This window comes from Nonomuraea sp. NPDC052265 (assembly GCF_044547985.1).
GTDB lineage: Bacteria > Actinomycetota > Actinomycetes > Streptosporangiales > Streptosporangiaceae > Nonomuraea.
The window spans coordinates 673602-900029 of record NZ_JBIUBJ010000002.1 but is presented as its reverse complement, the minus strand read 5'-3'; the positions used below and the strand labels follow the sequence as shown (position 1 = coordinate 900029).

At 72.3% G+C, this 226428-nt stretch carries 203 protein-coding genes, 5 tRNA genes and 3 pseudogenes (2 of these 211 running past the window's edge); 114 read left to right on the top strand and 97 right to left on the bottom strand.

What is annotated here, in order from left to right; translation table 11 throughout:
• Positions 1-79: pseudogene (locus tag ACIHAD_RS09365) on the bottom strand (Tn3 family transposase) (its annotated part extends 137 nt beyond the left edge of the window); the annotation flags it as partial.
• Positions 80-479: 400 nt separating this feature from the next.
• On the opposite strand from ACIHAD_RS09365, the gene ACIHAD_RS09360 reads away from it, so the two are divergent.
• Together ACIHAD_RS09360 and ACIHAD_RS09355 are read left to right on the top strand one after the other, a co-directional pair.
• Positions 480-740, top strand: coding sequence for a hypothetical protein (locus ACIHAD_RS09360; protein ID WP_397353844.1), 261 nt, complete (start codon positions 480-482; stop codon positions 738-740).
• 507 nt (positions 741-1247) lie between these two features.
• A complete protein-coding gene (locus ACIHAD_RS09355) occupies positions 1248-2993 on the top strand; it encodes a hypothetical protein (protein ID WP_397353843.1) in 1746 nt (581 codons plus the stop codon).
• Positions 2994-3074: 81 nt separating this feature from the next.
• Here the strand turns inward: ACIHAD_RS09355 and ACIHAD_RS09350 are convergent, their stop codons facing one another.
• From ACIHAD_RS09350 to ACIHAD_RS09335, 4 genes and pseudogenes are all read right to left on the bottom strand, one after another.
• Positions 3075-3392, bottom strand: a complete 318-nt coding sequence (locus tag ACIHAD_RS09350; RefSeq protein WP_397353842.1) for a hypothetical protein — start codon at positions 3390-3392, stop codon at positions 3075-3077.
• 303 nt (positions 3393-3695) lie between these two features.
• Positions 3696-3869: an SDR family oxidoreductase gene (locus ACIHAD_RS09345; RefSeq protein ID WP_397353884.1), complete on the bottom strand. Its 174-nt coding sequence runs from the start codon at positions 3867-3869 to the stop codon at positions 3696-3698.
• A 91-nt stretch (positions 3870-3960) separates the two neighbouring features.
• Positions 3961-4023: pseudogene (locus ACIHAD_RS09340) on the bottom strand (hypothetical protein); the annotation flags it as partial.
• Between the two features lie 36 nt (positions 4024-4059).
• Positions 4060-4650, bottom strand: coding sequence for a hypothetical protein (locus tag ACIHAD_RS09335; protein WP_397353841.1), 591 nt, complete (start codon positions 4648-4650; stop codon positions 4060-4062).
• 184 nt (positions 4651-4834) lie between these two features.
• On the opposite strand from ACIHAD_RS09335, the gene ACIHAD_RS09330 reads away from it, so the two are divergent.
• Positions 4835-5014 (top strand): hypothetical protein, encoded by a 180-nt coding sequence (locus ACIHAD_RS09330; RefSeq protein ID WP_397353840.1) that lies wholly within the window; start codon positions 4835-4837, stop codon positions 5012-5014.
• A gap of 46 nt (positions 5015-5060) precedes the next feature.
• On the opposite strand, the gene ACIHAD_RS09325 is transcribed toward ACIHAD_RS09330, so the two are convergent.
• Complete coding sequence (locus ACIHAD_RS09325) at positions 5061-5222, bottom strand: hypothetical protein (RefSeq protein ID WP_397353839.1); 162 nt, start codon at positions 5220-5222, stop codon at positions 5061-5063.
• Positions 5223-5827: 605 nt separating this feature from the next.
• Complete coding sequence (locus ACIHAD_RS09320; RefSeq protein ID WP_397353838.1) at positions 5828-6283, bottom strand: hypothetical protein; 456 nt, start codon at positions 6281-6283, stop codon at positions 5828-5830.
• A 344-nt stretch (positions 6284-6627) separates the two neighbouring features.
• Here ACIHAD_RS09320 and ACIHAD_RS09315 point away from each other — a divergent pair, with 344 nt between their 5' ends.
• From ACIHAD_RS09315 to ACIHAD_RS09300, 4 genes are all read left to right on the top strand, one after another.
• The gene (locus ACIHAD_RS09315) at positions 6628-7161 is read left to right on the top strand and encodes a hypothetical protein (protein ID WP_397353837.1); all 534 of its coding nucleotides are present in this window, start codon (positions 6628-6630) and stop codon (positions 7159-7161) included.
• A gap of 20 nt (positions 7162-7181) precedes the next feature.
• Positions 7182-8201 carry a hypothetical protein gene (locus ACIHAD_RS09310; RefSeq protein WP_397353836.1) on the top strand — a complete coding sequence of 340 codons (1020 nt, stop codon included), beginning with the start codon at positions 7182-7184 and terminating at the stop codon, positions 8199-8201.
• 23 nt (positions 8202-8224) lie between these two features.
• Positions 8225-9556 carry a Dyp-type peroxidase gene (locus ACIHAD_RS09305; protein ID WP_397353835.1) on the top strand — a complete coding sequence of 444 codons (1332 nt, stop codon included), beginning with the start codon at positions 8225-8227 and terminating at the stop codon, positions 9554-9556.
• Positions 9557-9654: 98 nt separating this feature from the next.
• Complete coding sequence (locus ACIHAD_RS09300) at positions 9655-10524, top strand: bile acid:sodium symporter family protein (protein WP_397353834.1); 870 nt, start codon at positions 9655-9657, stop codon at positions 10522-10524.
• A 1153-nt stretch (positions 10525-11677) separates the two neighbouring features.
• On the opposite strand, the gene ACIHAD_RS09295 is transcribed toward ACIHAD_RS09300, so the two are convergent.
• On the bottom strand, positions 11678-12154 hold the full coding sequence (locus ACIHAD_RS09295) for a TipAS antibiotic-recognition domain-containing protein (RefSeq protein ID WP_397353833.1): 477 nt from the start codon (positions 12152-12154) through the stop codon (positions 11678-11680).
• A gap of 204 nt (positions 12155-12358) precedes the next feature.
• Entirely contained in the window at positions 12359-13132 is a 774-nt protein-coding gene (locus tag ACIHAD_RS09290) for a hypothetical protein (protein WP_397353832.1), read from the bottom strand.
• Between ACIHAD_RS09290 and ACIHAD_RS09285 the strand changes: the two genes are divergently transcribed.
• A complete protein-coding gene (locus tag ACIHAD_RS09285) occupies positions 13115-13594 on the top strand; it encodes a hypothetical protein (RefSeq protein ID WP_397353831.1) in 480 nt (159 codons plus the stop codon). The two genes, ACIHAD_RS09290 and ACIHAD_RS09285, sit on opposite strands and share 18 nt — an antisense overlap.
• Here ACIHAD_RS09285 and ACIHAD_RS09280 read toward each other — a convergent pair.
• Together ACIHAD_RS09280 and ACIHAD_RS09275 are read right to left on the bottom strand one after the other, a co-directional pair.
• Positions 13582-14046, bottom strand: coding sequence for a hypothetical protein (locus ACIHAD_RS09280; protein WP_397353830.1), 465 nt, complete (start codon positions 14044-14046; stop codon positions 13582-13584). The genes ACIHAD_RS09285 and ACIHAD_RS09280 overlap by 13 nt on opposite strands.
• Positions 14047-14142: 96 nt before the next feature.
• Positions 14143-14289 (bottom strand): hypothetical protein, encoded by a 147-nt coding sequence (locus tag ACIHAD_RS09275; protein ID WP_397353829.1) that lies wholly within the window; start codon positions 14287-14289, stop codon positions 14143-14145.
• 110 nt (positions 14290-14399) lie between these two features.
• Here ACIHAD_RS09275 and ACIHAD_RS09270 point away from each other — a divergent pair, with 110 nt between their 5' ends.
• Positions 14400-15128: a site-specific integrase gene (locus ACIHAD_RS09270; protein WP_397353828.1), complete on the top strand. Its 729-nt coding sequence runs from the start codon at positions 14400-14402 to the stop codon at positions 15126-15128.
• Positions 15129-15804: 676 nt separating this feature from the next.
• On the opposite strand, the gene ACIHAD_RS09265 is transcribed toward ACIHAD_RS09270, so the two are convergent.
• Entirely contained in the window at positions 15805-16347 is a 543-nt protein-coding gene (locus ACIHAD_RS09265; protein ID WP_346150023.1) for a dihydrofolate reductase family protein, read from the bottom strand.
• 139 nt (positions 16348-16486) lie between these two features.
• On the opposite strand from ACIHAD_RS09265, the gene ACIHAD_RS09260 reads away from it, so the two are divergent.
• The 4 genes from ACIHAD_RS09260 to ACIHAD_RS09245 all read left to right on the top strand — a co-directional run bounded on the left by ACIHAD_RS09260 (position 16487) and on the right by ACIHAD_RS09245 (position 20034).
• A complete protein-coding gene (locus ACIHAD_RS09260) occupies positions 16487-17077 on the top strand; it encodes a TetR/AcrR family transcriptional regulator (RefSeq protein ID WP_397353827.1) in 591 nt (196 codons plus the stop codon).
• A 436-nt stretch (positions 17078-17513) separates the two neighbouring features.
• A complete protein-coding gene (locus ACIHAD_RS09255) occupies positions 17514-18107 on the top strand; it encodes a hypothetical protein (RefSeq protein WP_397353826.1) in 594 nt (197 codons plus the stop codon).
• A gap of 119 nt (positions 18108-18226) precedes the next feature.
• A complete protein-coding gene (locus ACIHAD_RS09250) occupies positions 18227-18811 on the top strand; it encodes a recombinase family protein (protein WP_397353825.1) in 585 nt (194 codons plus the stop codon).
• Positions 18812-19092: 281 nt separating this feature from the next.
• The gene (locus ACIHAD_RS09245) at positions 19093-20034 is read left to right on the top strand and encodes a tyrosine-type recombinase/integrase (protein WP_397353824.1); all 942 of its coding nucleotides are present in this window, start codon (positions 19093-19095) and stop codon (positions 20032-20034) included.
• Positions 20035-20088: 54 nt separating this feature from the next.
• Here the strand turns inward: ACIHAD_RS09245 and ACIHAD_RS09240 are convergent, their stop codons facing one another.
• Both ACIHAD_RS09240 and ACIHAD_RS09235 read right to left on the bottom strand, forming a co-directional pair.
• Positions 20089-22398 (bottom strand): FtsX-like permease family protein, encoded by a 2310-nt coding sequence (locus ACIHAD_RS09240; protein ID WP_397353823.1) that lies wholly within the window; start codon positions 22396-22398, stop codon positions 20089-20091.
• On the bottom strand, positions 22395-23102 hold the full coding sequence (locus tag ACIHAD_RS09235; RefSeq protein WP_397353822.1) for an ABC transporter ATP-binding protein: 708 nt from the start codon (positions 23100-23102) through the stop codon (positions 22395-22397). Before ACIHAD_RS09235 ends, ACIHAD_RS09240 begins: the two co-directional genes overlap by 4 nt.
• Before the next feature lie 113 nt (positions 23103-23215).
• Between ACIHAD_RS09235 and ACIHAD_RS09230 the strand changes: the two genes are divergently transcribed.
• A complete protein-coding gene (locus ACIHAD_RS09230; protein ID WP_397353821.1) occupies positions 23216-23899 on the top strand; it encodes a response regulator transcription factor in 684 nt (227 codons plus the stop codon).
• Positions 23896-25263, top strand: coding sequence for an ATP-binding protein (locus tag ACIHAD_RS09225; protein ID WP_397353820.1), 1368 nt, complete (start codon positions 23896-23898; stop codon positions 25261-25263). Before ACIHAD_RS09230 ends, ACIHAD_RS09225 begins: the two co-directional genes overlap by 4 nt.
• Before the next feature lie 276 nt (positions 25264-25539).
• Here ACIHAD_RS09225 and ACIHAD_RS09220 read toward each other — a convergent pair whose 3' ends face one another.
• Positions 25540-26121, bottom strand: coding sequence for a hypothetical protein (locus tag ACIHAD_RS09220; protein WP_397353819.1), 582 nt, complete (start codon positions 26119-26121; stop codon positions 25540-25542).
• A 220-nt stretch (positions 26122-26341) separates the two neighbouring features.
• Positions 26342-27640: an MFS transporter gene (locus ACIHAD_RS09215; RefSeq protein ID WP_397353818.1), complete on the bottom strand. Its 1299-nt coding sequence runs from the start codon at positions 27638-27640 to the stop codon at positions 26342-26344.
• Positions 27641-27835: 195 nt separating this feature from the next.
• Here ACIHAD_RS09215 and ACIHAD_RS09210 point away from each other — a divergent pair, with 195 nt between their 5' ends.
• From ACIHAD_RS09210 to ACIHAD_RS09195, 4 genes are all read left to right on the top strand, one after another.
• A complete protein-coding gene (locus ACIHAD_RS09210; RefSeq protein WP_397353817.1) occupies positions 27836-28603 on the top strand; it encodes a sirohydrochlorin chelatase in 768 nt (255 codons plus the stop codon).
• Positions 28604-28644: 41 nt separating this feature from the next.
• A complete protein-coding gene (locus tag ACIHAD_RS09205; protein ID WP_397353816.1) occupies positions 28645-29193 on the top strand; it encodes a GNAT family N-acetyltransferase in 549 nt (182 codons plus the stop codon).
• A gap of 72 nt (positions 29194-29265) precedes the next feature.
• The gene (locus ACIHAD_RS09200) at positions 29266-29739 is read left to right on the top strand and encodes a hypothetical protein (protein WP_397353815.1); all 474 of its coding nucleotides are present in this window, start codon (positions 29266-29268) and stop codon (positions 29737-29739) included.
• Positions 29740-29769: 30 nt separating this feature from the next.
• Positions 29770-30174: a nitroreductase family deazaflavin-dependent oxidoreductase gene (locus tag ACIHAD_RS09195; RefSeq protein WP_397353814.1), complete on the top strand. Its 405-nt coding sequence runs from the start codon at positions 29770-29772 to the stop codon at positions 30172-30174.
• A 3-nt stretch (positions 30175-30177) separates the two neighbouring features.
• Here ACIHAD_RS09195 and ACIHAD_RS09190 read toward each other — a convergent pair whose 3' ends face one another.
• Positions 30178-30780, bottom strand: a complete 603-nt coding sequence (locus ACIHAD_RS09190; RefSeq protein WP_397353813.1) for a hypothetical protein — start codon at positions 30778-30780, stop codon at positions 30178-30180.
• 186 nt (positions 30781-30966) lie between these two features.
• On the opposite strand from ACIHAD_RS09190, the gene ACIHAD_RS09185 reads away from it, so the two are divergent.
• Both ACIHAD_RS09185 and ACIHAD_RS09180 read left to right on the top strand, forming a co-directional pair.
• Positions 30967-31335: a PH domain-containing protein gene (locus ACIHAD_RS09185; protein WP_397353812.1), complete on the top strand. Its 369-nt coding sequence runs from the start codon at positions 30967-30969 to the stop codon at positions 31333-31335.
• Positions 31336-31401: 66 nt separating this feature from the next.
• A complete protein-coding gene (locus tag ACIHAD_RS09180; RefSeq protein WP_397353811.1) occupies positions 31402-32553 on the top strand; it encodes a hypothetical protein in 1152 nt (383 codons plus the stop codon).
• Between the two features lie 35 nt (positions 32554-32588).
• Here ACIHAD_RS09180 and glgA read toward each other — a convergent pair whose 3' ends face one another.
• Complete coding sequence (gene glgA, locus ACIHAD_RS09175) at positions 32589-33764, bottom strand: glycogen synthase (RefSeq protein ID WP_397353810.1); 1176 nt, start codon at positions 33762-33764, stop codon at positions 32589-32591.
• Positions 33765-34000: 236 nt separating this feature from the next.
• Between glgA and glgC the strand changes: the two genes are divergently transcribed.
• Entirely contained in the window at positions 34001-35236 is a 1236-nt protein-coding gene (gene glgC, locus ACIHAD_RS09170) for a glucose-1-phosphate adenylyltransferase (RefSeq protein WP_352329862.1), read from the top strand.
• Positions 35237-35495: 259 nt separating this feature from the next.
• Here the strand turns inward: glgC and ACIHAD_RS09165 are convergent, their stop codons facing one another.
• Entirely contained in the window at positions 35496-35798 is a 303-nt protein-coding gene (locus tag ACIHAD_RS09165; RefSeq protein WP_397353809.1) for a hypothetical protein, read from the bottom strand.
• A 241-nt stretch (positions 35799-36039) separates the two neighbouring features.
• On the opposite strand from ACIHAD_RS09165, the gene ACIHAD_RS09160 reads away from it, so the two are divergent.
• Positions 36040-37374, top strand: a complete 1335-nt coding sequence (locus ACIHAD_RS09160; protein ID WP_397353808.1) for an amidase — start codon at positions 36040-36042, stop codon at positions 37372-37374.
• Between the two features lie 124 nt (positions 37375-37498).
• Here ACIHAD_RS09160 and ACIHAD_RS09155 read toward each other — a convergent pair.
• The 6 genes from ACIHAD_RS09155 to ACIHAD_RS09130 form a co-directional block, all read right to left on the bottom strand.
• Positions 37499-37574 (bottom strand) — tRNA-Pro (locus ACIHAD_RS09155).
• 220 nt (positions 37575-37794) lie between these two features.
• Positions 37795-38883 (bottom strand): mechanosensitive ion channel family protein, encoded by a 1089-nt coding sequence (locus ACIHAD_RS09150; RefSeq protein WP_397353807.1) that lies wholly within the window; start codon positions 38881-38883, stop codon positions 37795-37797.
• 115 nt (positions 38884-38998) lie between these two features.
• A complete protein-coding gene (locus ACIHAD_RS09145; protein ID WP_397353806.1) occupies positions 38999-39946 on the bottom strand; it encodes a tripartite tricarboxylate transporter substrate-binding protein in 948 nt (315 codons plus the stop codon).
• A gap of 109 nt (positions 39947-40055) precedes the next feature.
• On the bottom strand, positions 40056-40829 hold the full coding sequence (locus tag ACIHAD_RS09140) for an SAM-dependent methyltransferase (RefSeq protein WP_397353805.1): 774 nt from the start codon (positions 40827-40829) through the stop codon (positions 40056-40058).
• Between the two features lie 60 nt (positions 40830-40889).
• Positions 40890-42710, bottom strand: a complete 1821-nt coding sequence (gene glmS, locus ACIHAD_RS09135) for a glutamine--fructose-6-phosphate transaminase (isomerizing) (protein ID WP_397353804.1) — start codon at positions 42708-42710, stop codon at positions 40890-40892.
• A gap of 11 nt (positions 42711-42721) precedes the next feature.
• Complete coding sequence (locus ACIHAD_RS09130) at positions 42722-43009, bottom strand: hypothetical protein (RefSeq protein WP_397353803.1); 288 nt, start codon at positions 43007-43009, stop codon at positions 42722-42724.
• Between the two features lie 221 nt (positions 43010-43230).
• Between ACIHAD_RS09130 and ACIHAD_RS09125 the strand changes: the two genes are divergently transcribed.
• The 9 genes from ACIHAD_RS09125 (at position 43231) to ACIHAD_RS09085 (ending at position 51061) form a co-directional block, all read left to right on the top strand.
• On the top strand, positions 43231-45288 hold the full coding sequence (locus ACIHAD_RS09125) for an N-acetylmuramoyl-L-alanine amidase (protein WP_397353802.1): 2058 nt from the start codon (positions 43231-43233) through the stop codon (positions 45286-45288).
• Between the two features lie 90 nt (positions 45289-45378).
• A tRNA-Gly gene (locus tag ACIHAD_RS09120) sits at positions 45379-45450 on the top strand.
• A gap of 15 nt (positions 45451-45465) precedes the next feature.
• A tRNA-Cys gene (locus tag ACIHAD_RS09115) sits at positions 45466-45536 on the top strand.
• Positions 45537-45584: 48 nt separating this feature from the next.
• Positions 45585-45656, top strand: a tRNA-Gly gene (locus ACIHAD_RS09110).
• A gap of 19 nt (positions 45657-45675) precedes the next feature.
• Positions 45676-45747: transfer RNA gene (locus ACIHAD_RS09105), tRNA-Val, on the top strand.
• Positions 45748-45949: 202 nt separating this feature from the next.
• On the top strand, positions 45950-46147 hold the full coding sequence (locus ACIHAD_RS09100; protein WP_397353801.1) for a hypothetical protein: 198 nt from the start codon (positions 45950-45952) through the stop codon (positions 46145-46147).
• Between the two features lie 188 nt (positions 46148-46335).
• Complete coding sequence (locus tag ACIHAD_RS09095; RefSeq protein ID WP_397353800.1) at positions 46336-47580, top strand: serine hydrolase domain-containing protein; 1245 nt, start codon at positions 46336-46338, stop codon at positions 47578-47580.
• Between the two features lie 284 nt (positions 47581-47864).
• The gene (locus ACIHAD_RS09090; protein WP_397353799.1) at positions 47865-49079 is read left to right on the top strand and encodes a glycosyltransferase; all 1215 of its coding nucleotides are present in this window, start codon (positions 47865-47867) and stop codon (positions 49077-49079) included.
• A 158-nt stretch (positions 49080-49237) separates the two neighbouring features.
• Positions 49238-51061, top strand: a complete 1824-nt coding sequence (locus tag ACIHAD_RS09085) for an ArnT family glycosyltransferase (protein WP_397353798.1) — start codon at positions 49238-49240, stop codon at positions 51059-51061.
• Positions 51062-51381: 320 nt separating this feature from the next.
• Here ACIHAD_RS09085 and ACIHAD_RS09080 read toward each other — a convergent pair whose 3' ends face one another.
• Positions 51382-54249 carry an ATP-binding protein gene (locus ACIHAD_RS09080; protein ID WP_397353797.1) on the bottom strand — a complete coding sequence of 956 codons (2868 nt, stop codon included), beginning with the start codon at positions 54247-54249 and terminating at the stop codon, positions 51382-51384.
• A gap of 285 nt (positions 54250-54534) precedes the next feature.
• Between ACIHAD_RS09080 and ACIHAD_RS09075 the strand changes: the two genes are divergently transcribed.
• The 6 genes from ACIHAD_RS09075 (at position 54535) to ACIHAD_RS09050 (ending at position 64926) form a co-directional block, all read left to right on the top strand.
• Positions 54535-56817: a TOMM precursor leader peptide-binding protein gene (locus ACIHAD_RS09075; RefSeq protein WP_397353796.1), complete on the top strand. Its 2283-nt coding sequence runs from the start codon at positions 54535-54537 to the stop codon at positions 56815-56817.
• Positions 56818-56856: 39 nt separating this feature from the next.
• The gene (locus ACIHAD_RS09070; RefSeq protein WP_397353795.1) at positions 56857-58245 is read left to right on the top strand and encodes a SagB family peptide dehydrogenase; all 1389 of its coding nucleotides are present in this window, start codon (positions 56857-56859) and stop codon (positions 58243-58245) included.
• A gap of 54 nt (positions 58246-58299) precedes the next feature.
• The gene (locus ACIHAD_RS09065) at positions 58300-59112 is read left to right on the top strand and encodes an HlyD family efflux transporter periplasmic adaptor subunit (protein WP_397353794.1); all 813 of its coding nucleotides are present in this window, start codon (positions 58300-58302) and stop codon (positions 59110-59112) included.
• Between the two features lie 42 nt (positions 59113-59154).
• Positions 59155-61476, top strand: a complete 2322-nt coding sequence (locus ACIHAD_RS09060) for an NHLP family bacteriocin export ABC transporter peptidase/permease/ATPase subunit (RefSeq protein ID WP_397353793.1) — start codon at positions 59155-59157, stop codon at positions 61474-61476.
• A 4-nt stretch (positions 61477-61480) separates the two neighbouring features.
• Positions 61481-64408, top strand: coding sequence for an NHLP bacteriocin export ABC transporter permease/ATPase subunit (locus tag ACIHAD_RS09055; RefSeq protein WP_397353792.1), 2928 nt, complete (start codon positions 61481-61483; stop codon positions 64406-64408).
• A 173-nt stretch (positions 64409-64581) separates the two neighbouring features.
• Positions 64582-64926 (top strand): YciI family protein, encoded by a 345-nt coding sequence (locus ACIHAD_RS09050; protein ID WP_397353791.1) that lies wholly within the window; start codon positions 64582-64584, stop codon positions 64924-64926.
• Between the two features lie 24 nt (positions 64927-64950).
• Here the strand turns inward: ACIHAD_RS09050 and ACIHAD_RS09045 are convergent, their stop codons facing one another.
• The 3 genes from ACIHAD_RS09045 to ACIHAD_RS09035 are packed head-to-tail and all read right to left on the bottom strand — an operon-like array spanning position 64951 to position 67237.
• Positions 64951-65136, bottom strand: coding sequence for a hypothetical protein (locus ACIHAD_RS09045; protein WP_189646391.1), 186 nt, complete (start codon positions 65134-65136; stop codon positions 64951-64953).
• Positions 65133-65984, bottom strand: coding sequence for a class I SAM-dependent methyltransferase (locus ACIHAD_RS09040; RefSeq protein ID WP_397353790.1), 852 nt, complete (start codon positions 65982-65984; stop codon positions 65133-65135). Before ACIHAD_RS09040 ends, ACIHAD_RS09045 begins: the two co-directional genes overlap by 4 nt.
• Positions 65981-67237 carry a cytochrome P450 gene (locus tag ACIHAD_RS09035; RefSeq protein WP_397353789.1) on the bottom strand — a complete coding sequence of 419 codons (1257 nt, stop codon included), beginning with the start codon at positions 67235-67237 and terminating at the stop codon, positions 65981-65983. The genes ACIHAD_RS09040 and ACIHAD_RS09035 overlap by 4 nt, the downstream gene beginning before the upstream one ends.
• A 305-nt stretch (positions 67238-67542) precedes the next feature.
• Between ACIHAD_RS09035 and ACIHAD_RS09030 the strand changes: the two genes are divergently transcribed.
• The 3 genes from ACIHAD_RS09030 to ACIHAD_RS09020 are packed head-to-tail and all read left to right on the top strand — an operon-like array spanning position 67543 to position 69765.
• Positions 67543-67914 carry a hypothetical protein gene (locus tag ACIHAD_RS09030; protein WP_352356831.1) on the top strand — a complete coding sequence of 124 codons (372 nt, stop codon included), beginning with the start codon at positions 67543-67545 and terminating at the stop codon, positions 67912-67914.
• Between the two features lie 40 nt (positions 67915-67954).
• Positions 67955-68911, top strand: a complete 957-nt coding sequence (locus tag ACIHAD_RS09025; protein ID WP_397353788.1) for an ABC transporter ATP-binding protein — start codon at positions 67955-67957, stop codon at positions 68909-68911.
• Positions 68908-69765, top strand: coding sequence for an ABC transporter permease (locus ACIHAD_RS09020; protein WP_397353787.1), 858 nt, complete (start codon positions 68908-68910; stop codon positions 69763-69765). The genes ACIHAD_RS09025 and ACIHAD_RS09020 overlap by 4 nt, the downstream gene beginning before the upstream one ends.
• 12 nt (positions 69766-69777) lie before the next feature.
• On the opposite strand, the gene ACIHAD_RS09015 is transcribed toward ACIHAD_RS09020, so the two are convergent.
• Positions 69778-70968 carry a cytochrome P450 gene (locus ACIHAD_RS09015; protein WP_397353786.1) on the bottom strand — a complete coding sequence of 397 codons (1191 nt, stop codon included), beginning with the start codon at positions 70966-70968 and terminating at the stop codon, positions 69778-69780.
• 51 nt (positions 70969-71019) lie between these two features.
• Between ACIHAD_RS09015 and ACIHAD_RS09010 the strand changes: the two genes are divergently transcribed.
• The 4 genes from ACIHAD_RS09010 to ACIHAD_RS08995 are packed head-to-tail and all read left to right on the top strand — an operon-like array spanning position 71020 to position 74618.
• Complete coding sequence (locus tag ACIHAD_RS09010) at positions 71020-72267, top strand: flavin monoamine oxidase family protein (protein WP_397353785.1); 1248 nt, start codon at positions 71020-71022, stop codon at positions 72265-72267.
• Positions 72264-73187 (top strand): Rieske 2Fe-2S domain-containing protein, encoded by a 924-nt coding sequence (locus ACIHAD_RS09005; protein WP_397353784.1) that lies wholly within the window; start codon positions 72264-72266, stop codon positions 73185-73187. Before ACIHAD_RS09010 ends, ACIHAD_RS09005 begins: the two co-directional genes overlap by 4 nt.
• Positions 73184-74005: an alpha/beta fold hydrolase gene (locus tag ACIHAD_RS09000; RefSeq protein ID WP_397353783.1), complete on the top strand. Its 822-nt coding sequence runs from the start codon at positions 73184-73186 to the stop codon at positions 74003-74005. The genes ACIHAD_RS09005 and ACIHAD_RS09000 overlap by 4 nt, the downstream gene beginning before the upstream one ends.
• Positions 73983-74618 carry a VOC family protein gene (locus tag ACIHAD_RS08995; RefSeq protein ID WP_397353782.1) on the top strand — a complete coding sequence of 212 codons (636 nt, stop codon included), beginning with the start codon at positions 73983-73985 and terminating at the stop codon, positions 74616-74618. The genes ACIHAD_RS09000 and ACIHAD_RS08995 overlap by 23 nt, the downstream gene beginning before the upstream one ends.
• On the opposite strand, the gene ACIHAD_RS08990 is transcribed toward ACIHAD_RS08995, so the two are convergent.
• Positions 74601-74762: a hypothetical protein gene (locus tag ACIHAD_RS08990; RefSeq protein ID WP_352329725.1), complete on the bottom strand. Its 162-nt coding sequence runs from the start codon at positions 74760-74762 to the stop codon at positions 74601-74603. The genes ACIHAD_RS08995 and ACIHAD_RS08990 overlap by 18 nt on opposite strands.
• Positions 74763-74926: 164 nt before the next feature.
• Here ACIHAD_RS08990 and ACIHAD_RS08985 point away from each other — a divergent pair, with 164 nt between their 5' ends.
• The 3 genes from ACIHAD_RS08985 (at position 74927) to ACIHAD_RS08975 (ending at position 77810) form a co-directional block, all read left to right on the top strand.
• Complete coding sequence (locus ACIHAD_RS08985) at positions 74927-76300, top strand: NAD(P)/FAD-dependent oxidoreductase (RefSeq protein ID WP_397353781.1); 1374 nt, start codon at positions 74927-74929, stop codon at positions 76298-76300.
• Complete coding sequence (locus tag ACIHAD_RS08980; protein ID WP_397353780.1) at positions 76300-76866, top strand: hypothetical protein; 567 nt, start codon at positions 76300-76302, stop codon at positions 76864-76866. The genes ACIHAD_RS08985 and ACIHAD_RS08980 overlap by 1 nt, the downstream gene beginning before the upstream one ends.
• A gap of 122 nt (positions 76867-76988) precedes the next feature.
• A complete protein-coding gene (locus ACIHAD_RS08975) occupies positions 76989-77810 on the top strand; it encodes a hypothetical protein (RefSeq protein WP_397353883.1) in 822 nt (273 codons plus the stop codon).
• Positions 77811-77966: 156 nt separating this feature from the next.
• Here ACIHAD_RS08975 and ACIHAD_RS08970 read toward each other — a convergent pair whose 3' ends face one another.
• Positions 77967-78272 carry a DUF6401 family natural product biosynthesis protein gene (locus tag ACIHAD_RS08970; RefSeq protein ID WP_397353779.1) on the bottom strand — a complete coding sequence of 102 codons (306 nt, stop codon included), beginning with the start codon at positions 78270-78272 and terminating at the stop codon, positions 77967-77969.
• Positions 78273-78349: 77 nt separating this feature from the next.
• Complete coding sequence (gene pobA, locus ACIHAD_RS08965) at positions 78350-79510, bottom strand: 4-hydroxybenzoate 3-monooxygenase (protein ID WP_397353778.1); 1161 nt, start codon at positions 79508-79510, stop codon at positions 78350-78352.
• Positions 79511-79589: 79 nt separating this feature from the next.
• On the opposite strand from pobA, the gene ACIHAD_RS08960 reads away from it, so the two are divergent.
• Entirely contained in the window at positions 79590-80342 is a 753-nt protein-coding gene (locus tag ACIHAD_RS08960) for an IclR family transcriptional regulator (RefSeq protein WP_397353777.1), read from the top strand.
• Between the two features lie 98 nt (positions 80343-80440).
• Here the strand turns inward: ACIHAD_RS08960 and ACIHAD_RS08955 are convergent, their stop codons facing one another.
• Positions 80441-82207 (bottom strand): thiamine pyrophosphate-dependent enzyme, encoded by a 1767-nt coding sequence (locus tag ACIHAD_RS08955; protein WP_397353776.1) that lies wholly within the window; start codon positions 82205-82207, stop codon positions 80441-80443.
• 87 nt (positions 82208-82294) lie between these two features.
• Between ACIHAD_RS08955 and ACIHAD_RS08950 the strand changes: the two genes are divergently transcribed.
• The 3 genes from ACIHAD_RS08950 to ACIHAD_RS08940 all read left to right on the top strand — a co-directional run bounded on the left by ACIHAD_RS08950 (position 82295) and on the right by ACIHAD_RS08940 (position 85341).
• Entirely contained in the window at positions 82295-83182 is an 888-nt protein-coding gene (locus tag ACIHAD_RS08950; protein ID WP_397353775.1) for an SDR family oxidoreductase, read from the top strand.
• A 102-nt stretch (positions 83183-83284) separates the two neighbouring features.
• The gene (locus ACIHAD_RS08945) at positions 83285-83926 is read left to right on the top strand and encodes a helix-turn-helix domain-containing protein (protein ID WP_397353774.1); all 642 of its coding nucleotides are present in this window, start codon (positions 83285-83287) and stop codon (positions 83924-83926) included.
• Positions 83923-85341: an NAD(P)/FAD-dependent oxidoreductase gene (locus tag ACIHAD_RS08940; RefSeq protein ID WP_397353773.1), complete on the top strand. Its 1419-nt coding sequence runs from the start codon at positions 83923-83925 to the stop codon at positions 85339-85341. The genes ACIHAD_RS08945 and ACIHAD_RS08940 overlap by 4 nt, the downstream gene beginning before the upstream one ends.
• An 85-nt stretch (positions 85342-85426) precedes the next feature.
• On the opposite strand, the gene ligD is transcribed toward ACIHAD_RS08940, so the two are convergent.
• Entirely contained in the window at positions 85427-86623 is a 1197-nt protein-coding gene (gene ligD, locus ACIHAD_RS08935; RefSeq protein ID WP_397353772.1) for a non-homologous end-joining DNA ligase, read from the bottom strand.
• Between the two features lie 213 nt (positions 86624-86836).
• Here ligD and ACIHAD_RS08930 point away from each other — a divergent pair, with 213 nt between their 5' ends.
• Positions 86837-88117: an FAD-binding oxidoreductase gene (locus ACIHAD_RS08930; protein ID WP_397353771.1), complete on the top strand. Its 1281-nt coding sequence runs from the start codon at positions 86837-86839 to the stop codon at positions 88115-88117.
• Positions 88118-88153: 36 nt separating this feature from the next.
• On the opposite strand, the gene ACIHAD_RS08925 is transcribed toward ACIHAD_RS08930, so the two are convergent.
• Complete coding sequence (locus ACIHAD_RS08925) at positions 88154-88897, bottom strand: crotonase/enoyl-CoA hydratase family protein (protein WP_397353770.1); 744 nt, start codon at positions 88895-88897, stop codon at positions 88154-88156.
• A 35-nt stretch (positions 88898-88932) separates the two neighbouring features.
• Positions 88933-90585, bottom strand: coding sequence for an acyl-CoA dehydrogenase family protein (locus tag ACIHAD_RS08920; protein ID WP_397353769.1), 1653 nt, complete (start codon positions 90583-90585; stop codon positions 88933-88935).
• Between the two features lie 31 nt (positions 90586-90616).
• On the opposite strand from ACIHAD_RS08920, the gene ACIHAD_RS08915 reads away from it, so the two are divergent.
• Positions 90617-91336, top strand: a complete 720-nt coding sequence (locus ACIHAD_RS08915; RefSeq protein WP_397353768.1) for a PaaX family transcriptional regulator C-terminal domain-containing protein — start codon at positions 90617-90619, stop codon at positions 91334-91336.
• Positions 91337-91373: 37 nt separating this feature from the next.
• Here the strand turns inward: ACIHAD_RS08915 and ACIHAD_RS08910 are convergent, their stop codons facing one another.
• From ACIHAD_RS08910 to ACIHAD_RS08900, 3 genes are all read right to left on the bottom strand, one after another.
• Positions 91374-92402, bottom strand: coding sequence for a hypothetical protein (locus tag ACIHAD_RS08910; protein ID WP_397353767.1), 1029 nt, complete (start codon positions 92400-92402; stop codon positions 91374-91376).
• Between the two features lie 64 nt (positions 92403-92466).
• Positions 92467-93864, bottom strand: coding sequence for a glutamate--cysteine ligase (locus ACIHAD_RS08905; RefSeq protein WP_397353766.1), 1398 nt, complete (start codon positions 93862-93864; stop codon positions 92467-92469).
• Positions 93865-93899: 35 nt separating this feature from the next.
• Positions 93900-94604: an SDR family oxidoreductase gene (locus ACIHAD_RS08900; protein ID WP_397353765.1), complete on the bottom strand. Its 705-nt coding sequence runs from the start codon at positions 94602-94604 to the stop codon at positions 93900-93902.
• A gap of 113 nt (positions 94605-94717) precedes the next feature.
• On the opposite strand from ACIHAD_RS08900, the gene ACIHAD_RS08895 reads away from it, so the two are divergent.
• Both ACIHAD_RS08895 and ACIHAD_RS08890 read left to right on the top strand, forming a co-directional pair.
• Positions 94718-95548: a helix-turn-helix transcriptional regulator gene (locus ACIHAD_RS08895; RefSeq protein WP_397353764.1), complete on the top strand. Its 831-nt coding sequence runs from the start codon at positions 94718-94720 to the stop codon at positions 95546-95548.
• A gap of 1 nt (position 95549) precedes the next feature.
• Complete coding sequence (locus ACIHAD_RS08890; protein ID WP_397353763.1) at positions 95550-96587, top strand: zinc-dependent alcohol dehydrogenase family protein; 1038 nt, start codon at positions 95550-95552, stop codon at positions 96585-96587.
• A 9-nt stretch (positions 96588-96596) separates the two neighbouring features.
• Here the strand turns inward: ACIHAD_RS08890 and ACIHAD_RS08885 are convergent, their stop codons facing one another.
• Entirely contained in the window at positions 96597-97073 is a 477-nt protein-coding gene (locus ACIHAD_RS08885; RefSeq protein ID WP_397353762.1) for a carboxymuconolactone decarboxylase family protein, read from the bottom strand.
• 154 nt (positions 97074-97227) lie between these two features.
• Here ACIHAD_RS08885 and ACIHAD_RS08880 point away from each other — a divergent pair, with 154 nt between their 5' ends.
• Positions 97228-97836, top strand: a complete 609-nt coding sequence (locus tag ACIHAD_RS08880) for a response regulator (RefSeq protein WP_397353761.1) — start codon at positions 97228-97230, stop codon at positions 97834-97836.
• 29 nt (positions 97837-97865) lie between these two features.
• On the opposite strand, the gene ACIHAD_RS08875 is transcribed toward ACIHAD_RS08880, so the two are convergent.
• The 6 genes from ACIHAD_RS08875 to ACIHAD_RS08850 all read right to left on the bottom strand — a co-directional run bounded on the left by ACIHAD_RS08875 (position 97866) and on the right by ACIHAD_RS08850 (position 107219).
• Positions 97866-99845 (bottom strand): prolyl oligopeptidase family protein, encoded by a 1980-nt coding sequence (locus ACIHAD_RS08875; RefSeq protein WP_397353760.1) that lies wholly within the window; start codon positions 99843-99845, stop codon positions 97866-97868.
• On the bottom strand, positions 99842-101584 hold the full coding sequence (locus ACIHAD_RS08870; protein ID WP_397353759.1) for an ATP-binding cassette domain-containing protein: 1743 nt from the start codon (positions 101582-101584) through the stop codon (positions 99842-99844). Before ACIHAD_RS08870 ends, ACIHAD_RS08875 begins: the two co-directional genes overlap by 4 nt.
• Positions 101581-103245, bottom strand: a complete 1665-nt coding sequence (locus tag ACIHAD_RS08865; protein ID WP_397353758.1) for an ABC transporter ATP-binding protein — start codon at positions 103243-103245, stop codon at positions 101581-101583. Before ACIHAD_RS08865 ends, ACIHAD_RS08870 begins: the two co-directional genes overlap by 4 nt.
• Before the next feature lie 70 nt (positions 103246-103315).
• The gene (locus ACIHAD_RS08860) at positions 103316-103447 is read right to left on the bottom strand and encodes a SapB/AmfS family lanthipeptide (RefSeq protein ID WP_397353757.1); all 132 of its coding nucleotides are present in this window, start codon (positions 103445-103447) and stop codon (positions 103316-103318) included.
• Between the two features lie 3 nt (positions 103448-103450).
• A complete protein-coding gene (gene lanKC / locus ACIHAD_RS08855) occupies positions 103451-106006 on the bottom strand; it encodes a class III lanthionine synthetase LanKC (protein ID WP_397353756.1) in 2556 nt (851 codons plus the stop codon).
• Between the two features lie 127 nt (positions 106007-106133).
• Positions 106134-107219, bottom strand: a complete 1086-nt coding sequence (locus tag ACIHAD_RS08850) for a sensor histidine kinase (protein ID WP_397353755.1) — start codon at positions 107217-107219, stop codon at positions 106134-106136.
• A gap of 229 nt (positions 107220-107448) precedes the next feature.
• Here ACIHAD_RS08850 and ACIHAD_RS08845 point away from each other — a divergent pair, with 229 nt between their 5' ends.
• The 4 genes from ACIHAD_RS08845 to ACIHAD_RS08830 all read left to right on the top strand — a co-directional run bounded on the left by ACIHAD_RS08845 (position 107449) and on the right by ACIHAD_RS08830 (position 113365).
• Positions 107449-108420 carry an aldo/keto reductase gene (locus tag ACIHAD_RS08845; protein WP_397353754.1) on the top strand — a complete coding sequence of 324 codons (972 nt, stop codon included), beginning with the start codon at positions 107449-107451 and terminating at the stop codon, positions 108418-108420.
• A 38-nt stretch (positions 108421-108458) separates the two neighbouring features.
• On the top strand, positions 108459-110138 hold the full coding sequence (gene polX / locus ACIHAD_RS08840; protein WP_397353753.1) for a DNA polymerase/3'-5' exonuclease PolX: 1680 nt from the start codon (positions 108459-108461) through the stop codon (positions 110136-110138).
• A 529-nt stretch (positions 110139-110667) separates the two neighbouring features.
• Positions 110668-111741 carry a sulfite oxidase gene (locus ACIHAD_RS08835; protein ID WP_397353752.1) on the top strand — a complete coding sequence of 358 codons (1074 nt, stop codon included), beginning with the start codon at positions 110668-110670 and terminating at the stop codon, positions 111739-111741.
• 142 nt (positions 111742-111883) lie between these two features.
• On the top strand, positions 111884-113365 hold the full coding sequence (locus tag ACIHAD_RS08830) for a wax ester/triacylglycerol synthase family O-acyltransferase (protein WP_397353751.1): 1482 nt from the start codon (positions 111884-111886) through the stop codon (positions 113363-113365).
• Here the strand turns inward: ACIHAD_RS08830 and ACIHAD_RS08825 are convergent.
• Positions 113303-113848, bottom strand: coding sequence for a TetR/AcrR family transcriptional regulator (locus tag ACIHAD_RS08825; protein ID WP_397353749.1), 546 nt, complete (start codon positions 113846-113848; stop codon positions 113303-113305). The two genes, ACIHAD_RS08830 and ACIHAD_RS08825, sit on opposite strands and share 63 nt — an antisense overlap.
• A gap of 122 nt (positions 113849-113970) precedes the next feature.
• Here ACIHAD_RS08825 and ACIHAD_RS08820 point away from each other — a divergent pair, with 122 nt between their 5' ends.
• From ACIHAD_RS08820 to ACIHAD_RS08810, 3 genes are all read left to right on the top strand, one after another.
• On the top strand, positions 113971-114543 hold the full coding sequence (locus ACIHAD_RS08820) for a TetR/AcrR family transcriptional regulator (RefSeq protein WP_397353748.1): 573 nt from the start codon (positions 113971-113973) through the stop codon (positions 114541-114543).
• The gene (locus ACIHAD_RS08815; RefSeq protein WP_397353747.1) at positions 114543-116048 is read left to right on the top strand and encodes an MFS transporter; all 1506 of its coding nucleotides are present in this window, start codon (positions 114543-114545) and stop codon (positions 116046-116048) included. Before ACIHAD_RS08820 ends, ACIHAD_RS08815 begins: the two co-directional genes overlap by 1 nt.
• A 78-nt stretch (positions 116049-116126) precedes the next feature.
• The gene (locus ACIHAD_RS08810) at positions 116127-117056 is read left to right on the top strand and encodes an aldo/keto reductase (protein ID WP_397353746.1); all 930 of its coding nucleotides are present in this window, start codon (positions 116127-116129) and stop codon (positions 117054-117056) included.
• A gap of 40 nt (positions 117057-117096) precedes the next feature.
• Here the strand turns inward: ACIHAD_RS08810 and ACIHAD_RS08805 are convergent, their stop codons facing one another.
• The gene (locus ACIHAD_RS08805; protein ID WP_397353745.1) at positions 117097-118119 is read right to left on the bottom strand and encodes a polyprenyl synthetase family protein; all 1023 of its coding nucleotides are present in this window, start codon (positions 118117-118119) and stop codon (positions 117097-117099) included.
• Between the two features lie 131 nt (positions 118120-118250).
• On the opposite strand from ACIHAD_RS08805, the gene ACIHAD_RS08800 reads away from it, so the two are divergent.
• The 8 genes from ACIHAD_RS08800 (at position 118251) to ACIHAD_RS08765 (ending at position 126466) form a co-directional block, all read left to right on the top strand.
• The gene (locus tag ACIHAD_RS08800) at positions 118251-119576 is read left to right on the top strand and encodes a cytochrome P450 (RefSeq protein ID WP_397353744.1); all 1326 of its coding nucleotides are present in this window, start codon (positions 118251-118253) and stop codon (positions 119574-119576) included.
• Entirely contained in the window at positions 119573-120400 is an 828-nt protein-coding gene (locus ACIHAD_RS08795; protein WP_397353743.1) for a hypothetical protein, read from the top strand. Before ACIHAD_RS08800 ends, ACIHAD_RS08795 begins: the two co-directional genes overlap by 4 nt.
• Positions 120397-121908 carry a prenyltransferase/squalene oxidase repeat-containing protein gene (locus tag ACIHAD_RS08790; protein ID WP_397353742.1) on the top strand — a complete coding sequence of 504 codons (1512 nt, stop codon included), beginning with the start codon at positions 120397-120399 and terminating at the stop codon, positions 121906-121908. Before ACIHAD_RS08795 ends, ACIHAD_RS08790 begins: the two co-directional genes overlap by 4 nt.
• A gap of 139 nt (positions 121909-122047) precedes the next feature.
• Positions 122048-124393 (top strand): nitrate- and nitrite sensing domain-containing protein, encoded by a 2346-nt coding sequence (locus ACIHAD_RS08785; protein WP_397353741.1) that lies wholly within the window; start codon positions 122048-122050, stop codon positions 124391-124393.
• 34 nt (positions 124394-124427) lie between these two features.
• Positions 124428-124850, top strand: a complete 423-nt coding sequence (locus ACIHAD_RS08780; protein ID WP_397353740.1) for a roadblock/LC7 domain-containing protein — start codon at positions 124428-124430, stop codon at positions 124848-124850.
• A complete protein-coding gene (locus ACIHAD_RS08775; protein ID WP_397353739.1) occupies positions 124847-125224 on the top strand; it encodes a DUF742 domain-containing protein in 378 nt (125 codons plus the stop codon). Before ACIHAD_RS08780 ends, ACIHAD_RS08775 begins: the two co-directional genes overlap by 4 nt.
• Positions 125205-125792 (top strand): ATP/GTP-binding protein, encoded by a 588-nt coding sequence (locus tag ACIHAD_RS08770; protein WP_357996784.1) that lies wholly within the window; start codon positions 125205-125207, stop codon positions 125790-125792. Before ACIHAD_RS08775 ends, ACIHAD_RS08770 begins: the two co-directional genes overlap by 20 nt.
• A 74-nt stretch (positions 125793-125866) precedes the next feature.
• Positions 125867-126466, top strand: a complete 600-nt coding sequence (locus ACIHAD_RS08765; RefSeq protein WP_397353738.1) for a hypothetical protein — start codon at positions 125867-125869, stop codon at positions 126464-126466.
• Between the two features lie 8 nt (positions 126467-126474).
• Here ACIHAD_RS08765 and ACIHAD_RS08760 read toward each other — a convergent pair whose 3' ends face one another.
• The 4 genes from ACIHAD_RS08760 to ACIHAD_RS08745 all read right to left on the bottom strand — a co-directional run bounded on the left by ACIHAD_RS08760 (position 126475) and on the right by ACIHAD_RS08745 (position 130264).
• Positions 126475-126612: a hypothetical protein gene (locus ACIHAD_RS08760; protein WP_397353737.1), complete on the bottom strand. Its 138-nt coding sequence runs from the start codon at positions 126610-126612 to the stop codon at positions 126475-126477.
• Between the two features lie 341 nt (positions 126613-126953).
• A complete protein-coding gene (locus ACIHAD_RS08755) occupies positions 126954-128573 on the bottom strand; it encodes a cation acetate symporter (RefSeq protein ID WP_397353882.1) in 1620 nt (539 codons plus the stop codon).
• Between the two features lie 17 nt (positions 128574-128590).
• Positions 128591-128920: a DUF485 domain-containing protein gene (locus tag ACIHAD_RS08750; protein WP_397353736.1), complete on the bottom strand. Its 330-nt coding sequence runs from the start codon at positions 128918-128920 to the stop codon at positions 128591-128593.
• A 165-nt stretch (positions 128921-129085) separates the two neighbouring features.
• Positions 129086-130264 (bottom strand): trans-sulfuration enzyme family protein, encoded by a 1179-nt coding sequence (locus tag ACIHAD_RS08745; protein WP_397353735.1) that lies wholly within the window; start codon positions 130262-130264, stop codon positions 129086-129088.
• A 10-nt stretch (positions 130265-130274) separates the two neighbouring features.
• Between ACIHAD_RS08745 and ACIHAD_RS08740 the strand changes: the two genes are divergently transcribed.
• Both ACIHAD_RS08740 and ACIHAD_RS08735 read left to right on the top strand, forming a co-directional pair.
• On the top strand, positions 130275-131267 hold the full coding sequence (locus ACIHAD_RS08740; RefSeq protein ID WP_397353734.1) for a LacI family DNA-binding transcriptional regulator: 993 nt from the start codon (positions 130275-130277) through the stop codon (positions 131265-131267).
• A 73-nt stretch (positions 131268-131340) separates the two neighbouring features.
• Entirely contained in the window at positions 131341-132765 is a 1425-nt protein-coding gene (locus ACIHAD_RS08735; protein ID WP_397353733.1) for a hypothetical protein, read from the top strand.
• Positions 132766-132896: 131 nt separating this feature from the next.
• On the opposite strand, the gene ACIHAD_RS08730 is transcribed toward ACIHAD_RS08735, so the two are convergent.
• The 6 genes from ACIHAD_RS08730 to ACIHAD_RS08705 all read right to left on the bottom strand — a co-directional run bounded on the left by ACIHAD_RS08730 (position 132897) and on the right by ACIHAD_RS08705 (position 138061).
• The gene (locus tag ACIHAD_RS08730) at positions 132897-134357 is read right to left on the bottom strand and encodes a cation acetate symporter (RefSeq protein ID WP_397353881.1); all 1461 of its coding nucleotides are present in this window, start codon (positions 134355-134357) and stop codon (positions 132897-132899) included.
• A 46-nt stretch (positions 134358-134403) separates the two neighbouring features.
• Positions 134404-134853 (bottom strand): hypothetical protein, encoded by a 450-nt coding sequence (locus tag ACIHAD_RS08725; protein WP_397353732.1) that lies wholly within the window; start codon positions 134851-134853, stop codon positions 134404-134406.
• Complete coding sequence (locus ACIHAD_RS08720; RefSeq protein ID WP_397353731.1) at positions 134850-135599, bottom strand: LytR/AlgR family response regulator transcription factor; 750 nt, start codon at positions 135597-135599, stop codon at positions 134850-134852. Before ACIHAD_RS08720 ends, ACIHAD_RS08725 begins: the two co-directional genes overlap by 4 nt.
• Before the next feature lie 113 nt (positions 135600-135712).
• Positions 135713-136891 carry a sensor histidine kinase gene (locus tag ACIHAD_RS08715; protein ID WP_397353730.1) on the bottom strand — a complete coding sequence of 393 codons (1179 nt, stop codon included), beginning with the start codon at positions 136889-136891 and terminating at the stop codon, positions 135713-135715.
• 52 nt (positions 136892-136943) lie between these two features.
• Positions 136944-137357 carry an HIT family protein gene (locus ACIHAD_RS08710; RefSeq protein WP_397353729.1) on the bottom strand — a complete coding sequence of 138 codons (414 nt, stop codon included), beginning with the start codon at positions 137355-137357 and terminating at the stop codon, positions 136944-136946.
• Positions 137354-138061, bottom strand: coding sequence for a DUF1838 family protein (locus tag ACIHAD_RS08705; protein WP_397353728.1), 708 nt, complete (start codon positions 138059-138061; stop codon positions 137354-137356). The genes ACIHAD_RS08710 and ACIHAD_RS08705 overlap by 4 nt, the downstream gene beginning before the upstream one ends.
• A 52-nt stretch (positions 138062-138113) precedes the next feature.
• Between ACIHAD_RS08705 and ACIHAD_RS08700 the strand changes: the two genes are divergently transcribed.
• Positions 138114-139670: an MFS transporter gene (locus tag ACIHAD_RS08700; RefSeq protein WP_397353727.1), complete on the top strand. Its 1557-nt coding sequence runs from the start codon at positions 138114-138116 to the stop codon at positions 139668-139670.
• 5 nt (positions 139671-139675) lie between these two features.
• The gene (locus ACIHAD_RS08695; protein WP_397353726.1) at positions 139676-140260 is read left to right on the top strand and encodes a TetR/AcrR family transcriptional regulator; all 585 of its coding nucleotides are present in this window, start codon (positions 139676-139678) and stop codon (positions 140258-140260) included.
• Here ACIHAD_RS08695 and ACIHAD_RS08690 read toward each other — a convergent pair.
• Genes ACIHAD_RS08690 through ACIHAD_RS08675 form a run of 4 tightly spaced genes read right to left on the bottom strand, consistent with a single transcriptional unit; the run spans position 140247 to position 142640 of the window.
• Positions 140247-140696 (bottom strand): protease inhibitor I42 family protein, encoded by a 450-nt coding sequence (locus ACIHAD_RS08690; RefSeq protein ID WP_397353725.1) that lies wholly within the window; start codon positions 140694-140696, stop codon positions 140247-140249. The two genes, ACIHAD_RS08695 and ACIHAD_RS08690, sit on opposite strands and share 14 nt — an antisense overlap.
• Complete coding sequence (locus tag ACIHAD_RS08685; RefSeq protein WP_397353723.1) at positions 140693-141631, bottom strand: YihY/virulence factor BrkB family protein; 939 nt, start codon at positions 141629-141631, stop codon at positions 140693-140695. The genes ACIHAD_RS08690 and ACIHAD_RS08685 overlap by 4 nt, the downstream gene beginning before the upstream one ends.
• Before the next feature lie 2 nt (positions 141632-141633).
• Entirely contained in the window at positions 141634-142263 is a 630-nt protein-coding gene (locus tag ACIHAD_RS08680) for a DUF3618 domain-containing protein (RefSeq protein ID WP_397353722.1), read from the bottom strand.
• The gene (locus ACIHAD_RS08675) at positions 142260-142640 is read right to left on the bottom strand and encodes a phage holin family protein (protein ID WP_397353721.1); all 381 of its coding nucleotides are present in this window, start codon (positions 142638-142640) and stop codon (positions 142260-142262) included. The genes ACIHAD_RS08680 and ACIHAD_RS08675 overlap by 4 nt, the downstream gene beginning before the upstream one ends.
• A gap of 296 nt (positions 142641-142936) precedes the next feature.
• Between ACIHAD_RS08675 and ACIHAD_RS08670 the strand changes: the two genes are divergently transcribed.
• Both ACIHAD_RS08670 and ACIHAD_RS08665 read left to right on the top strand, forming a co-directional pair.
• On the top strand, positions 142937-145837 hold the full coding sequence (locus ACIHAD_RS08670; protein WP_397353720.1) for a DEAD/DEAH box helicase: 2901 nt from the start codon (positions 142937-142939) through the stop codon (positions 145835-145837).
• A gap of 2 nt (positions 145838-145839) precedes the next feature.
• Positions 145840-146613, top strand: coding sequence for an SWIM zinc finger family protein (locus tag ACIHAD_RS08665; RefSeq protein WP_397353719.1), 774 nt, complete (start codon positions 145840-145842; stop codon positions 146611-146613).
• Position 146614: 1 nt separating this feature from the next.
• On the opposite strand, the gene ACIHAD_RS08660 is transcribed toward ACIHAD_RS08665, so the two are convergent.
• The 3 genes from ACIHAD_RS08660 to ctaD form a co-directional block, all read right to left on the bottom strand.
• Positions 146615-147553, bottom strand: a complete 939-nt coding sequence (locus ACIHAD_RS08660; protein WP_358285242.1) for a diacylglycerol kinase family protein — start codon at positions 147551-147553, stop codon at positions 146615-146617.
• Between the two features lie 80 nt (positions 147554-147633).
• Positions 147634-150384, bottom strand: a complete 2751-nt coding sequence (locus ACIHAD_RS08655; RefSeq protein WP_397353718.1) for an immune inhibitor A domain-containing protein — start codon at positions 150382-150384, stop codon at positions 147634-147636.
• Between the two features lie 213 nt (positions 150385-150597).
• The gene (ctaD, locus tag ACIHAD_RS08650; protein ID WP_397353717.1) at positions 150598-152292 is read right to left on the bottom strand and encodes a cytochrome c oxidase subunit I; all 1695 of its coding nucleotides are present in this window, start codon (positions 152290-152292) and stop codon (positions 150598-150600) included.
• Positions 152293-152475: 183 nt separating this feature from the next.
• Here ctaD and ACIHAD_RS08645 point away from each other — a divergent pair, with 183 nt between their 5' ends.
• A complete protein-coding gene (locus tag ACIHAD_RS08645) occupies positions 152476-153681 on the top strand; it encodes an aminotransferase class I/II-fold pyridoxal phosphate-dependent enzyme (RefSeq protein ID WP_397353716.1) in 1206 nt (401 codons plus the stop codon).
• Here ACIHAD_RS08645 and ACIHAD_RS08640 read toward each other — a convergent pair.
• On the bottom strand, positions 153678-154085 hold the full coding sequence (locus ACIHAD_RS08640; protein ID WP_397353715.1) for a hypothetical protein: 408 nt from the start codon (positions 154083-154085) through the stop codon (positions 153678-153680). The two genes, ACIHAD_RS08645 and ACIHAD_RS08640, sit on opposite strands and share 4 nt — an antisense overlap.
• Positions 154086-154302: 217 nt before the next feature.
• On the opposite strand from ACIHAD_RS08640, the gene ACIHAD_RS08635 reads away from it, so the two are divergent.
• The 7 genes from ACIHAD_RS08635 to ACIHAD_RS08605 all read left to right on the top strand — a co-directional run bounded on the left by ACIHAD_RS08635 (position 154303) and on the right by ACIHAD_RS08605 (position 164609).
• Positions 154303-155664, top strand: a complete 1362-nt coding sequence (locus ACIHAD_RS08635) for an FAD-binding oxidoreductase (protein ID WP_397353714.1) — start codon at positions 154303-154305, stop codon at positions 155662-155664.
• Between the two features lie 162 nt (positions 155665-155826).
• Positions 155827-157980, top strand: a complete 2154-nt coding sequence (locus ACIHAD_RS08630; protein ID WP_397353713.1) for a serine/threonine protein kinase — start codon at positions 155827-155829, stop codon at positions 157978-157980.
• Positions 157981-158040: 60 nt separating this feature from the next.
• Positions 158041-158670: a TetR/AcrR family transcriptional regulator gene (locus ACIHAD_RS08625; RefSeq protein WP_397353712.1), complete on the top strand. Its 630-nt coding sequence runs from the start codon at positions 158041-158043 to the stop codon at positions 158668-158670.
• Positions 158671-158723: 53 nt separating this feature from the next.
• Positions 158724-160256 carry an acyl-CoA carboxylase subunit beta gene (locus ACIHAD_RS08620; RefSeq protein ID WP_397353880.1) on the top strand — a complete coding sequence of 511 codons (1533 nt, stop codon included), beginning with the start codon at positions 158724-158726 and terminating at the stop codon, positions 160254-160256.
• Positions 160253-162139, top strand: coding sequence for a biotin carboxylase N-terminal domain-containing protein (locus ACIHAD_RS08615; protein ID WP_397353711.1), 1887 nt, complete (start codon positions 160253-160255; stop codon positions 162137-162139). The genes ACIHAD_RS08620 and ACIHAD_RS08615 overlap by 4 nt, the downstream gene beginning before the upstream one ends.
• Entirely contained in the window at positions 162136-162897 is a 762-nt protein-coding gene (locus tag ACIHAD_RS08610; RefSeq protein WP_397353710.1) for an enoyl-CoA hydratase-related protein, read from the top strand. Before ACIHAD_RS08615 ends, ACIHAD_RS08610 begins: the two co-directional genes overlap by 4 nt.
• Complete coding sequence (locus ACIHAD_RS08605) at positions 162897-164609, top strand: acyclic terpene utilization AtuA family protein (protein WP_397353709.1); 1713 nt, start codon at positions 162897-162899, stop codon at positions 164607-164609. The genes ACIHAD_RS08610 and ACIHAD_RS08605 overlap by 1 nt, the downstream gene beginning before the upstream one ends.
• Here ACIHAD_RS08605 and ACIHAD_RS08600 read toward each other — a convergent pair.
• Positions 164535-165452 (bottom strand): ROK family protein, encoded by a 918-nt coding sequence (locus tag ACIHAD_RS08600; RefSeq protein ID WP_397353708.1) that lies wholly within the window; start codon positions 165450-165452, stop codon positions 164535-164537. The two genes, ACIHAD_RS08605 and ACIHAD_RS08600, sit on opposite strands and share 75 nt — an antisense overlap.
• 49 nt (positions 165453-165501) lie before the next feature.
• Between ACIHAD_RS08600 and ACIHAD_RS08595 the strand changes: the two genes are divergently transcribed.
• From ACIHAD_RS08595 to ACIHAD_RS08575, 5 genes are all read left to right on the top strand, one after another.
• Positions 165502-165654 carry a hypothetical protein gene (locus ACIHAD_RS08595; protein WP_397353707.1) on the top strand — a complete coding sequence of 51 codons (153 nt, stop codon included), beginning with the start codon at positions 165502-165504 and terminating at the stop codon, positions 165652-165654.
• Between the two features lie 63 nt (positions 165655-165717).
• The gene (locus tag ACIHAD_RS08590; RefSeq protein ID WP_397353706.1) at positions 165718-166731 is read left to right on the top strand and encodes a phosphotransferase family protein; all 1014 of its coding nucleotides are present in this window, start codon (positions 165718-165720) and stop codon (positions 166729-166731) included.
• An 86-nt stretch (positions 166732-166817) separates the two neighbouring features.
• A complete protein-coding gene (locus tag ACIHAD_RS08585) occupies positions 166818-167078 on the top strand; it encodes a hypothetical protein (RefSeq protein ID WP_352357014.1) in 261 nt (86 codons plus the stop codon).
• 59 nt (positions 167079-167137) lie between these two features.
• A complete protein-coding gene (locus ACIHAD_RS08580) occupies positions 167138-167989 on the top strand; it encodes a helix-turn-helix domain-containing protein (protein ID WP_397353705.1) in 852 nt (283 codons plus the stop codon).
• A 69-nt stretch (positions 167990-168058) separates the two neighbouring features.
• The gene (locus ACIHAD_RS08575) at positions 168059-168325 is read left to right on the top strand and encodes a hypothetical protein (RefSeq protein ID WP_397353704.1); all 267 of its coding nucleotides are present in this window, start codon (positions 168059-168061) and stop codon (positions 168323-168325) included.
• Position 168326: 1 nt separating this feature from the next.
• Here the strand turns inward: ACIHAD_RS08575 and ACIHAD_RS08570 are convergent, their stop codons facing one another.
• The 6 genes and pseudogenes from ACIHAD_RS08570 to ACIHAD_RS08545 all read right to left on the bottom strand — a co-directional run bounded on the left by ACIHAD_RS08570 (position 168327) and on the right by ACIHAD_RS08545 (position 173388).
• Positions 168327-168944: a TetR/AcrR family transcriptional regulator gene (locus tag ACIHAD_RS08570; RefSeq protein ID WP_397353703.1), complete on the bottom strand. Its 618-nt coding sequence runs from the start codon at positions 168942-168944 to the stop codon at positions 168327-168329.
• A gap of 57 nt (positions 168945-169001) precedes the next feature.
• Positions 169002-169655 carry a hypothetical protein gene (locus ACIHAD_RS08565; protein WP_397353888.1) on the bottom strand — a complete coding sequence of 218 codons (654 nt, stop codon included), beginning with the start codon at positions 169653-169655 and terminating at the stop codon, positions 169002-169004.
• 46 nt (positions 169656-169701) lie between these two features.
• A pseudogene (locus ACIHAD_RS08560) lies at positions 169702-170022 on the bottom strand (glycosyltransferase); the annotation flags it as partial.
• A gap of 24 nt (positions 170023-170046) precedes the next feature.
• Positions 170047-171426: a sensor histidine kinase gene (locus ACIHAD_RS08555; protein WP_397353702.1), complete on the bottom strand. Its 1380-nt coding sequence runs from the start codon at positions 171424-171426 to the stop codon at positions 170047-170049.
• On the bottom strand, positions 171423-172121 hold the full coding sequence (locus ACIHAD_RS08550; RefSeq protein WP_397353701.1) for a response regulator transcription factor: 699 nt from the start codon (positions 172119-172121) through the stop codon (positions 171423-171425). Before ACIHAD_RS08550 ends, ACIHAD_RS08555 begins: the two co-directional genes overlap by 4 nt.
• A 64-nt stretch (positions 172122-172185) precedes the next feature.
• Entirely contained in the window at positions 172186-173388 is a 1203-nt protein-coding gene (locus ACIHAD_RS08545) for a cytochrome P450 (RefSeq protein WP_397353700.1), read from the bottom strand.
• 86 nt (positions 173389-173474) lie between these two features.
• On the opposite strand from ACIHAD_RS08545, the gene ACIHAD_RS08540 reads away from it, so the two are divergent.
• Positions 173475-174029 (top strand): TetR/AcrR family transcriptional regulator, encoded by a 555-nt coding sequence (locus ACIHAD_RS08540; RefSeq protein WP_397353699.1) that lies wholly within the window; start codon positions 173475-173477, stop codon positions 174027-174029.
• A 42-nt stretch (positions 174030-174071) separates the two neighbouring features.
• On the opposite strand, the gene ACIHAD_RS08535 is transcribed toward ACIHAD_RS08540, so the two are convergent.
• From ACIHAD_RS08535 to ACIHAD_RS08525, 3 genes are all read right to left on the bottom strand, one after another.
• Positions 174072-175577 carry a phytoene desaturase family protein gene (locus tag ACIHAD_RS08535; RefSeq protein WP_397353698.1) on the bottom strand — a complete coding sequence of 502 codons (1506 nt, stop codon included), beginning with the start codon at positions 175575-175577 and terminating at the stop codon, positions 174072-174074.
• 83 nt (positions 175578-175660) lie between these two features.
• On the bottom strand, positions 175661-175963 hold the full coding sequence (locus ACIHAD_RS08530) for a hypothetical protein (RefSeq protein WP_397353697.1): 303 nt from the start codon (positions 175961-175963) through the stop codon (positions 175661-175663).
• Between the two features lie 113 nt (positions 175964-176076).
• Positions 176077-176967, bottom strand: a complete 891-nt coding sequence (locus ACIHAD_RS08525) for a LysR substrate-binding domain-containing protein (RefSeq protein ID WP_397353696.1) — start codon at positions 176965-176967, stop codon at positions 176077-176079.
• Between the two features lie 70 nt (positions 176968-177037).
• Here ACIHAD_RS08525 and ACIHAD_RS08520 point away from each other — a divergent pair, with 70 nt between their 5' ends.
• The 4 genes from ACIHAD_RS08520 (at position 177038) to ACIHAD_RS08505 (ending at position 182382) form a co-directional block, all read left to right on the top strand.
• Entirely contained in the window at positions 177038-178147 is a 1110-nt protein-coding gene (locus ACIHAD_RS08520; RefSeq protein WP_397353695.1) for a YeiH family protein, read from the top strand.
• Between the two features lie 119 nt (positions 178148-178266).
• Entirely contained in the window at positions 178267-179193 is a 927-nt protein-coding gene (locus tag ACIHAD_RS08515) for a pseudouridine-5'-phosphate glycosidase (RefSeq protein ID WP_397353694.1), read from the top strand.
• Complete coding sequence (locus ACIHAD_RS08510; RefSeq protein WP_397353693.1) at positions 179190-180119, top strand: carbohydrate kinase family protein; 930 nt, start codon at positions 179190-179192, stop codon at positions 180117-180119. Before ACIHAD_RS08515 ends, ACIHAD_RS08510 begins: the two co-directional genes overlap by 4 nt.
• A gap of 82 nt (positions 180120-180201) precedes the next feature.
• Positions 180202-182382, top strand: a complete 2181-nt coding sequence (locus ACIHAD_RS08505) for a hypothetical protein (protein WP_397353692.1) — start codon at positions 180202-180204, stop codon at positions 182380-182382.
• An 18-nt stretch (positions 182383-182400) separates the two neighbouring features.
• On the opposite strand, the gene ACIHAD_RS08500 is transcribed toward ACIHAD_RS08505, so the two are convergent.
• From ACIHAD_RS08500 to ACIHAD_RS08475, 6 genes are all read right to left on the bottom strand, one after another.
• Complete coding sequence (locus ACIHAD_RS08500) at positions 182401-185313, bottom strand: AAA family ATPase (protein WP_397353691.1); 2913 nt, start codon at positions 185311-185313, stop codon at positions 182401-182403.
• A 78-nt stretch (positions 185314-185391) separates the two neighbouring features.
• Entirely contained in the window at positions 185392-185826 is a 435-nt protein-coding gene (locus ACIHAD_RS08495) for a GNAT family N-acetyltransferase (protein WP_397353690.1), read from the bottom strand.
• Between the two features lie 55 nt (positions 185827-185881).
• Positions 185882-187018, bottom strand: coding sequence for an acyl-CoA dehydrogenase family protein (locus tag ACIHAD_RS08490; protein ID WP_352357043.1), 1137 nt, complete (start codon positions 187016-187018; stop codon positions 185882-185884).
• A gap of 2 nt (positions 187019-187020) precedes the next feature.
• Entirely contained in the window at positions 187021-187926 is a 906-nt protein-coding gene (locus ACIHAD_RS08485; RefSeq protein ID WP_397353689.1) for a hydroxymethylglutaryl-CoA lyase, read from the bottom strand.
• The gene (locus ACIHAD_RS08480) at positions 187926-189875 is read right to left on the bottom strand and encodes an acetyl/propionyl/methylcrotonyl-CoA carboxylase subunit alpha (protein ID WP_397353688.1); all 1950 of its coding nucleotides are present in this window, start codon (positions 189873-189875) and stop codon (positions 187926-187928) included. The genes ACIHAD_RS08485 and ACIHAD_RS08480 overlap by 1 nt, the downstream gene beginning before the upstream one ends.
• A 2-nt stretch (positions 189876-189877) precedes the next feature.
• A complete protein-coding gene (locus ACIHAD_RS08475; RefSeq protein ID WP_397353687.1) occupies positions 189878-191446 on the bottom strand; it encodes a carboxyl transferase domain-containing protein in 1569 nt (522 codons plus the stop codon).
• A gap of 109 nt (positions 191447-191555) precedes the next feature.
• On the opposite strand from ACIHAD_RS08475, the gene ACIHAD_RS08470 reads away from it, so the two are divergent.
• Both ACIHAD_RS08470 and ACIHAD_RS08465 read left to right on the top strand, forming a co-directional pair.
• Positions 191556-192107, top strand: a complete 552-nt coding sequence (locus tag ACIHAD_RS08470) for a TetR/AcrR family transcriptional regulator (protein ID WP_397353685.1) — start codon at positions 191556-191558, stop codon at positions 192105-192107.
• Between the two features lie 231 nt (positions 192108-192338).
• Positions 192339-194474 carry a thiamine pyrophosphate-dependent enzyme gene (locus ACIHAD_RS08465; protein WP_397353684.1) on the top strand — a complete coding sequence of 712 codons (2136 nt, stop codon included), beginning with the start codon at positions 192339-192341 and terminating at the stop codon, positions 194472-194474.
• Here ACIHAD_RS08465 and ACIHAD_RS08460 read toward each other — a convergent pair.
• Complete coding sequence (locus tag ACIHAD_RS08460; RefSeq protein WP_397353683.1) at positions 194463-196076, bottom strand: protein kinase; 1614 nt, start codon at positions 196074-196076, stop codon at positions 194463-194465. The two genes, ACIHAD_RS08465 and ACIHAD_RS08460, sit on opposite strands and share 12 nt — an antisense overlap.
• Before the next feature lie 46 nt (positions 196077-196122).
• Complete coding sequence (locus tag ACIHAD_RS08455) at positions 196123-196827, bottom strand: M50 family metallopeptidase (protein ID WP_397353682.1); 705 nt, start codon at positions 196825-196827, stop codon at positions 196123-196125.
• A 34-nt stretch (positions 196828-196861) separates the two neighbouring features.
• On the opposite strand from ACIHAD_RS08455, the gene ACIHAD_RS08450 reads away from it, so the two are divergent.
• Genes ACIHAD_RS08450 through ACIHAD_RS08430 form a run of 5 tightly spaced genes read left to right on the top strand, consistent with a single transcriptional unit; the run spans position 196862 to position 200701 of the window.
• Positions 196862-197749, top strand: a complete 888-nt coding sequence (locus ACIHAD_RS08450) for an amidohydrolase family protein (RefSeq protein WP_397353681.1) — start codon at positions 196862-196864, stop codon at positions 197747-197749.
• A 19-nt stretch (positions 197750-197768) separates the two neighbouring features.
• On the top strand, positions 197769-198242 hold the full coding sequence (locus ACIHAD_RS08445; protein ID WP_397353680.1) for a nuclear transport factor 2 family protein: 474 nt from the start codon (positions 197769-197771) through the stop codon (positions 198240-198242).
• A gap of 30 nt (positions 198243-198272) precedes the next feature.
• Complete coding sequence (corA, locus tag ACIHAD_RS08440; protein ID WP_397353679.1) at positions 198273-199391, top strand: magnesium/cobalt transporter CorA; 1119 nt, start codon at positions 198273-198275, stop codon at positions 199389-199391.
• A gap of 39 nt (positions 199392-199430) precedes the next feature.
• Positions 199431-199685, top strand: coding sequence for a hypothetical protein (locus ACIHAD_RS08435; protein WP_397353678.1), 255 nt, complete (start codon positions 199431-199433; stop codon positions 199683-199685).
• Positions 199682-200701, top strand: coding sequence for a family 20 glycosylhydrolase (locus ACIHAD_RS08430; protein WP_397353677.1), 1020 nt, complete (start codon positions 199682-199684; stop codon positions 200699-200701). Before ACIHAD_RS08435 ends, ACIHAD_RS08430 begins: the two co-directional genes overlap by 4 nt.
• On the opposite strand, the gene ACIHAD_RS08425 is transcribed toward ACIHAD_RS08430, so the two are convergent.
• Positions 200698-201060 (bottom strand): ATP-binding cassette domain-containing protein, encoded by a 363-nt coding sequence (locus tag ACIHAD_RS08425; protein WP_397353879.1) that lies wholly within the window; start codon positions 201058-201060, stop codon positions 200698-200700. The two genes, ACIHAD_RS08430 and ACIHAD_RS08425, sit on opposite strands and share 4 nt — an antisense overlap.
• 40 nt (positions 201061-201100) lie before the next feature.
• Entirely contained in the window at positions 201101-201970 is an 870-nt protein-coding gene (locus ACIHAD_RS08420; RefSeq protein ID WP_397353676.1) for an ABC transporter substrate-binding protein, read from the bottom strand.
• 180 nt (positions 201971-202150) lie between these two features.
• On the opposite strand from ACIHAD_RS08420, the gene ACIHAD_RS08415 reads away from it, so the two are divergent.
• The 3 genes from ACIHAD_RS08415 to ACIHAD_RS08405 all read left to right on the top strand — a co-directional run bounded on the left by ACIHAD_RS08415 (position 202151) and on the right by ACIHAD_RS08405 (position 204576).
• A complete protein-coding gene (locus ACIHAD_RS08415) occupies positions 202151-202768 on the top strand; it encodes a TetR/AcrR family transcriptional regulator (RefSeq protein WP_397353675.1) in 618 nt (205 codons plus the stop codon).
• An 11-nt stretch (positions 202769-202779) separates the two neighbouring features.
• Complete coding sequence (locus tag ACIHAD_RS08410; RefSeq protein WP_397353674.1) at positions 202780-203730, top strand: glycoside hydrolase family 3 N-terminal domain-containing protein; 951 nt, start codon at positions 202780-202782, stop codon at positions 203728-203730.
• A gap of 276 nt (positions 203731-204006) precedes the next feature.
• Complete coding sequence (locus ACIHAD_RS08405) at positions 204007-204576, top strand: fibronectin type III-like domain-contianing protein (protein WP_397353673.1); 570 nt, start codon at positions 204007-204009, stop codon at positions 204574-204576.
• A gap of 420 nt (positions 204577-204996) precedes the next feature.
• Here the strand turns inward: ACIHAD_RS08405 and ACIHAD_RS08400 are convergent, their stop codons facing one another.
• Positions 204997-206070 carry a family 1 glycosylhydrolase gene (locus ACIHAD_RS08400; RefSeq protein WP_397353672.1) on the bottom strand — a complete coding sequence of 358 codons (1074 nt, stop codon included), beginning with the start codon at positions 206068-206070 and terminating at the stop codon, positions 204997-204999.
• A gap of 997 nt (positions 206071-207067) precedes the next feature.
• On the opposite strand from ACIHAD_RS08400, the gene ACIHAD_RS08395 reads away from it, so the two are divergent.
• The 3 genes from ACIHAD_RS08395 to ACIHAD_RS08385 all read left to right on the top strand — a co-directional run bounded on the left by ACIHAD_RS08395 (position 207068) and on the right by ACIHAD_RS08385 (position 209906).
• The gene (locus ACIHAD_RS08395; protein WP_397353671.1) at positions 207068-207307 is read left to right on the top strand and encodes a hypothetical protein; all 240 of its coding nucleotides are present in this window, start codon (positions 207068-207070) and stop codon (positions 207305-207307) included.
• A 29-nt stretch (positions 207308-207336) separates the two neighbouring features.
• The gene (locus tag ACIHAD_RS08390; RefSeq protein WP_397353670.1) at positions 207337-209370 is read left to right on the top strand and encodes a hypothetical protein; all 2034 of its coding nucleotides are present in this window, start codon (positions 207337-207339) and stop codon (positions 209368-209370) included.
• 74 nt (positions 209371-209444) lie between these two features.
• Entirely contained in the window at positions 209445-209906 is a 462-nt protein-coding gene (locus ACIHAD_RS08385) for a hypothetical protein (protein WP_397353669.1), read from the top strand.
• Between the two features lie 118 nt (positions 209907-210024).
• Here the strand turns inward: ACIHAD_RS08385 and ACIHAD_RS08380 are convergent, their stop codons facing one another.
• On the bottom strand, positions 210025-210681 hold the full coding sequence (locus ACIHAD_RS08380; protein ID WP_397353668.1) for an IclR family transcriptional regulator C-terminal domain-containing protein: 657 nt from the start codon (positions 210679-210681) through the stop codon (positions 210025-210027).
• A 108-nt stretch (positions 210682-210789) separates the two neighbouring features.
• On the opposite strand from ACIHAD_RS08380, the gene ACIHAD_RS08375 reads away from it, so the two are divergent.
• The 3 genes from ACIHAD_RS08375 (at position 210790) to ACIHAD_RS08365 (ending at position 213556) form a co-directional block, all read left to right on the top strand.
• Entirely contained in the window at positions 210790-211623 is an 834-nt protein-coding gene (locus tag ACIHAD_RS08375; protein WP_397353667.1) for a cupin domain-containing protein, read from the top strand.
• A 258-nt stretch (positions 211624-211881) separates the two neighbouring features.
• Positions 211882-212703, top strand: a complete 822-nt coding sequence (locus tag ACIHAD_RS08370; RefSeq protein ID WP_397353666.1) for a fumarylacetoacetate hydrolase family protein — start codon at positions 211882-211884, stop codon at positions 212701-212703.
• Positions 212696-213556 carry a maleylpyruvate isomerase N-terminal domain-containing protein gene (locus tag ACIHAD_RS08365; RefSeq protein WP_397353665.1) on the top strand — a complete coding sequence of 287 codons (861 nt, stop codon included), beginning with the start codon at positions 212696-212698 and terminating at the stop codon, positions 213554-213556. The genes ACIHAD_RS08370 and ACIHAD_RS08365 overlap by 8 nt, the downstream gene beginning before the upstream one ends.
• 252 nt (positions 213557-213808) lie before the next feature.
• Here ACIHAD_RS08365 and ACIHAD_RS08360 read toward each other — a convergent pair whose 3' ends face one another.
• From ACIHAD_RS08360 to ACIHAD_RS08325, 8 genes are all read right to left on the bottom strand, one after another.
• Positions 213809-215308 (bottom strand): heparinase II/III family protein, encoded by a 1500-nt coding sequence (locus ACIHAD_RS08360; RefSeq protein WP_397353664.1) that lies wholly within the window; start codon positions 215306-215308, stop codon positions 213809-213811.
• 68 nt (positions 215309-215376) lie between these two features.
• The gene (locus ACIHAD_RS08355; protein ID WP_397353663.1) at positions 215377-216294 is read right to left on the bottom strand and encodes a hypothetical protein; all 918 of its coding nucleotides are present in this window, start codon (positions 216292-216294) and stop codon (positions 215377-215379) included.
• Positions 216287-216874: an RNA polymerase sigma factor gene (locus ACIHAD_RS08350; RefSeq protein WP_397353662.1), complete on the bottom strand. Its 588-nt coding sequence runs from the start codon at positions 216872-216874 to the stop codon at positions 216287-216289. Before ACIHAD_RS08350 ends, ACIHAD_RS08355 begins: the two co-directional genes overlap by 8 nt.
• An 89-nt stretch (positions 216875-216963) precedes the next feature.
• Positions 216964-217914, bottom strand: a complete 951-nt coding sequence (locus ACIHAD_RS08345) for a winged helix DNA-binding domain-containing protein (protein ID WP_397353661.1) — start codon at positions 217912-217914, stop codon at positions 216964-216966.
• An 8-nt stretch (positions 217915-217922) separates the two neighbouring features.
• On the bottom strand, positions 217923-219950 hold the full coding sequence (locus tag ACIHAD_RS08340) for a DUF3488 and transglutaminase-like domain-containing protein (protein WP_397353660.1): 2028 nt from the start codon (positions 219948-219950) through the stop codon (positions 217923-217925).
• A gap of 65 nt (positions 219951-220015) precedes the next feature.
• Positions 220016-221110, bottom strand: a complete 1095-nt coding sequence (locus ACIHAD_RS08335; protein ID WP_397353659.1) for a DUF58 domain-containing protein — start codon at positions 221108-221110, stop codon at positions 220016-220018.
• Positions 221111-222139: an AAA family ATPase gene (locus ACIHAD_RS08330; RefSeq protein WP_397353658.1), complete on the bottom strand. Its 1029-nt coding sequence runs from the start codon at positions 222137-222139 to the stop codon at positions 221111-221113.
• Positions 222140-222153: 14 nt separating this feature from the next.
• A complete protein-coding gene (locus ACIHAD_RS08325) occupies positions 222154-224223 on the bottom strand; it encodes a fibronectin type III domain-containing protein (protein WP_397353657.1) in 2070 nt (689 codons plus the stop codon).
• A 212-nt stretch (positions 224224-224435) separates the two neighbouring features.
• Here ACIHAD_RS08325 and ACIHAD_RS08320 point away from each other — a divergent pair, with 212 nt between their 5' ends.
• Together ACIHAD_RS08320 and ACIHAD_RS08315 are read left to right on the top strand one after the other, a co-directional pair.
• Positions 224436-225635 carry a hypothetical protein gene (locus ACIHAD_RS08320; protein ID WP_397353656.1) on the top strand — a complete coding sequence of 400 codons (1200 nt, stop codon included), beginning with the start codon at positions 224436-224438 and terminating at the stop codon, positions 225633-225635.
• A protein-coding gene (locus ACIHAD_RS08315) for a hypothetical protein (RefSeq protein ID WP_397353655.1) crosses the window boundary here: on the top strand, positions 225632-226428 show its 5' portion. 562 nt of this gene lie beyond the right edge of the window; the window shows 797 of its 1359 coding nt (coding positions 1-797); its start codon is at positions 225632-225634; its stop codon lies off the right edge, out of view. Before ACIHAD_RS08320 ends, ACIHAD_RS08315 begins: the two co-directional genes overlap by 4 nt.

Genomic DNA, 226428 nt, shown 5'->3' with positions numbered 1-226428 from the left:
GAACGGCCCGCAGGAGCTGGGTATTAATGAACACCAATGAGGACTGCAGCAGGTGCAAGGTGAGCATGGACACCCCCTGGCACCCCGGCTCCCCACCCGGCGATGCGCAGTCGGTCAGGACCAGCTGCTCGTACGGCTGCGCGGCGTAGGCGGGGTTGCGCCGTATCCACCCCAGGCGGGCGGCGGCGTCGCTCCCGTCGAGCGAGTCGTAGGTGAACCCGTGGAGCCGAAAGCAAACCTTGATCGGCCGTGCCGCCGAAGGTTGAGTGATCATGCCCAGCCGCACACCCTGAGACCTGGGCTGACACCGATCAAGGTTCGATGGCACATGCTCAACCTTCCGTGACGGAGGACGGTGGCGATCAAGGCGGCGATCACCTTAGCATCGAACATATGAGCGAAGCGTACTGCCGGAAGATCATCAGCGAGAGCCGTCTCGCGGGCGCCGCCCTCGTCGCCGCCGGCGAGGTTTCCCGTCGATGCTGTGCTCCTACCGGCAGTACGCCAACGCCGTCAACGACATCGCCGCACTCGCCGAGCAGGCCGAAGGCGAGCGCCGGCAGCAGCTCACCGAGGAGCTGCTCGCCCTATGGTACGTCCTGACCGAGGCTCTGCTCAACCGCTACGAAGCCGCCATGAGCGAGCACGCCGGACGTCTCGGCAGCCCCGCCCAGGTTGAGGCACGCCTCTACCCGCCACTGCCCGGCGACGACGCGGACGAGGACGCTCGCCGCGCGTAGGAGCGCAGCACCCCTGGCCAGGCCGACCGATGGCGACGACTGGGATTTGCCGGTCTGACGCAGGATCGTGGCCACGCCTTCTGGCAGATCATCCGCCTCGTGTGGCTGCTCGCCCACGCCCGCGGCGAGATCGAGACCTTCCTGACGCGGCTCGAGGAGCTGGTGCCCGAGCTGACCGACCGGCCGTACGAGCCGGTGCCGTAACGTGCGTCGGCCACGATCTTGGAAGGAGACGGCGGGTGACGCGGTGGCGGTCAGGAGCGCGGTCGCGAGGAGGAGGCTGCCGGCGATGGGGCGGGGTCTCATGGGGAGATCCCTCCTTTGACTGCTTTGTGTAGTTGATCATCACCCTTAGTTGTGAGTGGACACACCTGCAGGCATTTGCCGGTACTCCCACGAGATATGGGCGGCGGCCTGTCGCAGGAGGGTGGGCGGCCAGTCGGCGGAGAAGTGGGCTCGTTCCTCAGCAGGAGGCAGGCCACCTGAGGGTTGCTCATAGTTGACGGCATGACGCGCAGATCCTTACGGCGGCCCCTCCCCCGCGCCCTCACCGCGGGAGCCCTCGCCATCGCCCTGGTCGCGAGCTCCGGCTTCACGCCCGCGAGCGCCGCCCCAATCACCGACATCCCGCTGCTCGACGACTACGACGCCGAATCGCTGGCGAACCTCCCCACCGTCGGCGGTCTGAGGTACCTGGCTCAGCGGTACGCGCCGACCGACACCTGCCCGCCGGTCGCCACCGGGCCGGGCGGGCCACTGTTCTGGGGGGACGACAAGCCCGTCCAGTTCCGCCAGGGCGTCCCCCGGCCGGGGCAGAGGGTCGTGAAGATCGTCATCATGGGCGATTCGTACATGTCAGGTGAGGGGGCGGGAGACTACTTCAATAAACGCGGCTTCCTTCCCGAACCCCGCATCCCGGGAGGGCTGGGAGGGGAGACCTACCCGGCGGCAGGGCACACCGAGGACGACTACACCGAGGACTTCCGTCACCGTTCAGCGAACGCGGCGGTTCTGCAGGCCATCGACCTGCTGCGCCGGGCCAACCCGGAGGTCTTCTTCGACGTGCGTTTCAACGCCTCCTCCGGCGCCGCCAGCGAGCACTTCTTCGTGAGCCAGAACGATCACGCCCGCGTCAATCCGCCCCAGAACCAGGGAGTGGACGAGGCCACCGACCTGGTGATCTCCGGCTTCGGCGGCAACGACGTCGACTTCGGCCCCATGCTGAAAGCCGTACTCGACGACCCCGTCGACATCAGCAACATCGAGGCGCGTATCCGGCCACTGCTCGACACCACCCGCACCTCGCAGCAGGAATGGGACAACTCCCAGCCGCCCCGCCCCCCGTTCGTCCGCCCGCTGACACAGCCCGCCACCCTGTCGGCCAGGCTGGTGCAACTGGTACGCGCGATGCACGCCGCCTCCAACGGCAAGACCAGGGTGATGATGGTCAACTACCCGCAACCCGTCAAGGTCGGCCTGCACCCTGGCGGCCTCATGGGCTGGCTGACGAACATGTGGCCCTATGCCTGGACCAGCGCCGCGAAACTGGCTCCTCAGCTGACCGCCTCCGTCAAGAAGGCGCAGCAGGTCCTGGCCGACCACGGGATCGCCACCGACATGCTGGACCTCGAGAACGCCTTCGCCGGCCACGAACTGGGGACCAAGACCCCCTACATCCGCAACGTCAACTGGAGAGTGGCCGCGGCTGGGGACGACTTCAACCAGAAGCAGCAGACGGGACATCCCAACCAGGAGGGGCAGAAGGCACTGGCGGGCCACTACGCCCTGATGATCGCGGGTGAGCTGGGGTTGCGGCTCAAGGCGTCCGACGGGGCGCCTCCACCGGCCAGGGCGGCGCAGCCGTGCGACGCCGATCCCAGCGACCGTCACTACCTGCCCGCCAAGGCCACCCAGAGCGGCGGGTCGACCGGCGGCACCGGCGGCGGCGGCGGAGGCGGCGGCGGCGGCACCCCCAACGTGGGCCCGCGCTCGACCATGATCTACGTCAACATCGACCCGCCGCCCTTCCATCCCGCGCCACAGCCCAGCGCACAGCCCACCTCGGGCACGGGGACGCCGGACCAGACGCCGCGGTGGACCATCTATCCGGTCGACACCGTCCAGCCGACCAACCCGCCCATCTCCTTCGACCTGACCCAGCCGCTCCCCTACCTGTGGCCCGTGGGCGGCGGATCGAGCCCATACCGCGACGTCTTCGAGGTGAAGATCAACGCCGCCCAGCTCCTGCGGTGACGATCGCCACCGACCGGATCCGCGCCCGCTGAAGCCGGTCCTGAGAGCTCGCTGGGCTCGGCCGCGCCGGCCCGCGGGGGCTCAGGAGCTCCCGGGCGCGGGCCGCCACACGAGGGCGCGCCGCGAGCCGTCGGGAGCCTCGGCCCACCCGGTGATCTCGCCCTGCGCGTTGACGGCATTGGCCATCGTGGCGGTGCCGGTCGCCGGGTCGGGCAGCAGGGCCGGCGCCACGTCGGGGGCGGCCCAGACCGCCGCGTGGGCGACGGTGCCGGCCCCCGTGCAGGTGTGTGTGCCGACAATCACGTCGTTGTTGACCGCCTTGGGCGCAGCCAGGCCGCTGGCGCCGGGCAGGCGCCGCATGCCCTCCTCGGCACTCCAGATGTAGCCGCCCGCGGGCACGATGGTTATCTTGGGTTCGCAGCCCTTCCCGCAGCTCAACGCGATGTGATCTTGTCAGGCACGTAAGGCAAGTAGGCCGCTTGACGCCTTGGGGATCAGGGCGGGGCCCACCACCGGCGGATGGGCGCCGTGCTTGATTCCCGGCCCGGACCGTGAGAGCAAGGCCAGGCTCACGCCCTGCCAGCGCGCCAAGGTGTGGGCGACGTCGCGTGCGGTCTGCTGGGAGGGGATCCGTCAGCAGCGGCCGATCTGTGGGGCTGACCGGCGCCGAGCGGCTGGAGAGGCTGTGCCGGGCTGGGTGGGCTAGGTGAGGTTCAGGCCGCCGTCGATGGCCAGCACCTGGCCGGTCAGCCAGGTCGTGGCGGGGTCGGCCAGGCGCAGGATCCAGGTGGCGACCTCTTCGGGTTCGCCGCGGCGGCCGAGCGGGATGCGGGCGGCCTCCTCGCGCTTGATCTGCTGGACGACGGTCTCGGGCAGGCCGGCGGCGGTCTGAGCCTGGCTCTCGGTGGGGCCCGGGGGCCAGGGCCTTGGCGCGGATGCCGTCGCCGGCCAGTTCCAGCGCCCAGCTGCGGGTGAGTTGTTCGAGGACGGCCTTGGATGCGGCGTGGTGGGCGGCGCCGGGCAGCGGCAAGAACCCGCCCCGGCCTGTGGCAGCGCTGCGAGGGCGTCATGGTTTCAAGGGCGGGATCGTCTCGATGATCTCTTCGACGGCTTTGGCGCGCAACTGCGAGCCGGATAGGCCAGGATGTCTCCGGCCTACAGAGTCCTCCCACACCTTGGCCAGCCCCGAGCGGACCTCCAGCCAGACCAGGGCCATCCCGACCATCTTGGGCCGGAAGTCGTCGGGCTCGATCCCCGCAGGGTTCACCATCAGGACGGCCTTGTCGAACGCATATATCGCCTCTTTGGGCTTCATCTCCATGGCGCGGATCACCGCCAAGTGCAGCAGCGCCCGCCAGTGCCTGTAGATGCAGGCCTGTTCGATCTCCATGACCGCGAGGCTCTCCGAACCAGGAGTGGCAAGGCGCCTCTCAGCCTCCTGGTAGTGCTTCTCCCCGTGGGCGGCGTTGGTGAGGCAGACCTCCAGGAGGCGGCGTGCCACCTGGACCCGCACTTCCCACCGCCGTCGCTTCACGGCCGGGTCGACTTCATTATCGGCTGGCTTGGCTTCGGAGTCACCGGACACCAGCATGACAAGCAGCAGCACACCCCCCAGGAGCGCCAACACACCAAGCGCCTCGTTCAAATCCTCGCCCACCTCATTCACAGTAGAGGCAGGTCCATTCCGTGTGAACCTGATCTCGTAGAGGCAAGCAGGCACTCTCGACGCTCCATGCGCGCAGGCGCCTCGAGGAACCCATGGGCTCGTCCGCCCCACTCGGGTCATTCCGATAGCGCACTGTTCCTTCAGTCCGGAGGGCCGACTCAGCACGCGAAACTGGGTGGACGAGGCCAAGATCGAGGCGTTCCTGGCCGCCGGGCACACCCGCCGTCACGTGCTGGACATCGTTCTGGGGGTCGGCGTGAAGTCGCTGTCGAACTACATCAACCACATCGCCTGCACGCCGCTGGACCCGGCCTGGGCCGACCAGGCGTGGGCCCGGGAGCAGGCGGCGGTGTGATCCGCGCCGGGTCCGCGCTCCGCCGCGGCGCGGTTCGTCCAGGACGTCACCCGTGCAGGAGGGGTCGCACCTCCGCCAGGAGGTCCATCTGCCGCCGCCAGTCGCCGCCCGAGATCCCGACGACCGCGTGGCTCGCCCCGGCCTCGCGGTAGTCGTTCAGCCGTCCGGCGGCCTCCTCGGGGTGGCCGGTGAGGGGGATCGGCAGCACGTCCTCAAGCGGACGGCCGTAACTGGCGCTGATCCCGGACGCCACCTGAGCCCGGGACGGGACGTCGGGCCCGGCTCCCAGCGCGGCGGCGCAACCGATGGCGACGACCGGAACGGGACGGCCTGCCTGCCTGCCCGGCCAGCTCGGCCAGCCGTGCCCGTCCCTCGGCGACCTCCAGCGGGGAGATCAGCGAGGGGAACCAGCCGCGCCGCCCGCCGGATCGCCGCCTCCGACGCGTTGCCGACCCACACGGGCCGCATGGCCGCGGCCGGGGACAGCGTGACCGACAGCTGCCCCGGCTCGTCCGGCAGCCGGGTCTCCTTCCCGGCCAGCAGTTCGGAGAGCAGTTCCGGCGCGGGGTCCGTACGGCGTCCGCGCCGCCCGTACGCCACCCCGGCGGCGGCCCACTGCCCTGGCCCGCCGCCCGAGCCGACGCCCAGGACGCGTAGTCAAGTGATCGGTGAACCGGGACGGCAGCCAGGTCTGCCGTGTTCTCTGCCCTGCACGTCAGCACAGGGCAGAGAAGGGGGTACGGTGCAGCCCGACCAGCTCGACCTGTTCGCTGCTGCCTGACCGGCTCCAGATCGTCAGCCCGATGAGGCCGTCTATCCACCCAGGAGCAGGGTCACAACGACACCAGCGATGAAGAAGAACGCCCCGCTGACGATGTTCAGCCACATGCCCTGCTTGAAGGATTTCCGGCCGCTTTCCTCCAGCCGTGCCGCGAGCCGCGCATCGAGCATCTTCTCGACCGCTGCCTGAGCTTCCTTGTGAATCGAGGCGATGCTTTCGGCGTGTTTGGCCTCAGCTTGCAGCTCACGGACTGTTGCGGTGCGTGCTTCCATCTCCGCTGACAGTTCAGCAAGCAACGTCGTTGACCGCTTAAGAAGATCAGCTAATTCATCGGCCCGTTCCTCGACGGTGGAAGTACTCGGTGCGGGGGCCTCCTCCACGGTGCTAGGCCGTCTGAGCTTGCTCTGCACCTTTTCTAAGGCGCCTGACCCGAGCCCACTCAGCACGGCGCCAACGACAGTCGAGATGAGAATTGGGTCCACGTCCACGCGGGCAGATTAAGAGCGGGGACTCCACGTAGACGCCGCAACGAGCACGCGGTGATCGGATCGATACATGCAGCCACGTTCCGGTGCACTACGAGCCGATCCCTCAGCGAACTGAGACGCTAACCACTCCCCCCATGTTCCCTGCCCTGCACACCAGCACGGGGCATGCAGGGGGCACGGTGGCCAACAAGCGGACGTGGACTGCGCCAGCCCCCACGATGACCCCTGGAAGACGAACCAGCGCGCGGTGCCCTTGCCCGTCCGTCGGCATGGCGGTGTGGGATGATGCACAGGTCAGGTCGCTTGGGCCTGCTCCCCCCTGAATGGGTGAATGAGGAGCAGGTATGGACATTACGCCGCAAGCGGTCGTCATCCCCAAGGAGACCGACCAGCTCGAGCAGGGGAAGTACGGTCCCGTCTTCCCGCGGACCCCGGCGTGTTACGGGTTCACCATCATCGCCGACGTCAAACCCGGCCGGGCCGACGCCATCCGCGAGTACGGCAACACGCTGGCCACGGCACTGCAAGGCGATCCGAATCTCCTCGCGCCGCTGAAGCTGCACTACCTGCGCTGGGTGTTGTTCGACGACGACACCCGCTTCATGTACCAGGGGATCTTCGACACCGACTTCGACAAGTACACCGAGGACGCCGTCGCGCTGTTCACCAAGGCGGGAGTGAGTACGGCGTTCGAGAACCTCGAAGGCTTCCCCGAGGACTGGAGAACCAATCCCGAGGCGTTCGTCAGGTTCGTCCGCGAGCATCACTGCCCCAGCTTCATCGAGTACGGCGAGTACCCGTACGTCACCGCGGATGAGATCAAGAAAGCTCTGCGGATCAAGAACGCCCTGTCGCAGATGCTCGACCAGCTGCAGTGACGACACCACACGGAGACGAGATGAGCGAGCTGAAGACCGCGCGCACCTACAACCAGAACCACGTGCCGCGCCCGTACACGCCTGGCCGGCGGCGGGTGAGCATCTACGTCGCCTGGAGTTTTCCGGCCGAGGCCGGCAGGGACCTGACCGTACTGGACAACCGGTTCTCCACGATGACCGAGGTGCGCCGCGTGCAGTGGCCGGCTTATGAGGACCCGCAATGGTCTGATCCGATGCGGTTCCAGCAGGGCATCGCGGGCGGGCTGGAGCTGTTCTTCTGGGGCTGGCTGCCCTTCCAGGAGGTCGTCCAGGAGGTCACCGGGCACACCGTGCCCGTCTACCAGCGCGTCGACCAGGCCGGGTTCCACACCCCCTTGGACGAACGGGTGCTGGCCGACACCGACGTCCTGTTCGTGTGGGGACTGGACCACATGATCACCGGGCAGGACGCCACCCCTCGCGAGATCGAGGCGCTGCGCGACTTCCTGACCCGCGAGGGAACCTGCCTGGCCCTGGGACCGCACCACGACGTCGGCGCGTCGGACGACCTGGCGCTGCGCGACGTGGAGTACCACCACCACGGCGACGCCCTGGTGCCGCGCCAGCAACGCTTCGGCAGGTACACCCGATCCCTGATCGCAGGACTCGGGATCCCCGTGGAGAACCGCTACGGCCTGCGCCCCGCGGTGACGCGGGAGGGCGTGAGCGCACCCCTGTCCATCGCCAAGGACCTGGACACCAGGGGATGGCTGGACGGCGTGAGTCACCTCAACTTCCACATGCACCTGCCCCACTACGCCGTGACCAGCGACGAGGCCGGCGTCATCCAGGTGCTGGGCCGGCAGCCGATCGACCTGACCCGGCCGCCGCACCCGTTCACCGAGGCCGGCAACACCGAGTTCAACACGTTCCTGTGGATGCCCCCGGCCGGTGACCGGGCCGGTGACGTGATCTTCGCCGACAGCACCATCTTCAGCTCCCTGTTCGGCGTCGACGAGAGCGTGCGCGCCTTCTGGAACAACATCGTCTCAGCGCCATGACGCAGCAAGAAAGCAGAATCCCGGTGAGCCAGCCCAGCCACGTCACGCTCGACCTCGACGACATCCAGCGCGGGGTCCTCAGCCCGCGGCCGACCCCGTACGCGGCGACCTACATCCTGTTCCGCATCGACGACCGCGGCCAGGGGCGGGAGCTGATGCGCCGCGCCGCCGCGGTGGTCACCTCGGCCGCCGACACGACCAGCCCACTGGGCCAGACCTGGGTGAGCCTCGCACTCACGCACGCCGGCCTGCGGGCGCTGGGCGTGCCGCAGGAGTCACTGGAGACCTTCGCGTGGGAATTCCGCCAGGGCATGGCGGCGCGCGCCACGGCGCTGGGCGACGTCGGCGACAGCGCACCCTCCCACTGGGAGCCGCCGCTGGGCACGTCCGCCGTGCACGTGGTGCTGGTGGCGGTGGCGCCCGACAGCGCCCACATGGAGGCGGCCATCGATCGTGCCCGCCCCGCCTACGACGACCTTTCCGGCGTGACGGCGATCTGGCGGCAGGACTGCCACGCGCTGCCTACCGAGACCGAACACTTCGGCTACCGCGATGGCATCAGCCAGCCGGCCATCGAAGGCAGTGGCATCCCCGGGTCCAACACGCTGGAGGAGCCGCTCAAGGCCGGTGAATTCGTGCTCGGCTATCCCGACGAGCTCGGCGGCGTACAGCGAATTCAACCCGAGGTCCTGGGACGCAACGGTAGCTACGCGGCCTTTCGTAAACTTCACCAGCGCGTCGGCGCCTTCCGCCGCTACCTGAGGGACAACGCCACCGGCCCCGAGGACGAGGAGCTGCTGGCCGCCAAGATCATGGGACGCTGGCGCAGCGGCGCCCCCTTGGCCCTCAGCCCCTCCCGCGACGAGCCCGGCCTGGACGCCGACCCGTACCGCAACAGTTTCCTCTACCAGCGAGACGACCCGGCGGGATTCATCACTCCCGGCGGCAGCCACATCCGCCGCGGCAACCCCCGGGACGCGGCGGTGGCGGGCGTACCGAGACTGCACCGGATGATCAGGCGCGGCACCGTCTACGGGCCGCCGCTGCCTGATGGCGCCCTGGAGGACGACGGAGCCGACCGCGGCCTGATGTTCGCCTTCATCGGCGCGCACCTGGGACGGCAGTTCGAGTTCGTCCAGTCCGAATGGATGAACGACGGCGTCTTCTTCGGCGCGGGCGATGCGGTGGATCCCATCGTCGGATCCGGTGAGGGGGCCGGTGAGTACACCATTCCTCGGCGGCCGGTACGGCGACGCCTGCTCGGGCTGCCGCGCTTCGCCGTCACGCGCGGCGGCGAGTACTGCTTCCTGCCATCGCTGAGCGCCCTGCGCTGGCTCAGCGACCTCACAGACTGACGCGCGGACTGACGCACGGACGATGCGCTGGCCGATGCGCGGACTGATGCACCGTGCCCGCCATCGTCAGACACGACCGCCGCCGGGAAGGAAGGACCATGGACGCACTGCACGTGCTGTTCAACGCGGTCACCGTGATCTTCATCGCGGTCACCATGTTCGCCGCCGGCCTGGCGACCACCCTGCCGACGCTGCGTGCCGTCCTCACCGACCCGCCACTGCTCCTGCTGGCGCTGGCGGCCAATCTGGTGATCGTCCCGCTGCTCGGCTGGGGCCTTGCCGTCCTGTTCGCCTTGCCGGTCGCGGGGCTGATCGCTCTGGTCATGGTCGCCTCCTCGCCCGGCGGGCCGTTCGGGGTGAAGGTGACCATGGCGCAGAAAGGCGACATGGTTGCGGGCGCGGCGATGCAGGTGCTGCTGGCCGCCGTGGCCAGCCTCACCTTCGGGCCGACGGTCAGCGCCGTCCTCACCGCGGCCGGCGTCGGCGAGGGGGTCTCCCTTGACGTCGCCGCGCTGGTGCGGACCGTGGCCATCCTGCAACTCGCGCCGTTCGCCGTCGGGCTGGTGATACGCCACTACGCACCCTCCGCGGCACTGTCATGGCATCCGGCCGCCGGTGTGACATCGAACGTGACGTTCATCGTCGTGCTGGCGGGCATGCTCCTGGGCAGCTGGCGCGAGATCGTCGCCCTGCTGGGCTCGCGTACCCTGCTTGCCGGACTCGTGCTGGCCATCGCCACCTTCGCCGCCGGCACTGTGCTGGCCACCGGGCCACCCACACGTCGTACCACCATGGGCGGCATCGCGGCGGTTCGCAACGTCAGTCCCCCGCTGGCCGCCATCGGGATCGCCTTCGGCAACGACCAAGCCGTCCTGGGGGCGCTCGCCGCGGTGCTGATCAGCGGCCTGGTGACAGCTCTGCCGGTCGCCGCGCTGCTCGGCCGCGACCGGGACGACACCACCGGCTGAAGTCCTCGATGAGGCCCCCGCCGCAGGGCCCGCTCCCGGTCAGGTCCATTGTCCGGAACTTGACGCGGCCCACCGGCCGGTCAGCACGCCGGGGCTGTCGTCCCTGGCGCATCGCGGGCGGCCGATCGGGCCGCTCGTCAAGCCCAATCGCTTTTCGTCCGGAGCGCCTCAGCGGTTGCATGCACACCGGCCAGAGCCGATGCCGCGGCCCTTGGCGGCCGTCCGGATGAGCGCCTGCTCGACAACGACGGTCTCGATGGCGGAGCGCGAGGGCGAGCCTGCGGTCCCAGGCCCGGGTGAGGGGTGTCCGGCGCACCTCAACACGTTGCTTGCACGCCGACCAGCCGACCAGCCGGCTGCCTGCTCGGCACACCCGCATCCAGCACCACAGGACTCGCGGGACGACTTCCCTGCTCACCAACTGCCTCCTGGGTCGGCCCCGGCGACCACTACGGCACACTGCCCACGAACGGCGCGCCGATCAGGCCCGGAACTCCTATAGCTCCGGCGAGCCGCCGCTCAGTTGATCAGTGGGTACGCCGACGGGGCGCCAGCACCTCGGTGACCTTGGCGATGGCTTCGGCGCCGGGTTGGCGTCCTTCTCGCAACCGAAGCTGTCCCCAGCCCCAAAGTGGATCGATCGGCGCAGGTCACGGGGTCGGTGCCGAGCGTCGTGGAGACCAGGTTTCGGCACCAGGTGGCGGTGCTGAGCATGCTGCCGAATTGGTGCGGGAATCAAGGCCGATGCGTTGACCTGCGGCTATGCCGTTCCAAGGACCGGACAGAACCGCCGTTCTGTCCGGTCAGCGCTACCTGACGGCTGGGGACAGCTTCGGGAGAAGGGCGCCGTGACGAACGGCTGTGACCATGTGATGTATGGGGCCTCGCCCCGGCACTGCGGTCGCCGGCCTCAGCCGCCGGTCAGGCGGCGAGGCCGATTCCGATCACCACCGCCCAACGCCGCTTCATCCAGACGGGAGGCCCGGTGAGTGACGATCTTCCTCATTCGCGGTCGGATTTGTGGAACCCGGGAACCCGGCGCGGGCGGCCTTCGGTAGGCCGTCCGGAGCGTTCATCTAGGGGTGCCGGTAGTACGGGGGAAATTTCCGACGGAGATGCCTGACCTGCGAACCAAGTCGGCACGGCAGACCAGTCACCCGGCTGTGGTCGGAGCCTCGGCGGCGCGCGCGGCGTTGGCTTTGATCGCCTCCTGCAGCCACTCCGCCGCGCCCGGCCGGGTGTTCGCCTCGATGCCCGCCCGGTAACGCGGGTCCTCCACGTACAGGTAGCTCTTTTGAACGTGGAACTCGTGCGTCATGTCGTAGAACCAGCGGGCGATGTGCTGCAGCTGCGCCTCGGCCACGTCCATCGCCGCCTCGCTCGACGGGTCGACGCCGGCGTCCATCAGCTCACGGATCCGCGCCTCGATCGCCGCGTTGTCGCGGTTGATCTGCTCCCACTGCTTCTTGCCGTAGGCCGCGACGCGCTTCGCGGACTGCGCGTACGCAGTGCTGTCCCCCCACCGTTGCTCCACCTCGTCGAGGTACTCGCCTTCATGGTCGGCCCACTCGCCCCAGACCTCGCGTTTCTCCTCGTCGCTGAGCGGGGACCGGATCTTCTTGTCACTCATGGCCGAGACCGTACGGCCTGACGTTACGTGAGGGTCGAGCCGTTTTCGGCGGTGGGACCGCGATGGGCCGAATCCTGCGATTTCGCTGCCGGATGACTGGTCTGCCATGCCGACCCCCAGCACCAGGACCAGGGTGTTTTGCCTGATCGCATGGTCTATGGTGCAGGCCCGGATTTGTCAGCCTCGGATGTGAGGCGCCTTGAGTCAGGTTCCGGCCGCGGGGTCCCATGGCGGTTCAGTGCTCCTAGTGTGAAGCGCAAAGCCGCCCCCGTTCGCGGGCCGGAACCCCAGTCCCTGGAGTTCGGGATCGTCGACCGCGGTGACCACGCGTAGGGCGCCGGCCTCGGCTACCTCGCAGACCACGAGACGCACCAGGGCATCACGCACCCCTGATGGGACGCCGGGCTGGATGTGCACCAGGTCGAGACGGGCGATGGTGCGTCGCTTGTCCTCCCAGGACGCGGCGGCCTGACCGACAAAAGGTTCCCCGCGGGCGTTGTCGACGTAGGCCTGAAGCCAGCAGGCAAGCCTGGCCTCGGCGATCAGTTGCTTGGGAATGGTGACATCCATCCCGGCCCGAGCCAGCCAGGCGCCGGCCTCGGACAGAGGCGGAGAAACCGATGCCGGCAGCGATCCGAGAATGGAATGAACCCTCTCGAGGTCATCCGGCGAGGCCGAGAGCTCAAGGGCGTTGAGGTAAACCCGACTGATGAAGAACCCGGCGGGCCAGACGTCTGTGTCATCGTGAACGTCCAACAAGACATACCCGTCTCGAATCGTCCGGCCGCTTCGACGGACCAGCCCGGTATCGAGTTCCAGCCTAAGGCGGAAGGCGAAGTCTACGGCCCATCCATCCGGCGAGGTCACCGGCAGACCGGTGTACGAACCGCCGGTCCACGGACTCGCTGCCCCTCTCGGGAACTCGACCTTGATGGCGTAAGTGTTCGGATCTCGACGCCAATGGAAGATCACCAGCATGCCGTCGGACTCTGCCCTGACATCGACGCCGCCAGCCGGCACGAGTCCTATGACCCTTCTGAGATCCGCCGAGTCCTGACCAGCGACGGCCTCTTCATCACCCAGCAGGTGGGCGGCCAGAACCTCGACGAGGTCAACCAAGCCCTGGGCACACCTCCGCTCTCCCCCCGTGACTGGGATCTCGCGCGCGCCAGCGCCGCGCTGGCCGAGGCCGGACTAATCGTGACGTGGAGCCAGGAGGCGCAGGTGCGGACAACGTTCCACGACGTGGGCGCGCTCGTGCTGTTCTTGCGGATTGTCTCGTGGCAGGTGCCGGACTTCGACGTGGACCGCTATGCCCGCCGCCTGCGTGTTCTCCACGAGCAGATGGAGCGTGGCGGCGTGCTGACTGCTCACGCCCACCGCTTCATCCTCTTGGCCGCGCCCAACGATCGGATGGCTCGCCATAGTCAGGCGCGGTAGCGGCGAGCGGCGGTGTCAGGGCTGACATCCAAAACTGCGGCGATCTCGTCCCAGATGGCCCCAGCCGCTCGGTCGGCGGTGACGGCCGCGGCCAGGACGGCGCGGGCCTGGGCGAGCAGGGGCAGCGCGGCGGCGGTGTAGCCGGCGATGGACCCCAGTTTCCAGCCGGTCTGCTGGGTGGGCGGAGCGAGGTCTTCCGCGTGCAGATCCAGGGCCAGTTTCCCGGCTGCCTGACCGAGGTGTTCGGCCTGGTCACGGAGATGGCGGCGCTGCTTGCGGGTGTCGTCCTGGCGTTGGTGGCGCTGGGTGAGGGGACGCCAACGTCTGGCGCGTGTGCGGCCGAAGGCCCATCGGCAGGTGTCGGAGCAGTACTTGCGGGACCGGCCGCCGCGGTCGATAGGCGGAGGTAATGGCGCTTCGCAGTTCAGGCATTGCTCGGTTTGAGATCCCATAAGAGGCAACTCACCAAGGGTTTCGTGGCCGTATGGCTGCGGATCGGCCTGTCTCGTTTGATGGGTTTCGAGACACGGTAACCCGCAGCAGCGCGGTCACGAAACCTTTGTCCAGGATGACCTGGCGCGGGCGCTGCGGGTGAGACGGCGCGTCATCTGGGTGATCGCCGACCAGGTGATCATCATTTCGCTGTTCTGGGGCTGCCGCTCGTGATCACGGATGTTGCGGCGGGCGCGCAGCACCCACGACAGACTGCGTTCCGCCTCGGTCGCCGACGACGAGGTCGGCGAGGCCCTGGAGGCGTTGTGGGGGCACCGCAGCGGTCAACAGCTGGAACGCCCGCCGCGCGTCGGTGCTGTCTTGGCTGGGCTGGTGCCGCGAGCGCGGCCACGAGGCGCCGGTGATCCCGGCCTGGACCAAGCGGCTGACGGTGCCGGATTCCGATACCCCGGTCCGCTCGCGGGCCGCCATCGACCGGTTGATCGCCCGCCGGGAGGTGCATCTTCGGGAGAAGACGCTGTATCGGATGCTGTATGAGAGCGCCGGCCGGTCGGAAGAGATCTTGGGCGTGAACATCGAGGATCTGGACTTCGCGGGGCGCCGATGTCAGGTCAAGGCCAAGGGCGCACGGACCAAGGCCCGCCGTCGCGGCCAGGTGCGTGAGGACTTCGTGCTGGAGACCCTGTATTGGGATGCCGGCACCGCCCGGCAGCTGCCTCGTCTGCTGAAGGGCCGCACGCGCGGCCCGGTGTTCCTCACCCACCGCCGCCCCGGGCCCGGGAAGGTGGTCAACTCGCGGGACGTGTGCCCTGACACCGGGCTGGCCCGGCTGTCGTATGGGCAGGCCCGTGCCCTGCTGGATGAGCACACCGCCGTCGGCGGTCCGGGCACGGGCTGGGACCTGCACGAGTTCCGCCACTCGGCCCTGCCCCATCTCGGGCAGGCCGGAGCGAGCCTGCTGATGCTGATGGCCAAGTCCCGGCACAAGAAGCCGGAAAACCTGCGCCGCTACTTCAAGCCCTCCCCGGAATCGATCGCCGAGCTCACCAGCTTGCTCGCGCCCGGCGCCAGCAGGCGCTGAACCAGGAGGCAGCATCAGCTCGGGTCAGCGGTCGTGATCGGCGTTCCTCCACCACGCCAGGGTGCCCATCACGCCGGCCGCGCCGGTGGTCAGGACGAGCAGGATGCCGAGGGGGCCCGGAGGGGCGTGGCCGGGACCGGCGATGCCCGCGTACAGGCCGGGGACCGAGTCTTCTTCGCCACCCGGGAGGGCAGAGTGCGCGCCCGGATGGAGAGAGCGACCTGCTGGCCAATGAGGCTGCTCCCTGGGCACACCCGTCACGGACATCATGCCCCGACGCCACTTCGCAGCCTGTCGGGCCAGCAGGTCGGACACTTGAGCGTCGACCCCGTGACGGGGTTCGTCACCGGCTTCAACATGACCGTTGCCAGCAAACACAGCCACATGCAGACGGCGACGATCGAGCACGCCCGAAGCTGGGATCCCAACCTGTTCATCTGGATGGGCTGGGACGAACACGTTGACGGCTTGCCAACGTCGAAGTGGGGTACTGGCCGACGGTTGGGGATGCCGGGTGGGCGTCCAGTGCCGGGCCTGGAGGGTTTGGGTGCACCGGCTGTCTGGGCAAGCGCGGGACGCGGGTTCCGGAACCCGCTTAGGGTCGGGGCGGGCGGGGCTCGGACAAGTGACGAGGGCTCGTGGCGGACCCGATAGCTCGGAGGACCTGCAACTCTGACTAACGGAGGACTCGGTAGCGAAGATGAGCCTCACTCGCGAAGGCTGATGTATCGAGGCGCTCAAGCTCGATGTGCCGCCCAAGGCCTGCGAACAGCGAGATGCCGTCGCCGAGCAGCACCGGCGCAACGTCCAGGTGGAGCTCGTCGACGAGACCGAGCCGCAGGCACTGTCGTGAGATGGTTCCTCCGAGCAGGCTGACCCAGCCGTCCCCGGCCGCTTGCGTGGCCAGCCTGACGGCCTCGTTGATGTCGTCGACGACGAAGTTGTACGTGGTGCCGTCGCGCTCGATCGGCTCATGGGCGCTGTGGGTCATCAGGTAGACCGGGACCTTCAGCATGCCGCCATACGGGATCTCGCCGTCCTCGATGGTCTGGGTCTTGTTCGCGCCGCCGACCACCGCGCCGATCCGGCTCATCACTGTCTCGACGACGGCGTCATCCTCGGGAGCGGAGGGTCGGCCGAACATCCAGTCGACCCCGCCGTCCTCCTTTGCCATGAACCCGTCAAGAGTGATGGTCGCGTGGACGATCACGGTAGCCATAAGCCGCTCCTATCTCCGAGAGGTGAGTCGATCGACTCGCCTCTATTAACCTAATCGTGTTCGTGATGGTGAGTCAAGGAACTCACCTCGATGAGATACTGAACGGATGACACGTGGACGCTCCTCGTACCACCGTGCGGTGGCCGCGACCAATCGCGAGGCGATCCTCGCCGCCGCCGCGCAGCTCTTCCTGGAGTTCGGGTACGACCGCACGCCACTGGCACGTGTCGCCGAGCGCGCAGGGGTGTCCAAGGCGACGCTCTTCAAGCAGTTCCCGACCAAGGCCGAGCTCTTCGAGGCAACGGTGCTCGCGGCAGGCGGATCGTCGGCTCCGGAACCGGTCGAGATCCCGACCGGCGACCTCTACGCGGGCTTGGTGGTGCTAGGTCGCGCGTATTCGGAACTGTTGACTCGTCCTCACATGGTCGCCCTGATGCGAACCGTGATCGCCGAATCGCACCACTTCCCCGAACTGCGCGAGCGGACCTTCGACTTCGGCACGCTGCCTGTGCTGCAGGCGCTGGGGCGCTATCTGCGGGAGGCACACTCCGCAGGAAGCGCCGACATCGATGATCCGGATCTGGCATCCGCACAGTTCCTCGGCATGATCGCATCCGCGATCTTCTGGCCGCGCCTCACGCACGGTACGTGGTCGATCACCAAGGAAGAGCAGTCGCGAGCGGTCGACGAAGCAGCCCGGACGATCGCCGCGCGCTTCGCAACTCCCTGACGTGATTTCCTGCGCATCGCCGGGGACGAGGTCGTCCGCCTGGCCCTCGTCTCAGGACGGAACATCCGCCGCGGTCCCGGCTATTCGGTCCGCATGGTGGCCCCGCTTGCACTTCACCGCGCCATGCTGGAGCAAAGTGCTGCCGCCGCCGACAGCGCCGGCCCGGCTGAGCGCAAGGCGCACCGGGTGTACGCCGCTCGCGTCGCAGCCGCCGAGGCCACCCGGCCGCATAGGCCGTGACCTGCGAAAACCCTTCGGCGAGACATATCCGAACGGAAAGTCACGGCAAGCCGCTCAACTCCGCGCTGCCAACGGGAATTTTCGTTCGGATGCTCGTCATGCCCCTAGACCACGCCAGGGTCGTTGTCGCCAGTGGGCCCCGGCCGCGCCGAGGCTCTACGAGGCGGATCTCCCCCTGGTCTGGGATAACAGTCGGATGCCTCAGTCATCGATCTCGCTGCCGGCCAGGTGGCCGCTCGCACCGTCCAGTGCCGCCGACTGGCTGCGGGAACTCGCCGGAGACGGGCTCACCGGCTTCATGTGGAAACGGTTGCGCTGGGCCGACCTCGCGCAACGCAGCGGCGACCCGGTAGTCCCCGACGGCCTCCTGCCCTGCTACCGCTGCTTCCCCTCCGTCCCTATCAACGGCAGCTGGCCCATCACGATCGCTCCGCCGACCGAGGGCAGCATGGACCGCGATACCTGGAACCGCCTGATCGGACTGCTTCGCGCCTATAGCCCTGCGGGCGCGGGCACCCGCTCCCTGGCCTACTACAGCCCGCTAATGCTCGGGGCCACCGATTTCGACAACCTCCAGGTGCGTGCGGGTCGCCTCGGCGATGCCGAGATCTTGTACGACAACCCCGAGGTCGACTTCAGCCCATCCAACTTCTGGGCCGAGGACCGCTCGTGGGTCATCTGCACCGACTACGACCTGTGGGCCACCAAGGTGGCCGGGCCCGCCTCGCTTATCGACGCACTGCTGAAAGACTCCGAGATCGAGGCGGTACGGCTGCCCTGGGCACCTTGACCGGGGGGCCGTTAAGAATCGCCGCACCAGGGTGAGGTAACCGAAAGGTTCGAGGCGGTGGTAGAGGTGTTCCGTATAGCTGTTCCGGTGAAGGGGGCCTAACCGGAACACTGGAGACCGTGAACGCCCCCCGCGTCGGATACACCCGCTGTTCCACCGACGAACAAGACGTGATCGTCCAGACCGGGCAGCTGCTCGCGCTCGGCGTGGCCGAAGACCGAATCTACGTCGATCGCGGCTTCTCCGGCACCACCCGCCGCAACCGCGCCGGCCTCGACCAGGCCCTCGCCGCCGTCTGGGACGGATCGGTGTTCACCGTCACCAAGTTCGACCGGTTCGCCCGCAACATGGCCGAGGCCAACGACATCCTTACGGGCCTGTCCGGCCGCGGCGTCTTGTTCGGGCTGGGCGGCTCGGTCTACGACTGGAACGACCCGTTCGGCCGGCTGTTCCTGCAGACCCTGGCCATGGTCGCCGAGTTCGAAGCGAACATCGGGCACCAGCGCACCCGCGAGGGCATGGCCCTGGCCAAGAAGAACGGCAAGCTCAAGGGCAAGCAGCCCAAACTGCCCGAGCCCGCACGCCGCTCCATCCGGCGCCGCTACGCCGAGGGCGAGGTGTCCCTGGCCGACCTGGCCACCGAGTACAGCGTCGGACGCTCCACCATCCACCGCATCATCCATGGCCAGGAAAGCCCCAGGTAGAACGCGGAATCAACTTCTACTTTGCGGCTCGCCGTAGCTATAGGAGTTCCAGGCCGATCAGGTGGAATCCGCAGAAGGGCGGAACCGAATCCCCGACTCAGGGCGGGCAACGACAAGATCGTGGTCCGGCGTCCCGTCAATGCATGTACGTGATAATGGCCTATTACCACGTACATGAGCGATCATGGCGGCGCGGCGACCAGGAGAACCCTTCGCCGGGGCGCTGCGCGACTCCGGCACGTTATCCAGTACATCGCGGCGAACGTCGCACGGCGGCCGACATGAGCGCCGGGCCGAAAGTCTCCGCCCTGCGCGGCTGGCACGTCACCCTCGCCGCAGCCGCCGACGCCTTCCTGACCACCCCGCGCACGGCCAACCCCAACACCCACCGCGCCTACGCCTCGGCCGTCGACCGCGTCACTGCGCTGCTCGGCCGCGATCGGCCGCTCGCCGAGATCGCCGACGCCGAGATCGGCGGCGCGCTCGCCGAGCTGTGGGGAGCGAGCGCGCCGGCGACCTGGAACCGCAACCGCGCCGCCATCGCCTCCTGGCTGGCCTGGTGCCAGGCCAAGAAGCACTGGGCCGCGCCATCGGTCCCGGCCGACGCCGAACGCCGCAGGGAAAGCGCCGACGAGACCCGTGCCGTGGCCAAGACCACGATCCATCGACTGCTGTCGCGCCGCGACATCCCGCTACGTGAGCGGGCGCTGTGGCGGATGCTCTACGAGACCGCAGCCCGGGCTGCCGAGATCCTGGCGCTGAACGTCGAGGACCTCGACCTGGAGCACCGGCGCGCCCCCGTCCGGTCCAAGGGCGGCGCCGTCGAGTGGGTGTACTGGGACAGCGGCACCGCCCACCTGCTGCCCCGGCTACTCCGGCTCCCGGACGGCAGCACGCGCACGCACGGCCCGCTGTTCCTGTCCGAACGCCGCCCCGTCCCCGCCCGCCGCCCGGCCGCCGCCGACATCTGCCCGCACACCGGCCGCGCCCGCCTCGGCTACGACCGCGCCCGCGTCCTGCTGGAAAAGTACGCCGGGCTCGACCTGCACCAGCTGCGCCACAGCGCCGCCACCCACCTCGGCGAGGCCGAGGTCCCGCTGCAGCTCATCATGGGCAAGACCCGGCACAAGAACCCCCGCACCGCGATGCGCTACGTCAAACCCGGCGCCGAAGCCATCGCCAAGGTCACCGAGGTGCTGGCGCCCCGTCGCCGTACCCACTGATCAACTGAGTGGCGGCTCGCCGGAGCTATAGGAGTTCCGGGCCGTGACGGGTGTCTACTCGCTGTGCAGAACCTTGGCGATCGTCAGGCGTGCCGCCGACCTGGCTGGGAGCAGCGCGCCGAGGACGGCGATCGTGACGCCCGCCGACGCCAGCAGGACCAGTTGCGGCACGTGCCAGACGGCCTTCATGGAGTCGGGGAAGACGACTGAGCCCACGTTGTCCACGACGATGCGGTGCCCGGCCATCCCGAGCGGGATGCCCAGCAGCCCGGAGGCCGCGCCCAGCAACGCCATGGAGGTCGTCGTCATCGCCGTGACCTGCCACGGCGTCATGCCGATCGATTTGAGCATGCCCAGGTCGCGGCGTCGTTCCCTGGTGTTCAGCAGGACGGTGTTGAAGACGCCCAGTGCCGCCACAAGCGTGAGCAGTACGGTGAACACCGAGGAGAAGCCGACCACGGTGGCGGTGTCGATGGACTCGCCCTTGTCCGCGTCGATCTCCGCGCGCAGGCCGGGGTCGGCGGCCTTGACCGCCTGGGCGTAGGCCTTGGCGTCGGTGCCGGGCTTGAGCCGGACCTGATAGAGGTCGGCCTGGAGCCGCGGGGCGAGCGTGTGCAGTGTCTCCCATGAGGACCAGATGAAGCGGGGGCCGCCCTCCATGGCCTCGCCGACGATGCTCGCCCGCGTCTGTTCGCCTTTCAGCACCAGCGTTATCTGGTCGCCCACTTTGAGCCCGCGCTGGGACAGGAAGGCCGGCGGGACGACGACTTCGCCCGGCCCTTCCAGCCAGCGCCCGCTGACGATCTTGGAGGCCAGGCCCGGCGTGTCCCCCCGCAGGAATTGGACGTCGAGCGGCTGCCGTTGTCCGGCGAGGTCCACGCCCACGAAGACGCCGGCGGTGACCGTGAGGGTGCCGGGAAGGGAGCGCAGCATCGCCTCGGACTGTGGATCGCTCAGCTTGCGCGCGGCACCCATCCCCGGCCTGTTGGCGCGCACGAAGAACTCGGTGATCTTCCCGCCGCTGCTGGCCTTGTTGAAGGCGAGGATCGTGCTGGTCAAGCCGGTGGAGAGGGTCACCGTGGTCACCCCGAGCACGATGGCGGCCATAGTCATGGCCGAGCGTCCTGGGCGGGCGAACGGCTGGGCCAGGCCGAGGCTGACCGAGCGGGGCAGCCGGGTCCCGCCGAGCAGGCGCTGCATCCGCAGGCCGCGCCTGGCGCGTGGCGCGCCACCCGTGCTGATCGCCAGCGCGGCGGGCAGCCGGTGCGCCCGAAGGGCGGGGAACAGCGCGGCGACCACGGCGAGGGCGGGCATGCCGAGGAGGCAGACGACCGGCACCCAGGCACCGACGGCGATAGCGGCGGTGCCGGTCTCGACCCCCTCGAAGGCACTCTCCAGCACCGGGGCGGTGAGCAGGCCTCCGAGCGCGGTGCCCAAAACACTGCCGGTCACGGCGGGCAGGCAGACCATGACCAGGTAGACCGCGACCACCTGGTTGGGCGTGAAGCCCAGGGCTTTGAGCACGCCGATGTGCCGGAAGCCCGAGATGACCGCGCCGCTGATCACGTTGCCGACGATCAGAACGGAGACGACCAGCCCGAGGACGCCGAAGAGCGACATGAAGGGCAGGTAGTCGTCGCTCGGCCCGGAGAAGGCCGCCTTGATGGACAGATAGGAACGGGAGGCGTCCAGCGATCCCTGAGGCAGCTTCGCGGTGACGCCGGCCAGGCTCGCACGCACCTGCTCCTGTGTCGCGGCGGAGGTGAATCGGTAAAGCATCTGGGCGGTCGGCGGCTTGAACGTGGTCAGCTGCTCGGGCACGACCCAGGCCCCCGCGGACTGGCTCATGCTGGTGGCGAAGCCGACGACGGTGAGCGCCACGCCCCCGGGGAGTTCGAGCTTCGAGCCCAGGGCTCCGGGCTTGGGCGGGACGTCGAAACGCTGGTTGATCGCGACCTCGCCGGGAGCGGCCGGCCAGCGCCCGTGCACGATCTGGACGCGGTCCACCACGCCCCCGGGGTCGGCCCTGCCCACCACCGTGAGCGGGCCCGCCGGGACGGCTCGCGCGCCCTTGGGAACCGCGAGCACCATCTGGTCGAACGGACCCGCCGCGGCCTCGACGCCCGGCAAGCGCGTAGTCTCCTCCACCTGCGCGCGAGAGACCTTCGAGGTGTCAAAGGAGGCGACCACGTGGGCGCCGTTCTGCTCGTCGAATGCCTTGTCGAAGGGAGAGGAGGCGGCGTCGAGCAGCCCCAGCGCGAGCATGGCCGTGGTGGCCGAGCAGAGCACGACCAGCCCGATCACCGCCGTCTGGAGCCTGCGCCGCCATGCCGCCGCGCGGGCGGCTCGCCACACCGCGCTCACGAGGCCGGCTCGAGCATGCTCTCGCACAGCACCTGGCCGTCGGCCAACTCGATCAGGCGGGTGGCACAGCGGGAGGCCAGGCGCGGGTCGTGGGTGACGATCAGCAGGGTGTGGCCGAGCCTGTTGAGGTCGTTCAGCAGGTTCATCACCTGTTCGCCCGAGCGGCTGTCCAAGGCGCCGGTCGGTTCGTCGGCCAGCAGCAGGGCCGGGCGGTTCATCAGGGCTCTGGCCACGGCGACGCGCTGCCGCTCCCCACCGCTCAGCGTCGCCGGATAGTTGTCCGCGCGGTGGGCCACGCCGAGCTTCTCGAGGAGCTCGTGCGCGTGCTTGCGCGCTTGTCGGGCGGAGGTTCCGGACAGTTGCGCGGCCAGGGCGATGTTGTCCAGGGCGGGCAGGTCGTCGATGAGGTTGAAGAACTGGAAGATCATGCCGATGTGCCTGCGCCGGAACAGGGCCAGCCTGGTCTCGTTCATGGTGCCCAGGTCCTCACCCTGGACCACGATGCTCCCCGAGGTCGGGCGGTCCAGGCCGGCGACCATGTTGAGCAGGGTCGACTTGCCGCAGCCCGAGGGTCCCATCACCGCGACCGATTCCCCGGGGCGGATCTGGAGTGACACGCCGTTCAGCGCCGCGGCATCGCCGTACTTCTTGAGCAGGCCGTCGACCCGCACGACGGGCTCTTGAGCGATGGTGTCTGCATTCATGGCTCGCCAGCGTGGCCCGCCGAGGCGAGAGCCCAGCGTGAGCCGGGAAAGAGGACGGTAAGAAAGATCGCCCCCCACCGCGACGAAAGCGGCGAAGTTGGCACAATTCGCAGGTGACGTACACCGTGCTGCTCGCTGAGGACGACGGGCCCATCCGGAAGTCTCTAGGACGTGCCCTCCATCTGGAGGGGTACCGGGTGATCGCTGTGCCTGACGGAGTGCAGGCATTGGCCGCCGCGCACCGAGAGCGCCCCGACGTTCTGGTGCTGGATGTGATGATGCCCAGCGTCGATGGACTGGGCGTGTGCCAGGTGCTGCGCGCCGAGGGCGACCGTACGCCGATTCTGATGCTCACCGCCCGGGTCGAGACCTCCGACCGGGTCGCCGGCCTGGACGCCGGGGCCGACGACTACATGGCCAAGCCGTTCGACATCGAGGAGCTGTTCGCCCGCCTGCGCGCGCTGCTGCGCCGCGCAGGCGCCGGAGAGGAAAACAACAGCGTGCTCCAGATCGCCGATCTGCGCCTGGATCCCGACGCCAGGCGCGCCTGGCGCGGCGCGCGGGAACTGGCCCTGTCGCGCACCGAGTTCGACCTGCTGGAACTGCTGGCCCGCAACGAGGGCATCGTGCTCGAACACTCCACCATCTACGAACGCATCTGGGGTTACGATTTCGGTCCAGGGTCGAAGAACCTCACCGTCTACATCGGCTACCTGCGCCGCAAGCTCGATCCGCCCGGACATCCGCCGCTGATCCACACCGTGCGCGGGATCGGCTACACGCTGAGGCAGCCATGACCCGGCGCAGCCTGCGCACCACCGTGGCCCTCGCCTTCGCCTGCCTGGTCGCCCTGGCCACAGCGGTGGTCGGCGGGCTCAGCTACGAGACCGCCGCCGGCATGGTGCGCGCCGATGAGGAATCCGTCTTCGCCGGGGTCGTCAACGACCTGCAGGTCCAGGTACGGCAAGGCCGGTTCACGGCCGAGGACTTCACCACTGACAACCCACGCCAAAACGTCCTGCCCAAGCTGTTGCGCGCCACGCGGATCTCCATCCAGGTCCTCGGACCCCAAGGAAACCCGGTCGGCAGCGAACGCCCCGTTCCGCTCCCCTTCGACCGAGCCGACCGCGTCCTCGCCCCCGAACAGCGCGCCGGAGCGGGCAACCAGCGCGAGGTCGCCCTCGGCGGATCCCGCTATCGCACCGCCACGGTGGCGCTCGGCGACGGTCGCGGCGCGATCCGCATCGCCCAGCGACTCAGCGACACACAAACCCTGCTGTCGCAGCTCCAGCAGTACATCATGTTGCTGGCCGGAGCCGTCATCGTCATCGCGGGAGCCGCGGGATGGTGGCTGGCACGCCGGATAACCCGCCGCCTGACGCGGCTGGCCGCCATGACCGAGGAGGTCGCCTCCACCGGCAAACTGGACCTGGTCGTGCCCGTCACCGGAGACGATGAGATCGGCCGACTCGGGCATTCCTTCCACGACATGCTCGGCCGGCTCGCCCGCGCCAAACAGGACCAGCAGCGCCTCGTCCAAGACGCCGGGCACGAGCTGCGCACCCCGCTGACCAGCCTGCGCACCAACGTCTCGACCCTGCAGCGCTTCGGCGAACTCCCGCCCGAAACCCAAGCCGACCTTCTCAACGACCTGAACCAGGAAGCGCGCGAGCTGACCCACCTGGTCAACGAACTGGTGCAGCTGGCGGCCCACGAACGCGACGATGAGGAGCCGGTCGACCTCCAGCTCGCCGAGCTCGCCGAGCACGTCGCCGCCACCGCTCGCCGACGCACCCAGCGGGACATCCTGGTGCACGCCATCCCAGTCGTCGTCACCGCACGCCGCGCCGCACTGCAGCGCGCCATCTCCAACCTCCTGGACAACGCCGCGAAATTCGACCCTGACGGCACCCACCCCATCGAACTGATCGCGGACGGCAGCAGAATCGAAGTCCGCGACCGCGGGCCCGGCATCGACGAGGACGACCTGGAGCGCGTCTTCGACCGCTTCTACCGCGCCGTGGCCACCCGCGCACTCCCCGGATCCGGCCTGGGCCTTGCCATCGTCAAAGACGTCGCACTCCGCCACGGCGGCACCCCCTTCGCCGCCAACCGGCCCAACGGCGGAGCCATCGTCGGTTTCACCCTTGGCAAACGATGACAGATCCGGGCAAGGCGGCTATGACACCAGGAGACCAGATGCGGCACCGCTGCACGCTAGGTGTTGCCGCCTCTGGGGCTCCAGGTGACGACGCCCGCGTGATCCCGACACCCATACCGGGTCGTACGCTGACCAGATCACCGCGGCCACCCAGGGGCTGGAGGGCGCTGTCGAGGTGCTGGAGGAACTGGCCGCCAAGGCCAAGGCCTACGAGGCGTCCACAGCCCGGGGCCGGTAGGCCGTCCACGATAAAGAAACCACCGACCCGCGCCCCGACTACGCCCTGTCCAGGGTCTTCTTTGGCTGGCGGGGCACGGCCACCACGAACGCGTCGCCGGGATGGCTGTCGAGCAGGTCGTAGTCCAGGGGCGGGGCGGGGATGGCGTCGAGGCCCGCGTGGCGTGCGGCGGCGTACCAGCCATGGCGCAGGCCGTACATGGCCCAGCGGGCGGCAGGGGTCATGTCGTAGCTGGTGGCCCAGGCGGCCAGTTGCCCGAAGCCGGTCAGGTATCGAGACAGGAACGGCAGGTCGTGAGCGGGGTCGATCGTGACGACGGTGGCGCCGAACAGGTGCTTGGAGACGATCGTGGCCACCGTGCGCGGGTCGACGGCGCTGGCGACGCCGCCGAGCTGGTGGTCGATGGCGACGGCGTCCTCGGCGTACTGGGGGCGGTCGAAGTACTTGGTGCGCTGCAGCTCGGCGGGGTCGGCGTCAGGCAGGCGTGTGGGGCGGATCCACCAGGTGTGGGTGGTCTCGCGGCCGGTGTCGGCGCGCTCGATGAGGGCCCGCTGGACGAGCTCGTGGCGGCGGTGGTCGTTGCCTGTGCGCGTGGTCGCGAGGAACACGATGCGGCTCAAGGGTGCTCCACCAGTCTCAGGTGGCGTCGCCGGGCGGTGATGCGCCGGCTGACGTCCAGCTTCCAGGTAGGGGGATGGCGGGTGCCGTTCGCCGCCGGCGAGAGCGGCACCGCCAGGAGGCCGCCCGGCCAGGTGGGCCCCTTCGCCTGAGGCGGAGGGGAAGGCGGGAAGGCCGCGAAGACGTGGGCGGCGGCTGCCACCGCCGCCCACGCGGGCCGGTTCAGACGGCGGTCTCGGTCTCGGTCATCCGCCGGCGCCTGCGCCAGTCGCCCTTGAACGCCGCCATCGAGGCCAGGAACACGACCTGCCCGGCCAGCGCCACGGCGAGCCAGGTGCCCCAGCCGCCCGCGGCCACCACCATGGGCGAGACGACCAGCAGCACCACGATCATGACGCGGACGACCATGCCCCAGATGCCCAGCGCCGAGCCTTGCAGGCGCGACTCGACGTCCTCGGCGTTCTCGGAGAAGTTGGCCATCCACGGGACGTACGCGATGCCCATGAACAGGAACAGCAGCGCGTAGACGGCGGTGACGTGCCCCGGGGAGACGCCGGGGCCGACCAAGCTGATGAAGTAGGCCAGGGTGAGGACGGTCAGCGCGGTGCCCGCGGCCGTGAACGGCTTGCGCAGCCGCAGCCGGTCGGAGACCCGTCCGACGACCACCACGGCCACCGCGTTGAGCACGATGCCGAGCGCCACGACCCGGTTGGCCCCCGCGGGCTCCAGGCCGAACGCCTCCACCAGGATGGTCTGCCCGAAGATCGCGAACGTCCAGTAGAGCACCTGCCAGCCGGTGTTGCCCAGGACGTGGGCCCACAGGTGGGGATGCCTGAACAGCTCGCGCACCCGTCCGGCGTCGACCTTCTCCTCGGCGGCGACGGCCTCCTCGGCGTCCAGCACCTGGGCCCGCAGCGCCGCCGACGGCTCGGCGATCTTCCAGACGATGACCACGCACATGGCCAGCGAGACGACGCCCATGATGATCGCCTGCGACTGCCAGGCGTTGTCGAACAGCGGCAGCGTGAACCCGGCGATGAACGAGGCCAGGAAGGACGCCCCGACCGGCCCCCACGTCCAGAACGCGAAGGCCTGGGCGCGGCCGAGACGCGGCGAGAAGTCGCGGACGAGGGAGGCGGTGATGGTGATCCCCGCGCCCTCGATGAACAGCATCAGGCAGCGCACCCAGAACAGCCCCGCCACGGTGTCCACGGTGGCGAGCAGGAAGTTGCAGGCCGCCGTGACGGTGAGGGTGGGCACCAGGAGCGTGACCCGTCCCCACCGGTCGGACAGGATGCCGCCGACGCCGGCCGACAGGCCGCCGATCAGGACCGATCCCGCGGCGAGCAGTCCGTAGACCGTGAGCGACATGCCCAGGTCCTTCATCAGCAGCGGCAGGATCGTGGCGAGCGTGGTCTCGAAGTTGGCCACCAGGCTCGCCAGCACGGCTATCGCCAGCAGGAAGATCCGCCGGCGACCGACCGGGTACACGCTCAGCTCGCGGACATAGAACGGCTTCATTCCCATCCTCCGGGGACGGTGTGTGACGGTCGCTCTAGAACGCGTTTCTAGTGGCCTCAGGGTTTCCCTTTTCAAGGGTGTCCGTCAACGGCGGCGGCGGTCACGATGTGATCTCGATCACAGCCCTCCCGTTGTGACGGAATCGCTCCCGATTCGCAGAACAACCTCCCGCGAATAGGCATAAACTGCGCGCCTGTGAGCCTGCCTGTACGTGAACGTTCCCCCCGGCCCGGCGGCGGCCGGCACCGCCGCCCCGTGCCCACGTCCCTGCCGCCGGACGCGCCCATGCTCGTGCTGGCCACCCCCGGCGGCACCGGCGGCGTGGCCGAAGAGATCGCGGCCGTGGTACGGCTCGACAACCCGCAGATCGAGGTGCGGCTGACCGCCGTCGCCGACCTGGCAGACTCGCTGCCCCCGGGCCGCGACGCCGTCGTGGTGCCCCTGCTCACCTGGGACGACCCGGTCGTCATGGCCGAGATCGGCAAGGCCATCGCGGCCGGCGGCTCCGGCGCGGTCGCCACCGAGGCGCTCGGCCCCCACCCGCTGCTCGCCGAGGCCCTGCACATCAGGCTGGCCGAGCGCGGCCTGGCCAGGGCCGACCGCGTCCGCCTGCTCAACGTCTCCAGCCCCGTCGACGCCGTCATCCTCGGCACGGTGGGCGGCGAGCGCGCGGTGCACGCCGTCCAGGCCACGGCCGTGCTGCTGGCCTCCAGGCTCACGCTGCCGGTCGTCGCCGCCTCGCTGGACAGCGCGCCCGGCGTGGACGTCGCCGCCCAGCGCCTGCGCGCCGCCGGGGCCGAACGGCTGGCCATCGCGCCCTGCATGATCGGTCACGAGGCCCCCGTGGAGATCGTGGAGCGCGCCGCCACCGCCGTCGAAGCCGGTCACGCCGAGCCGCTCGGCGCGCACAGCGCCGTCGCCGAACTTGTCGCGCGGGCTTACGGCAGTCAGCTCGCGACTTGACACCCTTGTAAAGATCACTACAGTCGCGTTACCTTCTGCGCATGCGGCGCGTGATGGTCATCGGCGAGCGAATCGCACTTCGCGACCTCACCGACGCCGACGCCGTCCCGTTGCACTCCGTGTACGGCGATCCGGCGGCCACGCAGCACATGCCGTTCGCGCCGCGCAGCGTGCAGGAGGTCGCCGCCCTGGTCGGCCAGGCCGTCGAGGCGGCCGCCGCCGAGCCGCGCCGCCTCTACGTGCTGGCCGTCGTCGACGCCGACCGGCGGCACGTGATCGGCGTGGCCCGCCTGAAGATCGACCCCGACCTGCCCCACAGCGCCGAGATCGGCTTCGGCCTCCATCCCGACCAGTGGGGCCGCGGCATCGGCACCGACCTCGTGCGGCTGTTGTTGTCGTTCGGCTTCAAGCAGCTCGGGCTGCACCGCGTCTGGGGCGCCAGGTCTCCGGCCAACCTGCCCGCCCAGCTCGCCATGCTGACGGCCGGCATGGTCGAGGAGGGACGGATCCGGCACCACGTGCACACCCCGCACGGCTGGCGCGACTCCATCGTGCACGCGGCGCTCCAGGACGAGTGGACCGAGCGTTAGCCGGCGAGTGGCGAAGAGCGGAATTGTCGGTGGCACGTCCTACGATGAGCCTCCTCACGGAGGGATAGCCGCATGCCTGACTCGCTGATCGTGCCCCTGTTCGTCACCACCGACCTCCCGCCGCACGCGGACCTGGCCGAGTTCGGTGAGCTGCTGGCCCGCACGGCGCGGGTGCTCGGCCCCGACGGCTACGAGGCGTCCCTGTCCGGCAAGGTGTTCTGGCTCGACCGGCCCGTCCTGCCGGGGCAACGGCCCGCCGCCGACGACGAGCTGCGCTTCGCCGGGCTGCTCGGCCACCTCGCCACCACCGTGCCCACCACCGTGCCCACCACCGTGCCCACCTCAGGGTCCGGCCGCGGCGTCCGCGAGGTCGTGCGCGACGTGCGGCGGGCGATCGGCGCGGCGGTGACCGAGCGCTACGGCGACGTGGGCGCGGCGCCCGCCGTGTTCGCCATCCGCGACCGCGACGTGCGCGAGCGCACCCCCGACTCGGCCCTCGACGTCGCCACCCCGCGGGCCGCCGAGCTGGTCGGCGCCGCCCGGTGAGGACACCCCGGCGCGGGGTAGTCCAGAGGCATGCTCTATGGCAAGGAACACGTGCAGCGCTATCAGGCCACCGACGGCGCGGAGGGGCACGACTGGAACAACACCACCGTCCTCCTCCTGACCACCAAGGGCCGTAACTCCGGCAAGTCGTACACCACGCCGCTGATCTACCAGCGGTTCGGTGACGACTTCCTCGTCGTCGCCTCCAAGGGCGGCGACCCCGACGATCCCCAGTGGTACAAGAACCTGCTGGCCCATCCCGACGTCGAGGTGCAGGTCAAGGGCGACCGGTTCAAGGCCCGCGCCCGCACCGCCTCGGAGGAGGAGAAGCCCGAGATGTGGCGGACGATGACCCGCACCTGGCCCCAGTACGACGAATACCAGGAGAAGACCGGCCGCCGGATCCCGGTGGTCGTGCTCCAGCGCGCCACGTAGGCGTCAGGCGCTCACCAGGGCCTCGTCGGCCTCGGGCAGCCAGGAGTCCGGCGGGCGGCGCAGCCAGTGGCGGGCCCGTCCCAGCTCGGCCACCGCGGCCAGGAGTGCGGCGAGGCCCGGGTGACGCAGCGCCTTCGGATGCACCAGGTTCTCCAGGCCGAGCGGCACGGGCTCGACCAGCGGCCTGGTCACCGCGCCCGGTATCCCGCCGATCTGCACGCCGGCCAGCACGGGCTCGCGGTGCCGCCGCAGGTAGTGCCCCATCTCCGCGGCCCCGACGGGCGCGGCGCGCGGCCGGGCCAGCCGCAGCCCGAACGCCCCGGCCAGCCGCTCCCCCAGGTCGCTCCACTCCCGCGTGCCGGCGTTCCCTGCCATGACGTCCAGCGGGAAGCCGGCCAGCAGGCCGAGCGGCACCGCGTCCGGCTCGGCCAGCGGATGGTCCTCCGGCACGAGCACGGCCAGGCGGTTCAGGCGCATTGGGACCTGCGACAGCCGGGCGCGCACGTCGGCGGGCAGCCCGGCGAAACGCCCGAACGACACGTCGAGCCGCCCGTCCAGCATCGCCGCCGCGCCCGCGGCGAGCCCGCCGTGGAAGCGGGCCAGCATCTCGACTCCGGGAGCCAGCTCCCTGGCTCTGACCGACGCCGCCTCCTCCGGCCCAGGTCCGCGCCCTGTTCGGCCTGCCACGGCCGCCGGGCGCGTGCCGGTGCCTGCTCGACCTCCCGCACGACCCGTCCGCCCATCCCGGAGCCGTCGTGGAACGCGGGCGGCCGTCCCGTTCGTTGACCGGGCATGGCTGACATCCCCTACGACCGTAAAGAGCAGCTGAAGCAGATCGAGAGCGGCCTCCTCCCCGGCGAGCAGATCATCGCCGTCTACGACGCGATCGGCGCGGGCACCGGGTTCCTGGGGCTCACGGACCGGCGGGTGATCGTGCAGGACAAGTCGTTCGTGGGCAAGCGCGTCGCGATCACCAGCATCCCGTACGCCAAGATCTCGGCGGTGAGCGTCGTGAGCAACAAGTCCCTGGCCGGCGGGTTCTTCTCCTCGGGCGCCATCGCCATCCACGTCGGCACGCACACCTACGAGGTGGACTTCCGGGGCGACAACAAGGCCCACCACGTGCACAACGTCATCCTCCACTACATTTCGCAGACCTGATCGGCGTCACGCGCGGTCTCCTGGGCAGGGTGAGCGTATTCTGCCGGTGATCGCGAAGGGGGCGAGGTGGGGCGTTCCGTACGTGCCCGCGCGGCCGGCCTCGGCCTGCTGATGGCGCTCTCTGCCTGCGCCGGGCCTTCCGGGCGGGGCGCCCCGGCCGCTCCGGCGGCCAGCCCCAAGGTCCCGGCCCGCTGCTCCGGGCCCGGCGGCGACGACCTGCGCGCCGAGCCCGTACGGTCGCCGTGGCGGGCGGTCCCGGCCGGCGAGGGGCACGGCACGCTCGACCGGCTCGCGGTCTCCGCCGACGGGGCGGTGTGGGCGGTGCGTTCCGTCCAGCGCGAGACGGCCGCCGGGATGGAGACGACCTCCGGCGGGCTGAGCAGGTGGGACGGCGCCCGCTGGCGGACGTACGCGCTGCCGTCCGGGATGACGGTCGCCGCGCTCGGCGCGCTCTCGGACGAGCGGGCGTGGGCCTTCGGGACCGGCGACGACGAGCGTCCCGGCCTGGTCGCCGGCGTCGCGGACGGCGCCGTGAGCGCCCCCACGGCGCCCGAGGAGGCCGCCTCCGCCATCGGCCTGCACGGCACCGCCGCGAGCGGCCCGTGGGCCGTGTCCGGGCGCGACGCGCTGCGCTGGGACGGCTCGGCCTGGCGCGCGTACCGGCTGCCCGCTCCGGCGCGGGCACTCGGCGGCGAGGGCGCGGACGTGTGGGCGGTGGGCGAGACCGCGCGCGAGCCCGCCGCCCGCTGGAACGGCACCGCGTGGCAGGCGGTGCCCCTCCCCGAGCCGGCCGCGCCCCGCGGCGCGGCCTCCGCCCGGACGGGGCTCGGCGATGTGGCGGTGCTCGGGCCGGGCGACGTGTGGGTGGTCGGCGGGTTGTCCTGGTTCCCGCCCGACGAGTACGACGAGCAGGGCGAACCCCTGGAACGCCGGCGCCCGCTGGCGCTGCACTGGGACGGCTCGGCCTGGCGGTGCCGGTGGGGCCCGGAGGGCGCGGCCTTCACCGAGGCCGAACCCGACGGCCGGGCGGGCCTGTGGGTGCTCGACTCGACCCGCTCCCGCCTGCACCACTACGCGGCCGGCCGCTGGACGACGACGAGCGTCCCCGGCACGGTCACCGCCCTGGCCCGCCGCCCCGGCACGACCGAGGTGTACGCGGCGGGCTGGACCGGCCCCGAGGGCGCCCTGACCAGGCCCGCCCTCTGGCTCACCCGCTGACCGGGCGATCGCCCTGGGGTCTACGGCCCATGCGCTCAGGGACGCCGCAGCGAGGCGTAGAGGTCGAGGGTGCGCCGGGCGATGCGCTCCCAGGAGAAGTGCTCGACGGCCCTGGCCCGGCCCGCGCGGCCCATCTCGGCCGCCCGCGCCGGGTCGGCCAGCAGCTCGTTGACCCGCTTCGCCAGGTCGGCGGCGAACGCCTCGGGGTCGTGCGGGGTGCCGTCGGGGCCCTGGTCGATCGGCACCAGCAGGCCCGTCTCGCCGTCGGCGACGACCTCGGGGATGCCGCCGGTCGCCGTGGCCACCACCGGCGTCTCGCAGGCCATCGCCTCCAGGTTGACGATGCCCATCGGCTCGTAGACCGAGGGGCAGACGAAGACCGAGGCGTGCGTGAGGAGCTGGATGACCTCGGGCTTGGGCAGCATCTCCGAGATCCACAGCACGCCGTGGCGGTCGAGGCCGCGTACCAGCCCGGTCACCTCGGCGGCGATCTCCGGCGTGTCCGGCGCCCCCGCGCACAGGACGAGCTGGGCCGCCGGGTCGAAGGAGCGGGCGGCGTGCAGGAGGTGCACCAGGCCCTTCTGGCGGGTGATGCGGCCGACGAAGATCACGTAGGGCCGGTCGGGGTCGACGCCGTGCTTCTTCAGCACGTCGAGGCCGGGGTCGGGGGCGTACTCGGCGGTGTCGATGCCGTTGTGGATGACGGTGACCCTGCCGGGCGGGATCTCGGGGTAGGCGGCCAGCACGTCGCGCCGCATGCCTTCGGAGACCGCGATCACGGCGTCGGCCGCGGCCAGGGCGGTGCGCTCGGCCCAGGACGAGACCGTGTAGCCGCCGCCGAGCTGCTCGGCCTTCCACGGGCGCAGCGGCTCCAGGCTGTGGGTGGTGACGACGTGCGGCACGCCGTGGAGCAGCTTGGCGACATGCCCGGCGAAGTTGGCGTACCAGGTATGGGAGTGGACGACGTCGGCCCCCTCGCAGGCGGCGGCCATCTCCAGGTCGACGCCGAGCACCTGGAGGGCGGCGTTGGCCCGCTCCAGGCCGCCGGGCACCCGGTAGGCCGACACGCCGTGCTCCTCGCGATCGGCCCCGAAGCAGCGCACCCGGACGTCGGCCAGCTCGCGCAGCTCCCTGGCCAGGTACTCCATGTGCACCCCGGCGCCGCCGTAGACGTCCGGCGGGTACTCCCTGCTGAGCAGATCAACACGCATGCCCACGACCTTACGACGAGCCGGGCCCGGCGCCCCCCACCGAGCGGCGAGTTTCGCGGTGACCATCAACTCCGGCACCGCACTTGTGAACCGGCGCAAGGCATAGGGAACACATCGATACAGCCCAATGTCGGTAAGTCCGGCCCATGCTCTAGGCGGATATGTCCGGACACGGGAGCACAGCACAGTGCGCGGTTTCGTCGATAGATCTGCCATTTACGGGTAGCGTCCTGGACATGAGGTCCCGGAGGGTGCTTGCGGTTGTGCTGGCAGGTGGAGAGGGCAAGAGGCTCATGCCGCTCACGGCGGATCGGGCCAAACCGGCGGTGCCGTTCGGGGGGATGTATCGGCTGATCGACTTCGTGCTGTCGAACCTCGCGAACGGCGGCTTCCTGAAGATCGTGGTGTTGACCCAGTACAAGAACCACAGCCTCGACAGGCACGTCTCCCGTACCTGGCGGCTGTCGGCGATGCTGGGCAACTACGTGACCCCCGTGCCCGCCCAGCAGCGGCTCGGGCCGCGCTGGTTCTCCGGTTCTGCGGACGCGCTGTTCCAGAACCTGAACCTGATCTACGACGAGATGCCGGAGCACGTGATCGTGTTCGGCGCCGACCACATCTACCGCATGGATCCGCGGCAGATGGTCGAGCAGCACGAGGACTCGGGCGCGGACGTGACGGTGGCGGCGATCCGCCAGCCGCTGTCGCTGGCCGACCAGTTCGGCGTGATCGAGACCGATCCCGAGGGCCGCCGCATCGTGGCCTTCAGGGAGAAGCCGAAGGACGCCGTGGGCCTGGCCGACTCCCCCGACGAGGTCTACGCCTCGATGGGCAACTACGTCTTCAAGACCCAGGCCATGATCGACGCGCTGCGCGAGGACGCGCTCGACCCGACCAGCAAGCACGACCTGGGCGGCAACATCATCCCGATGCTGGTCAAGTCCGGCGGCGCGGACGTCTACGACTTCAAGAACAACATCGTGCCCGGCTCCAGCGAGCGCGACCGCGGCTACTGGCGCGACGTGGGGACCCTCGACGCCTACTACGAGGCCCACATGGACCTCATCTCGGCCCACCCCATCTTCAACCTGTACAACGACAAGTGGCCGATCTTCACCGGGCACGACCCGCTGCCCCCGGCCAAGTTCGTGCACAACGACGGCGACCGGGTGGGCCGGGCGATCGACTCGCTGGTCTCCCCCGGCGTGATCGTCTCCGGCGGCATGGCGATGCGCTCGATCCTGTCGCCGAAGGTCGTGCTCCACTCGCACTCGCTGGTGGAGGACTCCGTGCTGATGGAGAACGTCAAGGTCGGCCGGGGCGCGATCGTGCGCAAGGCGATCATCGACAAGAACGTGGTGATCCCCGACGGCGCGCGCATCGGCTTCGACCTCGACTACGACCGCACCCGCTTCGCGCTGACCCGCGGCGGGGTCGTGGTCATCGGCAAGAACGAGATCGTCGACCGGTAGGGCCGGGCGTCCGGTCCACGCGCGTGCCCGCGCTCAGGGCCGGCCGGTCGGGGGACGTCGCGGGGCGGCGAGCGGGCGCGACCGCCCTCGTCCTCGTGGAAACGTGCCGCCGCGGCGGCACGCACGTCACGGGCCCGCCGGTCCTGCTCGTCGGCGCGCCGACGCCGGTGGGAGGTGCGGCCGGCCGGCCGTCAGCGGAACCCGGCAACGCGTGATCCCGGGCCACGCACCGCGCGGCCCGGGCTCAGATGGTGCGACGTCAGATGCCGGCGCCCACGCCGCCGTACGCCCACCCGCCGGGCCAGTAGCCGCGGCCCGGCCAGGAGCCCCAGTTGTAGCCGTCGTGGGGACGCCCGTAGTAGTCCCTGCGGTGCTCACAGGCGTCGGCGTCACGGTGTCCGGCGGACACACCCCACGGCGTGATGCGGAGCGCGGTCGAGTCGTCGGAGGTGCTCAGGTCACACTTCTCCGAGTGGTCGTGGACGTTGGCGTTGGCCGCCCCCGCCATACCGAACAGCGCGGCGACGGCGAAGCCGCCCGCCACGATGAGCTTGGCTTTCATGAATCCCCCTGGATCACGAAGTGACATCGCTGCTCACTGTACGTAATCGTCTTCGTACCGCCGTGTAACGCCACGCCAGGAAACGACTCGGCGCTTTCCGGTGCAGGCCGCCGATGTCCGGCCTTCTCCTGGCACTCCGGAAGCGCGCCCCGGCATGCCGACGGGGGCCGGGACGCGCGTTCGACTAGTCTGCTCCGGACGCCCGTCCGCTCCCGGCGGGGCCCCGTTCGGAGAGGACCTCATGCCGCCCACACCGCCCGGCCCCTTCACCGGCCGCTCCGTCACCGACCTGGCCCGGGACCTGCGCGCGGGCCGGACCACCGCCGCCGAGCTGGCCCGGCTGGCGCTCGACGCGGTCGCCGCGCTGGATCCCGCGCTCGGCGCCTTCGTCACCGTGGACCCGGAGGGCGCGCTGGCCGCCGCCCGGCGGGCGGACCAGGAGCTGACCGCGGGCGCCGACCGCGGCCCGCTGCACGGCGTGCCGGTCGGTGTGAAGGACCTCATCGACGTCGCCGGCCTGCCCTGCACGATGGGGTCGCGGCACTTCGCCGGCCACGTCGCCGAATCCGACGCCGCCTGCGTGACGCTGCTGCGCGAGGCGGGAGCGGTGATCGTCGGCAAGACCACGACCCACGAGTTCGCGTACGGACCCACCGGCGACCGCTCGGCCAACGGCCCCTCGCGCAACCCGCGCGACCCCGGGCGCATGTCGGGCGGGTCGAGCGGCGGCAGCGCGGCGGCCGTGGCGGCGGGCATGGTGCCGCTCGCGCTCGGCACCGACACCGGCGGGTCGGTCCGCATCCCGGCCGCTCTGTGCGGGATCGCCGGGTTCAAGCCCGCCTACGACGCGATCCCCACCGGCGGGGTGTTCCCCCTGTCCCGGACCTTCGACCACGTGGGCGTGCTGGCCGCCGAGCCGCTGGACTGCCTGGTCGCCTACCGGCGGCTGGCGGCCGGCGGGCCGCCGGCCGCCCCGGGCGGCGCGGGTGAGGCTGTGCGGGTGGGGTGGGTCGATCCCGCCGTCCTGACGCCCTGCGATCCGCGCGTGACGCAGGTCGCGCGGGCGGCCGCCGGGGCCGGGGCGGACGAGGTCCGGCTGCCCATGGAGCTGGCCGAGGAACTGCGCGAGACGTACGCGACGATCCAGGGCGCGGAGCCCGTCGCCGTGCACGCCGACCGGATGGCCCGGGCGCCCGAGCTGTTCGAGCCCGAGGTGCTCGACCGGCTGCGCGCGGCCATGGACCTGCCCGCCTGGGCGTACGTCAAGGCCCTGGACGAGCGGCCCGCGCTGGCCGCCGCGGCGCTGGCGTTGTTCGACGGCCACGACGTGCTGGCGCTGCCGACCGTGCCGCTCGTCGCGCCGCCGCTGTACCTGCGCCAGACCGAGCTGGACGGCCGGGCCGTCGCCGTCCGGGCCGCGCTGCTGGCCCTGACCAGCCCGTGGAACGTGCTCGGCCTGCCCGCGCTGACCGTGCCCGCGGGCTCGGTGGACGGATTGCCGGTCGGGTTGCAGCTCGTCTGCCGTCCCGGCCGGGAGGAACTGCTGTTCCGGGTGGCCGGCTCGCTGGGCGGGTGAGAAGGTGGGCCCCGGGTCGGCCCGGCGTAGGCCGCGCCCGGGGCGGGGGCCCGTGTCCGGCCGGGGGGCGCCATTCCCGTCGGCCAGGCCGAAGCCCACGGCCCTTTTCTTTCAGGGCCGTACGTCCGAGTGGCAGGATTCGAACCTGCGGTGCTCCTGCTCCCAAGGCAGGCGGGCTGACCAAACTGCCCCACACTCGGTCACGAAATCAAAGAAGCCGCCCCGGCCGAGGCCCGGGACGGCTTTCCTGGTGGATTCTCCGCGGAATCACCGGGAAAGCCTTCGCCGCAGCTCAGGCCGGTAGGCCGACGGCCTGGAGGGTCGAGGTCCGCACATGGCCGCCGCCTTTCTCGTCGTTCCGGAAATGTCGTTCCCGGTGTGCTCCACGGTAGACCGGCGTCCGCCGGAAATGCCACGTATTTATCGCCGGTCCCGGTCGTGGTCGTTGGTCCAGGCCACGCCGGCGCGCGTTTCGGGCGCCTCGACGCGGAATCGGGGAAGGGCGTCCGGGTAGTTGTCCCGGACGAAATTGACGAGGAATTCGCGGACGTCGCACTTGAGGTCCCAGGAGGAGGGCGAGTCGGCGGCGCTCATCAGGGCGCGCAGCTCGACCAGGCCGTTGGGCAGCACGTCGGTGACCTGGAGCGTCCAGTCCTTCTGGTCCCACAGCGGGTTGCCCTGGAGGAACTCGTACAGGGCGTCGCGCAGTTTGGGCACCGGCACCGCCCAGTCCACCCGCAGGAACACCACGGCGAGCACCCGGCTGCCGTGCCTGGTCCAGTTCTCGAACGGGTTCTGGGTGAAGTAGGAGACGGGCAGCACCAGCCGCCGCTCGTCCCACAGGCGCAGCACCACGTACGTGAGCGTGAGCTCCTCGATCCTGCCCCACTCCTTCTCCACCACGACCACGTCGTCCAGCCGCAGCGCGTCGCTGAAGGCGAGTTGCAGCCCGGCCAGCATGTTGCCGATGGTCGGCTGGGCCGCGATGCCGACGACGGCGCCCGCGATGCCGGCCGAGGCCAGCAGTCCCGCGCCGAGCGCCCGCACCTGCGGGAAGGAGAACAGCATGGCGCCGAGCGCGATCACGATGATGGCCGCGGCGGCGATGCGGCGCACCAGCCCGATCTGCGTCCTGATCCGCCGCGCCCGGCGGTTGCGCTCGCCCTCGACCAGCACCAGCCGGTCGAGCACGACGTCCGTCAGCGCGTACGTCGCCTGGATGATCAGCCAGGTGACCGTGCCGATGGTGAGCAGGCCGATGCCCCGGTCGACCGACTGGGCCAGGCCGCGCTCGTCGGGGGTGTTGCCGAAGATGCCGGGGGCGAAGACCAGGTTGCAGGCCACCGTGGCGGCCACGCAGAACGCCGGCCACGTGCAGTGTTCGACCAGGTGCCGGGCCAGGGCCCATTTTCGTCCGACCCTGATCAGCACCCGGCGGACCACCTCCACCAGGAGCACCGCTCCGACCACCGAGATGAGGAGGACCGGCCAGGCTTCCGGCGACTGCACGTTTCGCGCCCCCTATGTTCAAGAACGTCGCTTCAAGGTCACATTGCCCTCAACCGCCACTTCATACGCGCGGACACGCCCGGGGGCCGTCTCAGCGGCCGTCTCAGTGACCGTCTCAGTGACCGTTCCCGCAGCTTCCCCAGCAGGTCGTGGCCCTGGTGCTCGCCAGCAGCCCGAGGTCGCGCAGGACGGCCTGGGTGCGCTCGACCTCGGAGGTGAGCCAGAGCCGGAAGTCGTCCCCGCTGAGCGGGATCGAGGTCCACCCCGCCTTGCGGCACGCCCGCCGCCACGAGGGCGAGGAGGTCACCTCGTCGCACATCCGGACGGCCGACTCCCGGCTGTTCTCGGGCATGTCGTCGGGGCCGACGGCCGCGGCCCAGTCCGCGAAGTCCACCCGTACGCCCGACTCCAGCAGGGTCGGCACGTCGAGCCCCGGCACCCGCCGGGCGCACGAGACGGCCAGCGCCCTGACCCCGCCGGCGTCGATGGCCGCGCGCCAGTCGCCGAGCAGGCCCGCCGCGGCCGCCGCCTTGCCGCCGAGCAGGGCGGAGACGGCCTCGCGGCTGCCGGGGTAGCCGGTGTAGTCGATCTGCCTGGTGTCGGCCCCGAGCCCCTTGGCGATCAGGCCGAACAGCAGGTGGTCGGGCTCGCCCTGCGGCCCGCCGGCCAGCATCGTCCCGCTCGGATCGGTGCGCAGGTGGACGCCGAAGTCGTCGAAGTCCTTGAAGCGGGAGTTGACGGGTACGACGACGACCTCGACGTCGCCGGTCAGCCTGGACAGCGGGGTCGAGGTGTCGAGCAGCGTCTGCCCGTTGTTCAGCTCGGAGGCCGCCAGCGCCGGCAGGCCGGTCACGGTGATCCGCGTGCCGGTGGACGACGTGCCGACGCCGGAGGCGCGGGCGGCGGCGGCGAACGCCTCCCCGACCCGGGCCCAGCGGCGGCCCCCGGCCACGATCGAGAACCGGCCGGCCGCGTCGGCGGGGCCGCCGGTGTGTTCCGTCCCGCACCCGGCCGCGCACGCCGCCGCGCCCAGCGTCCATGCCAAGAATCGCCGACGGCGCATCCGCCCTCCCCCGACCTTCGCGAGTACCGCCATTACCTCAAGTTATTGACAGTTCACTCGCTGTTACACATCGGGATACGGTTAACCGAAATTTCGGCGTATACCGGGGTCAGTCCGGCTTCGTGGCCACCCCGGCCATCAGGGACGAGGGCAGCGACCAGTCGCCCACCAGCTTGGGCCGGTCCGGCCGCCAGTCCACGGCCTGCACCAGGCCGGGCGGGTCGAGCGCGAAGCCGCCGAAGAAGGCGCGGATCTCGGCGGGGCTGCGGTCGCCCCCGCCCGAGCTCGACGAGCCGCGATAGACGCCCCGCGCGCCCTCCTCGTCGGACAGGCGTCCCATCGAGGTGGCGTGGGAGATCACGAGACGGCTGCCGGGCGCGACCGCCTCGCGCAACGCCGCCACCGCGCCCTGCGGATCGGCCGCGTCGGGCAGGAAGTGCAGGATCGACACCAGCACGATCGCGACCGGCCGCGACAGGTCCAGGAACCGGCCCGCGCGGGCCAGCACCTCCTCGTGGTCGAGCAGGTCGGCTTCGAGGAAGGCGGCCCTGCCCGCCCCTGCGAGCAGTGCCCTGGCGTGCGCGGCGACGACCGGGTCGTGGTCGACGTAGACGACCCTGGCCTCCGGCGCGACCTCGTGCACGCTGCCCTGCGTCGGCAGCCCGCTGCCCAGGTCGATGAACTGGGTCACCCCGGCGGCGCCGACGTAGCGCACGGCACGCTGCAGGAAGGCCCGGTTCGCCCGGGCCAGCGGGACCGCCTCCGGGACCAGCTCGGCGAGCTGCTCGATGGCCAGGCGGTCGACCGCGAAGTTGTCCTTCCCGCCGAGCATGTAGTCGTACATGCGTGCGAGGTTGGGCGTGTGGGGGTCGAACTGCCGCACAGTATGAATTTATGTGGTGCGCAGCCGGATAACACTACCCTGCGAGGATTGTGGCTGAATTTATTCCACAGTCACGCTCTTGGCGAGATTGCGAGGCTTGTCCACGTCCCTGTCGAGGGCGACCGCCGCGTGGTAGGCCAGCAGCTGGAGCGGGATCGTCAGCAGCATCGGGTCGAGCTCGATCTCGTTCTTCGGGATCACGATCACGTCGTCGGCGAGCTTGGCGGCGGGCTCGCGGTGGCCGACCATGAGCACCTGGCCGCCGCGGGCGCGGATCTCGCCGAGCGTGGTGAGGTTCTTGTCGAGCAGCTCGTCGTCGGGGACGACCGCGACCGTCGGCATGTCGGGGCCGATCAGCGCGAGCGGGCCGTGCTTGAGCTCGCTGGCCGGGTACGCCTCGGCGTGCACGTACGAGATCTCCTTGAGCTTCTGCGCGCCCTCGCGGGCCACCGGGTAGCCCCGGACCCGGCCGACGAACATCATGCTCGGGTGCTTGGCGTACTTCCGCGCCAGCTCGGCGATCTTGTCGCCCTGGGCGAGGATCTCCTCGATCTGGCCGGGCAGCCGGCGCAGGCCCTCGACGATGCGCCGCCCGTCGGCGGGCGACAGGTCGCGCACCCGGCCCAGGTGCAGCGCGAGCAGCGCGAAGGCGACCGACGTCGAGGTGAACGCCTTGGTCGAGGCGACCGACACCTCGGGCCCGGCGTGCAGGTAGATGCCGCCGTCGACCTCGCGGGCGATGGCGCTGCCCACCGCGTTGACGATGCCGATCACCCGGCCGCCCTTGCGCTTGAGCTCCTGGACGGCGGCGAGGGTGTCGTAGGTCTCCCCCGACTGGCTGATCGCGACGTAGAGGGTGTCGGGGTCCACGACGGGGTTGCGGTAGCGGAACTCGCTGGCCGGCTCGGCGTCGGCGGGGATGCGCGCCAGCTCCTCGATGAGCTGTGCGCCGATCTGCCCGGAGTAGTACGCCGACCCGCAGCCGATGATCTTCACCCGGCGGAACGAGCGCGTCTCGCGGGCGTCCATGTTCAGGCCGCCGAGGTGGGCCACGTGGAAGCGCTCGTCGAGGCGGCCGCTCATCGTGCGGGTGATCGTCTCGGGCTGCTCGGAGATCTCCTTGAGCAGGTAGTGCTCGTAGCCGCCGGTGTCGTAGTGGCCGGCGTCCCAGTCGACGGTCAGCGGCTCCTTGGCGGTCTCGCGGGCGTCGCTGGCGAAGGTGTGGAAGCCGTCGGCCTTGAGCACGGCCAGCTCGCCGTCCTCCAGGTGCACGACCTGGCGGGTGTAGCGGACCAGGGCGGCGACGTCGGAGGCGGCGAACATCTCCTTCTCGCCGATGCCGATCACGATCGGGCTGCCGTTGCGCGCCACGACCACCTCGCCCGGCCGCTCGGCGTCGATCACCGCGATGCCGTACGTGCCGACGATGCTCTTGAGCGTCTTCCTGACCGCCTCCTCCAGGGAGTCGTTCTCGTCGGCGGCGCGGGCGATCAGGTGGGCCAGGACCTCGGTGTCGGTCTCGGACAGGAACTCGACGCCGTCGGCCATCAGCTTGGCGCGCAGCTCGCCGGCGTTCTCGATGATGCCGTTGTGCACGACCGCGATGCGCTGGTCGGACGACAGGTGGGGGTGGGCGTTCTCGTCGCTGGGCACGCCGTGGGTGGCCCAGCGGGTGTGGCCGATGCCGTGGTTGCCCTTGAACCGCACCGGCACGACCTTGGCCAGGTCGGCGACCCGGCCCTTGACCTTGCGTACCTTGAGCCCCTTGTTCGAGACCACGACCCCGGCGGAGTCGTAGCCCCGGTACTCAAGCCGCTGCAGTCCTTCCAGCAGGATGGGCGCCGCGTCCTTGGGGCCGACGTAGGCCACGATTCCGCACATCGAGGTCTCCTCTATCCGTAAACGATCCTGCGGAGCTGCCGCAGCGACAGCTCTGGTGCCGCTACCCGGCGTGCGGGTAACTCGGCGGCGATCCGGGGGAAGATCTCGTCGTTGGTCAGGCCGCCGGCCTTGAGCTCGCCGTGCCGTCGCCGTACGAACTCCTCGACCGGCTCGGAGAAGTACGACAGAACGTCGGCGACCACGCGGGCCGCCTCTCCTGGGTCGAGCGCGCTCGTCCTGGTGAGGTGGGCGATGAGGTCTTCATAGGGATGCCGCGCCGTGGACACAGACGAGGACATTACGCACCTGGAGCGAGACACGCCAACATCCTGCCCGGAATCGGGCAGGATTTAACTCCAAGGCGCTTCCCCTTCTCCCCATCACTCCGACGACGGGCCGGTAGGTGGATGCGCGACGGATCCCGCCGGTCTCATCGGTATCATCCGACCCGTCTGACACATCCCTTTCTGGGAATGGTTACGCTCAGTGATCGAGCAGTGCCGTTCCGTGGGGAGATGTCATGCAGCTCCGGCTTGCCGCCGTCCTGGCCGTCAGCGTGTTCGCCGTCGTCGGCGGTCCGGCCGTCCCCGCCGTCCCCGCCGTCCCCGCCGTCACGGGCCTTCGGGAGCAGGGGCGGCAGGCGGACTTCGCGGCCGCCGCCGCGGAGTTCGGGGTGCCGGTGAGCGTGCTGCTCGGGGTGTCGTACCTGGAGTCCAGGTGGGACGCCAACGGCGGCCGTCCCAGCACGGCCGGGGGCTACGGCCCGATGCACCTCGTGGACGCCGTACCGGCCGGGCAGATGGCCGCGGACGCCGAGGGGTTCGCGCCGGGCGACGCCAGGGGCGACGACACCCGCCCGCTGCCCCGCTCGGCGATGCGGTCGGCGGCCCGGCTGATGGGCGCCTCCCGCACCGCGGCGGTCCCGGACGCGACCCTCGCCCTGGCCGGCCGCCTGGCCGGGATCGGTCCGCGCGCGCTGCGCGCGGACCCGCGCGCCAACATCAGGGGCGGGGCCGCCCTGCTCGCCTCCTACCAGCGGCGCCCCGGCCCCGACCCGGCCGACTGGTACGAGGCGATCGCGCGTTACTCGGGCACCCGCGACCCGCTCGCCGCGCGGTCGTTCGCCGACGAGGTGTTCGCGGTGATGGGCGAGGGCGTCGCGCGGCGCACCGACGACGGCTTCGACGTGCGACTGGACGCCGTGCCCGGTCTGCGCCCGCCCACGACGCCGCCCAAGAGCGCGGCCCGCGACGACTACGACGAGGACGACGACGACCCGTTCTTCTTCTCCGACATGGAGCCGGAGGGCGACGACGACTCCGAGGCCGCCGACGAGTCCGACTGGGACGTGCCCGCGCCGGAGGAGATGCCGCTGACCGCCGCCGGCACGTCCGTGGAGTGCCCGAGCAGCCTCGGGTGCGAGTGGATGCCGGCGGCGTACAAGAGGTACGGCAAGAGGAAGGACCACGACTACGGCAACCACGACCGGGTCGAGGGCCGCCGCCGGGTCGACTACATCGTCATCCACGACACCGAGGGCACCTACCAGGGCATCCCGTCGATGATCCGCAACCCGAAGTACGTGAGCTGGCACTACACGATCCGCTCCCGCGACGGACATGTCGCTCAGCACGTGCCGACGAAGGACATCGCCTGGCACGCCGGCAACTGGGACGTCAACGCCCGCTCGATCGGCATCGAGCACGAGGGCTACCTGGCCAGGGGCACCTGGTACACCGAGGCGATGTACCGGTCGTCGGCCAGGCTGGTGCGCTACCTCGCCGGCCGCTACGGCATCCCGCTCGACCGCGCCCACATCCTCGGCCACGACAACGTACCGGGCGCCACGGCGGACGCGGTCGCCGGCATGCACGAGGACCCCGGGCCCTATTGGGACTGGGCGCACTACTTCGAGCTGATGAACCACCCGATCAAGGGCGACGGGACGGGCTCGTCAGTGATCATCCGTCCCTCCTACGACGACAACCGCCCGTACTTCACCGGCTGCGCCAGCACCAAGCCCGGCCGGCGCTGCCCGGAGCACGGGGCGGCCAGCGTGTGGCTGCGCACCGCGCCGAGCCCGACCGCCCCGCTGGTCACCGACCTCGGCAAGCACCCCGGGCCCAGGCCGAGCACGTACAGCGTGTACGACCACAGCGCCCGCGCCTCGACCGGGCAGCGCTTCGCGGTGGCCGGGCGGCAGGGGGACTGGACGGCGATCTGGTACCTGGGGCAGCGGGCCTGGTTCTACAACCCGGCGTCGGCCCCCACGGCGGTGCCGGCGAAGGGCCCGCTGGTCACGCCGCTGGCCGCGGGCACCAAGGTGTACGGGCGCGCCTACCCGGAGCGGTCGGCGTACCAGGGGGCGGGGGCGCAGCCGTTGACGCCGCTGCGGTACCGGATCGGGCCGGGGCAGTCGTACTCGCTGGGCGGCACGGTCACCGGCTCCTTCTACTCGGCGAGCGCCTTCAACCCGGCCCGGCACGTACGCGTCACGGGGTCCGTCCGGTACCACCAGATCCAGCTCGGGCATCGTGTCATGTTCGTCCAGGCCAAGGATGTGCGCGTCATCCGGTGAATTTCGCCCCACAGGGCTCGGGCTGCGCACGGGCACTCCGCGAAGACGATATGGTTTTCCCGAGGCCCCGCGAGTTCGCGGGGGATTCACGCGGAAGTGGCTCAGTGGTAGAGCATCACCTTGCCAAGGTGAGGGTCGCGGGTTCGAATCCCGTCTTCCGCTCGGAGTCAAACTCCTGGTGGAGTGGCCGAGAGGCGAGGCAGCGGCCTGCAAAGCCGTCTACACGGGTTCAAATCCCGTCTCCACCTCGGTGGTACAACGGACTCTCCGGGGTCCGGTAAAGTTAAGTGCGCCACGCGGAAGTGGCTCAGTGGTAGAGCATCACCTTGCCAAGGTGAGGGTCGCGGGTTCGAATCCCGTCTTCCGCTCTGAGTGACAACTCAACAAGGACGATTAGCTCAGCGGGAGAGCGCTTCCCTGACACGGAAGAGGTCACTGGTTCAATCCCAGTATCGTCCACCCCTGCTCTTCGGAAGTCAGACCGGGTTTCGGTCCGGTCCGGACACCAGTCAAGCCCCAGCGATCGGCACATGCCGGACGACTGGGGCTTCTTCGTTTCGGGGGCCGGGCCCCGCCTCCCCTGGCAAAGTCCCCCCGTGTCTCCGGCGCGGCCGGCGGTCAGGACGAAGGACAGCGGACGGCACCGGCCATCAGCCGCCAGATGCACCTCGCTGGTCAACCCGCCCCGCGAGCGGCCCGGCTCACCGCCCAATACCGTCCCGACGGGATGATGGTGGGCGCGGGCGGTGGTGGAGGCGACGCTGACCAGGTCGAGTTCGGCCTGTCCCCGGGCTGCGGCGTCGGCGTTCATCGCCTGCACCAGCTGCTCGAACACGCCGTTCAGTGCCCGGGAGCGTGACCGGCCCTCGCCGGTTCCTTGATGCCGGGGAATCGGTGTATCGCGGGCGTATCGAAAAGCGCATACGCCACCGCAACAGTCCTCCGTCTTCAGTTGAGGCACCGGCCACATGGTGGGTGATCGGTTGCCGACGGCGGTCGCCGTCAGACCTGCAACGGTCGGTTCGTCGTCAGGAAAGGACCGTGATCATGAACTCGGATTCTGTAGGTGGCATCGGCCGGCGGCGGCTGCTCGGGTGGAGCGGGTTGGCGGCTGCCGGCGTGGTGGCGGCCGGTGCGCCGCTGGTGGGCGGACGGCCGGGCCGGCGACAGCGCCGTCCGGCCGCGACCGGCCCCGGCATCCCGCCGGACACCCGTCCCGGCGGAGCCTACGACCGGTACGTGGCGAAGCTGGCCGCGGAGGGCGGGTTCTCCGGCGTGGTGCTGTTGTCGCACCGGGGCCGGACGGTGCTGTCCCGCAGCTACGGCATGGCGGACAAGGAGAAGGGGATCCGCAATCACGAAGGCACCGCGTTCAGCCTCAGTTCGGCGGGCAAGCCGTTCGGCGCGGTGGCCATCTTGCAGCTGGTGCAGCAGGGCAAGGTGAAGCTGTCGGACACGGTGGGCACCCACCTCAAGGGCTATGCCAGGGACATCGCCGAACGGGTGACCATCCACCACCTGCTCTCCGGCACCTCCGGGCTGAACACCCCGGAGGAGGACCCGCGGCGCATCTTCCGGAGCCGGGAGGAGGTGCACGAGTTCTACGAGCGGTGGGCCCGGAAGGCGAGACTGGTGGCCGCCCCCGGCACTCCCACCGACCACGCCGGTGCCGAGGTCGTCATCCCGGCGCTGATCGTGGAGGCGGTGACCGGCAGGACGTACTGGGACTACGTCGAGGAGAACATCTTCAAGCGCTGCGGCATGACCGGCTCGGCGTTCTGCACGAGGCCGCAGTGGCTCACCGATGCGCATATCGCGCACCCTTACATGAGGTTGGCTGACCGGAGCGTGGTGGACGCCGTCCGCAACCTGGACAAGAGCAGCTCGAACCAGTCCACGCCGGGCAAGAACCCGGGCCGCAGCTTCATCGATGCCCCAGGGGACGGTGGCTTCGCCACCGCACCGGACCTGGTCCGGTTCGCGCACGCCCTGAGCGAAGGCACGGTGCTGGAACGGCCCTACGCCGAGGTGCTCACCGCGGCCAAGTCCCCCCACGGACCGCAGTCGTTCGGGGCTTACCAGATGCCGGTCCGCATCGTCAGCGGTCAGTGGGTGCACGGGCGCGCCGGCGCCAACCCTGGTGTCGGCGCCAGCTGGAACATCTACCCGTACACCGGCTGGGTCGGTGTCATCCTCAGCAACACCGACGGCGGGACGCTACAGGAGCTGACCGGGCGGGAGGTACAGGCTGTCACCGGAGGCACGCCTGGCGGCGGCGGCGGGGGTGGCTGAGGTGGTCCGGCGGTCGACACGAAGAGAACGGATCTCCTGACGTTTCCCGTGGCCACCGCAGCCTGATGTCAGCCGGTCATGGTCCTTCGCGCGACTCTCACCAGCGCGGACGAGATCGACCGCAACCGCAGGGTCACTCGAGACGCTGAGAAAACACGGCGTTGCATGGCTTGCCTGCCCTGAGTCTGCGTGCATCCCGGCTTGGCGCAGCGGACGTCGCCGCCAGGTCATCGGCTCCGCGGCCACACCTTTGAGAGGCCCTTCAAGCGAGCGAGGAGTTGGTCATGGATCGCATGGTGGAGATCGCCATTCCGGTCTACAACGAGCAGCATGTGCTGGCGTGCAGCGTGCGCAGACTGCACACCTATCTGGAAGAGACGTTCCCCTACCGGTTTCGGATCACGATCGCCGACAACGCCAGCGTCGACGGAACGTGGCAGGTTGCGCGGGAGTTGGAGACCGAACTGCAAGGGGTCCGGGCAGTACGGCTGGAGCAGAAGGGCCGGGGACGGGCGCTGCGGCATGTGTGGAGCCACAGCGACGCCGACGTGGTCGCCTACATGGACGTGGATCTGTCCACCGACCTGGACGCGTTCTTTCCGCTGGTGGCGCCGCTGCTCTCCGGGCACAGCGATCTGGCCATCGGGACTCGGCTGACTCGCGGGTCGGCGGTGGTGCGCGGCCCGAAACGTGAGCTGATCTCCCGGGGTTACAACGTGTTGTTGCGCACGACGCTGGCGGCCCGCTTCACCGACGCCCAGTGTGGTTTCAAGGCCGCGCGGACCGTGATCGCGAGGGCGTTGCTGCCGTCGGTGCAGGACGACAAGTGGTTCTTCGACACCGAGTTGTTGCTGCTGGCCGAGTGCAACGGGCTGCGCATCCACGAGGTGCCGGTGGACTGGGTCGACGACCCCGACAGCCGCGTGGACGTGCTGCGAACCGCGCTCGATGATGTGAAGGGCATGGCCCGGGTGGCGCGGCGCATGCTGACGGGCGCGTTCGACGCCCCGGTGGAGAGCCGGCCGCGGCCGCGGCTGCCGGTGGGGATGGCCCGGCAACTGCCCACTTTCGCGATCATCGGGGTGTTCAGCACGATCGCTCAGCTGATGCTGTTCGTGCTGCTGCGCATGGTGATGGGGCCGCTGTGGGCGAACGCGGTCTCGCTGTTGATCACCACTGTCGGCAACACCGCCGCCAACCGCCGTTTCACCTTCGGGGTGACGGGCCGGGAACGGGCGTTCAGGCAGCAGTTGGAGGGCGGTCTGGCGTTCCTGCTCGGACTGGTACTGAGCACCGGCTGCTTGGCCCTGCTCCACGCACTGGCGCCCGAGGCGCCACGGGCCGTCGAGATCGCCGCGTTGGTGACCGCCAACGGGGTCGCGACGCTGGTGCGGTTCCTTCTGATGCGCACCTGGATCTTCCATCCACGGCGCCTGGGGCACCGGTCGGCCCCGGCCGATCCGACCACCGGCACGGCCCGGAAGGACGAGGTCGCATGACCATCCGCGTACGTCGTTCACAGACGCCCTCCGATCCGCCGGGCCTGTCTGACAGGCCCGGAGGGAGTCGCCGCTCGGATGCCGGATCGGGGTGGCTGCGCCGACTGGCCTGGGGCGGGCCTGAAGATCCGCGCTGGTCGCGTCCCGCGCTCTGGGGCGTGCTGTTGGCGGCTTTCGTGCTGTACGCGTGGAACCTGTGGTCGGCCGGCTACGCCAACTCCTACTACTCGGCGGCGGTCAAGAGCGGCACCGAGAGCTGGAAGGCGTTCTTCTTCGGGGCCCTGGACTCCGAGTCGTTCATCACCGTGGACAAGCCTCCGATGGCGCTGTGGGCGATGGGGCTGCTCGCCCGCGTCCTGGGGTTCGGGACGTGGAGCCTGATGTTGCCGCAGGTGCTGGCCGGGGTGGCCGCCGTCGCGGTGCTCCACGCCACGGTACGGCGCGCGGCCGGGTTTCCGGCGGCGCTGATCGCTGCCGGGGTGCTGGCGCTGACCCCGATCACGGTGGCCATCAACCGCGACAACAATCCTGACACGCTGCTGGTGCTGTGGCTGGTGCTGGCTGCGTGGTCGTGTCAGCGCGCGATCGAGTCGGGACGCCTGCGCTGGCTGCTGGCCTCGGCCGCGTTCGTGGGGTGCGGGTTCGACACCAAGATGCTGCAGGCGTTCGTGGTCGTCCCGGCGCTGGCGCTGGCCTACCTGATGGCGGCCAGGCCGGGCGCGCTGCGCAGGGTGTGGCATCTGCTGGCGGCGGGTGCGGCGCTGGTGGTGTCGAGCTTCTGGTGGATGGTGGTGGTCGACCTGACCCCATCCGGGAGTCGCCCGTTCATCGGAGGCAGCACCGACGGCACCGTGCGTGACCTCGTCATCGGCTTCAACGGCCTGGGCCGGATCTTCGGCCTGGAGACCCACGGCGGCGGCCGTGGCGGCGGGGGTTTCGGTGGCGCCGCGGGCGTGGGACGGATGTTCAACGACGTGGTCGGCGGTCAGATCTCCTGGCTGCTGCCGTTCGCGGTGCTCGCGCTGATTGCGGGGCCGGTGCTGCTGTGGAAGCGGTCGCGTACCGACCTGGCACGGGCTGGGCTGGTGCTGTGGGGCGGCTGGCTGGCGATGTACTCCGTGGCGTTCAGCTTCGCCAAGGGCGTGTTCCACCCGTACTACACCACATCGCTGGCCCCCGCGATCGCCGTACTGGTCGGCATGGGCGGGGTGCAGTTGTACGGCGCTTACCAGGGGTCGGTCCGGTGGTCGTGGGTGCTGCCCGTGGGCGTCGCCGTCACAGGTGCGTGGTCGTTCGCGCTGCTGAACCGGACGCCCGACTGGAATCCATGGCTGCGCTGGGTGATCGTGGCGGCGACCGTGCTGGCGGTACTCGCGCTGGTGGCCGCGCGGCTGCCGTGGGCGCCAGGCCATGGCATCGTCGTCGCGTCGATGACGTTCACGCTGGTCGCAGCCCTGGCAGGTCCGGGGGCGTACGCGGCGGCGACCGCGTTCGGCGGCGGCAACACCAGCGGCAACGCGCTGGCGGGGCCGTACCCGGCGCAGGCCCAGAACGGTCCGGCGCAGAACGGTCAGGCGCCGCCGCAGGGGCGGGGCGGCATGCTTGTGGTCGGCGGACCGGCCGGTGAGTTGAGCGACGACATGGTCGACTACCTGCTCAAAAACCGGGGCGGTGCGCGCTGGCTGGTCGCCGTGGTCAGTGCCCAGCAGGCGTCGTCGATCATCCTGTCGACCGGCGAGCCGGTGATCGCGATGGGCGGCTTCACCGGGCAGGACCCGGCGATGACGGTGGCCAGGCTGCAGGAGTACGTCCGCAGGGGCGAGCTGCGCCACATCGTGATCAACGGGTCGGGTGAGAGCGGCCCGATGAGCGGCGACCCCGCCATCGCCCAATGGGTGCGGAAGAACGGTACGAGGGTTCCCGCGAGCACGTACGGCGGCACGTCCGGCAAGGGCGGCGGTGAACTGTACCGGCTCCGGTGACACCTGGCGATCACGGTTCGGATCTTCGCCGGTGCATCCTGCTTGCGACCCGGGTCGGCAAGGGTCCTGCCGAGATGTTGGAGCGGGAAGCACACCATCTCGGGTGCTTCCTTCCTTGCAAGGGTGAGCATCGCGCGGCACAGGGATTCCGCGGCTGCCGCGCCACCTGAGCACCGGAAGGCGTCGGCCAGATTGACCGACGCGGCGATCCGCCTGCCGCTCGTGTCCGCCAGGTCGAGCACAGCCGGACATCAGGCGCGTCATGGACTGGGCCGGCGCGGCGGCAGAGATCTGCCTCCATACGCTGCACGCCCCCGCCGTTACAGGTATTCGTGGGGGCCGGTCGATACCGGCTCGCTGGAGGGTGTGTCGGGGCGGTCGTCGTCGGACAGGCCGGTGAGGATGACGGCGAGTTCGGCGCGGGTGTGGATGCCGAGCTTGCGGTAGATGCGGGCCAGATGGGTGTCCACGGTGCGCTTGCTGATGGACAGCGTCGTGGCCACCTCCAGGTTGCTCATCCCGCGCAGCACCAGGTCGGTGACCCGGCGTTCGCCGACGGTCAGCACGTGGTCGTCCTGGCCGGGGGTGAGCGTGGCGGCGCGCGCCGGGGCGGTGGCGGCGCGGTGCTTGTCGGCCAGGGCGGCCAGGCGGGCCGCGCCGCAGTCGGCGGCCAGCCGCAGCGCCAGGGCCAGCGTCTCGTGGGCCTTGCCGTCGTCGCCCGCCTGGCGCTGGGCGATGCCCAGGCGCAGCAGGGCCCTGGCGTGTTCGAGCCGGGCGCCCCGGTTGCCCAGCAGGGCGACGGCCTCGTGCAGCATGTCGAGCCGGACCCGGCCCTCGTGGGCGACGCTGCCCGCGCTGAGAGCGCGGGCGACGACGGTGGGAGCTCCCCAGGCGCGGGCCAGCTCCAGTTCCCGTTCGGCCACCATGCGGGCCGCCGAGCGCTCCCCCGACAGGACGTAGGCCAGGATCGAGTTCGTCCCCCAGGGCACGCAGGCCGGGTTCGTGATGCCGGCGGCGGTCAGGCGGCGGCCGCACTCCAGCAGGGTGAGCAGGCCGTCGCGCGGGCGGCCCTGGGCGAGCCGGAGACGTCCCAGCGCGTCGAGGGCCTGCCCGGAGATCATCGGGTGCCAGTCGCCGTACGGGGCCACGGACTTCAGCGCCGACTCCGCGGCCTCCAGGTCGCCGTACTCCACCAGCACCCGGGCGGCGCAGGCGGCGGCGGCCACGTGGAAGCCCTCGGCCTGGCACTCGCGCGAGCTGGCGACGGCGGCCTCGGCGTCGGCCAGCCCGGCCTCCAGGCTGCCGAGCTGGTAGCGCACCTCGGCCCTGGTCAGCAGCGCCAGCGCCAGGCCGGTGCCGGAGCCGGCGTCCTGGGTCTCGCTGACCAGCCGTTCGGCCCAGTAGGAGGCCTCGTCGAGGCGGTCGCCCCACACCAGCGGCAGCACGGCGGCCACCGGCACCGGGCCCTGGCCGTCGAGGCAGCGGCGGGTCTGGGCGAGCATGCGCGGCAGGCTGCGTCCCCGCGCGCCGGTGGCCAGGGCGAGCACGCTGACGAACTCCCTGGCCGCCGGGCTGACCAGCGTGCCGAGGGAGCGTCCCAGCCGGCGCAGGCCGAGCCGTCCGGCCGAACGGCCCCACAGCAGCGCCTGGGCGGCGAACACCAGCAGCAGGTCCGCGCCGCCGGACTGCGGGGCGGCAGCGGCGGCCTCGGCCGCGCCGGCGAAGACCTCGGCGGCCTCGGCGGAGTTCGCGGTGACCAGGATGTCGGCGAACGGCGCCAGCGACATCAGGGCGTGCGGGGCCATCCTGACCCGGCCGTAGACGGTGCGCAGGTGACGCAGGCAGGCGGGCAGGTCGCGGTGCTTCTCCACGGCGCCGAGCTCGGCGGTGACCTCCAGCACGGTGGCCGGGTCGTCGGTCTCGGCCAGCGCGCGGTGCAGGTAGCCGGTCGCGTCCGCCCACGAGTGCTTGGCGGCGGCCTCGCCCGCGGCCTCGCGCAGCACGGTGACCGTGAGCGGGTCGCCGGTCGGGCCGGCCGACATCAGGTGGCGGGCCGAGCGTCTCAGCGGCGCGCCGAGCCGGTACAGCAGCGACGCGGTACGGCGGTGCAGCCGGTCGCGCTCGCCCGGGTCCATCCCGGCCAGCACGGCCTGCTGGACGCGCGGGTGGGCGAAGCGGTCGGGCGGCGTGCCGGTGACCAGCCCGGCGCGGCGCAGCGTCTCCCCCGCCGCCCTGGCGGTGTCCTGGCCGTGCCCGGCGATCATGGAGGCGACCTCCATGCCGTCCTCGGGCGCGACGATGGCCAGGCTGCGCAGCAGGTCGACGCCCGCGGCGTCCACGCCGGACCCGCTGCCGGACAGCCAGCCGAGGGCGGTCTCGGTCAGCGCCAGCGCGCCGATCTCCAGCACCCGGGGCAGCTCGGCGGTCACCGGGCGCACGCCGGACCTGGCCAGCCGCCCGGCCAGCTCCCGCAGCAGCAGCGGGTTGCCCTGGGTGAGCCGGTGGCAGGCGGCGGCGACCTCCTCGCCGATCTCCTCCTCGACGCCGAGCACGGACTCCATGAGCCGTCCCGCGCACTCGGCGCACAGGGGCGCGGGACGCAGCAGCCGCGTGTACGGCAGCGCGGCCAGGTCCCTGGCCAGGTCGTCGGGGCCGCCGGTGTCGGCTGCGGTGTCGGCGGTGGTGAGGATCATCGCGATGGGCAGGCCGTCGAGCCGCCGGGCGATGTAGGAGCACCACTGGGAGGACTGCGGGTCGGTGTGGTGCACGTCGTCGACGGCGATGATCAGCGGCCGGTCGCCGGTGAAGGAGCGGGTGGCCCGGTAGAGGCCGTGCAGCAGGTCGGGGGTGACGGGATGGCCTCGGTCGAGCCCGCCGCGCAGGTCGGGACCGACGACGGCGCTCCCGCCGGGGGGCGGCGCGCGGCCGGCGGTCATGAGCGGTTCGAAGAGCTGGCGGACCACGCCGAACGGGTGGTCGCGCTCGGTGGGGTGGCCCCGCGCCATGAGCAGCAGCGCCCCCGCCTCGCCCCTGGCCGCCAGGGCGGCGTTGAGCAAGGTGGTCTTGCCCATGCCCCGAGACCCCTGGATCAGGAGGACGGAGGGGCCGCCGGAACGGACCCTCGACAGTGCCTCCCGCATCGCTGCGGTCTCGACGTCACGGTGTAGCAGCGGCTGTCCCGAAGACATCGCCACTCCCCACAGTTCGGCCCCCCTGAAACTGTCCACCAGGATCATGCCGCCTGGGGCGGGCGGGCTGTCAATACCTGGGCACCCAAATCCGACTAATCCGGACTATTGGCGCCTGGTTCAACAGCAAGCCCACACCGGGCCGCATGCGCATTCCCGACGGACCAATACGTATTTTCGCCCTCCGTACCGCTGAAATGCGTACGCCGGAATTACGTCTTTACAGCGGATCACGCCCGGTGCGACTCTGCGATCAACCAATATGGACCCGATACGGGGAGGGTCATGGACCGCCCACGTCTCAAGGCGCACTTCACTCCGCAGGTGATCGACGGGTCGAAGGTGTTTCTCCTGGCCGAGGGTCAGCATTACCTCGTCCAGTCGGCGGGGGCCGGGAAACTCCTTCCCTACCTGGACGGACGGCGTACCGTAGCCGAGATCGCGAGCGCGCTGAGCGACGAAGTGCCGCTCCCGCAGACGCTCATCGCCATTCGTAAATTCGCCGCATTCGGCCATCTAGCCAATGGCCGCCCCGATTGGCCGGACAGCACGCTGGCATTCTGGGACGCGCAGGGAATCGACCCGGTGCACGCGCACGACGCGCTCTCCCGCGCCGAATTCACCGTCGTGGCCTGCGAGGGGGCCGACGCCGCGCCGGTGGTCCCGGTCCTGCGCGAGCACGGGTTGCGTATACGTACGAGGAGCGCGGCGGAGGAGGCCGCCGGGCCCGAGGGGACGATGGCGGTCGTGGTGGCCGGCGACTACCTCGATCCGGCGCTCGGCCGGCTCAACGCCGCCTATCTGGCCGCCGGGCACCCGTGGGCGCTGGTGAAACCGGCCGGGATCACGCTCTGGGTCGGCCCGGTGCTCCAGCCCGGACGCACCGGGTGCTGGGCCTGCCTGGCGCAGCGGCTGACTGGGAACCGGCAGGTCGAGCGGTACCTGGCGGGCAAGCGCGGCGGCGGCGTGCCGTACCACCCGGCGCGGGAGTCGGCGCCCGCCGGTCCGGCCGTGGCGGGCGGGCTGCTGGCCGTGGAGCTGGCGCGGATCGCCGCGGGGGCGGACTCCTCGCGGCTGGAGGGCCGGATGACCACCGTCGACCTGCGCACGCTCGGCGTCATGGAGCACACCCTGGTCCGGCTGCCGCAGTGCCCGGCCTGCGGCGACCCGACGCTGATCAGCGAGCGCAGCCCCAAGGTCGCGCTGTCGGCGCGCAGCGCCCGGCACGTCACCGACGGCGGTTACCGCATCGAGCCGCCCGCGCGTACGTACGCCCGGCTGGAGAAGCACATCAGCCCGCTGATCGGGGCGGTCACCCGGCTGCACACCTTCGCCGACCAGGACAACGGCGTCACCTACAGCTTCACCGCCGGCCACAACTTCGCCATGATCGGCGACAACATGGACCTGCTGCGGCGCAACCTGCGCGGGCAGAGCGGCGGCAAGGGCCGTACCGAGGTGCAGGCCAGGGTGAGCGCGCTGTGCGAGGCCATCGAACGCTACTCGGGCGTGTGGCGCGGCGAGGAGCCGGTCACCGAGGCCGCCTACGCCGACCTCGACCCGGCGGTGGCCGTCCATCCGGAGTCGCTGCTGCACTTCTCCGAGGCCCAGTACGCCGGGCGCGAGGAGTGGAACAAGGACCCGGCGCACCGGCTGCACCTGGTGCCCGAGCGGTTCCGTACGGACCTGCCGATCGACTGGTCGCCCGCCTGGTCGCTGACCGAGGAGCGGGAGCGGCTGGTGCCCTCCGGCTACGCCTGGTACGGCCACCCCGACCTGGAACGCCACTTCTACTGCGTGGGCGACTCCAACGGCAACGCCTCGGGCAACTCGATCGAGGAGGCCGTCCTCCAGGGCTTCTGCGAGCTGGTCGAACGGGACGCGGTGGCCCTGTGGTGGTACAACCGGGCCCGGCGGCCGGCCTTCGACCTGGACTCGCTGCGCGACCCGTACGTCGACACCGTGCGCGAGTTCTACCGCGGCATGGACCGCGACCTGTGGCTGCTCGACATCACGACCGACCTCGGCATCCCGGCGTTCGTGGGGGTCTCGCACCGCCTGGGGCACCCGGTGGAGGACGTCATCGTCGGGTTCGGCGCGCACCTCGACCCGCGGATCGCCGCCATCAGGACGCTGACCGAGGTCAACCAGTTCCTGCCCTCGGTGGAGCGGCGCGACGAGCGGGGCGAGACGCTCTACCTGGACGACGACGTCGCCACGCTGGCCTGGTGGAAGGAGACCAGGCTGGCCGAGCAGCAGTGGCTGGTGCCCGACCCCGCCGCGCGTCCCCGCACCCTGGCCGACTACGCCCGCTCGGACGGCGGCGACCTGGCCGGTGACGTGCAGACGTGCGTGGCCAGGGCCGCCGCGGCCGGGGTCGAGGTCATCGCGCTCGACCAGAGCCGCCCCGACCTGGAACTCAGCGTGGTCAGGGTGATCGCGCCCGGCATGCGGCACTTCTGGCGGCGGCTCGGCCCGGGCCGGCTGTACGACGTGCCGGTCTCGCTCGGCTGGGTCCCCGAGCCCGTGGCCGAGGACGACCTCAACCCGACCAGCGTCTTCTTCTGACCGGTTCGCGGGCCCCTGGGTGACGGAGAGGAGCGGGCCATGGACGAGACCAAGCTGCGGCTGCGGCGGGACGCGGAGCTGACCGAGGCGGACGGCGAGGTGCGGATCTCCGCGCCGGCCGGCTCGCTCGGCCTGCGCGGGCTCGACGCCGGGATCGCGGCAGCCCTGCGGGTCCTGGCCGGCGGCGACGCGGGCGAGACCGCCCTGGCGGCGACCGTGGGCGAGGCCGGGCTGCTGCGCTGGAACCTGCTGGTACGCCGCCTGGCCAGGGCGGGCCTGCTGGAGTACGCCGCGGCCGGGGCCCGGCTGCGCCCGGTCGGCGCCGGCGGCGTGGAGCCCGCACCCACGCCGCCGGCGGACACGCCGATCAGGCTGTCGCGCTTCGCCGTCGTGACCGCCGGGGACGGCGTGCTGACCGTGCGCTCCCCGCGCAGCCCGGCGGTGGTGGAGCTGTCGCCCGCCGCCTGCGGGCTGCTGGGCGCGCTGGCGTCCTGGACCACCCCGGCGGAACTGGCGGCCGACGGCCGGGCCCGAGCTCCGGCCCAGGACCAGAGCCAGGGGCAGGGGCAGGGCTGGGGGCAGGCGCTGCGGTTCCTCGCGGCGGCGGGCGTGCTCGCCACCGGCCCCGAGGACGACGACCTGGCGAAGGCCCAGTGGCATCCGCGCGACCTGTGGCTGCACGCCCACAGCCGCGGCCCCCGCTACACCGGCCGCTACGGCGGCACGTACGCCTTCACCTCCCGCTTCGACCCGGTGCCCGCCGATCCCCCGCCGTTCACCGGCGAGCGGATCGAACTGCCCCGCCCGGACCTGGAGCTGCTGGCCAAGACCGACCCCAGCCTGACCGACACGCTGGAACGCCGCCGCTCCCTGCGCGAGCACGACCAGGACGCGCCCCTCACGCTGGCCCAGCTCGGCGAGCTGCTCTACCGGTCGATGCGGCGGCGGGCCGTGTTCACCTCGCCCGACGGGCAGGAGCTGGCCGACCGGCCCTACCCCTCCGGCGGCTCGGTCCACGAGCTGGAGGTCTATCCCCTGATCGTGTCCTGCCAGGGCGCCGAGCCGGGACTGTGGCACTACGACACCGCCGGCCACGCCCTGGAGCTGGTCTCGCCGCCCACGCCCGCCGTGCGGGCGCTGGCCGAGCGGGCGAAGTCGGCGGCCCAGCTCACCGGCGACCCGCAGGTGGTGCTGACGGTCACCGCCCGCTTCGGCCGGGTGATGTGGAAGTACGAGACGATCGGCTATTCGCTGGTCCTCAAGCACGTGGGCGTGTTGTACCAGACGCTCTACCTGGCCGGTACGGCCATGGACCTGGCCGTGTGCGCGCTGGGCGGCGGGGACGCCGCCGACTTCGCGCGCGCCAGCGGCCTCGACTACCTGACCGAGGGCAGCGTCGGCGAGCTGATCGTCGGCAGCCGGCGGTGATGGGCACATGACGGCACGACGGCGGCCTGACGGCCGCTTCCAGGGGACGGCGCGATGAAGTTCCGGTTCAAGGCGTTGCAGCGCATGCGGGAGCCCGACGAGCTCGACTCGCCGACGCTGCTGGCCTCGCCGCGCGGGTGGATCGCCACGTTCGTGGTGCTGATCATCGTGGTGGCCGCAGGGGTGTGGTTCTTCGCCGGGAGGCTGCCGGTCACGGTGCCCGCCGTGGGGCTGCTCACCCATCCGGGCGGCACGGCGCGGCTGCAGAGCCCGTACGGCGGGACGGTGCGCTCGATGCTCGTCCAGCCGGCCGAGGCGGTGCGGGAGGGCCAGGCGGTGGCGGTCATCGCCGCCGACGGCGGGTCGGACCAGGTGGTGCGCAGCCCGTTCACCGGGCGGGTGGTCGCCGGCTCCGCCGTGCCCGGCCACGTGGTCAGGGAGGGCGAGGAGCTGCTGCTCATCGAGCGTACGGACGCGCCGGGCGACCGGCTGGTGGCGATGTTGTTCGTGCCGGTCGACCGGGCAATGGGCGTGGTGCCGGGCAAGCCGGTCGATCTGTCGGTCTCCTCGGCGCCGCCCGGCGCGTACGGGCTGCTGCGCGGCCGGGTCGAGTCGGTCAGCGACTATCCCGTGATGACCGAGCAGGCCGCCGACCTGGTGGGCGGCGAGGACCCGGCGCGCGGCTACCTGCGGAACACGCCGTCCAGGCTGGTGATCGTGGACCTGGTGCGCGATCCGGCCACGCCGTCCGGCTACGCCTGGTCGACCAGGAAGGGGCCGCCGGTGGGCCTGCAGTCGCAGGTCTCCGTCAGCGGCGCGATCGGGCTGGGCAGCCAGACGCTGTTCGACCTGCTGCTCGGGCGCTGAGGTGAGCCGCGTGACCGCCCCCGCTCCCTGGCCGAAGGAGGGATGCGTGACCACGACCAGCGCCTCCGGGAGGGACGTGTGACCACCACCGGCGTCCCCGAGCAGGGGCATGTGGACCAGGCCCCCGGGCGGGCCGCCGCGCCCGTCCCACCGGCGGCCCCCGTACGGCGGCGGCGGTGGAGATGGCGGCGGCGCACGCCGACGGTGATCCAGATGGAGGCCGTGGAGTGCGGGGCCGCCTCGCTGGCGATGATCCTCGGCTACCACGGCAAGTTCGTGCCGCTGGAGGAGCTCCGCTCGGCCTGCGGCGTCTCCCGCGACGGCGCCAAGGCCTCCAGCGTGGTGGCCGCCGCCCGCCGCTACGGGTTGATCGCCAGGGGCTTCCAGATGGAGGCCGACGACCTGCGCTCGCTGACCGAGCCGGCCATCGTGTTCTGGGCGTTCCAGCACTTCATGGTCCTGGAGGGGGTGCGCAGCCGGTTCGGCAGGAAGGCCGTCGCGGTCAACGACCCGGCGGGCGGCCCCCGGATGATCGACTGGGACGACTTCGACTCCGGCTTCACCGGCGTGGTGCTGACGTTCGAGCCGGGCCCGGACTTCCGGCCCGGCGGCCGGCCCACCCGGGTCGGGCAGGCCCTGCTGGCGCGGCGCATGCCGTCGGGCCGGGCGCTCCCCCTGGTGCTGCTGGCCAGCCTGCTGCTGGTGGTGCCGGGCATCATCGGGCCCGCGTTCAGCCGGGTGTTCATCGACCGGATCCTGACCGGGCGCGACCCCGGCTACCTGGTGCCGCTGCTGTTCGCGATGGGGGTCACCGCGGTCGTGGTGTTCGTGCTGACCTCGGTGCAGCGGCACTACCTGCTGCGGCTGGAGATCCGGCTCGGCCTGGTCAGTTCGGCCCGGTTCTTCCGCCATCTGCTGCGGCTGCCGGTGGAGTTCTTCCTCCAGCGCCGTCCGGCCGAGGTGGCCAAGCGGGTCCAGGCCAACGACGGCGTGGCCGAGATCCTGTCCCGCGACCTGGCCGTCACGCTGGTCAACCTCGTCCTGGTGCTGTTCTACGCGGCCGTGCTCATCCGCTACGACCTGCTGCTCGGGCTCGTCGGGGTGTCGATGGCGCTGCTGAACATCGCGGTGCTGCGCCAGGTGTCGCGGGCGCGTACGGACGCGGTGGCGGCGTTGCGGGCCGACCTGGGCAACCTGACCTCCACCACGTTCAACACGCTGCAGCTCGTGGAGACGGTCAAGGCGACGGGGGCCGAGCCGACGGCGTTCCAGCGCTGGGCCGGGTTCCTGGCCAAGGCGGTCACCGCCAAGCAGCGGCTGGGCGTGGCCACGGCCACGCTGACCGTCGTGCCGCCGCTGCTGGCCGGGGTCAACAGCGGGCTGATCCTGCTGATCGGCGGGCTGCGGGTGGTGGACGGGGTGATCAGCGTCGGCATGCTGGTGGCCTTCCAGACGCTGCTGAACGCGCTGTCCAGGCCGGTCACCCAGCTCACCAACCTGGGCGGCCAGTTGCAGGACATCTCGGCCGACATCTGCCGCCTGTACGACGTCGAGAAGTACCCGATGGCCCGGACGTTCGAGCGGCCCGCGCAGGCCGAGGAGCAGGCCGGCCCGAGCGGGCGCCTGGACGGGCGGCTGGAGTTCGCCGACGTGACCTTCGGCTACAACGCGCTCGCCGCCCCCGTCATCAGGAACCTGTCGTTCACCGTGGTGCCGGGCCGCCGGGTGGCGATCGTCGGCAACTCCGGCAGCGGCAAGTCGACCGCGGGCAAGCTGGCCGCCGGCCTGTACGTGCCGACCTCCGGCCAGGTGCTGCTGGACGACCGCCCCCGCGACGACCTGCCGCGGGCCGTCGTGGCCGCCTCGGTCGCGTACGTGGACCAGGACATCACCCTGTTCGAGGGCACCGTGCGCGACAACCTGACGTTGTGGAGCGACGACGTGCCCGACGAGGTGGCGGTCTCGGCGCTGCGGGACGCGGCGCTGTTCGACCTGATCGCGGCCCGGCCCGGCGGCCTCAACAGCCGGGTGCTGGAGGGCGGCAGGAACCTCAGCGGCGGCCAGCGGCAGCGCCTGGAGCTGGCGCGGGCCCTGTCGATCCAGCCCACGCTGCTGATCCTGGACGAGGCGACCAGCGCCCTGGACCCGGAGACGGAACGGACCATCGCCGACAACCTGCGCAGGCGCGGCTGCGGCTGTCTGATCATCGCGCACCGGCTGTCCACGGTGCGCGACGCGGACGAGATCATCGTGCTCGACCGCGGCGAGGTGGTCGAGCGCGGCAGGCACGCCGAGCTGCTGGCGCTCGACGGTCACTACGCCGAGCTGCTCAGAAGCTCACGCAAGAACGGCGACGGAGGATGACGCAGTGCTGAAAGTGGCCGGTTTCTCCCCGTTCTTCACCGACGCCGCCACGCCGGTGGACTACTCGGCGGAGAACCTGTTCGTGCTGTCGGGCGTGCGCGAGGTGCTGCTGGTGGAGGAGGGCGCGGTCGACCTGTTCGCGGTGCGCCTGGACGGCGGCCGTCCGGTCGGCCGGTGGCACTACCTGTGCCGGGTCCGGCAGGGCACGCTGCTGCCGGGCTCGCCCAAGGGGCCCAGGCACGGCATCGTGGGCCGTCCGGTGCTCGGCACGCGGGTCTCGCGCGTCCCCCTGGCCCGGCTGGGCGAGCTGTCGGGCACCACCCGGTCGGCCACGATGTCCACCGCCGAGTACGGGTTGGCCGTCCGGCAGTTCGTCCGCGGGCTGGAGGGCGGGATGATCGCGCTGGCCACCGCCCTGCGCGACGCGCTGCCGCCGCGCGAGTTCGTGCCGCTGCTGCCCGACGCGGTGACCGAGCTGCCGGCCGGCCGCGCCGCCCGGTCGGTGGACGGCGTGCGGTGGATGACCGTCGAGCAGGGCGCGGTCGAGATGCCCGACGGCGTGGCCGGCGTGCTGACCGCGGGCGCCGAGCTGGCCGTGACCGAGCGGGACTGGCTGGTCGCCGACGCGCCCGCCCGGCTGCGCGCCCGTTCGACCTGGCAGTTGCTGGCCGACGAGACGATCTGGGCCCGCTGGGTCGAGCACGCCATCCGCTTCCTGTACACGGTGGACCGCCGGGTCGAGCGGCGGCGGGCGCTGGAGCTGGAGGCGCTGCGGCGGCGCAAGGAGCGCGAGGCCGGCACGACGCGCGCGGCCCGCCGCGGCTTCGACACGCTGGTCCGCGACACCGAGGCCAAGGTGCGCCTGGCCGACGTCACCGCCGACCCGCCGGCGCTGGCCGCGGCCAGGCTCGTGGCCTCGCACGGCGGGTTCACCGTGACCGCGCCGCCGCCGGGCCAGGCCCGGGGGTCCGACCCGCTGCAGGCCGTCGCGCTGGCCTCCGGGGTGCGCACCCGGTCGGTCCGGCTGGACGACGGCTGGTGGAAACGCGACATCGGGCCCATGGTGGGCTACCGGGCCGACGACGGGACGCCGGTGGCCCTGCTGCCGATCGGCTCGCGATACGTGGTCGCCCAGCCGGGCCACAGCCGGGTCACGCCGGTCACCAAGGCGGTGGCCGCCACGCTGACCGGCAAGGCCGAGGTGCTGTACCAGCCGCTGCCGCGCGAGGTTCGGACCGTGGCCGGGCTGCTGCGCTTCGGCCTGGCCCGCAACGGCCGCGACTTCTGGGTGCTGGCCTCCCTGGGCACGCTGGTGGCGGTCATCGGCCTGCTGGTGCCCGCGATGACCGGGCTGGTGCTGGGGACGTTCGTGCAGCGGGCCGAACGCGACCTCATCGTGCAGGGCGCGGCGCTGGTGATCGGCGGCGCGCTGGTGGCGGGGGCGCTGTCGATCGTGCAGAACGTCGCGGCCCTGCGCATCGAGGGCCGATCGTCGGCCCGGGTGCAGGCGGGCGCGTGGACGCGGCTGCTGTCGCTGCCCGTCACCTTCTTCGGCCGCTACTCCACCGGCGAGCTGGGCACGACCGTGCTGGGCGTGAGCGCGGCGCAGGAGACGTTGTCGGGCGTCATGACCACCGCGACGCTCGGGCTGTTCGGCGGGCTGGCCAACCTGGCGCTGGTGTACGTCTACGACGTCGGCCTGGCGCTGCTGGCGACGCTGCTGGTGCTGGCCGGCGTGCTGGTGTGCGCGGTCGCCGGCTTCTTCGAGGTACGCCTGCAACGCCGCCTGTACGAGCAGGAGCAGCGGCTGTCGTCACGGGTGTTCCAGCTCCTGTCGGCGGTGCCCAAGCTGCGCGTGGCGGCCGCGGAGGACCAGGCGTTCGGCGTGTGGACGCGCGACTTCATGGCGACCAGGACCACCTCGGCCGCCGCCCGGCGGCTGCAGAACGTGGTCACCACCTTCAACGCCGGGTTCCCGCTGGTCTGCTCGGTCGTGATCTTCGCCGTGGCGGCCGGGCCGCTGCGCGGGCAGCTCCCGATCAGCGCGTTCCTGGCCTTCTTCGCCGCGTTCAACCTGCTCATCGCCTCGGTGCTGCAGTTCACCGGCGCGGCCATCACCGCCATGGGCGTCGTGCCGATGCTGGAGAAGCTGGCCCCGGTGCTGGAGGCCGAGCCGGAGGACCACGCGGGCAAGGCCGACCCCGGCGACCTGTCGGGCCGCGTCAGCCTGTCGCGGGTCTCCTTCCGCTACGGCGAGGACGGCCCCGCGGTGCTCACCGACATCGACCTGTCGATCGAGCCCGGCGAGTTCGTCGCGATCGTGGGCCCGACCGGCAGCGGGAAGTCCACGATCCTGCGCCTGCTGCTCGGCTTCGAGCAGCCCGACGTCGGCTCGGTCCTGTACGACGGCCAGGACCTGGGCGAGCTGGACCTCGGCGCGGTGCGCCGGCAGTGCGGCGTGGTGCTGCAGAACGGCGCCCTGCTGGCCGGCGACATCCGGCAGAACATCGTCGGCAGCACGAACCACACCATCGACGACGCCTGGGAGGCGGCGGCGATGGCCGGCATCGCCGACGACATCACGGCCATGCCGATGGGCATGCACACCGTGCTGTCGGAGGGCACGAACACGCTCTCCGGCGGCCAGCGGCAGCGCATCATGATCGCCAGGGCGCTGGTCTCGCGGCCCCGCATCGTCTTCTTCGACGAGGCGACCAGCGCCCTGGACAACCCCGCCCAGAACGTCATCGCCGAGAGCACCCGCCGGCTCAACGCCACCCGCGTGGTCATCGCCCACCGGCTGTCCACCGTCCGGGACGCCGACAAGATCCTGGTGCTCGACGGCGGCCGCATCGTCCAGCAGGGGACCTACGACGAGCTGCTCACCGAGGAGCAGGGGCTGTTCGCGCGGCTGGCGCGGCGGCAGATGTGAGCGCACGGGAGGAGGCGGCGCCGGAGTGGGCCGGGCGCCTGCCGGCCGGGCCGGGCGACCGGGCCGGGCTACGGCGCCGCGACCGTGGAAGGATGTCACGATAGTGCCAACCGGGGCTCTGCCCGCGCCCCACCACGCCTTTGGGGCAGAACCCACAGGGAGGTAGACGACTCATGGACTTCGTGCTGCTGATCCACGGCGACGAGATGCTCTGGGACGCCTTCAGCGAGAGCGAGCGGGAGCGGATGGCCGAGGCCCACCGCCAGTTCGGCCGGGCGATGGCGATGGCGGGGGTCAAGGTCAAGTACGGCGCGGGGCTGACCAGGTCCGGGGAGGGCAAGCTGGTCAGGCCCGACGGTCCCGCCGTGGCCGGGCCGTACGCGGTCGGGCGGGAGCAGATCGGCGGCATCTGGGTCATCGAGGTCCAGTCGGCCGAGGAGGCCGAGTCGTGGGCGCGCAAGATGCCCTACGCGCCCGGTGACATCGTCGAGGTGCGCCCCTGCGACCCGGCCTCCTGAAGGGCCGGGCCCCCGGGTAGGCCCTCAGTAGCGGGCTCTGCGGCTGAGCAGGACGCCCACGGCCAGGAACAGCAGGCCGGCGGCGCCGTACACGATGGCCAGCGAGGTCGCGGGCGGCTTCTCGCTGGCGTTCACGACGGCCAGCCCGAGGCCGACGATCGCGCTGATGTAGCTGAAGATCGCGATGAAGATCTTCCAGAACGGACTCATGACGTGCTTCCTTCCGATGAGTGCTGAGCCGGTCCGTACGGTGCGGTCCCGGCGACGACGAAGCCGAGCAGCATGACCCAGGCGTCCGGGTCGGCCAGGAAGCGCCGCCAGCGGTCGGCGGCCAGGGCGAGCCCCGCCATGGGCAGCGCGCCCGAGGCGACCAGCGGCGCCAGGCGTTCGGGCCCCAGGTGCGGGGCGAAGGCCGCGGTGGGGTGGGTGTCGTTGGTGGTGGCGAACGGGCGCAGCACCACGTCGGCGAACCCGCCGCCGCGCAGCAGCCGGGTGAGCTTCCTGCCGATCTGCCGGTCCCCTCCGGCGCCGCGCTGGGCCTGGGCCATCGTGGCGTGCACGGAGGCCAGCTCGGGGTACATCGGGTCGGCCAGTCCCCACAACATGCTGTCCACCTCGACGACCACGATCCGGCCGCCGGGACGCAGCACGCGCAGCGCCTCGGCCAGCATCGGCGCCGGATCGCCCACGTGCTGCAGTACGTACCGCAGCAGTACGCCGCCCACGCTGCCGGTACGCAACGGCAGCCGGGCGCCGTCGGCGGTGACCAGCGGGGCGCCGCAGCCGCCCGCGTTGCGCAGCAGGGAGGCGTCCACGTCCAGCGCGATGACGGGCAGCCCCGGCTCGGCGGCGCGCAGCCTGCGGGTGACCGCTCCCGAGCCGGCGCCCAGCTCCAGCAGCGGGCCCTCGCGGGTCAGCCCGAGGTCGCGCATGATGCGCAGCTCCTCCTCGAAGGAGAGCGCCGCCTGGGCCTCCAGCCGGGCCAGCTCGCCGGCGACGCCGCCCCACGTGGTGGTGGCGGCGTCGTAGGAGCCGGTGGCGGCCGGCGCCGCGCTCACCGGGGCCTCGGGGTCATCATCAGGCCGTGCCGGGGCCGCAGCGTGACCAGCGCCTCGGGCTCGACCGGGAATCCCTCCACCAGCTGCATGCGCAGCCCGCGAAGGATCACCGCGAGCACGAGCGTGGCCTCCGCCAGGGCGAAGTGCCGTCCGACGCAGATGCGCGGGCCGCCGCCGAAGGGCAGGTACTGGTGGCTGAGCAGCCGGGCGGCCCGGTCGGGGTCGAACCTCTCCGGCCGGTACGCATCCGGCTGCTCCCAGTACCTCGGATCCCGGTGCAGCACCCACGGGCTGACGCACACCAGCGACCCGGCCGGTACGTCGTAGCCGTCCAGCACGTCGTCGGCCGTACCGCGGCGCGAGATCAGCCAGACCGGCGGGTAGAGCCGCATGGCCTCCTGGACGGCCTGCCGGCAGCGGCGCAGCCTGGGCAGGTCGGCGGCGGTGGGCGACCGGCCGGCCAGCACCTCGTCGATCTCGGCGTGCACGGCCTGGGCCGCCTCCGGGTGCCGGTCGAGCAGGTAGAGCGTCCAGGTCAGCGACTTGGCGGTGGTCTCGTGCCCGGCCATGACGATGGTCAGCACCTGGTCGCGCAGGTCGGCGTCGGACATCGCGTGCCCCTCGGCCAGCATCGCGCCGAGCAGGTCGTCGCCCGCGCCGCCGGCCCGGCGGGCGGCGATGATGAGCCTGGTGACCCGGTCGAGGAAGGCCCGCGCCCGCAGGAAGCCGGCGTGCCGCGCGGCCGTGTCGGCCGGGTCGGGGTCGTCGCTGGGTACGTAGTGGCCGATGAAGCGGTTGACCGCGTCCACGGCGCGGCCGAAGCCCTCGCCCGCGACGCCGATGTCGGTGCCCAGCATGGCCTTGACGATCACGCTGAGGGTGAGCGAGGTCAGGTCGTGGTCGACGCGTACGGGCCGGCCGCCGTCCCAGTGCGTCACCAGGTGCTCGGCGGCCTCCACGATGACCCGGTCGAACCGGCCCACCTCGGCGGGCCTGAACGCGGGCGCGCACATCTTGCGCTGGGCGGCCCACTCGGCGCCGTCGCTGGTCAGCAGGCCGTTGCCGAGCAGGGGGCGGAGCATGTCGTCGTCCGGCGTGCGCTCCTTGGTGTAGGCGGCGCCGTTCTCCTTCAGCACGTGCCTGGCCAGGTCGGGGCGGTTGAGCATGTAGACCGGCTCGCCGTCCGCGTCGTGGCGGGTGACGTCGCCGAGGGCCGCCATGGCGGTGACGAACTCCAGCGGCGCGTCGCGCATGGCCCTCAGGCTCTGGGTTCCGGCCGGTCCCGGCGGCACCCGGGGGGATACGTACGTCCCGGACATGGGTTCTCCCGATGGCTTACGCAAACGAATATTCCGATACGCATTTCCGGCCATCGAATACGTATATCGCTTCGTATTGTTCCGGTCGGCGTATTTGCAGAGTACCTTTTAAGCAGAGGGCTCTCAATACTTAATCCAGAGCCCCGGAAATTAAGTCTAGGCACTCCGAATTCGGCTGTGTAAGACTCCGTTCCGAGACGGCGCACCGCGCCGAAGGGGAAAAGCTCCAGGAGGACGCAATGGCCCTGAACCCCAGAGAGCGGACCGAATTCGTCAACGCCTACACGCGAGTCCTGATCACCGCGTGGTCGAGCGAGGAATTCTCGGCGAAGCTCGACAGCAACCCGCGCGAGGCGCTGGCCGAGGCCGGCCTCGAGGTTCCCGCCGGTGCTCAGATCACGCTCGTGCGCAACGTGCCCGACGGCCACCACGACACGAACCTCGACGTGCAGGTCTCGCTGTGGGAGCGCGGTCTGGAGACGGGGACGTTCGAGTTCCACATCCCCGAGACGCCGCAGATCGACATGGCCGAGCTGAGCGAGGGCGACCTCGACTCGATCGCGGCCGGCGACGTCAACTGCTGCTGCTGCCCCTGCTGCTGCTGCACCTGACGCCGGGAGCCACGCACGCCAAGAGGAGGTAGAGGAGATCATGTCCGACGACCAGGCGAACCCCATCCACGTACGGGGGCTGCGCAAGCAGTACGGTCCCAGTCTCATCCTGCAGGGTGTGGACCTGGATGTTCGTCCCGGAGAGGTGTTCGCCTTACTCGGCCCCAACGGCGCGGGCAAGACGACCACGGTCGAGATCCTCGAAGGCGTGCGCAGGCGTTCGGGCGGCGACGTGCGTGTCCTCGGCCGCGACCCGGCCGAGGACGCCCCGCAGTGGCGGGCGCGGCTCGGCATCGTGCCGCAGACGACGGGCGCCTACGCGGACCTGACCGTCCGCGAGGTCGTCGAGCACTTCGCCGCCTTCTACCCCGCGCCGCTGCCCGCGGCGCAGGTCATCGACATGGTGGGCCTCGGCGCGAAGGAGCGCAAGCAGGCCCAGACGCTCTCGGGCGGCCAGATGCGCCGCCTGGACGTGGCCGTCGGCGTCGTCGGCGACCCCGACCTGATCTTCCTGGACGAGCCGACCACCGGGCTGGACCCGGAGGCCCGGATGGAGGCGTGGGACCTGGTCCGCTTCTTCGCCGACCAGGGCAGGACGACCGTGCTGACCACCCACTACCTCGACGAGGTGGAGGCGCTGGCGCAGCGCGCGGCCGTGATCGTGGCCGGGCGCATCGTCGAGACCGGGCCGGTGAGCGAGCTGGGCGGCCGGCGCGACACGCCCGCCGCGGTGAGCTTCACCCTCACCCCCGAGCTGAGCGCGGCCGAGCTGCCGGACCTGCCTCCGGGCACCGCGCTCGACCCGTCCTGCGCGCCCGGCGTGCCCGGCGGCACGCTCACGCTGCTCACCCACACGCCCACGCGGGCCCTGGCCGCGCTGCTGCCCTGGGCCGCGCGCGCGGGCGCCGACGAGCTGCCCGACCTGCGCGTCCACCGGCCGACGCTGGAGGACGTCTACCTCAAGCTGATCCGCGAGAACCAGGGGGCCCAGTCATGACCAGCTCGAACGCGATCGTGGCCGAGCAGGGCCGTCCCGTGCGCGCCGCGGGCGGCGGGTCGGGGCTCTGGCGGGCGTCGGCGGCCCGTTCGTCGGTGGAGCTGAAGTCGTTCTTCCGCAACCGCCAGTCGCTGTTCTTCACGCTGCTGCTGCCGATCGTGCTGCTGCTGGTGCTCGGCTCGATCTTCTCCGGCACGGTCCCCGGCACGCACACCGACTTCAAGCAGATGTTCGTGGCCGGGATCATCGCCTGCGGCATCATGAGCGTCAGCTTCAACGGCCTGGCGATCAACATCGCGATCGAGCGGGACAACGGCATGATCCGCCGCCTGGCCTCCTCGCCGATGCCGAAGACGGCGTACTTCGTCGGCAAGATCGTCCGGGTGGTGGTGACCGGGCTGCTGGAGGCGGCGATCCTGCTGGGCGTCGGCGTCGCGCTGTTCCGCCTGCCGATGCCGCCGGACGCCGGCCACTGGCTCACCTTCGCCTGGGTGCTGCTGCTCGGGGCGACGTCCTGCTCGCTGCTGGCGGTGGCCTTCAGCGCGATCATCCCGAACGCCCGCTCGGCCGCGGCGATCGTCACGCTGCCGTTCCTGGTGCTGCAGTTCATCTCCGGGGTGTTCTTCCCCTACAGCGAGCTGCCGGCCTGGATGCAGAGCCTGGCGGCGTTCTTCCCGCTGAAGTGGATGACGCAGGGCCTGCGCTCGGTGTTCCTGCCGGCCGACTTCGCGGTGGTGGAGCCCGCCGGCACCTGGGAGCTGGGCAGGACCGCCGCGGTGCTGGGCGCCTGGTGCGTGGCGGCGCTGATACTGAGCCTGCTGACCTTCCGCTGGCGCGGCGCCAACGTCCGCTAGCCGGGGAGGGGCTCAGATGGCGAGGGTGAAGCCGGTCAGCCTCCTGGGCACCAGGCCCGGGGCCCACGCGGGCGGCTTCCCCGTGCGGCGCAGCCCGGGATACCGGTCCAGCAGCCCGCTCAGCAGCAGCCCGCCGGCCTGCCTGACCAGCGGCGCGCCCAGGCAGACATGGGTGCCCGCGCCGAAGGCCAGATGGGGGTTGGGCGAACGGGTGACCAGCAGCTCGTCGGGCCGGTCGAACACGGCCGGATCGCGGTTGGCCGCCCCGACCAGGGCCAGCACCCTCGCCCCCGCCGGGATCACGCCGCCGTCCAGCGGGACCGCCTCGGTGGTCACCCTGGCGGTGAACGGGATCGGCGACTCCAGCCGCAGCAGCTCGTCGACGGCCGACTCGGCCACCTCCCGGCCGCCGTTCCTGATCAGGCCGGCGGCCTCCTCGCGCGGCAGCAGCCAGTGGAGGGCGTTGCCCACCATCTCGGCCAGCGGCTTCCATCCGCCGACGACCGTGAGCGCGGCGATGCCGAGCATCTCGGCCCTGCTCAGCCGGTCGTCGGCGGCCAGCCGACCGAAGGGCGAGCCGCCCGGCCCGCTCGCGGCGGCCTCGGCGGCGGCCTCGGCGCGCTCGCCGAGGAAGCGGGTGAGCTCGCCCATCGCGGCCCGCCCGGCCGCGGCGGCCTGGGGCCCGGCCAGCGGGTCGAGGTTGACCGACACGCGGGCGGCCAGCTCGGCGAAGGCCGGCACGTCGGCGGCCGGCAGCCCGAACAGCCTGGCCAGCACGCCGGTGGCCAGCGGCTCGCCGAGGTCGGCGGTCGCCTCGATCTCGTCGCGGCCGGCTAGCCCGTCGAGCACCGCGCCGATCCCGGCCTCGATGTCGCCCGCGACGCCGCGGATGGCGGCCGGGCCCATCAGCAGGGCGCCGGGCGAGCGCAGGCGCTGGTGCTCGGGGGGATCGGTGGTCAGCATCGACGGCGGCAGCTCGTCGTCCCTGACCCGCTCCCGCTGCCCGAGCGCGGCCGAGAAGCGCGGGTCGCGCAGCGCGAGCGCGCAGTCGGCGTGCGAGGTCAGCAGCCACATGCGCGAGGTGACGTCGAAGTGCACGGGGTCGTGCTCGCGCAGCCAGCGGTACGCCGGATACGGGTCGAGCCGCCCGCGAGGAGAGAACGGGTGCGCTAAGTGGCCGGGCAGCGTGCGGGGTGCCGTCATCGCGTCTCCTCATGATCAGGCCGAGGACAAACTACTACAGAGGATGTGCCGGTGGCAGAGCTTGACGTCGTCGTGATCGGCGCCGGGGTGAGCGGGCTGGCGGCGGCCGCGCGCCTGTCCGGCGCGGGGCTGGCGGTCGCGGTGCTGGAGGCCAGGGAGCGGGTGGGCGGCCGGATCCGCACCCACCGGCCGTCCCTGCTGGAGCTGGGCGCGCAGGTGATCCACGGCGACCGCAACCCGATCGCGGCGCTGCCCGGCCTGGAGGTGCCGGCGCCGGTGCCGCGGCGCGCGGCACAGGTGCTGCTGCCCGGCGGGCCGCGCCCGCTGACCGCGCTGCGGCCCACGCCGCCGCTGCTGGAGGACCGGCTGACGTCGGGCGCGGCCCGGGAGCCGCTGCGCCGCCTGGCGGGGGCGAGCCCGTGGGACGTGCCGGTCGCGGCGTGGCTCAAGGAGGAGACCGCGGACTGCCCCGAGGCCCTGGAGCCGGCCGCGGAATGGTTCAGGCAGAACTGGGCGGCCGAGCCCGAGTCGCTGAGCGCGCCCGCGCTGGCCGCGCTGCGGCGCGCCGACCCGGCGGGACGGGGCGAGTTCGCGCTGCCCGGCGGCTTCGACCGGCTGCCCGCGCGGCTGGCCGAGGGGCTGCGGGTGCGGCTCGGCGACGCGGTCGTCCGGCTGGCCTGGACGCGGGGCCGCGTGCGGGTGCTGACCGCCGCCGGGCACGTGGAGAGCGCCGCCGCCGCCGTGGTCACCGTGCCGCCGCCGGTGGTCGCCGAGGGGCGGCTCGTGATCGACGACCTGCCCGTGCGCAAGCAGGCGGCGGCGTACGAGCTGCGGCCCGGCGACGCCTGGTGCGGGCTGCTCGCCTATCCCGCGCCGGCCCCCGAGTCCGTCGTGGTCTTCGACGCCGGGGGCCGTCTGGGGTTCGTCAGCACGACGGCCGGGCGGCCCGAGGTGCTGGTGATGGCCAAGGCCCGCGCCGCCGCGGCGGCCAGGAGCGCCTGGGCCGAGCCGGGTGGCCTGGCCGCGCTGCTGGCCGGGGCCCTGCCGTGGACGCGGGGGCTGAGCCCGGCGCGGGTGGTGGTCTCCGACTGGGGCGCCGACCCGTGGGCGGGCGGGGCGTACACCTACCCGGGCGTCGGGACGCTGTGGGCGTCCCCGGCCTGGGCCGAGCCGCTGGGCGGGACGGTCTTCTTCGCCGGGGAGGCCACCGTCGGCCTGTCCGGCCCGCCCATGGCGCACATGGCGATGGCCAGCGGGGAGCGCGCGGCCACAGAGGTGATTGGGGCGCTGGAGAGATGACGGCTGGCAACGGGGAGCTCCACGGCGGGTGGTTCCTGCTCGCCCTCGACGACGAGATCGGCCCGGGGATCACGCCGCTGCTGCTGGGCGGTACGCGCCTGATGGCCGTACGCGACGGCGAGCGGATCCGGGTGTTCGAGGCCACCTGCCCTCACCGGGGCGCCCACCTGGCCTACGGCGGCAAGCTGGACGGCGACTGCGTGATCTGCCCCTTCCACGGCAAGCGGATCTCGCTGGGCGGGTCCGGCCGCCGCTGGGCGGTGGGCGAGTTGCGGACGTTGCGCGCCGGGGCGGCGCTGTTCGCCCGGCTGTCCGGCGACCCCGGCGACGACCGGGGCTTCGAGCAGGCGATCAAGCAGGCGGCCGAGGACCTGGTGATCGTGGCGGCGGTGAACCAGCCGGTGACGGTCCCGGCCGAGTACGTCGTCGAGAACGCCTTCGACGCCCAGCACTTCAGCACCGTCCACCTGGTGCCGTCGGTGCGCGGCATGCGGGTCAGGATGGGCGAGCACGACGAGCTGGTGATCGAGGGCGAGTTCCGTACCAAGGCGCCGCCGTGGGAGAAGGAGCGGCGGCTCGACTTCGCCTCCCGATTCGTGGCCCGCGCCTACAGCCCGCACCTCGTGGTGACCGAGCTGGGCACGCGGGAGGCGCCGTACACGATCGTCACCGGCGCGGTGCCGGACGGGACGGGCTGCGTCGGACGGGTGGCCATCGGCGTGCGGCCGGACCGGACGGACTCGCTGCCCGCGCTCGTGCACGGCGCCCGCTACGCCTTCGACCAGGACCGCGTGGTCTGGGACCACCTGGACACGCACGCCCCGCAGCGGCTGGACGCCGGCGACACCCCGGTCATCGCCTTCCGCCGCTTCTGTCAGGGTTTCGCCGCCGTCCCCTCCTCCACCGGAGCGTCCTCATGAGCCTGTACGTGCGCTCGACCGGCGAGGGCCGGGCCGTGTTGTGGATCCACGGTTACACGATGGACGCCTCGGTGTGGCAGCCGCTGTGGGACCTGCTGCCCGGCTGGCGGCACGTCGGCGTGGACCTGCCGGGCCACGGGCGTTCCGGGCCGTTGCGGCCGGGCACGTCGCTGCCCGCGCTGGCCGCCGAGCTGGCCGGGCTGGCCAGGGCCGAGTCGGCCGCGCTGGTGGTGGCCGAGTCGATCGGCTCGATGATCGCCCTGCAACTGGCCATCGACCATCCCACCGACGTGCGCGGGCTGATCGTCGGCTCCCCGACCATCGCGGGCGCGCCGGCCGAGCCGGGCACCGCCGAGCGCTACCGGGCGCTGGCCGGGCTGGCCAGGATGGGCGCGCAGGGCGAGCAGCTCGCCGACCTGTGGATGTCCTCGCCACCGGACATCTTCCGCGGCACCGAGGACCATCCCGAGTTGCGCGCCAGGCTGCGCGCGATCGTGGCCGGGCATTCGTGGCGGGAGCTGCGCGACGGCGCGATGCACGGGCTGAGCAGGCACGTCCACACGGTCGACGACCTGCGCGGCATCCGGGCGCGCACGCTGGTCGTCGTCGGCGACCGGGACATGCCGACGTTCCGGGCCGGCGCCGCGCTGCTGGGCGGGTCGGTCCCCCTGTGCCGGACGGTCACCGTCCCCGGCGCGGGGCACCTGTGCCTGATCGAGCGGCCCCGGGTCGTGGCGCCGCTCATCGAGGCCCATCTGCGCCTGTCGGCCCTGGAAGCGGACGAGGAGGCCGGGCGTGCCGATTCACGAGCACTATGAGCCGGGCGAGCCGTGCTGGGTGGACTACGGGGCGCTCGACCCGGCCGGCGCGCGGGCCTTCTACGGGGAGTTGTTCGGCTGGACCTTCCGCGAGGAGGGCGGCTACTCCTTCGTCGAGCTGGACGGCCAGGTCGTGGCCGGCTTCGGCCGGGTGCCGCCGGGCCTGCCCGCCTCCTGGAACACCTACCTGGCGGCCCCGGACGTGGACACGGTGGCCGTACGGGTGAAGGAGCTGGGCGGGGGCGTCGTCTTCGGCCCGATGGCGGCCGGCGAGGACGGGCGCGTGCTGTTCGCGACCGACCCGGCGGGCGCGGCGGTCGGCTTCTGGGAGGGACACCGGCCATCCGGGATCGTGCTGGCCGGCGAGCCGGGGACGTGGTGCGGGCACGAGCTGTGGTCGGCCGGCACCGCGTTCTACCGGGACCTGCTCGGCGCCGCGCCCGCGGCCCGCGAGGGGACGGGGGCGCGCCCGCAGTGGATGACGTTCTTCGCGACCGCGGACCGCGCCGCGACGGCCGCGACGGCGGCCCGGCTGGGCGCCACGACCGCCCCCGGGCCTCCCCGGGCGACGATCGTGCGCGACCCGTGGGGCGCCCTATTCGCGCTGACGTGACCGGCCGGACAGGACGAAGAACAGGGCCACGAGGACGGCGCCGGCGATGACGACCACCGAGCCGACCGTCTTGCCGATCAGGAAGGCCACGACCACCGCGGCGGCGTAGACCAGGGGAACGACCAGCCGGAGGTTCAATCCCATGCGCGCTCCTTGAAGAAAGACCGAACGGAACTCAGACGCATCATCGACCAGGCCGGGCCGGCGGTCCAGAATAACGCCGGAATATACGTATCGGCCTACGTATTGGGCCCCGCGAAACGGGTCCGCGACTGCGTAATACGTAACGATTATCGGAAGGGCTCGCGATGACCAAGGTATTAGTGATCGGCGGCGGCCCGGCGGGATCGATCGCCGCGACGCTGCTGGCCCGCAACGGAATGGACGTCAGGTTGCTCGAACGCGAACGTTTCCCGCGTTACCACATCGGCGAATCCGTGTCGCCGTCCTGCCGGACGATCATCGACTACGCCGGGGCGCACGACAAGGTCGAGGAACGCGGCTACCCCGTCAAGGAGGGCCTGCTGCTGCGCTGGGGCGCCGAGCGCGACTGGACGGTGAACTGGGCGGCCACGTTCGGCCCCGACGTGCGCTCCTGGCAGGTGGACCGGGACGACTTCGACCAGGTGCTGCTGGACCACGCGGCCTCCCAGGGCGTCGAGGTGATCCAGCAGGCCAGGGTCAGGCGCGTGCTGTTCGAGGACGGCCGCGCGTGCGCCGCCGAGTGGGACCGCGGCCTGGAGCGCTTCGATCACGTGGTCGACGCCTCCGGACGCGCCGGGGTACTGTCGGCCCAGCACTTCCGTGACCGGCAACCGCACGACGTCTTCAGGAACGTCGCGATCTGGGGCTACTACCAGGGCGGCGAGCTCCTTCCGGACACTCCGGGCGGCGGCATCAACGTCATCTCCTCGCCGGAAGGGTGGTACTGGGTGATCCCGTTGCGCGGCGAGGTGTTCAGCGTCGGCTTCGTCACCCACCAGACGCGCTTCCTGGAGCGGCGTCCCCACCACGGGTCGCCGGAGGAGATGTTCCACGCGGTGGTGGCCGAGTCGCCGACCGTCGCGGGGCTGGTCGGCCGGTTCACCGGCCCGGTGCGGATCGAGCAGGACTTCTCGTACGTGGCCGGCTCCTTCTGCGGCCCCGGCTACCACATCGCCGGGGACGCCGCCTGCTTCCTCGACCCGCTGCTGTCGACCGGCGTGCACCTGGCCATGTACAGCGCCCTGCTGGCCGCGGCCTCGATCACCGCCACCGAACGCGGCGAGGTGAGCGAGCAGGAGGCCCAGGGCTTCTACGAGTCCCTCTACCGCAACGCCTACCAGCGACTGCTGACCATGGTCTCCTCGGTCTACCGGCAGTACCGCGGCCGGGCCAGCTACTTCTGGCTGGCCCAGCACCTGGTCAGGGGCGGGACGTCCGACCACGCGTTCGCCGCGATCACGGCCGGGCTGTCCGACCTGACCGACGCCACCACCGCCGGCGGCACCGCGCCGATGAGCGAGCTGGTGGCCGCCGCCCACGACGCGGGGCTGCGCGCCCTGCGCAACGTCACGCCCGCCGGCAACACCATGGCCCCCATGCGCATGGACGCCAACGACCTGTACGACGCCGCCACCGGCCTCTACCTGACCGCTCACCCCCGGCTCGGCATCAGCCGCTCACTGACGAGGACGCCTTGATGAAGTCACTGGTCCGCCTGCTCCTGCCGCTCGCCTTACTCGCGGCCCTGCTCTCCCCCGGCCCGGCGACGGCCGCCCGCACGCCCTCCTCGGCACTCGCCGGGCAGGCGCTCGCCGGGCAGGCGGAGGCCATGGGGCGGCTCTCGTTCATGATCGGGACCTGGGCGGGGCCGGGCTGGACCGTCACGCCCTCCGGGACGCGGCAGGAGTTCCTGCAGACCGAATGGGTCCGCCGGCAGGCGGGCGACCTGGTGATCTCGGTCGAGGGGCAGGGACGCGACAAGGCCGACCCGCGCACGATCGTGGACAGCGCCCTGGCCGTGATCAACTACAACGAGGCGACCGGCCAGTACCGCTGGGAGGCGTTCTCGCGCGGCTACGTCACCACGGTCGTGCCGGTGGTCGGCGACGACACCTTCCAGTGGAGCCTCCAGACGCCCGCCTACACCAGCCGCTACACGCTGACGTTCACCGCCACGACCTGGCACGAGATCGGCGAGACCACCGTGGACGGCGGGCAGACCTGGCACCAGAACTTCCAGATGGACCTTCGCCGCCTCCACTGACGCCCGCGCACACTTATACATATGTAACAGTCTGCGAAAATTCGGTTGCATTAAGTGCATAGTCCCAGTTCAAGCGGGTAGCGCGACTCCATAGGCTCCTCGTCCTGGAGGAAACCGTGGACATCAATATTGGCCAAGGCCTGACGGACGCCTGGCGACAGGTGGCGACGTTCGTGCCCAGGCTCGTCGCGTTCCTGGTGATCCTGATCATCGGGTGGATCGTGGCGAAGGCCGTGCAGAAGCTCGTGGACAAGATCCTCGAACGCGTCGGGTTCGAACGGGCGGTGCAGCGCAGCGGCGTACAGCGGTGGCTCGAACGCAGCCGGTACGACGCCAGCGGCCTGCTCGCCAAGCTCGTCTACTACGCGATCCTGCTGATCACCCTGCAGATCGCCTTCAGCGTCTTCGGGCCCAACCCGATCTCGGCGCTGCTCACCGGGGTGGTGGGCTGGCTGCCCAAGGCCGTGGTCGCCATCGTGATCATCGTCATCGCGGGGGCGATCGCCCGGGCCGTCAGGGATCTCATCGACGGCGCGCTCGGCGGCCTGTCCTACGGGCGCTGGCTCGGCATCGCGGCGGCCGTCTTCATCTGGGCGCTGGGCATCATCGCCGCGCTCAACCAGATCGGCGTCGCCACGACCGTCACGACCCCGGTGCTCATCACCGTGCTCGCCACCATCGGCGCGATCGTGGCCATCGGCCTGGGCGGCGGGCTCGTCCGTCCGATGCAGCAGCGCTGGGAGCGCTGGATCGGCCGGATCGAGGCCGAGGCGCCGCAGGCCAGGGCGCACGCCGAGGCGTACCAGCGGGGGCGTGAGGACGCCCGCACGATGGCCCGGCCCGCCGAGCCGGCGCAGACCACGCCCGGCGCACCCGGCACGCCCGGTACGACGGGCGGGACCCCCGGCGGGGCGACCCGCGCGGACATCCCGCCGGGAAGCTGAGCTCCGTGTGGCCGGGACGAGCGCCCGGTCACGCGGACCCACCACGGCCGGCCCGCACCCGCGAACCCGCGGACCGGCCCCGACCCGGCCCGCCTTCAGCGCGGACCGGCCCCGACCCGGCATCCGCCTTCGGGCGTGGGGCGCCAGGCCGCGGGCTCAGGCGGGTTCGGTGAGGAAGCCCTGTTCGCGGGCGAGCCAGCAGACCGCCGTCAGCCGCAGCGCGGGCGCGTCGTGGTCGCCGCTGAAGATCCAGCCTCGGTGGCGCAGCTCGTCGAGGAAGCCCAGCAGGTAGTCGCCGAGGGTCTCGCGGTCGAGCGGGATCGCGTCACGCAGCAGCGCCGCGTGCTGATCCACGGCCGCGACCAGCGCCGGCTCGGCCTCCATCCTGGCGAGCTGGGCGTGGCCCAGCGTGTCCATCAACCACCGCAGGGGCGAATGCGCCCAGCCCTCCTCGAAAACCACGCGCCAACCTTAAGGCATCACCCGAGGTCAGGCCGCCCCCGGGTCGGTCGCGCGGGGGGCGAGGCGCTCGCAGGGAGTCAGTCGAAGGGCAGGCCGACGTAGTTCTCCGCCAGCGTGGTCGCCGCCGCCTCCGAGGACGTGACGTAGTCCAGGTAGGAGGTCTGGAGCCGCCGCCCGTACGCGTCGTCCTCGTCGAAGGTGTGCAGCAGCGTCGTCATCCACCACGAGAAGTGCTGCGCCCGCCACACCCGCTTCAGGCACGCCCGCGAGTAGCCGTCGAGCAGCTCCGACGAGCCGTGCTCGAAGAAGGCCGCCAGCGCCTCGGTCAGCACCCGGACGTCGGCCACGGCCAGGTTCAGCCCCTTGGCGCCGGTCGGCGGCACGATGTGCGCGGCGTCCCCGGCCAGGTAGAGCCGCCCGTACTGCATGGGCTCGGCGACGAAGGAGCGCATCGGCGTGACGCCCTTCTCGATGATCTCGCCCGTGGTCAGCTCGAAGCCCGGGACGGTCTCCAGCCGAGCCTTCAGCTCGGCCCAGACGCGCTCGTCCGGCCACTGCGCCACGTCGGCGTCGGCCGGGACCTGGAGGTAGAAGCGGCTGACGGTGGGCGAGCGCATGCTGTGCAGGGCGAAGCCGCGCTCGGTCCTGGCGTAGATCAGCTCCTCCGACGAGGGCGCCACCTCGGCCAGGACGCCGAGCCACGCGAAGGGGTACTCCCGCTCGAACACCTTCAGGACCCCGTCCGGGACGCTCGGCCGGGAGACGCCGTGGAACCCGTCGCATCCGGCGATCACGTCGCAGTCGAGCCGCTCGCCGCCGAAGGTGAGGTACGGCTCGGACTCCGGCGAGTGCACCGCGACGTCCTCGACCTCGAACCGCAGGTCGCCGCCCGCCGCCAGCCGGGCCGCGATCAGGTCCTTGACGACCTCCTGCTGGCCGTAGACGGTGATGGCGCGGCCGGGGACGAGCTCGTCGAAGGCGATGCGGTGGCCCGCGCCGCCGTACCGCAGCTCGATGCCGTGGTGGGGCAGGCCCTCGCGGAGCATGCGCTCCCCCACGCCCGCCTCGACAAGCGTGTCCACGGTGCCCTGCTCCAGGACGCCCGCGCGCACCCGCCGCTCGACGTAGGCGCGGCTGCGCTTCTCCAGCACCACCGAGGAGATGCCGCGCAGGTGGAGCAGATGAGACAGCAGCAGGCCCGCGGGGCCCGCGCCGATGATCCCGACCTGAGTTCGCATGAGGGAAGTCTGCTGCCTGCGGCTCCGGGGGCCGAGTAGCCTCTTCCACTGAGCGGAAGAACTGTGCAGGGGTGTGGTCATGTCCGGAGGAGCCCGGCAGCCGGGGCGGACGGTGACGTCCAAGGTGCTGGCGATCCTGGGGGCGTTCGACGCGGCCCATCCGCAGCTCACGCTGACCGACCTGGCCAGGCGGAGCGGGGTGCCGCTGAGCACGGCCCATCGGCTGGTGGCCGAGCTGGAGCGGTGGCAGGCGCTCAGCCGTTCTCCCGACGGGCGGCTGCGGGTGGGGCTGCGGCTGTGGGAGCTCGGCCAGCTCGCCCCAGGCAGCCTCCAGGGGCGCGCGCACCCGTGGCTCCAGGAGCTGTTCGCCACCACCGGCGAGAACGTGCACCTCGCCGTCCGCGACGGCCTGGAGGTCCTGTACGTGGACAAGGTGTACGGCAGGCGGGCCGTGCCCATCGTCTCGCGCACCGGCGGGCGGCTGCCGATGCACCCGACGGGCGTCGGCAAGGCGCTGCTGGCCTTCGAGCCGGAGTGGTTCGTGCAGGCGTACCTGGCCCGCGCGCTCGAACGGCCCACGCCGCACACCGTCACCGAGCCCGGCCGGCTGGCCAGGGAGCTGGCGGCGGTGCGGGTGCAGGGCTACGCGCTCACGCACGAGGAGATGACGCTCGGCTCGTGCTCGGCGGCGGCGCCGGTCGTGGTGGACGGGCGGGCGGTGGCCGCCGTGGGGATCGTGCTCGCCTCGCGGCGCTCCCGCGAGCTGCCCCGGCTGGTGGACCCGCTCCTGGAGACCGCCACCCGGATCGCCCGCGCCTGCCAGACGCCCTGACCGGCCGGACCGCCGGAGGCCGGGCCGGGCCCGGAGGCGGGAAGGGGCCCGGAGGCGGGAAGGGGCCCGGAGGCGGGAAGGGGCCCGGTGGCGGGTGGTCAGTCGGTGAACTTCTGGATGCGGTCCTTGAACAGGGTGGTCGCGATGGCCGCCTTGTGCGGCTGCCCCTTCAGGAACGCCTGGGCGAAGCTCTTGGCCTGGTCGTAGGAGACCTTGCCGGGCATGGGCGGCTCGTTCGGGTTGACGTCCACGTCCACCAGGGCCGGGCCGTCGTGGGCGAGCGCCTGCCTGATCGCCGCGACCACGTCCCCGGCCTTGGTGACCTTGGCGCCGAACCCGCCGCACGCCCTGGCCCAGGCCGAGTAGTCGGCCTCCGGCTGGGCGAAGCGCACGCCGTGCTCGGGGTAGCCGAGGACCATCTGCTCCCACAGGATCTGGCCGAGGGAGTTGTTGTTGTTGATGACGACCTTGACCGGCAGCCGGTGCTGGGCGGCGGTCAGGAACTCGGCCATCAGCATCGCGAACCCGCCGTCGCCGACGTAGGCGATGACCTGCCGGCCGGGGAAGGCGTGCTGCATGGCGATGGCGTACGGCAGCCCCGGGGCCATCGTGGCCAGCGTGCCCGACAGGTAGAACTCGCGCCCGCCGCGGATCGTCCAGTGGCGGGCGGCCCAGGTGGCGATCGTGCCGCTGTCGCAGGTGAGGATGGCGTCGTCGGCGGCCAGGTCGTCCAGGACGGACATGGCGTACTGGGGGGCGATGGGGTCCCTGTCGGGGTTCTCCAGGGCGTCCATGTCGGAGCGCCATTTGGCCATGAGCTTCTGGTACTTCGCCAGGTGGCCGTCGCCGTTCCTGGGGGTGAGCAGCGGCAGCAGTTCCCGCAGGCCCTCCTTGGCGTCGCACACCACGGGCACGTCGGTCGGCACCCGCGCCCCCGCCCTGGTCGGCTCGGCCTCGAACTGCACCACCCGCGCCTTGCCCGGCTCGGGGAGGAACTTCGAGTACGGGAAGTTCGTGCCGATCATGAACAGCACGTCGGCCTCGTCCATCAGCTCCTCGCTCGGCTTCGTGCCGAGCAGCCCGATCCCGCCCGTCGTGTACGGCGAGTCGTCCGGGACGACCGCCTTGCCGGGCAGCGTCTTGACCACCGGCGCCCCCAGCGCCTCGGCCACGGCCAGCACCTCCTGCCGGGCGTGCAGCGCGCCCTGCCCGGCCAGGATGGCGGGCCGTTCGGCGGCGTTGAGCACCTCGGCGGCCCGCGCCAGGTCCTCCTGGCGGGGCAGCCCCGGCGGCCGCAGGTAGATCGCCGCGGTCTCCGGCGCCCGCACCGGCGCGACCGTCCGGTACGGGTCCTCCCCCGCGTCGGCCACCTGGATGTCGTTGGGCAGCGTGAGATGGGCGACGCCGCGCCGCGCGTAGGCCGTCCGGACGGCCAGGTCCACCAGCGAGGGGAGCTGGGCCGGGTTGGTGATCATCATGTTGTACTCGGCCACGTCGGCGAACAGCTTGTCGAGGTGGACCTCCTGCTGGTAGCCGGTGCCGAGCACGGCCGTCTCCTGCATGCCGGTGATGGCCAGCACGGGGACGTGGTCGAGCTTGGCGTCGTAGAGGCCGTTGAGCAGGTGGATGCCGCCGGGGCCGGAGGTGGCCAGGCACACGCCGATCCGTCCCGTGGCCTTGGCATAGCCGGTGGCCATGAAAGCGGCGGCCTCCTCGTGGTGCACCAGCACGAACCGCACCCGGTCACGATGACGGCGGAGCCCCTCCATGATGCCGTTGATGCCGTCGCCCGGCAGGCCGAAGACGGTGTCCACGCCCCACTCGGCGAGCCGTTCGATCAGGGATTCGGATGCGATACGAGCCATATTGGCGGCTCTACCCCACACCGCCGTCCACAGACCTCGTCACGAAAATCATTGTCATCTCTGGGGATTCGCGGGTATGGACCCGTCATGCGCATTCTGGTCACAGGAGCCACCGGCACCCTCGGCAGCGCCCTGGTGCCCGTCCTGCTCAAGGCGGGACATCGGGTACGGGCGCTCAGCCGTACCCGGCACGAGAGCCGCGGGGGCGTGGAGTGGGTGTGGGGCGATCTGGCCTCGGGCAAGGGCGTCGCGGAGGCCGTACGGCAGATCGAGGCCGTCGCACATCTGGCCACCGGCGGCCGGCAGGCACGCGCCCAGGTGGACCTGGCCGGCACCCGCACGCTGACCGCGGCGGCCCGCGCGGCCGGGGCCGCGCACCTGCTGCTGCCCTCGGTCGCCGGCGCGGACCGCGCGCCCGGCCACCGGCACAAGCTGGCGGCCGAGCGGCTGGTCAGGGAGAGCGGCATGGCCTGGACGGTCGTCCGCGCCACCCCGTTCCACCAGTCGGTCGACCGGCTGCTGCGCGACCTGGCCGCGCTGCCCGTGCTGCCCGTGGACCGCACGCTGCTCTGGCAGCCGGTGCACGTGAACGACGTCGCGGGCCGCCTGGCCGCGCTGCTGGCCGGCGGCCCGGCCTGCGACGTCCTGGAGTACGGCGGCCCGCAGGTGCTCGGTGGCGAGGAGCTGACCAGGATCTGGCTCGACGCCCGCCACCTGCGCCGCCTGTGCCTGCCGGTGCGCTTCCCTGGCAAGCTGGCCGCCGCTCAGCGCGCGGGCGCGTTCACCACCGAGGCCGATCCCAAGGGCCGGATCACCTGGCACGACTACCTGTTCCCGCCGCCGCCCGTGCCCTCGGACGACTTCGCCGAGGAGCACACCGCCTCGCCGACCAGCCCCGCCACCCAGCCCGAGCGCGACCCGTCCCGGCACGTCTACGGCGGCGACGAGGGTTACCAGCGGCCGACTCGCGGCTGAGGCCGGTTACCGATTCGTTAGGCACCCCCCTCTTGCTGGGCTTTCTCCGGCGTCGGTACGGTCACTGAACAACTTGTTCAGCCTGACCGATCGAGGGGTTCGATGACGGACCTGGGCACCCGCATCCGGGTCTACCGCGGCATGCGCGGCATGACCGTGCGCGCGCTGGCCGGCGAGGCCAAGGCGAGCCCGAGCTTCATCAGCCAGCTCGAACGCGGCCAGACCAGCGCGAGCATCGGCATGCTGCGCAGGATCGCCTCGGCGCTCGGCATCACGGTGGCCGACCTGTTCAACGAGGACGACGAGCCCGCCCACCGCGTGGTGCGCCGCGCCGGGCGTCCCGAGCTGGCCACCGGGCCGGGCACCCGCAAGTTCCTGATCTCCCAGCGCCCGCTGCGCACCCTGGAGATGTACGCCGGGGAGTTCGACCCGGGCTCCTCCACCGGCGACGAGCCGTACACGCACGGCGACTCGCAGGAGATCTTCCTCGTGCTGCGCGGCAGCCTCACGCTCTGGCTGGGCCCCGCCGGGTCCGCCGTCGCGCACCCGATGGGGCCCGGCGACAGCGTGGAGTACCGCACGTCGGTCCCGCACCGGGTGGTCAACGACGGCGACGAGACCGCCGAGGTGCTCTGGGTGATCAGCCCGCCCACCCCGTCCGCCGGGGACAGAGCGGATGGGGACACAGCGGACGGGGAAACAGCGGACGGGCAAGCAGCAGCCGTGGAGGCAGAACAGTCATGACAGGCATCCCGCTCACCGACGACTTCGCCAACGGGGGCGTCTCGTTCTGGTACCGGCAGATCGGCCTGCCCGCCAGGCGGCCGTCGCTGCCCGGCTCCCGCGAGTACGACGTGGCGATCGTCGGCGGCGGCTACACCGGCCTGTGGACGGCGTACTACCTGAAGAAGGCCCAGCCCGACCTGCGGGTCGCGATCCTGGAGAAGGAGTTCGCCGGGTTCGGGGCCTCCGGGCGCAACGGCGGCTGGCTGTCGGCCGAGTTCGCCGGCTCGCGCGAGCGGCACGCCAAGGCCCGCGGCCGGCAGGCCATGATCGACCTCCAGCACGCCATGTTCCGCGCGGTGGACGAGGTCATCGACGTCACCCGCGCCGAGGGCATCGACGCCGACGTGCACAAGGGCGGTCTCGTGCACGTGGCCACCAACCCGGCCCAGCGGCGCCGGCTCCGCGAGGAGGTCGCCGACCTGCGCTCCTGGGGGTACGGCGAGGACGACATGCGGCTGATGGACCGCGACGAGCAGCGCGAACGCCTCCAGGTGGCGGGCACGCTGGAGGCCGCGTACTCGCCGCACTGCGCCCGCGTGCAGCCGGCCAAGCTCGCCGTCGGGCTGGCCTCGGCCGTCGCGGCGCTGGGCGTGGACGTCTTCGAGGGCACGACGGTGACCGAGATCCGGCCGCGCGAGGGCGGCGGCAAGGCGACCGCGCACACGCCGCTCGGCGTCGTCTCGGCCGACTACGTCATCCGCGCCACGGAGGGCTTCACCGCCTCCCTGGCCGGGCAGCACCGGCAGTGGCTGCCGATGAACAGCTCCATGATCGTCACCGAGCCGCTGCCCGCCGAGGTGTGGAAGCACATCGGCTGGGCCGGGCACGAGCTGCTCGGCGACCAGGCCCACGCCTACGTCTACGCCCAGCGCACGGCCGACGACAGGATCGCGATCGGCGGGCGGGGGGTGCCGTACCGGTTCGGGTCGCGTACCGACCGGCGGGGGGCCACCCAGGCGCGGACGGTGGCGCTGCTGTGGCGGATGCTGGTGAAGCTCTTCCCGGCGGCGGCCGACGCGCGGGTGCAGCACTCGTGGTGCGGGGTGCTCGGCGTGCCGCGCGACTGGTGCTCGACCGTGCACCTCGACCACGCGAGCGGGCTGGGCTGGGCCGGCGGGTACGTCGGCAGCGGCGTCACCACCACGAACCTGGCCGGGCGCACGCTGCGCGACCTGGTGCTGCGGCACGACACCGAGCTGACGGCGCTGCCGTGGGTGGGGCGGCAGGTGCGGCAGTGGGAGCCGGAGCCGCTGCGGTGGGCGGGCGTGCAGCTCATCTACACGCTGTTCCGGGCCGCCGACCGCCACGAGAACGACCGCGGCACCGGCACGTCGCTGTACGCCCGCCTCGGCAACCTCGTCTCGGGCCGCTGACCCGCCCCCATCGGCACGCTCGCCCGGGACCGGCCGCTCACCCCCGACCCGCCCCCTGACCGGCGCGGCGCCCCCGGCGCGCCGGTCAGGGGGCGCCGGTGCCCTGCCAGGGGTCGTAGTCGACCTCCAGCGGCTCCTGCCCCGGCCGCTCGCCCTCCGGCACGTGCTGGAGGTTGACCCGGATCCGGTACCACACGCTGCTGCGCCCGCGCATGCCGTCGACCAGCACGTCGGCGGGCTCCAGCAGGGCCGCGACCTCGGGGTGGCGGGCCTTCCAGCGGTCGAGCCCCGCCAGGGCCTCCTCCTTGTGCTGGGCCCTGGCGATCTCGATGACCGGCACGGTCTGCTGCCTGCGCCCGCTGCCCTTGGGCGGCTTGGGCGCGGGCCCGAGCTCCTCGGCCAGCTCCAGCAGCCCGTCGAGCGACCCGGCGTGCAGATCCATGTCCTCCCACGGGTCGCCGACCTCGGCCAGCCGCTTCGGCACGGTGTCGAGCGTGAACGTCTCCGGCCGGCAGCCGGGCACCTCGTCCCAGCTCAGCGGCGTGGACACGCGGGCGTCGGGCACCGCGCGCACCGAGTACGCCGAGGCGACCGTGCGGTCGTAGGCGTTCTGGTTGAAGTCGACGAACACGCCGTGGCGCTCCTCCTTCCACCACCGGCTGGTCGCCAGGTCGGGGGCCCGCCGCTCGACCTCGCGCGCCACGGTCTCGGCCGCCTTGCGCACCTGGGCGAACGGCCACCGCCGCTCGATCCGGGCATAGACATGGAACCCGCGCGACCCGGACGTCTTGGGCCAGGCGACCAGCCCGTGGTCGGCCAGCACCTCCCGCGCCACCTGCGCGGTCGCCAGCACGTCGGCCCACGCGACGCCGGGCACGGGATCGAGGTCGATGCGCAGTTCGTCGGGCCTGGCCAGGTCGTCGGCGCGCACCGGATGGGGGTTGAGGTCGACGCACCCCAGGTTGACCACCCACAGCAACTGCGCCAGATCGGTGCAGACCACCTCTTCCGCGCTCAGCCCGGACCGGTAGCGCAGCTCGGCGACCTCGATCCAGTCGGGCCGCTTGGCCGGCGCGCGCTTCTGGAAGAACGCCTCCTGCTCGATGCCGTGGACGAACCGCTTGAGCACCATCGGCCGCCCGTGCACGCCGCGCAGCGCCGCCTCGCCCACCGACTGGTAGAACCGGATCAGGTCGAGCTTGGTGTGGCCGGACTGCGGGAAGACCACCTTGCCGGGACTGGTGATGCGGACGGCGCGCCCCGCGACCTCGATGTCAGGCATGAGATCACAGTACGCGGCGGGTCCGACAGTCAGCCGGGACGCCACCCCCTGCCGCGCGCCTCCCAGGACGTCGGCCCGAGCCCCAGGCGGCGCTGCCCGTCCCCATGACGATGGGCCGGCCGGCGGCGGGCAGCAGCCGTTCAGGCCGTCGCCGGCACGGGGCTCAAGTCAATCCCCATTCCCACGCAAGTGGGACGACGCATCATTGATCACATGAACGAACTGAGGAACATGGCGACCGGCCCCGTACTGCTTCCCGGGGACGACGGCTTCGACCAGGCGCGCCGCCCCTGGAACCTGGCGGTGGACCAGCCGGTGCGCGCGGTGGTCGAGGCGGCCGACGCCGACGACGTGGCCGCCGTGATCGGCTACGCCCGCCTGCACGGCCTGGCGGTGACCGCGCAGCCCGGCGGCCACGGCGCGTCGGGCGACACCGAGGGGACGATCCTGCTGCGTACCGGCCGCCTGGGCGGGGTGGAGATCCGCGACGGGGTCGCGCGCGTCGGCGCGGGCGTGAAGTGGGGCGAGGTGCTGGCCGCCGCGAGCCCGCTCGGGCTGACCGGCCTGGCGGGCAGCTCGCCGGTGGTGAGCGTGACCGGCTACACGCTGGGCGGCGGTCTGAGCTGGTTCAGCCGCAAGTACGGCTTCGCCGCCGACAGCGTGCGCGCCTTCGAGGCCGTGGACGCCGAGGGCGGCCGGGTCAGGGTGACCGCCGAGCGCGACCCCGAGCTGTTCTGGGCCCTGCGCGGCGGCGGCGGCGACTTCGCGATCGTGACGGCGCTGGAGTTCGGCCTGCACCCCGCGCCCTTCCTGTACGGCGGCCGGATCATCTGGCCGGCCGACCGCGCCGAGCAGGTCATGGCGGCCTTCCGCGAGGTCACCGCCGACGCGCCGGAGGAGTTGTCGGTCTGGTTCCAGCTCCTCACGCCGCCCGGCGCCCCCGGCTTCGTCATGGTCGACTGCACCTACCTGGGGGCCGACCCGGGGACGCTGCTGCGCCCGCTGGAGGCCGTGGGCGGGGCGATCGCCGACACCAGGCGGCGGCTGCCGGTGGCCGAGCTGGCCTCGATCTGCGACGAGCCGGTCGACCCGAGCCCGGGCATGGGCCACACCGAGTTGCTGACCAGGCTGGACGACGAGGTCGCCGGCGTGCTGGCCGGGGAGCCGATCGAGCCGCTGCTTGCGGTGCAGGTCCGGCACCTGGGCGGCGCGGTGGCCAGGCCGGTCGAGGGCGGGGGCGCGGTGGAGCGGCTGCCGGAGCCGTACCTCGTGCACGCACTGGGCCTGCCGTCGCCGGAGGTGTCGGAGCGGATGGAGCGGCTGGGCAAGGTGCTGGTGCCGTTCAGCAGCGGACGGCGGCCGTACACGATGCTGCACGGCGGGGAGCAGGCGGCGGCGGCGTTCTCGCCCGAGACGCTGGCCCGGCTGCGCGACCTCAAGCGCGCCCGCGACCCGCTCAGCGTCATCAGGTCCAACTTCCCGGTGCTCGGCTGACCGGGCCCGATGAGCCCGGGAGCGGCGGGTGGCGGGCTAGGTGAGGTCGCCGTGGCGGCCGGCGCCGGCGGCGAACCTGGCGGCGCCCGCCGCCGCGCCGGGCAGCGAGACCAGCCCGTGACGCAGCTCGTTGCGCATGGCCTCCTCCTCCGGGAGGCCGTGCTGTTCCAGCAGCGACATGCGGTCGCCGCGCAGGCACGCCTGCGGGAACGCGGCGATCCGCGCGGCCAGCTCCTCGGCGTGCCGCCGGGCGGTGCCGGTGGGCACCAGGCGGTTGACCAGGCCCATGCCGAGGGCCTCCGGCGCGTCCACGGCGCGGCCGGTGAGGATCAGGTCCATGGCGCGGGAGGCGCCGATGAGCCGGGGCAGCCGGACCGTGCCGCCGTCGATCAGCGGCACGCCCCAGCGGCGGCAGAAGACGCCGAACACCGCGTCCTCCTCGGCCACCCGCAGGTCGCACCAGAGGGCGAGCTCCAGCCCGCCGGCCACGGCGTGCCCGGCGACGGCGGCGATCACCGGCTTGGACAGGCGCATCCTGGTCGGCCCCATCGGGCCGTCGCCGTCCTCGCCGACGCGGTTGTCCAGCGCCTTGAGGTCGGCCCCCGCGCAGAACGTGCCGCCCTCGCCCCACAACACCGCCACGGCCGCGTCGGAGCGCTCGAAGTCGCCGAACGCGTCCGCGAGCGCGCCGGCGGTCCTCCTGTCCACCGCGTTGCGCGCCTCCGGCCTGCTGATCACGACGGTCGTGACGGGCCCCTCGCGCTCGACGCGTACGGTCATGCGACCCTCCTCGGGGAAACCTGCCGAGCGTGCTCTCAGCCGATGGCCCCGGCCAGCAGCACGTCGAAGTGGTCGGCGGCCGGGGCGTCGAGGCCGCGCAGCGGGCCGCGGTCGGCCAGGTGCGCCTCGGCGTACAGGCGGGCGACCAGGGCCTTGCGCCCGTCGTCGAGCCCCCAGCCGGCCTGGTCCTCCAGCAGGGCGGCGGCGTAGACGTCGGCCATGAACTGGGCCAGCGGGTAGAGGCGCTCCTCGGCGAGCGCCGGGTCGAGCCCGTGCCAGGCCTCGACGGCCTTGGACAGGTCGTCGATCCGCGCGTTCACCAGGTCGGAGGTGGCCAGCGCGCGCAGGCGGGCCAGGAAGGGCACGTGGGCCTCCTCGCGGAGCACGGCGCGGCGCACGTCCAGGCACAGGATGTTGTCGCCTCCCTCCCAGATCGGGTTGACCTGGGCGTCGCGCAGCAGCCTGGCCACCGGCCACTGCTCGATGTAGCCGTTGCCGCCGTGCACCTCGATCGCGTCGCTGGCCGCCGTCAGGCCGAGCCGGGCGGCGCGCAGCTTGATCAGCGCGGGGCCGAGCCGCAGCCGGGGGCCGACCAGGCCGTCGAACGCCATCGCCTGGGCGGCCTCGACCTCGACGATCAGCTCGGCGAGCTTGCGGCGCATCAGGGGCTGGTCGATGAGCGGGCGGCCGAACGCCTCGCGCGAACGCGCGTAGCAGACCGACTCGACCAGCGCCCGTCTGGCCACGCCGACGCCCATCATGGCGACGCCCAGCCGGGAGGCGTTGGTGAGCTTCATCATCGTCCCGAGCCCGGAGCCAGAGCCCTGGCCGGCCAGCAGGAACGCCTCCGCCCCGGTGAACTCGACCTCGGCCGAGGCGACCGAGCGGGTGCCCAGCTTGTCCTTCAGGCGCCGGATGCGCACGCCGTTGCGCGAGCCGTCGCGCCGCTCCCACAGTGCCAGGAACGGCGCCACCGCGCCGTCGGGCGTCCGGGCGAGCACCACGAACGCCGACCCGTTGGCGTTGGAGGCGAACCACTTGAACCCGGTCAGCCGCCACGCCTCCCCGTCGGGCTCGGCCCACGCCTCCAGGGCGGCCAGGTCGGACCCGCCGGTGCGTTCGGTGAACATCTGAGCGGCCTCGCCGGAGTAGTAGCCGTCGGCGAAGATCTCCCGGACCCGGTCGCGTACGTCCGGCGGCGCGTGCTTCTCAGCCAGCGAGACCACCATGTCCCCGCCGGTGCCGAGCGCGCAGCCCATCCCGATGTCGGCCTGGTCGAGCAGGTACGTCCAGGCCGCCGCCAGCGCGGACGGGTCGGCCCCGTTCGCCCGTGCCTCCTCGGCGAACGACGGCGAGGTGAAGTTGTCCTCCATGAGCGCCGCGCGGGCGGCCTCGAAGGACGGCGGCATGACGACCCGGCTGACGTCCCTGCCCCACTTGTCGTACTTCTCCAGGCGGGGCGGGTTGCGGTCGGTCTCCTCGGCGCACTCGGCGACCAGCCCGCCCATCAGCGCGCCGAGCCGTTCCAGGCGGGGCTCGGCCCAGGCGAAGCCGTCGCCGAGGTGGCGCCGCATGAGCAGGCGCAGCGTGGGGTCGCAGGTCCACCAGTTGCGCCCGGCCGCCCCCTGGTAGCGCTCGGTGGCGTAGCGGTCGCTGTGGTCGAAAGGTTCGATGAGATACCGGCCCATACTCGCGAGTGTTACATATAATCAACACGCGATGGAAGACCGTAACACCTCACTCAGCGCCCGGTCGGCGGTCCTGAGCGCGCTGCTGGGCAGCCACCCGCCGCGGCTGCCGGTCCGCCACCTGGTGCGCATCGGCGCGCTGTTCGGCATCGCCGAGGGCACGGTCCGGGTGGCGCTGTCGCGCATGGTGGCGGCCGGCGACCTGACGCAGCAGGGTGGCCGCTACACGCTGTCCGAACGGCTCGTCGAGCGCCAGGCCCGGCAGGACGAGAGCCGCGACCCGCACACCAGGCCGTGGGACGGCACGTGGGAGGTGGCGGTGGTCACCGCCGAACGGCGCGCCCCGGCCGACCGGGCGGCGTTCCGGCACACGATGTCCGCGCTGCGCATGGGCGAGCTGCGCGAGGGCACCTGGCTGCGTCCGGCGAACTTGGTGCGCGAGTGGCCCGAGACCGTCGCCGCGCAGTGCACGCTGATCGACGGCCGCCCGCACGGCGACCCCACCCCGCTGCTGTGGGACCTCGACGGCTGGGCGGCCGAGGCGCACCGGCTGGAGCGGGCGCTCGACCGGGCCGACGGGCTGGCCGAGGGCTTCCTGGTCTCGGCCGCCGTGCTGCGCCACCTGCTGGCCGACCCGCTGCTGCCCGCCGAACTGCTGCCCGAGGGCTGGCCGGGAGCCGCCCTGCGGGCCCGCTACGACGACTTCGACCGCCGCTACCGCGAGGTCCTGCGCGCGCACATGGAGGGCTGAACCCCCACGCGGGCCCCCGCGCGGGTCCCCGAGCGGGTCAGAGCGCGACGCCGAAGACGATGCGCTTGTTCCGGAACTCGGTGACGCTCCACAGCTTGCCGCCGCGCACCGTCAGGTCCTCGGGCCCGATGGGGTAGGGCCTGGTCAGCAGCTTGTCACCGCTGTGGACGAGCAGCCTGCCGTTGGTGTTGCCGTCGGCCGCCTGGCTCAGGTACCACTTGCCGCCCCAGGAGACCGCCCCCTGGATCTTGGGGTGGCCCATGACGAAGGCGTCCTTGGGCGTGCCGTCGGCCAGGGGCAGGTTCCAGCGGGCGACCCACCCGCCGGGGTCGTTCTCCCGGTACTCGCCCGAGACCAGCGCGGGCGTGCCGCCGCTGCGGTCGACCGACAGGAACGAGAAGTGCGGCCCGCGGCGCGCGAGCTTCCAGGAGTCGGTCTGCGGGAGCAGGTAGCGGTAGCCGAAGGCGTGGAACCGGCCGCCGGAGCGCCCGACGCGCGTGGGGTCGCCCAGGTCGCTCTGGGCGGTGCGCAGGTCGAGCAGGTTGCCCAGGTCGAAGACGCGCAGGCCGTCGTAGGTGTCGGCGACGTAGAGCAGGTCGCCGTGGCAGGCCAGGCCGCCCGCGTGCACGTCGATCGGCCCGTACGAGCCGTCGGGCCCGGCCTCGACCAGCAGCGCGTGCTGGTACTTCAGCGTCCGGGGGCTCAGGAACGACACCCTGATCCCCCGCTCGCCCGCCGGCGGCTTGAAGTACCAGCTCACCAGGAGCACCGGCACGCCGATGGCGCCGGACTCCTCGCCGCAGGTCACGCCCTGCGGGTACCAGTCGACGGTGTCCTGGTCCTTGCCGTCGAAGGCGTACCAGTCCGACGGCCTGGGCTGCATCGAGCCCAGCGCCGCCGTGGCGCCCTTGCGGACGGCGGTCCTGTTGGCGTGGGCCAGCAGGGCCTCGACCCCGGTCGCGCCGATCTCCTCGGCCAGCTTCGCCGCGCCCTCGGCCAGGGTCCCCGTGGCCCGCGTTAACGCGTAGGGCGCCTTGTCCGCCGGAACCATCCCCGTCGCCGCCATATCTGCCTCACTTCGTCCGTCTCTCGGAGTAGTTTGACGGACGCGCGACGGCATTTGTTGGCGTTCAGTCCCACAGGTGCACCGGCAGGCCCGACAGGGCCAGCTCCCGGTAGCGGCGCACGAGCCGTTCCCGGTCGCCGCCGAAGCGCGCCAGCGCCTCGCGCTGCCAGACCGCGCCGGTGCGCCGCAGCCGGGTGCGCTGGGCGATGACGTCCAGGGCGGTGTCGGCGTCGTGCGGGGTCACCCCGGCCGCCAGCAGCGCGGCCCGCGCCTCGGGCAGCAGCCTGAGCACCAGGTCGGCGGCCTCGAACTCGCCGTCCAGCCCCGGCCAGGACAGCTTGGCCTCCAGCCCGTCCTGGGCGGCGCGGTAGAAGTTCTGGTACGCCTCGGCGAACCGGTAGCCGGTCAGGTCCCGCTCGGCCTGCGAGAGCGTCAGCCCCAGCAGGAACGCCGTGTTCGCGGTCATGTCCGCGCACGAGGGCCCGGCGGGCAGCGCGCGCATCTCGACCCGCAGGTGGCCGCCGTCGGCCGGGTCGTAGACGGGCCGGTTCCACTGCCAGATCGTGCCCTGGTGCAGCCGCAGCTCGGGCACCTCGTGCGGCTCGGCGTCGTCGGACATGTCGGGCACGATCGGCTCGTAGTCGCGCACGTACCGTTCGAACAGCTCGTGCGCGCCCTCCCGCACCCAGTCCGAGCCGAACGTGACCCGCCCGTCCCTGCGCCCGCGCCGCTCCACGTCGCGGTCGTCGGCGGCCTCCTCCATCAGCGCGATCCGCGTCTCCGCCCAGAGCTGCCTGCCCAGGAAGAACGGCGAGTTGCCGCACGCGGCCAGCACCGGCCCGATGGCGAGCTGGGCGGCGTTGAACAGCCGGGCGAAGCGGTCGGGCGGCGTGCGGATGTGCACCTGCCAGGAGGTGTTGGCGCTCTCCAGGATCACGTCCTCCACCGACAGCTCCAGGTCCTCGATCTTGACGAGGAACGGTTCCAGCCGCAGCCGCCTGATGCCCCTGCTCATGGCCCGGTAGCGGTTCTGGTCGCTCATCGCGCCGAGGGTGAAGTCCTCGGCGTCCAGCGTGGGCAGGATGCCGATCGGCAGCGCGCCGCCGTCCTCGACGGCGGCGTCCACCTTGGTCACCGTCTCCTGGATCTCGGCCCCCATGCGCTCGAAGGGCGCGCCCGCCAGCGGCATCGGGGTGAGGTTGACCTCTATGTTGAAGCGGCCCAGTTCGAGCACGACGCGCGGGTCGCCGAGCTTGTCCCGCACCTCGTCGTTGCGCGGCAGCGGCCGTCCCCGCCGGTCGATGAGGAACAGCTCCAGCTCGGCCCCGATCGTGGCCGGCCCCTGGCCGAAGCCAGGGGTTTCGAGCAGCTCGCGAAGCGTGCCGAGCTGCTCCTGGATGCGTTCTCCGAAGCGCGCGTACTCCGCCTCGGAGAACCGCTCTTTATCCAGATCTCGTCCCATCGCCCCCTTCTGTCCAGTACGCAGGTGTCCACACCTCACCAGCCGATCGGTCCGGCGTCCTCCAGGTAGGCGCCGGTCGGGCCGTCGGCGTCCAGGGTGGCCAGCCGTACGGCGACGGCCGCGCCCTGCTCGGCGGTGCGGAAGCCGGTGTGCCCGTTGAGGTCGGTGGCGCAGTAGCCGGGGTTGGCGGCGTTCACCTTGATGGGGGTGTCCATCAGCTCCTTGGCGTAGCAGACGGTGATCATGTTGAGCGCGGTCTTGGAGGAGTTGTAGGCGGCGAAGTTGGCGTCCCAGTACGGGCTGCCCGGCATGAGCGCCAGGCTGATCGAGCCCAGCTCGCTGGACATGTTCACGATCCGGCCCGCCGGCGACCTGCGCAGCAGCGGCAGCATGGCGTTGGTCACGGTGACCACGCCGAACACGTTCGTCTCGTAGACGTCCCTGAACGCCTGCGCGTCGCCGGCGCTCGGGACGCCCACGCCGCCGGCGACGCCCGCGTTGTTGACCAGGATGTCGAGCGAGCCGTACTCGGCCTCGATCCACTTGGCGGCGGCGGCCACGCTCGCCTCGTCGGTCACGTCGATCCGCACGTACGGCAGGCCCAGCCGTCCGGCGGCGGCCCGCCCGCGCTCCTCGTCGCGGGCTCCCACGATCGCGGTGATCCCCCGCTCCGACAGCAGCCGCGCGATCTCGTGGCCGATCCCCTTGTTGGCGCCCGTGATGAGGGCAGTCGTCGTCATGGCTCAACGTTCTCCCAGGTCGGAGGGGGCGCGGGAGAGACCCGCGGAAGCTGGGATCGGCGGTACCACCTTCGCGGGCCCGCTCGCCTGCCCCCAGGACGGAAGATGGAGGCATGAACCGCGACGAACTGGCCGGCTTCCTGCGCAGCAGACGCGCCCGCGTCACCCCGTCCGACGTGGGCCTGCCCGGCGGCGAGCGCCGCCGCACGCCGGGCCTGCGCCGGCAGGAGGTGGCCCAGCTCGCCGGGATGTCGATCGACTACTACATCCGGCTGGAGCAGGGCAGGGGCCCGCACCCGTCGCGCCAGGTGCTCGGCGCGCTCGGCCGGGCGCTCATGCTCGACCAGGACGAGCGCGCCCACCTGTTCCGGCTGGCCGGCCAGGCGCTGGAGACGCCCCGGATCAGGCAGGACGTGCCCGCGAGCATCCTGCACCTGCTCGCCTTCCTGGAGGAGGTCCCCGCCTACGTCCTGGACGCCCGCTACGACCTGCGCGCCTGGAACCCGCTGGCCGGCATGCTCATGGGCGACCTGGACTCCCTGCCGCCCGACGGGCGCAACGTGATCCGCTGGGTGTTCATGTCGCCCGGCATCGCCGAGCACCTCTCCGACGAGGAGAAGAGCCGCTTCGCCCGCGCCTCGGTCGCCGACCTGCGCGTGGCCGCCGGGCGCTACCCCGACGACCGGGCGCTCCAGGCGCTGGTGGCGGAGATGCTGGCGCTCAGCCCCGAGTTCGCCGAGCTGTGGGCCAGGCACGAGGTCGAGGTGCGCAGGGAGCAGCGCAAGCAGGTCACCCATCCGGCCGTCGGCACGATCGACGCCATCTGCCAGGTGCTGCCGGTGCCCGACCGCGACGACCTCCGGCTGGTGCTCTACACCACCGAACCCGGCTCGCCCTCCCACCAGGCCTTGCGCGACCTGCGGCGACTCACTCTAAGCTCATGAGATGCGAGCGGTTGCCTTTGACATCTTCGGTGGGGAGCTCGACCTGCGCGAGCTCCCCGATCCCACCCCCGCGCCCGGCGGGGCGGTGATCAGGGTCGAGGCGACCGGTCTGTGCCGCTCCGACTGGCACGGCTGGCAGGGGCACGACCCCGACATCAAGGTCTTCCCGCACGTGCCCGGCCACGAGCTGGCGGGCGTGATCGAGGCCGTCGGCCCCGACGTGCGCGGCTGGCTGCCGGGGGCGCGGGTGACCGTGCCGTTCGTCTGCGCCTGCGGCACCTGTGCGGCCTGCGCGACGGGCGAGCAGCAGGTGTGCGAGCGGCAGACCCAGCCGGGCTTCACCCACTGGGGCTCCTTCGCCGAGTACGTCGCCGTCGACCACGCCGACGTCAACCTCGTCCCGATCCCCGAGGAGATGGCCTACGCCACCGCCGCCGGGCTCGGCTGCCGCTTCGCCACCGCCTTCCGGGCGGTCGTCCAGGTGGGCGAGGCGCGTCCGGGCGAGTGGGTGGCGGTGCACGGTTGCGGCGGCGTCGGGCTGTCGGCCGTGATGATCGCGGCGGCGTCCGGGGCGCGGGTGGTGGCCGTGGACATCAGCACCGACGCGCTGCAACTGGCCGAGCTGGCCGGGGCCACGCACTTCGTCAACGGCTCGGCCGGCGACGCGGCGGCCCAGGTCAGGGAGCTGACCAGGGGCGGCGCGCACGTCTCGCTCGACGCGCTGGGCAGCCCGCGCACCTGCGCGGCCTCGGTCGAGAGCCTGCGCAGGCGGGGGCGGCACGTCCAGGTCGGCCTGCTGCCGGGCGGGCCGACGCCGGTGCCGATGGACCGCGTGATCGGCCACGAGCTGCGGCTGCTCGGCAGCCACGGCATGGCCGCGCACGCCTACCCGCCCATGCTGGAGCTGATCAGGGCCGGGATCCTGCACCCCGACCAGCTCGTCACCCGGACGATCGGCCTGGCCGACGCGGGCAAGGCGCTGGCCTCGATCGGCTCGGTGCCGGGCGTGACGATGATCGTGCCCCGTCCCGGGCCGTGAGCGCCGGTCTCACTCCTCCAGCTGCACGCCGAGCGTCCTGAGCACCAGCGCCAGCATGGCGTAGTGCGCGACGAGGACGACCAGCTCGATCCTGCTCACCTCGTCGTAGCGGTCGCACAGGGCCGCCCAGGTGGCGTCGGTGAGGTCGCCCGCGTAGTGGAGGTCGTCGGCGACCTGTAGCACCAGGCGGTCCTCGACCGGCCACAGGGCGTCGAGCTGGCGGACCGACTCGATCTCCACGTCCGTCAGGCCCACCTCGCGGGCGATACGGGCGTGGTGGGCCCACTCGTACGCGCTGCCGCTGTGGAAGGCGGTGCGCAGGATGGCCAGCTCGCGGTCGCGGGCCGGGAGCGTGCCGTTCAGCAGGGCGCCGCCGAAGCGCAACCAGCCCTCGTAGACCGCGGGGTGCCGGCCCAGCGTCGTGAACACGTTCTGGGGGTTCGCCTGCTGAAAGTCGTCCCATTCCGCGGGAGGCAGGGGCTTCACTCGAGGCTTCATGGCCATGAGCATTCCCCAAATGAGCGCCCACTTGCGACCGACGGCTTTACCCTCACTTAAGGGAACTTTCCACAGTGCGGGCAATACGTCAGGATTAAGGCGCCCGCAGGACGTTGCAAGCCTGGTCGACCGCAAGGATCCCATGGTGATTCGAACGTTGCTCGCTGAGGACATGCACCTGGTACGAGGGGCGCTCGTGGCGCTGCTGGCCTACGAGGAGGACATCGAGGTCGTCGCCGAGGTCGAGCGGGGGGACCATATCCTGGCCGCCGCCCAGTCGTGCCGTCCGGACGTGGCGGTGCTGGACATCGCCCTGCCGGGCATGGACGGGCTCGCCGCCGCCGGCGAACTGCACGACAAGCTGCCCGGCTGCGGCGTGCTCATCCTGACCGGCGTCGGCACCCCCGGACTGCTGAAGCGGGCGCTGGAGGTGCACGTACGGGGGTTCATGGCCAAGGACGCGCCCCCGGAGCGGCTGGCCGACGCGATCCGCCGGGTGGCCGACGGCGAGCGGGTCATCGACTCGGAGCTGGCCATCGCGGCCATGCGCCCGCCGGAGCCGCCGCTCACCCCCCGCGAGCTGGACGTGATCGGCGCGGCGGCCGACGGCGCCTCCATCGGGGAGATCGCCGCGTCGCTGTTCCTGGCCGAGGGAACGGTCCGGAACTACCTGTGCCGGACGACGGCCAAGCTGGGCGCGCGCAGCCGCATCGACGCCATCCGCATCGCCCGCGAGTCCGGCTGGATCTGACCTGCCGGCCGCCGCCTCCCGCCGCCCGGTCAGGGCCGGGTGTGGGCGGCCAGGAAGGCCAGGACGTCGGCGGCCAGGGCGATGGACCGGCTGACGGCGCGGGCACCGTGGCCGACGTCGCGCTCGTGGCGCAGCAGCACCGGACGGGAGCCGTCGCCGGCCCACTGCATGGCCGCGCACATCTTGCGGGCGTGCATCGGGTCCACGCGGGTGTCGGCGGCCGAGACCGTGAACAGCGTCGCCGGGTGGTCCGCGCCCCGGCGGACGTGGTGGTAGGGCGAGTAGGCCAGCAGCCAGGCCAGGTGCTCGGGGTCGTCGGGGTCGCCGTACTCGCCGGTCCAGGACGGCCCGAGGCCGCTGCGGTGGTAGCGGGCCATGTCCAGCAACCCGGCCGAGCAGACGGCGGCGGCGAACAGGTCGGGGCGCTGGGTGACGGCCGCGCCGACGAGCAGGCCGCCGTTCGACTCGCCCCAGATGCCGAGCTGCTCCGGAGTCGTCCAGCCGTCGGCGACCAGCTTCTCGGCCGCGGCGACGAAGTCGTCGAAGACGTTCTGCTTGCGTTCCAGCATGCCGTCCCGGTGCCAGGACTCGCCCTCCTCGCCGCCGCCGCGCAGGTTCGCGATGGCCAGCACGCCGCCCGACTCCACCCAGGCCAGCGAGTCGGCCGCGTAGCCGGGCATGAGGGGGATGCCGAAGCCGCCGTAGCCGTTGAGTATCGCCGGGCGGGGGCCCGATCCGGAGGAGAGCGCGACCACGACCATGCGCACGCGGGTGCCGTCGGCCGAGGTGTACTCGACGTGGTGGCTCTTCACGTCGGGCAGCGCCACGCGGCCGGGCGGGGCGGCCCACAGGGTGCTGGCGCCGGTGCGGGCGTCGTAGCGCCAGATCTCGGCGGGGGTGACGGCGTCGGTGTAGGTGAACCAGGCCTCGTGGCCGCCCTCGGGGCGGGAGGTGAGCGAGGCGATCGAGCCGCTGCCGGGCAGGGGCACCTCGCCCAGCCGCTCCCCCGTCCTGGCGTCGTGCACGGCGATCTCGCCGACCGCGTGGCGGGTCCTGGAGACCAGCAGGCGGTCGCCGTCCAGCAGGGTGAACGCGCCGAGCACCGCCCGGGGGTCCTCGGGGACCAGCTCGCGCCACACCTCCGGCTCGGCCGGGTCGGCCACGCACAACCGGCGCCGGGGGGCGTTGCGGTCGGTGAGCAGGTACAGGCGGCCGTCGGAGGCCACCGCGCCCGCCGTGCGCACGTGGGCCCCCTCCTGCACGGCCCGCAGCTCCGGCCGGTGCGGGTCGCCCTCGGCCAGGTCCGCCAGCCAGAGCGAGTTGCCGGCCGTGCCGCCCGCGGAGATCGTCAGCCAGCGGCCGTCCGCGCTGAGCTGCACCCCGTACGAGACCGGTCCCCCGGTCAGCACGGGGACGTCGTCGGGGACGCCGAGCCGGTGCAGGTGCACGCCCTCGTGGAAGCGCACGTAGTAGAAGCCCTCGCCGCCGGGCAGCCAGGCGACCGGCGAGTAGCGGCAGCCGCCGATGGGGCCGTCCACGAGCTTGCCGGTGTCGATCTCCTCGACGTACAGGTCGGCCTTCTCGTCGCCGCTGCGCGAGAGCTGGTAGGCGACCAGGCGGCCCGACGGGTCGGGCTGCCAGTCGTCCAGCGTGGTCAGGCCGGTGGGGTCGCGGTCGGCCGGGTTCAGGAAGGGCCGGTCGTCGCAGTAGAGGACCGGGTGCTCCTGGCAGCCGGTCTGGCGCAGGTGGAAGCGCCGGCCGCCGCGCCACACGGGCGGGGTGACCAGGCCCGTGACGCTCAGCTCGGTGAGCCTGGCCAGGAAGCGGTCGCGGTCCGGCAGGCGCGCGGCGGCCTCGCGCCACAGCCGGTCCTGCGCGGCCAGCCACTCCTCGGTACGCGGGTCGTGGGCGTCCTCCAGCCACCGGTACGGGTCGGGGACGTCGCGCCCGTGGAGGCGGTCGGTGACCGGTTGACGTTCGGCGGGCGGGTACTCGTCTGGAAATGTCATGACACGGGCTCCGGTTGCCAGTGGCCGGCCAGGTCGGCGTACAGGGGCGAGACCCGGATCAGCTCGTCGTGCGTGCCGATCGTGATCCGGGGACCGTCCATGAGCAGGACGCGGCGGGCGCGCAGCGCGGAGGTGAGGCGGTGCGCGACCACGATGAGCGTGCCGCCCCTGGCCGCGAAGGCGTTCTCGGCCAGGGCTTCGGCGGCGGGGTCCAGGTGACAGGTGGCCTCGTCCAGGATGATCAGCGGGGCCTCGGTCAGGTGGGCGCGGACGAGGGCGACGAGCTGGCGCTGCCCGGCCGACAGCGCCGCCGGGTCCAGCGTGGCGTCGTACCCGCCCAGGCTCTCGACCAGGCCGCCGGCGCCCAGGGCGGCCACGGCCTCGTCCAGGCGACCGGACCCGGGCACGAGGTAGTCGAGGTTGTCGCGCAGCGTGCCGCGGAAGACGTACGCCTCCTGGGGGATCAGCACGCGGACGGCGGGGTCGGCCCGGTCGGCGGGGACGCCGCCGATCAGCACCTCCCCCTCGCCGGGCGGCAGGATGCCGCTGAGCAGGGCGGCGAGCGTGGACTTGCCAGCGCCGCTCGGGCCCACGACGGCCAGGTGCTCGCCCTCGGGGACGGTGAGGTCGAGGCGGTCCAGGACGGGCGCGGAGTGCGGGCCGTAGGAGAAGGTGACCGACCGCAGCGCGACGGCGGCGCAGGCCGGGCGGACCTTGGGCGCAGCGGGCGGCGGGGGCGGCGCCGCGGCGGCGATGCGGCGCAGCGTGGCCGCGAGCCGCACGCCGCTCACCCCGAGCCCCTGGACGAGCCCGCCGAGCGCGGGGGCCAGCGACTGGGTGACGTAGGCGAGCGCACCGACGATCACGCCGGGCCCGGCGCCGCCGTCGAGCAGCCAAGGGGTGCCGGCGAGCAGCAGGACGACGGGCAGCCGGCCGCCGACGGCCAGCGCGGCGGTGCGCACCGAGGTCACCCTGGCCAGCGCGCGGGCGGCGTCGCGCTGCGCGCCGACCTGGCGGGCCAGCCGCTCGTCCTCGCGGCCGGCCAGGCCGCACGCCTCGATGTCGCGCAGCCCGGCGGCCGTCGCGGTCATCGACCGGGCCAGCTCCTCGTCGGCCAGCAGGAACGCGCGCTGCCGCCGGGCCAGCGCGGGCAGCGAGGCCAGGAAGAACGCGAGCCCGGCCGCGAACGGCGGCAGCACCAGCACGAGCGTGCCCGGCGCCAGCGTCAGCAGCCCCAGCACCACGCTGACCAGCGTGAACGCGAACCCTCTGACCGTGGTGACGACGGCGGCGAAGGCGTCCCTGGCCAGCTCGACCTGGAGCCCGGCCCGTGCGGTGGCGGCGCTGTCGGGCCGCTCGGCGAGCGGGCGGCGCAGCGCTCCCTGCACCACCCGCGTCAGGAGGTCGTCGCGGAACGGCTCGGCCACGGCGGCCACGGCCAGCACCACCTGGCGGGCGCCGACGGCGGAGACCAGCCACACCAGGCCGAGCACCGCCAGCCAGGCCAGCCCGGTCAGCGGCCTGGCGCGGGCGAAGCCGTCCTCGATGGCGCGGGCGACGGCGTGCCCGACGAGGAAGGCGGGCGCGGCCTCCAGCACCGACCAGAGCAGGATCGCGACCAGCCGCCGGGGCTCGCGGACGAGCGCCCGCCAGAACCCGGCGGGAGCGCCGGGGGCCGCCGGGGCGTCGGGAGCCTGAGGGCCGTCGGGGGCCGCGGGGGCGTCCGGGGCCGGGGTCATGAGGGGCCCTCCTGGAAGACGGCGCGGTAGGCGGGGTCGCGCCACAGGACGTCGTGGGGGCCGGCGGCGCGCACCCGGCCCTCGTCGAGCCAGACGACCTGGTCGGCGCGGGCGGCGGTGGCCAGGCGGTGGGCGGTGATCAGGCGGGTGCGGCCCCTGGGGTCGCCGGTGAGCGCCCGGCTGACCTCGCGTTCGGTGACGGTGTCCAGGCTGGAGGTGGCGTCGTCGAGCACCAGCAGCCGCTCCCCCCGCGCGAACGCCCTGGCCAGGCCGAGCCGCTGCCGCTCGCCGCCGGACATGGGGGTCTCGGCCAGCGGCGTGTCGTAACCGGCGGGCAGTCGGCGGACGAACCCGTCGGCGCGCGCCGCCATGGCGGCCTCCCGTCCCGCCTGGGAGCCGGGGACGGCGCAGATCGCCTCGCCCACGGTGTCGCCGACCAGGACCGGCCGCTCGAAGGCGTAGCCGATGGCCGCGCGCAGGCCGTCGCGGGTCAGCTCCCGCAGCGGGACGCCGTCGAGCAGCACGTCCCCGCGTTCGGGGTCGGTCAGCCGGCCGGCGAGCGCGGCCAGCAGGGACTTGCCGGAGCCCGACCGTCCCACCACGGCGGTGACCGTGCCGCCGGGGATCGTCAGGTCGCCCACCGTGAGGCCGTTGGCGGCGGCGTCGCGGAACTCGACCGTGCCGGGGCCCGGCGGGAGCGCGCGCGTGCCGTAGGAGACCGGGAGCAGGGCCAGGACGTCGGCCACGCGGGCGGCGGCGGCCCGCGCCCTGGCCAGGCCGCCGATGTGGCCGAGCGAGGTGCTGAGGGCGGCGCCGAGAGCGGCGTAGCGGGCGGCGGCGTACAGGTCGCCGACGGACAGCCGCCCGGCGGCCAGCATGAGCCCGCCGGCGGCCAGCACGACGACCTCCAGCAACGGGATCATCAGCCCCGACCGCACCCCGGCGGCGGCGTTCGCGCGCCACAGGGCCATGCCGTGCGCGCGCAGCCGGGGCAGGGGCGCCAGCACGCGCCGGGCCTCCTGACCGGCGGTCCCGGCGGCGGCGATGGTCCGGGCGCCGTCGAGCGCGTCCACGAGGCGGGCCGCGATCTCGCCCTGGACCTCCTGGTAGCCGCCGGAGATGGCGGTCGTGGCACGCAGGAAGGCCCGCAGGACGAACACGATGACGACGATGCCGGCCCCGAGGGCGAGGGTCAGCAGCGGATGGATGAGGGTGAGCGCGACCAGGGCGCCGACGGTCGGCACCAGCAGGGCCAGGGCGCCGGTGACCGTCTCGGGGGCCCGGCCGGCCTCCTCGGCGTTCAGCCCGGCCCGGGTGACGAGGTCGCCCTCGGGGAAGCGGCGGGTGGCGGCCCGGCCGACGCCGAGCACGTGCCGCAGCACGCCGAGCCGCAGCCGGGCGGACGCGTACGCGCTGCTCGCCCCCCTGGCCCAGCCGCCGAGGCTCTCGCAGAGCACCACCACGGCGATCACGCCCGCGCACAGCGCCAGGGCGGTGGCGGCGCCCGGCGCGCGGGCGAGGAGCAGGTCGAGCGTGCGGCCGACGAGGTACGGGACGGCCAGCTCACCGGCCGCGCCGGCGACCGCGGTGACCGCCAGCACGGCGGGCCACGGGCCGCAGCGCCGTACGGCGTCCGTCACCAGGCGGTCTCCCGGTCCCACCTGCCGGCCTCCTTCAGACTCGGGAGGTCCCCGCGCCACCACGAAACGGCGCGGGGACCCCTGTCAGCTATCAGTGGCAGAGAGCGACACTGAGGTTGCTCGGGTGACCCGAGTGACACGTGAGAGCAGTGAGCGAGCTGCCGCCGCTGGCCACGTCGCCGGCCGCGGGAGCCTCCAGACCCTGCAGGTCGAGAAGAACCATGTTCTACACCTCCTTCCGCGGTTGATCAGGCGCAGGCCGCGCGGATGCGGCCTCCAGGAACGGCAGGCGTGCCGGCTGGTCTCCCAGCACCGCCCCGAGGGCGAACAGCACGCCGGCCGTACCGGTCGCGAAATCCATGGACAGGCGCAGCAGCCCGTCGCCGGGGAAGGCCAGCCCGCCGCCGTACGGCATGGCGTGCCAGGTCAACCCCCTGATCAGTGTGCGGGCCGCCGGGTCGCCGGCGAGCGCCGCGATGATGCCCGCGCGCCCGGTGAACAGCCCCGGCTGGACGAAGAACCCGGCGCGCGCGACCAGCTTGAGCCGGTCCAGCTCGGCGGCCAGTTCCTCGTCGTCCCGGTGCGCGAGGTAGCGTCCGAGCACCATGGCGATGCCCACGGAGCCCTCGTCCAGGTAGGGCAGTATGCGCCAGCCCTGGTCGACCTGGAGCGAGCCGTCCTCCGAGGCCCGGCAGCGCCGCAGGTCCTGGCGGAGCGCGATCTCGGCCAGGTCGAGCAGCGCGCGGTCGCCGGTGTGCTCGTAGGCGTGCAGGAAGAGCAGGGCGGAGCCGGACGAGCCGTACATGAGGCCGGCTCTGGGGTTGCTGCCGCCGCTGGTCTCGGGCACGTCCTCGGGGCCGCCGAGGCGGTCGGCGCACAGGTCCACCGCGCGCATGGCGTGCTCGGTCAGGGCGGGCTCGGTCCGGCCGAGCCGCAGGAGGTTCAGCCCGATGCCGGGCAGGCCGGAGAACAGGGCCGTCTCCAGGCGGTCCCACTGCTCCCGCAGGGCGATCTCGACGACGTCGAGCGCGTCCTGGCGGTGTCCGAGCCGGTCGAGGACGTGGGCGATGCCGTGCAGGCCGTCGTACAGGCCGATCCCGGAGCCGGCGGCGGGGCGCAGGGCGCGTTCGCGCAGCCAGGTCTCGTACTCGGGGAAGGGGCCGAGGCCGGTGACCGACAGGGCGAGCAGGACGCCGGCCGCGCCGGTCGCGATGTTGAGGCCGCCGCCGGGCTTGAACTGGGCGACGTCGCCGGGGAAGAGGCGGTCGTCGCGGTCGGGGGTCGCGGCGGCCCGGATGGCCCGGCACATCGCGCCCCGCAGCTCGGCCCAGGTGGCCGTCCCCGGCATCGGCACGGGGGTCTCCACGGCCTGGTCACCCGCGATGGTCGCGGCGGCGGTGTCCATGAAGGCACCGGGGACGGGGAAGGTCTCCTTGACGATCCGCGAGAGCTGGACGATCTTCGGCCGGTGTATCGGCAGCATGATCGTGCACTGCGGGGCGAACAGGGCGAACCGCAGGCAGGCCAGCGCGTACCGGTCGACCTCGACGCCGGTCCGGTCGCGGGGCGCGGCGAAGGCGGGGTGGGCCAGCGCGGCCCTGGCCCGGTCCGCGGCGAGGGTGGCGACCTCGTAGTCGATGAGCACGACCCGGCCGTCCTGGGTGAGCAGGACGTTGTCGGGGTGCAGGTCGCCGAAGACGACGCCGCGTCCGTGCAGCGAGGCGACGGCCTCCTCGACGCTCTCCAGGGTCGTGATGGCCCAGGCGGTGTAGTCGGCGAGATCCTGCTCGGTGCAGGTGGCGCGGGTCAGCGGGAAGCGGCGCACCAGCCGCCGCTGGAGCGGGGTGCCGTCCACGAACTCCTGGACGAGGAAGTGGTGGCCGCCGATGGCGAAGTAGTCGCGCAGCCCGGGGGCGGCGGGCAGACCGGACAGGCGGCGCAGCATGTCGCGCTCGTGTTCGAGCCTGGCGACCGCGTCCCGGCCGGCCACGTCCAGGCCGGCGTGCGGCCTGGCCTCCTTGAGCACCACCCGTTCGTCCGTACGGGTGTCGCGGGCCAGGTAGACGCCGCCGCCGTTGGAGAAGTGCAGCACGCTCTCGATCCGGTACGGCAGCCCTTCCATGGTCACCGCGTTGCGCGCGGCCAGATGGGGTTCGAGGAAGCCGGGCAGCGTCGTCCAGGGCGGCACCGAGAACGTCGCGCCGCGCACGTCGGGGATCAGGGTGCCGTCGCCGTCCTCGACCGCGAGCACCCGCTCCCCGGACGGGGACAGGCAGTGCCGCTCGGCGAACCCGCCGTACCGGACGAACATCGGCCCCTGGCCGTAGCGCAGGTCGCTCAGGATGTACGGCCCCTCGACGCCGCGCAGCAGCTCGTCGAGCTCCTTGAGCACGAGTTCGAGCTGACCCTCGTCCCGGGGGTAGATGGTGATCAGCTTGCCGCTCGACGCCCGGGAGGCGGCCTTGGAGTTGACCATGACGAGCACGGCCGGGCCGCGCAGGAACTTGAAGGCGACCCCGCGGGGCACGCAGTAGTCCCACACGGTCTGGACGGCCTTCTCGGCGTCCTCGACACGGGCCGACACATGGATCTTCCAGCCCTGGGTCGGCAGGGGCGCCTCCCGGGTCGGCATGTAGTAGGCCCAGGTGTCGCTGAGCTCGTGGGCCCAGCCTTCGGGGACGGGCCGGCGCAGCTGGGGGAAGTCGGCGTCCGCCGCCGTGCTGTGGTCGGGAGTGTCGTAGAAACACTGGTCCACAAGGCAGTAGAGCTCGTACTTGTCCATTTGGCGCGGCCCTCCGAGGCGGTGTGGTCAGAGCCTGCCGCACCCGCGCCGGGTCGCACTAGTAACACGCAACATAAGCCATATATGGCTATGGAATGCGCTTTGATGTGTTTTTAACAAAAGGTAATTATCTGCGCGGGGCATAAACACTGAACGAGAACTGCCCGCCGCGCGACGTGGACGCCTCCAGCCAGCCACCCAGCGCCGAGACGCGTTCGGCCAGGTTGAGCAGGCCCTGACCGGCGTCACCCGGCCGGCGCGGGGGCCGTACGCCGTCGTTCCTGATCGACAGGCGGACCACATTGTCGCGTTCCATGAGCTGGATCCAGCACTGCCCGGCCTCGGCGTGCCGCAGCACGTTCGTCACCCCCTCACGCAGCGCGTGCGTGAGAGCTTCCTCCACGTCAGGGTGCAGATCACGGCAGACCACCCTGATCTGGCAGCGCACCCGCGCCGACTCCAGCAGCGCCCGCGCCGAGCCCAGCTCGGCCGCCAGCGAGGAGCCGCGCAGGCCCCCGTGCGCGACGGCCCGGACGTCGGCCGAGAGCTCACGCAGCAGTTCGAGCGTCTCGGCCAGCTCCTGCCGGGCCTTCTCGTCCCCCTCGGCCACCAGCCGCTGGATGAGCTGCGCCTTCAGCGTCAGCACGGTCAGCCGGTGCCCGACCAGGTCGTGCAGGTCGCGGGTGAAGCGGCGGCGCTCCAGCGTCACGGCCTGGCGCATGACGTCGGTACGGGCCCCCGCCAGCCGGCGCACCCCCGCCAGCAGGCTCAGCAGCGCGAACTCCACGACGCCGACCAGCGGGCAGACCAGCGCCCACACCGGCTCGACCTGCCAGGACTGCGGCGCGGCCAGCAGCACCGGCCCGCACGACAGCGCCAGCGCCACCAGCACGACCGACCTGATCCTGGACGCGACCACGAGCAAGGCCCCGGCCAGCAGCCCGCACACCGGCGTCCAGGCCGGCCCGAACACCGCCAGCGGCACGTACGTGAGCCACGCCTGGACGGCCACCAGCCACCACGAACCGGCCCGGCCCGAGGGCGCCTCCAGGACGTACCTGCCGTGCAGCGTGAGCAGGACGGCCAGCGCGACCGACCCCTCGACCACCAGCCCGGACGTGGCCAGCCCGGCCTGCACCGGGATCGCCAGCCCGACGCCCCCGGCCACCAGGCCGAGCCCCCCGGCCCACCAGGGCGACGCCAGAACGGGCATCTTGGAACGTAATCGAGGCGCCCGACCACGGTGTGTCGCGTCCACCTCACCCCCGGTACGCGGTTGATGTGTCGGGACAGTACGCGTGGCGAGTGCGCTCACCGCTGCCTCGTTCCTCTTAATCGACCTGATCGCGCCACCCCGTGTAAAGCCCGAGGCCGCTTCCGGACACGCTGACTTCCCACCCCACAACAGGTTAAGCAGTTCATATCAGCCATAGGGTGTCGGTATGGAATACATGCGACTTGGCACGACTGGCATGAAAGTTTCTCGCATTTGTTTGGGGATGATGAGCTACGGCGACCCGGCGCGGCAGGAATGGGCGCTGCCCGAGGAGCGGGCCGAGCCGATCGTCCGCAGGGCCGCCGACGCGGGCGTGACGTTCTTCGACACCGCCGACATCTACAGCCGGGGCCAGAGCGAAGTCGTCACCGGCGGCGTGCTGCGCCGGATCTTCCCCCGGCGCGAGGACTACGTGCTGGCCACCAAGGTCTACTTCCCGATGGGCAGGGGCGCCAACGACCGCGGCCTGTCGCGCAAGCACATCCTCTCCGCCATCGACGCCTCCCTCGCCCGGCTCGGCACCGACTACGTGGACCTGTACCAGATCCACCGGTGGGACGACGAGACCCCCATCGAGGAGACCATGGAGGCGCTGCACGAGGTGGTCAGGTCGGGCCGGGCCCGCTACATCGGCGCGTCCACGATGTGGGCCTGGCAGTTCGCCAAGGCCCAGCACGTCGCCGAGGCCAACGGCTGGACACGGTTCGTCTCGATGCAGAATCACCTCAACCTGCTCTACCGAGAGGAGGAGCGCGAGATGCTGCCCCTCTGCGCCGACCAGGGCGTGGGCGTGATCCCGTGGAGCCCGCTCGCGCGCGGCGTGCTGGCCAGGGCGGGCTCGGCGGCCTCCGCGACCGCCAGGACCGGCTCCGACGAGCGCATCGACTTCCTGTACGACCCCGACAACGACCGGCGCATCCTCGACCGGGTCGCCCAGCTCGCCGCCGAGCGGGAGCTGCCGCCCGCCCAGATCGCCCTGGCCTGGCTGCTCAACCGGCCTGGGGTCACCGCGCCGATCGTCGGGGCCACCAAGGACCGGCACGTGGACGACGCCGTGGCCGCCGTCGGCGTGACGCTGACGGACAAGGAGCTGGAGTTCCTGGCCGAGCCGTACCGGCCGCGGGAGGTCAAGTTCTGATCACCGGGATTGTCGGTCGGAGATCCTAAGGTAGGGGCATGCGGGCTAATGAGGAGGCGGCGGCGGCGCTGCAGGAATACGCGGAGCTGTTCGCGCTGAGCGGCGGCGACGCCTTCCGGGTGCGGAGCTACCAGAAGGCGGCCAAGGCGATCGCCGGGTTCCCCGAGGACATCTCGGAGGTCGACGTGCGCGGCGTCCCCGGCGTCGGGGAGGCCATCGCCAAGAAGATGGAGGAGTTCCTCCAGCGCGGCAGCTTCCGGCAGCTCGACGACCTGCGGGGCCGGGTGCCCGAGGGCGTGCGGCGGCTGACCGGGGTGCCCACGCTCGGCCCCAAGACGGCCATCATGCTGTTCGAGGACTACGGCATCGACTCCACGGTGGCGCTGGGCGAGGCGATCACCTCCGGCCGGCTCGACGGCGTCAAGGGCCTGGGTCCCAAGACCCTGGCCAACCTGCTCAAGGGCATCGAGCAGCTTGAGCAGTCGGGCCGGCGGGTGCACATCGGCGTCGCCATGGCCCTGGCCGAGCAGGTCATCGGCTCGCTCAAGGCCGAGCGCATCGCGTACGCGGGGTCGCTGCGGCGGATGAAGGACACGATCGGCGACATCGACATCCTGGCGGTGGCGCCCGAGTCGATCATGGCCGACTTCCGCGCGCAGCCCTACGTCGCCGACGTGATCGCCTCGGGCGAGAAGAAGACCTCGATCCGCACGACCTCGGGCGTCCAGGTCGACCTGCGCCTGATCCCCGCCGGGTCGTGGGGCGCGGCGATGCAGTACTTCACCGGCTCCAAGGAGCACAACGTGGCCATCAGGGAGATGGCGGTGAAGAAGGGCTGGAAGCTGTCCGAGTACGGGCTGTTCGAGGGCGAGCGGGTGATCGCCTCCGAGTCCGAGGAGGACATCTACGAGGCGCTCGGCATGCAGTTCGTGCCGCCGCCGATGCGCGAGGACGGCGGCGAGGTCAAGGCGGCGCTGCGCGGCGAGCTGCCGGTGCTGGTGGAGCTGGCCGACCTCAAGGGCGACCTGCACACCCACACCGACCTCACCGACGGCATCGCCTCGCTGGAGGACATGGTGGCCGCCGGCGCCGCGCGCGGCTACTCCTACTACGCGGTCACCGACCACGCGCCCGACCTCGCCATGCAGCGCATGACGCTGGACAAGGCGCTGGAGCAGCGCGGGCGGGTGGCCGAGCTGCAGAAGAAGTATCCGCGCATGCGCATCCTGCACGGTTCGGAGCTCAACATCGCGCCCGACGGCTCGGTCGACTGGCCCGGCGACGTCCTGCGCGGGTTCGACGTGTGCGTGGCCTCGGTCCACTCGCACTTCGGCATGTCGCGGGAGGAGATGACCCGCCGGTTCATCGCCGCGTGCGAGAACCCGTACGTCGACATCATCGGCCACCCGACCACCCGGAAGATCGGCAAGCGGCCGGCGGTCGACGCCGACTGGGACGCCGTCTTCCGGGCGGCCGCCCGTACGGGCACCGCGATGGAGATCGACTCCTATCCCGACCGCTCCGACCTGCCGGCCGACCTGGTGCGGCTGGCCAAGCACCATGGGGTGAAGTTCTCCATCGACAGCGACTCGCACGCGATCCCCCACCTGGCCCACCAGCGGTTCGGGGTCGGGATCGCGCAGCGGGCGTGGCTGACCGGCGACGACGTCATCAACACCTGGCCCCTCGACCGCCTCCTCGCCTTCCTCGGGCGGTAGCGGCGTCCCGTCCCGCGCCTTGGGGCCGGGCCGGGTGCCTTGAAGTCGCGGTGTCTTGAAGTCGCGGCGTCTTGGGGCGGGTCGGGTGCGGCCCGCACCCAGCGCGGGCCGCACCCGAGCCTCGACGGGGGCATCCGCCACAGACTCTCGCACCCCTTCCGCCGGAACAGGCCTCCACCCACCTTCCTGCTCCCAAATCCAGACTTAACACCCCAAATCACCACATTTGCCGCACCCGTGGAGCAGGTTCCCCCGAGCCGCCGGCTGCGGGAGAACGGCGGCCGCGCCGGGCTGCTCGGCCTGGTGGCCAGGCTGAACGCCGGAGAACCCTTCTCCGCCCTCGTCCGGACGCGCTGACGAACCACCCCGAAAGGCACGGTTGCCGCACCCGCGCCGTTGGGTAGGTCTCGTTACGGCTGGAACGCTCCCAGAACCGGGGCAGGATTCGGCAAGCACGCGCACGCTTCGACAGCGCGAGGAGATTAAATGGTTTCCAGGTAGGAAATACGTCTTGCGAGAGGTGGCTCCCATGAAGCAAGTCGCGGCGACGATCGTCAAACCGCTGCCCGACCACCTGTTCCGGGTCCACGACGGGAACGCGGAGATGCGGTGGGAGGCGATGTCCGGGGTCGGCTACCACACGCCGAACGACCGCTTCTTCGTCAGGAACCACACCTCCACGCCGCTGATCGACGCCGCCGGCTGGCAGCTCCACCTGCACGGCGCCGGGCTACGCGGGCCGCGCGCCTTCACCTACGACGAGCTGCTGTCGATGCCCTCGCGCACCTACGACGTCGCCATCGAGTGCGCCGGCAACGGCCGCGCGTTCTACGGCACCCAGCAGGGCGACCCCGCGCCCGGCACCCAGTGGGGGCTGGGTGCCGTCGGCGTGGCGAGGTGGCGTGGCGTGCCGCTGCGCCACCTGCTCGCCGAGGCCGGGCTGCGCCCCGAGGCCGTGGACGTGCTGCCCACCGGCCTCGACGCGCCCTTCGAGGACCACGGCCACGTCCGCCGCCCGCTGCCCGTGGCCAAGGCCGTGCGCGACGTGCTCGTGGCGTACGAGATGAACGGCCGGCCACTGCCGCCCGACCACGGGTTCCCGGTGCGGCTGGTGGTGCCGGGGTGGGTGGGGATCGCCTCCATCAAGTGGCTGGGGGACATCGAGGTCTCCACCGGCAAGCTGTTCACGCCGTGGAACACGGTCTTCTACCGGGACGTCGCGGCGCAGCCCGTGAAGAGCGCCTTCGAGCTGCCCTGGGACGCCCGGCTGCCGATCCGCGGCCCGCACGCCTGGCGCGGCCGTCCGGGGCCGCACGTGCTGCGCGGCCGGTCGTGGTCGGGGCGGGGCCGGATCGTCGAGGTCGAGGTCAGCTTCGACGGCGGCCACACCTGGCACCCGGCCGAGCATCATGGCCCGCACCTGGTCGGGGCGTGGTTGCCGTGGCACGTCCAGTGGGCGCCGAAGCACACCGGGCCCGCCGTGCTGATGGCCAGGGCCACCGACGAGACCGGCGCCACCCAGCCCCTGCGCACGCCCAAGCACCCCTTCGGCTACTCCTTCGACGCGGTCGTGCGGCATCCGGTGCAGGTGGTCAACGGATAGATAAGTATCACGAACGCGGCTGAGCTGGCCGTTCACGAAAACGTGGTCCGGAGCTGTGCATTTCATCTGAAAGACTCTCGCGGAAACGTTACGGAAATGACACCGTGCGAGGCTTTCGCACACGACGTAGAAGGGAGAGCAGATGCGCCAGCTGACCCCGTTGGACGCCCAGTTCCTCCATGTCGAGTCCGAGACCACCGCGGCGCACGTCGCCGGGCTGGCGGTCCTCGACCCGGCCGGCGGCGCGGTGGACCGGGAGGCGCTGGCCGAGCTGCTGCTGGACCGCGTCCACCTCTCCCCCGCGCTCAGCCTGCGCCTGGTCGAGGTGCCGTTCGGGCTCGACCGTCCCTATTGGTGCGCCGATCCGGCCTTCGACCTGCGCAACCACCTGTTCGAGACGACGCTGCCCGCGCCCGGCGACGACGCCGCGCTGGCCGGAGCGGTGGCCGCGATCCACGAGCGCAGGCTCGACCGGTCGCGTCCGCTGTGGGAGATGCACCTGATCAAGGGGCTGGCGGGCGGCCGGGTCGCGATCTACACGAAGGTGCACCACGCGGCCATCGACGGCGTGTCGGGCGCGGAGACCCTGGCGACCCTGCTGGACCTGACCCCGGAGGGGGCGCGGGAGCGCGGGCCGCGTCCCGCGCCGCCGCGGCAGGACGCGCCGGGCCTGGTGGAGATGCTGGCCGGCGCCGCCGTGCGGTCGGTCACCCATCCGGTGCGGGCCGCCCGCTCGGCGGTCAGGGCCGCGGGCGACCTCGACGCGATCCCGCTGGCCGGCGCGTTGCCCGGCGCGAAGGCGATCGCCAGGGCCGCCCGGCTGGTGACCGGCGACCAGAAGCAGCGGCCCGAGCTGCCGGGGCTGACCGCGCCGCGCACGCCGTTCAACGGGCCGATCAGCGCGCGGCGGGAGCTGTCGTTCGGGTCGGTGCCGCTGAAGGAGGTCAAGAAGGTCGCCAAGGCCAACGGCATCAGCGTCAACGACGTGGTGATGGCGTTGTGCGCCTCGGCGCTGCGGTCGTGGCTGGACGAGCGGGGCGCGCTGCCGCGGGAGCCGCTGGTGGTGGCCGTGCCGGTGGCGGTGCGTACGGGCGGGGCCAAGGACGTGGTCGGGAACCAGATCTCGGCCATGGTGGCGCCGATGCCGACGAACGTCCCCGATGCCGGGGAACGACTGCGGACGGTCGGCGAGACCATGAGCAGGGCCAAGCGGCGCTTCGCGCTCGCGCCGACGAGCTGGCTCGGCGAGCTGTGCTCGCTGCTGCCCGCGCCGGTCACCAGCCTGGCCACCCCGGCGATCTTCCGGCTGGCCGGGACGGCGTTCCCGCCGATCAACCTGATCATCAGCAACGTGCCGGGCCCGCAGTTCCCGCTCTACATGTGCGGCGGGCGGGTGCTGGCCTACTACCCGCTGTCGGTGCTGACCGACCTGTCCGGCGGCGTGAACATCACCTGCTTCTCCTACGACGGCATGCTCGACTTCGGCATCGTGGCCTGCCCCGAGCGGGTGGACGACGTGTGGGGCCTGCTCGGCCACCTGCGCGACGCCCTCGACGAGCTGCTAGCCGAGTGCGTGGGCGATGAGATCGGCGACGGCGTCGGGGTCGATCTGGTGACCGGTTAGCTGGCAGAGGTTCTCCTGGTAGAGCAGCACGGCGGCGAACGTCGCCGCGGCCACCTCCAGCCGCGCCGCGTCGCCCCGCGTGCCGGGCAGCGCCAGCTCCAGCGCGAACCTGGCCCTGCTGATCAGCTCGCCGTTGAGCCGGCCGAGCCGCTCCTTGACCGAGCCGTGCGTGTCGGCCTCGCGGAACAGGATGCGCCGCATCGCCGGTGAGGCCCGCAGCGGCAGCCCGCGCGCCAGCCGGGCGAGCGTGCCGGCCGGGTCGCCGGGCACGGCGTCGACCTCGCGGCCCTCCTCGACCAGGGTGCGCTCGTCGACCAGGGCGACGAGTACGTCGATCTTTCGCGGGAAGTAATGGAAGATCAGCCCTTTGGGCACTCTCGCGAGCCTGGCGATCACCGCGGTCGGAGTGGCCTCGTAGCCGCTGCCCGCGAACAGTTCCTCGGCCGCGTCCAGGATGCGCGTGCGCGCGTCACCGATCGACACAGCTCGCACCATAGCGCCACCTGCGACTTCATCGCCATCCCGCCGGGGGCGAGAGCCTGCTGCCCTTGGTCCGTCATGTAGCATATGAGACGGAAATGTCTCATATCTGACGGAGATGTCTCATGGTGGTGAGCCGGGAGCAGATCATGACCGCGGCGATCCAGCACCTCAACGAACATCCGGCCGCCTCGATGGCCCAGCTCGCCGAGGCGGTGGGGATCAGCAGGGCCACGCTGCACCGGCAGTTCAGCAGCCGCGAGGAGCTGATGACGGCGCTCGGCCACCGCGCGCACGACCGGTGGCACGACCTCCAGGTGCGCGCCGACGTCGGGGCCGCCGCCGCCTCCGGCGACCCGCGCCAGGTCCGGCAGGCCCTGGACGCCCTGCTGGAGGGGTGGATCGACGTGGCCGACGAGTACGGCTTCGGCCTCACCGACTACGCGATGGCCGTGCACCCGGAGCTGCTGCGCCGCGCGGAGGAGCTGGAGGAGCACGAGATCGCGCTCTTCGCCGCCGCCCAGCGGGCCGGCCTGCTGCGCGCGGACCTGCCCGCCCGCTGGATCAGCAACACGGTCTACGGCCTGCTCGTGGCCGTCCGGGAGAGCCTGCGGCGCGGCGACGTCGCCCGCAGGGACGTGCCCAGGCTGCTGCGTGAGACGTTCCTGGCCGGGACGGGCGCCGGGGGGTGGTCGTGATGACGGCCACCGGCGTCCCGGCGCGCAGGCGGTGGGCGGGCCTGGCCGTGTTGTCGGCCAGCGTGCTGCTCGTGGTCATGGACATGACCGTGCTCAACGTCGCCCTGCCCGCGATCACCGAGGACCTGCGGCCGACCTCGGTCGAGCTGCTGTGGATGGTGGACGCGTACTCGCTGGTGCTGTCCGGCCTGCTGGTCACGGCGAGCGCGCTGGGCGACCGGTGGGGGCGCAAGCGCATGCTGCTGACCGGGTTCGCCGTGTTCGGGCTGGCCTCGACGGCGGTGCTGCTGGCCGACTCGGCCGTCGAGGTGATCGCCGTACGGGCGCTGCTCGGCGTGGGCGGTGCGATGATCATGCCGTCCACGTTGTCGATGATCCGGAACCTGTTCACCGATCCGGGCGAGCGGGCCAGGGCGCTCGGCGTCTGGTCGGCGATGGCGGCGATGGGCGCGGCGCTCGGCCCGATCCTGGGCGGGTTCCTGCTGGAGCACTTCGCCTGGCAGTCGGCGTTCCTGGTGAACGTGCCCGTCATGGCGGTGGCCGTGGTCGCCGGGCTGCTCCTGCTGCCGGAGACGCGCAACCCCCGGCCGGGCCGGTGGGACGCGCTGGGGACCGTCCTGTCGATGGCGGGCATGGCCTCGCTGCTGTACGCGGTCAAGACGTTCGGCAAGGACGGCCTGACCTCGCCCGCCGCGCTGGCCGCCACCGCGGTCGCGGCGGGCGCGCTGGGCTGGTTCGTGGTGCGGTGCATGCGCAGACCCGATCCGCTGCTGGAGATCAGGCTGTTCCGCAGCGCGCCGTTCTCGGCGGGCGTGGTGACGGCGCTGACCACGTCGATCGCGATGGCCGCCGTGCTGCTGCTGCTCGCGCAGTGGATGCAGCTCGTCCAGGGGTACGCGCCGCTGGAGACGGGCGTGCGGCTGCTGCCCGCCGCGCTGGCCGCGCTGATCGCCTCGCCGCTCGCGCCGATCCTGGCCGAGCGCGTCGGCGCCCGCGTGGTGCTGACGGGTGGGCTCGTGGTGACGGGGCTGGGGTTCCTGCTGCTGTGCCTGGCGCCGCATCCGCTGGGCTACTGGCCGGTCGCCGTCGCGCTGGCGCTGATCGGCGCGGGCAACGGCGCGCTGGCCATCGCCTCGGCGGTGATCATGGCCGGTTCGCCGCCGGAGAAGTCGGGCAGCGCGGCGGCCATCGAGGAGACCAGCTACGAGGTGGGCGCGGCGCTCGGCGTGGCCGTGCTGGGCAGCGTGGCCGCCGTGGTCTACCGGAACGAGCTGGACTACGCGGGCCCTGCCGTGGGCGCGGCGCGCGAGTCGCTGGGCGGCGCGCTCGACGTGGCCGGCGAGCTCGGGGCGCAGGGGGCGCGGCTGGTGGAGACGGCCAGGGCGGCCTTCACCGACTCGCTGGCGCTGACCTCGGGGGCGGGGGCGGCGCTGATGCTGATCGGCGCGCTGGTGGTCTGGCTGCTCACCCCGCGCGCCCTCGACCTGGCCTCCGTGGAGCACTGACCGCAGGTCTCCGACCAGGCACGGACGTGACCGGGGCGCCGTCCGTGCCTCTTCGCGGGGGGCACGGATAATGGCCGCATGAGATCAATAGGCACGACGGACCTGTCCGTTTTCCCGATATCGCTCGGCACCAACGTCTTCGGCTGGACCGCGGACAAGGAGACCTCGTTCGCGGTACTCGACGCCTATGTCGAGGGCGGGGGCAACTTCATCGACACGGCCGACGTCTACCCCCACTGGGTGACCGGCGAGTCCACGTCCGAGCTGATCATCGGCGAGTGGATGGCCGACCGCGGCAACCGCGACTCCGTGGTCGTCTCCACCAAGGTCGGCATGCTGACCGGGCTCGAAGGGCTGGCCCCGGCCACGATCCGGACGGCCGTCGAGGACTCGCTGCGCCGCCTGCGCACCGACTACATCGACCTGTACTGGGCGCACGTGGACGACCACGACACGCCGCTGGTGGAGTCGCTGGCCGCCTTCGACGCGCTGGTCAGGGAGGGCAAGGTGCGCCAGATCGGCGCGTCCAACTACGGGCCGGAGCGGCTGGCCGAGGCCCTGCGGATCTCCCGGGACGAGGGGCTGGCCGCGTACGTGGCGCTGCAGCAGCCGTACAACCTGGTCGAGCGGGGGTACGAGGGTGAGCTGCGGGACGTGGTGGCGGCGGCCGGGCTGTCGAGCACGCCGTACTTCGGGCTGGCCCGCGGGTTCCTGACCGGCAAGTACCAGCCGGGCGTCACGGTCGACAGCCCGCGGGCCGGGAAGGCGGCCGAGTACCTGGACAGCGAGCACGGGCGCAGGGCGCTCGAAGGGCTGCTGAAGGTGGCGGCCGAGCGCGGCGCGGAGCCCGCCTCGGTGGCGCTGGCCTGGCTGGCCGCGCAGCCCACGGTCACCGCGCCGATCGCCAGCGCGCGCGACCCGCGCCAGCTGAAGCCGCTGCTGGCGGCGGCGGCGCTGGAGCTGGGCGAGGAGGAGCTGGCCCTCCTCGACGAGGCCTCCCGCCCCTGACGCCACCGGCCAGGGTGGCAGACAGCCCCGGGCCGGCAGGTCAGTGCGCGCGGCCTGCCAGGGAGAGGCAGAGGTCCTTGAGCTGGGCGGCGGCCGGCAGGCATTCGTCCAGCACGTCCAGCGCCGCCCTCAGGTGCCGCGCGGCCAGCCGGTCCGCGACGTCCCGGCCGCCCGCCTCCTCGATCAGGCAGGCGGTCAGGGTCAGGGCCGCGTCGTCGGTCTTGCCGGCGGCGAGCGCGTCGGCCAGACGGCCGGCGGCGGGCTCACCCGAGCCCAGCGCGGCCAGGATCGGGACGGTCTTCTTGCGCAACCGCAGGTCACTGTGCACGGGCTTGCCGGTGACCTGCGGATCCCCCCAGATCCCCAGCACGTCGTCGGCGATCTGGAAAGCCACGCCGAGCTCCACCCCCATGACCCACATGCGCTCGGACAGCTCGGGCCGGCCCCCCAGCGCGACCCCCGCCGCGGCGGCCGCCCCCAGCAGCGCCCCGGTCTTGCCCGCCGCCATCTCGGTGTACTCGGCCACGCTCACCTCGCCGGGCCCGCTCCAGGGACGGCTCTCGAACGCCATGTCGGCCGTCTGGCCCTGAACCAGCTCGACGAGGGCTCGCGACAGGTAGCCCATCGCCTCCGGACGGTCGGCGAGCCGGGCCACGGCCAGGGCCAGCAGCGCGTCCCCGGCCAGCAGGGCGGGCCCCACCCCGTACGCCTTCCACAGGGCGTCCCGGTGCCTGCGCAGCTCGTCCTGGTCGATGATGTCGTCGTGCACGAGCGAGAAGGCGTGCACGAGCTCGATCGCGACGGCTCCCGGCAGCGCCTGTTCGGCGGTGCCGCCGACGGCCTCGGCGCTGAGGATGGCGAGGGCCGGGCGCACGCTCTTGCCGCCGGCCCCCTCATGCGGCCGTCCGGTGGCGTCCGACCAGCCCAGACTGTAGGAGACCATGGCGGCTCCCCAGGGATGCAGACCCGCGACCGCGGCGCGCATGGCGGGCTCCACCAGGCGACGACAGCGGGCGATCATGTCGGCGTCCGACAGCCAGGCGCCGGGGCGGCTGAGGTTCACGTGGTACTCCTGCCAATCTTCGATCTTGAATCTACATGCACGATCATGTGATACTCCAGCCTAGGTTTTACATTCGTCATCAAATGTCCGTTATGTAAGACGGGCGCAAGGGAGACACACTCGTGGCGGACATGGCCACTGCCACCAGGACTATCCCTTTCCTCACCAGGCTCACCAGACACCGGGTTCCGGTCCACGCGCTCGAAGCGGCGGGCGCCGAGGCCGGCGGCCGGGTCGTACGCCTGAACATGGGCCCCTTCCGCCCCTACCTCGTCACCCACCCCGACCACGTCGAGCGGGTGCTCACCGCCAACCAGGCCAACTACCTGCGCGAGGGCATGTTCTGGGATCCGCTGGCGCCGCTGCTCGGCGACGGGATCCTGTCCGACGGTGAGAACTGGGCCGAGAGCCGCCGCATCCTCCAGCCGCTGTTCACCGCCCGGCACGTCAACGCCATGGCCGAGAACATGGCGCGGATCATGGACGAGCTGATCGACACGACCATCGTCCCCGGGCAGCCGTTCGACGTGGCCAAGGGCATGTCGGCCATCGTGCACCCGGTGATCGTGCGACTGTTCTTCGGGGCGAAGATCTCGGTGGAGGACATCAACCGGCTGGTGCCCGCCTACGACGTCGCCGTCACCGCCAAGGCGCTGCGCGTGGTGCTGCCGTTCGTGCCGGAGCAGGTCCCGATGCCGGGCGACCGGGCGTTCAGGCGGGCGATCAAGGCCATCGACGAGGTCGTCTATCCCCGGATCGCCGAGGCCCGCGGGCAGGAGCAGGAAGGCGACGACGTCGTCTCGCGCCTGGTCAGAGCCCGGACGCAGGACGGCGGCGCCGACGGGGACCGCCGGATCCGGGACGACCTCGTCGCCATGCACGGCGCCTCGACCGAGACCTCGACCACCGCGCTGTCCTGGGTCTGGCCGGTGCTCCAGGCCCACCCGGAGATCGCCGCCAAGGTGTACGACGAGGTGGACCGCGTGGTCGGGGACGACCCCGTCGGCATCGACCACCTGCCGCGCATGCCGTACCTGAAGATGTTCGTCAGCGAGCTGATGCGGCTCTACCCATCGGGCTGGATCCTGCCCCGCACAGCGATCGAGACCGACGTGATCGGCGGGGTCACCGTCGAGGCGGGTTCCACGGTGATCCTCAGCCCGTACCTGACGCACCGGCTGGCCGAATTCTGGGACCGCCCCACCACGTTCGACCCCGAACGCTTCGCGCCGGACGGCGCCGCGCCGCGCCACCGCTACGCCTACTGGCCCTTCGCCGCCGGGCCGCACGTGTGCCTGGGACAACACCTGTTCGCGATGGAGGCGCCGCTACTCATCGCCGGCATCCTGCGCAGGTACCGCCCCCACGTGCACCTCGACCGGCCGCCCGTCCCGCGCCTGGCCGCCTCGCTGCGCCCGCCGCGCGGCCTGACCATGACGCTGGAGGCACGGCGGTGAACGCCTTCGACACCGGCCGCGCCTGCGCGCTGGCCGTGTCCGGCGGCCGGGAGCTGGCCCGGCACGCCGCGCGCTTCGGCGACCTGTTCCCGGCCGCCGCGTTCGACGCCGGGCTCTACACCTCGCTCGGGCTCGCGAGCGCGTTCGGCTCGCCCTGGGCGACGGCCGGGGAACTGCGGGCGATCAACCGGGCCTCGCTGCTGGTGTTCGCCGCCGACCGGCTGATCGACCACGAGGCCGGTACGCGCGAGGAGGTCGCCGCGCTGATCGCCGACTGCCTGTCGCAGGCCCCCGCCGCCCCGGCCGGGGCCTTCGCCGCCGACCTGCGGGCGACGCTGGGCACCACGCCGGAGCTCGGGGCCGCCTGGCGCGACCAGCTCGGCCGCATGCTCACGGCCATGGCCCGCGAATGGGAGTGGAGCCGCGCCGACCGGCCGCCCGCCGTCGAGGAGTACCTGGCGAACGCCGGCAGTTGCGGCGCGTACTTCGTGGCCGTCTCGCACTGGATCGCGACCGGCCAGGTGGGCGCGCCCGCCTCCCTGGAGCTCCTGCGCCCGGCCGGAGAGGCGGTGCAGCGGTACCTGCGCCTGCTCAACGACCTGGCCACGCACCACCGGGAGAAGGCGTACGGCGACCTCAACGCCTTCACCCTCGGCATGACCCGCGACGAGGTGACCGGGCGGATGGCCGCGCTGGCCCGCGAGGCGCACGCGCTGATCGACCCCCTGCGCGACGGCCATCCGCGCCCGGCCGCGTACCTGACATGGCAGCTCGACTACAGCGCCGGCTTCTACGGCCTGTCCGACTTCTGGGCGACGACGTGAACCTCTCCGAACAGGCCGGCCTCCTGGTGGGCGAGCTGATGGCGCAGCCGTGGGGCCAGGTGTCGCCGTCGGTCTACGAGACCGGGCGCCTGGTCACGCTCGCCCCCGATCTGGCCGGGCACCGCGAGCGGGTGGCGTACCTGCTGGCCGGGCAGCGCGGCGACGGCGCATGGGGCCCTCCCGACGGCTACGCGCTGGTCCCCACGCTGAGCGCCACGGAGGCCCTGCTCACCGCGGTCGCGCGCGGCGAGGGCGACCCCGGCGCGCTGCTCCCGGCGGTCAAGGCGGGGCTGGAGGCGTTGCGCCCGATGCTGGCCGAGGCGTCGGGCCTGCCGGACACGCCGGCCATCGAGCTGATCGTCCCGGCCCTCGTCCGGCTCGTGAACGAGCACGTGGACGGGCCGCCCCTGCCCCTGCCGCCCGGCATGGACACCACGCGGCTCGGCCGGATCAGACGGCTGCTGGAGTCGGGCGGCGAGCCGCCGCAGAAGGTCCAGCACGTGCTGGAGGTCGTGGGCGCGACGGGCGCGGTGCGGCCCACGCCCATCGGCACCGTCGGCGCCTCGCCGGCCGCCACGGCCGCCTGGCTGTCCGCCCGGCCCGAGGCGGAGGGCGCGGGGCCGGCCAGGCAGCACCTGGAGGCCCTCGCCCTCCGGTACGGCGGCCCGGTGCCCGTGGGCCTGCCGATCACCGTCTTCGAACGGGCCTGGGTGCTGAGCTGGCTGCTCAGGGCGGGCGTGCCGGTGGACGTGCCGCCTGAGATGGCCGCCGACCTGAGGGCCGCCATCGGGCCCGAGGGCACCCCCGCGGGAGCCGGCCTGCCCGCCGACGCGGACACCACCAGCGTCGCGCTCTACGCCCTGGCCCTGCTCGGGGTGCCGTACGAGCCCTCGTCGCTGGCGGCGTTCGACACCGGCGCGCACTTCTGCACCTGGCAGGGCGAGGACGGCTCCTCCGTCAGCGTCAACGCTCACGTGCTCGACGCGCTGGGCCAGTACGCGCGGGCCAGGCCCGCGGCGGCGCAGGCGTACCGGGCGCGGATCGAGCGGGTGGCACGCTGGCTGGCCGAGCGGCAGGGGCCGGACGGGAGCTGGAGCGACAGGTGGCACGCCTCGCCGTACTACGCCACGCTGAGCTGTGTGCTGGCGCTGGGCGAGTTCGGCGGCCCCCGGTACGCCGAGGCCGTGCGCCGGGCCCGGGAGTGGATCCTGTCGACCCAGCGGGCCGACGGATCGTGGGGCCGGTGGGCGGGCCGGCCGGAGGAGACGGCGTACGGGATGCAGGCTCTCCTGCTGTCCGGTCCCGAGCCGGACGAACGATGCGAACGGGCCGCGCGACGCGGTTATGAGTACCTGATTCGGTCGGCCAATTTATCTGACTATCCACCACTGTGGCATGACAAGGAGCTTTACTCGCCGACAGCCATCGTGCGGGCTGCGGTCATCGCCGCTCAGCATGTCACAATATGTCACACCGAAGGAAATTCCAGGTGCGAAAATAGGACATAGCACTCCTTATGGTGCTCTAGCGTGTTGAGGCAGTATTCAGGCGTTGCTAGGGTGACCCGAGTGTCGGATTCCTGGCGTACCCCTTTCTTCGTCTTGACATGGCCTGCTGACCGAGCGGTTTTTTCTTCCGGAGGGCTTCATGCGCTTCCGTAATGCCAGTGTCCGGGCCAAAGTCACGGCGCTAATCGTGTCGCTCACCTTGTTGTGGGCGTTCGCGGCGTGGGTCACGCTGAGAGAGGGCGTCAACCTGCTCTGGGCGGCGACCGTCGACAGCAGGATCGTCGAGCCGAGCGAGCCGCTGCTGGTCGAGCTCCAGCGCGAGCGCCGGCTGACCGTCGCCCACCTCGGCGCGAGCTCGCGGGGCGTCGACAGGGGCATGCGCGACCAGCGGGCCAAGACCGACTCCCTGCGCGCGGAGTTCACCTCCACGGCCGAGGGCAACGTGGTCGATCTCGCCTCCGACGAGCCGCTGCTCGAACGTATCGCCGAGGTCAACGTCGAGCTGGACAAGCTCGTGGTGGCACGGAAGGCGATCGACACCGGCAAGGCGGACCTGTCCCAGGCGACGCGGCAGTACAACAACGCCATCGACGCGATGTACCGCATGTACGACTCCGTGGCCGCCTTCGACGACAAGGAGATCGCCAAGATCGGCCGTACGCTGTCGGACATGTCCCGCTCGCGGGAGTTCCTGGCCCGTGAGGACGCGCTTTTGTCCGGCGTCTTCGCCAAGGGCACGTTCACCGAGAGCGAGCACGCCGAGTTCGTCAAGACGTCGGGAATCTTCCACTACACGCTGAACGAGGCGCTGAACAGGCTGCCCGACGAGGACAGGACCGCGTTCGACGCGTGGCTCAAGAGCGAGTCCGTCGTGCGGTTGCAGGCCATGGAGGCGCAGCTCGTCCAGCACGAGCCGGGCATGGGCCCGCTTCCGATGAGCGGCGAGAGCTGGCGCGTGGCGGCCGACGGGACGCTCGCCGGCATGCAGACCACGACCCTGGCGGGCGGCGACCGCCTGCTCGACCGGATCATCCCCGTCGCCATCGGCGTCATCGTGCGGCTGCTCCTGGCCGGTGGTCTCGGCCTGATCGCCGTCATCGCCTCGATCGTGCTGTCCATCACCACGACCAGGCAGTTGCTCGCCCAGCTCAAGAAGCTGCGCGACGCCGCGCACGAGCTGTCCGACGAGCGCCTGCCCGGCATCGTCGAGCGCATCGGCCACGGCCAGCAGGTGGACGTCGCCAAGGAGGCGCCCGCGCTGGAGTTCGGCGACGACGAGATCGGCCAGGTGGGCCAGGCGTTCAACACCATGCAGCACACGGCCATCACCGTCGCGGCCGAGCAGGCGGAGCTGCGCCGCAGCATCCGCGACATCCTGCTCAGCCTGGCCCGCCGCACCCAGGGCCTGGTGCACCGGCAGCTCACCGTCCTGGACGTGATGGAGCGCCGGGAGACCGACCCGGAGGAGCTGAAGGAACTCTTCCGCCTCGACCACCTGGCCATCCGGATGCGGCGCAACGCCGAGAACCTGATCGTGCTGTCCGGTTCGTCGCCCGCCCGTACGTGGCGGCGGGCCGTCCCCATGGTGGACGTGGTGCGCGGCGCGCTGGCCGAGGTCGAGGACTACACCCGGGTCACGCTCATGCCGATGGGCGAGGTCGTGCTCGTCGGCCGGGCCGTCGGTGACGTCATCCACCTGCTGGCCGAGCTGATCGAGAACGCCGTGTCGTTCTCGCCGCCGTACACGAACGTGCAGGTCAGCGGGCAGCTCGTGGCCAACGGGTACGTCATCGAGATCGAGGACCGGGGGCTCGGCATGAAGCCCGAGGACCTCGACTCCGCCAACGAGCGCATCGCCGACCCGCCCGAGTTCCGCATCTCCGGCACCGCCCGGCTGGGGCTCTACGTGGTCAGCCAGCTCGCCCGGCGGCACGACATCCAGGTCGTGCTGAAGGCCTCCCCGTACGGGGGGACCACGGTCGTGGTGCTGCTGCCGCAGGAGCTCGTCGAGCTCGACCCGGCCCCGCGGCACCCGGAGGGCGACGGCCGGCCGAGCCTGCCGCGCCGTACGAGCACCGGGACCACGCTGGCGACGGTCGCGCGGCCCGCCGAGAACGTCCGCACCCTGACCCCGCCGCGCCCCGCCCACTTCCCCTCCCAGATCCATGCAGTGGCGGATCCCTTCCCAGCACCAGCACCAGCACCAGCACCCTCGCCTTCACCTGAACCAGAACCGCCCGCGGAACCGGAGCAGCAGCCTGTGGCCGAGTTCACGCCGTCCGGCCTGCCCTTCCGAGTCCCCCAGGCCAACCTGGCGCCAGCGCTGCGTGACGACACGCCGACGCAGCCCGACTTCGAGGAGGACGATGACGAGCGCTCGCCCGAGGAGATCCGCGCCATGATGGGATCCCTGCAGTCAGGCACCCGTCTTGGCCGCACCGAGGCGGCCAGGCTGATGGAAGAGCAGCCGGGGGGCGAGGCATGACCGCCGCGGCCCGGCTCCCGACGGGAGGCCCGACATGACGCCCACCGCGGGCACCGACCTCAACTGGCTGCTCGACGACCTGATCGGCCGGATCAAGGAGGCCGAGCACGCCATCGTGCTGTCCTCCGACGGCCTGCTCATGGCCTCGTCCGCCGGTCTGCAACGCACCGACGGCGAGCACCTGTCGGCCGTCGCGTCCGGCCTGCAGAGCCTGGCCAAGGGCGTGGCGGAGCACATCTCCGCCGGTCCGGTGCGGCAGACGGTCGTGGAGTGGAAGTCGCAGTTCCTGATCGTGACCACCGCCGGCGAGCGCGCCTGCCTGGCCGTGCTCTGCGCCCAGAACGCCGACATCGGGCTGGTGGCGTACGAGATGGCCATGCTGGTGGCGCGGGTCGGCCAGTACCTCACCTCCGGCGCGCGCAACGCCGAGGCCGCGGCCAGGAGCAGCGACCGGTGAGCACCACGGAGGACTCCACGGACGAACACTGGATAGATCCGGAGATCATCCGGCCCTACGTCGTCACGCGCGGGCGGACCCAGCCCGCGCACGGCAAGTTCGACCTCATCTCCATGGCGCTGGCGGTGGGTCCGCCGCCGGGCCCCGACGCCGGGCTGGACCCCGAACACCTGCGCATCCTCCAGCTCTGCCGCGAACCCAAGTCCGTCGCCGAGATAGCCGCGCACCTGAACCTCCCGGCCGGCACGATCCGCGTGCTGCTAGGCGACCTGTTCGACCGCGAACTCGTCTCTGCCCAGGAACCGCAATCCGAGGTGGACATGCATGACATGAAGATGTACAGGGCGGTGCTCGATGGTCTTCGCTCGCTCTGAGCGCCCGCGCCTCCCGACGGCGATCAAGATCCTCGTCGCCGGCGGATTCGGCGCAGGCAAGACGACGATGGTCGGAGCCGTGTCCGAGACCAGGCCGTTGCGCACCGAGGAGGTCCTGACCGACCGCAGCGTGGGCGTCGACGACCTGACCTCCGTGGAGGCCAAGCGCACCACCACGGTGGCCATGGACTTCGGGCGCATCACCCTGGGCACCGATTACGTCCTGTACCTGTTCGGCACCCCCGGGCAGGAACGCTTCTGGTTCGTGTGGGACGAGCTGGCGGAGGGCTCCCTCGGGGCCGTCATCCTGGCCGACACCCGCCGCCTGGCCGACTGCTTCCCCTCGGTCGACTACTTCGAGCGGCGCGGGACGCCGTTCGTGGTGGCGGTCAACTGCTTCGAGGGGTCGCCGACGTTCGAGCTGGACGAGGTGCGGCTGGCGCTGCAGCTCAACCCGTCGATCCCGATCGTGATGTGCGACGCGCGGAAGCGGGACTCCAGCCGGGAGGTGCTGATCACCCTGGTCAAGCACTCGGCCCGGCTGCGCGCGGAGCCGGTCGGAAGCTGAGCCTGCGCGCCCGGCGGGGCCACCCGCCGGGCGCCGTCAGGAGGTCCACCGGCCGGGCCTGGGACGATGGGCCCATGAGAGCTTCCTGGCGCAACACGACGCACGACTGGACGGGCACGGTCGACGTCGAGCACCTGGCCCACGTCCGCGGCCGTCCCGGGGTGTTCGCCCCCGGCGGCGTCCGGCACCTGGTCCTGGAGGTCCTCGCGTACGCGGCCGACGAGGCGGAGTCCCGCGGCGGCGGGCGCTGCGCCGTCGTCCTGCACCCGGACGGCTCCGTCGAGGTCTCCGACGACGGCCGGGGCACCGACACCCGCCTCGACGAGCACGGACGTCCGGTGCAGAAGCCGGTCATGGCGACGAAGGACCTGCGCTTCTTCGACCACCCCGAGGCCCGGACGCTTCCCGACGGCCACCCGCGCCGGGGCATGTCCGTCGTCGCGGCGCTCAGCGCGTGGCTGGTCCACACCAACCGCCGCCTCGACGGCTCCTGGAGCCGTCGCTACGAGCACGGCGTGCCGGTGACCGGCCTCGACCCCCTCCCCGCCGACGGCACGACCGGGACCGTCGTCCGCTTCCTCCCGCGAGAGGGCCTGCCGCCGCTCGGCCCGCTGACCGCCGGCGACCTGGCGTGGCCCCACCTGGCCGTCGAGGTGGACGACCGGCGGGGCTGAGACCGGGGTCAGGGGATCTGCAGGGCGAGCAGGGCGACGTCGTCGCGGGCGCCGTGCTCGGCGGCGGGCCGCCGGGGGCGTCCGCGTCGTCCGGGACGAGCCGGACGGCGCAACCGGCCGCGTACTCGGGCACCAGGTGCTCGCACAGCACCCCGGCGATCTCGTCCGGGACGAGGCTGGCGTGCAGGCGTTCGCCCAGCTCGGCCAGGGTCCGGATGTGGCGGGCCGCCTCGTCGCGCCGCCGCAGGGCACGCAGGTGGGTGCCCACCCTGGGGCCGCCGAGGATCGGGACGTAGGCGTCGTTGTAGAGCTGCGCCAGCTTGGGACCCCAGAAGATGATCATCGGGAAGCGAGAGGACAGGCAGATGCCGACCGGGCCGCTCAGGCTCTGCGGCCAGCTCTCCGGCGGGCCCAGCGGGGTCCCGCCGTACCCACGTGAACGGGGCCCGGCCGGTGAGGGCCGGGCCCCGTTCACGCGGGGGGCGGGTCAGTGCTCGGTGGCCTTCTCGGCGCCCACGCCGGTCAGCGAGCGCACCTCGATCTCGGCGTACTTGGCGGCGTTGTACTCCTTGCTGAGGATCGTCCCCAGCCAGCCGAACAGGAAGCCGAGCGGGATGGAGACGATGCCCGGGTTGCTCAGCGGGAACCAGTGGAAGTCCACGCCGTGGATCAGCGCGGTCACCGCGCCGCCCGGAGGCGGCGGCGGGGCCGAGACCACCGGCGAGAAGATCACCAGGATCAGCGCCGAGCCGAGGCCGCCGTAGATGGCCGCGACCGCGCCGGCCGTGTTGAACCTCTTCCAGAACAGGCTGTAGAGGATCGCCGGCAGGTTGCCCGAGGCCGCGATGGCGAAGGCCAGGGCGACCAGGAACGCCACGTTCTGGCCCTGGGCCAGGATGCCGAGGCCGATCGCGATGGCGCCGATGACCAGGGCCGAGACGCGGGCCACGACGACCTCCTGCCGCTCGCTGGCGCCGCCGCGCTTGAAGACGTGCGCGTACAGGTCGTGGGCGAAGCTGGAGGAGGAGGCCAGGGTCAGGCCCGCGACGACGGCCAGGATCGTGGCGAAGGCGACGGCGCCGATGAGCGCGAGCAGGATCGTGCCGCCGACGTCGCCGAACACCAGGGCGCCGATGCGCTCGGCGAGCAGCGGGGCGGCGGTGTTGGCCGCCTTGTCGGCCTTGAGGATGTCGGTCTTGCCGACGATGGCCGCCGCGCCGAAGCCGAGCACCAGGGTCAGCAGGTAGAACACGCCGATGATGCCGATGCCCCACAGGACCGACTTGCGGGCGTCCTTGGCGGTCGGGACGGTGTAGAAGCGGATGAGGATGTGCGGCAGGCCGGCCGTGCCGAGCACCAGCGCGAGGCCGAGGCTGATCAGGTCGATCTTGCCGGCGAGGCCCTGGGCGTCGGTGCCGTACTTCAGGCCCGGGATGAGGAAGTTGCCCGGGTTGGCCTTCGGGCCGCTGGTGGCGGCGGCCTGGCCGAGCAGGGACGAGAGGTTGAAGCCGTACTTGCCCAGCACCATCAGCGTCACCAGCGCGGCGCCGGTCATCAGCAGCACGGCCTTGACGATCTGGACCCAGGTCGTGCCCTTCATGCCGCCGAACACCACGTAGACGATCATCAGGGCGCCGACGCCGATGATCGTCCAGACCTTGCCGGCCTCGCTGGTGATGCCGAGCAGCAGGCCGACCAGCGCGCCCGCGCCGACCATCTGGGCCAGCAGGTAGAAGATGCTGACCACGATCGTGGACACGCCCGCCGCCGTGCGCACCGGGCGCGGGCTCATCCGGAACGCCAGCACGTCGGCCATGGTGAACTTGCCGGAGTTCCGCATCAGCTCGGCCACCAGCAGCAGCGCCACCAGCCAGGCGACCAGGAAGCCGATGGAGTAGAGGAAGCCGTCGTAGCCGGAGACGGCGATGATGCCGGCGATGCCGAGGAAGGAGGCGGCCGACATGTAGTCGCCGCCGATCGCCAGGCCGTTCTGGACGCCGCTGAAGGACCGGCCGCCCGCGTAGTAGTCGGCGGCCGTCTTGGTCTGGCGGCTGGCCCAGAACGTGATGGCCAGGGTTCCGGCGACGAAGGTGAGGAAGAGGATCATGCCCAGCGTCGTAGAGCTCACTGCGTCTTCTCCTCGACCTCGTGACGGAGCTTGTCGGCGATCGGGTCGAGCTTCTTCTCGGCGTGCCGCGCGTAGGCCCACGCGATGAGGAACGTCGAGACGAACTGCAGCAACCCGAAGACCAGCCCGACGTTGATGTCGCCGAGCAACTTGATGCCCATGAAGCCGCGGGCCCAGCCGGACAGCACCACGTACAGCAGGTACCACACCAGGAAGGCCACCGTCATGGGGAAGGTCCAGCGGCGGAAACGCCGTTTCAGCTCCTGGAACTCACTGCTCTCCTGTACCTGTTCATAGACAGACGCGTCATGTTCTCTGGTCGTCACGAGACCTCCACTGTGATGCGGATCACGCCCAACGTAAGAGCGCAACCTACCCGTCGTGGAGAGCCGTGGGGGCGCTGTTCGGCGAGCCGCTCGCGTACCGCGATCAGTTGGGGATGGCCTGCGGTGAAAGGTCTGTTCGGCGCGATGAGCGGTCGGGTATTCCGTTCACCCCGATATCTGGTCCGCGGTGCCGGGGAGGGCGTCCAGGGCCTGGTCGAGGTCCTGGATCAGGGTCGCGGCGGGCTCCAGGCCGATCGACAGGCGGGCCAGGCCGACGGGGATGCCCATGGTGGCCCGTACGCTCTCCTCGATGGTGAGGGCGGGCGCGTTGACCAGGCTCTCGAAGCCACCCCAGGAGACACCAATCCTGAAATTTCGCAATTTATCCAGAAAAAGTGCGACCTGTTGGCGATCGTCCGTGGCGAGTTCGATGCTGAACAGGCTGGAGAAGCCGGACATCTGGCGCAACGCGGTCGCGTGGCCGGGATGGGACGGCAACCCCGGATGGTTCACCGCCCGTACGGCCGGATGCCTCTCCAGGAACGCCGCCACCGCGAGCCCCCGCTCCTGGTGGGCGGCCATCCGGACGGGCAGCGTGCGCAGACCCTTGATCACCTTGGCCGCGTCGTGCGGCGACATCGCCGCGCCGTAGAGCTGGTACTCCGTCAGCGCCAGCGGCCGGATCAGCCGGGACGGCCCGACGACCACGCCCCCGACCAGGTCGCTGTGCCCGCCGACGTACTTCGACAGCGAGTGCACGACCAGGTCCACGCCGAGCGTCAGCGGCTTCTGGAACAGGGGCGTGGACCACGTGTTGTCCATGACGGTGACGAGCCCGCGCCCGCGCGCCCAGGCGGTCACCTCGGCGATGTCCACGATCGCGTACGCCATGTAGGAGGGCGACTCGAAGTAGAGTAGGCGCGTACTGGCCCTGATAGCGCTGTCACATCCCGCGAGGTCGTCGACGTGCGTATGCGTGACGCCGAACTTCTCCAGGTAACGCAGGAACTGCGTGGTCGGCCCGTACACCGCGCCGAGCACCAGCACGTGGTCACCGGCGGACACGAGCGAGGAGATCGTCGCCGCGATGGCGCCCATCCCCGAGCCGAAGCACTTGGCCCGCTCACCGCGTTCCAGCGCGGCCAGCTTGCGCTGGGCCACGTCGACCGTCGGGTTGGTGCCGCGCCCGTAGACGTATCGCTCGTCCTCGTCGCGGATCGCGGCTCCGAGCTCGGTCGCCGTCGCGAAGGTGAACAACGAGTTCTCGAACACCGGCGGGTTCACCGCGCCCAGCGTCCACGGCTCGTCCTCGCCCAGCCGGCCGCAGATCCATTCATCCTCCATGGGGCAGAGTATGACAAACCGTAAGCCCACCATGGCGGACGTCGCCCGGCACGCGGGCGTCAGCCTCAAGACCGTGTCCCGCGTGGTCAACCAGGAGCCGCACGTCCGGGCGTCGCTGCAGCAGCGGGTGCACGACTCGATCAGCGCGCTCGGCTTCCGACGCAACGAGGCCGCCGCCCGGCTGGCCCGCGGGGCGACCATGCTGACGCTCGGCCTGGTGATGGAGAACATCTCCAACGAGTTCTACGCCCGCCTCGCCGCCGCCGTGGAGGCCGCGGCGGCCGAGCAGGAGGCGCTGGTGGTGTTCGGTTCGTACGAGGAGCGGCCGGACAAGGAACGCATGCTGATCGAGTCGATGCACGCGCGGGGCGTGGACGCGCTGATCGTCGTGCCGTCGCCGGCCGACCACGCGTGGCTGGCCGAGCACGGCCGCCCGCGCACGGTCTTCGTCGACCGCGTCCCGCGCGGGCTCGACCGGGCCGACGTGGTCATGCTGGACGACGAGCGCGGCGGCCGGACCGCGACCGCGCACCTGCTCGCCCACGGGCACCGCCGCATCGCGCTGATCTCCGACGACGACGGGCTGAGCTCGGTGCACGACCGGGCACTCGGCTACCGGACGGCGCTGCGCGCGGCGGGGGTGGCGGCCGACGAGACGCTGGTGGTGCGGGGGGTGTTCGATCCTGGGCGGGTGTCGCACGAGGTGGGACGGCTGCTCGACCTGCCCGACCCGCCGACGGCGTTCTTCGCGACGAACAACCGGGCGGCGATCGGCGTCCTTCAGGCGTTGCGGGGGCGTCCCGAGCGGCCGGCGTACGTGGGGTTCGACGACTTCGCGCTGGCGGACCTGTTCAGCCCCGGGGTGACGGTGGTGCGTTACGACATCGGCCGCCTGGCGCGCGGCGCGGTGGAGCTGCTGCTGGATCCCGTACGCGAGCCGCGCCGGATCAGGGTGCCCGTCGAGCTGGTCGCCCGGGGGTCCGGGGAGCTCCCGCCTCCCTGACCTTCTGGTCAAACCTCCCCCAAGTCCCCCCATGTCGGAGCCTGAGGGGATACGCGAGGGGTAATCGCAGGTCATGGCCGAGAGCAGCCCGCACCGCGATGACCGTACGCCCGAGGAGCAGGCGCTCGGCTCCGAATCCCCGGCGTCCGCCTGCCCGAGCCCCGACGGACGGCTGCCGCGGGCACGCGACACCTCGACCGGGGCGGGCGCTCCCGACGTCTGCCTGGAGATCTCCGAGGTACGGGTGGAGGAGTTCGACGAGGAGGGCCAGGACCTGCACGCCCGGCTCGGCGGCACCGAGGCGCGAGCCACACTCCGGGTGCGCCTGGACGACGTGGCCCACCTCATCGACCGCCTCCTGCACGCCGCCCCCCACCTCCTGGACCACCTCCCTCCCCCACCCCGCACCCCCCGCCACGCCCTCCCCACCACGTCGGAAACGCCCACATCCGGGACGCCCGCGTCGGGGACGCCCATGTCGGGGACGCGCACCTCGGCGGCGCTTGGAGGCGGGGCGGGCGAGGGCTCGGCACGAGAGGGCGATCGAGAGGACAGGGTGCGGAGGGACTGGCCGAGAGGCGGTGCCCCCTCCTGGCGACCCGGCAGGAAGCACGCGGGCGACCTGGGAGCAGCCACCGCACGGACCACCCACCACGCGATCCCGGCCGAGGAGGCCGTGCACACCGTCCCGGGCCGCGAGGTGCTCGACGTCGAGACCCACGCGGGCACGAACGCCAGACCCATGACCGAACAGGCCACCCGGCACAGCGGCGCATCCCGCCCGACGCCCCCCACGAGACCGTACTTCGCCCCCGACGAAGGAACCACCCCGGAGCCCCCCAGCTCCGACCAGGGCGCCATGCCGTCGCCTACGGACCGCCGCTCCAGCCCGCCCCAAGCCCCCGACCGAGACCCGGGCCCCGGCCGCTCCAAGACCCCGCACACCAACGTCGGCCCCCGTCCGGGCCTGGACCCTCCACCGCCAGCGCCGCCCCACCCGAGCCTCGCCCACCGGATACCGGCCCAACCGGGCCCGCCACCACATCCCTCACCCCAGCGCGACCACACGCCGCGGGGGACGGCCCAGCCCCGCCCCGGCCGAACCCCGGCCTCACCCGACACCGCGCCACAGGGGCCCGCCCACCCGGACGCCACGCCCGAGCAGGCGAATCAGCCCTGGTCCGGCGGAGCCACGGCCCCACGCGAGCCGGCCCTGTACCGCCCCGGCCTGGACGCACCACCACAGAGCGACCAGCCCCACGACCAGGGCTCTCGGCACGCGCGAGGCACTCGCGAGCCCCAAACCAGACGCGACCGCACAACCGAATCTCGAACCAGGGCCGGAGCCGGAGCCGGAGGTGGGGCCGGGGCCGGAGCCGGAGGGGGCGGCGGGGCCGGAGCCGGAGGGGGCGGCGGGGCCGTGGCGGAGAATGAGGGGGCGAGCGGAAACGGGGTGGCGTCGGAGCGGCTGGGAGGCGTCGCCGCGGGCTGGTCCTGAGCCGGGAGGTGCTCGGCGGAGATCGCGCGACGTCGAGCGAGCCCCGCAACGCCTGAGCGCCCCCTGTCCGCAGCCTCCACAAGCCTTCGCGCCTCCGGGGAGGACGGAGGGGCCCGTGTGGGTGAGGGAGGTCAGGGGGAGCGGGGGTGCCAGTCGCCGCGGTCCAGGTCCAGGTTTTCCGGGGTGTGGAGGCGGACCATCGTGCGGGCCACCCCCGGCGGTACGCGGTGCGGGGTCAGGAACGACACCGACACCATCACCGTGAACGCGATCGGCACCGTCCAGGCCGCCGGCTGGGCCAGCAGCGCCCCCGGCAGCCCCTCGTACGGCCCCCCGGTGATCGTGGCGAGCACGGCCGCGCACGCCAGCCCGCCCCCCACGAACAGCCCCGCCAGCGCCCCGGTCGTGGTGAGCCGCCGCCACCAGATGCCCAGCACCAGCAGGGGGCAGAACGACGAGGCGGCCACCGCGAACGCCAGCCCGACCACGTCCGCGACCGGCAGCGCCCGTGCCCACAGCGCCAGCGCCAGGGGCACCGCGACCGCCATGAGCGTGGCGATGCGGAACGAGCGCACCCCGCCCTTCAGCAGGTCCTGCGCGATCACCCCGGCGACGGACACGGTCAGCCCGGACGAGGTGGACAGGAAGGCCGCGAACGCCCCGGCCGTCACGAGGGCGGTGAGCAGGTCGCCGAGCGTGCCGCCGATCATGCGGCTGGGCAGCGTGAGCACGACCGCGTCGGTACGCACGAGGTCGGGGGCGTAGAGGCGGCCGAGCCAGCCGTACAGGGCGGGCAGCAGGTAGAACGCGCCGAGCAGGGTCAGCACGACCAGCGTCGTACGGCGGGCGGCCCGGCCGTCGGGGTTGGTGTAGAAGCGCACGAGCACGTGCGGCAGGCCCATCGTGCCGAGGAAGGTGGCCAGGATCAGCGAGTACGTCGAGTAGAGCCCGTACTCCTTGGCCCCGGCCAGCGGCATCTGCCAGGTGGCGGCGTCCTGGACGCTGAGGGCGGGCGCGCCGTCGCCCTTCCAGGCCAGCAGCAGGAACACCAGCGGCACGGCCAGGGCGGTCAGCTTGAGCCAGTACTGGAACGCCTGCACGAACGTGATCGACCGCATGCCGCCGGACAGCACGTTCACCGCCACCACGCCGGCGACCAGCAGCCCGCCGGCCCACACCGGCGCGCCGGTGATCGTGCGCAGCACCAGCCCGGCGCTCTGGAACTGCGGCATCAGGTACAACCACCCGATCAGGACGACGAGCACGCTGGCGGTCCTGCGTACGGTCATCGACTCCAGCCTGGCCTCGGCGAAGTCGGGCAGCGTGTACGCCCCCGAGCGCCGCAGCGGCGCCGACACCAGCACCAGGAGCACCAGGTAGCCGCCGGTCCACCCGACGGGCAACCACAGCATGTCCACGCCGTAGGACAGGATCAGCCCGGCGACGCCGAGGAAGGAGGCCGCCGACAAGTACTCGCCGCCGATGGCCGAGGCGTTCCACAGGGGGCTGACGGTCCTGGAGGCGACGTAGAAGTCGGAGGTGGTGCGGGAGAACCTGATGCCGTACGCGCCGATGAGCACGGCCGCCGCCATCACGACGACCACGGCGGCGAGGCTCACGAGGGGCCCTTCGCGCCGGTCACCGGCGTTCCACCAGCTCGGCGAAGTGGCGTTCGTTGCGCTCGGCCTGGCGGACGTACAGCCAGGCGCCGATGACGAAGGCGGGGTAGATCAGCCCGGCCAGCACCGCCCACGGCAGGGGGACGCCGAGGACGTCCACCTCGCGCAGCTCGGGGATGAGCAGGAACAGCAGCGGCAGGCCGCCGACCACGCAGGCCAGCACGGTGCAGACGAACAGGGCGAGCCGGAACTGGGTGCGCAGCAGGGAGCGCATGTAGACCTCGCCGAGGCGGGTCTGCTCGTCGATCTCCCTGGTGGCCGGGTAGCGGGGGCGGCGGGCGGCGGCGGTGCGCGGGCTGGTGACGCTGACCCGGCGCGGCGTCTCGGAGCGGCGGAAGGCGTCCATGCGGCGGGCGGCGTCGGTACGCGGCGATCCCGCGGGGCGCCCCGGACGGGGATCGGAGGTCATTCCGGCCTGCCCTTCCTGGCCCGGCGGACCAGCAGGTCGCGCAGCTCGCGGGTGTGCCGCCGGCTCACCGGGAGCTCGGTGTCGCCGACCCGGACGCTGCACCGGCCCGAGTCGATGTGCAGTTCCTCGATGTGCCTGACGGCGACCAGATGGCTGCGGTGCACCCGGACGAACCCGGCCGGCGCCCAGCGTTCCTCCAGCGTGGCGAGCGGGATGCGGACGAGGTGGCTGCCGGTCGCGGTGTGCAGCCGGGCGTAGTCGCCGTGGGCCTCCACGTAGAGCACGTCGGCGCTGGAGACGAACCTGGTCACGCCGCCCAGCTCGACGGGGATCGTGTCGGTCTCGTCGGTCTCGGCGGGCACGTCGGCCGAGACCGCCACGCGCCTGATGGCCTCGGCGAGCCGTTCGGGACGTACGGGTTTGAGCAGGTAGTCCTCGGCCTTGATCTCGAAGGCGTCCACGGCGTGCTCCTCGTACGCGGTGACGAACACGACCCGCGGCGGGTTGGCGAACTGCGACAGCAGCCGTCCGAGCACGACGCCGTCCAGCCCGCGCATGCGGATGTCGAGGAAGACGGCGTCGATCGGGCGGCCCTCGGCGATGCCCCGGTCCAGCAGGCGCAGCGCGGCCGCCCCGTCGCGCGCCGTCATCACCTCGCCGATGCGGGCGTCGGCGCGGAGCAGGTAGGACAGGTCCTCCAGCGCGGGTAGCTCGTCGTCCACCGCCAGGACGCGCAGCCCGGTCACACGTGACTCCTCACACCTCGAATGCCTTAGACAGTGATGAAACCGGTACCAAACGTCAAGGCCGTCACGGCAGGGTCACAGGTGGGGCAGGGGTGGGGTCGGGTGTCGGCAGGTCAGCGGGCCGAGACGCCGGGGTGGTACTTGGGCAGGCGCACGTTGACCTTCGTGCCCGCGCCCGGACCGGTCTCGACGACCAGGCCGTACTCGTCGCCGTAGACCTGGCGCAGCCGTTCGTCGACGTTGGCCAGGCCCACGCCGCCGGTGGGGGCGATCTCGCCGGCCAGGATGCGGCGCAGCCGGTCGGGTTCCATGCCGAGCCCGTCGTCCTCGACGCTGATGCGGCACTCGGCGCCGGCGTCCTCGGCGATGATCGTGATGCGGCCGACGCCGTTGCGGCTCTCCAGGCCGTGCCGTACGGCGTTCTCGACGAGCGGTTGCAGGCACAGGAACGGCACCGCCACCGGCAGCACCTCGGGCGCGATGCGCAGGGTGACCTGCAACTGGTCGCCGAACCTGGCGTGCTCAAGGGTGAGGTAGCGCTCGATCGAGTGCAGTTCCTCGGCCAGCGTGGTGAACTCGCCGTGCCGCCGGAAGGAGTAGCGGGTGAAGTCGGCGAACTCCAGCAGCAGCTCGCGGGCGCGTTCGGGGTCCGTACGGACGAAGGAGGCGATCGTGGTGAGCGAGTTGTAGATGAAGTGCGGCGAGATCTGCGCGCGCAGGGCCCGGACCTCGGCCTCCATGAGCAGCGTGCGCGAACGGTCGAGCTCGGCCAGCTCAAGCTGGGAGTTCACCCAGCCGGCCACCTCCTGCGCGGCCCTGACCAGGCCGGCCGAGGCGTTCTGCCCGTAGGCGGCCAGCGCGCCGACGAGCCGGTCGTCGGTGGTGAGCGGGACGACGACCGCGTGCCGGATCGGGCATTCGAGCAGCTCGCAGTCGATGGTGAGCACCTGGGTGCGGCCGTCGGCCAGGGTCGCGGCGGCGTGCTCGAACGCCTGGGCGGCGTGATGGTCGCCGGCGCCGTCGTAGACGAGCAGGCGCTCGCGGTCGGTGATCGCGAGCGCGGCCGAGCCGAGCAGCGCGCGCAGGTGGCGGGAGGCGCGCTCGGCGCCCTCGGCGGTCAGCCCGGCCCGCAGCGGCGGGCCGGCCATGGAGGCGGTGTGCAGGGTCTCGAACGTGGCCCGCTCGGCCGGGCTCGTGCCCAGCTCGCGGCGGCCCCGCATGACCCGCCAGAGCACGATCGCGGGCACGCCCACGAGCACGGCCACGACGGCGACGCCGACCAGGTACTCCACGCGGCCCGAGCCTAGCGCCCCCCGCCCGCGGCCCTCCCCCCGCCGCCCTCCCCTACTCCGCCGCCAGCGCCTTGGCGACGGCCGCCGCGTACGACTCGGCCTCCTGCGCGGACTCGTACGTGGTGCGCGGCCAGAAGAAGCCGCGCAGGCCGTCCTTGCGGTTGCGCGGCACGACGTGCACGTGGAGGTGCGGCACGCTCTGGCTGATCCGGTTGTTGATGGCCACGAACGTGCCGGCCGCCTCCAGCCCCTCCTCCACGGCTCTGGACATGGCCTGGACCCGCGCGAAGAACGGCCCGACGTCGGCGAGGTCGGCCAGCGTCTCGACGTGGACGCGGGGCACGACGAGCACGTGTCCCTTGAAGACCGGCCGGGTGTCGAGGAAGGAGACGGCCACCTCGTCGGCGCTCACCACGTACGCGGGACGCTCGCCCGCGATGATCTCGCAGAACAGGTCGGTGCTCACCGGCCGACCTTATCGGCGAAGGCCGTCCAGCTCGTCATGTTGGGCGCCGTCCACTCGGTGGGGGCGTGCAGGAAGTGCTCGCCGACGCGGTCGCGCAGCCGCTGGGGCACGTCGGCGACCTTGGCGCCCCTGCAGTGGTAGACCAGCCCGCCCGGCCGTTGTCCCATGGCCATCCAGGGCAGCCAGGGCGAGACCCGGCACCAGGAGAAGACCGCCGGGACGTCGGGCATCCCGGACTCGACGTCGGCGGCCGCGGCGAAGAACTGGAACAGCTCCAGCGCCCGGTACGTGTCCCGCGCCGAGTTCTCCGGATATTTCGCGACAGGCAGCGGCGAAGGGTAGGAAAGGCGGATATCAGCGTTGAACACCACCTGCTCCCCCAACCGCGTCACCGGCACCGGATACGCCCCGAGCCGCTGGTTGACCGGGTCGTTGAAGACGTGCAGCACCTCGACGGACCGCCCGGTGAGCGGGTTGTCCCACACGTCGAGCGGTTCCCTGGTCCTCGGGTCGAGGTAGAGCGCCGCCTCCCTGGTCAGCAGCTCCCAGCCGCCGTCCGCCGGACGCGCCCGCGCCACGTTCAGCCCCTCGAAGCCGAACAGGTGGTGGGGGCCGCCGTCGTCCTGCCAGCCGTAGACGTCGCCGGTCCAATACGAGATCGTCTCGGCGCCGTCGGCCGAGGCACGCACCCGGATGAAGTCCATGATCCGGAGCTTACCCCTTGCTTAGAGACAGCATGTTGCTATCTTTGGAGACATGGTGTCGCTAAATGAGCGGACCCGGCAGAGCTGGCTCCCGCTGTTCGTGCTCGGCGTCGGGATGTCGATGATCATCATCGACGCGACGATCGTGAACGTCGCCGTCCCCGCGATCATGGGTGATCTGGGACTGTCGGCCACGGACGTCGAATGGGTGAACTCGATCTACTCCCTGGCCTTCGCCGCCCTGCTCATCCCCCTCGGCCGGACCGGCGACGTGCACGGCAGGCGCCGGATGTTCGCCGTCGGGCTGATGGTGTTCCTGGCCGCGAGCATGCTGGCCGCCTCGGCGCCGACCGGCGCGCTGCTCATCGCCGCCCGCGTGGTCCAGGGCGTCGGGGCGTCCATGGTCGTCCCGATGACGCTGGCGATCATCAACTCCCTCTACACGGGCTCGCGCCGGACGATCGCCTTCGCCGTCTGGGGCTCGATCATCGGCGGCATGGCCGCGCTCGGCCCGCTGCTCGGCGGCTGGGTGGTGACCGACTTCGGCTGGCGCTGGGCGTTCTGGGTGAACCTGCCGATCGGCCTGCTCGTGCTGCTCGGCACGGCCAGGGTCCCCGAGTCGAAGGACCCGGCGGCGGGCGGCTCGGACGTCCCCGGCGTGCTGCTGTCGGTGATCGGCCCGGCCGCGCTGGTGTTCGGGCTGATCGAGGGCCAGCGTTACGGCTGGTTCACGCCGACCGGCGAGGCCACCCTGTTCGGCTGGACCTGGCCGCTCGGCGGCGTCTCGCCGATCCCGTTCGCCTTCGCGCTCGCGGCGCTCGCGCTGGCCGCGCTGCTGCTGGTCGAGCGCTCCCGGGCGCGGGCCGGCCGCCCGGTCGTGCTGGACCTGTCCCTGTTCTCCATCCCCTCCTTCAGGTACGGCGGCGCCGCCGCGATGATCATCACCCTCGGCGAGTTCGGCCTGATCCTGGTGCTGCCGCTGTTCCTCCAGGCGGCGATGGGGTTCACGGCGTTCACCACCGGCCTGATCATCGCCTCGCTGGCCGGGGGCACGTTCCTGGCGGGCGGCCTCGTCCCCCGGCTCAACCTGGCCCCCAGGCTCATCGTGCGGCTGGGGCTCGTCCTGGAGGCCGTCGGCGCGATCGCGATCGGCCTGGCCGTCTCCCCCTCGCTCGGCCCGTGGACGCTGGTCCCCTGGCTCGTCCTGTACGGCGTCGGCGTCGGCTTCGCCTCGGCCCAGCTCCCGAACGTGATGCTCGCGGACGTGCCCGCCCGCCGCTCGGGGGTGGCCTCCGGCCTCCAGAGCGCGATCCGCCAACTGGGCGCCGCCATCGGCATCGCGGTGCTGGGCGCCGTCCTGGTCACCGGCCTGGACGCGGCGATGGCCGAACGCCTGCCGGACGAGCCCGCCCTCGGGCACGCCGTACGGGAGAGCGGCGGCGCGGCCATCGCGGCCATCAGGGAGCCCGCCGCCCACGCCGCCGCGGTCGCGGCGGGCGCGGACGCCACCCGCCGGGTCACGATCGTGACCGGCATCGTGCTGTTCGGCGGCGTCGGGGCGACGTTCCTGCTGCCCGATACTGGGAGGAGACGACGCGAGGAGGAGTGAGTCCGGTGCCGAGGATCAGCGCGGCCACGGTGGCCGACCATCGGGCCAGCCAGCACGCGGCCCTGCTGACGGCCGCCATGGAGATCCTGGTGGCCGAGGGCCCGGCCGGGCTCACCCCCGCGGCCGTGGGCGCGCGGGTCGGGCTGGCCCGCTCCAGCGTCTACCGCTACTTCTCCTCCACCGCCGACATCCTGGCCCAGCTCGTGGAGGACGCGATCCCCCGGTGGGCCGGCCAGCTCGTCACGGCCACCCGCGACGGCGGCCTGGAGGAGCGGGTGCGCGCCTTCGGCGCCGTGTCGCTGGCGTTCGTGACCAGCCCCGACTACGCGCTGCTGCGCGCGGTGGCCTCGGTCGACCTGCCCGGCGAGTGCCAGGACCGGCTCGACCAGCTGCACGAGACGATGATCGAGCCGCTGCGCGGCCTGCTCGCCGAGGCCGGACAGCCGCATCCCGACCTGGTGGCCCACCTGGGGTGGAGCATCCTGGGCGAGGGCCAGCGCCGCCTGGCCACGAGCGCCGACGCCGACGCCGAGGTGGTCACCGCGACCACGCTCGACGTGTTGTGCCGCGCCGTGCTCAGCGCACGGTGATCTCGAAGACCGCCTCGCCCGACTGCCGCCTGCTCTCCTCGTCGGGCGGCGTCGAGCCCTGGCCGCACCGCCAGCAGTCGCGCAGCGTGATCTCGGCGCTGCCCGGGCTCTTGGTGTTGAAGACGAAATAGGCGGTGCCGCCGCTGCCGGGGCCCTGGCCGGCGCTCTTGCGCTCCTCGCTGATGTAGGAGGCCACCTTGGCGTCGGGCACCGCCACCAGCCGCCAGTCGTCGCCCACCGACGGGTTGTCCGGCACGGCCAGCGAGAACCGCTGCCCGGCGCGCAGCTCGGCGCGCACGGTGGTGCCCTTGGCGCCCTTGACGACCGTGCCGAAGTCGCTGACCGCCGAGCCGTCGCCGCAGCCGGCCACCAGGCCCGATGTCAACCCCGAGGTCAGCAGGGCGAGTGCGGCGACGACGGTCCTCCCACGCTTCACTCCGGAAGGCTATCCTCCTTCGGCGGGTCCCGGGGCTCCACGTACGGCTCCTGCCCGACGGGCTCGCCCTCGGCGATCTGGCGTTCCCTGATCAGCTCGGCGTCCAGCTCGGCGCCCAGCAGCAGGGCCATGTTCGACAACCACAGCCAGATCAGGAACACCACGACACTGGCCAGAGTGCCGTAGGTCTTGCCGTAGGAGCCGAAGGTGGCCACGTACAGGGCGAAGCCGCCGGAGACGACGACCCAGAGCACCACCGCGAGCAGCCCGCCGGGGGTGATCCAGCGCACGCCCGGCTGGCGCACGTTCGGCGCGGCCCAGTAGAGCACCATGATCAGCCCGGCCGCGACGAGCGCGAGCACCGGCCATTTCAGGATGTCCCAGGCGGTGACCAGGGCGCTGCCCAGGCCGAGCGCCCTGCCGACGGTCCTGGCCAGGTCGCCGGTCAGCGCGACGGAGATCGCGCCGAGCGCCAGCAGCACGGTGGCCAGCACGGTGAGCCCGATCCGGAGCGGGGTCACCTTCCAGAACGGGCGTCCCTCGTCGATGTCGTAGATGGTGTTGCCGGCCCGGATGAAGGCGCCGATGTAGCCCGACGCCGACCAGAGCGCGACCAGCAGGCCGATGATCGCGACCAGGCCGGCCGAGGCCGCGTTCTGCTGGACCGACCGAACGCCGCTCACGATCAGGGAGCGCACCTCGTCGGGCGCCAGCACCACGAGGTTGCCGACCAGCGTGGCGGTGTCGCGCCTGCCGAGCAGGCCGAACACCGACACCAGGACGATCAGCGCGGGGAAGATGGACAGGACGGCGTAGTAGGTGAGCGCTGCCGCGAGGTCCTGGACCCCGTCGTTCCGGAACTCGACGACGGTCCGTTTCAGGACGCTCCACCAGGCCCTGCGCGGCAGTTCCGCGGGTCTCTCGGGGGAACGCACGCCTACTTCGTCCTGCTGCGCTTCCTGAGGCTCCGCACGATGAGGGCGGTCACCGCCGCCGCCGCGGCCAGCAGCAGCACGGGCCGTTTCCGCGCCCCGGTGGCGGCGTCCTTGACCTGGTGGGGGGTGGCCTCGCGGACCTTGCCCGCGACCTCTTCGGCCATGCCCTTGGCCGTGCCGGTCACCTCGGCGGCCTTGCCCTTGGCCACCCCGGTCACCTCGGCGACCTTGCCCTTGGCCGTGCCCGCCGCCTCGGCGGCGCGGCCCTTGAAGTCGGCCTTGTGGGCCAGGGCGCTGACCGTGTCGCCCAGTTCGTTCCTGGTCTCCTTGATGCTCTTTCGCACGTCGTCCTCTTCCTCGTCGTCGTCCTCCCCGCGTCCCCCGGTCACCGACTCCTCCTCGACCGCGCGGCTCTCCACCGCCTCGGTCCGGTCGTCGGGCACGGGGGTCTCGGGGATGAAGGTCTCGTGTTCCTGCCGGGCCAGCTCGGCGCGCCTGGCGTTCTCCGCCGCGCCGGGTCTCGTCGGGGGCACGTTGATCGACTCGCGTTCGGTCGGCGTGCCGACGGTCGCCCTGCGGGCGCCCACGTCACCGGCGTGCTGCTCGCTGTATCCGGGGTCCGTCTCGCTCATCGCCGTGCCCTCTCCTTGACCATGTCGATATCGGCCTTGACGCTCGCGATGGTCTCTTCGGGGACCGGCGGCGTGGCCTGTTTCACCTGGTTCTTGCCGGTCAGGCCGAGCAGGGCGGCGGCGATGAGCAGAGCCGCCCCCACGATCGCGGCGGCCACCCACCCGGGCATGACCAGAGCGAGGAGCAGGACGACGGCGGTCACCAGCGCGGCACCGCCGAAGAACGCGGCCATCCCGGCCGCGCCGAACAGCCCCGCGCCGAAGCCCGCGCGCTTGCCCTTCTCCGCGAGCTCCAGCCTGGCCAGGCGCAGCTCGTCCTTGACGAGCCTGGCGACCTGGTCGGAGAGATCACTGACCAGCTTGTGGGTATCGTTCACGACGTCGCCTCCTCCGATGAGGAAGGCGACTACCCAGCTGACCGCCTGTTATTACCTCTTGGCCGCCTTCAGCAGGAACCCGAGGACGGACACCACCGGCGACTTGGGCACGTCGCACCAGTTGTCAGGCTGCTTCGGCCTGCTCCACGGAGAGGGGAGCTCGCACGAGGGAGCCTGCGGCTCAGGCCGCTCACACCACGATCCGGGAGGATTCATACCCCCATGGTACAACTTCGGGTTCGGCCGATCCGAGCTCCGGGACCCGGCCGCTCGGCGCGCGGCGGTAACCTGCCCGGGTGCTGGTACACGGGGTTTGGGCGGGCGACGGGCTCGCCTTCTGGGGGGAGGATCCCGGTCGAGCGGGCGCCGCCGTGCCGCGCGGAGCGGGCGCGCGGCCCCATCCGTTCGCCGCGTCCCCGGCCGAGCTCGCCGGCGCGCCGGGGCTCGGGGTGGCCGGGCCGCCGTCCAGGGTGCTGGAGCTGCTGCTGCCGGGGTCGGCCAAGGGACCGCTGCCCTCGCCTGAGACGGGGCTGCTGACGGAGGTGGTCCGGCCGCGGCTGCTGTCGTGGGAGGTGCCCGCGGTCGTCCTGCCGCCCGCCGAGACACTTCAGGCGCTGGAGGAGCACCCGGACGAGGCCACCGCCACCGTCCGCCACTGGGCCGCCGTCGCCGCCCTCGCCCGCGACCTGGTACGCCGCGGCCGGGTCATCCCCCAGCTCGTCCCCGGGCCCCCCGAGAACGGCGGCGCGCTGGCCCTGTGGCGGCCCGTGCTGACCGGGGCCGACGCCGCCTACTTCCGCGACCTGGCGCTCGCCATGCCGCCCGCCTGCCGCACCTGGGCCGCCGAGCGGCCGGCCGCCGGCGTCCAGCTCCAGGCGCTGGAGGCGTTCACCGACGCCCTGGTCCGGCGGGCCGTGGCCGGTCCCCTGGCCGTCGGCACCCAAACGCCGCGGGAGCGGTGGCTGGCCGCGTTGACCGGCGACCCGGCCTGCCCCGACGACCCCGCGCTGCGCGAGGAGCTGGACCGCTGGCGGGCGGCCGTCACGGCGGCCGAGGGCGCCACCCGCGTGTGCTTCCGCCTGCTCGAACCGACCACGGGCGACGACTGGCGGGTCGAGCTGGCGTTGCAGGCCGCCGACGACCCCAGCCTGTACGTCCCCGCCGCCCGCGTCTGGAACGGCGAGAAGGGCCTGCCCGGACGGCCGGAACGCGAGCTGCTGGCCGGGCTCGGCCGGGCCGTGCGGCTCTACCCGGAGCTGGACCGGGCCCTGCGCGTCCCGGAGCCGAGCGAGCTGGCCCTCGACACGGCGGGCGCGTTCGGCTTCCTGCGCCAGGCCGCGCCGCTGCTCCAGGCGGCCGGGTTCGGGGTGCAGCTGCCGCGCTGGGCGGGCCGTACGCGGCTCGGGCTCAAGCTCACCACCAGGACCAAGCCGCAGACGGCGGCCGTCAGCCAGGGCTTCGGGCTGCGCGAGCTGGTCGACTTCCGCGTCGACCTGGCCGTGGGCGGGGAGACGATCAGCGAGGCGGAGCTGGCCGAGCTGGCCAGGCTCAAGGTGCCCCTGGTCCGGGTCCGCGGCCAGTGGGTGGAGCTGGACGACCGGCAGCTCAAGGCGGCGCTGCGGGCCGTGGAGGGGGTGCGCGCGGGCGAGGCGGCGGCGGCCGACCTGCTGCGCCACGTCGTCCAGGGCGACGACGAGCTGCCGCTGCTGGAGGTCGACGCCGACGGGGTGCTCGGCGACCTGCTGTCCGGGCAGGCCGAGCGGCGGCTCGTCCCGCTCGCGACCCCGGCGGGCCTCGACGCGGTGCTGCGGCCCTACCAGGAGCGCGGGCTGGCGTGGCTGAGCTTCCTGTCGGAGCTGGGCCTCGGCGGGGTGCTCGCCGACGACATGGGGCTGGGCAAGACGGTCACCACGCTGGCGCTGCTCGTCCACGAGCGGGCCGCCACGCCCACGCTGCTGGTCTGCCCGATGTCGCTGGTGGGCAACTGGCAGCGGGAGGCGGCCAGGTTCGCCCCGGGGCTGCGGGTGTACGTCCACCACGGCGCCGGCCGGGACGCCGCCCGCATCGCGGACGCCGACCTCGTGATCACCACGTACGGCACCGCCCACCGCGACCTGGAGACCCTGCGGGAGCACGAGTGGCGCAGGGTGGTGTGCGACGAGGCCCAGGCGATCAAGAACAGCGGCACCCTCCAGGCCCGCGCCGTACGGTCGATCCCCACGGACACCCGGCTGGCCCTGACCGGCACGCCGGTCGAGAACCACCTCGCCGAGCTCTGGTCGATCATGGAGTTCGCCAACCCGGGCCTGCTCGGGCCGCGTGCCCGCTTCCGCACCCGTTTCCAGGAGCCCATCGAGGCCCATCAGGACGAGCAGGCCGCCGAGGCGCTGAAGCGGGCGACCGGCCCGTTCATCCTGCGCCGCCTCAAGACCGACCGGTCCATCATCTCCGACCTGCCGGAGAAGATGGAGGTCAAGGAGTGGTGCCCGCTCACCCCCGAGCAGGCCACGCTCTACCAGGCCGTCGTGGACGACATGCTGGCCAGGATCGACGACAGCGAGGGCATCGAGCGGCGCGGCCTGGTGCTGTCGGCCATGGCCAGGCTCAAGCAGGTCTGCAACCACCCGGCCCACCTGCTCAAGGACGGTTCCCGCCTGGCCGGCCGGTCGGGCAAGCTGGCCCGGCTGGAACAGCTGGCCGAGGAGATCCTGGCCGAGGGCGAGAAGGCGCTGCTGTTCACGCAGTACGCCGAGTTCGGCACCATGCTCCAGCCCTACCTCGCCCAGCGGCTCGGCCGCCCGGTCCTGTGGCTGCACGGCGGCCTGCCCAAGAAGACCCGCGACCGCCTGGTGGAGCGGTTCCAGCACGACTCGGAGCCGATGTTGTTCCTGCTGTCGCTCAAGGCGGCCGGCGTCGGGCTGAACCTGACGGCCGCCAGCCATGTGATCCACGTCGACCGCTGGTGGAACCCGGCCGTCGAGGACCAGGCCACCGACCGCGCCTTCCGCATCGGCCAGCGCAAGAACGTCCAGGTGCGCAAGCTGATCTGCGCGGGCACCCTCGAAGAGCGCGTCGACCAGATGATCGAGCGCAAGAAGGCCCTGGCCGAGCGGGTGGTCGGCACCGGCGAGGAGTGGCTGACGGACCTGTCCACCGACGAGCTGCGCGAGGTGTTCCGCCTCACGGGAGGGGCCTGACCATGCCCGACTGGTACGACGGCGGCGGCCCCGTCGAGGTCGTGGGCGGCCTGCGGGCCCGCTCGCGGCGCGGCAGCATCGGCTCGGCCTGGTGGTCCAGGCGCTTCGTGGACATCCTGGAACGCGTCTGCGACAAGGGCCGGCTCGGCCGGGGCCGCGCCTACGCCCGCAAGGGCCAGGTGCTCTCGATCGACCTGTCCGCGGGGCTGGTGCGGGCGTCCGTCCAGGGGTCGCGGCCGGCCCCGTACGACGTCGTGGTCAGGATCGACGCCTACGGCGAGGACGTGTGGGCGCGGCTGGAGGAGGCCGTCGCGGCGCAGGCCGTCCACCGGGCCAGGCTGCTGGCCGGGGAGATGCCGGTCGAGATCGAGGAGCTGTTCGCCGCGCATGGCGTCGACCTGTTCCCGCGCGACCTCGACATGGAGTGCTCGTGCCCCGATTGGGGGTTCCCGTGCAAGCACCTGTCGGCCGTGCTCTATCTGCTGGCCGAGTCGTTCGACGACGACCCGTTCCTGGTGCTGGCCTGGCGCGGGCGCACCCGCGAGCAGTTGCTCGGCTCGCTGGCCGACGACCCGCCCGCGCCCGATCCGCTGGAGGTGGCCGACGTGCCGTTCGCCGACCGGCTGGCCGACTTCTACGCCCCCGGCGCCACCGCGCACCGCCCCGAACGCCGCCCGGCGGCCGAGGCGCCCGACCTGCTGCCGCGGGTCTTCCCGCCGCCCGCCGGCCTGGCGGACGCGCTCATCCCCGCCTACCGGTCTCTGGGCGGCGGCTGAGTCAGTTGTCCTCGAAGGAGTCGGGCACCATCACGCGCACGCCGTTGGGCACCACGCGCAGCGTGATGGGGGTGCGCAGGCGCACCTCGCCGTCGACGTCGGCGGCCATCGGCGGGTCGGTCTCCAGCAGCATCTCCCGGCCGACCACGAACGGGCCGCCCGCCAGGCTGCGCCAGCGGCCGGTGGTCGCCCGCAGCAGCGTCTCGCCGAGCAGGCGCAGCTTCTTGCCGGAGCCGAGCTGGTAGGCCACCAGCATGCCGTTGTCGATGCTGATGTCCTTGGCCACCTGCCAGCCGCCGTGGAAGCGGCCGTTGGCGATGTTGAGCTGGTGGGTGAGCAGCTCGTGCCGCTGCCCCTCGACGGTGATGTACGCCCGGAAGGGCCGGTGGCCCGGCAGGACGGTCAGCGCGGTCATCGGGTAGGCCGGACGGCCCACGATGCGCTTGAGCCACGGCTTGACCCGGCCGGCCACCTCGACCGAGACGCCGAAGCTGGCCAGGTTGGCGAAGGGCCGGTCGCCGGCCATGCCGAGGTCGATGTCGGCGACCTTGCCGGTGGAGAACACCCTGATGGCTCCGGCCAGGTCGAGCGGCAGGCCGAGGCTCCTGGCGAAGTTGTTGGTGGTGCCGAGCGGCAACACGCCGAGCGCCACGTCGCGGTGGGCGACGTGGCGCACGGCCGAGGAGAGGGTGCCGTCGCCGCCGCCCACGATCAGCAGGTCGGGGTCGGTGGCGAGGGCGGTGTCGAGCAGGTCGCGCAGCCGCTTGGGGTTGTAGACCGACAGCTCGGCCAGCGGCTCGAACCCCAGGTTGTGGAGCTGCTCGATGACCTCGAAGTAGTGGCGGCGGCCACGGCGTGAGCGAGTGTTCACCACCACCGCCACCCGGCGATCCCGCCGGATCGCCTCAGTGTGCTCGATCTTGGTGCGCAGTTCGCTCATGGTCATCAATCGTAGGTGCTGGATCCGCCGTTCCGTGCTGGAACGAGGGGCCGCCAGAAGACCGGCGGCCCCTCGTCACGCTACTTCTTCGGCGGGACGACCTGGACGATGGCGCCCAGGTTGCCCGGCAGCGGGCTGATCAGCTTGAACTGCACGCCCAGCGCCTTGCCCTCGTCGCCCGGGTTGCCCGTGCCGGCCACGTGGCCGTCGCCGAGGTCGGTCCCGTACAGCTCGGTGGCGGGGGTGCCGTCCAGGTGCACCACGCGGGTGCTGTACGGCTGGTCGCCCTTGCTCGGCACCACCGTGGAGGCGTCGAAGTCACGGTAGTAGAGCGAGCCGTTCTGCAACTCGAAGCCCGGGTACCAGGTCTTCGCGTCGGTGAAGTTCGGCACGCCCTTGAGCGCGGGGACGTTGGTGCAGTACTCGCTGAACGGCTCGTCCGGCGCCTCCAGGCACTCCTTCAACGGGTAGGTGTTGTTGAAGGAGAAGGCCGCGTTCGACGACTGCGTACGGCCTTCCAGGTTCTTGTGCCTGCTCGGGTCCTTCTGGGCGGCGGTGCCGGTGCGGCGCAGCGGGTCGTAGTGCGAGTCCACGACCAGCAGGCTGCCCTTGGAGCCGATGCTCGGCGGCAGGGCCAGGTTGTTGGCCAGCGAGTTGTTGGTGAAGGTCGAGTCGCGGTACCAGACCAGCAGGCCGGGCGCGTTGTACTTGACCTTCTCCACCTTCCACGCCCCGTCGCGGGAGTAGTTGGTGTCGTAGGCGTACTGCAGGCCCTTGTCGAAGCCGTCGAAGTTGCGCCACTCGGCGAGGTAGAAGCGGGAGATCTCGCGCGAGCCGTTGTTGACGGTCCAGCCCTGGCCGCTGGTGTTGGTGAAGGTGCCGCCGGTGGCCTTCCAGCCGTTGTCGCCGTTCTCGACGTCGTCGCTCCAGACGGTGGTGCCGCCGTTGGTGAGCGAGAAGTCGTCGGCGTGCCAGCCGCGCGGCTCGAAGGCGGCGTCGGTGTTGTAGGCCAGGCGCAGCTTGATCGACTGCCCGGCGTACGGCGTCAGGTCGACGTAGTCGTGCCGCCACTGGCCGCCGGTGTCACCGGTGAGGCCGTACTTCTTGTTGCCGAACGTCTTGAGGTTCTTGTTCGGGTCGGGGTAGCCGTCGGGCGTGCTGACCTCGTTGCCGGCCTCGTCGTGCACCTTGAGCTGGGTCCAGGTCTGGCCGTTGTCGGAGGAGACCTCCACGAAGCCGAAGTCCCAGTCCTGCTCGATCTCGTAGTTGTTCCACATCCAGAACCGCACGTCGGAGCCCGCGGGCACCGGGACGTCGCGGGTCAGGGTCTGGTTGGCCCAGTCCTGGTCCAGGTTCGACCACCAGGCCTTCGTGCCGCTGTGCGGGTCGATCATCTTCAGCGGCGTGGAGGCCAGGTTCACCCGGACGCCGTCCTGGGTGAGCTTGGGCGTGCGCGAGGACTGCCCGACCGTGACGAGCTTGGCGGCGTCACCCGGGTTGAACGTCTTCGGGTTGGCCCAGCCGAGCACCCACTTGTCCCACAGGCCCATGTGGGTGGGCATGGACTGGAAGATGGGGCCGGAGTGGGAGCCGCTGGACATCAGGTCCCAGAAGTCCACCGCGGAGCTGGCCTGGCCGCTGGTGTCGTACAGGTCGGGCAGGCCGAGGTCGTGGCCGTACTCGTGGGCGAAGACGCCGACGCCGGAGTCCTCGGGCTGCACGATGTAGTTGGAGATCTTCTTGTCGCTGCCCGGGATCTTGTAGCCGCCCGCGACCGCGCTGGAGTGCGCCCAGATGGCGTACGTGCCCTCGGCGCCGCCGTCGGAGGACTTGTCCTTGCCGGCGTGCACCATCACCAGGTGGTCGATGACGCCGTCGGGCTCGTCGAAGTTGCCGTCGCCGTCGGAGTCGGCCACGTCCTCCTGGTCGTAGTCGGCCCAGGGGAAGTTCGGCTGAGCCGCGGCCAGGGCGTTGACCGTGTCGATGGCGAGCTGGCCCGCGCCGGTCGGGTTGCTGGGGTGACCCGACATGTCCTGCGGCTGGCCGCCACAGGCCGCGGCGCCGTAGTACGCCTCGGAGTGCGGGGCCTTGACCCAGCCGACGGCCGAGCCGGTGACGGAGTAGGCGCCCTTGGACAGCTCCTCGTACATCTTCTTCATCGTGAAGCCGGAGATGTCGATGCCGGGCTTGCCGTCGCGGGGGTCCTTGAGGTCCTTGCGCACGCGCTCGGTGATGCCCGTGTCGCTGTAGAGCATCTTGTTGAAGTGGTCGGTGCTGAAGTCCTTGAGCCAGAAGGAGTTGTTGTCCTTCTGCGGCAGCGTCGCCGGGTCGGGGATGTTGTTGTGCAGCGGGCCGTTCTTGAGCGTGCCCGGCGGCTCGACCACGCAGTCGTCCGGCGGGCTGTCGGTCGTGCGCAGCCGGTTGAAGCCGGAGAAGTCGTCGTTCGCCTGCTCGTTGAACTCGACCAGGACGGTCAGGAGCTTGGCGGTCTTGACCTGCTTGGAGTTCTTGAAGATCCATTCAGCCGGGTTGCGGCCGGTCCTGATCGCCTGGTTCTCGCGGGCGGCGAGGACGCGGGCCGCGGCGGGGTTGCCGCTGACGAACTTCCTGTCGAACTTCTCCGCCGGCGAGAGCGAGCGGGCCTTGCCCTGGTTGAGGCCGGGCTCCTGCGGCTCCTTCTCGACCCGCGGGGGTGCGTAGTTGATGTAGTAGTCCGCCGCCGTGGGCTGGTAGTTGGCCACTGACGTGGCCTGGGCCGCGGGGACGGTCAGCGCGGCGCCGAGGAGGGCGACCGCCGGGAACGCGACTAACAGGCGCTTTGAGCTTGGCACCAGGTACCCTCTCTGCCCGGGGTCGCCGGGCGCATGGCCATAGGGTGTGCAATGCCGGACGCTAGAGGGTGGATAAACGGGTCGTAAAGTACGTTGTTGAAACGTGATCAAACTACGACATTTCAACCAGCAGAATTGCGGCGGCGGCGTTGCCCGCAATGGCTCCCCTAAACCGAACAATGCGATCATGAAACCCCGGATCGCGCGGGAAGGTCAGTCGGAGGCGAGCGCCGGAGGCGGCTCGGGGCCGGCGTCCCGCTCGACGGCGGGCGTCCCGTCCTCGTGCGGATAGTGCAGGTCGAACGCGGGCCGCTCGGAGCGGATCGGCGGCATGCCGGTGAAGTTGTGCCGCGGCGGCGGGCAGGAGGTCGCCCACTCCAGCGAGTTGCCGTAGCCCCAGGGGTCGTCGAGCGTGACCCTGGGCGCGTGCCTGGCCGTCTTGTACACGTTGTAGAGGAACGGCAGCGTCGAGGCGCCGAGCAGGAAGGCCCCGGCCGAGGAGACCTCGTTGAGCGCGGTGAAGCCGTCGGCCGCGCTGTAGTCGGCGTAGCGCCGCGGCATGCCGAGCTGGCCGAGCCAGTGCTGGACGAGGAACGTGGTGTGGAAGCCGACGAACAGCGTCCAGAAGTGCACCTTGCCGAGCCGGTCGTCGAGCATCCTGCCGGTCATCTTCGGCCACCAGAAGTAGAAGCCGGCGAACATGGCGAACACGACCGTGCCGAAGACCACGTAGTGGAAGTGGGCGACGACGAAGTAGGTGTCGCTGATGTGGAAGTCGAGCGGCGGCGAGGCCAGGATGACCCCGGTCAGCCCGCCGAGCAGGAACGTGACCAGGAACCCGACCGAGAACAACATCGGCGACTCGAACGACAGATGGCCCCGCCACATCGTGCCGATCCAGTTGAAGAACTTCACCCCGGTCGGCACCGCGATGAGGAACGTCATGAACGAGAAGAACGGCAGCAGCACCTGCCCGGTCGCGAACATGTGGTGCGCCCACACGGTCATCGACAGCCCGGCGATGGCGATCGTGGCCCCGATCAGGCTCATGTAGCCGAAGATCGGCTTGCGGCTGAACACCGGGATCACCTCGGTGATGATGCCGAAGAAGGGCAGCGCGATGATGTAGACCTCGGGATGGCCGAAGAACCAGAACAGGTGCTGCCACAGCAGCGGCCCGCCGCTCGCGCCGTCGAAGACGTGCGTGCCGAGCTTGCGGTCCGACTCCAGCACCAGCAGCGCGGCGGCCAGCACGGGGAAGGCCATCAGCACGAGCATGCTGGTCAGCAGGACGTTCCAGGTGAAGATCGGCAGGCGGAACATGGTCATGCCCGGGGCGCGCATGCCGATGATCGTGGAGATGAAGTTGACCGCGCCGAGGATCGTGCCGAGGCCGGACATCACCAGGCCCATGACCCACAGGTCGCCGCCGACCTGCGGCGAGTGGATGGCCGACGACAGCGGCGTGTAGGCGAACCAGCCGAAGTCGGCGGCCCCGCCGGGGGTGAGGAAGCCCGCCAGGACCATGAGCCCGCCGAACAGGAACAGCCAGTACGCCACCGCGTTCAGCCGCGGGAAGGCCACGTCCGGCGCGCCGATCTGCAGCGGCATGACCACGTTGGCGAACCCGGCGAACAGCGGCGTGGCGAACAGCAGCAGCATCACCGTGCCGTGGATGGTGAACAGCTGGTTGTACTGCTGCTGGGTGACCACCTGCATGCCGGGCTGCGCCAGCTCGGCCCTGATCATCATGGCCATGACGCCCGCGACCAGGAAGAAGCCGAAGGAGGTGATCAGGTAGAGGTACCCGATGACCTTGTGGTCGGTCGTCGAGAGCCAGGAGGCGATGACGGTCCCGGTACGGCGGCGCCTGACCTGCTCGATCGAGGTGTCCCGAACAGTCGTCACGGCTGCTCCCTCCTTCGCGGAGTTGTGCCTGCCCGATGCCGTCCATTCCACGCCGGCGATCGCCGGACGGGAAGCGCTTCTTTAGAACGTCTTTGAACCGGTGTCCCACATGCCGGGCGATTACCGGCTTCCCTGTGGATTTCTTCTATCCTTTGGACCGAACCGACTCGGAGGAGAGATCTCGTGACCGCACAGAGTGACTACGCCGCCCTTGTCCAGCGGGGGCTCTCGCTCGACCTCACCAGGGGCAAGCCGTCACCGCGCCAGCTCGATCTCTCCGACGGCCTGCTCAAGCTGCCTTCCTCCGTCAAGGCCGCCGACGGCACCGACGGCCGCAACTACGGCAACCTCCAGGGCCTGCCCGAGCTGCGCGAGATCTTCGCGCCGCTGGTGCAGGTGCCCGCCGGGCAGCTCGTCGTGGGCGGCAACTCCAGCCTGACGCTGATGCACGACACGATCGTGCACGCGCTGCTGTCGAAGGTGCCGGGGGCCGAGCGCCGCTGGGTCGAGGAGCCGGAGATCACGTTCCTGTGCCCGGTGCCCGGCTACGACCGGCATTTCACCATCTGTGAGCGGCTCGGCATCAAGATGACGGCCGTCCCCATGAACGCCGACGGCCCCGACATGGACGTCGTGGAGCGCCTGGTCGCCGCCGACCCGACGGTCAAGGGAATCTGGTGCGTGCCGAAGTACAGCAACCCCTCCGGCGTCACCTACGGCGAGGAGACCGTGCGCAGGCTGGCCGCCATGCCGACGGCCGCCCCCGACTTCCGGATCATGTGGGACAACGCCTACGCCGTCCACCACCTCACCGACACGCCGGACGAGCTGGCCGACCTGCTCGCGCTGGCGGCCGAGCACGGCAACGCCGACCGCGTGTTCGTCTACGCCTCCACCTCCAAGGTGACGTACGCGGGCTCGGGCGTGTCGTTCTTCGGCTCCTCCCCGGCGAACGTGGAGTGGTTCCTCGCCAACACCGCCAAGCAGTCCATCGGCCCCGACAAGCTCAACCAGCTCCGGCACGTCGAGTTCCTGCGCGACGCCGCGGGCGCGGCCGCGCACATGCGGCGGCACGCCGAGCTGATCGGGCCGAAGTTCGAGCTGGTCGACAAGGTGCTGACCGAGCGGCTCGGCGACCTGGCCACCTGGACCAGCCCGCGCGGCGGCTACTTCATCAGCCTGGAGGTGCCGCACGCCGCCGAGGTCGTGGCCAGGGCCAAGGCCGCGGGCATCGCGCTCACCCCCGCCGGCGCCACGCACCCCTACGGCCAGGACCCGGCCGACCGCACGATCCGCATCGCCCCCACCTTCCCCGAGCTGGAGGAGCTGGAGCAGGCCATCGACGGCCTGGCCGTCTGCGTCCGCCTGGTGGCGGAGGAGCGCGGCTAGATCGCCCGGCCCCTGAAGCCGAAGATGTACTCGCGCGTCTCGCCCGGATGGAACGAGACGCCGACCCCCGGCTCGAACGCGACGTTGTCGCGGGCGCAGTAGTACAGCCGTTGCCACACGGCCAGCGCCTTCTCCCGGGCCGGGGCCTCGGCGTGGTCGCGCCTGCGGGCGCCGCGCGCGCCGAGCACGAACAGCAGCCCGAGCCCCCAGAACAGCCCGGTGAGGCAGAACGGCGCGAGCAGCACCTCGCTCCACTGCGAGTCCTTGCCCATCGCGATCACCAGCGACACGACGAGATGCACCAGGGCCGCCACGCCGAGCATGATCCACCCCTGGTTCCTGGCCCAGGGCGTGTAGTGGCGGCTGGGGAACGACATCCACACCGCGAGCTGCGTACGGCTCATGACGTGCTTCGACGCGCCCATCGACGGCGCTGTCGGCAGGTCGGCGACCTCCCGCTGGCCGGGCAGCCTGACCCTTCCGATCCGGTATGTCGTCCCCGCGGCGACCGCGCCCGGAACCGAGACGAGCTGGTCAGCCTGCGTACATACCGGGCACCTGACTTCCACCCAGGGCAGTCTGGCCTTAAGGAACGGTCCGCGCAAACCGTAAGGTGCAGGTGTGAGACCGATTGATGCCCTGGTGAACTCCCTGTCCGAAGCTCGCGTGCTGACCGACCCGGACGTGATCGACTCCTACGCCCGCGACCGGACGTTCGTGGAGCCGGGCAAGCCGCTCGGCGTGGTGCTCGCCGCCTCCCGCGAGGACGTGGTGACGACCCTGCGGTGGGCCACCGAGCACCGGGTGCCGGTCGTGCCGCGCGGCGCCGGGACGGGCCTGGCGGGCGCGGCCACGGCCGGCGACGGGACGATCGTCCTGTCGCTGGCCAGGATGACGGCCATCAGGGAGCTCTCCCCCGCCGACGAGATCGCCGTGGTGGAGCCGGGCGTCATCACCGCCGACCTCGACCGCGCCGCCCGGGAGCACGGGCTCATGTACGCGCCGGACCCCTCGTCGTACGAGATCTCCACGATCGGCGGGAACCTGGCCACCAACGCCGGCGGCCTGCGCTGCGTGAAGTACGGCGTCACCAGGGACGCCACGCTCGGCCTTGAGGTCGTGCTGGCCGACGGGCGGATCCTGAACACCGGCCGGCGCACGATGAAGGGCGTCACCGGCTACGACCTGACCGGGCTGTTCGTCGGCTCGGAGGGCACACTGGGCGTGATCACCGCGGCCACCGTGCGGCTGCGGCGGGCGCCCGCCGCGCCGCCCGCGACGTTCGCCGCCGAGTTCGGCTCGCTGCGCGAGGCGGGCTCGGCCGTGTCGGCGATCATGGCCGCGGGCTGCCAGCCCTCGCTGATGGAACTGCTGGACCGGGCCACGCTGGAGGCCATCGACGACTGGCGCAACATCGGGCTCGAACCCGCCACGCAGGCCATGCTGATCGGCCAGTCGGACGCGACCGACGGCCAGGCCATGGCCGCCCGCATGGAACGGCTCTGCCTGGACAACGGCGCCTCGTTCGTGGCCGTCTCCTCCAGTCCGCAGGAGACCGAGGAGTTGGTCGGGCTGCGCAGGATGGCCTACCAGGCCAAGGAGCGGCTGGGGGCGTGCCTGGTCGAGGACGTGTGCGTGCCACGCTCGGCGCTGCCCGAGATGATCACGGCGATCGAGGCGGCGGCGGACCGGCACGGCGTGCGCATCTGCACGGTCGCCCACGCCGGGGACGGCAATCTGCACCCGGTCTTCATCTTCGAGCACGGCACGGCCGAGCCGCCCGCCGAGGTGTGGGCCGCGGCCGACGAGGTCTTCCGGCACGCGCTGTCGCTCGGCGGCACGCTGACCGGCGAGCACGGCGTGGGCGTGCTGAAGCGGCGCTGGCTGGGGCTGGAGTCGGGGCCGGTGGCGACCGAGGTGCAGCAGGGGATCAAGGCGGTCTTCGACCCCTTGGGGATCATGAATCCGGGCAAGGCCATCTGAATTTGGCCAAGCCGTGACCTTGGGCTCCGGTACGGACACGAGCTGCGACGGAACGCTGACATCTTTCGTCAAAAGGGGAAGTTACTTCCACGTCCGGCAGACGCCCCACTTGTCACGCTGGTAGCGTTTTGCCCCATCTATTGGTTGTGATGGGGGTCCGACGTGAATCAGTTCCAGCCGTTGGCAGGGGACGACCCGCGGCGGCTGGGGGCGTACGACATCGTCGCCCGGCTCGGCGAGGGTGGTCAAGGCGTCGTCTATCTGGGCAAGAGCGACTCGGGGGAACAGGTCGCCGTCAAGCTGCTGCACCACGCCCTCGTGGCCGACGCCGACGCGCGGACCAGGTTCCTGCGCGAGGTGGCGGTGGCGCAGCGGGTCGCCCGGTTCTGCACCGCGCCCGTCCTCCACGCCGACCTGGACGGGAGCCGGCCGTACATCGTGAGCGAGTACGTGCCGGGGCCCTCCCTGCGCGAGCTCGTCATCAACGAGGGCCCGCGGCGGGGCGCGGCGCTGGAACGCCTCGCGATCAGCACGGCCACCGCGCTGGCGGCCATCCACCGGGCCGGGATCCTGCACCGCGACTTCAAGCCCGCGAACGTGCTCATGGGCCCCGAGGGACCGGTCGTGATCGACTTCGGCATCGCCCGCGCCCTGGACTCTCCGGGGGCCACGGCCACGGGGATGGCGATGGGGACGCCGTCGTACCTGGCGCCCGAGCAGCTCAGCGGGGCCGCCGTGTCGGAGGCCGCCGACGTCTTCGCGTGGGGCGTCACGATGGTGTACGCGGCCACCGGCAAGCCCGCGTTCGGGGCCGACTCGATCCCCGTGGTGATGAACCGCATCCTGAACGAGGAGCCGCAGCTCGGCGGGATGGAGGGCGAGCTCGGCGCGCTGGTGGGGCTGTGCCTGTCCAAGGACCCGGCGCAGCGGCCGAGCGCCGACGAGCTGATCGTCCGCCTCACGGGCCAGCCCGCTCCCAAGGCCGCCGTCGAGCCGGTCACCGGGGCCACCGCCACCCCCGCCGTCCCCCACCAGGCCGGCCCGCACGCGTCCGGGCCCGGACAGGACGCCTACCCCGGCCCCTGGACCCAGCCGTCCGGCCCCAACCCCGTCCCCCAGCAGGCGGGCCCCCACAACCGCCCCGGCGCCCCGCAGGGACCGGCGGGCGGCCCCGGCACGCCGGGCGGCCCCCACGCGGGCGCCATGCCCGCCGCTCCCCAGGGCGGCCCCCACCCCGGTGCGCCCCAGGGCGGCCCGCAGGGCGCGGCTGCGCACGGGCACCCGCACGGCGGCATGCCCGGCGGCCCGCAACCCGGACACCCGGGCGGACCCCAGGGACACCCCGGCGGACCTCAGGCGGGACACCCCGGCGGACCTCAGGCCGGGAACCCGGGGGCGACTCGGGTCGGGAGTGCCGGTGGTCCGCAGGGCGAGCCGTCCGGTAAAGCGCCCGACAAGCAGCGGCGGACGTTGACGCTCGCCCTCTCCGGCGCGGCCGCCGCCGCGCTGCTCGTGGTGGCCGGCGCCGTCGTCGTGCAGGCCAACAGCGGCACGGTCCCCGTGACCGCCACCGGCAACGCCTCCCAGAACCCCAAGGGCGACGGCCAGGGCGCCGGGCAGCCCGGCGAGCCGCCCACCGCCGAGGTGACCCCGGACCCGATCCTCACGGCGGAGACCGGCGAGCCCGTCCCCACGCTGGACGTCGGCCAGGCCGATCCGCCCAAGAAGGTCAAGCACACCGAGGACCCCGTCATCCAGGTCCCGAACCCGGTGACGAACGTGCCCACGACCCACCCCACCGTCAAGAGCAGCCCCACGGCCAAGCCCACCGCCACCAAGAAGAAGCCCACCGGCCTGATCGACGGCGAGGACGAGCCGACGCTCACCCCGACCCCCGGCCCGACGACCACGGTCCCGGGCCCGGCCAAGAAGCCGGCGACGACCAAGCCCACGACCAAACCCACCGCCACGCCCACCGCCACGCTCAAGCCGAACACCTACAACGTGGTGACCGTCTGCGGCTCGGGCTTCAAGGTGATCGACAAGCACGCGCTGGGCAGCTCGGCCACGATCTACCTGCTCTACAACACCAGCGCGGGCAAGAACTGCGTGGTCACGATGTCGAAGCTGGTCTATCCCGGCAAGGTCTCCATGAACGCCACCCTCCAGGTCCAGGGCGGCGCGAGCGGCGGCAACCCGGGCAAGTTCACCGCGTACGCGGGGCCGGTCCGGCTGGCGGCCGTGAAGAAGTGCGTGATCTGGGGCGGTTCGTGGAACTCGCTGAGCTGGAAGTCCGGCTGGAGCCACTGCACCTGACGCGACCGCGCGCGGCGGGACCCCTTCCTTCCGCGCGCCCCGGTCGCTACCGTGACTGACGTGATCGTCAGGTCCCTGACCCTGCGCGGCAAGCGCACGCGGGCCACGTTGCTCGCGGCCGGGCGTGAGGCGTTCGAGGAGCACGGGTACGACGCCGTGCGGATCGACGACGTGTGCGCGCGGGCGGGGGTCTCCCACGGCACCTTCTACACTTACTTCGACTCCAAGGAGTCGTTGTTCGGGGAGGTCGCGCAGGCGGTGGTCGGCGAGATGTTCGCGGCGAGCGCGGTCGGCGCGGCCGTCCCTGACGACCCCTACGCCCGCATCGAGGCCGCCAACCGCCTCTACCTGCGGGCCTGGGCGGCGAACTCGCGCCTGGTGCGCATGCTGGAGCACGCCGCCGACACCGAGCCCCGGTTCGGGCGGCTGCTGCTTGAACTGCGCGAGGCGTTCGTCCGGCGCGGCGCCGACGGGCTGCGCCGCCTCCAGGAGCAGGGCCTGGCCGACCCCTCGCTCGACCCGCGGCTGACGGCCGTCATGCTGGGCGGCATGGTCGAGCACTTCGCCCACGTGTGGCTGGACCTCGGGGAGCGGGCCGGCGAGCAGGACGCCGTCGACCACCTGACCCGGCTGTGGGCGCGGGCCATCGGATTGACGCCCACGTCGACTTCGCGACAGGAGGCCCCGTGATCAGGAGCCGGCTCGATCCGCGCGGCGCCGAGTACCTGGCCCGGCGCGAGGCCATGCTCGCCAAGCTGGCCGATCTCGACGCCGAGCACGCCAAGGCGGTGGGCGGCGGCGGCGAGAAGTACGTCGAGCGTCACCGCCGGCGCGGCAAGCTGCTCGCCAGGGAGCGCATCGAGCTGCTGGTGGACCCCGACTCGCCGTTCCTGGAGCTGTCCCCGCTGGCCGCGTGGGGCAGCGAGTTCCAGGTGGGCGCGGGCATGGTGACCGGCATCGGGGTGATCGAGGGCGTCGAGTGCCTGATCACCGCGAACGACCCCACGGTCAGGGGCGGCGCGTCCAACCCGTGGACGCTGCGCAAGTCGCTGCGCGCGGCCGACATCGCGCTCGCCAACCGGCTGCCGTACGTGAACCTGGTCGAGAGCGGCGGCGCGGACCTGCCGACGCAGAAGGAGATCTTCATCCCGGGCGGCCGGATCTTCCGCGACCTGACGCGGTTGTCGGCGGCCGGCGTCCCGACGGTCGCGCTGGTGTTCGGCAACTCCACGGCCGGCGGCGCGTACGTGCCCGGCATGAGCGACTACGTGGTGATGGTCCGCGACCGCGCCAAGGTGTTCCTCGGCGGCCCGCCGCTGGTGAGGATGGCGACCGGCGAGGAGTCCGACGACGAGTCGCTGGGCGGCGCCGAGATGCACGCCAGGACCAGCGGCCTGGCCGACTACCTGGCCGAGGACGAGCACGACGCGCTGCGCATCGGCCGGGCCGTCGTGCGCTCGCTCAACTGGCGTAAGCGGGGCGTGCGGCCGCTGCCCGCCCGCGAGCCCGTCTATCCGGCCGACGAGCTGCTGGGGATCGTCCCGGAGGACCTGAAGATCCCCTTCGACCCGCGCGAGGTGATCGCCCGGGTGGTGGACGCCAGCGAGTTCGAGGAGTTCAAGCCCCTGTACGGCCCGTCGCTGGTCACCGGCTGGGCGCGCGTCCACGGTTACCCGGTCGGGGTGCTGGCCAACGCGCGCGGGGTGCTGTTCAGCGCGGAGTCGCAGAAGGCCACCCAGTTCATCCAGCTCGCGAACCAGTCGCGCACGCCGCTGCTGTTCCTGCAGAACACCACCGGCTACATGGTGGGCAAGGACTACGAGCAGGGCGGCATCATCAAGCACGGCGCGATGATGATCAACGCCGTGTCGAACTCGACCGTGCCCCACCTGACCGTCGTCATGGGCGCCTCCTACGGCGCCGGCAACTACGGCATGTGCGGGCGCGCCTACGATCCCCGGTTCCTGTTCAGCTGGCCGAGCGCCAAGTCTGCGGTGATGGGCCCGGCCCAGCTCGCCGGGGTGCTGTCGATCGTGGGGCGGGCCGCGGCGCAGGCCAGGGGCCAGGTCTACGACGAGGAGGCCGACGCGGCGATGCGTGCCATGGTGGAGTCCCAGATCGAGGCGGAGTCGTTGCCGTTCTTCCTGTCGGGGCGGCTCTACGACGACGGGGTGATCGACCCCCGCGACACCCGTACGGTGCTGGGGATGTGCCTGTCGTCGATCAACAGCGCGCCGGTGCCGCCGGCGGCGGGGTTCGGGGTGTTCCGGCCGTGATCACCCGTCTGCTCGTCGCGAACCGGGGCGAGATCGCCCGCCGCGTCTTCCGCACCTGCCGCTCGCTCGGCCTCTCCACGGTCGCCGTCTTCTCCGACGCCGACGCCGGCGCGCCGCACGTCCGCGAGGCCGACCTCGCCGTACGCCTCCCGGGGTCCCACCCGGCCGAGACCTACCTGGCGGTGGACCGGATCATCGAGGCGTGCCGGGCCTGCGGCGCCGACGCGGTGCACCCGGGTTACGGCTTCCTGTCGGAGAACGCCGCGTTCGCGCAGGCCGTGCTGGACGCCGGGCTCACGTGGGTGGGGCCGCCGCCCGCCGCGATCGAGGCGATGGGCTCGAAGATCGCGGCGAAGCGGCTGATGGAGGAGGCCGGGGTTCCGGTGCTGCCCTCGCTCGACCTGGCCGCGCCGGGCGAGTTCCCGCTGCTGGTGAAGGCGTCCGCGGGCGGGGGCGGGCGCGGGATGCGGATCGTCAGGCACGCCGGAGAGCTGGCCGCCGAGGTGGAGTCGGCGCGGCGGGAGGCGGCGGCGGCCTTCGGCGACGGCGACGTGTTCGCCGAGCCGCTGCTGGAGGCCGCCCGGCACGTCGAGGTGCAGGTGCTGGCCGACGCGCACGGCACGGTGTGGGCGCTGGGCGAGCGCGAGTGCAGCGTCCAGCGCAGGCACCAGAAGGTCGTCGAGGAGTGCCCGTCGCCGGGGATCTCGGAGCGCACCCGCGAGCTGCTGTGCGCGGCGGCCGTGCGGGCGGCCCGCCGGATCGGCTACGTCGGGGTCGGCACGGTGGAGTTCCTGGTCAAGGGCGACCGGGTGGCGTTCCTGGAGATGAACACCCGGCTCCAGGTCGAGCATCCGGTCACCGAGCTGGTCTTCGGCGTCGACCTCGTACGGCTGCAACTCGAGGTGGCCGAGGGCGCGGCGCTGCCGCCGGAGCCGCCCGGCCCGCGCGGCCACGCGATCGAGGCGCGGCTGTACGCCGAGGACGCCGGTTACGTGCCGCAGACGGGCGTGCTGCGCCGGTTCGAGGTGCCGGGGGACGTGCGGGTGGACTCGGGCGTCGAGTCCGGGTCGGAGGTGTCGCCGCACTACGACGCGATGCTGGCCAAGATCGTCGCGTACGGGGCGACGCGGGCGGAGGCGGCGCGGAAGCTGGCCACGTCCCTGCGCCGGGCCCGGTTGCACGGCGTCACCACCAACCGTGACCTGCTGCTGGAGATCGTGACCAGCCCGGCCTTCCTGGCGGGCGAGACGAACACCGCCTTCCTGTCCCCCGGCGGCCCACTGTCGCCGCCGTCGCCGTTGTCGCCGCGGGCCGGCGACGGCGGGCTGCCGGCGCTGGCCGCCGCGCTCGCCATGGCCGCCGCGAACCGTCGCGACGCCCGGGTCCTGGCCGGGCTGCCCGCCGGCTGGCGCAACGTGCGCTCGCAGCCCGCCCGCGCCCGCTTCGCGGAGGCCGACGTCGTCTACGACCCGCTGCCCCCGGGCGTCGGCGTGGTCTCGGCACGGCCGGAGGAGGTGGTCCTGGAACGCGACGGCCTGCGGCAGACCTTCCAGGTCGCCCGGTACGACGGCGACGACCACGTCTACGTGGACTCCCCCATGGGCGCGGCGGTGCTGACGCCGGTACCGCGCCTGCCCGAGCCGGTCGAGCACGTCGCCCCCGGCTCGCTGCTCGCGCCCATGCCGGGCAGCGTGCTGCGGGTCGAGGTGGCCGAGGGCGACACGGTGGTCCAGGGCCAGCCGGTCCTGGTGCTGGAGGCGATGAAGATGGAGCATCGCATCGCGGCCCCGGCGGGCGGCGTGGTGTCGGACGTACGCGTCGAGAAGGGACAGCAGGTCGAAGCCGGGGCCGTGCTGGCGATCATCCAGGAGGAGGGCCCATGACGAGCCTCGTGCACAGGGAGCTGGCGGAGGGCGTGGCCACCGTCACGCTCGACTCGCCGGCCAATCGCAACGCGCTGTCCAGGCGGCTGCTGGCCGAGCTGGCCGAGCACCTGCGCTGGGCGCTGGCCGAGCCGGACGCCCGGGTGATCGTGCTGACCGGCACGGGCCGGGTGTTCTGCTCGGGCGCCGATCTGAAGGAGCAGCGCGGCGACCCGGACGCGCCGGTGACGGCGTCCTTCCCCGAGATCATGACGCTGCTCTGGGAGAGCCCGAAGCCGGTGATCTGCCGCCTGAACGGCACGGCCAGAGCGGGCGGCCTCGGCCTGGTCGCCGCGTGCGACTTCGCGATCGCGCCGGACACGGCGTCGTTCGCGTTCACCGAGGTGCGGCTCGGGGTGGTGCCCGCGATGATCTCGGTGCCCGTGCTGCGCAGGCTCGACCCGCGGGCGGCGGCCGAGTACTTCCTGACCGGCGAGGTGTTCGACGCGGCCACCGCGGCCCGGATCGGCCTGCTGACCAGGGCCGTCCCCGAGGGCGAGCTCGACACCGCCGTTCGCCACTACGCGGGGATGCTGGCCAGGGGCGGCCCGGAGGCGCTGGCCATCACCAAGCGGCTGGTGCGGGAGGTGCCCGCGGTGTCGTTCGAGGAGGGGCTGCGGCGGATGAGCGAGTTGTCGGCCGAGCGGTTCACCTCGGCCGAGGGGCAGGAGGGCATCGCGGCGTTCATGGACAAACGGCCGCCCAAGTGGGTGCCGTGATGGCGCTGCGCGTCGCCAATTGCAGCGGTTTCTACGGCGACCGGCTCTCGGCGGCCAGGGAGATGGTCGAGGGCGGCCCGATCGACGTGCTCACCGGCGACTGGCTGGCCGAGCTGACCATGCTGATCCTGGCCGGCAACCGGCTCAAGGGCCGTCCCGGCTACGCGCCCACGTTCCTGCGCCAGCTTGAGGACGTGCTCGGCCCCTGCCTCGACCGCGGCATCAGGATCGTCACGAACGCGGGCGGGCTCGACCCGGCCGGGTGCGCCGAGGCCGTGCACGAGCTGGCCGCCCGGCTGGGCCTGTCCCCCAAGGTCGCCCACGTCACCGGCGACGACCTCATGGGCCGCCCGCTCGACCTGGTCAACGCCGACACCGGCGAGCGCGCGCCGGCCGCGCCGCTGACCGCGAACGCCTACCTCGGCGGCCGTCCCATCGCCGCCGCGCTGTCGGCGGGCGCGGACGTCGTGGTGACCGGCCGCGTGACCGACGCCGCCCTGGTCACCGGCCCCGGCATCTGGCGGTACGGGTGGGGCCCCGGCGACCTCGACCCGCTGGCCGGCTCGGTCGTGGCGGGTCACGTCATCGAGTGCGGCTGCCAGGCCACGGGCGGCAACTACGCCTTCTTCCAGGACGTGCCCGACCTGGCCCACTGCGGCTTCCCCATCGCCGAGCTGCGCGCCGACGGCTCGTCCGTGATCACCAAGCATCCGGGGACGGGCGGCCTGGTCTCGGTCGGCACGGTCACCGCGCAGCTCGTCTACGAGCTGGGCGGCCCGCGCTACCTGGGCCCCGACGTGGTCGCCAGGTTCGACACGATCACGCTCTCGGACGACGGCCCCGACCGGGTGCTGATCTCCGGCGTCCGGGGCGAACCGCCGCCGGACACGCTCAAGGTCGCCGTCAACTACCCGGCCGGCTACCGCAACACGATGACGCTCGTCCTGACCGGCCTGGACGTCGAGGCCAAGGCGCGGGCCGCCGAGGAGGCCGTCTGGGCGCGGGTGCCACGCGAGACCTTCGACCACGTGGACGTGACGCTGACGGACGCGGGCCTGCTGCGGATCACCGTCATGGACGCCGACCGGCGCACGGCGGGCCGGGTCTTCTCCTCGGCCGTCGTGGAGACGGGCCTGTCCAGCTACCCGGGCTTCCACGGCCTCACCCCGCCGGGCGACGCCTCCCCGTACGGGGTGTACTGGCCGGTCCTGGTTCCGGCGTCGGAGGTGCGGCCACGGGTCTTCCTGGACGGCGTGGAGCTGCCCGCCCGAAAGGAGCCTCCGGTTCCCGCGGGCGGGCCGGTCCCGCCACCGGTCGGGCCGCCGGTTCCGGCGCCGCCCGGCGGGCCCACCGTGCGCCTGCCCCTGGGCCGGGTCGCGGGCGCGCGCTCCGGCGACAAGGGCGGGAACGCCAACCTCGGCGTCTGGGCCGCGACCGTCGAGCAGTACGCCTGGCTGGCCGCCACCCTCACCGCCGACCGGCTCAAGGTCCTGCTCCCGGAGCTGGCCGCCCACCGCGTCGACCGTCACGAGCTGCCCAACATCAGGGCGCTCAACTTCGTCGTCCACGGGCTGCTCGGCAGGGGCGTGGCGGCCAGTCCGCGTATGGACCCGCAGGCCAAGGCCCTGGGCGAGGAGCTACGCGCCCAGGTCGTCGACGTGCCCGCCGCCCTGCTCCCGCCGGGCGCGCAGGCCGAGCAGCCCGGCGCCTAGCAGGCCCGCGTCCACGCCGAGCGCCGAGACCCGTACCTCGGGCGCCGGGCGGAAGGCGAGCCGGGCGGCCAGCCGGGCCCGCAGCGGGGTCAGCAGGGCGTCCCCGGCCAGCGACAGGCCGCCGCCGACGACGATCACCGAGGGGTCCAGCACCAGCGTGTACGTGGCCAGGCCCAGCGCGAGCGCCTCCACGGCCTCCGCCCACACCCGGGCGGCCGGTTCGTCCCCCGCCGCGGCTCGGCGGACGACGTCCTCGGCGGAGGTCTCGCCGGCGCGGGCGGCGACGGAGGCGGCCGAGGCGTAGGCCGCCAGGCAGCCGCGCTGCCCGCACGGGCACGGGAGCCCGCCGGGGTGCACCGGGACGTGCCCGATCTGCCCGGCCCAACCGGCGGCCCCGCCGTACAGGGAGCCGGACAGCGAGCCGGACAGGACGACGGCTCCGGCGATGCCGGTGCCGATGGGCAGGTACAGCGCGTCGGCGGCGGCCGATCCGTAGGCCAGCTCCGCCTCGCCGGCCGAGCGCACGTCGTGGCCGAGGGCGAGCGGGAGCCTCCCGTCGGTGAACGCGGCGGCGGGGACGTCCCGCCAGCCGAACGCGGCCGAGAAGACCGCCCGCTCCGGCGTGACCAGGCCGGGCACGGCCAGGCCCACGGCCTGCGGGCGCAGGAGGGCGCCGGCGACCGTGCGCGGCTCGGTCAGGTCGGCGACGAAGGCGGAGATCGCCGCGATGACACGTTCCGGCCCCTCGATGCGGGGGGTGGGACGGCGTTCCCGGTAGAGGATGGTGCCGTCCTGGGCGATCAATCCGCCCTTCAAGGTCGTCCCGCCGACATCAATCGCCACAACACACTTCATCCACCCATATTCTCCCAGCGCGGGATGATGTCTGCCCATGACGCTGCGTCGCCTGACATCTGATGACCTGGAGGACTGCACCCGCCCGGCGACCCCGGCCGGCCTGGACACCATCCTCGCCCTGGACGCCGAGGTGTTCGGCACCGACCGCTCGCGGCGGTTCCTGCCGTTCATGCCGGCCCTGGGTTGACCGGGCCTCGAAGGCTCTCGTAGGTTGAAGCCCTCCAGAATATCGTTCTGTCAAAGGGCGGCCATGACCTCCACCCACATCGACGTCAGCGCCATCGACCTCGACGACCTCGGCGCGTGGATGGACGCCGAGGGGCTGCCGGGCGGGCCGATCACGGAGGTCGCGCCGGTCGCGGGCGGCACGCAGAACGTCATGGTCCGCCTCGAACGCGGCGGCCGGCCGTACATCCTGCGCAGGCCGCCCCTGCACGCCCGGAGCAGGAGCAACGAGGTGCTGCGGCGCGAGGCGCGGCTGCTGGCCGCGCTGAGCGGCACGGCGGTGCCCGCGCCGCGGCTGGTGGCCGCGCAGACCGCGCGGGAGCCGGTGTTCTACCTGATGGAACCGGTGGCCGGGTTCAACCCCTCGACCGGGCTGCCCGAGCCGCACGCCTCCGACCCCGCGATCCGGCACCGGATGGGTCTGGAGGCCGCCGTCGCGCTGGCCGAGCTGGGACGGGTCGATCCGGAGGTGCTGCCCGGCTTCGGCCGCCCCGAGGGCTTCCTCGAACGGCAGGTGCCGCGCTGGCTGAAGGAGCTCGACTCCTACGGCGAGCTCGACGGCTACCCCGGCCCCGACATCCCCGCCCTGGAGGCGACGGCCGGCTGGCTCACCCGCCACCGGCCGGCCACGTTCGTCCCGGGGATCATGCACGGCGACTACCACTTCGCCAACCTGATGTACGCCCTCGACGGGCCCAGGGTGGCGGCGATCGTCGACTGGGAGATGTGCACGATCGGCGACCCGCTGCTCGACCTGGGCTGGCTGCTGGCCACCTGGCCGGGCAACAACGGGCACGTGCCGGGGCTGCCGTCGGAGCGGGAGCTGGTCGCGTACTACGCGGCGCTGTCGGAGCGCGACCTGTCGGCGATCGACTGGTACGCGGTGATGGCCTGCTTCAAGCTCGGCATCGTGCTGGAGGGCACGCACGCGCGGGCGTTCGCCGGCAAGGCGCCCCGCGACATCGGCGACGTGCTGCACGCGACCACCCTCGGTCTGTTCGCCCGTGCCCACGACATCATGGAGGGCTTGTTGCGCTGAACCCGATGCGGGAAAAGGATCACGCCGGACGCCCAGATGCGTACAATTGCGCGCAATTGCATCTGGCATTCGGGGAAAGGATCGTCATGCGCATGCGGTTCCTCGGCTCCACTTCTGAGGCGGGCGCCTGCCCCACCTTGTACGAGACCGATCGCGGCACCATCGTCGTCCAGGGACTTCACGTCACCGACCCCGAGGCGCTCGCGGACCTCCGCGACGTGCTCGACGGCGAGGCCGCCGTCGAGGTGCCCCGCGAGCTCCTGACCGAGATCGCCCGCCGGGTGCTGCCCGACGGGTCAGCCGGCGCCCGGCCCACCAGCGACGGGACACCGTCGGCAACCGCTTGATCACGATTGCGCGGCTGGGCCTGGCATGATCGGTCCTCGCGGGGCTAGCCTCTTGCCGCGTGACGTCCTATCAGCAGGCGCGCATCAACCTCGGCGGCCAGCTTCGCCAGCTCCGCGAGGCCGCCCACCTGTCGGGCAAAGACCTGGCCGAGCGGCTGCGCTGGCAGCCGTCCAAGGTCTCCCGCCTGGAGAACGCCAGGCAGACGGCGACCGAGGATGACGTCGTCGTGTGGGCGCAGGCCGTAGGGGCCTCGCCCGACACGGCCGACGAGCTCATCAGGCAGGCCATCGCGCTGCTGGAGCGGCACGACGACTGGAAGCAGCGTCACCGCAGCGGCCTGGCCGCCATCCAGGAGGACATCCGCGACCTGGAGGCGCGCACCAAGCTGTTCCGCGTCTTCGAGCCCGGCATCGTGGTCGGCCTGCTGCAGACCTCCGAGTACGCCCGGCACGTGTTCCGCAAGGTCAAGCGCCTCTACAGCGCGGACGACCAGATCGACGCGGCCGTCCGGGTGCGCATGCAGCGCCAGGAGATCCTCTACGACCGCACGCGGACGTTCCGGTTCGTGGTCCCGGAGTCGGCGCTGCGCAGCGCGCTGGCCCCGGCCGATGTCATGCGCGGCCAGCTCGACCGGCTGCTGGCCGTCAGCACGCTGCCCAACGTGGAGTTCGGCGTGATCCCCTTCGGCACCGAGCTGCCGTCCGCGCCGATCAACGGGTTCTGGATCTACAACGAGGCCATGGTCGGCGTCGCCACGATGACCAAGGACCTGGTGCTGCGCGACCCCGACGACATCGCCTTCTACGTCCGGGCCTTCGACGACTACGCCAAGGTGGCCGAGTTCGGGGAGCCGGGGCGGGAAGTCATCATCCGTATTCTTCGCGAATACCTGCAACAAACCCCACATTAACCTCAGCAATTGCTTGCCACCCGCAGCAAGATCGTGCAATTCTGTCGCGAGACGTTGCGGAGGTGACGCATGATGCTTGATACCGCGCTCTGCCTTGAGCGGTTCGCGTGGCACGCGGGCCGTCACGCCGATCTTTCGGTGCAGAGTGTCGCGCTGGCCAGCGACCCGGCGTACGTGTCGGTGCGCAACCGCTTCTCCACGACGCTGGCCGAAACGGTGACCTGCTCCGACGACGGCGCGTACATCACGTCGTGGGGCTACCGCCTCGGCACCACCGAGGACGTCGAGTCGGCGGCGGCCCGCCTGGCCTTCCTGCTGGCCGCCCTGCCCGCCTGAGTCAGCCGAAGCTCTCCACCGCGATGCCCGCCTCCCCGGCCGCGGCCGTGCGCGCGTGGGCCAGCAGCCGGGCCCGGTCGAGCACGTTGGGATGCAGGGTGTAGCGGATGATCAGGCCGTCGAGCATGGCGTCGATGCGCTCGGCCGCGCCCGCCGGGTCGGCGCAGGCGAACTCCCCCGCGTCGGTGCCGGCCGACAGCACCTGCGCCAGCGCGTCGAGCCAGGCCGTCTCCAGCTCCAGCATGATCGCGTTGACGGCGGGCTCGCGCAGCGCGGTGTTCCAGGCGTCGATCCAGAGCAGCCAGCTCTGGTCGGAGCGCGACTCGGGGATGTAGTAGCGCAGCACCCGGTCGAGGCGCTCCACCGCCGTGCCGGGGCCGTCGGCCAGCTCCTTGAGCCGGGCGCTCTCGATGTCGAGCGTGGCCCGCAGCATGGCGGTGATCAGCTCGTCCTTGGTCGCGAAGTGGTAGTGGATCAGGCCGCCGCTGACGTTGATGGACTTGGCGATGTCGGCGATGCGCGTGTGGGCCAGGCCGCGTTCGAGCACCACTTTGCGAGTGGCCTCAAGGAGCTCTGCCCTGCGCTGGTCGGCCTGATCGGCCCGGGTCGTACTCGCCACCCGATCAGCCTATAGCGCGCCGCGGGGATGATCCCCGCGGCCGCTCGTCCTGGTTCGTCAGCCGGCGCAGTCGTACAGGCCGGTGTGGCCGTCCACTGCCGCGCAGTTGGCGGTGACCCAGGCGGTGACCTCGGTGTCGCCGCCGGGGCCGCCTCTGCCGCCGCCGGACAGCACGTACCTGAGCTGTCCCGCCGCGAGGAGCCGGCGCAGGAGGGGGACGGTCATGGCGGGGTCGGAGCCGGTGAAGTAGGCCGCCGGACCGGCCAGCCCCGCGACCTGCGGTACGCCTGCCACATCACGGTCGCCCCCATGCCGGTCAGCGCGGCCACGGCGGGCGCCATCGCGGTGGTGCAGTAGGGGTGGAACGTGCCGCTGGAGAAGCTGAACACCGCGTAGTGCACGACCAGCCAGCCGCCCGGCCCCGGCCTGACCGCCGAAGTTCGCGCCGCCGCCGGCCCGGTCCTGGCCGAAGATCCGGCCGAGCCCGTTGTAGCCGATCACCAGGTCCCGGACGGTGTTGTCGGTCGAGCCGCCGACGTAGGGCCGCGAATCGGCGGGCCACAGGTCGACGACCACCATCCACCAGGCGCTCGACACGACCATCACGGCCCCGGCCGCCAGCAGGTGCCCCACCCGCCGGGCCACGCCGTGGCGGGCGCACGCCAGGTACGCCACCCCGAACGCCGGCACCACCAGGTACGCCTGCAACATCTTGGCGTTGAAACAGCAGGGGCGCGACCAGCGGGAGGAAGGCGTCCAGGTCGGTGGACAGGTCCACGTCCATGTAGCTGACGACGTCGGCCTCGCTGGTGGACCAGACCTGGCGCAGGGCCCGGCCGCGGCCCTTCTCGTCGAGGTGCACGGCCCGTACCTGCGGCAGCTCGCGGGCCAGCTCGGTGGCCAGCCGCCAGGTGTCGTCGGTGCTGGCGTTGTCGGCGATGGTGATGCGGAAGCCGTACGGGAACGTCGTGGCGAGGTAGGCGTGCAGCCGGGCGACGCTCTCGCGCAACGCCCGCTGCTCGTTGTGGACCGGGACGACCACCTCGACCAGGCGTGTCCTTACTGCTGTTGTCTCCATGCAGCCAGCTCACGATTCGGGTCTTTAAGAGGACTTATCCGATTCTGAGTGACGAATGAGAGTTCCGGGAAGATCGATCGTCGCGATCGCGCCGCCGCCGGGCGCGTTGGACAGCCCCACCTTGCCGCCGATCTCGGACACGGCCTGCGCCACGATCGCCAGGCCCAGCCCCGAGCCGGGCAGGCCGCGGGCCGAGGGCGAGCGCCAGAAGCGCTCGAAGACGTGCGGCAGCTCCTCCTCGGGGATGCCGGGGCCGTGGTCGCGGACCGTCAGCCGGCCGTCCTTGAGCGAGACCTCGACCTCGCCCTCGGGGCTGAACTTGCGGGCGTTGTCGATGAGGTTGAGCACGGCGCGTTCGAGCGAGGTGGGGCTGCCGACGACGTACCAGGGGTGCAGGTCGGTGACCACGTCGGCGCCGCGCAGCCGGGCGCGCTCGGCGGCGGCCGTGACGATGTCGTGCAGGGCCAGCTCGACGTGCGGCTCGTGGTCGGTGTCGCCCCTGGCGAGCTGGAGCAGGTCGCCGACCAGCGTGGACAGCTCGGCGAACTGGGCCTTGACGTTGACCAGCAGGCGTTCCTTGGCGCCCGGGTCGAGCTGCCTGCCGGTCTGCTCGCTGCGCAGCAGCAGGTCGATGTTGGTGCGCAGGGTGGTGAGCGGGGTGCGCAGCTCGTGGCCGGCGTCGGCGACGAGCTGCTGCTGACGTTCGCGGGAGCCGGCCAGGGCGGCGGTCATGGCGTTGAAGGAGGAGCTGAGCCGGGCGATCTCGTCGTTGCCCTGGACGGGGATGCGCGTGTTGAGATCCTCGGTCTCGGCGATGTGCTCGGCCGCCTTGGTCAGCCGGACGACCGGACGCAGCGCGGCACGCGCGATGAGCAGCCCGACCCAGGCCGCCAGCAGGACGCCGAACAGCGCCACGCCGCCCAGCAGCAGCGCCACCGCCTTCAACGTGTTGCGCAGCTCGCGGAGGGGGGCGGCGTCCATCACCGCCACGCCCGGCGCGACCTGCTGGGTGAGGATGCGCATCTCGGTGCCGTCCGCGGTGACGCCGTTGTGGAAGTGCCTGGCCTCGGTCCACTCTCCCTTGGCCACCGCCACGTCCTCGGGCGTCACCACCAGCGCGGGACCCACGTAGCAGGGCGGGGAGGCGTTGGCGAAGATGAGCTGGGTGGAGTGCGGCGGGCCGTAGTGGGTCTTCGGCGCGGGGGTGGCCCGGCAGTTCTCGCGGATCCAGTCCAGGTCGTTGCGGGGGTCCTTGCCGGGCTGGGAGCCGAGCTGGCGGTCGGCCTGCTCGTACGTCTGGTGCCGGATGATCAGGAAGCAGGCGCCGGCGCTGATCGCGACCGCCAGCGCCACGGCGAACGTGATGAGCAGCGTCAGCCGGGCGCGCAGGCTGTTGCGGATCACGGTGTGGCCCGTAGGACGTATCCCACCCCGCGGACCGTGTGGATGACGCGGGGCTCGCCCCCGGCCTCGGTCTTGCGGCGCAGGTACATGACGTACACGTCGAGGGAGTTGGAGGTCGGCTCGAAGTCGAAGCCCCACACCTCGTTGAGGATCTGGTCGCGGGTCAGGACCTGGCGGGGGTGGGCGAGGAACAGCTCCATCAGCAGGTACTCGGTCCTGGTCAGGTCGAGCCCGCGGACGCCGCGGGTGACCTCCCTGGTGGCCGGGTCCATGCGCAGGTCGCCGTAGGAGAGCGTGCCGCCGTCGGCGGCGCCCGCGCCGAGCGCGCCGCGGCGCAGCAGCGCGCGCACCCGGGCCAGCAGCTCGTCCAGCTCGAACGGCTTGACCAGGTAGTCGTCGGCCCCCGCGTCGAGCCCGGACACCCGGTCGCCGACGGCGTCGCGGGCGGTGAGCATGAGGACGGGGACGTGGTTGCCCTGAGCCCGCAGCCGCCGGCAGGCGGTGAGCCCGTCGAGCCGCGGCATCATCACGTCGAGCAGCACCGCGTCGTACGGCTCCCCGGCCAGCGCCTCCAGCGCCGCCTGGCCGTCGTTGGCGGTGCCGACCCGGTAGCCCTCGAACTCCAGGCTCGACTGCAGCGCCTCGCGCAACGCGGGCTCGTCGTCCACCACCAGCAACCGTGCGGGCTCAGTCATGTCTCACAAGATATGAGCCCACTATGAGAACACGATGAACGGGTTCACCGATGTCCGCTGAGAATCACCACGCCACGGGCAGGGCCTTGAGCCCGAAGATGACGCCGTCGTACTTGGCGGGCAGGTCCTCGTCGGCGACCGTGACGCGCAGGCCGGGGACGCGCTCGAAGAGGGTGCGCAGGGCGATCTCCAGCTCGGCCCTGGCCAGGTTCTGGCCGAGGCACTGGTGCACGCCGTAGCCGAAGGCCACGTGGTGGCGGGCGCCGCGGGCGACGTCGAACTCGTCCGGCCGGTCGAAGACGCGTTCGTCCCTGTTGGCGGAGGCGCCGAGGACGAAGATGCCCTCGCCCTTCCCGACCCGCTGCCCGCCGATCTCCTGGTCCCGCGTGGACACCCGGTCGAAGGCCACCCAGTCGACGATCGAGTGGTAGCGCAGCAGCTCCTCCACCGCCATCGGCCAGCCCGCGGGGTCGGCGCGCAGGGCGGCGAGCTGGGCGGGGTGGCGCAGCAGCGTGAGCACGCCGAGCGGGATCATGTTGGCCGTGGTCTCGTGGCCGGCGACGAGCAACAGGAAGATCACGCCGACGAGCTCCTGGTGGGTGAGCTGCCCGCTGGTGATCAGGCGGCCGAGCAGGTCGTCCTTCGGCGCGCGTTCGGCGGCGGTGACGAGGTCGTCCAGGAAGCTCCTGATCTCCGTCATGGCCGTGTAGCCCGCCGCGGGGTCCTCGGTGGCGGAGACGATCATGCGGGTGCGCGACTGGAAGAACTCGCGCTCGGCGTACGGGACGCCCAGCAGCCGGCAGATCACCAGGGACGGCACCGCCAGCCCGAACGCCTCGACCAGCTCCGCCTCCTCGCCTTCGGCCAGCATGTCGTCGATGAGCTCGTCCACCAGTCGCTGGATGGACGGCCGCAGCTCCCTGACCCGCCGGACGGTGAACTCGGGGATGAGCAGCTTGCGGAAGCGGGTGTGTTCGGGCGGGTCGAGGTCGATGAAGTGCCCGGTCGCGGACTCGCGCAACGTCTCGGCCTGCTCGGGCGTGGGCGGCTCGGGGCCGAGGAGCTCGTGGGGGTGACCGGGCGTGAAGGGGTTGGTGCTGATGCCCTCGCCCGACAACACCCGCTGGGCCTCGGCGTGCCGGGTGACGAGCCACACCTCGCCGCCGGGGAGCGCGGCCCGGACGAGTGGGCCCTCCTCGCGCAGGCGGGCGTACTCGGGGGGCGGGGCGAACGGGCACGTGCGCTGGACAGGGAAGTGCTGAGCCATAGTCTGCTCCCTACAAGCCGGACCGCATTGCTTACTTACGTGAAAGTAAGCAATGCGGGGGTCGGTCGTCAAGAGATGGGAGCACAATGGCAGGGCGGCGGACGGACACTCGTGAGCGGATCCAGCGGGTGGCGCTGGAGTTGTTCGCCGAGCGCGGCTACGACAAGACGACCCTCCAGGAGGTCGCCGAGCGCCTGGAGATCACCAGGCCCGCGCTGTACTACCACTTCCGCACCAAGGAGGCGATCCTGGCCGGCGTCGTCGACCACCTCGTGGTCTCGATCGACGAGCTGGTGGTGTGGGCGGGCGAGCAGCCGCGCACACTGGAGGCCCGGCAGGAGATCCTGCGCCGCATCTCCGGGCTGCTGGAGGACAGGTGGCGGCCGCTGTTCAGGTTCGCGCAGGTGAACCAGGGGGTGATGGAGGACCTGCCGTCCGGCTCGCGGATGCAGGAGGGCCTCATCTCCATGTTGTCGGTGCTGAGCGCGCCGGAGGACGACCCCGTTCAGCAGTTCGAGGCCAGGCTCGCGGTGATCGCGGTGATCCTGGGCAGCATCCCCGTCCTCTTCGACCTGCAACTGCCCGACGCCGAACGCACGGATGTGGCGCTCACGGTGGCCACGAAACTGATTTCCCGGTGATTCGGATTCACGCCTGATTCACGGGCTCAGCCAGGGGCTCAATCAGGGGCTCAGCAGCGCCATGGCCGCGTTGTGGCCGCCGATCCCGCTGACGCCGCCGCCCCTGCGGGCCGCGGCGCCGCACAGCAGAATGCGTTCGTGCCCGGTCTCGACGCCCCACCCCTTTTCCTCCGAGTACGGCCAGCTCAAATCGGCGTGGAAGATGTGTCCGCCCGGCAGTCCCGCGTCCTTCTCCAGGTCGGCGGGGGTTTTGACCTCGACGCACGGGGTGCCGTCGGGGGCGCGGAGCAGGCAGTCCTCGATGGGCTCGGCGAGCACCGCATTCATGGAGGCGAACGTGGCCCGCAGCGCCTCCTGACGCGCTTTTTCGGGATTTTCCCGGAAAAGTCGGGCGGGCATGTGAAGGCCGAACAGGGTCATCGTCTCGGCCTTCCCCCGGAGTTCCGGGCCGAGAATGGACGGGTCCGTCAATGAATGGCAGTAGACCTCCGCGGGCGGCAATTCCGGCATCTCCCCTCGCGCCGCCTGCTCGTACGCCTTCGCGAGCTGGTCGCGTCCCTCGTTGATGTGGAAGGTGCCGCTGAAGGCGGCGAAGGGGTCGGCCGACGGGTCCTTCAGCCGGGGCAGCCGGGCCAGCACCATGTTGACCTTGAGCTGCGCCCCCTCGGGCACGGTCGCGGGCCTGCCGAGCACCCGGTCCAGCACCGCCGGGGGCAGGTTGACCAGCACGTGGCGGCCGTCCACCGTGTGCTCGCCGTCCTCGGCGACGAACGTGACCTCCCCCGACGGCGAGATGCCGACGATCTCGGCGCCGGTCCTGATCTCGGCCCCCGCCCGCCTGGCCGCCCGCTCCAACGCGCCGGAGACCGCGCCCATGCCGCCCACCGGGACGTTCCACTCGCCGGTGCCGTCGCCGATCACGTGGTAGAGGAAGCACCTGTTGGCCAGCAGGTCGGTGGCCGGGTCGGCGAACGTGCCGATCAGCGCGTCGGTGAGCACGACGCCGCGCACGGTGTCGTCGGCGAACCGCTCGTCCACGGCCTGGCCGACGGGCCGGGCGAACAGGTCGCGCCAGGCTTCCTGGCCGACCAGGCGCTCGATCTCGGCGGGGGTGCGCAGGGGTTCCAGCAGGGTGGGGGCCAGGGCGCGGGCCACGTCCGCCGTCATGGCGTAGAAGTCGCGCCAGGCCCGGTGGTCGTGCTCGCCGCCGGTGACGGCGCGGAAGGAGGCGGCGGTACGGGCCTCGTCCTCGTTGTCGACGAGCAGGCCGGTGTCGCCCTTGGGGGTGTAGGAGGCGTACCGGCGGCGGCGCAGGTCGAGATCGAGGCCGAGGTCGCGGACGATCCGGGTGGGCAGCAGGCTCACCAGGTAGGAGTAGCGGGACAGGCGTACGTCCACACCCGGGAAGGCCCGCGTGGAGATCGCCAGGCCGCCGACGTGCCCGAGACGCTCCAGCACCAGCACCCGCCGGCCCGCTCCGGCGAGATAGGCGGCCGCGACCAGCCCGTTGTGCCCGCCACCCGCCACGACGACGTCATACGCACCCATCCCCGCACCTTATGACCCGACCTGTGCCGTTAGTCAATGGTTTCGGGGGCAAGGTGCCGCCTCCCGGTGAGCCCGCGGGACCGTCAACCCGTCCTGTTCACCCAGACGCGCTTGACCGGCCACGGCGTGAGCCGCACCGAGGAGACCCCACCGACGGCCGTCCAGCCGCCGGTGAGCACGATGGGCCCGGCGTAGGGGTGCGACTGCTCCACCCCGACGGCGTGCTGGCCGGTGCCGGAGGAGCAGGTGCTGTAGGCGTAGCCGCCGCTGACCCAGGCGGTGCAGTCGGTGGGCGCGGCCAGCGCGGGCGACGGCGCGAGGCCCGCCGCCGCGAGGCACAACACCGCCGATCCGGCCAGGGCGACGAGGGGACGACGAAGGCTCATACGGAGTCTCCTGAGGTTCGGGGGGTGAACACGCTCTTACTTTTAGGAAGCTTTCCTAAGGGAAAGCTAGATCGCGCTCCAGGCCGCGTCAACGGCCCCTTTCCGGGGCGTCGTCACGGGCGGCTGGCGATGGCGAGGAGCGTGGCGGCCGGGGTGGTGAGCGAGCGCCCGCGCCGCCACACCGCGCGCAGGTTGCGGACCAGGTTGAGCCCGGCCAGCGGCACCTCGACCAGGCGTCCGGTGGCGATGTCCGCCTCGACCGCGTAGCCGCTGAGCACCGCGGGCGCGGCCCCGGCCTGCGCCGCACCCTTGACCGCCGAGTTCGACCCCAGCTCCAGGCGCGGGCTGGCCCGGTGGAGGCGCTTGAACGCCACGTCCAGGGTCTCGCGCGTGCCGGAGCCCGGCTCGCGGACCACGAGCGGCGTGGCGGCCAGCTCGGCGCCCCGCAGGGCCGTACGGCGGCGGGCCCACGGATGGCCGGGGGCCACCACGACGACCAGCCGGTCGGTGCCCACGACCCGGCTGTCCAGCCCCTCGGGCACGCTCGGCCCCTCGACGAAGCCCAGCTCCACCTCCTCGCCCAGCACCCTGACCGCGACGTCGGTGGAGTTGACCACGTCCAGCCCGACCTGGACCTCGGGCTCCCGGTTCTGCAGCTCGCCGAGCCAGCGCGGCACCAGGTACTCGGCCACCGTCATGCTGGCGGCCACCCGCAGGTGGGCCGCCTCGCTGTGGCGTACGGCCTCCACGGCCCGCATCAGCTCCTCGGCCGCGGCCAGCACGTGGGCCGCCCACCCGGCCACCATCCTGCCCTCGGCGGTGAGCGTGGACCCGCGCGGCGTGCGCTCCAGCAGGGGGACGCCGAGGCGGCGCTCCAGCATGGCCACCCGCTTGCTGGCCGACGGCTGGGCCATGCCCGCCGCCTTCGCCGCCTGCCCCAGGCTGCCCAGCTCGCCCACGTCGACCAGCAGCTTCAGCGAGTCGAGATCCGGCAGCGCACTCATAGCCACAGGCTATGGCCTCCCAGGCAACGCGTGTCTACCGGCCGGTACGGAGGCCCCGAAGACTGGGATCATGCCTCTCCCCGACCAGCAGCTCCCCCAGCTCACCGCACCTCCGCACCCCCCGGGCGGCGCGGCGCCGGCCGCTCCCGGGACGTCGATCTGGCCCGGCATCGGGCTGGCGGCCGTCGCCGTGGTGGTCGCCATGGTGGGCAACCGGTTCGCCCCGGCGTTCAGCCCCGCCGTGATCGCGGTCCTGTCCGGGGCGGTCCTGGCCAACCTCGCGGCGTGGGCGGCCTCGTCCGCGCGATGGAGCGGGACGGGGGCCGTGTGGGAGCGGTTCAGGCCGGGGCTGGCGTTCGTGGCCAAGCGGGTGCTGCGGGTGGCGATCGCGCTGCTCGGGCTCCAGATCGCGCTGCCGCAGGTGCTCGCGCTCGGCTGGCAGACGCTGCTGATCGTGGTGACGGCGACCGGCGTGACGTTCGCGGTGACGCCGGTGATCGGCCGCCGCATGGGCCTGTCGCCCGGCACGTCGCTGCTGGTGGCGACCGGCGTGTCCATCTGCGGGGCGGCGGCGGTCGCGGCCATGCGGGAGAGCGCGGACGACGCCGACGACGACGACGCGGCCGCCGCGCTGAGCGTGGTCGTCCTCTACGGCAGCGCGGCCATCGTGGCCGTCCCGGCGCTGGCGGCGCTGTTCGGGCTGTCGCCGGCGCAGCTCGGCGTCTGGACCGGCGCCGCCGTGCACGAGGTGGCGCAGGTGGCCGCGATCGGCGCCGCGTCGGGTGTCCTGGCCGCCGCGGTGACGGTCAAGCTGGCCCGCGTGATCCTGCTGGCCCCGCTGGTCGCCCTGACGTCCTTCCGTGCCCGCCGTGCCCGCCGCTCCCCCTCGGACGCGCCCGCGGCGAACCGGCGGGAGGGACGCCGGACGCCCGTCATGCCGCTGTTCGTGGCGGCGTTCCTGGCCATGGTGGCGGTACGCGGTACCGGCTGGGTCCCGGACGCGGTCACGCAGGCCGTCCCGCAGGTCACCAACGTGCTCATGGCCGCCGCCCTGTTCGGCCTGGGCACCGGGATCGACGTGCGGAAACTCGTCAAGGGCGGACGGGCCGTGCTGCTCGGCGCCATCGCCACCGGCATCATCGCCGCCGTCTCGCTCACCGGGGTCGCCGTCCTGCTGTGAGCCTCCTGGGTGGACGTCCTGGCCGGGCCCCCGTACGCTGCTCCGTTCGGAACAAATTCCGACAGGAACGCCGTTCTCCCTGAACCGGCCAGCACCACTCAAGGAGCTTGAAACCCACCATGCGCAGCGCCACCGATCCCCTTCTCCAGCCGTCCGACGAGGTCGCCGAGGCCCTGGCGGGCGGCGCGCCCGTCGTGGCCCTGGAGTCCACGATCATCTCCCACGGCCTGCCGCAGCCGCGCAACCTGGAGGTGGCCCGCGAGCTGGAGGGAGTGGTCCGCGCGGCGGGCGCCGTGCCGGCCACGATCGCCGTCCTGGACGGCGTGGCCAGGATCGGCCTGAACGAGCTGGAGCTGGAGCGCATCGCGACCGAGTCCGGGCTGCGCAAGCTGGGCCAGCGTGACCTGCCCCTGGCCTCGGCGCTGAAGGCGAGCGGGGCGACGACCGTGTCGGCCACGTCGTTCCTGGCGGCCCGTGCCGGCATCCGGATCTTCGCGACCGGCGGCCTGGGCGGCGTGCACCGCGGCTGGACCGAGGACCAGGACGAGTCCGCCGACCTCGACACCCTCGCCCGCACCCGCATCACGGTCGTCTGCGCGGGCGTGAAGTCGATCCTCGACGTGCCGGCCACGCTGCAGCGGCTGGAGACACGCGGCGTGACCGTGGCCGGCTACCGCACGGACACCTTCCCCGGCTTCTACCTGAACTCCTCAGGCCAGCCGATCGACTGGCGGATCGAGACGCCCGAGGACGCCGCCGCCGTCATGCGCGGCCAGGACGCGCTGGCCGGCCCGGAGACCGCGTTCATCGTCGCCAACCCGGTGCCGCGGGACCAGCAGCTCGACCCGGCGCTGCACGACCGCGTGCTGGCCGAGGCGCTGGCCGCCGCCGAGCGCGAGGGCGTCAAGGGGCAGGCGATCACGCCGTTCCTGCTGAGCTACCTCGTCAACGGCACCGGCGGCGCCTCGCTGGAGGCCAACCTGGCCGCCGTGCGCGGCAACACCGCGCTGGCCGCCCAGATCGCCGTGGCCTGGTCGCGGGCGTGAGTGACACCGGTCTCCTGGTCATCGGTGACGTGGTCACCGATGTGGTGGCGCTGCACGGCTCCCCGGTCATGGCGGGCACCGACACCGCCGCGGAGATCGTGCTGCGACCCGGCGGCTCGGGGGCGAACACCGCCGCCTGGGCCGCCCACCTGGGGGCCGACTCGCGGCTGCTGGCCAAGCTCGGCTACGACAGCAGCGAGTGGCACACGACCGAGCTGGTCAAGGCCGGGGTCCGGCCGCACGTGGTGGTGGATCAGGAGCATCCCACGGCGGTCGTCATCGCCATGGTGGACAAGACCGGCGAACGTTCCATGCTCACCAACCGCGGCGCGGGCGGCCTGATCTCCGAGGCCGACTGGGATCCGTCCCTGCTCGACGGGGTCGGACGGCTGCACCTGTCGGGTTACACGCTGTTCGCGGCGCCCGGCCTGCGCCTGGTCCGGGCCGCCGTCCGGGACGCCGTCGCCGCGGGGGTGCCGGTCAGCCTCGACCCGGCCTCGACGGGGCCGCTGCGGGACTTCGGCGTCGAACGTTTCATGCGGGAGACGTCCGCGGCCGACCTGATCATCCCGAACCTGGACGAGGCCCTGGTCCTGACCGGCGTCCCGTCGCCGGAGCGGGCCGCCGTCCTGCTGAGTGAGACGTACGGCACAGCGGTCGTGAAGCTGGGCGCCGAGGGCGCGCTGATGGCGGTGGACGGCGTGGTCACGGCGACGTGCGCGGGCGTGTCCGCCGAGGTCGTGGACTCCACGGGCGCGGGCGACGCGTTCGCGGCCGGGTATCTCGCGGCCACCCTCCAGGGTGCGGCCGCCTCGCTCGCGCTGGAGGCGGGTTGCCGTGCCGGGGCGGAATGTGTGGCCCAGGTGGGCGGCCGTCCACGGTACGGTTTGGATCTGAACCGTCTTTACCCTATTCACACTGATTGATAGCTTGCCGCGTAGGCTGCACCATTAGCCACATGCGTACCGGGTTGCCCACGCGGCCCACTGGGGAGGTTAAGGTCCGCCGATGGAAGTCGAGTCATCGATCTGCCTGAGCGACCTCGTCCCTGCTCTGCGCTGGAGCCGCCCTCAGCAGGTGGCCGAGGTGCTGGGTGATCCGCGGCTGCCGGCGGGGTGGTGGTCCTCGCTCGCGGTGTCCAGGGCGCTCGGCACGGCGGGTCTCGACTGGGTCTGCGAACGGCTCGCCCGGCTGATCTCCGCCCGCTGGGACCATGTGCCGCTGGTGGACCTGCTTCCCGCGCTCGCCGTCCATCAGGTCGATCCGGCGCTGCCCGGCTGGCCGGAGGCCACCCGTACGGCGATCACGGGGCTCGGCGGCTGGCAGCGGCTGCGCCGCCTGGCGCCCGGCGATCTCAGCACCCCGTCGGCGACGCCCGAGGTGCTGGTCGGCTCGGTGCTGCGTGAGGTGCTCGGGCGGATCCCGGCGCAGCGGGAGGCCGTACCGGCCCAGCAGTCCGGGTCGCCGGACGTCACCCGTCCGCTCGCGCGCGGCGCGAGCCAGACGGGCTCCTTCCCGGCCGTCCCGGTGGCCGAACCCGGTTCGTACGCCGCCCAGCCCGGCAGCGGCCCCCAGCGCCGGCCCGCCGCCTTCACCCCGCACAGCGACGCCTTCCCCGCCCAGCCCCAGGCCGCCTCGGGGCAGGGGCCGACCGGCGAGGCCCCCCTGCCGCAGCGCCCGGCCGCGTCCCGCCCGGCCGCCCAGCAGCCCGGCTCGTTCCCCCCGCCGCCCGAGAACGCCCCGGGACACCAGACCGGCTCCTTCGCCGCCCAACCGGACACCACCCGCCAGACCGGCTCCTTCCCGGCCCAGCCCACTGGCCCTCAGACCGGGTCGTTCCCCGCCCAGCCCGACACCGGCCGCCAGACCGGGTCCTTCCAGGCCCAGCCCGACGCCGGACGCCAGACCGGCTCGTTCGCGGCCCAGCCCGGCGGCGGGCCTCAGACCGGGTCGTTCCCGGCACAGGGCGGTGCGCGGCTTCCGCAGCGGCCCACCGCCGGGCGTCCGGACGGCGGCCCGCAGGCCGACGGCCCCGCCTACGCCGCCCCCGTCCCCGCCGCCCCCGTCCCCGGCGCCCCCGTCCCCGGAGCCGCCGCCCCCGGCCAGGTCCCGGCCGACCCCGACCACGCGATGGTCCGCGTCGTGGACGGCCTGTTCCGCGGCCTGGACAAGCTGGAGCTGGCCGTCGCCGTGCACCGCCTGTTCGCCGAGGACCCGGTCAGCCTGCGCACCCTGGCCCACAAGCTGCTCGTGGACCGCGACGTGCTCTCCCAGGCCCAGCGCACCGCCGAGGAGCGCGTCCTGCACTGGCTGCGCTCGTCGGAGTCCGCGCCGGTGACCGGCCACATGTTCCGGCTCACCGAATGGCTCGGCGCGGCGGCCACCGAGGAGCAGCTGATCGGCGCCGACCCCGCCCACCCGGCGATGGTCCCGTCGCTGCGCACGCCCCTGTGGCGGGTCCTGGTGACCCTCATGCCCGACCGCCGCCTCCAGGACGGCTGGCTCGTCGTCGGCGACATCCACGGCCTCCAGGCCCGTACGCGGCAGCTCCTGGCCGCCGCCCCGCCGGACACCGACGTCGTGGAGTTGCTGGCCGAGCTGGGCATCCGGGCCCACTCCGCCAAGGCGTGGCTCGACGCCCTGCCGTCGGAGTCGGCCCCCGGCCCGATGGACGCCTCGCCGCAGCCCGCCCAGCCCCTCCCCCGCCGTACGCCGGGAGCCAACGGCCACCACCACCGTGGCGGCCAGCCCATCCCCACGGCGAACGCCAACTCCATCGACCCCTCGGCGGCCCTGGCCACGTTGTCGGCGCTGTCCGGCGGCCTGGCGGGCGGCCGGCCCGGCATGCCGCCCGGCAGCCTGGCAGGGACGCCGTCCACGCCGCCTCCGCCGCTGCCGAGCCCGTCGTCGGACCCGCGCCGCTGGCAGCGCATCGAGGTCACCCCGGAACACCTGAGGGGCGGCCCGGTGCCGGTGCCGGAGGGCTACGCGGCCCAGCTCGGCATGCGCCCCGGCACCCTGCTGTCGGTGACCGGTCCGGGCGACAACGCGATCGTGCTGGTCTGGCAGGGCCACCAGCCGGTCTTCGACTCGCTCCAGCCGGTGCTCATGCGCCTGAACGCCCGCCCCGGCGACCAGGTCTACGTCACGGTGGACGGCTACCGCCTGGAGGCCCAGCTCACCGGCTGAGGGCCGTCCCCGCGCGCGTCACCCGAACAGGCCCAGCCGGTGGGCCGTCGCCGCCGCCTCGCCGCGCGTGGCGACGCCCAGCTTGGCCAGGATGTTGGAGACGTGCACGCTCACCGTCTTGACCGAGATGAACAGCACCTCGGCGATCTCCCGGTTGCTGCGTCCGTTGGTCACCTCGCGCAGCACCTCCAGCTCGCGCGCGGTCAGCCCCAGCGGCGGCCCGTCGGGCTCGTCCGCGCCGCCGATGCGGGCCCGCCGTCCGAACACGTCGAGCTGTTCGAGCAGCGGCGTGGCCCCGAGCTGCCCGGCCAGCTCCCGCGCCCGCGCGACCATCCCGGCCGCGGCGCGCCGGTCGCCCTCGGCCAGCGCCGCGTGGGCGGCCTCCGCCAGGCACTGCGCCTCCGCGTACGGCTGCCGCAACCCCGCCCAGGCCGCCACCGCCGACTCCCACGCCTTCAGCCGCGCCGCCCCGTCGAGCCCGTCCTGCGGCCCGGTCAGCGCCGTGAACGTCAGCCGCTGCGCCTCCTGGAGGTCGCCGTCCACCGCCAGCTCCCGCGCCACCTCCCGCAGCCGCGCGACGACCGCCGCCGCGACCCCGGCGTACGGCGAGCCGCCCTCGGCCAGGGCCGGCCGGGCGAGCTGCGCGAACGTCACCAGCACCGGCCAGGCGTAACGAGGCGAGGGCAGCAGGTCCTGCGTCTCCAGCCCCCGGGCCGCGGCCTCCAGCGCCTCGCCGAGCCGTCCCTGCGCCCGCAGCAGCAGGACCTGCCTGCGCAGGTGCGGCAGCACGGTCTGGTCCCGGTACTCGCCGCGCGCGAACACGCTGGCCGACGACGACAGCAGCTTGTCGGCCCGGTCGATCTCGCCCCGCGCGAGCGCGATGTCCGACACGAACCCCTGGAGGCTGGCCCGGTAGGGGGCCGGCGGCGCGAGGTCGAGCGCCTGCTCGACCACCTGGAGCGCCTCGTCCCAGCGGCCCAGCGAGAGCAGCGGCTCGGTCAGGTTGATCGCCAGGAACGTGCCGGACGTGCGGGCCAGGCCGTAGTTCCCGGCCTCCTGCACGCCCTCGCGGGCGACCTGCGCGGCCCGCTCGTGCCGCCCGGCGCCCTCCAGCGCGTCGGACTCGGAGATCGCGCAGCGCATCAGCGCGTTGTAGGCGCCCTGGGCGCGGGCGACCCTGCGCGCCTCGGCGAACTGCGGGAGCTGGGCCTCGATGTCGGAGAAGCACGACCGCGCCCAGGCCAGGCTGATGAGCGCGTGGGCCTCGACGTTGGCGTCGCCCATCTGGTGGCCGATCTCCATGGCGAGCTGGGCCGTCGCCAGCTTCTCCGGCCAGTCCTCGGGACGGTGGAGCATGCGCGCCAGCGTCTCCAGGACCTGGCCGCGCAGCTTGGTCGGCGGGTCGGCGGGCACCAGCTCGGCCGCCTTGCGCAGGTCGTCGAGGTAGCCGGCGCGGCCCAGGTCGTAGCGGGTCAGGCCGCGCTGGCGCAGCAGGGTGGCCGCCCTGATCGGGTCGGCGTCGAGGTCGACCTCGGCCAGCGCGGCCCCGGCCAGGGCCAGGCCGCGTTCGTACTCGCCGGCGAGGTGGGCGACCGTGGCGGTCTGCCTGAGCACGTCGAGGCGGTCGCAGCCGATGCGCTCGGCGGCGTCGGGCACCTGGTCCCACAGCTCCAGCACCCGCGAGAGCATCCTGAGCTGCTCGTCGTAGGCGGTGGACTTGCGGGCCGCGGCGGCCGCGCGCCAGGCGCTGACCAGCGCCCAGGTGGAGTCGTGGGCGGAGTGCCAGTGGTGGGCCAGCTCGATCGCGCCGCGCGGGGCGGGCAGGATCGACAGATCGCGTTCGAGGGCCTGCGCGTAGCGGGTGTGGAGGCGGGTGTGCTCGCCGGGCAGCAGGTCGTCGTGGAGGGCCTCGCGGATGAGCGCGTGCCGGAAGCCGTAGCCCTCGCCGTCGACCACCAGCACGTTGCCCGCCACGGCGGGGCGCAGCGCCCGCGACAGGGCGGTGTCGTCGAGCCCGGCCACGGCGGTGAGCAGGTCGTGCTCGATGCGCTGGCCGCCCGCGCTGGCCACGCGCAGCAGCTCCTGGGTCTCGTCGGGCAGCCGCTCGACGCTGGCCAGCAGCAGGTCGCGCAGGGACTCGGGGAGCATGTCGCCGCCGTCGGCCTCGCTCAGCAGCGCCTCGACGAACAGCGGGTTGCCCTCGCTGCGGGCGTAGATCAGATCCATCGCGGCGGGGGACGGCTCGCGCTGCAGGATGCTGGCCGCCTGCGCCACGGCCTCCCTGCGGGTGAGCCTGCGCAGCTCGACCCGGCTCACCCACTCGATGCGGCCCAGCTCGGCCAGCATCGGCCGCAGCGGATGGGTGCGGTGCAGCTCGTCGGTGCGGTAGGTGACCACGATCATCAGCCGGGCCGCCGTGCGCTGGTAGCGGACCAGGAAGGACAGCAGGTCGCGGGTGGAGCGGTCGGCCCAGTGGGCGTCCTCGACCACCAGCAACACGGGGCGTTCCTCGGCCAGCCGCTCCAGCAGCCCGAGCACCTGCTCGAACAGCCGGGCCCGCGCCTCCGCGCCGTCCTTGTCCGGCTCCCCGAACTCGGGCAGCAGCCGGGCCAGCCCGCGCGTCGTGCCGCCGGGCACCAGCGCCGCCACGCCGTCGCGCCCCAGCTCGCGTACGAGCCCGCGCAGCACGGCGGTGAACGGCGCGAACGGCAGGCCCTCGGTGCCCAGCTCCAGGCAGCCGCCGACGAGCACCCGCGCCTCGCCGGCCCGGTCGATGAACTCGTTGACCAGGCGGGTCTTGCCGACCCCCGCCTCACCGCCGACGAGCACGGTGGACGACGCGCCCGCACGTGCTCTGGCCAGGGCGTCTCCCAGAGCGTGCAGCTCGCGGGCACGCCCGACGAACAGAGGGCTGACGGCGTGGATGCTCACGCCCCAAGGATGCCATCAAACACCGACAAATCGGACCGTAACCGGGAGCGATCGTCTGTCAGCGCAAAACCTTCGTCGTCAGCGCAGAACCTTGCGGAAGAAGGTGGCCGACGCCTCGTAGCCCAGCGCGTGGTAGAACTCCGGCGCCCGCCGGGTGGCCATCGCCACGTACCCGGCGTGCCGGGTACGCGCCCACGCCTCGAACTCCTCCAGGAGCCGGCGGCCGATCCCCTGCCGGCGCGAGCCCGACTGGACCATGGCCTCCTCGACCCAGGCGACCGGCCCGTTGGCGAACAGCGTCAGGTGCACGAACCCCAGCAGGTATCCGTGGACTCGGCCGCCCACGACGGCCGTCAGCAGCAGGGCGTCCTCGTTGCGCAGGAGTTGCGGGAGCGCGGCGTCGAAGGCCCCGCGCTCCGGCCTGAAGGTCAGCCCGAACTCGTGCGCCAACGCGAACACCTCGTCCGCGTCCGCCTTCTCCGCCCTCCTGATGAGAAGATCGTCCGCTGTCATGAGGTACGACACTAGAACCTCTGTGCCCTTTCGTCCATCATGCCGTTCTGGCGGGTCAGAGGTCACCGAGACCGAGCTGGCGGGCGATGAGCATGCGCTGCACCTCGCTGGTGCCCTCCCCGATCTCCAGGATCTTGGCGTCGCGGTAGAAGCGGCCGACCGGGAACTCGTTCATGAACCCGTACCCGCCGAACACCTGCGTGGCGTCGCGGGAGTTGTCCATGGCCGCGTTCGAGGACACCAGCTTGGCGATCGCCGCCTCCTTCTTGAACGGCACCCCGGCCAGCATCTTCTCGGCCGCGTGGTAGTAGGCCAGGCGGGCGGTGTGCGCGCGCACCTCCATGTCGGCGATCTTGAACTGGATGGCCTGGTAGTGGCCGATCGGGTGGCCGAACGCCTTGCGGTCCCTGACGTACTTGAGGCATTCGTCCACGCAGCCCTGCGCCAGGCCCACGCTGAGCGCGGCGATGGCGATGCGGCCCTCGTCGAGGGTCTGCAGGAACTGCGCGTAGCCGCGGCCCCGCTCGCCGAGCAGGTTGGCGGCGGGCACCCGGCAGTCGGAGAAGGACAGCTCGCGGGTGTCGGAGGCGTTCCAGCCGACCTTGGAGTACTTCTTGGAGACCGTGAACCCCGGCGTGCCGCTCGGCACCAGGATCGTGGAGATCTCCCGCTCGCCGGTGAGCGCGGCCACGCCGATCACGCCGGTGATGTCGGTGCCGGAGTTCGTGATGAACGCCTTCGTCCCGTTGATCACCCATTCGCCGCCGTCGAGCACGGCGGTCGTCCGCATGCCGCCCGGCACGTCGGAGCCGCCGCCCGGCTCGGTCAGCCCGAACGCGCCCAGCATCTCGCCCGAGGCCAGCCGGGGCAGCCACTCCTGGCGCTGCTCGTCGGTGCCGAACCGGTAGATCGGCATCGCGCCCAGCGAGACCGCGGCCTCCAGGGTGATCGCCACGCTGGAGTCGGCGCGGGCCAGCTCCTCCAGGGCCAGGCACAGCGCGAAGTAGTCGCCGCCCATGCCGCCGTACTCCTCCGGGAACGGCAGGCCGAACAGCCCCATGTCGGCCATCTTGCGCACGATGTCGTACGGGAACTCCTCGCGCTCGTAGTAGTCGCCGATCACGGGCGCCACCACGTCACGGGCGAACGCCTCGACGGTCTTGCGCAACTCTTGGTATTCGTCGTTCAGCATGATCAGCCTTTCGCGAGGGCCTGGACGACGCGCGAGGGGCTGGGCCGGCCCAGCCGCTCGGCCAGCCAGGTGCTGGTGGACACGAGTTTGTCCAGGTCGAGCCCGGTCTCGATGCCGAGCCCGCGCAACATCCACACGAGGTCTTCGGTGGCCAGGTTGCCGGTGGCGGACTCGGCGTACGGGCAGCCGCCGATGCCGCCGGTGGAGGCGTCGACGGTGGTCACGCCCGCCTTGAGGGCGGCGAGCGTGTTGCCGAGCGCCTGTCCGTAGGTGTCGTGGAAGTGCACGGCGAGCCGGTCTGGCCCGCCGAACGCGCCGATCAGCTCGGTGACGTGGCCCGGCGTGCCGACGCCGATCGTGTCGCCGAGGGACAGCTCGTAGCAGCCGAGCCCGAGCAGCCGCTCGCCGACCGCGACGACCTGCTCGACCGGCGTGGGCCCCTCCCAGGGGTCGCCGAAGCACATCGACACGTACGCGCGCACCCGCAGGCCGTGCGCCAGCGCCCTGGCCACGACCGGCTCGAACATGTCGAACTGGCTCTCCAGCGTGCGGTTGAGATTCTTGGCGGCGAAGGTCTCGGTGGCGCTGGCGAAGATCGCGATCTCGGTGACGTCCAGCTCCAGCGCCCGGTCGAGCCCGCGCTCGTTGGGCACCAGCACCGGGTAGCGCACGCCGGGCCTGCGGTCGAGGCGGCCGAGCAGCTCACCGGCGTCGGCGAGCTGCGGCACCCATTTGGGATGGACGAAGCTGGTCGCCTCGATGACCCGGTGCCCGGCGTCGGCCAGCCGGTCGATGAACTCGGCCTTCACCTCGACCGGCACGATCGCCGGCTCGTTCTGCAGGCCGTCGCGCGGGCCCACCTCGTAGACGGTGACCCGCTCGGGAAGCCCTTCCATGCGGTACGGCATCACGCCTCCTCACCGGTGACCACGGCCAGCACGGCGTCCATGTCGACCGGCTTGCCCGGCTGGACGGGCAGCTCGGCGACCACGCCGTCACAGGGGGCGGTGACCGTGTGCTCCATCTTCATGGCCTCGACGACGACCAGCGGCTGCCCCTCGCTCACCCGGTCGCCGGGCTGCACCTTGACCAGCAGGACGGTGCCGGGCATGGGACTCCGGACCACGCCGTCGCCCGCCCCCGCGGCCCCGGGCCGGTCGCCCGGGTCGCCGATGAGGTGGCGGGTGAACGCCCACGACTCGCCGTCGCGGCCGAGCCACAGCGTGTCGCCGTGGCGGGCCGTCAGGTAGCGCGTGGTCCGGCCGCCGAGCGTGACCGCCAGCTCGCCGCCGCCGGTCGCGATCCGCGCGGGGACCGCCTCGCCGTCGAGCAGCACCTCGGCCGAACGGCCGGGCAGGCCGCGTACGGGCACCGCGTGCACGCCGTCCCGCGACTCCAGCCGCCAGGTCGTCCAGGCGCGCTCGCCGACCCGCCAGCCGTCGGTGACCTGCCAGGGGTCGGGGCCCTGCGGGAGCGCGTGGAAGACCAGCGCCGCCGCGGCGGTCACCTCCTGCGGCACGCCCGCCCGCGGCAGCAGCTCGGGCAGCACCCGTTCGACCAGGCCGGTGTCCAGCTCGCCGGCCACGACCGCGGGGTGGCGGGCGAGCGCGCGCAGGAACGGGACGTTGGTGACCACGCCCAGGACCGCCGTGCGGGCGAGCGCCCGGTCCAGCGCCCTGAGCGCCGACCCGCGGTCCGGTGACCAGGTGATCACCTTGGACAGCATGGGGTCGTAGTCGCTGCCGACGACGCCGCCCTCGGCCAGGCCGGAGTCGACGCGCACCCGTCCCGGGCCGTCGCCGCCGGGCTCGCGCAGGGCCAGGACGCGGCCACCGCTGGGCAGGAAGCCGCGCGCCGGGTCCTCGGCGTAGACGCGGGCCTCGACGGCGTGGCCGTCCAGCCGCACCTCCTCCTGGCCGAACGGCAGCGCCTCCCCGGCGGCGACGCGCAGTTGCAGCTCCACCAGGTCCAGGCCGGTGACCAGCTCGGTGACCGGGTGCTCGACCTGGAGCCGGGTGTTCATCTCCATGAAGTGGTAGGAGCCGGTGGTGCCGTCGACGATGAACTCGACCGTGCCGGCGCCGACGTAACCGACCGAGCGGGCGGCCTCGACGGCCGCGGCGCCCATGCGGGCGCGCATGTCGGGGGTCACGAAGGGCGAGGGCGCCTCTTCGATGATCTTCTGGTGCCGGCGTTGCAGGCTGCACTCGCGCTCGCCCAGGTGCACGACGTTGCCGTGGGCGTCGGCCATGACCTGGATCTCGATGTGCCGGGGGTTCTCGACGTAACGCTCGATGAGCAGGGTGCCGTCGCCGAACGCCGCCCGCGCCGTACGGCGGGCCGACTCCAGCGCGTCGGGCAGCTCGGCGGCCGAGCGCACCAGCACCATGCCCTTGCCGCCGCCGCCCGCGGACGGCTTGATCAGCGCCGGGAAGTCGGCCCACTCCGCCAGGTCGTCGCCGGGCTCGGCCCCGCCGGGGACGACCGGCACCCCGGCGGCCGACACGGTGGCCTTGGCCCGGATCTTGTCGCCCATGGCGTCGATGGCCTCGGGGGACGGGCCGACGAAGACGAGCCCGGCCTCGGCGCAGCGCCGCGCGAAGGCGGCGTTCTCGGCCAGGAAGCCGTAGCCGGGATGCACGGCCCGCGCGCCGGAGGCGAGCGCCGCCTCCACGATCGCCTCGATATCAAGATATTTCGAGACTTCGAGGGCAATGTCTGCTTCGCGGGCATGCCTGGCACCCGCGTCGGGCGGCGTGAACACCGCCACCGACTCGATGCCGAGCGCGCGCAGCGTCCGGACGACCCGGACGGCGATCTCGCCCCGGTTGGCGATGAGAACACGGTCGAAAAGCATGATCACATCCGGAAGACGCCGTAGCCGGCGGGTTCGAGCGGCGCGTTGGCCGCCGCGGACAGGGCCAGCCCGAGGACGGTGCGGGTGTCGAGCGGGTCGATCACGCCGTCGTCCCAGAGCCGGGCGGTGGAGTAGTAGGGGTTGCCCTGGTTCTCGTACTGGGCGCGGATGGCGTCGGGGTCGGCGTCGCCGACCGTGGTCAGCACGTTCGCGGCCTGCTCGCCGCCCATGACGGAGATGCGGGCGTTGGGCCACATCCACAGGAACCTGGGCGAGTACGCCCGTCCGGCCATGGCGTAGTTGCCCGCCCCGAACGAGCCCCCGATCACCACCGTGAACTTGGGCACCCGCGCGCACGACACGGCCGTCACCATCTTGGCGCCGTGCTTGGCGATGCCGCCCGCCTCGTACGCCTTGCCGACCATGAAGCCGCTGATGTTCTGCAGGAACACCAGCGGGACGCGGCGCTGGTCGCACAGCTCGATGAAGTGCGCGCCCTTCATGGCCGACTCGCCGAACAGGATGCCGTTGTTGGCCACGATGCCCACCGGGTGGCCGTGCAGGTGGGCGAAGCCGGTCACGAGGGTGGAGCCGTACTCGGCCTTGAACTCCAGGAAGCGGGAGCCGTCCACCAGGCGGGCGATGACCTCGCGCACGTCGTAGGGCTGGCGGGTGTCGGCGGGGACGAGCCCGTACAGGTCGCGCGGGTCGTGGTGCGGCTCCTCGGGCGCGACCGTGTCCCAGGGGCGCGGGGCCCGGGGGGCCAGCGTCGAGACGATGTCGCGGACGATGGCCAGGGCGTGGGCGTCGTCCTCGGCCAGGTGGTCGGTGACGCCGCTGACCCGGGAGTGCAGGTCGCCGCCGCCCAGTTCCTCGGCCGTGACCTCCTCGCCGGTGGCCGCCTTCACCAGGGGCGGGCCGCCCAGGAAGATCGTGCCCTGGCCGCGGACGATGACGGCCTCGTCGCTCATGGCCGGCACGTACGCACCGCCGGCGGTGCACGAGCCGAGCACCGCGGCGATCTGCGGGATGCCGCGGGCCGACATCGTGGCCTGGTTGTAGAAGATGCGCCCGAAATGCTCCCGGTCGGGGAAGACCTCGTCCTGCTTGGGGAGGAACGCGCCGCCGGAGTCGACCAGGTAGACGCAGGGCAGGTGGTTGTGCAGGGCCACCTCCTGGGCCCGCAGGTGCTTCTTGACGGTCATCGGGTAGTACGTGCCGCCCTTGACGGTCGCGTCGTTGGCCACGACCACGCACTCGCGCCCGGCCACCCTGCCGACGCCGGTGATGATCCCGGCGGCGGGCGCCTGGTCGTCGTAGAGGCCGCCGGCCGCCAGCGGCGACAGCTCCAGGAAGCGGGACCCCGGGTCGAGCAGCCCGTCGACGCGGTCGCGCGGCAGCAGCTTGCCCCGCTCGACGTGACGCCGCCGCGACCGCTCGGGACCGCCGAGCGCCGCCGCGGCCAGCCGTTCGAGCAGCTCGGCGGCCAGGCGCTCGTTGAGCTCGGTGTTGCGCTTGTACGCCTCGCTCCCCGGCTCCACGGCCGACCTCAGCACCGGCCAGTCGCTCATGAGTCCCCTCTCGTCATGGCCGAGATGTTAGTCATCATTAACGTAACCGTCTAGCATGTGAGATGTGACCACTGCCTCCACACCTACCCGCGAGCGCGGCAGAAGGCGCATGGAAATCCTCGCCGCGGCCGCCCGCCTGTTCGCCGCGCGCGGCTTCCACGGGGTCTCCATCGAGGACATCGGCGGCGCGGTCGGCGTCTCGGGCCCCGCGCTCTACCGGCACTTCAGCGGCAAGGAGGCGCTGCTCGCCGAGATGCTGCTCGACGTCAGCTCGCGGCTGCGGGAGTCGGCGGTGGCGGTGGCGACCTCGTCCCAGGGGCCGGCCGAGACGCTCGACGCGCTGCTCAACGTGCAGATCACGTTCGCGCTCGACCAGCCGGCGCTGATCACCGTGCACGACCGCGAACTGGGCAACGTGCCCGAGCCCGAGCGCCGCGGGATCAGGCGGCTGCAACGCCTCTACGTCGAGGAGTGGGTGACCGTGCTGGCCGAGCTCCACCCGGCCTGCCCGCCGGCCCGGCTGCGCGCGGCGACCCACGCGGTCTTCGGCCTGCTCAACTCGACGCCGCACAGCGCCGGCGAGCTGCCCGCGCACGACATGCGCCCCCTGCTGCACGCGATGGCCCGCGCCGCGATCGAGGCCAGCGTTAACGAACGCTAACCGACCGGCGTCCCCCTTCACACCGCACGTAGCCCCCAAAAGATCGCGAACGCCGACAAACGGCCACGGATCAGGGTTAAACGGACGGACCACAATCTGTCATGGACTCCGGCAGACGGCGGGGGCGATGACAGACATAATCAGGGTGTGGCGCGGGACACTGTTGAGACACATTTCATCCAATCCGTTGCGGCGCTGAAGGCAGGCCCCGCCCGAGATCCCGGCGGCCCGGTGCGCGAGGGCACGTCGCTGACCGGCGACCGGTGCAGGACCCTGTTCCAGCGCCAGCTCGACAGCCGCCTGCTCGACATCGCCGCCCGCTGGCTCCGCGAGCAGGACGAAGGCTTCTACACGATCGGGTCGGCCGGCCACGAGGGCAACGCGGCGGTCGCCGCCGCGGCCAGGGCCGGTGACCCGGCGCTGCTCCACTACCGGTCCGGCGCCTTCTACCTGACCAGGTCCGAGCAGGCCGGGCGGCTGCCCGAGCAGGGCCTGCGCGACGTGCTGATGGGCCTGACCGCGGCGGCCGACGAGCCGATCGCGGGCGGCCGGCACAAGGTGTTCGGCCACCCCCACCTGGCCGTCATCCCGCAGACCTCGACCATCGCCAGCCACCTGCCGCGCGCCGTGGGCGTGGCCTTCGCCATCGAACGCGCCGTCGCGCTCGGCGACCGGTCGGCCTGGCCGCCCGACGCCATCGCCGTGTGCAGCTTCGGCGACGCCTCGATCAACCACGCCAGCGCCCTGTCCGGGTTCAACACCGCCTCCTACGCCACCTTCCAGGGGCAGCCGCTGCCCATCCTGTTCGTGTGCGAGGACAACGGCATCGGCATCAGCGTCCGCACCCCCAAGGGGTGGGTGGAGGCTGCGGCGCGGCGGCCGGGCATCGCGTACTTCGCCGCCGACGGCTGCGACCTGCCCGACGCCTACGACGCCGCCATGCTCGCGGTCCAGCACGTCCGGGCCAACCGCTCCCCCGCGTTCCTGCACCTGTCCACCGTGCGGCTGATGGGTCACGCCGGGTCCGACGTCGAGTCGTCCTACCGCACCCAGCGGGAGCTGCGGGCCGACATGGAGCGCGACCCGCTCGTCCGCACCGCGCGGCTGCTGGTCGAGGCGGGTCTGGAGACGCCGGAGGAGCTGCTCAAGGCGTACGAGTCGGCGCGCGAGCACGTCCTGCGCATCGCCCTGGAGACCACCCGCGCCCCGCGGCTCGGCTCGGCCTCGGAGGTCATGGAGCCGATCGCGCCACGCCGCCCCGACCTGATCGCCAACATCAGCCCGACCGCCGCCGAGGGTTCGGTCAGGGAGAAGGCGTTCGCGGGCTCGCTGCCCGAGCTGGAGAAGCCGCTGACGTTGTCGCAGACCATCAACCGCACGCTCGCCGACGCGCTGGTGGTCTACCCCGAGATGACGGTCTTCGGCGAGGACGTCGCCAGGAAGGGCGGCGTCTACGGCGTCACCCGCGGCCTGCAGAAGCGGTTCGGCGGCTCGCGGGTGTTCGACACGCTCCTCGACGAGCAGGCCATCCTCGGCCTCGCGCTCGGCTCGGCCGTGTCCAACCAGCTCCCGGTGCCGGAGATCCAGTACCTGGCCTACCTGCACAACGCGCTCGACCAGATCCGCGGCGAGGGCGCCACGCTGTCGTTCTTCTCGCGCGGCGCCTACACCAACGGCATGGTCGTCCGCGTCGCCGGCTACGCCTACCAGAAGGGCTTCGGCGGCCACTTCCACAACGACAACGCGCTGGCCGCGCTGCGCGACATCCCGGGCCTGGTCCTCGCCTCGCCCGCGCGTCCCGACGACGCCGCCGCCATGCTGCGCACCTGCCTGGCCGCCGCCCGTACGGCCGGGTCGGTCTGCGTGTTCCTGGAGCCGATCGCGCTCTACCACACGCGTGACCTGTTCGAGGAGGGCGACGGCGGCTGGCTGGCGTCGTACACGCCGCCGGCGCGCTGGCGGGAGACGCACGTGCCCATCGGCCGGGCGCGCTCGTACGGCGAGGGCCGCGACCTGACGATCGTGACGTTCGGCAACGGGCTGCGGATGAGCCTGCGCGCCGCCGTCCGGCTCACCCAGGAGGGCTACGGCTGCCGCGTCCTCGACCTGCGCTGGCTGGCGCCGCTGCCGGTGGACGACCTGCTGCGGGCGGCCGAGCTGACCGGCAAGGTGCTGATCGCCGACGAGACCCGGCACTCCGGTGGCGTGTCCGAGGGCGTCATGGCCGAGCTGCTCGACGCCGGGTTCACCGGGCAGGTGGCCCGGGTGACCTCGGCCGACAGCTTCATCCCGCTGGGCGACGCGGCCAACCACGTGCTGCTGTCGGAGGAGGAGATCGAGCAGGCAGCGCGCAAGCTACTGGGCTGAGCGCGCCCCTCTGACGCAGGCCGGTTTCGACCAGGCGACCGTGGAGTCCGCCGAGATGCGCAGCGGCACGCCCACCAGGAAGCAGTAGCCGGTGTCCGGGTCGAGGCCGGCGACGCGGGTGGTGGTGGCGCCCTGGCCGAGGGCCGTGACGGCCTGCTCTCCCTTGCCCGCCGGCGAACGTTGCAGGACGACCGGATAGCGGCGGGCGTCGGCCGGGAGCGCCCAGCTCAGCTCCACCAGGGCGCCGTGGTCGGCGGTGACCTTGAGCCTGCGGGGGGCCAGGGCGGCGACGTCCCGCTCGCTGATCGGCGGCGGGGTGGTGGCGGCGGTCCCGGTCTCGGGCTGCCGCGTGGCGGCCGGGCCCGGGCCGGCGGGTTGCCGGAGCGACAGATGGACGGCCAGGCCCGTGCCGCCGATCGCCACGGCCGCGACCGCGCCCCCGATCAGCAGGCGCTTCCTGAGGCTTCCGGCCCCGGCGGGCGGCGACGTCGGGGCCTCCCGCCGCGCCCCGCCGAAGTCCCCCGGAACGCCGGGCGGGTGCGGGGCCTGTCCGGGACCAGGGCCGGGAGCGGGCGGCAGGTGGCCGCCGGTGGCGGGCAGGTGGTTGCCGGTGGCGGGCGGGTGGCCGCCGGTCGGGGGCAGGTGGCTGCCGGTGGCGGGGAAGGAGGGGTCGCCGGGGTGCGGCGGGGTGTCCGGGCCGCCGTGCGGACGGCGCGGGACGGTGGACATGGCGGGCCCCGGCCCCGGATCCTGGCCCACCAGGTCGGTCACCGAAAGCCCCAGCTCCGCCTGCACCTCCTGCAGCCGCCGCGCCAGCTCCCTGGCCGAGCCCGGCCGCAGCTCGGGCTGCTTGGACATGGCCCACACGATCGTCCCGAACACCACCGGCGGCAGGTCCGCACGCTTGATCGGCGGCGGGTCGAGGCTCAGCACCCGGTACATCAGCGGCGCGATCGACGGGTCGGCCGGGTTGTGGAAGGCGGGCTGCCCGGCCAGCAGGTGGTAGAGGGTCGAGCCGAGGGAGTAGATGTCGCCGGCGGCCGAGTGCGGCTGCCCGGTGAGCACCTCGGGGGCGGCGTGCAGCGGGGTGAAGGCCTGCGAGGTGGCCGAGATCTCGGCGGCGTCCACCACCCTGGCCACGCCGAAGTCGGCTACGGCGAGCTCGCCGTAGCGGGAGATGAGGATGTTCTGCGGCTTGATGTCGCCGTGCAGCACCCCGGCCTCGTGCACGGCGGCCAGCGCCCCGGCGAGCTTGACGCCCGCGCGCAGCACGTCGGGCACCCCGAGCGGCCCCTCCTTGCGGATCTTGTCGCGCAGCGAGCCGTTCTCGAAGAAGTCCATCGCGATGTACGGCTTGCCCGAGCGCGTCACGCCGGTGTCGAAGACGGTCACGACGTTGGGATGGCCGGTCAGGCGGCCGGTGAGCTGGAGCTCGCGCTGGAAGCGGCGCATGGTGCGCTGGTCGACCCGGTCGACCGACAGGACCTTCAGCGCCACGACCCGGTCGAGGCGCTCCTGGTAGGCGCGGTAGACGACGGCGAACCCGCCCTGGCCCGCCTGATCGAGTACCCGGTAACCGGGCGCGTCCTCGGCTGGCAGCACGGCACTCCCCCCTGTTGCCGGTGAGTTTAATGTGAAATTTCGGCTTTCAGGGGGTCAGCGGGTTCATCAGGTACGCGCCGAACACCACCGACACGGCGGCCACCAGCAGGAAGAAGAACACGTAGAAGCCGCCGGGCAGGAACGTCAGCCGGGCGAGCTGGTCGGCGTCGGAGTCTCTGGCCTGCCGCCTGCGCCGCTTGCGCTGCAGCTCGACGATCGGCCGGACGCCGCCGAAGAGCAGGAACCACGTCGCGACCAGGGCCACGACCTGCTGGATCTGGGCGGGGGCGTACATGGACAGGGCGAACACCGCGCCGCCGGTGACCAGCAGGATCAGCGCGCCGTAGAGGTTGCGGATCAGCAGCAGCATGCACACCAGGAAGAGCAGCACGCTCCAGATCAGCAGCGTGATGCGGCCCTGCTCGGTCAGCCACGCGGCGGCCAGCCCCAGCAGCGACGGCGCCAGGTAGCCGGCGAGCGCGGTCAGCACCATGCCGGGGCCGTTGGGGCGGCCCCTGGTCAGTGTGACGCCGGAGGTGTCGGAGTGGAGCCGGATGCCTTCGAGCTTGCGCCGGGTGAGCAGCGCCATGACCGCGTGGCCGCCCTCGTGGGCGATCGTGATCAGGCCCCTGGACACCTGCCAGGGCGTGCGGAACGCGACGACCGCCAGCGCGGCCAGAGCCGAGACCAGCACGACCCAGGGGTCGGGGTCAGGCTGAACCTTGATCAGGTGGGCCCAGAGCATGTCCATCGAGGAGAAACACTAGCCGGGTAAAGTCCCGGCTGTGGCCGCAGAACTACATTCTGACGCGGGCGTTCCGGCGTGGTGGCGCGAGCTCAGGCTGCCGGGCCTGATCGACCTGCATGTGCACTTCCTGCCCGGACGAATGGAACGCCGCGTCTGGCATCACTTCAACCACGGCGGCCCGCTGATGGGCGCCGGCTGGAAGATCGCGTACGAATGGCCGGTCGAGGAGCGGCTGACGAGACTGCGCGAGATGGGCGTACGGCGCTTCCCGGCCCTGGCGTACGCCCACAAACCGGACATGGCGCGCGACCTCAACACCTGGACCCTCGACTTCGCCCGCCGCAACCCCGACTGCCTCCCGTCGGCGACGTTCTACCCTGAGCCCGGCGTCGCGGACTACGTGCGCGCGGCGCTGGCGGAGGGCGTCAAGATCTTCAAGGTGCACCTCCAGGTCGGCGGCTTCGACCCGGCCGCGCCTGAGCTGGCCGAGGTCTGGGGGCTGCTGGCGGAGTCGGGCGTGCCCGTGGTCGTGCACGCCAGCTCGGTGCCCGTGCCCGGCGGCCACGTGGGGCCGGGGCCGATCGGCGCGGTGCTGGCCGCCCATCCCCGGCTGCGGGCGGTGATCGCGCATCTGGGCATGCCCGAGTACGAGCCGTTCTTCGAGCTGGCCGTCCGCCATGAGCGGGTCGCGCTGGACACCACCATGGCCTTCACCGACTTCTCCGAGCGCGGCATGCCGTTTCCCAGCCGATTGCGCCCGGTTCTGCGTGATCTCGGGCTTTCGGGGAAGGTGGTGCTCGGCAGCGATTTCCCGACGATCCCGTACCCCTACGCGCACCAGCTCGACGCCCTCGCCCGCCTGGATCTCGGCGAGGAGTGGCTGCGGGCCGTGTGCTGGGACAACGGTGCGGCCATGATTCGATAGCAAGGTGAACGATCGGCACATGGCGCTCATCAGCGCCTTCTACGACGCTCTGGGCCGCGCGGACTTCGCGGCCATGGAGCGCTGCTACCACCCCGAGGTAAGCTTCGGCGATCCCATCTTCCAGGAGGTCGAGGGCCGGGACCGGGTGATGGCGATGTGGCGGTTGCAGCTCGGCGTGCGCGACGGGCTGAGATCGGTCTACCGCGACGTCCAGGCCGACGAGTTCAGCGGCTCGGCCCACTGGACCGCCAGCTACACCTTCTCCAGCACCGGCCGGGCGGTCGTCAACGAGATCGACGCGCTGTTCAGGTTCCAGGACGACCTCATCGTGCGCCACCACGACGAGTTCGACTTCAGGCGCTGGTCCAGAATGGCTCTCGGCAGGCCGCAGGGGCTGCTGTTCGGCTGGACGCCGATGTGGCGCAAGACCATCAGGGACCGGGCCACCCAGGAGCTCGACGGCTTCGCGGCGGCCCATCGGTCGTCGCAGTAGACATCACAGGAAACCGGATCGGAGGGGTGCATGGCCAGGGTGAAGGGGTTCAGGCGCAGCGGTGACAACCGCGAGGAGGCGCCGGAGCACTCGATGGACCCGCGTGCCGGCGAGGAGCACCCCTACCGGCCCACCGTCATCGACAACGCGATCTACCAGAACGGCGAGCGGGTCGACAACCCCGGCTCGCTCGCCGACGCCTTCGAACGCCTCAAGCAGATGCCGGACAGCATGGCCTGGATCGGCCTCTACCGTCCGAAGGAGTGGGAGCTGGTCAAGCTCGCCGAGGAGTTCGAGCTGCACGAGCTGGCACTGGAGGACGCGATCGTCGGCTCCCAGCGGGCCAAGGCCGACCGCTACGGCGACACGTTGTTCGTGGTGCTGCGCGCCGCCCGGTACCTCGACGACGTGGAGGAGGTGGCCTTCGGCGAGCTGCACCTCTTCGTCGGCCCGAACTTCGTGATCACCGTGCGTCACGCCGAGGCCCCCGACCTCCAAGGCGTGCGCAAGCGCATGGAGTCCGACCCCGACCTGCTGCGGCAGGGCCCGCAGGCCGTCCTGTACGCGATCCTCGACGCCGTGGTCGACGGCTACGCCCCGGTGGTGGCCGGGCTGCAGAAGGACATCGAGGAGATCGAGGCCGAGGTCTTCAGCGGCGACCCCTCGGTGTCGCGGCGCGTCTACGAGCTGTCCGGCGAGGTGATCGAGTTCCAGCGGGCCACCGCGCCGCTGGTGGGCATGATCCACGCCTTCATCGCCGGCGCCGCCAAGTACGGCGTCAACGACGAGCTGCAGAGCTACCTGCGGGACGTCGCCGACCACGCGATCACGGTGACCGAGCGCATCTCGGCCTTCCGCCAGATGTTGCAGAACATCCTGGTGGTCAACTCGACGCTGGTGACCCAGGCCCAGAACGCGGAGATGGCCCGCATGACCGAGGCCAGCATCCAGCAGGGCGAGGAGGTCAAGAAGATCTCGGCGTGGGCGGCCATCCTGTTCGCCCCGACGCTGGTCGGCACCATCTACGGGATGAACTTCGACTTCATGCCCGAGACCCACTGGGTGTTCGGCTACCCGTTCGCGATCTTGTTGATGGCGGCGGTGTGCATGGTGCTCTACATGGTCTTCAAACGCCGCGACTGGCTCTAGGGCCGGACAGCTTTTTCTACCACGTGGTAGAAAAATGGTATGGACGTCATCCCCCTGCCCCGCCATGTGACCCTGACCGATGAGGGCGGCCTCGTGCCGGGCCCGTCCCCGCGGGTCGCCGTCCCCTCCGACGAGCTGATCGGGCTGGGCGAGGTCGTCGCCCGGTTCCTGGGCGACCTGTGGGGCGTCGAGGCGTCCGTCCAGGTGGGCGGGGACGCCGAGCTCGTGCTGGCGCCCGGCGCGGGGAACGGCGAGGAGTACGAGCTGGTCGTGGGCCCGGCGGGGCCGTCGTGACGGCGGGGACGGCCGAGGGGCTGTTCCGCGGGGCCGTCACGTTCGCCCAGTTCGGCACGGACGGCGGCGTGGTGCCGGGCGGGCGGGTGACCGACGGGCCGGCGCTGCCCTGGCGGGGACTGTCCCTGGACGTCGTCCGCTGCTTCTTCACCGTCGAGGAGGTCAGGAAGGTCGTCGACCTGCTCGCCCTCTACAAGTTCAACGTGCTGCACCTGCACCTGACCGACAGCCAGGCGTGGCGGCTGGAGATCACCGCACGGCCCCGGCTCACCGAAGGGTCCGAGCACTACACGCGGGACGACTACCGGGAGATCGTCGCCTACGCCGCCGCCCGGTTCGTCACCGTCGTGCCCGAGATCGACATGCCGGGGCACGTGCTGGCCGCCGTGCGGGCGTACCCGGAGCTGGGCGGCGCGCAGGAGCCGGCCCATCCGCTCATCCCCTTCCTCGACCCGCGCGCCGAGACGACCTGGACGTTCGTGGCCGAGGTGCTGGGCGAGGTGGCGGCGCTCACCCCTGGGCCGTACCTGCACATCGGCGGGGACGAGGCGTTCGGGATGCCGGAGGAGGCGTACGCGGAGTTCGTGGCGCGGGCGCTGGAGGTGGCCAGGGCGACCGGGAAGCAGGTCGTCGGCTGGCAGGAGGTGAGCCGGTCGGGGGCGCTCACGGCCCACGACCTCGCACAGTGCTGGGCGGGCGAAGGGGACGCCTTCGACGCCGAGGCGGCCCGGCGCGACGCTCCCGAGAAGTACCACCCGCTGATCGACGTCGTGGCGCGCTCGTTCGAGCGGGCGCCGTACGACGTGCCCGCCGCGGTACGGGCGGGGGCGGAGGTGCTGGCCTCCCCCAGCCGGGTGCTCTACCTGGACCGGCGCTACGCCGAGCCGTCGGTCTCGCCCGAGCAGGACGACCGGCGCGAGCGCGTCGGGTTCGCCTCCTACCGGCCGCGCACGTGCGAGGAGTACTTCGACTGGACGCCGGGCGAACTGGCCGAGATCCCCGAGGGGCCTGGCTAGCGGGGGTGGAGGCCGCCATGTGGTGCGAGACGGTCGGCGGGTTCGAGGACCTGGCCTTCCTCGGTCTCGACGACACGGCCCTGGCTCATCACGGCCACCCGGTCGCACACGTCGGCGACGACACCGAGATCGTGGGTGACGAGCAGCACGCCGAGACCGCGTTCGCGCTGGAGCCCGCGCAGCAGCCCGAGCACCTCGGCCTGGACGCGGACGTCGAGCGCGGTCGTCGGCTCGTCGGCGATGAGCAGCTTCGGGTCGCACGACATCGCGCCCGCGATCAGCACCCGCTGGGCCATGCCGCCGGAGATCTGGTGCGGGTAGGAGGCGAAGGCCCGCGCGGGGTCGGCGATCTCGACCAGGTCGAGCAGCCCGAAGGCGGCCGGATCGTCCGCGGCAGCATCACCGTCGCCGGCGGTCGAAGGTGTAGTACGCGTCCAGCTCTGGCTTGTGGGCGGCCGTGCCGGGGCCGAAGACCTGGCTGGTGACCGCGCCGCGGCCCTGGCGGATCTTGGCCAGCATGGTCCTGCGGTCGATGGCGTGATTGAGCGCCCGGCGTACGCGCGGGTCGCGCAGCTCGGGGGTGACCGCGCCGGCCCGGTCGAACAGGAACAGGCCCTGGAAGTCGAACTCCTGCCGGACCGTCCTGACCTTGAGGTCGCCCTCCACGCTGATCTGCTGGTCGGCGTCCTGGAGCAGGGCGGCGTCGATCTGGCCGGTCTTGATGCCGTTGACGATGGCGGTCTCATTGTCGAAGTAGCTGATGGTGACCGTGTCGTAGGGCAGCCTGTCGCCCCAGTAGGCGGCGGCGCGCCTGAAGACCCACTTGGTGCCGATGACGGTCTGGCCGGCGTCCAGCTCGTACGGGCCGGTGCCGCCGGGCCGGGTCTTGAGCGCGTCGCCCTGGGCGAAGTCCTTGGGGGCGGCCATCAGGCCGGCCGCGTCGCTCAGGTAGTAGAGCAGGGCGGGGTTGGGCTGGGACAGGACCAGCGTCACGTGCGTGGCGTCGGTGACCTTGATGTCCTTGACGTCGTTGAGCGTCTTGGCCTGGGCGCCGCCGCCCGCGCGGAAGCGTTCCATGTTGGCCTTGACGGCGGCGGCGTCGAACGGTGTGCCGTCGTCGAACTTCACGTCGCCGCGCAGCGTCAGGGTCATCGTGGCGATGGCCAGGGTCGTGGGCGCCGCGGCTGCCGTGCCGCCGCCGGATCCCGAACAGCCCGCGAGCACCGTCGCCGCGAGGAGGAGGGCCGCTGCCCCGGCGGAATTCTTCATGACGCTCACTCCGTCTCCAAAGGGCTGAGAACGCCTGTCTCGGCCGAATGTCCGGCGAGCACACACCGCAAAACTAACCACGCGGTAGGTTCTTGGGGAGCCGGTGGAGGGCTAATCTCGCTGTACCGCGGCACGTATCCGCAGCCCACGTGCCCCAGACCCCCCAGAAAGGGCCGGTCGGTGACCGAACCGATGCCACGCCGAGGGCGTAAGGGCGAGCGCACGCGCGCCCGGATCCTCGACTCCGCCACAGAGCTGTTCTCGCGCTCGGGATTCCACGCGGTGTCGCTGCGCGACATCGCCGCGCACGCGGGCCTGACCCACGCGGGGCTGCTGCATCACTTCCCCGGCAAGGAGAGCCTGCTCATCCAGGTGCTCAGCCGCCGCGACGAGGTCGACGGCGAGCTGATGCACAGCCCCGCCGACAGCCTGCCGCCCGAGGAGCTGCTCGACCGGGTGGCCGCCCAGGTCGCCAAGAACATGGGCACGCCCGGCCTGGTGGGGCTCTACGTGAAGATCTCGGGTGAGGCGGCCGATCCCGGCCATCCCGCGCACGACTACTTCGTCAAGCGCTACCGCAGGCTGCGCCGGCAGGCCGCGTGGCTGCTCGGCACCCTGTTCGAACGCGCCACGCCGCCGCTCGACCACGATCCCGACGTCGTCGCCCAGCAGCTCATCGCGCTGATCGACGGCCTGCAGACGCAGTGGCTGCTCGACCCCGACCAGGTCGACATGCGTGCCGCGGTCATCGCGTTCCTCAGGCAACTAGGACTGCACCCCGGACAACCCCCCAGCTGACGAGGTACTCCATGACTCTTCCCCCCGACCTCACGACGGCCGAGAAGGCGTCGCTCACGTCCGGGAGCGACACCTGGCACACCACGCCGGTGCGCGACGCGGTGCCCGCGCTCACGCTGTCGGACGGGCCGCACGGCATCCGCCGCCAGCGCGCGGACGCCGGCGACGCGCTCGGGCTGACCCGCAGCGTGCCCGCCACGTGCTTCCCGCCCGCCGTGGCCCTCGGCTCCTCGTGGGACCCGGCGCTGGCCCGCCGGGTGGGCGCGGCGCTGGCCAAGGAGGCCGGTGCGCTGGGGGTGGACGTCGTGCTCGGTCCGGGGGTGAACATCAAACGCTCGCCGCTGTGCGGGCGCAACTTCGAGTACTTCTCCGAGGATCCGTACCTGACCGGGGTGATGGGGGCGGCGCTGGTCACCGGCGTCCAGTCGCGCGGCGTCGGTGCCTGCGTCAAGCACTTCGCGGTCAACAACCAGGAGACCGACCGCATGCGGGTCAGCGCGGACGTCGACGAGCGGACGCTGCGCGAGATCTACCTGCCCGCCTTCGAGCACATCGTCCGCGAGGCCCGCCCGTACGCGATCATGTGCTCCTACAACCGGGTCAACGGCGTCCACGCCTCCCAGCACCGATGGCTGCTGACCGAGCTGCTGCGCGGCGAGTGGGGCTTCGACGGCCTGGTGATGTCGGACTGGGGCGCGGTCAACGACCGGGTGGCGGCCCTCGAAGCCGGCCACGACGGCTGGGACGTCGACGAGCACCACGAGCTGGCCCGCGAGGCCGCCCGCGCCTCGGCCGTGCTGCTGAAGAACGACGGCGTGCTGCCGGTCGCCCCCGGCCTGCGCGTGGCCGTGCTGGGTGAGCTCGCCCGCACCCCGCGCTACCAGGGGCACGGCAGCTCCCACGTGGTCCCCACCCGCCTGGACAGCGCCCTCGACGCGCTCGGCCGGGCCGTCGAGGGCTGACGTTCGCCGCCGGCTACCGGCTCGACGACGGGCCCGACGCCGACCTGGAGCGGGAGGCGGCCGAGTGCGCGGCGGCGGCCGAGGTGGCGGTGGTGTTCCTCGGGCTGCCCGAGTCCGCCGAGTCCGAGGGCTTCGACCGCACCTCGATCGACCTGCCCGGCGTCCAGGTCGAGTTGCTACGTCGGCTACCGGCACCACGACACGCTGGGCACCGAGGTCGCCTACCCCTTCGGCCACGGCCTGACCTACACCCGGTTCGAGTACTCCGACCTGGAGGTGCGCGAGACCGGCCCCCACAGCTGGGACGTCGCCTTCACCGTCACCAACACCGGCGACCGCCACGGCCAGGAGGTGGCCCAGCTCTACGTCGCCTTCGACGCCGAACGCCCCACGCGGCCCCGCCACGGGCTGCGCGCCTTCGCCAAGGTCGGCCTGGCGCCCGGAGCGAGCGAGCGGGTACGGCTCGCCCTCGGGCCGCGCGACCTGGCGCAGTGGTCCGTCACGCGCGGCGGCTGGCGGATCGACCCCGGCGCGTTCACCGTCGAGGTGGGGGCCTCCTCGCGGGACATCCGCCTGCGTGCCGAGCTCAGCACGCCGGGGGACGGGCATGTGGGCGAGCTGAGCGAGATGTCCACGCTGGGCGAATGGCTGGCGCATCCGGTGGGCGGGCGGATGCTGAAGGAGCGGCTCCGGTCCGTCCCCGGGCTGTCCGACCTCGACCGGGGGGAATCGCCGCTGGTGGGGCTGGCGCTCGGCATCCCGTTGATCAAGTTCCGGACGTTCGGGATCGGGCTGACGGCCGAGGTCGTCACCGCCCTCGTGGCCGCCACCAGAAACGCCCTCTAGCGACCGCCCCGGCGGCCCGGACGCCCGTTCCCTCGGGACGTGTGTCGGTTCCGCTCACGAGGGACGCCCGCGAACATGGCTGGCGGCGGGGCGGCTGTCAACAGCCCGTTCTCACGGGACGTCTCTCAGCGGCCGTTCTCACGGGAGGCTGTGAACGGCCGCTCAGACGGGACGCGTGCGTGCGGGCCTGCGCACGAGACGGCGATCTCGCCGCCGCCTGTCGAAGGCCGCTCACCATCACAACCCGCCCGCCATCTCAGGATGTCCGCCGTTCGGATGGGACGCCTAACAGCAGCCGCTCAGGCGGGATGCCCGCGAGCGGCCGTTCCCGCGAGACGGCGGTCCCGACGCCAACTCCCAGAGCGCCTGTGCGAGGCCGCTCACCGTCACAACCCGCCCGCCCTCACATGCCGCCCGCTGTCACAGGGTGTTCGCGTGGGCGACGGTGCCCAGCCAGCGGGCGCTGGGCTTGATCGTCCGTGTGAACGTCTCGCGGTCCACCCCCACCAGCCCGAAGGTCGCCTCGTACGAGCCCCACTCGTAGTTGCCCAGCAGCGACCAGTGCAGGTAGCCGCGAACGTCGATCCCCTCGGCCAGCGCGCCGTGCAGCCCGGCGAGCGCCGCCCGCGTGTACTCCACCCGCTCGTCGTCATCCGACGTGGCGATGCCGTTCTCGGTCACCAGGATCGGCACGCCGGGCACCCGCTCGGCCGTGTACCGCACGGCGTTGCCGAGCGCGTCCGGGTAGAACTCCCAGCCGGTGAGCGTGCGGCGGGCGTCCTCGGGGACCGGCAGCGCGCCGTCCGGCCCGATCCGCACCCGTGTGTACGCCTGCACACCCACGAAGTCGTCCCCCTTGGCCACCTCCAGGAACTGGTCCTCACGCGACCACGCCCAGGTGTCGCGTTCGTCCGCGGCGCCGCCTGCGTCCTCGAAGTTCTGGTTGGCGATGGTCCAGCCCGATCTGAGCCCGGCCGCGCCCAATTCCTCCCTGGCCGCCCGGTGCGCGGCGGCGAGCGCGTCGGCCACCTGCTGGTCGGGAGGCGGCAGCGCGCCCGCCACGCCCCCTTCCCGCCGTCCTTGCTTGAGGACGTTCGCCATCATCGCCAGCATGTTGGGCTCGTTGACCGTACACACCCAGGGGACGCCGTCCAGGATCGGCAGCACCGCCCGTACGTACCGGCGGAAGCGGGCCACCGCCTGCTCCGACAGCCACCCACCGGCCCGCTGGAACCACAGGGGGCTGGTGAAGTGATGCAGGGTCACGACGGGGGTGAGGCCGCGTTCCAGGCACCCTTCGATCATGCGGCGGTAGTGCGCGAGCTGGGCCCGCGACACCTGCCCCTCGACCGGCTCCACCCGCGCCCACTCGACACCGAACCGGTAGGCGCCGAGTCCGAGCTCGCGGACGATGTCCAGATCCTCGGGCCAGCGGTGGTAACTGTCGCACGCGTCGCCGCTGCGCTCCGGCAGCCGGGACTCCAGCTCCCACACGTCACTGGCGACGTTGTTCCCCTCGATCTGATGGGCACTGCCCGCCGCCCCCACAGGAACCCGTCCGGAAATGAAAGCCCCATCCCGCCATCCCTTGGTCTCAGAGTCCCCAAAACCTACCAGTTGGTTAGTAACCCCGCCCCCCTTCCACCACCACCTCCCGCTTTCACACCCAGCCACCATCCCTGACGCCCTCTCAACGCCACCCCACCTCAGAACCCGCCCGCCCCATGCCCCCAGGTAGCGTCGAGCCACGGCCAGGCCGAACGGCGACGCCACCCCACGGAAGCCACCCCGCTCCCAGGACCACTCCACGACGGCCCCCGCCCTCGGGACCGCCCACGCCCCCGAGCCTCAGGACCCCCACGGCGGCTTTCCTTCATGTGAACCGCCCCGCCCGTACCGCCCTCGCCCCTCCTCAGCCCGCCCTCACCCCACCCCACCCCAGTTCCGCCCCAGCCCACCCCCGCCACAGTTCCAACCCGACGCCGGCCCCAACCTCCACGCTCCCGGCCTCAGGCGACACCCCACCGACAGCAGTTCTCCGAGCGACGTCCACCACAGGCACCCCCAATTCCCCACCGCAGCCCCCCACTCACCTCCAGCCCCCGCTCCCACGCGCCAGCACCGCCTCCAGCCCACAGCCCCAGCCCTGCCCCTGCCCCTACCGCGCGGGCCGCCGCGGTCAGCGTGCGGGTGCCGGCCGGGCCCACCAGCCACGCACCCATGCGACCAGCCGCCCCAAAGGCAAATCCCCTCATCGGCGTCCAGACACCTCGAACCCCCGCCCCCCGCTCTTCCCCCTCCCCCTCCTAATCAGTGCATACAACGACATAAAGCGCTGTATCGCATTTACCACTACAAGCCATCACTACAATTCATTCCCCAACTCCGAACTGCGTGATGAAGCAATTTCCACTTCGCCTGCACCGACGCGGCGGGCTAATATTTCATCGACCCACCCTCCCCTTCCCTCCCCAAAGCGCAACGAAATCGGGTGACGATGTCGACGCAGCACGAAATAACCGCCGCCCGCCATCACATCGAACGACTGCGCGACGAACACGCCAACGACCTGACCACACTCATCCATCTGGTGGACGGCGGCGCACTCAAGGGCCCAGCCGGCGACACCCTCACCGCCGACCTGCACACCTGGGACCGCGGTTACAAAGACCTCTTCACCCGGGCACTGAGGCTGCTCGACGCGCTGCACCCGTCCGAGCCCGCCTCATGACCCCTCCCGTGGGCATCGACCCAGCCCTGATGACCCAGCTCATCAACGGCATGAAACGAGCAAGCCGCACACTCCCCGACATCGGCCTCCAAGTCGAACGAACCCTCACCACCCTCGGCATATCCCTGTGGGGGCCGGCCCACCTGTCATCCATCGGCCGCCAGTTGAACGACCGCATCCCCACCCTCCAGGGCCGCCTCGACCTCATCCTCGCCACCCCCGACCGACGCCCCGGCGAAGGCGGCGTCCTTTGGGCGGACGAATCCCCATGGCTGTCGAAATCCCCCGCAGAAGGCACGGCCGCCGCCACCGCACTGGCCACGCAACTCCGTACACAAATCGCATCCCATTCGCTCGACCCAAAATCCGTCGCCGAACTGGAACGCCACAAGAACGACCCCTTCTTCGCCGTCGCCTTCCTCACCCTGATACCGCCACGCGAACTCAAATCCCTCATCGCCCGTACATACTGCTCTGACCTCCCGCCCGGCGACCGCCCTCTCCTCTACGACACGGCCACCCAGGACCGGTTCCTCACCATGCTCAGCACCCTGCTCGGCACCGCCTCCCACGGCGTCGGCCGGATGCGCCTGGCCGCCGACTACGCCGACAGGCTGATCGAGGACATCGACCACCCCCAGGACGCGTTCGCCGTGAAGAGGCTCCTGCAGGACGGCGACTTCGACCACACCTTCCTGCTCACCCTGGTCCGCAAGCTCCACGACAAGGACCTGGCCCATCCCCCCGACCTGTCCCTCCCCCGAGACCCCTGGACGCTCCCCGGCCCCAGAGACGTCTCCCTCGGCGACCTCAGTCCCCTGGGCACCGTCCTGATCGCCCTGGCCCACCACCCCGCCGTCGCCCAGGACTTCTTCACCGACCCCGCCCGCAAACCCCTCGCCTACCTGATGCGCTCCCACCCCTGGCTCGGCGACGCCGACGCCGACCTCGGCTGGGCCATCCAGGCCGCCACCACGGAGTTCCGCGACCACGGCCTGCCGCCCGGCGGTTCACGCGGTTACAAGTCCGCCCTGATCGCCTCATGGGCGGTCCGCTTCTGGAGCGACCCCAAAGTCCAGACCAACCTCCCCTCCACCCGCCCCCACCTCGGCACCCTCCTCAGCCAATACATCGGCGACATACACCGGGATGCCCAGTCGTTCACGGACAAGAGACCGGGAGTGGAGACAGACGCCAACGCGGACAAGAACCTCCTCGGCGGCGACCCCTACGGCGCCAAGTTCAATGCCAAGAACATGCAGCAGGCCATGGCCTGGGTGTTCGAGGACGACGACGCCTTCCGGAAGGTGACCGCCGCGCACGGCCTGTACGCCGCCCGGATGCTGGACGAGCTGGCAGGCAAGATCGAAGCAGAGGTCAAGGCCGATGTCACGGCATGGCGCGAGTCGCACTCCGGCGCCACGCGGCAGCAACTGGACGCCGCACGGCAGGACATCCTCGAGGAGCGGATGAGTCGCAGCGGAGGCGCGGAGTTCGCCCGGGCGGCGCGTGGCCTCAGTGTGACAACCTGGATGATCACCGATGCGGCCAACATCTCCGGCATCGAGGAGGCGAAGGCCGAAGACGCCCGCTTCTCTGCGTTCAAGGAGATGACGGAGGCGGTAGTGGGCCTTGTCCCGGGCCCTCCCGGCAAGTTCATCGGACTGCTGGTCGACTCCGCCAAGGGAGAGATCTTCGGCAAGGTCAAGACCAACCGGGAGGAACAGGCCCGCTTGGACGCCGACGATGCGCTGGGGGCCGCCAAGCACATGTTCTCGGACCTGACCGCGGCCACCATGATGCGCCATGGCCTGTTCGGGGACGGTTCCGTACCGGCCAGGACCCATCCGTACCGTCACAAGGACTTCTCGCCGGGGGCGACCGGAGAGTTTCTGGTCAATGGGGAGATCAAGCCTTGGGACGAGATGAACTCGGACGAGCGGGAGTCTTACGACGAGTGGCTGCACCTGAACGAGACCGGCCGAGTGTTCGACCGCCCTGACACGGCCATCGAGATCGGCTTTGACAAAGCCACGGATTACCACACCGGAGGGGGATCATGAGGGTCGGTCCAGCGATTGCCTTTGCCGCGCTGTTTCTTACAGGATGCTCATCGACTGTCCCCCCGGACACCCGAGTGCTCGGAAACATCACCACCGCACCACGCGAATGCGACTTGATCTCAGCGAATGCCATCATGGTCGCGACCGGCCTCAACGAATACCACGCGTTCGGCACAAAGATGGACATGGGCCGCAGCTTCGAGTCATGCACGGTTACTGAGATGTCTGATGCGGAACATAACCAGGGTCTACTAATCGAAGTGTTCGACCCGTCGCCGGATGATGCGGAAGATCTGGAGAACACCAGACAGTCCATGAACGGGACCGATCTTCCGGGTGGTCTAGGGCCCGGTTTCGCGGCTCGGCGAAAGAACGCTCAGGATCAGAGCATTGCCTTTGTCTACGGGTGGACGGCTGACTACAAGCGTCTGCTCAGCGTGAACATCATGGAAGGGGCGCCTGGGAGGGATTCCTTGGCGGATGCGGTGGAGTTTTTTCGGCAGCTCAAGCCGATTCTGCTCACATCATCCCAATAGGGCGTCGCCTTGGGGGCCTTAGCGGTGGGAGGGTTCAGGGGTGGGAAGTCGGTCAGGTGGGGTTCGGCTGCGGATATGGATTGGCGGAGGTCGGTGAGGAAGAGGGGCGGTCGGTGGTCTAGCGGGCGGAGGGGGTCGAGATGGAGAGGGCTCCCACAGAGGTGCCGTGGCTGTTGCGTAGCGCTGCTCCGATTGCCGAGACGCCCTGTTCGGTGCCGTCGAGGTTGGGGGCGTAGCCGCCGCGGGGCGGATCTCGTCGGAGTTCGCGGAGCAGGTTGGCGCGTTCCTGGTCTGGCAGGGCCGGGTAGAGGGCGGCGAGCTGGTCGCTCGGCAGCGCGGGCAGCGGGACCTTGCCGTCGGAGGCGCGGTGGGCAGGCAGGATCGTGCCGCGGCCATCTTGGCGCCGGAGGTGCGGTCGGCGGGCAGGAATGTGTCGCGGCGGTCGCCGATGTGCGGCGGCTGCGGGGACTCGACGCTGTCCAGGAAGCGGACTTTGGTGCCGACTCTGACCATGAGGTTCACGGTCTCCTAGATACGGGCGCACAGGGCCTCCATGGCGGGCCAGACGTGGGCGCGCGGTTCGCGCAGGGCCGAGCCGCCGCCGTTGCCCGCGGCCGAGGCCGAGGCGAGGCCCCGGCAGGGACGTGGTGTGCTCGTCTTGGATGGCGAAGTCGCGGTAGACCAGCATCGCCAGCAGGCGGTGCGCGGTCGAGCGGGCGATGACGAGTTCCTTGGCGATGTCGGTGAGCTCGAGCCGTCCTTGGTCGTGCAGCATGTGGAGGAGGTGCAGTGCGTTGTTGACCGAACCCAGGGGTACGCGGGGTTGTTCTTCAGAGTAGAACGCTAGTGCAGGACGCGGAATTACTCCCTAGCGTGGGGCAGCATGAACCTCGAGGAGAGGCTGTACGCGGGCTTCGCGGGGGAGCATCTAATCCCGCTCTGGACGCAGGTGAGGAACCTGATGCCGGTACACCCCAAGTCCGGGGCCCGGCCGCACGTGTGGGGGTGGAAGACGCTCCACACGCCGACCGAGCGGACGGGTGAGCTGATCCCGGTCGGCAGGGGCGGCGAGCGGCGGGTCATCGCGCCGGTCGACCCCCGTCTGGACGGCCTCCCGTACGCGACCCCGACCCTCTGGGCGGCCATCCAGTACTTGGGCCCGCGCGAGGTCGCGCCCGAGCACCGCCGCGCCCAGCACGCCTTCCGCTTCGGCGAGGAGGGGAAAGGCGTGTGGACGGTCGTCGACGGCGACCCGGGCGCGATGCGGCGCGGCGACTTCCTGCTCACGTCCGGTCGGCACTTCCACGGCCGCCGCAGCACCACCGGCATCCCCATGGGGTGGATCGACGGGCGGGACATCCCGTTCGTGCGCCATATCGACACCGTTCTTCGGGTTCGGTCCGGAGCGGGTGGGCGACGTCTCGACGCCGGACGTGTCGCGGTCCGAGCGGTTGTGGGCGCATTCAGGCTGCGGCCGGTGGTGGCGCTCGGGGCGCGTCCCAGCTCACCGATCGCCGATCGCCGCCTGCCGCTGGGGGCATACCGTCCGGGCCCTGGACGAGCAGCTCGCGCTGGAGGACGAGGGCCATTCGGGCGTGGCCGGGTGGGGGCACGCGGCCATCCGGTTCAGCGATCCGACGATCGGTGGGGATGTCATTCCGACGATCAGGGCCGAGTTCTACCGGCTGCAGGCCGGGGCGGGGACCGTTGCACGTAGGAAGAGGTGGGGGCCTCGGTCCACCAGGGTGTCCGACGGCGGGGGCTCGGCCACGCTGGGCGGGGTGGAGCTTGTCCTGTCGCGTGGTGACCCCGTCACGGTCCTGTCACGGCGCTGGCGCGGCACGGCGCGGCACGGCACGGCGTGGTCCCGGCGTGGTGTGCGGGGGTCGTTCTGGGTGCGTACCCGATTTGAATTGTTCTGTTTCTCTGACACGCCCGTTTTCGAGGGCCTGCACCAGTACCGAGAGGAGCTCGTGTGAAGCTTGCGACGCTGCGACTGCCGCGCCGTACGGCCGCCGTTCGGATCGACGGGGAGCATGCCGTGGAGGTGGGGGCGCCCGACGTCGGGATGTTGCTGGCCGATCCGCGCTGGCGGGAGGTGGCGGCCGCGGCGGACGGTCCGCGGCATCCGCTGTCCACGGCCGACCTGGCGCCCGTGGTGCCGGTGCCAGGGAAGATCATCTGTGTCGGGCTCAACTACCGCGACCACATCCTGGAGATGGGACGGGAGCTGCCGCGGTACCCGACGGTGTTCGCGAAGTTCGCCGAGGCGCTGATCGGGCCGTACGACGACATCGAGCTGCCGGCGGTCTCGGAGGCGATGGACTGGGAGGGTGAGCTGGCCGTGATCGTCGGGGCCGAGGTGCGCGGCGCCTCGCGCGAGGAGGCCGAGGCGGCGATCGCCGGGTACTCGGTGCTCAACGACGTGACGGCCAGGGACTACCAGAACCGTACGGCGCAGTGGTTGCAGGGCAAGACGTTCGAGGGGACGACGCCGTTCGGGCCCTTCCTGGTCACGCCGGACGAGATCAACGGGGCCATGACCCTGCAGTGCGAGGTGGACGGGGAGGTCGTGCAGCAGGCGGACACGTCCGGGCTGGTATTCCCGCCGGCCGAGCTGATCGCGTACCTGTCGGAGATCCTCACCTTGCGGCCGGGCGACGTCATCACGACCGGCACGCCCGGAGGCGTGGGGCACGCCCGGAAGCCGCCCCGGTATCTGGCGGACGGCAGCAAGGTCGTCACCCGGATCGCCGGGGTGGGCGAGCTGGTGAACACGGCGCGCCGTCATGCCTGACCTGGCCTTGCTGGACACCGGCACCGCGTACTTCCTGGACCGCCTGCGCGCGGCCGGCCTCGACCGCCCTTCGGCGCTGCCGGGCTGGACGGGACGCCACGTCGCCGCGCACGTGTCCGCCAACGCGAACGCGCTGGGCCGGCTGGCGCGGTGGGCGCGCACCGGTGAGAAAGCCCTCATGTACGCCTCCGCGCGGGCGCGCGACGCCGAGATCGAGGAGCTGGCGTTGCTGCCGTCCGATGAGCTGGGCGAGCTGGTCCGGACGACGGCCGCGGAGCTGCGGGCGGTGCTCGGGGTGGGGACGGCGGGGCAGTGGGCGGCGCGGGTGCGTACCGCGCAGGGGCGGGAGGTGGCCGCCGCGGAGGTGGTGTGGATGCGGACGCGGGAGGTGTGGGTGCATGGGGCTGATCTCGGCGGCCGCTTCGAGGACTTCCCGGACGCGCTGGTGGACGGCCTGATCGAGGACGTCGTCGGGACGTGGGACGCCCGCGGCCAGGGCCCCTGGATGACGTTGCGCGCCACCGACCGCCCCGCCCTCTGGCACGTCGCCCCACCCCTGCCAGACGCCGCGGAGGCAACGGTGCAGGAGGCCAAGGCCCCGGAGGCGCAAGACCCGAAGGCACAAGACCCAGAAGCAGAGAGGCCGGAAGCGCAGGGCCCGAAGACGCAGGGCCCGAAGACAGAGGCCTCGGCGGTCGAGGGGGCGCGGGCGCATCAGGGAGCCACCGTAGGGCCGGTCGCGGCGGTGGGGCCGCCTGTGGTGGTGGGGACGGCTGCGGCGTTGGCTGCTCGGCTCACCGGGCGGGGGCAGCCTCCTGCTTCCGGCGCGCCCCCGATCGGGCGCTTGCTCTAGCTGACGCCGGGGAGGAGTTCAGGGGCGCGGTACGGCGATACGTCCACCTCGACTGGCTCTACGGCAGGTGCAGACGTGCGACGGCAGGTGGAGACGGGTGACGCAAGCGGAGACGGGTGACGCAAGCGGAGACGGGTGACGCAAGCGGAGACGGGTGACGCAAGCGGAGACGGGTGACGGCAGGTGGCGACGGGTGACGGCAGGCGAAACGTGCAGCGGCAGGCGAGACGGGGGGCGGCAGGGCGACCGGCTCTACGGAAGATGGAGGCGTTCGAGGTCCGGGGCGGCGGTTCCTGGGACGATCGCGGTCAGTACCTCGGCCGCTGCTCCTGACGTGACCGTCACCGCCTCCTCGGTGCGCAGGTAGCCGGAGGAGACGGTGGACGTCCCCACCTCCATCCCGGTCGCGGGCCACTGCAGCAGCGTGACCCGCCAGTCGCCGTCGCCGAGCACCACCGCGCCCGCCCGCCGCTCGACCACCCGCAGCGCGGGGTCGAAGTGCCACAGACTGCGCAGTGTCCCCGACGGCACCGAGTCGCGTACGGCCATCACGTCGTCGCCGTGCCCGACCAGGACGCGGCGGGTCCTGGTCACCCCGTAGGCGTCGTCGGCCAGCTCGAACACCTGACGCTCCGGGCCGAGGTCGGCGCTCAGCAGGCGGGTGGCCGTGCCGGGACGGAGGTCCCCGTCCGGGATCGGCACGTTGTGGGCCTGCGGGGTACGGGTCCAGGCGGCGTACTCGGTCCGCTCGTAGGAGTGGAACCCGGCCTCGACCAGGATGCGGCGGCCCTGGGCGCAGTAGGTGACGCCGAGGTGGTCCTCGTGGCCGTGCAGACGGCGTCCGGGGCCGAACCTGATCGAGTAGTGGGCCGAGCGCGGGTCGTCCCAGGCGGTGCGGCCGAAGACGTACCCGGCGTCGAAGACCCGTACGAGCGGGCCGTCGTGGGGGAAGCCGGGGGCGCGGGTGTCGGCCGGGCTGTCGCCGATGGGGGTCAGGCAGCCGTCGGGCTGGGTGGCGTGCGCGATGTGGCTCTCCAGGGCGGTTCTGCGGGCGGTGAGGCGGGCGGGGGGCTGGGCGCCGCTCTCGCTGATGGCGCGCAGGGCAACGCCGAGGCGGCGGTGCACGTACAGGCCGTAGCGGGGGGCCTGCTCGTGCAGGACGCCCTGGGCGTCCACGGCCAGCTCGGCCGACCCGGTCATCCTGCGTACGGCCAGGTCGCGCCACCTGGCTCGGCCGAGGCGGCAGGCGATGACCAGCAGCCCGATGTCCTGGTCCAGGCCGTGGTTGTGGCCCGCGCGGTAGAGCGCCGGGTCGGCCAGGACCTCGCCGTGCTCGGCCATGCTCTCCCACAACAACGGGGTGCGCACGTGCTCGCTCAGGCAGACCAGCACGGGGGCGCGCAGCGCGACGGCGTGCTCGGCCCACGCCCACTCGCTCACCTCGCGCCCGCCGCGCGGGTTCCGGCGGATCCACTGCGCGGCCACGTCGGCGGCGCGCTCCAGGTACGCCCGCTCGCCCTTGCGTTCGTACGCGGCGACCAGGCGGCCCGCCCAGCGCAGCGTGTGCAGGTTCAGCGCCCAGGAGCGGTTGCCGTACGGGTCGGCGGTCCAGTCGATCTCCGTGCCGAGGTCGGCGGGCGGCAGGCCGGCGAACCTGACCCGTCCGTCCATCACCTCCGCCACGTCGGCGGCGGGGAACTGGTCGCTCAGGCAGATGGCTCTGCCGGTGGTCGTGCGGGCACGCCAGAACACGTCGCGGCTCCTGATTTCGGGCGCGCTGAACTCGCCGCGCGGCGGTCACGCACCTGTCGGGGGTGGGATCAGTGCAGGTCGGGGGCCTGGTCGGTCCAGCCCGCCGTGAGGACGATCTGCGAGCCGCCCGTCCCGCCCGCGTCGGTGCTGGCGAGGACCTGCGAGGTGGCCGGGTCGATGATCAACGTTCGCCGGACGCCCGTGGGGAGCGGGTAGCTGAACGCCTCGCCGGAACGGCCGCGGGGGTCGGCACGCCGGCCCAGGTAGCGGACGTCGGGCAGGTCGGCGAGCGCCCGGTAGGCGGCGGCGCGTACGGCCGGCGGCGACGGCTTGCTCCACAGCAGGCCGCTGAGCGCGTCGGCCAGCAGGCCCGCCGAGCCGGCGGGCAACATCGCGGCCACCCGTTCCCTGAGCGCCTCGGGGTCGGCGGGCAGCTCCTGGATCTGGCGGAACGTCAGGTCGCGGCCCGCCATGCTGAACGGCGCCCGGCCCGTCACCGGCACGACCCGGCCGCGCCCCGCACAACTGTCCTCGGGGGACGAACCCGAACCCGGGGTGGAGGGCAGGGTGCAGGTCCAGGCTTGGCCGTCTCGGGTGGCCCAGAGCTCGGTCAGGCGGTCGCCGTCGTGCAGCCTGCCGATGTGCCAGTACGCGGCCTGCTGCCCGGAGGCCGCCGTACTGGCCGCCGCGAGCAGGATCGAGCGGCCCGGCACGGCGGACGGCGTGCCGGGGACCAGCATGAGTGCCACGGTGAGCGCGGCGGCCGTGGCCAGGGAGAGCGCCGACAGCCGGGCCAGGCGCCTGCGGCGGCGCGCGGCCACCACCCGCCGCCACACCCTGGCCTGGGCGTAGGGAGCGGACGCCGGATGCCCGTACAGATCGCGAACGGGCCCGAGGTCGTCGGGCGCGGGGGGCGCGTGCGGGTCGCGAACGGGCCCGAGGTCGTCGGGCGCGGGGGGCGCGTGCGGGTCGCGGGGGTCAGCCATGGGTGGCCTCCTCCAGGACGTGCGTGCCGAGCAGGCCGCGCAGCTTCCTGCGGGCCCGGCTGAGCCGCGACCCGACGGTCCCGTACGGGATGCCGAGCGCGGTGGCGATCTCGTCGTGGCTCAGCCCGGCGAGCGCGACGAGCAGCAGCACGTCGCGGTCGCGCCGGTCGAGCTCGGCCAGGGCGGCGGCCAGGTTCGGGCGCAGGCTCTGGGCGCTGACCCGCAGGGCGACGGCCTCCTCGTGGCCGGGCGCGTCGGCGTCGGGGCCGCAGCGGCCGAGCGCCCGCAGGGTGCGGGCCTCCAGCCGGCGCTGCTTGCCGATGAGGTTCGTGGCGATGCCGTAGAGCCAGGCGCGCACGCCCGCCCGCGACGGATCGTAGTGCGCGCGCTTGCGGAAGGCGGTCAGGAAGGTCTCGGCGACGATGTCCTCGGCGTGGTCGGGGCCGAGCCGACGGGCGACGTAGGCGTGGATCTCGCCGAAGTACCGGTCGAACACCTCCTCGAAGTCCTCGTCGAGCGTGCGCTCGCCGGGCGCGCGGGCGGCCCACGGCACCGCCGTCGCGATGGTCTCCCCCGTCATGTCCAGCCTCCGTGCGTCAAGTGGTCCATCTCTTATCACCCGACACGGCGGATCGCTTTCACGACGGTTCGGCACGGGCTCACCGCCGTTCAGCGCCCGCCGAGGAAACGACGGACGTCCTCGACCTCCTCCTGGACCGGGCCCCCGGGCAGTTCGTCGAACGGCTGGACGCTCACCTGCGCGCCCTTCCTGGACCACACGCCCCTGACCATCCCCCCGGCCAGCACGACCGGGCGCAGGACGCCGCCGCCGGGGAACACCTTCGCGGCGTGCTCGGGGGCCAGGACGGCGTCCCTGCCGCGCCAGCCCATCAGGTACTCGTCGAAGGCGGGCGCGAGGCGCAGCACGGGTTCGCCCGGCTCGGGCGGGTCCTGGGCGGCGCTCGTCCGCCAGGCCGCGCGGGCCTCGCCGAGCGGCAGGCCCGACCAGGCGGCCAGGTCCTCGGGGGTCGCCGGGTGGTGGGCGCGCCGGTAGCGGACGGCCAGCTCCTTCAGCGCCTTCCCGCGGTCGGGCTCGGGGACGACGGGCGCGCCGAGCCAGTCGCCCGCGTGCACGTACGTCGGTTTGCCCGCCCGGGACGGGCCGAGCACCGCCAGCCCGTGATGGGCGGCCAGCGCCATCAGGTGCACGACGCCCTGGCCCCTGGCCCGCCCGGCGAGGCGTTCCTCCAACTCGGCCTTGGTCAGCGGGCCCTGGCCCGCGAGCACTCGCCCGGCGAGCGGGAGCAGGTCGTCGCCCGTGACGCCCTCCTGGCGCAGGCGGCGCAGGGCGCCGGTTTCACCGCTGGTGAGGGTGTGGATCCAGGGGAGGTCGTCGGCGTCCACGAAGTGCAGCGTGCCGCGCGGGCCCCACGTCCTGACGATCTCGCGGGCCTGCCAGGCGGCCTCGACGCCGGACGGGGTGAGGGTGGCCGAGCGGGCGCGGAAGGCCAGCAGGGCGGAGGGCACGTCCTGGGCCTGGATCGCGGTCAGGTGCCGGACGACGTCGGCCGCGGCCAGGCCGGGCGGGCGGTGCAGGAGCTGGGCCTCGGCGCTTCTCATGGCCTGGATCATCGCAGGAGGAGGCGGTCGCGCAGGCGGGTGGGGAGGGGGGTGCGCGACCGTACGGCGCGGCGGACGGCGTCGCTGTGGTCCCATGCGTGGGCGGCGTCGGCGTCGGTGACGTCGTCGGGGGCGTACCGGACGAAGTTTGAAATTTCGGCTAACGGCCTGAGATGGGTGGTGATGTCGGGTGGCTGGCCGGTCAGGACGTCCTCGGCGGTCAGCGCCCGCCCGCCGCCCAGTCGCAGGTCGTCGCAGGTCTGGCGCCAGGCGCCGAGCACGCGTTCGCCGGGCGTCCCGCCGCCCCTCCTGGACCGCCTGCGCCACCAGGGCAGCACGGCGGCCGTCACCGCGTACGCCACCAGCAGGCCCCCGCCCACGGCGGCGGCCAGCACCCAGGGGGACGGCCCGCCGCCGGGCCGCGCGCCCTCCTCCCCGGCCTTCGGCCGCGCCGTGCCGGACCGGTCGCCGCCTCCGCGCGCGAACTCGCCCTCCAACTGCTCGCTCTCCTCGATCGCCGAGGAGACGACGTCGTGGTCGTCCTTGGCGCCGCTGCGGCCCGGCGTGGGATAGAACGGCCGCCAGCCCAGCTTGTCGAACTTGATCTCCGCCCAGGCCATGACGTGCCCCGACCTAACGTGGTAGATCCCCCCGGACGCCTGCCCCGGCCGGAAGCCCACCACCACCCGCGACGGCAGCCCGAGCGTCCTGGCCATGAGCGCGAACGTCGCCGCGAACTGCTCCGACGTGCCCCGGTGCGTGGTCCGCAGGAAGAACTCCAGGCCCTTGAGCGAGTGACCGGGCGGCGCGGTGACGTCGTAGGAGGCGCTGGTGCGCAGGTAGCTCTGCAGCCGGTACGCCTGCTTGATCGGCGCGTCCGCCCCCTTGGTCGCCTCCTGCGCGAGCCGGCGGAACAGCTCCTCCTGCGGCCCCTGCGGGAACGCGGTCAGCGCGGGGTCGTCGTGCGCCGGGGTGGCCGCGAGCAGGTCCTCCTTGGACGGCTGCGGCACTTTGGAGGTCACCTCGTAGCTGAAGCCCTTGCCGGGGCTCCCGCCCGTTCCCGCGGCGGGGTCGGCCAGCAGGGCGCCGCTGCGGGGGTCGGCGGCCAGCCCCCGTACCCCGGTGACCTCGACCGGCCGTTCGGCGGCGGGCAGCCACGTCCCCGGCAGCCCGGCGAAGGTCACCCGCTGCCGTACGACCTGCGCGGCCCCCGTCCACTCCCCCTCGGGGATCCGGCCCCCAGTGGGCTGGAAGCGGGCGCCGGAGGTCCAGCGCACGCCGTCGTAGCGGTCGAGCACGGCCAGCCGCCAGTTGAGCGGCTTGTCCGCCTTGACGGTGAACAGTTCCCTGTCGGGGATCTGCAGCCAGCCCGACACGCGGTCGAGCGGGCTCACGCTGTCCACCCGCCGGGGCGGCGGCAGCTCGGCGTCCTGTCTCGGGTCGTACGGCTGCGCCGCCATGGGCAGCAGCGGACCCACCACCAGGGCCAGGGCGGCCAGCGCGGCGGCGGCGGGCAGGCCGCCGAGCAACCGGAGCGGTGGACGGTCGTCGCGGATCAGGGCGAGGGCCGCGATCAGCACGAACAGGCCGGCGGCGACCGGCAGGTTCGAGCCCTCGCCGTCCACGCCGAGCAGCAGCGCGGCGGCGTACACGGCCAGGGCGGGGACGGCGGCGGCGATCCTGGTGCGGGTGCGGGTGAGGGTCTCGGCGCCGATGACGGCGGCGGCCCAGACGAGCGTGTGCACGAGGACGAGCAGGCGCGGCTCGGGCTGGGCGGGGAGCAACGTGGTCAGCAGCGCGTGCCAGGCGTTGGCCACGTCGGCGAGCACGCCGGGGGACAGGCCGTGGTAAAGCGGGAACGTCCCGGCGGCCCAGGCGAGGAGGTCGAGCGCGAGCGCCAGCCACAGGGGGCGGCGCGCGGTGAGCGCCGCCACCAGGGCGGGGGCGGCGGCTGCGGGGACGACGGCGAGCAGCAGGTCGCCACCGGGGAAGACCCGGTGAAACCCCCACCCGGCAACCCCGGAAACCGCTGCCACCACCACGAGCCCGACCCCCCGGCGCCACCCTGCCCCGGGCGCGGGGGTGAAGGGGGCAGGGGGTGTCATCGGGCGGTCCAGGCGAAGGGGAGGGTGGCGAGGTCGGTGAGGGGGATGACCGTGACGCCGGGGGCGGCCGCCGGCCCCGGCCCGGTGTGGACACAGATGACCCGGTCGAAGCGCCGCCGCACGCCCGCCGCCCGTCCCACCTCGGCCGCGTCACCCGTGACCAGCACCAGCGACCCGCCGCCACGCGCCACCCGCGTCATCTCCCCCACGCCCACCGGCCCGGGCCGCACGAGGGCGAGCCGGTCGAGGATCGCGTCGGGATCGGCCTTGGCGTCGGCCCCGGCCCCCTCGCCGGCCAGCACCCGCACCGGGAACCCCGCGCGGGCGGCCGCCACCGCCACGGACGCCGCCACCTCCACCGCCAGCTCCGTCAGGTCCCGCGTGTCCAGGACGACGGTCGTGGTGGGCAGGCCGGCGTCGATGAGCTGGCGGACCATCAGCGTGCCGGTCCTGGCGCTGGATCGCCAGTGGACGTGCCGCAGGTCGTCGCCCACGACGTACTCGCGCAGGGTGTGGAAGGTGACGGTGCCGCTGGGGGCGTTGTCGCTGGTGGGCCCCTCCACGTGGTGGGCCTTGCCGGACGGCGGCACGGAGAGGGGGACCGTGCGCGGGCGGACCAGGAGGGTGACGGCGTCGCCGTACCGCCGCACCCGGCGTGTGAGGCCGAACGGGTCGGCCCGCACCAGCAGCAGCGGCCCGACCGGGATCTCGCCGCGCACGTCGGTCGGCAGCGGGTACGACACCGTGCGCGCGGCGTTCCTGGGCAGCCGTGGCAGGCCGATCAGGTGCTCGGAGGCCCCGACGCGGTCCTGGACGCGCAGCCCCGACAGGCCGCGCCGGCCCCGGTTGACCACGTTCAGCACCGCGACCGCCGCCTCGCCCCGCGGCACCTTGAGCGGCGTCACCTCGCGCCGCACCTCAAGGTCGGGCGCGGGGGCCGTCCAGGCGAGCGCGGCGGCCAGCGCGAGCACGCCGCCGGTGGCCAGCACGACCGGCTCGGGGTAGCCGAACGCGAACCCCGCCGCGTAGAGCGCGGCCGAGCCCGCGAGCGTGGCCCAGCCGAGCGGCGTGAACAGGGCCGTGAGCCGCATCTACGCCGCCTGCGGCACCGGCATCCCGGCGAGGATCTCGCCGAGCGCGGACGCGGCGCCGACCTCGCGCAGTTCGGCCTCGGGCGTCAGGATCAGCCGGTGGGCCAGCACCGGGACGGCCAGCGCCTTGACGTCCTCGGGCACCACGTAGTGCCGTCCGGCGGCGGCGGCCTTGACGCGGGCGGCGCGCAGCAGCGCGAGGCTCCCCCGCGGGCTCGCGCCCAGCCGCAGGTGCGGGCTGGTGCGGGTGGCCCCGCACAACCCGACGATGTAGTCGTAGACCGGGTCGGCCACGTGGATCCGGGAGGCGAAGTCGATCATCCCGGCCACGTCCGTCGCCCGCGCCGCCACCGGCAGCCGTTCGACCTGCGGCCCGGTCGGCCCGCCCTTGAGCACCTCGACCTCCGACACGTGGTCGGGGTACCCGACGGAGATCTTCATCAGGAACCGGTCGAGCTGGGCCTCGGGCAGCGGGTACGTGCCGTCCATGTCCACCGGGTTCTGCGTGGCCACCACCAGGAACGGCCGCGGCACCGGGTGCGGCTCGGCGTCCACCGTGACGCGGCGCTCCTCCATGACCTCCAGCAGGGCCGACTGGGTCTTGGGCGAGGCCCGGTTGATCTCGTCGGCGAGCACGATGTTGGCGAACACCGGCCCCTGGTGGAACTCGAACTTCTGGTGTGCCTGGTTGAAGATCGACACGCCGGTGATGTCGCTGGGCAGCAGGTCGGGGGTGAACTGGATGCGCCGCCACTCGGCGTCCACGCTGGCGGCGATCGAGCGGGCCAGGGTGGTCTTGCCGGTGCCGGGGACGTCCTCGATGAGCAGGTGGCCCTCGGCGAACAGGCAGATCAGGGCCAGTTCGACGGCCTCGTGCTTGCCGCGGACGACGCGTTCGATGTTGCCGGCCAGGAGCTGGAACCTCTGGGCGAACTGGGCCGCCAGGGCGGCGGGCTGCTGGGGCTGGGGCTGCTGCGGGTAGGCGTGGGCGGTCTGCTCGAACTGGTCCTGGTAGTTGTACTGGGTCAACCGAGTCCCCCTCCTCAGTCGGTGCACTCGAAGAGCGGCGGCGCCGGGAACGAGCCGCGGGGCGTGGTCATGAGCGTCTCGCTCAGGTAGGCCACGCCGCCGTTCCACTCGATCCTGTTCCAGACGTCGCTGGACTCCTTGCTCTCGTCCTCGGTCACGCTCTGGCCCTTGACCTGGCAGATGACGGTGATCGAGAGGTACTGCCCCTTCGGGATGCGGCCCGCCTCGCCGCTCTTCGTCGCGGCGGGGCGGACCAGCGTGTCCACCACGTTGTTGTTGGCGTTCTTGTACTGCTGTCTCGGATAGGCCAGGTCCACGTCGGTGGTGGCGACGTCGGGGCTCTCCCCGGCGGCGTTCCTGGCCTTGAGCTTGAAGGAGTACTTCGCGTTGTTCTTGAGCCCGTCCACGGTGAACGACGTCCCCTTGACCGCGTCGTTCGTGGCCCCGCCGCTGAGCTGGTACGTCACGTCCGGGTCGCCGTTCTCGGGGGCGTTCCAGGTCAGCTCGGCGCCCCGGTTCCTGGGCCTGGCGGCGAAGTTCGACGGCGCCCCCGGGGCCACGCACGGCCTGGCCCCGGCACTCTGCTCCGACTCCACCTCGCCGCCCTTCCAGTGGGCGACGACGACGAAGGTGTACTCCCGCGCGCAGTCGCCGCCGGTGAACTCGAACTGGAAGGGCCCGTCGCCGGCCACCGACTCCGGTTCCGGCCGCCCCTCGCCGGACGCCTTGAGCGTGTAGCGCTCGACCTCGCCGCCGGTGGACGGGCTGAAGGTGACGATCACCCGGCCGGGGCCCGACCTCGCGGTCACCGCGCCGGGCGCGCCGGGCGCGGCGGCGGAGGTCGGCGTCGGGGTCGGCGTGGGGGTCGGCGTGGGGGTGGGCGTCCTGGCCGGGTGGCGGGGCCGCTCGGCCTCCCTCGTGCGGGTCGGGCCGGGTTCGCTGGTCTCGAGCGGAACGTCCGGCTCGGGGTCGCTGTTCGTGGGGTCGGGGCGCGGGGTCTGCTTGGGCTTGGGGGTGTTGGTCGGCCCCGGTACGTCGGAGTCGTCCTTGTCCACGTCGTGCTTGCGGCCCTCGGGGTCGATGACGACGGCCTTGTCGCCGTTCTCGTCGTTGGCCCAGAGCAGGCCGTCCTTGACGAACACGTCCACCGGGCCCGGCCTGCCCGCCACCTGGAGCGTGGTGGGCTGCCCGCCGGCGGCGCTGTCCCAGACGATCAGCGCGCCACGGCCCTTGTCCGGTACGTACACCTTCGACCCGAGCATCTGCGGCACCCCGAGCCCTGCCGGGTCGTCGATCGCGAACTTGGTGCTGAGGACGGCGTTCGAGGAGGTGTCGATCACGACGAGCAGCCCCGAGCCGCCCGGCGTCAGCACCGGGACGAGCGGACCCTCGGTCGTGGCCGGGGTGAGCACGCCGCCCTTGGCCGCCCGCGCGACCTCCTTGGGCAGGGTGATCTCGCCGACGCCGCCGTCCGAGCCGATGGTGACGGCGGTGGCGGCCCGCGTGTTGACCACGACGGGCAGGCCGCCGGCGATGGTGACGGCCAGCTCCTCGCCCGGTTCGCCCACCTTGACGGGGGTCGCGGCGACGCCGCCGGACACCGGCACGACCTCGCCCCTGGCGGTCACCGGCACCCACAGCCGGCCGCCGCCGTCGATGCGGGCCGCGCCGAGGGGGCCCGGCAGCGTGACCGGCGCGCCCATGGCGTTCAGCGTGACCGGGTCCATGCGCTGGACGCGGCCCGCCGCCGGATCGACGGCGTACGCCGTGCCGCCGGAGACGGCGAGCTGCATCCCGGCCGCGCCGAGGTCGCGGGTCTGGGTGACGGTGAGCTGGCTGGGCTCGACCCGGCTCACGAAACCGGTGCGGTCGTCCACGAGCAGCACGTTCGTGCCGTCCTGGACGACGCGCAGCTGCTTGCCGGCCTTGTCGTCGAGGTAGCCGTCCACCTCGCCGGACAGGCCGTTGACGTGCACGACCTTGCCCCGGGCCTTGGTCCACAACCACGCGCCGACGTCGGCCAGCTCGGGATTGGCGCTGGAGACGCCCACGCCGAACCACGCCGCCGCGGCCCCCAGGATCACGGCCGCTCCCCCGGCCACCAAGGCCGTCGCCCGGTCACCCCCGAGCACTCGGATGGACAACCGTCACTCACCCCGTATGTACGATCACAGAGAGTTTGCCCCGCTTTTACCGGGGATCACCCTAGCGGGCAGGAGTCCCATCCGCGCCCGTACCGACTGGTAGCCCGCGTCGGGTTCCGTGTCTGTCGGTGTGAAGCCGTACCTTAGTGCGCGTGTCCGAACAGCCCCTGACCCTCGACGCCGCCCTCTCCGAGGAGGCGGTCCTGTCGACCTACCGCCGCATGTTCGCCGCGCTGGCCCGCGACAGCGGCGCGGTGGTCGACGACCCCGCCCTGGTCGACATCGCCGAGACGCTGTTCGCGGCGTTCGCCGAGGCGGGCGAGGAGTGGCTGACGCACGAGCAGATGCGCTTCGCCTGCCGGGCCTACCCGAGCGACCAGTTCGACAACCGGCTGCGGGTGCTCAAGGGGCTCGGCGCGATCCGCGAGGTGTTCCCCAAGCCCAACCAGCTCCGCTACCGCGCCTCGTTCACCAGCGTGGTCGGCCTGATGTTCATCCGCCGCATGATGGACGACGGCGGCCAGTCCGAGATGCACCGCCTGCTCGCCCTGGAAGACCTCAACGTCGCCGACCCCCGCACCACGAGCGAGGAGGCCCGGCAGAGCGCGGTCAACCTGGCCCGCGCGTTCCGGCTCTGGGCCCTGGAGCTGATCACGCTGACCACGGGCACGATCGAGGAGCTGCGCGAGCAGGCCCCCAAGCTGTGGGGCACCGAGGAGATCGCCCGGCGCGCCCAGAGCCTGCACGGCACGATCCTGACCCGCTGGCCCGAGCTCGACCGGGTCTGCACCGACCTGCGCGCGTCCATCTACTCCTACAGCGACGCCTCGCGCCGCGCCGCCGGCCGCCTGGCCGACTCGGCGGGCACGACCCGCAACCTGACGCTGCTGCCCACCGAGACGTGGCGCACGTTCGCCCAGACCGCCTCCAAGGAACGGCTGGCCTCGGTGCTCGACGGATTCGTCTTCGACGCGCCCGCGCCGTGGCACGATCCGGCCGCCGTCGCGCGGGCGGTCGACGAGGCGCCGCGGCCGGCTCCCGTCCAGCCCACTCCGCCGCGTTCGGCGCTGCCCGACCCCGGGCCCGAGGGCTCGCTCGACTCCTCGCCGGGGGCCGCCGTCGAGCGCCTCACGCAGGTGGCCGAGTCGCTGCTCGGCGGCGCCTCGCGGGTCGCGCTGGCCGACGTGATCGGCTCCGACTGGCCCTCGGCCCGCCGCCTGCTCGCCGACCTGACCACGGCCGACCTGCGCCCCGAGCTCCCCTACCGGCTGGCCTGGTCCGACGGCCTGACCGTCGATCCCGACGGCGAGCCGGCCTGGCTCTCCCACGGCCACCTGGAGCGCACCTCATGACGTCCACCGGTTCCTCCGCCACCGAGCGCGGCCGGTCCGCGGGCCAGGCGCTCGCCCACGCGCGGGCGCGCTCCGGCGGGCCGCTGCGGCTGGGGGCCGGCGTGCCCGCGCCCGCCGGGATGACGCGGCTGACCCGGCCCGACTCCACCGGGCACGCACTGCCGGTGTGGCCCGACGGGGTGACGCCGTCGCTGCTGGAGGAGTACCAGATCGCCGCCGTGCCGGTGGAGCGGGCCGGTGAGACGCGGCGGGTGCTGGCGGCCACGCTCAAGTGCTGCTGGAACGACCTTTCCGTCGATCCGTGGCCAGGCGATCCGGCGCCCGTCGAGCTGGTGCTCGACACGTACCGGGCGTTGATCGGGCGTACCGACGACCTGATGCGCAACTGGGCGCGGGGCGCGCTGCGGCGGCTGCACGACTCGGCGTGGATCGTCCTCGACGACGGGGTGGTGACGCTCGGGCCGCGCTGCGCGCTGTGGCCGGTGGAGTCGCACGCCCAGTTGCAGGAGCTGGTCCGCCGCCTGCCGGAGCCCGAGCGGCCGGAGCTCACGGTGGTGGCCGACGCCGACATCGTGGCCGCGGCGGTCCTGCCCCTGCCCGGCGCCGGGGGGCGGGCCGAGCTCGGCGTGGCGGAGTTCGACGACCTGCTGGGGGCCTACGACGAGCGGCGGCGGGCCGAGCTGGTGGCGGCGTTCATGGTGGTCGAGCACGCCGCGGAGCCGGTCGCGGAGGGCCGCTTCGCCGCGCTGCGCGATCCGGCGCTGCGCCACACGCTGGGCGAGATGCTGGCCCG

What these genes read in the sequence shown, in the direction of transcription:
- ACIHAD_RS08945 (WP_397353774.1), top strand. Translation starts at nt 83,285, where the DNA reads ATGACGGACCTGGGCACCCGCATCCGGGTCTACCGCGGCATGCGCGGC.
- ACIHAD_RS08350 (WP_397353662.1), bottom strand. Translation starts at nt 216,874, where the DNA reads ATGACGGGGGAGACCATCGCGACGGCGGTGCCGTGGGCCGCCCGCGCG.
- ACIHAD_RS08800 (WP_397353744.1), top strand. Translation starts at nt 118,251, where the DNA reads ATGGCCACTGCCACCAGGACTATCCCTTTCCTCACCAGGCTCACCAGA.
- ACIHAD_RS09025 (WP_397353788.1), top strand. Translation starts at nt 67,955, where the DNA reads ATGTCCGACGACCAGGCGAACCCCATCCACGTACGGGGGCTGCGCAAG.
- ACIHAD_RS08755 (WP_397353882.1), bottom strand. Translation starts at nt 128,573, where the DNA reads ATGATCCTCTTCCTCACCTTCGTCGCCGGAACCCTGGCCATCACGTTC.
- ACIHAD_RS09020 (WP_397353787.1), top strand. Translation starts at nt 68,908, where the DNA reads ATGACCAGCTCGAACGCGATCGTGGCCGAGCAGGGCCGTCCCGTGCGC.
- ACIHAD_RS08480 (WP_397353688.1), bottom strand. Translation starts at nt 189,875, where the DNA reads ATGCTTTTCGACCGTGTTCTCATCGCCAACCGGGGCGAGATCGCCGTC.
- ACIHAD_RS08375 (WP_397353667.1), top strand. Translation starts at nt 210,790, where the DNA reads ATGAACCTCGAGGAGAGGCTGTACGCGGGCTTCGCGGGGGAGCATCTA.
- ACIHAD_RS08815 (WP_397353747.1), top strand. Translation starts at nt 114,543, where the DNA reads ATGACGGCCACCGGCGTCCCGGCGCGCAGGCGGTGGGCGGGCCTGGCC.
- ACIHAD_RS08550 (WP_397353701.1), bottom strand. Translation starts at nt 172,121, where the DNA reads ATGACTGAGCCCGCACGGTTGCTGGTGGTGGACGACGAGCCCGCGTTG.
- ACIHAD_RS09015 (WP_397353786.1), bottom strand. Translation starts at nt 70,968, where the DNA reads ATGACGGCACCCCGCACGCTGCCCGGCCACTTAGCGCACCCGTTCTCT.
- ACIHAD_RS08745 (WP_397353735.1), bottom strand. Translation starts at nt 130,264, where the DNA reads ATGGAGGATGAATGGATCTGCGGCCGGCTGGGCGAGGACGAGCCGTGG.
- ACIHAD_RS08610 (WP_397353710.1), top strand. Translation starts at nt 162,136, where the DNA reads ATGACGAGCCTCGTGCACAGGGAGCTGGCGGAGGGCGTGGCCACCGTC.
- ACIHAD_RS09200 (WP_397353815.1), top strand. Translation starts at nt 29,266, where the DNA reads ATGCCTGACTCGCTGATCGTGCCCCTGTTCGTCACCACCGACCTCCCG.
- ACIHAD_RS09265 (WP_346150023.1), bottom strand. Translation starts at nt 16,347, where the DNA reads ATGGCTACCGTGATCGTCCACGCGACCATCACTCTTGACGGGTTCATG.
- ACIHAD_RS09190 (WP_397353813.1), bottom strand. Translation starts at nt 30,780, where the DNA reads ATGCTGGCCCGCTTCCACGGCGGGCTCGCCGCGGGCGCGGCGGCGATG.
- ACIHAD_RS09290 (WP_397353832.1), bottom strand. Translation starts at nt 13,132, where the DNA reads ATGCTGGTGATCTTCCATTGGCGTCGAGATCCGAACACTTACGCCATC.
- ACIHAD_RS08640 (WP_397353715.1), bottom strand. Translation starts at nt 154,085, where the DNA reads ATGAGCCGTACGCAGCTCGCGGTGTGGATGTCGTTCCCCAGCCGCCAC.
- ACIHAD_RS09295 (WP_397353833.1), bottom strand. Translation starts at nt 12,154, where the DNA reads ATGAGTGACAAGAAGATCCGGTCCCCGCTCAGCGACGAGGAGAAACGC.
- ACIHAD_RS08365 (WP_397353665.1), top strand. Translation starts at nt 212,696, where the DNA reads ATGCCTGACCTGGCCTTGCTGGACACCGGCACCGCGTACTTCCTGGAC.
- ACIHAD_RS08535 (WP_397353698.1), bottom strand. Translation starts at nt 175,577, where the DNA reads ATGGGTGCGTATGACGTCGTCGTGGCGGGTGGCGGGCACAACGGGCTG.
- ACIHAD_RS09255 (WP_397353826.1), top strand. Translation starts at nt 17,514, where the DNA reads ATGCCTCAGTCATCGATCTCGCTGCCGGCCAGGTGGCCGCTCGCACCG.
- ACIHAD_RS09215 (WP_397353818.1), bottom strand. Translation starts at nt 27,640, where the DNA reads ATGAAGCCGTTCTATGTCCGCGAGCTGAGCGTGTACCCGGTCGGTCGC.
- ACIHAD_RS09080 (WP_397353797.1), bottom strand. Translation starts at nt 54,249, where the DNA reads ATGTCTTCGGGACAGCCGCTGCTACACCGTGACGTCGAGACCGCAGCG.
- ACIHAD_RS08940 (WP_397353773.1), top strand. Translation starts at nt 83,923, where the DNA reads ATGACAGGCATCCCGCTCACCGACGACTTCGCCAACGGGGGCGTCTCG.
- ACIHAD_RS08955 (WP_397353776.1), bottom strand. Translation starts at nt 82,207, where the DNA reads ATGGCTCGTATCGCATCCGAATCCCTGATCGAACGGCTCGCCGAGTGG.
- ACIHAD_RS08595 (WP_397353707.1), top strand. Translation starts at nt 165,502, where the DNA reads ATGACGCTGCGTCGCCTGACATCTGATGACCTGGAGGACTGCACCCGC.
- ACIHAD_RS08505 (WP_397353692.1), top strand. Translation starts at nt 180,202, where the DNA reads ATGGAAGTCGAGTCATCGATCTGCCTGAGCGACCTCGTCCCTGCTCTG.
- ACIHAD_RS08435 (WP_397353678.1), top strand. Translation starts at nt 199,431, where the DNA reads ATGGACGTCATCCCCCTGCCCCGCCATGTGACCCTGACCGATGAGGGC.
- ACIHAD_RS09300 (WP_397353834.1), top strand. Translation starts at nt 9,655, where the DNA reads ATGGACGCACTGCACGTGCTGTTCAACGCGGTCACCGTGATCTTCATC.
- ACIHAD_RS08990 (WP_352329725.1), bottom strand. Translation starts at nt 74,762, where the DNA reads ATGGGATTGAACCTCCGGCTGGTCGTTCCCCTGGTCTACGCCGCCGCG.
- ACIHAD_RS09285 (WP_397353831.1), top strand. Translation starts at nt 13,115, where the DNA reads ATGGAAGATCACCAGCATGCCGTCGGACTCTGCCCTGACATCGACGCC.
- ACIHAD_RS09070 (WP_397353795.1), top strand. Translation starts at nt 56,857, where the DNA reads ATGGACGAGACCAAGCTGCGGCTGCGGCGGGACGCGGAGCTGACCGAG.
- ACIHAD_RS09095 (WP_397353800.1), top strand. Translation starts at nt 46,336, where the DNA reads ATGAACTCGGATTCTGTAGGTGGCATCGGCCGGCGGCGGCTGCTCGGG.
- ACIHAD_RS08810 (WP_397353746.1), top strand. Translation starts at nt 116,127, where the DNA reads ATGAGATCAATAGGCACGACGGACCTGTCCGTTTTCCCGATATCGCTC.
- ACIHAD_RS08780 (WP_397353740.1), top strand. Translation starts at nt 124,428, where the DNA reads ATGACGCCCACCGCGGGCACCGACCTCAACTGGCTGCTCGACGACCTG.
- ACIHAD_RS09005 (WP_397353784.1), top strand. Translation starts at nt 72,264, where the DNA reads ATGACGGCTGGCAACGGGGAGCTCCACGGCGGGTGGTTCCTGCTCGCC.
- ACIHAD_RS08700 (WP_397353727.1), top strand. Translation starts at nt 138,114, where the DNA reads ATGGTGTCGCTAAATGAGCGGACCCGGCAGAGCTGGCTCCCGCTGTTC.
- ACIHAD_RS08725 (WP_397353732.1), bottom strand. Translation starts at nt 134,853, where the DNA reads ATGACCTCCGATCCCCGTCCGGGGCGCCCCGCGGGATCGCCGCGTACC.
- ACIHAD_RS09100 (WP_397353801.1), top strand. Translation starts at nt 45,950, where the DNA reads ATGCACCTCGCTGGTCAACCCGCCCCGCGAGCGGCCCGGCTCACCGCC.
- ACIHAD_RS09315 (WP_397353837.1), top strand. Translation starts at nt 6,628, where the DNA reads ATGGACATTACGCCGCAAGCGGTCGTCATCCCCAAGGAGACCGACCAG.
- ACIHAD_RS09245 (WP_397353824.1), top strand. Translation starts at nt 19,093, where the DNA reads ATGAGCGCCGGGCCGAAAGTCTCCGCCCTGCGCGGCTGGCACGTCACC.
- ACIHAD_RS08545 (WP_397353700.1), bottom strand. Translation starts at nt 173,388, where the DNA reads ATGGCTCAGCACTTCCCTGTCCAGCGCACGTGCCCGTTCGCCCCGCCC.
- ACIHAD_RS08930 (WP_397353771.1), top strand. Translation starts at nt 86,837, where the DNA reads ATGAACGAACTGAGGAACATGGCGACCGGCCCCGTACTGCTTCCCGGG.
- ACIHAD_RS08925 (WP_397353770.1), bottom strand. Translation starts at nt 88,897, where the DNA reads ATGACCGTACGCGTCGAGCGCGAGGGGCCCGTCACGACCGTCGTGATC.
- ACIHAD_RS08960 (WP_397353777.1), top strand. Translation starts at nt 79,590, where the DNA reads ATGTCCGGAGGAGCCCGGCAGCCGGGGCGGACGGTGACGTCCAAGGTG.
- ACIHAD_RS08390 (WP_397353670.1), top strand. Translation starts at nt 207,337, where the DNA reads ATGACCCAGCTCATCAACGGCATGAAACGAGCAAGCCGCACACTCCCC.
- ACIHAD_RS08845 (WP_397353754.1), top strand. Translation starts at nt 107,449, where the DNA reads ATGGAATACATGCGACTTGGCACGACTGGCATGAAAGTTTCTCGCATT.
- ACIHAD_RS09310 (WP_397353836.1), top strand. Translation starts at nt 7,182, where the DNA reads ATGAGCGAGCTGAAGACCGCGCGCACCTACAACCAGAACCACGTGCCG.
- ACIHAD_RS08980 (WP_397353780.1), top strand. Translation starts at nt 76,300, where the DNA reads ATGAAGTCACTGGTCCGCCTGCTCCTGCCGCTCGCCTTACTCGCGGCC.
- ACIHAD_RS08740 (WP_397353734.1), top strand. Translation starts at nt 130,275, where the DNA reads ATGACAAACCGTAAGCCCACCATGGCGGACGTCGCCCGGCACGCGGGC.
- ACIHAD_RS08900 (WP_397353765.1), bottom strand. Translation starts at nt 94,604, where the DNA reads ATGACGACGACTGCCCTCATCACGGGCGCCAACAAGGGGATCGGCCAC.
- ACIHAD_RS08620 (WP_397353880.1), top strand. Translation starts at nt 158,724, where the DNA reads ATGCTCGCCAAGCTGGCCGATCTCGACGCCGAGCACGCCAAGGCGGTG.
- ACIHAD_RS08445 (WP_397353680.1), top strand. Translation starts at nt 197,769, where the DNA reads ATGGCGCTCATCAGCGCCTTCTACGACGCTCTGGGCCGCGCGGACTTC.
- ACIHAD_RS08590 (WP_397353706.1), top strand. Translation starts at nt 165,718, where the DNA reads ATGACCTCCACCCACATCGACGTCAGCGCCATCGACCTCGACGACCTC.
- lanKC (WP_397353756.1), bottom strand. Translation starts at nt 106,006, where the DNA reads ATGGACAAGTACGAGCTCTACTGCCTTGTGGACCAGTGTTTCTACGAC.
- ACIHAD_RS08410 (WP_397353674.1), top strand. Translation starts at nt 202,780, where the DNA reads ATGACTCTTCCCCCCGACCTCACGACGGCCGAGAAGGCGTCGCTCACG.
- ACIHAD_RS09035 (WP_397353789.1), bottom strand. Translation starts at nt 67,237, where the DNA reads ATGCGCGACGCGCCGCTGGAGTTCGTCACCGCCATGGCGGCCCTCGGC.
- ACIHAD_RS08495 (WP_397353690.1), bottom strand. Translation starts at nt 185,826, where the DNA reads ATGACAGCGGACGATCTTCTCATCAGGAGGGCGGAGAAGGCGGACGCG.
- ACIHAD_RS08905 (WP_397353766.1), bottom strand. Translation starts at nt 93,864, where the DNA reads ATGGGACGAGATCTGGATAAAGAGCGGTTCTCCGAGGCGGAGTACGCG.
- ACIHAD_RS09050 (WP_397353791.1), top strand. Translation starts at nt 64,582, where the DNA reads ATGGACTTCGTGCTGCTGATCCACGGCGACGAGATGCTCTGGGACGCC.
- ACIHAD_RS09225 (WP_397353820.1), top strand. Translation starts at nt 23,896, where the DNA reads ATGACCCGGCGCAGCCTGCGCACCACCGTGGCCCTCGCCTTCGCCTGC.
- ACIHAD_RS09355 (WP_397353843.1), top strand. Translation starts at nt 1,248, where the DNA reads ATGACGCGCAGATCCTTACGGCGGCCCCTCCCCCGCGCCCTCACCGCG.
- ACIHAD_RS08470 (WP_397353685.1), top strand. Translation starts at nt 191,556, where the DNA reads ATGGAAATCCTCGCCGCGGCCGCCCGCCTGTTCGCCGCGCGCGGCTTC.
- ACIHAD_RS08335 (WP_397353659.1), bottom strand. Translation starts at nt 221,110, where the DNA reads ATGCGGCTCACGGCCCTGTTCACGCCGCTCGGCTGGGCCACGCTCGCG.
- glgC (WP_352329862.1), top strand. Translation starts at nt 34,001, where the DNA reads ATGAGGTCCCGGAGGGTGCTTGCGGTTGTGCTGGCAGGTGGAGAGGGC.
- ACIHAD_RS08830 (WP_397353751.1), top strand. Translation starts at nt 111,884, where the DNA reads ATGCGCCAGCTGACCCCGTTGGACGCCCAGTTCCTCCATGTCGAGTCC.
- corA (WP_397353679.1), top strand. Translation starts at nt 198,273, where the DNA reads ATGGCCAGGGTGAAGGGGTTCAGGCGCAGCGGTGACAACCGCGAGGAG.
- ACIHAD_RS08420 (WP_397353676.1), bottom strand. Translation starts at nt 201,970, where the DNA reads ATGAAGAATTCCGCCGGGGCAGCGGCCCTCCTCCTCGCGGCGACGGTG.
- ACIHAD_RS08605 (WP_397353709.1), top strand. Translation starts at nt 162,897, where the DNA reads ATGGCGCTGCGCGTCGCCAATTGCAGCGGTTTCTACGGCGACCGGCTC.
- ACIHAD_RS09205 (WP_397353816.1), top strand. Translation starts at nt 28,645, where the DNA reads ATGCGGCGCGTGATGGTCATCGGCGAGCGAATCGCACTTCGCGACCTC.
- ACIHAD_RS08520 (WP_397353695.1), top strand. Translation starts at nt 177,038, where the DNA reads ATGCCTCTCCCCGACCAGCAGCTCCCCCAGCTCACCGCACCTCCGCAC.
- ligD (WP_397353772.1), bottom strand. Translation starts at nt 86,623, where the DNA reads ATGCCTGACATCGAGGTCGCGGGGCGCGCCGTCCGCATCACCAGTCCC.
- pobA (WP_397353778.1), bottom strand. Translation starts at nt 79,510, where the DNA reads ATGCGAACTCAGGTCGGGATCATCGGCGCGGGCCCCGCGGGCCTGCTG.
- ACIHAD_RS08680 (WP_397353722.1), bottom strand. Translation starts at nt 142,263, where the DNA reads ATGAGCGAGACGGACCCCGGATACAGCGAGCAGCACGCCGGTGACGTG.
- ACIHAD_RS08490 (WP_352357043.1), bottom strand. Translation starts at nt 187,018, where the DNA reads ATGCTGAACGACGAATACCAAGAGTTGCGCAAGACCGTCGAGGCGTTC.
- ACIHAD_RS08890 (WP_397353763.1), top strand. Translation starts at nt 95,550, where the DNA reads ATGCGAGCGGTTGCCTTTGACATCTTCGGTGGGGAGCTCGACCTGCGC.
- ACIHAD_RS09060 (WP_397353793.1), top strand. Translation starts at nt 59,155, where the DNA reads ATGCGTGACCACGACCAGCGCCTCCGGGAGGGACGTGTGACCACCACC.
- ACIHAD_RS08705 (WP_397353728.1), bottom strand. Translation starts at nt 138,061, where the DNA reads ATGGACTTCATCCGGGTGCGTGCCTCGGCCGACGGCGCCGAGACGATC.
- ACIHAD_RS08950 (WP_397353775.1), top strand. Translation starts at nt 82,295, where the DNA reads ATGCGCATTCTGGTCACAGGAGCCACCGGCACCCTCGGCAGCGCCCTG.
- ACIHAD_RS09045 (WP_189646391.1), bottom strand. Translation starts at nt 65,136, where the DNA reads ATGAGTCCGTTCTGGAAGATCTTCATCGCGATCTTCAGCTACATCAGC.
- ACIHAD_RS09065 (WP_397353794.1), top strand. Translation starts at nt 58,300, where the DNA reads ATGAAGTTCCGGTTCAAGGCGTTGCAGCGCATGCGGGAGCCCGACGAG.
- ACIHAD_RS09145 (WP_397353806.1), bottom strand. Translation starts at nt 39,946, where the DNA reads ATGCGCCGTCGGCGATTCTTGGCATGGACGCTGGGCGCGGCGGCGTGC.
- ACIHAD_RS09000 (WP_397353783.1), top strand. Translation starts at nt 73,184, where the DNA reads ATGAGCCTGTACGTGCGCTCGACCGGCGAGGGCCGGGCCGTGTTGTGG.
- ACIHAD_RS08850 (WP_397353755.1), bottom strand. Translation starts at nt 107,219, where the DNA reads ATGCCCGTTCTGGCGTCGCCCTGGTGGGCCGGGGGGCTCGGCCTGGTG.
- ACIHAD_RS08860 (WP_397353757.1), bottom strand. Translation starts at nt 103,447, where the DNA reads ATGGTTCTTCTCGACCTGCAGGGTCTGGAGGCTCCCGCGGCCGGCGAC.
- ACIHAD_RS08770 (WP_357996784.1), top strand. Translation starts at nt 125,205, where the DNA reads ATGGTCTTCGCTCGCTCTGAGCGCCCGCGCCTCCCGACGGCGATCAAG.
- ACIHAD_RS08660 (WP_358285242.1), bottom strand. Translation starts at nt 147,553, where the DNA reads ATGAGCGAACTGCGCACCAAGATCGAGCACACTGAGGCGATCCGGCGG.
- ACIHAD_RS08380 (WP_397353668.1), bottom strand. Translation starts at nt 210,681, where the DNA reads ATGCTGCACGACCAAGGACGGCTCGAGCTCACCGACATCGCCAAGGAA.
- polX (WP_397353753.1), top strand. Translation starts at nt 108,459, where the DNA reads ATGCGGGCTAATGAGGAGGCGGCGGCGGCGCTGCAGGAATACGCGGAG.
- ACIHAD_RS08515 (WP_397353694.1), top strand. Translation starts at nt 178,267, where the DNA reads ATGCGCAGCGCCACCGATCCCCTTCTCCAGCCGTCCGACGAGGTCGCC.
- ACIHAD_RS08485 (WP_397353689.1), bottom strand. Translation starts at nt 187,926, where the DNA reads ATGCCGTACCGCATGGAAGGGCTTCCCGAGCGGGTCACCGTCTACGAG.
- ACIHAD_RS08525 (WP_397353696.1), bottom strand. Translation starts at nt 176,967, where the DNA reads ATGAGTGCGCTGCCGGATCTCGACTCGCTGAAGCTGCTGGTCGACGTG.
- ACIHAD_RS09160 (WP_397353808.1), top strand. Translation starts at nt 36,040, where the DNA reads ATGCCGCCCACACCGCCCGGCCCCTTCACCGGCCGCTCCGTCACCGAC.
- ACIHAD_RS08730 (WP_397353881.1), bottom strand. Translation starts at nt 134,357, where the DNA reads ATGGCGGCGGCCGTGCTCATCGGCGCGTACGGCATCAGGTTCTCCCGC.
- ACIHAD_RS08870 (WP_397353759.1), bottom strand. Translation starts at nt 101,584, where the DNA reads ATGACCCCGGCCCCGGACGCCCCCGCGGCCCCCGACGGCCCTCAGGCT.
- ACIHAD_RS08880 (WP_397353761.1), top strand. Translation starts at nt 97,228, where the DNA reads ATGGTGATTCGAACGTTGCTCGCTGAGGACATGCACCTGGTACGAGGG.
- ACIHAD_RS08785 (WP_397353741.1), top strand. Translation starts at nt 122,048, where the DNA reads ATGCGCTTCCGTAATGCCAGTGTCCGGGCCAAAGTCACGGCGCTAATC.
- ACIHAD_RS08345 (WP_397353661.1), bottom strand. Translation starts at nt 217,914, where the DNA reads ATGAGAAGCGCCGAGGCCCAGCTCCTGCACCGCCCGCCCGGCCTGGCC.
- ACIHAD_RS09130 (WP_397353803.1), bottom strand. Translation starts at nt 43,009, where the DNA reads ATGTCCTCGTCTGTGTCCACGGCGCGGCATCCCTATGAAGACCTCATC.
- ACIHAD_RS08765 (WP_397353738.1), top strand. Translation starts at nt 125,867, where the DNA reads ATGAGAGCTTCCTGGCGCAACACGACGCACGACTGGACGGGCACGGTC.
- ACIHAD_RS08820 (WP_397353748.1), top strand. Translation starts at nt 113,971, where the DNA reads ATGGTGGTGAGCCGGGAGCAGATCATGACCGCGGCGATCCAGCACCTC.
- ACIHAD_RS08665 (WP_397353719.1), top strand. Translation starts at nt 145,840, where the DNA reads ATGCCCGACTGGTACGACGGCGGCGGCCCCGTCGAGGTCGTGGGCGGC.
- ACIHAD_RS09090 (WP_397353799.1), top strand. Translation starts at nt 47,865, where the DNA reads ATGGATCGCATGGTGGAGATCGCCATTCCGGTCTACAACGAGCAGCAT.
- ACIHAD_RS09360 (WP_397353844.1), top strand. Translation starts at nt 480, where the DNA reads ATGCTGTGCTCCTACCGGCAGTACGCCAACGCCGTCAACGACATCGCC.
- glmS (WP_397353804.1), bottom strand. Translation starts at nt 42,710, where the DNA reads ATGTGCGGAATCGTGGCCTACGTCGGCCCCAAGGACGCGGCGCCCATC.
- ACIHAD_RS09185 (WP_397353812.1), top strand. Translation starts at nt 30,967, where the DNA reads ATGGCTGACATCCCCTACGACCGTAAAGAGCAGCTGAAGCAGATCGAG.
- glgA (WP_397353810.1), bottom strand. Translation starts at nt 33,764, where the DNA reads ATGCGTGTTGATCTGCTCAGCAGGGAGTACCCGCCGGACGTCTACGGC.
- ACIHAD_RS09195 (WP_397353814.1), top strand. Translation starts at nt 29,770, where the DNA reads ATGCTCTATGGCAAGGAACACGTGCAGCGCTATCAGGCCACCGACGGC.
- ACIHAD_RS08540 (WP_397353699.1), top strand. Translation starts at nt 173,475, where the DNA reads ATGGCAGGGCGGCGGACGGACACTCGTGAGCGGATCCAGCGGGTGGCG.
- ACIHAD_RS09235 (WP_397353822.1), bottom strand. Translation starts at nt 23,102, where the DNA reads ATGAATGCAGACACCATCGCTCAAGAGCCCGTCGTGCGGGTCGACGGC.
- ACIHAD_RS08575 (WP_397353704.1), top strand. Translation starts at nt 168,059, where the DNA reads ATGATGCTTGATACCGCGCTCTGCCTTGAGCGGTTCGCGTGGCACGCG.
- ACIHAD_RS08910 (WP_397353767.1), bottom strand. Translation starts at nt 92,402, where the DNA reads ATGGCGGCGACGGGGATGGTTCCGGCGGACAAGGCGCCCTACGCGTTA.
- ACIHAD_RS09030 (WP_352356831.1), top strand. Translation starts at nt 67,543, where the DNA reads ATGGCCCTGAACCCCAGAGAGCGGACCGAATTCGTCAACGCCTACACG.
- ACIHAD_RS09280 (WP_397353830.1), bottom strand. Translation starts at nt 14,046, where the DNA reads ATGGGATCTCAAACCGAGCAATGCCTGAACTGCGAAGCGCCATTACCT.
- ACIHAD_RS08835 (WP_397353752.1), top strand. Translation starts at nt 110,668, where the DNA reads ATGAAGCAAGTCGCGGCGACGATCGTCAAACCGCTGCCCGACCACCTG.
- ACIHAD_RS08475 (WP_397353687.1), bottom strand. Translation starts at nt 191,446, where the DNA reads ATGAGCGACTGGCCGGTGCTGAGGTCGGCCGTGGAGCCGGGGAGCGAG.
- ACIHAD_RS08585 (WP_352357014.1), top strand. Translation starts at nt 166,818, where the DNA reads ATGCGCATGCGGTTCCTCGGCTCCACTTCTGAGGCGGGCGCCTGCCCC.
- ACIHAD_RS08735 (WP_397353733.1), top strand. Translation starts at nt 131,341, where the DNA reads ATGGCCGAGAGCAGCCCGCACCGCGATGACCGTACGCCCGAGGAGCAG.
- ACIHAD_RS08355 (WP_397353663.1), bottom strand. Translation starts at nt 216,294, where the DNA reads ATGGCTGACCCCCGCGACCCGCACGCGCCCCCCGCGCCCGACGACCTC.
- ACIHAD_RS09165 (WP_397353809.1), bottom strand. Translation starts at nt 35,798, where the DNA reads ATGAAAGCCAAGCTCATCGTGGCGGGCGGCTTCGCCGTCGCCGCGCTG.
- ACIHAD_RS09125 (WP_397353802.1), top strand. Translation starts at nt 43,231, where the DNA reads ATGCAGCTCCGGCTTGCCGCCGTCCTGGCCGTCAGCGTGTTCGCCGTC.
- ACIHAD_RS08455 (WP_397353682.1), bottom strand. Translation starts at nt 196,827, where the DNA reads ATGGACATGCTCTGGGCCCACCTGATCAAGGTTCAGCCTGACCCCGAC.
- ACIHAD_RS08985 (WP_397353781.1), top strand. Translation starts at nt 74,927, where the DNA reads ATGACCAAGGTATTAGTGATCGGCGGCGGCCCGGCGGGATCGATCGCC.
- ACIHAD_RS08565 (WP_397353888.1), bottom strand. Translation starts at nt 169,655, where the DNA reads ATGTTGCAGGCGTACCTGGTGGTGCCGGCGTTCGGGGTGGCGTACCTG.
- ACIHAD_RS08895 (WP_397353764.1), top strand. Translation starts at nt 94,718, where the DNA reads ATGAACCGCGACGAACTGGCCGGCTTCCTGCGCAGCAGACGCGCCCGC.
- ACIHAD_RS08915 (WP_397353768.1), top strand. Translation starts at nt 90,617, where the DNA reads ATGGAAGACCGTAACACCTCACTCAGCGCCCGGTCGGCGGTCCTGAGC.
- ACIHAD_RS08530 (WP_397353697.1), bottom strand. Translation starts at nt 175,963, where the DNA reads ATGAGCCTTCGTCGTCCCCTCGTCGCCCTGGCCGGATCGGCGGTGTTG.
- ACIHAD_RS08920 (WP_397353769.1), bottom strand. Translation starts at nt 90,585, where the DNA reads ATGGGCCGGTATCTCATCGAACCTTTCGACCACAGCGACCGCTACGCC.
- ACIHAD_RS09075 (WP_397353796.1), top strand. Translation starts at nt 54,535, where the DNA reads ATGGACCGCCCACGTCTCAAGGCGCACTTCACTCCGCAGGTGATCGAC.
- ACIHAD_RS08875 (WP_397353760.1), bottom strand. Translation starts at nt 99,845, where the DNA reads ATGACATTTCCAGACGAGTACCCGCCCGCCGAACGTCAACCGGTCACC.